We start from the raw sequence: 229,496 nt of genomic DNA, 5'->3' as shown, positions 1-229,496 counted from the left end.
GGCCAACAGGGCTGCCGTCATCAGAACAGGAAGTAGCGCTGGGCCATCGGCAGGTCGCGCACCGGCTGGGGCTCCCAGACGTCGCCGTCCACGGAGACGGTGAAGGTGTCCGGGTCGACCCGGATGTCCGGCAGCGCGGTGTTCTCCGGCATGTCGGACTTGCCCAGCCGGGTGGTGTCGGAGACCGCGACCAGGCGCCGGTCGATGGCCAGCCGGTCGGCCAGGCCCGCCTCGAGCGCGGCAGGGGCGACGAAGTGCACCGACGTCTGCGCCGGGACCTTGCCGTAGGCGCCGAACATCGGCCGCGGCAGCACCGGCTGGGGCGTGGGGATCGAGGCGTTCGCGTCGCCCATCTGCGCCCAGGCGATCATCCCGCCCTTGAGGACGGCGTGCGGCCGCACCCCGAAGAACTTGGGCTCCCACAGCACGAGGTCGGCCATCTTGCCCGGCTCGACCGAGCCGACCTCGGCGTCGATGCCGTGGGCCACCGCGGGGCAGATCGTGTACTTGGCGACGTACCGGCGGGCGCGCAGGTTGTCCGCGGCGCCGTCGCCGGCCAGCGACCCGCGGCGGCGCTTCATGACGTGCGCGGTCTGCCAGGTGCGCATGACGACCTCACCGACCCGGCCCATCGCCTGGGCGTCGGACCCGATCATCGAGATGGCGCCGAGGTCGTGCAGCAGGTCCTCGGCGGCGATCGTGGTGGGGCGGATCCGGCTCTCGGCGAAGGCGAGGTCCTCGGGCACCGAGCTGTCCAGGTGGTGGCAGACCATGAGCATGTCGAGGTGCTCGTCGAGGGTGTTGACCGTGTGCGGCCGGGTCGGGTTCGTGCTGCTGGGCAGCACGTTCGGGTGGCCGGCGACGGTGATGATGTCCGGCGCGTGCCCGCCCCCGGCACCCTCGGTGTGGTACGCGTGGATGCTCCGGCCGGCGATCGCGGCCAGGGTGTCCTCGACGAAGCCGGCCTCGTTGAGGGTGTCGGAGTGCAGGGCGACCGGGACGCCGTTGCGGCCGGCCACGGTGAGCGCGGCATCGATCGCGGCGGGCGTGGACCCCCAGTCCTCGTGCAGCTTGAAGCCGCTGGCACCGGCCCGCAGCTGCTCCTCCAGCGACTCGGTGGAGACCGTGTTGCCCTTGCCCAGCAGCGCGACGTTGACCGGCATGCCGTCCATCGCCTCGAGCATCCGGGCCAGGTACCAGTCGCCGGGGGTGATGGTGGTGGCCTTGGAGCCCTCGGCGGGGCCGGTGCCACCACCGATGAGCGTGGTCATGCCCGAGCCCAGCGCGGTGGGCACGATCTGCGGGCAGATGAAGTGCACGTGGCAGTCGATGCCGCCGGCGGTGAGGATCTTGCCGTTGCCGGACATCACCTCGGTGCCCGGCCCGATGACCAGGTCGGGGTGGACGCCGTCCATGGTGTCGGGGTTGCCGGCCTTGCCCAGGGCGACGATGCGGCCGTCGCGGATGCCGACGTCGGCCTTGACGATGCCCCAGTGGTCGAGCACGACCGCGCCGGTGATGACCAGGTCGGGGGCACCCTCGGCGCGGGTGGCCCGCCCCTGGCCCATCGACTCGCGGATGACCTTGCCGCCGCCGAAGACCGCTTCCTCACCGGCCAGCCCGGGCCCGCCGGAGCGGTCCTCGGTGACCTCGATGAGCAGGTCGGTGTCGGCCAGCCGGATCCGGTCGCCCACCGTGGGGCCGTAGAGCTGTGCGTAGCGCTCGCGGGACAGCTGCACCATCAGCCCAGCCCACCTTCCGCGGTCAGCCCCGGGACGACGCGGGCGCCGGCCAGGGGGACGAGTGAGACGGTCCGCTGGATGCCCGGCTCGAACCGGACGGCGGTGCCGGCGGCGATGTCGAGCCGGTGACCGTGGGCGGCCGCCCGGTCGAACTCCAGCGCGGCGTTGGCCTGGGCGAAGTGGAAGTGCGACCCGACCTGCACCGGCCGATCGCCGCTGTTGTGCACCGCGAGCTCCACCCGCGGCACCCCCGGCAGGGTCTCGATGAACCCCTCGGCCGGGATGACCTCGCCCGGGATCACGCCAGGCGTCACGCCGTCCCGGATCACGGGCCCTGCCTGATGGTCCCGCTCGCCGGCGCTCACGGGATGGGGTGGTGGACGGTCACCAGCTTCGTCCCGTCCGGGAAGGTCGCCTCCACCTGCACCTCCTCCAGCAGCTCGGGGACGCCGTCCATGACGTCGTCCCGGGTGAGCACGGTACGACCGGACTGCATGAGGTCGGTGACGAGCTCGCCGTCCCGGGCGCCCTCGAGGACGTGGTCCGTGACGATCGCCGTCGCCTCGGGGAGGTTGAGCTTCAGGCCGCGCGCCTGGCGACGACGGGCGAGCTCGGCGGCGTAGCTGAGCATCAGCCGCTCCTGCTCGTGCGGGGACAGCAGCACGGTCGACGTCCTCCTGACAGAGCGGTCAGCGGCAGAGCCAGGAACCTAACCGCTGCATGTGACAGTCGCGTTGCACGGCCCCGTGTGGACGGCGACTACCTGGTCCTCCGGTTCAGCACCCGAGCGATCGACCGACCGTGCTCCGGGTGGTCGGGGTCCCAGCCGGCAGCGCTGGGGAGTCCCTGCCCCTGAGGTGGCCCCGACTCAGGAGAGCCCGCCCACTGCTGAGAGGACGACCACGACAGCCGGCACTTCGTCTCTGACGGAAGTGCGCGGACGCCAGGGCCACAGCGGCTCCCACGGCTCGTTCGCCCGCTCCGCCGTCGAGAGACGGCCTCCTCTGGGAGGCCTCCCTATCGACGGTCGAGGGCACGATGATCGCGATCGCCCCGGCTGATCAGACTCACCCGGAGAATGCAGAAACGGGGCCACAGCACATGCTGTGACCCCGTTCCTGGGAGTTGTGTCCGGCGGCGTCCTACTCTCCCACCCCGTCCCCGGGGCAGTACCATCGGCGCTGAAAGGCTTAGCTTCCGGGTTCGGAATGAGACCGGGCGTTTCCCTTTCGCCATGACCGCCGTAACGCTGTGAACTTATCGGGCCCACCCCACACCACCCGGACCACCACACGAGAGTGCGGGGATCGGGTCGGGGGGTGGGTTCCGTACGTTCAGAACCACACAGTGGACGCGAGACAACTAGAAAAGCTATGAGGCTGGGTGTTGTGATGGTCAAGCCCTCGGCCTATTAGTACCGGTCAGCTCCACGACTTACGCCGCTTCCACTTCCGGCCTATCAACCCGCTGGTCTGGGCGGGGGCCTTACCCGGTTGACCCGGTGAGAGACCTCATCTTGAAGAAGGCTTCCCGCTTAGATGCTTTCAGCGGTTATCCCTGCCGAACGTAGCCAACCAGCAGTGCTCCTGGCGGAACAACTGGCACACCAGAGGTTCGTCCGTCCCGGTCCTCTCGTACTAGGGACAGCACTTCTCAAGTCTCTTACGCGCGCGGCGGATAGGGACCGAACTGTCTCACGACGTTCTAAACCCAGCTCGCGTGCCGCTTTAATGGGCGAACAGCCCAACCCTTGGGACCTACTCCAGCCCCAGGATGCGACGAGCCGACATCGAGGTGCCAAACCATCCCGTCGATATGGACTCTTGGGGAAGATCAGCCTGTTATCCCCGGGGTACCTTTTATCCGTTGAGCGACACCGCTTCCACATGCCGGTGCCGGGTCACTAGTCCCAGCTTTCGCTCCTGCTCGACCCGTCGGTCTCGCAGTCAAGCTCCCTTGTGCACTTGCACTCGACACCTGATTGCCAACCAGGCTGAGGGAACCTTTGGGCGCCTCCGTTACATTTTGGGAGGCAACCGCCCCAGTTAAACTACCCACCTGACACTGTTCCTGATCCGGATCACGGACCGAGGTTAGACATCCAATTCGACCAGAGTGGTATTTCAACGATGACTCCACGAACACTGGCGTGCCCGCTTCACAGTCTCCCACCTATCCTACACAAGCCGAACCGAACACCAATATCAAGCTATAGTGAAGGTCCCGGGGTCTTTCCGTCCTGCCGCGCGTAACGAGCATCTTTACTCGTAGTGCAATTTCGCCGAGCCTGTGGTTGAGACAGCTGAGAAGTCGTTACGCCATTCGTGCAGGTCGGAACTTACCCGACAAGGAATTTCGCTACCTTAGGATGGTTATAGTTACCACCGCCGTTTACTGGCGCTTGAGTTCTGAGCTTCGCCTTGCGGCTAACCCGTCCCCTTAACGTTCCAGCACCGGGCAGGCGTCAGTCCGTATACATCGTCTTTCGACTTCGCACGGACCTGTGTTTTTAGTAAACAGTCGCTTCTCACTGGTCTCTGCGGCCACCCACCGCTGCCCCGCGTAAGCGGTTCACAGCAGATGGCCCCCCTTCTCCCGAAGTTACGGGGGCATTTTGCCGAGTTCCTTAACCACAGTTCGCTCGATCGCCTTGGTATTCTCTACCTGACCACCTGAGTTGGTTTGGGGTACGGGCCGCTAAGAACTCGCTAGAGGCTTTTCTCGGCAGCATAGGATCATCCAATTCGCCTCATTCGGCTATGCGTCAGGCCTCACCCTCGTGTGGAACGGATTTACCTATCCCACGGGCCACACCCTTGCACCGGTACTACCATTCACCGGTAGGACTACCTTCCTGCGTCACCCCATCGCTTGCCTACTACCAGTCCGGGTCCCGCGTTCCGCCGGATCAGACCCGAAGGTCAGTCACCGGTTTCAGGCGGTTAGCATCGCTGGGTTCAGCATGGGCGTTCTTTCGCGGGTACGGGAATATCAACCCGTTGTCCATCGACTACGCCTGTCGGCCTCGCCTTAGGTCCCGACTCACCCTGGGCGGATTAGCCTGGCCCAGGAACCCTTGGTCATCCGGCGGGGGAGTTTCTCACTCCCCTTTCGCTACTCATGCCTGCATTCTCACTCGTGTGGCCTCCACGGCTGGATCACTCCGCCGCTTCAATGGCCACACGACGCTCCCCTACCCATCCACACACCTGGCCCGACCCCGAAGGACCGGACGGGTTCATGTGAATGCCACAGCTTCGGCGGTGTGCTTGAGCCCCGCTACATTGTCGGCGCGGAACCACTTGACCAGTGAGCTATTACGCACTCTTTCAAGGGTGGCTGCTTCTAAGCCAACCTCCTGGTTGTCACGGCAATCCCACATCCTTTTCCACTTAGCACACGCTTAGGGGCCTTAGCTGATGATCTGGGCTGTTTCCCTCTCGACTACGAACCTTATCGCCCGCAGTCTCACTGCCACGCTCTCACTTACCGGCATTCGGAGTTTGGTTGATTTCAGTAACCTTGTGGGGCCCCTAGACCATCCAGTGCTCTACCTCCGGCAAGAAACACGTGACGCTGCACCTAAATGCATTTCGGGGAGAACCAGCTATCACCGAGTTTGATTGGCCTTTCACCCCTACCCACAGCTCATCCCCTCCATTTTCAACTGAAGTGGGTTCGGTCCTCCACGCGGTCTTACCCGCGCTTCAACCTGGCCATGGGTAGATCACTCGGCTTCGGGTCTAGAGCACGCGACTCAATCGCCCTGTTCGGACTCGCTTTCGCTACGGCTACCCCACACGGGTTAACCTCGCCACGTACCGCTAACTCGCAGGCTCATTCTTCAAAAGGCACGCAATCACCCCCACGCACAAGTGCGCATAAGGCTCTCACGGCTTGTAGGCACACGGTTTCAGGTACTATTTCACTCCCCTCCCGGGGTACTTTTCACCTTTCCCTCACGGTACTTGTCCGCTATCGGTCACCAGGGAGTATTTAGGCTTAGCGGGTGGTCCCGCCAGATTCACACCGAATTTCACGGGCTCGGTGCTACTTGGGATACAACTCGGGAGGCCATGAGTTTTCGTGTACGGGGCTCTCACCCTCTACGGCGACCCCTTCCAGAGGCCTTCCACTAACACATGGCTTTCTGACTCCCTGCACCTTCGGCAGAAGATGCTGAATCGTCCCACGACCCCGACCACACAACGCCTGCCGGCTTGGCATGCGATCGGTTTAGCCTCATCCGCTTTCGCTCGCCACTACTCACGGAATCACGGTTGTTTTCTCTTCCTGTGGGTACTGAGATGTTTCACTTCCCCACGTTCCCTCCACACGCCCTATGTGTTCAGGCGCGGGTCACACCACATGACTGGTGCGGGGTTCCCCCATTCGGAAATCCTCGGATCAACGCTCGGTTGACAGCTCCCCGAGGCTTATCGCAGCCTCCTACGTCCTTCATCGGCTCCTGGTGCCCAGGCATCCACCGTGTGCCCTTAACAACTTGACCACACACAAGAAACCCACACCCACCCACAACCCCACCCCGTGACAACCTCGCGGCCACCACATCTGTGGGTCATGGATCAGTGCGGGTATCCAGATACTTGCTTACTAGATGCTCGCGTCCACTGTGCAGTTCTCAAAGTACGGAAGATGACCCACCACATGACACCACCAGACCCCGGGGTTACCCGAGCGGTATGACGAGCAGATGGGACTCCCAGAGCGAACACCCAACCAGACCCTTGAAGCAGCTCGCGCTCCTCCACGGCCTGGCCGGCCCGTTCCCTCAGGACCCAACAGCGTGCCTACGACCCGGTACCCCCAGCCACTCGCGTTCCAGACCCTCCCCACCCCTGTGACCCCGTGAAGGGCCGGTGATGGATCAACGAGCCGTACTAACAGCGAACTGGACATCCGAGCCGAACTGGTCAGCGTTCCACCCTTGAGCTCCGTCACCAACACCCTGGACCCCCTCATGATTGAGGAAGCCTCCTGGCCGGTGCACGGCTCTGGACCACCATCGCTAAGACGGCGGCCAGTGCTCCTTAGAAAGGAGGTGATCCAGCCGCACCTTCCGGTACGGCTACCTTGTTACGACTTCGTCCCAATCGCCGATCCCGCCTTCGACGGCTCCCTCCCACAAGGGGTTGGGCCACCGGCTTCGGGCGTTACCGACTTTCGTGACGTGACGGGCGGTGTGTACAAGGCCCGGGAACGTATTCACCGCAGCGTTGCTGATCTGCGATTACTAGCGACTCCAACTTCATGGGGTCGAGTTGCAGACCCCAATCCGAACTGAGACCGGCTTTTTGGGATTCGCTCCACCTCGCGGTATCGCAGCCCTTTGTACCGGCCATTGTAGCATGTTTGCAGCCCTAGACATAAGGGGCATGATGATTTGACGTCATCCCCACCTTCCTCCGAGTTGACCCCGGCAGTCTCCTATGAGTCCCCACCATGACGTGCTGGCAACATAGAACGAGGGTTGCGCTCGTTGCGGGACTTAACCCAACATCTCACGACACGAGCTGACGACAACCATGCACCACCTGTGCACGACCCTTTAAAGGACCTCCCATCTCTGGGAGATTTCCGTGCATGTCAAGCCTAGGTAAGGTTCTTCGCGTTGCATCGAATTAAGCAACATGCTCCGCCGCTTGTGCGGGCCCCCGTCAATTCCTTTGAGTTTTAGCCTTGCGGCCGTACTCCCCAGGCGGGGCGCTTAATGCGTTAGCTGCGACACGGAACTCGTGGAATGAGCCCCACATCTAGCGCCCAACGTTTACGGCGTGGACTACCAGGGTATCTAATCCTGTTCGCTCCCCACGCTTTCGCTCCTCAGCGTCAGTTACTGCCCAGAGACCCGCCTTCGCCACCGGTGTTCCTCCTGATATCTGCGCATTTCACCGCTACACCAGGAATTCCAGTCTCCCCTGCAGTACTCTAGTTTGCCCGTATCGACTGCAGGCCCGAGGTTGAGCCTCGGGTTTTCACAGCCGACGTGACAGACCGCCTACGAGCTCTTTACGCCCAATAATTCCGGACAACGCTTGCACCCTACGTATTACCGCGGCTGCTGGCACGTAGTTGGCCGGTGCTTCTTCTGTAGGTACCGTCACTTGCGCTTCGTCCCTACTGAAAGAGGTTTACAACCCGAAGGCCGTCATCCCTCACGCGGCGTCGCTGCGTCAGGCTTTCGCCCATTGCGCAATATTCCCCACTGCTGCCTCCCGTAGGAGTCTGGGCCGTGTCTCAGTCCCAGTGTGGCCGGTCACCCTCTCAGGCCGGCTACCCGTCGTCGCCTTGGTGGGCCATTACCCCACCAACAAGCTGATAGGCCGCGGGCCCATCCTCAGCCGATGAATCTTTCCACCACCAGACCATGCGGTCAGCGGTCACATCCGGTATTAGCACCAATTTCTTGGAGTTATCCCAGAGCTGAGGGCAGGTTGCCCACGTGTTACTCACCCGTTCGCCGCTAGGGCACCACCCGAAGATGGGCCTCGCTCGACTTGCATGTGTTAAGCACGCCGCCAGCGTTCGTCCTGAGCCAGGATCAAACTCTCCGTAGATGATTTGATCGCAGCTGAGACCAAGAGTTGGCACTCTCGTTCAATCAACCAAAGGAACCCAATGACCCGATCACGAATGACCAGGCCAAGGGGGATTTGTTACTTGGCACTGACTTTCGGCACGCTGTTGAGTTCTCAAGGAGCGGACGCGCACGTTCCCCGACCAATTGCTCGGCCGTTCTTCGTGGCGGTAGTTCCACCTTACACCAAGTTCCGCAGCAGTCGAACCTCAGGGGTTCTGTCCGGCGGTTTCCCAGGCCCTGCGACCCGGTCCGTTCTCGCTTGGTGCATGGAGAACGATACACGCCTTCTGAGGGGGTCTGCACGGGGGGTCTGGAGGGGGGTCCAGCCACCCCGTCGAACGCCCCGTGAGCAGGGCTTTCACGGCTCAGGCGACCCCGCGTGGGCGGTACTGGACGCTGACGCGCGGTCCGACCGCCCTCGTCGTCTTCGGGATGCAGTGCTCCCACGTGCGCTGGCACGAGCCGCCCATGACCACGAGGTCGCCATGGCCGAGGGTGAAGCGCAGGCTCTCGCCGCCACCCACCGGACGGAGCATCAGCGGACGGGGCGAACCGAACGAGGCGATCGCGACCATCGTGTCCTCGGTGCGACTGCGACCGATCCGGTCGCCGTGCCAGGCCACGCTGTCCCGGCCGTCGCGGTACAGGCACATGCCGGCCGTCACGAAGTGCTCGCCGAGCTCGGGGCCGTAGTGGTCGTTCAGCGCGGACCGGGCATCGGTGAGCGCCGGGTGCGGCAGGGCCTCGCCTCCGCCGTACCAGCGCAGGAGCCGGGGCACGGTCACCTCGCGGTCGTACATCTGGCGCCGGTCCTCACGCCAGCCGATGTCGCCCAGCAGCACGTCGAGGACCTGGTCGGAGCCCTCCACCCAGCCGGGCAGGTGGTCGACCCAGGCCCCACGGCTCAGCTGGTGCCTGACCACCCGGCCGGCGAGCGGGGTGAGCGTGGCCTCCTCGGCCACGTCCCACATGGACGGCTGGTGCGCGAGCGACATGCCGGGAGGCTACTACCGGTTTCGCACAGGTGTTCGAAAACCTGTGGACAGTGGGAGGACCCCGTCCCCCCTCCGCCTCGCGAGCTCGGGGAGAGCGCCTGAGACGGGGCCGTTCAGGCGGACAGCGCGAGGACGAACGGCAGCACCGAGGCGGCGCCGGCCAGGCGGAGCTCGCGGCCGGCGACCGTCATCGTCCAGCGGGAGTCGGCGAGGTCGTCGACCAGCAGCACCGGGGCGTCACCGAGCTCGGCCAGGCGCGCCCGCAGCTCCGGGCCCACCACGATCCGCTGCCACACCCCGGCCAGCCGGAAGGCGCTGTTGCCGCCCGGTCCGCCGGTGGGGCCACCGGAGACGAGGTCCATGGTGCCCAGGTAGGGCAGCCGCCCGACCCGAGCCAGCCCCTCGGCCACGCCGGTGACCAGTGCGGGCCGCCGCCGGGAGGGGACGGCCACCACGGCACCGGGGCGCTGCGCCCAGTCCCAGGCGCCCAGCACCCGGGCACATGCCCTCAGCAGCTCCTCGTCCGGAGGCGCGTCGGAGGCCAGGCCCGGCTTCATCACCCGGTGAGCCACGTCGAACGCGGCGTCCGGGTCCTCCTCGATCGAGGGCGCCTCGAGGTCCTCGGCGAGGGAGGCCACACCGCCGACCCCGTCGTCGCCGAGCAGGGTGCGCAGCTTCTGGCCCCAGCCCAGGTCGGTGAGCCGGGCGACGGCGCGGCCGTTCGCCAGCTGCTCGCCGGCTGCGATCTTGCCCTTCACCTCGACCCCGAGCCGGTCGGCACCTGTCGGCCACTGCGCCCGGGGCGCCAGCTCCACCCCCGGACGGTCCAGCCGGGCCGAGGCGGCCTCGGAGGCGCCGGCCGGGACGTCGGTGGGGTACCAGGGGCCGGCGCACACGTCGCAGCGCCCACAGGGGGCCGCGGTCGGGTCGTCGAGGGCCTCCTGCAGGAAGGCCATCCGGCACTCGGCGGTGTCGACCGGCTTGGCGTAGTCGAGCATCGAGCGCTGCTCGGCCTCCCGGGTCGCGGTGACCCGGGCGTACCGGTCGGCGTCGTAGGTCCACGGGACGCCGGTGGAGCGCCACCCGCCCTGCACCCGCTCGACCGCCCCGTCGACGGCGAGCACCTTGAGCAGCAGCTCGAGCCGGGAGCGGCGGACGTCGGCGACGGTCTCCAGCCGGGCGACCGACCACGCCTTGCCGTCGGCCATCGCGGTGAGCACCGCCGTGGCGTGGTCCTGGCGGGGCATGGAGGAGGTGGCGAACCACTGCCAGATCGCGATGTCCTCCGGCCCGGGCAGCAGCAGGACGTCGGCGTGGTCGACGGCGCGGCCCGCGCGCCCGACCTGCTGGTAGTAGCTGACCGGCGACGACGGCGCCCCCAGGTGGACCACGAACCCGAGGTCGGGCTTGTCGAAGCCCATGCCGAGCGCGGAGGTGGCGACCAGGGCCTTGACCCGGTTCTCCCGCAGCGCCTCCTCGGCGTCCTTGCGGTCGGCGTCGTCGAGCCGGCCGGTGTAGGCCCGCACCTCGTGCCCGGCGTCCCGCAGCAGGGCCGCGGTCTCCTCCGCGGCGGCGACGGTGAGCGTGTAGACGATGCCGCTGCCCGGCAGGTCGCCGATGTGGGCGGACAGCCAGGCCAGCCGGGCCCGGTCGGAGTCCAGCCGGAGCACGCCCATGCGCAGCGAGTCCCGCGCCAGCGGGCCGCGGACGGTGGTGACCTCGACGCCCCCGGCGCCCAGCTGCTCGGCGACGTCGGCGACGACGCGCTCGTTGGCGGTGGCGGTGGTGGCCAGCACCGGGGTGCCGGCGGGCAGCTGGCCCAGCAGGTCGCGGATGCGCCGGTAGTCGGGGCGGAAGTCGTGGCCCCAGTCGGAGACGCAGTGCGCCTCGTCGACGACCAGCAGGCCGCACCGGTCGACCAAGGCCGGCAGCTGCTCGTCGCGGAAGCGGGGGTTGGTCAGCCGCTCCGGGGAGACCAGCAGGACGTCGACGTCGTCGGCGGCGAGCCGGGCGTTGATGTCGTCCCACTCGGTGACGTTGGAGCTGGATATCTCCACGGCCTTGATGCCCGCGCGGCTCGCAGCGGCCACCTGGTCGCGCATCAGCGCCAGCAGCGGGCTCACGAGCACCGTGGGGCCGGCGCCGCGGCGGCGCAGCAGCGCGGTGGAGACGAAGTAGACCGCCGACTTGCCCCACCCGGTGCGCTGCACGACCAGCGCACGCTGGTGCCGCTCGACGAGCGCGAGGACGGCGTCGTCCTGCCCCTCGCGGAAGACGGCGTCGGGGCGGCCGGTGAGCTCGCGCAGGACCCCGAGCGCCTCGTCGGCCAGATCGGTCTGCACAGCGGTCGTCATGGGCCCGACCGTAGGCCGACCCACCGACATCCCGCCGACCCGGCGTGCGCTCGCTGTGGACGAGCGGTTGGATGGGCACGATGCTGCCGCCGGACAACCACGTGCACTCGGAGTTCTCGTGGGACACCGGGCCCCGGGCCTCGCTGCTGCGCGCCTGCGAGCACGCGGTGGCGATCGGCCTGCCGGCGATCGCCTTCACCGAGCACCTGGACTTCACCGTCTGGAGCCCCGGCGACCGGGCGACCACCGACGGCCTCACCGACCGGCACCCGGCCAACCAGCTGCCCATCGACGTCGACGTCTACGCCGAGACGATCTGGGAGGCCCGGCAGCGTTTCCCCCAGCTGCGGGTCTGGTCCGGCGTCGAGGCCGGCGAGCCGCACCTGTTCGCGGCCAGCGTCGCCGCGCACCTGCACGCCTCGCCCGTCGACCGCGTCCTGGGCTCGCTGCACTCGCTCCCGGTCGACGGGCGGCTGATCGGGGTGAACCGGCTGCTGCACTCCCCCGGCGTCGACCTCGTCGCCACGATGCGCCGCTACCTCACCGAGATGGTGGCGATGATCGAGAGCAGCGACGTCTTCCAGGTGCTGGCGCACTGCGACTTCCCGCGCCGCTACTGGCCGGGCGGCCGCGACGAGTACCCGGAGGCGGTCTTCGAGGAGGAGTACCGGGCGGTCTTCCGGGCGCTGGCGGCCAGCGGCCGGGCCCTGGAGGTCAACACGACCAGCCCGCTGTGGTCGGTCGACCTGCTGCGCTGGTACCGCGACGAGGGCGGTGACGCGGTCAGCTTCGGCAGCGACGGGCACCAGCCGCAGCTGGTCGGGCAGCGCTTCGACCTGGCCGTGGACGTCGTCGAGCAGGCCGGCTTCCGCCCGGGGCGGGACCGCTTCGACTTCTGGCGCCGCTGAGACCGGTCGGTCCGTCACGGTCGCCCGGTCGGCTGCCGATGAGGGCGGGGTGACTGGACTCCCCTTCGACGGCACCTTCTCCACCGAGGCGGTCGCGGCCGCCGGCCACGCACTGGTCGAGCAGCTGTTCGACGAGGCGATGGCGACCATCGCCGAGCTGGCCGAGAACTGGGACTCCCCGGTCCCGGAGACCGCGGCGGCCGAGGACGACGAGCCCGTCGACCTCGTCGAGCCGGCGACCTGGTCGATCAGCGACGACGACGAGGACGACGTCCGCGAGCTGGGCGCCATGGAGCTGCCCGCACTGCTCTCCCGTCCCCGCCGCACCGAGACCGTCGCCGCCTGACCCTCGGCTCCCACCGCCCCGCCCCGGCGCCCGGCACCCCACCGGGGCCGGGCGCCGGCGTCAGATGATGCAGCTGGTGTCCTCCGCGGTGCGCTCCGTGGTCGCGTACGTCCCCGCGGGTGCCGGTGCCGGGGCCGGCGCGTCGACCGCCTGGCCGACGGCCTGGAAGTCCTTGCCCAGCGTCAGCTGCACGGTGCCGGCGGGCACCGCGGCGTCGACGGTCACCGCGGCACCGGGCACCTGCGCGGCCACCGCGGCGGCCTTCGCCTCGTCGCCCGGGGCGGCGGCGATCGTGGTGCGATCGGTGTTGGCCGGGGCGTTGCCGCCGCTGCTGGCCACGAAGCCCGCCGTGCCCAGCGCGGTCGCCGCGGTCGCCGCGGCGCCCTTGACGCCGGAGCCGTTGAACACGCTGACCGTGACGTCGGCGGGTGCCGCCGCGGCGACCGGCGCCGGCGGTTCGGGAGCAGGCGCCTCCGCGGGGTCGGCGCTCAGCGACGCGAAGAAGGTCGTGAGCGCGGCGGGGTCGGACGGGACGAGCACGTCGGACCCGTCGACCTTGTCGTCCTTCAGCCCGGGGAGGGTCTGGAAGGTGATGTTGCCCGGCTTCACCGACTGCAGCTGCGCGGCCAGGTCGAACACGTCGAGGCCCTTGTCGAAGGTGACGCTGCTGCCGACCTGCTTGACGATCGCCTGCTGCTTGGCGGGGTCCAGCAGCAGGTTCTTCGACAGCAGGTTGCGCAGCATGCCGGCCAGGTAGACCTGCTGGCGCCGCTGCCGGTCCAGCTCGGAGGGCAGTCCGTGCCGCTGGCGGACGAACAGCAGCGCCTGGCTTCCGGACAGCGTCTGCGGGCCCGCGTCGAAGTGGGCGCCGGTGACCGAGTCGTCGACGGCCTTGCAGATGTTGACGTCCACGCCGCCGACGATCGTGCTCAGGTTGATGAAGCCGAGCAGGTTGATCTCGGCGTAGTGGTCGATCCGCAGGCCGGAGAACTGGCTGACCGTGCGGATCAGGGACTGGGCGCCGGCGGAGTCCCGGTCGCTGTCCTCGCCCTGGGCCGCGTTGTAACCGTCGCCGTAGGCGGAGTTGAGCTTGCCCTTGCCGTTGCCCGGGATCGGCACGTACAGGTCACGCGGGAGGCTGACGAAGGAGGCCGCCGACCCGTCGGCGGGCACGTGCACCAGCATCATCGTGTCGGTGTTGAGCAGCCCCGTGGGGTCGCCGGTGACGTACTCCTCCTGCTGCTCGGGGGTCAGCCCGGCGCGGGAGTCACGGCCCACCAGCAGCAGGTTCATCGCCTCGCCGCCGTTGCCCTGCGCGTCGACGTTGCCGTCGGTGGGGATGGCGTCGGTGCGGCTCAGGCTCGCCTCGGCGACCTTGGCCAGGTACCAGCCCCAGCCGCTGCCGGCGAGGACCAGGACGCTCAGCACGGCGGCCAGGGCCCGGACGCCGACGGCCAGCCGGCGCGTCGGGCTCACCGGGGCGCTCGGCGTGGACCCGGTCGCCGTGGCACCGCCGGGCGTGCGGGGGGTCTTCCCCGCGCGGGGGTCCAGTCGGGGCGGCAACGGCCTGGGGGTGGACTCGCCGGGCTCCATCGAGACCTCCGGGGGGCGCGCTGGGGGTTTGTGGGTGCGATCGACCAACCCCCAGGATCACACGTCCGGCTGTGGGGATCCTGGAGCCCCGGCTCCCCGCGCGGCGCGGCTCAGGGCAGCGGGGCGCCGGTGAGCTCGGCGCAGGCCGCGAGCAGACCGTCCTGGACGGCGACGTCGGACACCGCCGGGTGGGTCGCGCGCCGGGCGCGGTGGTACCAGTGGCCGCCGCTCGTGCGGGCCGCGTCGTCGTCGGAGACCGCGAGCCAGGCCTGGGTGACCGGGCCCTGCGCGAGGTCGTCCGACGCCCCCGGCCCGCCCATCCGGGTCGCCACCCACCCCGGGTCGACGGAGTTGACCAGGACGTCGGGCCACCGCCGGGCGACGGCGGCGGACAGGACGGCGTCCCAGAGCTTGCTGTCGGCGTAGGCCTGCGAGCCGTTCCAGCGGCGCCGGGTCCACTGCAGGTCGTCCAGCGCCGGGTCACCGCTGCGGTGCATGCCGGAGCTGAGGTACACGAGCCGGTCGGGCGGCGTCATCAGCGCGGTCAGCAGGTAGGGGGCGAGCACGTTGACCGAGAAGACCAGCGCCAGACCGTCCTCGGTCTCCACGCGCCGGCGCTCCTGGTAGCCGACGGCGGCGTTGTGAACGACGGCGTCGAACCGTCCGGCGTCCTCGGCCTGCCCGGCGACCGCGCGGACGCCGGCCAGCGTGGACAGGTCACCGACCAGCACGCCCTCGGCGGCCGGCAGTGCGGCCCGGGCGTCGTCCGCGCGGGCGTCGGTGCGGGCGTGCAGGGTGACGGCGTGGCCGTCGGCGGCGAGCAGCTGCCCGGCCAGCAGGCCGAGCCCGTCGGTGGAGCCGGTGATCAGGACGCGGGACACGCGCCCACGCTACGACCGGGCAGCGAGCACCCGCGCGGCCTCGCGGTCGGCGGCGGTGTTGACCACCCCGGCCCGGGAACCGCGCAGCTTGGCCGCCACGTGCTCCCCCACCGTCACCGGGGAGTACCGCGGCTGCTCACCCGGCTCCAGGCAGGAGGGCAGGGTGGTGATCAGCGCGTCGACGTCCCCGTCGTGGAAGAAGGCCGCCGACCGGCGGCGGGAGATGGTGCCGTCGACGACCGGCGGCTTGACCCGGTGCAGCGTCGACAGCCAGCGCTCGTTGGTCAGCCGGGCGGTGACGTCGCCGAGGTTGACCAGCAGCGCGCCCTCGGCGGGCACGACGTCGTGCCAGCCGCCGTCGCCGCCCAGCACCTGGAGGCCGGCGACCCGGTCGGCCCACAGCACGGTGACGATGCCGTAGTCGGTGTGCTCGCCCATGCCGGTGAGGTCGCCGTCGAGGCGCACGGTGCCCTCGGGCAGGGCGTAGTTGTTCATCCGCAGCACGTCGAGGGAGTGGCCGGTGAGCCGGTCGAAGAAGTCCGGGGCGAGGCCGAGGGCGTCGGCGAAGACCCGGGTGAGGGTGCGCGCCACGCGGGCCGCCTCGGTGAACCAGGCGTCGACGGCGGGCCGGAAGCCGGCGACGTCGGGCCAGGTGTTGGCCGCGTAGTCGGGCTGGGGCAGCCCCGGCGCGTGCGGGTAGGTCTCCTGCGAGGCGCCCACGTTGAACGCCTCGAAGAAGTCGTTCATCCGGCTCGCGGCCTCCACCCCGAGGGAGAGCGACAGCGACTCGCTCTTCGGCGGGCTGTAGCCGCGGTTGACCTCCGGCGGGGTGCGCCAGGCGTTCTTGGCCTCCAGCGGCAGGCCGAAGAAGGCGTCCATCGCCCCGGCCAGCCCGGCGGCGACCGCGTCGGGCACGCCGTGGCCGACGACCTGGACGAAGCCGACGGTGCGGCAGGCGTCGTCCATCGCGCGGGCGACGGCGGCGCGCTGCCCGGCGGGGCCGTCCTGCACGTAGGCGGAGATGTCGACGACCGGGACGGCGAAGGTCATGGGCCCACCCTGCCGCGCGCACGTTGCCGCGCTGTTGCCTACCGTCGACGGGATGGAGCGACTGGACGGCACCCGGGTGCTGGTCACCGGCGGCACGAGCGGCCTGGGCGCGGCGATGGCCGCCGCCCTGGTCGAGGCCGGCGCGCAGGTGGTGGTCACCGGGCGGGACGTCGACCGGGCGCGGGCGGCCGCCGAGGGCCTCGGTGCGGTCGGCATCGCGATGGACGTCCGCAGCGACGAGGACGTGACCCGGGGCGTGCAGACGGCCGCCGACGTCCTGGGCGGGATCGACGTCCTGGTCAACAACGCCGGGATCGGCATGCGGTCGGTCAACCCGCGCTTCCTGACCGACCCGCAGCCGTTCTGGGCCGTGCCGCCGGCGGGGTTCCGCGACCTGGTCGAGACGGACCTGACCGGCTACTTCCTCGTCGCCCGGGCCGTCGTGCCGCGCATGCTCGAGGCGGGCAGCGGTCGGGTGGTCACCGTGTCGATGAACCACTCGACGATGAACCGTCGCGGCTTCGTCCCCTACGGCCCGGCCCGGGCGGGCGCCGAGGCGCTGGCCCGGATCATGGCCCAGGACCTCCAGGACTCACCGGTGACGGCCAACATCCTGCTGCCCGGCGGCGCCACGGCCACCGGGATGATCCCGGACGACGTCCCGCCGGAGCTGCGCGCGCACCTGCTGGACCCGGGCGTCATGGCCGCGCCGATCCGCTGGCTGTGCTCGGCGGCCGCGGCCGGCGTGCACGACCAGCGGATCGTCGCCAGCGAGTTCGAGGGCTGGCTCGCCGCGCGCACCTGAGCTCAGGGCAGGACGGCGTCCACGTAGCCGCCGTCGACCCGCAGCGCGCCGCCGGTGGTGGCCGAGGCCAGCGGGGAGGCCAGGTAGACGCACATGTTCGCGATCTCCTCGGGCTCGATCAGCCGCTGGATCAGCGACTGAGGCCGGTGGGTGCGCATGAACTCCCGCTGCGCGTCGTCCCAGGACAGCTCGCCGCCGACGAGGGAGCGGACGAGGTCCTCGACGCCGCCGGTGTGCGTCGGGCCGGCGATGACGGAATTGACGGTGACCCCGGAGCCGGCGGCCTCCTTGGCGAAGCCGCGGGAGACCGCGAGCAGCGCCGTCTTGGTCATCCCGTAGTGGATCATCTCGGCCGGCACGACCACGGCCGAGTCACTGGCGATGTACTGCACCCGGCCCCAGCCGCGGGCGACCATGCCGGGCAGGTAGGCGCGGGTCAGCCGCACCGAGGTGAGCACGTTGGTCTCGAAGTAGCGGCGCCACTCGTCGTCGGTGATCTCCAGGGCCGGCTTGGCGCCGAAGATCCCCAGGTTGTTGACCAGGACGTCGACGGCGGGCACCTGCTCGAGCAGCTGCGCCGTCCCCTCGTCGGTGGTGACGTCGCCGGCCACGGTGGTCACCGGGCCGTCGATCCCGGCCGCGGCGGCCGCCAGCTTCGCGGCGTCCCGCCCAGTGAGGACGACGGCGGCGCCGGCCCCGGCGAGTCCGGTGGCGATGGCCAGGCCGATGCCCTGCGAGGAGCCCGTGACGAGGGCGGTGCGGCCGGTGAGGTCGATCTGCATGCCCAGCCCAAGGCACGCGGCGCCGGGCGGATTCCACCCGGGACGCGAACGAGGGAGGGCAGGCCCTGACGGCACCACCCTCCCCCGGGTCTCAGCGGCCCCTCGCGTGGGTCAGGCCCCCTCGCAGGGCCCCGCCGCGAGCTCGCTCGTGGTGGGGGGCGAGGGGGTCCTTCCTCAGGCGGTCTCGACCTCGAGGGTGACCGGGACGTTGCCGCGGGTGGCGTTGGAGTACGGGCAGACCTGGTGGGCGGCCTCGACGAGGGCCTCGGCGGCCGACTGCTCGATGCCACCGAGCTCGACGTGCAGGGTGACCTCGAGGGCGAAGCCGCCGGCGTCGTTCGGGCCGATGCCGACCTCGGCGGTCACCGCGGAGTCGGTGAAGGCGACCTTCTGCTTGCCGGCGACCATCTTGAGCGCGCCGTGGAAGCAGGCGGCGTAGCCGGCGGCGAAGAGCTGCTCGGGGTTGGCGCCACCGCCGGGGCCACCCATCTCGGTGGGGACCTTGAGGTCGAGGTCGATGGTGCCGTCGGAGGTGCGGGTGTGGCCGTTGCGGCCCTCCCCGGTGGCGGTGGCGAGTGCGGTGTAGACGGCAGCCATGGGGTCGAGGCCTCCTGGTGAGAACTGATGGACAGAACGATCGTTCTGCCTGCTGTGTCGATTGCAGCACGCGACCCGGTCACCGTCAACCGGGGGTTACCGTGATCACCATGACCAGCGCGACCAGGACGTCGGAGGCCCGGGAGCGGCTGCTGCGCACCGCGTCCGCGCTCTTCTACGCCGAGGGGCTGCGCGGCGTCGGCGTCGACCGGGTGGTCGCCGAGGCGGCCGTCACCCGGGCCACCTTCTACCGGCACTTCCCCGGCAAGGAGGACCTGGTCGTGGCCTACCTGGCCGGGGTTGACCGGTCGGTGCGCGAGCAGGCCGGCGAGGTGCCGGCCGACCCGGCCGCGGCCGCCCGCTGGCTGCACGGGCTCACCTCGCTGGTGGGCGACACGGTGTGCGGCGTCGGTTTCCGCGGCTGCGCGTTCATCAACGCCGCGGCCGAGAACCCCGACCCGGCGAGCCCGGTGCGGCGGGCCGTGCGGGAGCACCGCGAGTGGCTGGAGGGCGCCGTCCGTTCCGCCCTCGCCACCGCAGGCCACCCCGACCCGGTCGAGGCGGCCCGCCACTGGCTGGTGCTGCGCGACGGCGCGATGGTCGCCGGCTACCTCGCCGACCCGGTGCAGGCGCAGGCCGTCCTGGACGCCGGCCTGCGCGACCTGCTGGCCCGGGCGACCGCGCGCTAGCGCGTCAGGTACCGCGGCGGGACGGCCTCGACCAGCCAGACCCCGTTGTCCGAGCACGTGAAGACGACGCCGTCCTGCGCCATCGCGGCGGCGTCGACCCGCAGGACGACGGGCCTCCCCCGCCGCGCCCCCACCTGCTCGGCCGTCCCCCGGTCGGCGCTGAGGTGCACCGCGTGCCGGGCCCCCGGGCGCAGGCCCTCGACCAGGATCGCCGGCAGGAACCGCTCGACGGTGCCGTGGAAGAGCTCGTCGGGCGGGACGGCGGGGGCGTGGCCCAGGTCGACCGGGACGCTGTGACCCTGACTGGCCCGGATCCGGGTGCCGGTCGCGTCCAGGGCGTACCGCCTCTTGTCGTTGCCGGCGACCACCTCGTCCAGCTCGGCGCGGGTGAGGTGCAGCGCGGCGAGCAGGTCCCCGACGTCGACCCAGCCGTGCTCGTCCAGGGTCAGCCCGACGCTGTCCGGGTGGTGCCGCAGCACGTACGACAGCCGCTTGCTGACCCGGACGACGTCGGTCACCGCTCGTCCGGCGCCCGGCCCGCGTGGTCGACCAGCTCTTGCGCGCTCTCCTGCTCGCCGTGCGTGCGGGCACACGACGCGCAGCAGAAGAAGACGCCGTCGGCCTCGACGCCGTGGCCGACCACCTTCACCCCGCAGTGCTCGCAGATGGGGGCCATCGCGTGGATCGCGCACTCGAAGCTGTCGAAGACGTGCACCGCCCCGGCGGCGTGCACCTCGAAGCTGAGCCGGTAGTCGTTGCCGCAGACCTCGCAGGCAGCCATGCCCGTCCTCCCCCTGAACGTCGTGACCGGTGCCGGTCACCTGCGTCGGCGACTACCCGGGCCGACGCCCGCGTGAACCGGGTCAGGCCCCGGCGAACCAGCTGCCGGCCGGCAGGTCCGGTGCAGGCGAGGTCATCGGGACGTCGACCTCGTGCGGGGAGACCCACGGCCAGAGGGTGACCACGCCCTCCGCGGCGGCCCGGATCGCCGCCCCGTCCAGCTCCGTGACCGTGTCCGGCACGCCCAGCGGGTCGCAGCGGACGACGACGCGCAGCGGCCCCGCCGGCGGCAGCGGGCTGAGCCACCAGCTGTGGTCGGCCGACAGCTGCCCGGCGCTGCCCCCGCCGCCGTGGAACAGCACCGCGTCGCGACCGCCCGGGTCGCCGGAGGCGTCCGGACCGGCCGGCACGTTGCTGGCCCGGCGCCCGTCGGCGAGCTCGACGCCGACCAGCAGCTGCGGACCCGGCCCCCGGTGGCCCCACAGCAGGTCCCCGAGGTCGCGGGACTCCAGGGCGGCCAGCGTCTCGGGGCGGCAGCGGAGGCCGACGGTGAAGGCGATCCCGGTGGTGAAGACCTGGACCCCGGTCAGGGTCACGGCGGCCGTCGCGGTCCGGGCGAGGACCACGCTGACCGGGACGGTGGCCGGGGCCTCGTTCTCCGGCGCGCTGGACCGGCGTGCCCACTCGTCGTCCGGGCCGCCGTCGACCGTCGTCGTCCACATGCCGCGCAGCCTGGCCCCTCCGGCCGGCGACGGCAAGGACGTTCAGCCGGGGCTGCGGTAGAGCAGGAACGCGACGTCGTCGTCGGGGGCGTCGGACAGCAGCTGGTCGGTGAGCAGGTCGGCCAGCACCGTGGAGGCCAGGTGGCGGCCGGCGACCAGTGCCTGCACCGCCCGGTCGATGCCCTCGTCGAGCGCCTCGTCCCGCCGCTCGACGAGGCCGTCGGTGTAGAGCAGCAGCGTCGACCCCGGCGGCAGGCTCACCTGCGCCTCGGGGCGCTGCACGCCCTCCAGCACCGCCAGGGGCACGCCGCGTGCCCCCTCCAGCAGCTGCGCCCGGCCCTGGTCGTCGACCAGGACGGCGGGTGGGTGCCCGGCGCTGCTGTAGCGCAGGGTGGCCGCCGCCGGGTCGACGATGCCGCAGAAGACGGTGCTGCAGATGGCCCCGGGCACCAGGGCGGCGAACCGGTCGAGTGCGGAGAGCACGTGTGCCGGGGAGCGGCTCTCCAGCAGCAGCGCCCGCCCGGCGCTGCGCAGCTGGCCCATCACCGCGGCCGCGTCGAGCCCGCGCCCGACGACGTCGCCCACGACCACCCCGTAGGACCCACCGGGCAGGTCGACGACGTCGTACCAGTCGCCACCGACCTCCAGGGTCCCGGCGGCCGGCTCGTAGTGGACGGCGAACCCGGTCGGCAGCACGGTCGGCCCGAGGACGGCGCGCTGCAGGGTGACGGCGACCTCGGTGAAGAACTGCGCCCGCGAGCGGTCCAGCTCGGCCCGCTCCGCCGCCCGCCGGCGCTCGGCCAGGACCGCCTGGGCGTCGGCCACGGCCGCGGCCACCTGACCGGCGGCCAGCTGCAGGAAGGTGAGGTACTCGGCGTCCACCCGCAGGTGCGGGCTGACGCCGAGCACCAGCGCACCGATCGGCCGGTCCCGGCCCGCCGCGGTCAGCGGCAGCGCGAACGCGGTCTCGACGCCGGCGGACCCGACCGGGCCGGCGTCGGCGATGCCGGGCAGCCGGGCCCCCAGGTCGCCCACCGGGACGACCGCGCCGGTGGTCACCGCCTGCCGCACCGCCGCCTGCAGGACCGCATCGGACAGCGCGCCCGCCGGGTCCACCCCGTAGCTGGCGGTGCGCCGGGCGCCTGCCTCGTCGTCCTCCAGGAGGTAGACCACGCCGAACGGGCAGTCGGCGTCGGCGTCGGCGAGCACCCGGAGGGCGGCGACAGCGGCTGCCTCGGTGCTGCCGTGGACCGAGCGCGGCAGGCTGCCCAGCTGCTGCAGGACCCCCATCCGGCGGGCCGACAGCACGCGCGGCGTGGACTCGACGACCGTGTTGAGCAACCCTGCCACCCGGCCCTCGGGCTCGACGACCGGACTGTAGGAGAAGGTGAACCAGGTCTCCTCCGCGAACCCGTGCCGGGTCATCGTCAGCGGCAGGTCCTCGGCGTAGGTGCTCCGACCGGCGAGGACGTCGGTGACCAGCCCCTGCACGTCGGCCCACACGTCGGACCAGACCTCGGCCATCGACCGCCCGAGGGCGCCGGGATGACGGGCACCGAGCATGGGCGTGTAGGCGTCGTTGAAGACGAGCGTCAGCTCCGGGCCCCAGGCCAGCATCATCGCGAACCGGGAGTTCAGCACCGTGCTCACCGCGGTCAGCAGCGTCGGGGACCAGGTCGCCACCGGGCCGAGCGGGGTCTGCGACCAGTCCGCCGCCAGGACCGCCCGCTGGAGCTCGGTGCGCTCCCCCAGCACCAGCTCGGCCAGCCGATCGTTCAGCGCGACACCTCTCCTCCGCACGCCCGGGGGTCCACGGCTCGGACGCGGGGCGACCGCGGCCTGATCATGACACGCGCACGGCGCCCTCCGGCCCGGCCGAGCGGGGTGGCCCCGTCCCCCGTGCAGGTGACCCCGCTCAACCGCCGTGCTGCCCGTGCCGATGGTGGACTCGGGCAACCACCTCGAGATCCCGAGGCCACCGGCCCGTCGACCGAGGAGAGGTTCGTGCGCAGACAGCGCTCGGAGAGCGAACGGCAGATCGCCGACCTGCTGCAGACGGCGCGGCGGTCGCTGGGCCTGAGCGTGGCCTTCTTCAGCCGGTTCGACGGCACCACGCAGCACCTCGAGGTCGTCGAGTCCTCGATGCCGCTGCTCTTCCACGACGGGCTGGCCCAGCCGCAGGACACCAGCTTCTGCCAGGCGGTGCTGGACGGCGACCTCCCGGCGGTCATGCCCGACGTGACCGACTTCCCCGCCGCCATGCGGTTGCGCCCGGCCCGGGTGCCGCGCATCCGCAGCTACGTCACCGCCCCGGTACGGCTGAGCGACGGCACCGTCTACGGCACCTTCTGCGCCTTCGGGCTGCGTTCGGACCCCGAGCTGTCGACCCGTGACCAGACGCTGATGGAGGTGCTGGCCAACGCGGCCTCGGTGATCGTCGAGCCCGACCTGCGCGAGGAGCAGCGGCGCAGCGAGATCGAGCAGCGGGTCCTCCCGGTGCTGGCCGCCGGCGGACCCGTCGTCGTCCTCCAGCCGATCGTCGACCTGGCCACCGGCGAGCGCCGCGGCGCCGAGGCGCTGAGCCGCTTCCCCGCCGAGTGGGACCGCGCGCCCGACACCGTCTTCGCGGAGGCGCACAGCATCGGCGAGGGCGACCGGCTGGAGCTGCAGGCCCTGGCCCGGGCGGCCACGCTGCTGGACGACGTCCCCGGCTACGTGTCGATGAACGTCTCCCCCGGCACGCTGCTCACCGACCGCTGCCGCGACCTGCTCGCGGCGCTCCCGTTGCCGCGGGTGCTGCTGGAGCTGTCCGAGCACGACCAGGTGGCCGACTACGACGCGCTGGTCGAGGTGCTGACCCCACTGCGTGCCGCCGGGATGGGGCTGGCCATCGACGACGTGGGCGCCGGCTTCAGCAGCCTCCGGCACATCGTGGTGACCGACCCCGACGTCATCAAGATCGACCGCAGCATCGTCAGCGGGCTGGACACCGACCCGGTGCTGGCCCGGCTGGTCGAGTCGCTGGTCGACTTCGCCCACGGCGGCGGGGTGCGGGTGGTGGCCGAGGGCGTCGAGACCGCGGCCGAGCACGCGATGCTGCGTGTCCTGGGCGTCGACGACGGGCAGGGCTGGCACTTCGGGCGCCCGGCTCCGGCCGGGCACCTGACCGTCCCGGACGCCGTCCCCGGGGACCTGGGCGCGGGGACACACCGCCGGGACACGCAGGCACTGGCGGGCTGACCTCCCGCCCCGGTGGACGGCGGCCCTGGCCGACGAGCCGGCGTACGGCCCGGTGCCGGCCGGCCGGGGGCCGGTCAGCCGCGGCGGTCGACCAGCGCCCGGACCACCCGGGCCACCAGCTCCCGCGGGAACGGTGCGGCGTGCGGCAGCCGCACCGTGTCCCGGCCGCTGCGGCGGGGCGCGAGCTCGGCCTCGAGCTCGTCGTCCAGCACCGGCACCGGGTACAGCCCGATGTGGCGCCTCCACGCCCCGACGTGCAGCAGTGGCGCACCGTCCAGGGTGAAGACCGGCATCGCGTAGCTGATCGACTCCCCCGCGCCCGGCGCGAGCTCGTGGACGACCCGGCGCAGCTCCTCGACCCGCGCCCGCACGTCGGCGGGGAGCTCGGCGAGGTACTGCTCGACGGTGGCGGTCACCACCGCCTCCCGGCCAGCGCCGCGGTCGAGGCCAGGACGACGGCGACCGCCGCGGCGCCGCCCGCCGCGCGGGCACCGTGCACCGTCCGCCAGGACAGCACCGACCCCACCGACCGCGCGGACAGCGCCGAGCCGACCGACAGCCAGCTGCCGACGGAGAACAGCGACATCGACGAGCCGACGCTGCCGATCGAGGCGACGGACCCCACGCTGCCGATCGAGGGGAACGACCCCTGCGAGGCGAGGGACAGCGCGGGGTCCCGGGACCACAGGGACAGCCAGGACCGGGAGCTCACCTCACCGAGCGTGGCACCGGCCGGCCCGGACGGGAACCCGCTCGGGCGCGGCGTCCCGGCCGGACGTGCGCCGGGTCACCGGGACCGGCCGGTTCCGGTGGCGCAGGAGACTGCCGATGGAAGGGGGCATGAGCATCCACGCCGTTGCCGAGGACCGTCAGGCGACCTCCGACGCGCAGGTCATCGCCGAGCTGGCGGCCGGCGCCCTGGAGTCCATCGCCCGCATCCACGCCGCGGGCCTGGCCGAGGTCGTCGACATCGCGGAGAACCCGGCCGCCGTCCGCGACGAGCCGCAGGCCGAGGAGGTCGTCGAGGTCCGGGCCGAGACGCCCGTCCAGGCGGAGTCGCCGGTCGAGGCCGAGACGCCCGTCCAGGCCGAGGCCGAGGTCACCGAGGAGGAGCCGGTCACCGCGGAGTTCGCCACCCCGGCCGGCGCCGACGTCGTCCAGCCGGTCGAGGCGCTGCGCGCGGTGCCCCAGGCCACCCGCGGCCGGCACCTCTCCGAGGCCGAGACCACCGAGTTCGCCGCCCAGCGCGCGGCCTGACCGACCAGCCCTGCCGGGCCCGTGCGCTGACCGCGCACGGGCCCGTTGCTCACTCCGGGTCGTCGCCGACCACGGTGCCGCCGGCGACCAGCGCGGCCTCCGGGTGGCGCAGCTCGACGTCGGGCTCGACGTGCGTCCGCGGGTCGCGGCGCACCGCCGGGATCAGGAGCGCGGCCGCACCGGCGAGCACCAGCGCCCCGGTGAGCATGAGGAAGCCGTTGGTGTAGCCGGACTCGGTCGGCAGCCCGCTCGGGCCCGCGTGCGCGGTCACCACCGAGGCCATGACGGCAGCACCCAGCGACCCGCCGATGGTGCGGATGTTGGCGTTCATGCCGCTGGCCACCCCGGTCTGGGACGGCTCGACGGCGGCGACGATCAGGTTGGACATCGCGGCGAAGGCCAGCCCGAAGCCGGCGCCCATGACGGTGGAGGCGATCAGCACCTGCCCCTGGCTGTCGTGCGCCAGCGCGAAGGTCAGGTAGCCCACGGCGGAGACCAGCGTGCCGATGACCAGGACGGTCTTCGAGCCGATCCGCTGGGCCAGCCGGCCGGAGACCAGGCCGAGGACGAACGAGGCGATGGTCTGCGGCAGGAGCAGCAAGCCGGACACCGTCACCGAGGACCCGAAGCCGTAGCCGGCCGCCGAGGGCGTCTGCAGGAACTGCGGCAGGAACGCGAACGCCGCGTACATGGCGACACCGAACAGCAGCGCGACGAGGTTGGTCGCCCAGACGGCGCGCACGCGCATCATCCGCATGTCGATCAGCGGCTGCGCCGAGCGGGACTCCAGGGCGATCCAGGCCGCGGCGAGGACGACGGCGGCCGCGAGCAGGCCGAGCACCTTGCCCGAGCCCCAGCCCCAGGTCGGGGACTGGCTGACGGCGAGCAGCAGCGCGACCAGCCAGGCCGACAGCAGCAGGGCGGCCGGCCAGTTGACCGAGCCGGAGGTGCGCACCGGGGACTCCGGCACCAGGAACTGGGCGGCGAGCGCGGCACCGACGAGCACGATCAGCGGCAGCCAGAACAGCCAGTGGTAGCTCAGCGCGTTCACGATCGGACCGGCCACGACCAGGCCGACCCCGGCACCGACGGCGATCAGCGCGGAGATGGCCCCGACGGCGCCGGCGACCTTCTCGCGGGGGAACTCGTCGCGGATGATCCCGAAGGCCAGCGGCAGCACGCCACCGCCGATGCCCTGGACGACCCGGGCGATGATCATGACGGTCAGGTTGGTGGCCAGCGCGGCGAGCAGGCAGCCCAGTGCCAGCGCGGTCAGCGCCAGGACGAACATGCGCTTCTTGCCGGTCATGTCGCCCAGCCGGCCCAGGATCGGCGTGGAGATCGACGCCGACAGCAGGTAGGCCGTCAGCACCCAGGTGACGCTCGACTGGTCGGTGTGCAGCGCCGCCTCCAGGGTGGGCAGCACCGGGGTCACCAGCGACTGCAGGAGCGCGAAGGCGATCACCCCCGTCGTCAGGACGGCGAAGGTCACCTGGTGGGAGGTACGGCGTTCGGTCGTGCTCATGCGGTGGGGATCCGTCCTGTTCGTTGCTTCCAGCAACGACCTCCAAGGCCCCGGGCGCCGGATCACTTCCCACGTGCTGCACAGATCACATCCAGGAGCGGGAACACCGCGGCGCCTCAGTGCAGCGCGGTGAGCGCCTCGTCCAGCCGGGCCAGTGCCGCCGGTGTGGTGGTCGCGTGCACGCCCAGCCGGGCGCGGTCGCCGTGCCGGGTGCAGGTGACCCCGGACCGGGCGAGGACGGCGTGCAGCTCCTCCCCCGGGACGCCGGGCACCCGGAAGGCCACGATCCCGGCCCGCTGCCGCGGCGCGCGCGACGACGTCACCACCGCACCGCGCCGGTCCAGCACCGCGAGCAGCTCCTCGACCCGGCCGGCGATCCGGGCGGCCACCCACGGGACGCCGACGCTCGCCAGCAGCTCCAGCCCCGCGGCGAGGCAGGCCTGGGCGACCGGACTGGTGTTCGTCGTGCGCAGGCGGTCGGCGCCGGGGGCGAGCGGGTGCGGCACGCCGTCGTAGCGGGTCGGGTCCTCGACCGCGGTCCAGCCGGCCAGCAGCGGGTCCAGCCGGGCCAGCGCGCGGTCGGACACGGCGAGCAGGCCGGTGCCCCAGCCGCTGCGCAGCCACTTCTGCCCGCCGGCGACCAGGACGTCGGCCGCCGTCCAGTCCGCCTCCACCGCGCCGAGGCCCTGGATGCCGTCGACGACGAGCAGCCGGTCGCCGGCGACGTCGCGCAGGCCGGCGAGGTCGGCCCGGGCGCCGGTGGCGAAGTCGACGGCGCTGACGGCCACCGCGCCCGCGTCGGTCCCGGCCAGCGCGGCCCGCAGGGCGTCGGGGGTGACCGCTCCGGGCGGCAGCTCGGCCACCTGCAGCCGGCCGGCCGATGCCGCCCGCCACCAGGGGTAGAGGTTGGCCGGGAACTCGGCGGGGCTGACCAGCACGGTGCCGGTCAGCGCGAAGGCCACCTGGAACAGCCCGGCCGACGTGCTGGGGGTGTAGGCCACGTTGCCCGGCGCGAACCCGGTCAGCGCGGCGGCCGCGGCCAGCGCCCGGTCCTCGGCGAGCATCAGCCCGTCGACGGTCCCCGGACCGGCGGTGTGCACCGCGGACATCGCCGCAGCGCCGGCATCGACCACCGCCCGCGCCGGCGGGCCGAACCGGGCGAAGTCCAGGTAGCCCTCGTCCTCGGCGAAGCCGGCGAGGTAGGCGTCGGCCGCGGCGGTGGTCGGGCGGGTCACACGGGTCATCGTCACAGCCGCCCTGGGCACGCCGGACCCCGCGGGGCCCGGCGTGCCCGCCGTCAGCTGCGGCTGTCGGCCAGGAACGGGTAGTCGGTGTACCCCTCGGCGCCGCTGCCGTAGAACAGGTGCGGCCGCGTCTCGTTCTCCGGGTGCCCGCCCGCCCAGCGCTCGACCAGGTCGGGGTTGGCGATGGCCGGGCGACCCACCGCGACGGCGTCGGCGTGCGCGGCCTCGATCAGTGCCACCGCCTCCTCGCGGGTGGTCACCGACTCCGGGCCGCTGTTGGCGATCAGCGGTCCGCCGAAGCGGCGGCGCAGCTCCTGGACCAGGTCGCCGGACAGGTCCGGGTGCAGGACCGACAGGTAGGCCAGGCCCAGCGGGCGCAGCTGGTCGACCAGGGTGCCGTAGGTGGTGCGCACGTCGTCCACGTCGGGCTCGAGCGCGTCCTGGATCTGCCGCTGCGGGGAGATCCGCACCCCGACCCTGCCCGGGCCCACGGCCTCGGCGACCGCGGTGACGACCTCGACCACCGCGCGGGCGCGGTTCTCCGGCGTCCCGCCGTAGACGTCGTCGCGGGTGTTGGACACCGGCGAGAGGAACTGGTGCAGCAGGTAGCCGTTGGCCGCGTGCACCTCTACGCCGTCCAGCCCGGCCCGCACCGCGCGCACGGAGGCCTCGACGACGTCGCGCAGGGCCTCACGCACCTCCTCGGTGGTCAGCGCGTGCGGCACCGGGTAGGCGACCTTGCCGTGGGGGCCGTGGGTCTCCCCCGCGATGGCGATGGCCGACGGGGCGACGATCCGGTCGGTGCCGGTGATGTCGGGATGCGACACCCGGCCACCGTGCATGACCTGCATGACGATGCGGCCGCCGCGGGCGTGCACCGCCTCGGCGACCCGACGCCAGCCGGCCTCCTGCTCGTCGTCGGTGATGCCGGGCTGGCCGGGGTAGGACCGCGACTCGGCGTTCGGGTAGGTGCCCTCGGTGATGATCAGGCCGATGCCCGCCCGCTGGGCGTAGTGCTCGGCGATCAGCTCACCGGGCACGCCGGAGGAGCCGGCGCGCGTGCGGGTCAGCGGGGCCATGACGACCCGGTTGGCGAGCTCGAGGTCGCCGAGCGTGATCGGGGAGAACAGGTCCATGTCGGGCGACAAGGTCGTTGCCCCCGCTCAGCATTCCGCCGTGCGGCCTCGCTCACGCCGTGCGCCGGACGACGAGGGGCCCGGCAGCACGTGGCTGCCGGGCCCCTCGCGGTCGTGCGGACGCTCAGCTCTGGCTGTGCTGCAGCGTCGGGTAGTCGGTGTAGCCCTCGGCGCCGTCGGCGTAGAAGGTCGCCCCGTTGGGCTCGTTCTCCGGGTGCCCGCCCCGCCAGCGCTCGACCAGGTCGGGGTTGGCGATGGCCGGGCGACCCACCGCGCAGGCCTCGGCGTGCGCGGCCTCGATCAGCTCGACGGCCTCCTCGCGGGTGGTCACGCTGCTGAAGCCGCTGTTGGCGATCAGCGGGCCGCCGAACCGGCGGCGGAGCTCCTGCACCAGGTCACCGGCGGGCTCGGCGTGCAGCACCGACAGGTACGCCAGACCCAGCGGGCGCAGCTGGTCGAGCAGGGTGCCGTAGGTGGCGAGCAGGTCGGCCCGGTCGGTCTCCAGCGCGCCCTGGATGTTGTGCTCCGGGGAGATCCGCAGCCCCACCTTGCCGGCCCCGACCGCCTCGACCACGGCGGTGACGACCTCGACCACGAAGCGCGCCCGGTTCTCCGGGGACCCGCCGTAGACGTCCTCACGGGTGTTCGACGCCGGGGACAGGAACTCGTGCAGCAGGTAGCCGTTGGCGCCGTGCAGCTCCACGCCGTCCAGCCCGGCCTCGATCGCCCGGCGGGAGGCGGTGACGAAGGAGTCGCGCACCTCGGCGGCCTCGGCGACGGTCAGCGCGTGCGGCACCGGGTAGGGCTGCTTGCCCTTCGCGGTGTGCGTCTCGCCGTCGATCGCGATCGCGGACGGCGCCTCGACCCGGTGGCCGTTGTTCGTGTCCGGGTGGGTGACCCGCCCGCCGTGCATGACCTGCATGACGATGCGGCCGCCGCGGGCGTGCACGGCCTCGGCCACCCGGGCCCAGCCGGCGACCTGCTCGTCGGTGACGATGCCGGGCTGGCCGACGAACGCCTGCGACTCGAACCGGGGGTAGGTGCCCTCGGTGATGATCAGGCCGATCGAGGCGCGCTGCGCGTAGTGCTCGACGAGCAGGTCGTTCGGCACGCCGGAGTCCCCGGCACGCATGCGGGTCAGCGGGGCCATCACGACGCGGTTGGCGAGCTCGAGGTCGCCGAGCTTCACGGGGGAGAACAGGTCCATGTCCTGGGCAAGGTCATTGCCCAGGCTCAGCATTCCGCGGTGCGGCCTCCCTCACGTCGCCGCCGGAGAAAGTCGTTGCCTCACGGAACACACAGCCGCCTCCTGGTGCTGGGCACCTCCGGAGGGCGAGGCGACGCCGTCCCGGGCCCCGGCCCGCGGACCCCGCCTCCCCCTGACCCACGACGAGAGGAACGGACACCCCATGGCCAGGACCTGGTTCATCACCGGCGCATCGCGCGGCTTCGGCAAGGAGTGGTCGATCGCGGCCCTCGAGCGCGGCGACAACGTGGCGGCCACCGCCCGCGACACCTCGACCCTCGACGAGCTGGTGCAGTCCTACGGCGACCGCGTGCTGCCGATCCAGCTGGACGTCGACGACCGCGCCGCGGACTTCGCCGCCGTGCAGCAGGCGCACGACCACTTCGGCGGCCTGGACGTCGTGGTGAACAACGCCGGCTACGGCCAGTTCGGGATGGTCGAGGAGATCTCCGAGGCCGAGGCGCGCGCCCAGTTCGAGACCAACGTGTTCGGCGCGCTCTGGGTCACCCAGGCCGCGCTGCCCTTCCTCCGCGCGCAGGGCTCCGGCCACGTGCTGCAGGTCAGCTCCATCGGCGGGATCTCCGCCTTCCCGAACGTCGGCATCTACAACGCCTCGAAGTGGGCGCTGGAGGGCTTCACCCAGTCCCTCGCCGCCGAGGTCGCCGACTTCGGCATCAAGGTGACCCTGATCGAGCCCGGCGGGTACTCCACCGACTGGGGCGGCGCCTCGGCCAAGCACGCCACCGCGAACCCCGGCTACGACGAGTTCCGGGTCAAGGCCGCCGAGCAGCGCAAGGTCCGGCTGGGCGGCACCCCCGGGAACCCGGTCGCCACCCGTGACGCCGTGCTGGAGCTCGTGGACGCGGAGAACCCCCCGCTGCGGGTCTTCTTCGGCGACGCCCCGCTGGGCATCGCCACCGCCGACTACGAGTCCCGGCTGGCCGAGTGGAACGCCTGGGACGCCCTGTCCAAGAAGGCGCACGGCTGACCTGAGCGATGTGCGCCCGGTGCCCGTTCCCGCCGCGGAACAGGCACTGGGCGCACAGTGTCCGAGGCCCGGTCCCCGTTCGGGGGCCGGGCCTCGGTGCGTCTGCCCAGCGTGCACCCCGACGGGGTCCGGACCCGGGGGGGGGGGCTCACCGTTGTGCGTTGGTGGTCGTCTCGCTCCCCCGGAGGCAGCGATGAGCGCACATCGGCGGGGCCCGCAGGATCCGCGCCGCGACCGGCGGGGTCCCGGCGGGCCGGGGCGCCCGCCGAGCGCACGGTCGGTGGTCAGCCGACCAGTTCCGCCTGCCGGACGGCGCTCCCGGCGAGCCTCGCGTACCGGCCACCGGCGGCCAGCAGCTCCTCGTGCGTGCCCTGCTCGACGACCCGTCCCGCCTCCAGGACGGCGATGAGGTCGGCGTCGCGGACGGTGGACAGCCGGTGGGCGATGGTGATCGTCGTCCGGCCGCGGCTGGCCTCGTCCAGGGCCGCCTGCACGGCGCGCTCGGTCTCGTTGTCCAGCGCGCTGGTGGCCTCGTCGAGCACCAGCACCCGCGGGTCGCGCAGCAGCGTGCGCGCGATGGCCAGCCGCTGCTTCTCCCCGCCGGAGAACCGGTGCCCGCGGGCACCGACCACGGTCTCGTAGCCGTCGGGCAGCGCGGCGATGACGTCGTGCACCTGGGCGCGGCGGGCGGCGTCGACCATCTCGGCGTCCGTGGCGTCGGGCTTGGCGTGCCGGAGGTTCTCGGCGATCGTGCCGTGCAGCAGGTAGGTCTCCTGCGCCACGACCCCGACCACCCGGGCCAGGTCTGCCAGCGTCAGGTCCCGGACGTCGACGCCGTCGATCGTCACCCGCCCGGACGTCGGGTCGTTGAGCCGGGCGACGAGGGAGGCCAGCGTGCTCTTGCCCGACCCGGTCTCCCCCACCAGCGCCAGCGTCGCGCCGGCGGGCACGGTGAGGTCGACGCCGGACAGGGCGTCGCGGTGGCCGTCGGGGTAGCGGAAACCGACGGAGTCGAACCGGACCTCGCCGCGGACGGCGCCCAGCCGCACCGGGGACGCCGGGTCGTCGATGTCCACGGGCAGGTCGAGGTACTCGAACACCCGGCTGAACAACGCCATCGAGCTGGTGAGCTGCACGCCGATGTCCAGCAGGCCCATCAGCGGACGGAACAGCGCACCCTGCAGGGCGGTGAAGGCGACCAGCGTGCCGATGGTCATCCCGCCCGAGGTCGCCGGCAGGCCCGCGGCCAGGTAGATCAGCGCCGGGATGCCGGCGAACACGATGCTCATGGTGGCCATCCGCCACCGGCCGGCCAGCTGCGAGCGGACCTCGAGCCCGACCAGGTCGTCCGACGTCGCGGCGAACCGCTGGGACTGGGCCGGGCCGGCGCCGAGGGTCTTGCCGAGCAGGACGCCGCTGACGCTCAGCCCCTCCTCCACCTGGGAGTGCAGGTCGGCCAGGTGCCGCTGGCGCTGCGCGGTGATCGAGCGGCGCATCACCGCGACCCGCCGCGTCAGCCAGACCGCCGGCGGCAGGACGACGAGGGACAGCAGCGACAGCCGCCAGCTCAGCGCGGCCATGGCCACCGCCGTCCCGACCACGGTGGTGAGGTTCGCGGCGAAGGAGGTGGCGGTGGAGGTGACCACCGACTGCATGCCGCCGATGTCGTTGGTCAGCCGCGACTGCACCTCCCCGCCCTTGGTGCGGGTGAAGAAACCCAGCGACTGGCGCTGCAGGTGGGTGAACACCGACGTCCGCAGGCCGTGCATGACGTGCTGGCCGACGGTGGTGGAGATCCAGGTCTGCAGCACGCCGAGGACGGCGGTGGCCGCGGCGACGGCGAGCATGCCGCCGACCGCCCAGGCCAGCAGCCGGACGTCCTGGCGGGGCAGGGCCTCGTCGATCACCAGCCGGACGAGGAACGGGCTGGCCAGCGCGATGGCGGAGCTGGCCACGATGAGCGCGACGACCAGTGCGAGCTGCCAGCGGTACGGGCGGAACAGGCCGGCGACCCGGCTCCAGCGCACCGGCGAGCGCTCCAGCTGGTCCCGGTCGGCCGGGTCGGGACGCCGTCCAGGGCGCCCGGGCGAGGTGTCGTCCATCGACGACCACCCCCTCTCTGTCTTTACTGAGGTTACCTCACGGTGTGGTAACCGCACGGTCGTCGGTACGATTCCCGCATGACCGCCTCCCCACCGGACGACGGGACGGCGGTGCTCGGCGAGCTGGTGCTGGGCGTGGCCCGCACGTTGCGCCGCCGGTTCATGGCCGCGCTGGCCCCCTGGGACCTGTCCCCGCACCAGGCCCGGGCGCTGCGCGTCGTCTGCGGGCGGGACGGCGTGCGGTTGTCGGAGCTGGCCGAGGCGCTGCGGATCGCCCCGCGCTCGGCCACCGAGGTCGCCGACGGGCTGCAGGAGCGCGGGCTGGTCGAGCGCTCCCCCGACCCCGCCGACCGGCGGGCGGTGGTGCTCACGCCGACGGAGGCCGGGCGCCGGGTGCAGCAGGAGGTCGATGCCGCCCGGGGCGCCGACGCCTCGGAGCTGTTCGCCCGCCTGCCGGCCGCCGACCGCAGCGAGCTCGCCCGCCTCCTCCGCACCCTCACCGACTGACTCCGCCGCCGCCGGGCGCCGGCCTGCCCGGGGACCCGCCGACCGCACGGTCGTCCCGGCTGGGGGCGGCCGGGGTGGCGCGGCGCGCTCGGGGGTCTCGACCGCGGGGGCCCGGCGGGTCCACCATCGGGCGATGACAACGACGTCATCACCTGCCCTGACCGGCTGGGCCGCCGAGCCCTTCACCAACGCCGGCCTCACCCACACCGTGTACTCCCGCGGCTCCGGCCCCGGGGTGGTGCTGCTGCCGGAGATCCCCGGCATGACGCCGGAGGTGCTGGGCCTGGCCGACCACCTGGTCGACGCGGGCTTCACCGTCGACGTGATCAGCCTCTTCGGCGAGCCCGGCCGTCCGCTCAGCCCCGCCTACGCCGCCCGCACCGTGGCGTCGGTGTGCATCAGCCGGGAGTTCCGGGCCTTCGCTAAGCGGGCGGACCGTCCGGTCGCCGAGTACGTGCGGGCCGCCGCGCGCCGGCTGCACGACCGGGTGGGCGGCCCGGGCGTCGGGGTGATCGGCATGTGCTTCAGCGGTGGGTTCGCGCTGGCGTCGGCGGCGGAGCCCTCGGTGCTCGCCCCGGTCGGCAGCCAGCCCGGCGTCCCCTTCCCGCTCTCCGCCGGCCACCGCCGCGACATCGGGATGAGCGAGCGGGAGGCCGACGTGATCGGCGAGCGGGTGCGCAGCGAGGGGCTGTGCCTGATGGGCCTGCGCTTCAGCGAGGACGCCGCCTCCCCGCGCGACCGGTTCCGCGCCCTGCGGGCCACGTTCGGCGACGGCTGGCTGCCGGTGCAGCTCAACTCCCGCCCCGGCAACGACGCCGGCATCGGGGCCAACGAGCACAGCGTCCTCACCAGCAAGGACGTCGAGACGCCCGGGCACCCCACGCACGAGGCCCGCGAGCAGGTCGTCGCCTTCCTGCGGGAACGACTGGCTGCCGTCCCCGCCCGCTGAGCGCGCCGGCCCGCCGGCGGGTGGTCACCAGCGACGGCCCACCACCCGCCGGCGGCCGAGCACCATCAGGAACGCACCGAGCGACAGCGCCAGGGCACCCAGCGCGAGCGGCGGGCCGGTCTCCTCACCGGTGGCCGCCAGCCCCGCGGGCGTCGGTCGGGGTGCGGGCGCCGGCCGGGTGGCCGGGTCGGCCGGGTCGGCCGGGTCGGCCGGGTCGGCCGGGTCGGCCGGGTCGGCCGGGTCGGCCGGGAGACCGTCCACGAGGGCACCGTCGGCAGGTGCACCGTCCACGGGTGCACCGTCCACGGGTGCACCGTCCACCGGTACGCCGCCCACAGGAGAGCCGTCCACGGGCGTCCCGTCCACCGGCGTCCCGTCCACCGGAGAGCCGTCCACCGGGGTGCCGTCCACGGGTGTGCCACCCACCGGAGAGCCGTCCACCGGCGTCCCGTCCACCGGGGTGCCGTCCACCGGGGTGCCGTCGACGGGCGTGCCGGGAGGCGGCGGGCCACCGTCAGCGGCGGCCAGCGGGACGTCCATGGCCGAGGTGTCCGAGACCGTGACCGTGCCGGCACCCGAAGGCGGTGCGCCGGTCGCCTGCGCGTCGCTGACCAGCCGGCCGGCCACGACGTCGGCGCCGTCGACCTGGTGCGGCGTGTCGGTGCTGCACTCCATCGACCCACCGGGGGCCAGCGACGTCTGCGGGCACCCCACGGTGCCGAAGGCCGGGTCGGCCACGGTGACCCCGGTCAGCGTGAGGTTGCCGGTGTTGGCCACCCGGTAGACCACCCGCACGAGGTCGTCCCGCTGGGGACGGGCGTCCCGGTCGCGGGAGGTCGTGTTCTCCAGGCGCTGGGTCAGGTCCAGGCCGGTGCGCACGGCGGCGGTCGGCACCGCCCCGTCGGCCGGGGCCGAGCGCAGGCCCGGCGCAGCGGCGGCGAGGGACGCCGAGCCCGCCGGGACCACGACCGGGTCGAGGCTCACGCCCACGGCGGTCGCGGTCGTCCGCACGGACCGGGACAGCACGTCGTCCTCGGTGACCGGGTGCGGCACCACACCGCCGCAGGTCAGCGCCTGGCCCGGCGCGAGCTGCGTCGGCGGGCAGGCCACCGGACCGTCGCCGAGGTCCTCGACGCCGAGCGCGTCGACGGGGACGCCGCCGTTGTTGGTGACGGTGTACCGCCAGCGGACGGTGTCACCGGTCTCGGCGGCACCCTGCCGTTCCGCCGGGGAGACGACGCCGTCGACGGCGATCGCCAGGGCCGGCGGCGGGACCGCGGCCACCGCGGCGTTGCTGACCACGGGTGCACCGGTGCGCGGGTCGTCGCCCTGCGCGACCGCGGTGTTGGTGCGCCCGCCGGCCAGGACGTCGGCGGCCGTGACCCGGTCGTGGTCGGACGCGCAGTCGACCTCGGCCCCCGGGGCCACGGAGTCCTGCGGGCACTGCACGTGCACGAGCGCGTCGTCGACGGTCAGGTCGCGGACGGTGAGCTCACCGGTGTTGCGGACCCGGACGGTCCAGTCGACCGTCTCGCCGGCGTCCAGCAGGCCGTCACCGTCGTCGGCCCAGACCGCCGTCTTGGTGGCGGTCAGCGCCGACCCGGCCGCCGCCACGGGCAGCGGCGCGGTGGCCGGGCCGAACGTCAGGGGGGTGCCGAGGCCCTCGGGCAGACCGGCCACCTGTGCGGTCAGGCCGACGGGCAGCCCGGCGTCGAAGTCGTCCTGGTCCACGACGTAGGTGCTCGTCCCGGTGCAGGTCGTCACGGCCCCGGGCGCCAGCGTGGTCGTGGGGCAGTTCGCGGCGCCGCCGGCGGCGTCGGTCAGCGCGACGCCGTCCATGGTGGCGTTGCCGAGGTTGCGGACGACGTAGGTGTACGTCACCCCGTCGCCGACCCGCAGCGGGCCGGTCGCGGACGGCACCGCGGCTGCGGTGACCTCGAGCGCGCGCACCAGCGGTGCCAACGACAGTGCCTGGGTGGCCAGGGCCGAGGTGGTCCGCGCCCCGCTGGCGACCGCCGTCGCGGTGGCCGTCCCGGCCACGGTGAGCGTGCCGTTGCGCAGGTCGGCCTCGGAGACCTCGTGCACCGTCGACGTCCGGCAGACCGTCGACGCGCCGGGCGTCAGCGGTCCGACCGGGCAGGTGACGGGGACGAGGTCGACGCTCGTGACCCCGACGTCCTGCACGGCCACGTTGCCCACGTTGGTGACGGTGAACAGGCCGCGCACCCGGTCGCCGAGGTCGGGGACGGGGCTGCCGGCCACCGCCTGGCCCACGGTCAGCAGCAGGCCCAGCTCCTCGGTGGTGGAGACGGCGCGGGTGTCGGTGCCCGTCACCCGGGTGCCGGCGCGTGGCTCGTCGCCGCCCACCGTGAACAGCGCGGAGATCGCGGGTGCCCCGGCGTCAGCGGCGGTGATCGTGTAGCGCGGGGCCGTGCAGCGCATCTGCTCGCCGGGGCCGAGGACCGGCACCGGACAGGTCAGCACGTCCCCGCGGCTGCTCGTCACCTCGACCCGGGTGAGGGTCACGTCGCCGGGGTTGGACACCAGCGCCCACCAGTCGATGGTCTCGCCGGCCTCGACCGCGCGGTCCCCGTCGTCGGCCCAGTCGGCCACGCCGCGGACCGCGAGCTCGGGGCGGGCGGCCGCCAAGGCGACCGGGGCCGAGGCCGGCCCGAAGGTCAGGGGGGTGGCCGAGCCGGCCGGGATGCCCGACACCTGGGCGAGGTCGGCGATCGGCTGCCCGGCGTCGAACTCCTGCTGGGTCACCCGGTGCGACCCGCCGCTGGTGCAGGAGGTGCTCGCCCCCGGGGCGAGCACCTGGAGTGCACACGACGCAGGGCCGACCAGCTCGTCGGCGACCGAGACCAGCCGCATGGTGACGTTCCCGTCGTTGCGGACGTCGTAGGCGTAGCGGATCGTCTCGCCCGCGCTCACCGGACCGGGCGTGCTCGCCACGACGGACACCTGCAGCGACCGGACCGCGCCGGCGACCCGGAGGACGGTCTGGTCCTGCGGGGAGCGCACCGGGGCGCCGCCGGCCGGGGTCCCGGTCGCGGTGGCCCGCTCGGTGATCCCGCCGACGAGCACGTCGGCCTCGGCGACCACCCGCGGGACGTCGGAGGTGCACACGGTCGTCTGCCCGGGCTGGAGCAGCGTCGCGGCACACGTGGCGGCACCGCCGTCCGCGTCGTCGACGGCCACGCCGGTCAGCTCGACGTTGCCGGTGTTGGTGACCGTGTACCGCCAGGTCACCTGGTCACCGGGGGCGGCCGCGTCCTGGTGCGCGGACGGCGCGACGACGCCGCCGAGGGTCGTCCGCAGCGCCGGGGTGGCCTCCGCGGGCAGCAGCGTCTCCGACGGCGCGCTGCGCACCACGGTGCCGGCGCGCGCCTCGGTACCGGTGGCGACCGCGGTCGTGCGCCGCTGCCCACCGACGTCGGCCGCGGCCAGGGTGGTGGCGGTGGCGCAGCTGGTCCACGCCCCCGGCGCGAGGACGGTGTCGGTGCAGGTGAACGAGGGGGTACCGGGCGCGGACACGGCCAGCGCACCCGTCGTCAGGTCGCCGGTGTTGACCACGACCGCCGTCCAGGTCACCGTCTCGCCCTCGTCGAGGGCGTCGTCGCCGTCGGCGTCGTCCCAGTCCGCGACCAGGGTGAGGCGGAGGGCCGGGGCGCCCGCCGTCACCGGCACCGAGGTGGTGGCCGGGGCGAAGGTCAGGTCCGTGGTGGAGTCGGGGGCGCGGCCGGAGATGACGGCGCGGCTGGTCACCGGGGTGCCGGCGTCCACGTCGGCCTGGGTGACCCGGTAGGTGCTGCCCGCGGTGCAGCTCATCTGCTCGCCGGGCGCCAGCGCGTCGTGCGGGCAGGCGACCGCACCGGGCACGAGCGTCTCGTCCACCCGGATGCCGCTGATCCGGACGTTGCCGTCGTTGCGCACCACGTACGCGAGGTCGACGGCATCGCCCACCCGGAGGCCGGACCCGTCGACGGCCGGCGACACGGCCACCTGGGCGGTGGTGGTCAGGGTGCGCTGGGCCGGCAGGACGGTGACCCGCGCCGAGCCGGTGTTCCGCGGGTCCGGGTCGGTGGCGTCCGAACCGGTCGCCGTGGCCCGGTTCTCGACGTCGGTCGGCGACTCGGCGGTGCCGCTGACGTCGAGCAGCGCGGACGCACCGACCGCGAGGTACGGGATGCGCCAGACGCCCACGGCGTCGCCGTAGCTGCCGGCGGACGGGTGCGCCCCGGTGATCACCACACCGGGCTGGGGCTCCTCGCGGACGACGACGTCGCGGGCGTCGGAGGGGCCGGCGTTGGTGACCCGCACCTGGAACTGCACGGCCCCGGTCTGCACGACGCTCGGCGTGCTGGTCGTCATGGCCACCTGCAGGTCCGCCCGGCGCTCCACCCGCACGGAGGCGGTGCCCGTGTCGTTGGTCGCCACCGGGTCGGCCGACGTCGAGGTGACGGTACGGCTGCGGGAGAAGCTGGTGTCGGTGAAGGTGGCCGGCACGCGGCCGCGGGAGTCGATCAGCCAGGTGCCACCGGCCTCGAGCTGGTCCAGCCAGCAGACGACGACCCCGCCGTCGACGGCGAGCCCGTCGCGGACGCCGCCCTGGTAGGCGCAGGCGCCGGCGTCCAGCGGCCTCGGCGGGGTGCTCCCGTCGGATCGGGGGCGCGTGGTGACGACCGGGACCGGCTGGTCGGCGAGCGCGGCCAGCCGCAGCTGGACGCCGGAGGCGCGGGTCGGCCCGTTGTTGGTCACCGTGGCCAGCCCCGCGACGTCCTGCCCGGCGACGAGCGGGGCGCCCGGGTCGGTGGGGTTGCTCAGCGCGAGGGTGACCGCGAGGTCCGCGGACAGCCGGATGGTCGCGCTGACCGTGGCCGACTGGTTGCCCTCGTCGGCGTCGGGCACCGCGGAGACGACGGTGGCGCTGGCGAAGGCGGTCCCCTCGGGGGCGTCGGGGTCGACGACCGCGGTGCCGTTGATCGTCACGCTGCCCCGGTGGGGCACGACCGGGATGCTGCAGTTGCCCGGGACGCAGCCGGTGGAGTCGGTGCCGACGATGCGCACGCCGGGCGGCAGCGTCGACCGCACGGAGACGTTGGTCGCGTCGGAGGCGCCCAGGTTGTCGACGACGACCGTGAACGCCAGCGTCTGGCCGGGCATCAGGTCGGTCCGGTCCAGCGTCAGCCGGGGCCGCAGGTCGACGTCCCGGCTGCCCGCACCGCTGACCGAGGCGGTGAGGTCGTCGGCGTCCGGGTCGGGGGTGGTGGCGGCGACGGACACGGCGTTGTCGATCCGGCCGTCGTTGTCCGGGGCGAGCTGGACGGTGACCAGCACCGGCAGCTCCGTGCCCGGGGCCAGGTCGGGGAGCGCGCAGCTGACCGTGTTCGAGCCCGCGGCCAGCGTGCAGGTGCCGCCGGCGACGGTGGCGGACTGGAGGGTCGAGCCGGGCTGCAGCGGGTCGACCAGCCGGACGCCACGGGCCGTGGACGGGCCGTCGTTGCGGACCCGGGCGGTGTAGGTCACCGGGTCGCCGGCCACCCCGACGGCGGGGTCGCTGGCCAGCCGCACCGAGAGGTCGGCGAGGGCGGTCACCGCGGCGCTGACGGTGGCGGTGTTGTCGGTGGGGCCCTGGTCGTAGCTGTCCCCGCGGACGCTGCTCACCAGCGTGTCCTGCGCGCCGGGCACCGCGTCGGCGGGCACGCCGCCGGTGATGGTCACGCCCCGGGCGGCGCCGGGGGCGAGCGCGGGCCCGGTGCAGGTGACCGTCGTGCCGCTGACCGTGCAGCTCCCGCCGCCGACCGGGGTCGCGGTGACGCCGGTGAGCCCGGCCGGGACGGTGGTGGTGAGCTGCGGGGCCGGCTCGGTGCCCGGGCCGCGGTTGGTCAGCGTCGCGGTCCACGTGGCCGGGCGCCCGGCCACCAGCGGGGTGGTGCCCTGCGTCAGCGTCGCGCGCAGGTCGGCCGCGACGCCGATGGCGGTGGCCGCCTCGTCGGACGTCGAGGTGAGCGTGCTGGCGCTCAGGTCGTCGCGGTAGGTCACCTTGGCGTCGTCGCGCAGCGTCTGCCCGGACAGCGCGGGCAGCACCCGCGCCTGGTAGGAGAAGGTGCGCACGTCGCCGGGGTCGACGACCCCGCCGGCGGTCGTCCCGGCGTTGCGGCCCACCCGGACGCGGACGGTCCCCTGGCCGGTACCGGTGGAGGTGTCGTACTCCCCGGCGTCGTCCCCGACCGCGTCCGACCGGACGGCGGTGGTGGTGCTGGTGACCGCGCGGATCGAGCCCGGCACGAACTCCACGCCGGCGGGCAGGTCGTCGGACATGACGACCTCGCGGGCCGGGTTGCCGCCGTTGTTGGCCGTGGTGACCGTGTAGGTGAGCACGTCCCCGACCTGAGCTGTCCCGGTCGTGCGCCCGGGCGGCGGCGACACCGTGGTCGTGGTGACCAGGCAGGGCTGGGTGCCGAAGGAGATGCTGTCGAGGAAGTTCCCGATGCTGGCGTTCGGGCCGGTGGAGCTCACCGCCTGGAAGGAGAAGCGGGTGAGCGTCTGACCCGGCGGCACGGTGTAGACCCGCGAGTAGGTGCCCCAGGCGTTCCGGTCGTCGGTGATGAGCGCCTGCCGGTTGGCCAGCGAGGCCCGCACGGTGGGAGGGGCGATGTAGACGGCCATGGTGTCCTGGCCGAGCCGGCCCCGGTGCTGCAGCTCCCAGCGCAGGGTCTGGCCGGGCGTGGTGGCCACGTCCTGGTAGAGCGTGGACGCCTGGGTGGCGTTCAGCTCGGCGAACTGCTGCCCGCTCCCGGCGGACACGTTCTCGAAGCCGGAGCTCCACAGCTCGACCAGCCCGTCCGTGGCGGTGGTCAGCCAGCCGGGCACCTGGCTCTCGTCCAGCTGCCGGATGGAGCTGGCGGGCAGCACCGGCTGCTCGAAGCCGCCGTTCTGCAGCGCCACCGCCGCGGGGCAGGAGACCGGCGCCTGGGCCGCCGCGGCCACCGGGGTGGCACGCAGCGCGGGGAGCAGCCCGGTCAGCCCGCCGGTCAGCAGGGCGCCGGCCACGGCCACCGCCGTGATCCGCCGGACCAGCCCACGCCGGGGCCCCGTCTCGACGCCTGCTGCACTCCGCACCGCTTCCTCCACTCCGTCACCGGGCGTCACACCCGTCACTCAGGGCGCAACTGTCCGGTGCCGGAACCCGCCGGTCGGTGCGCCGGCGGTCGTGTCGCGGAGAACGCGCGGTCACCGTCCGCGCTGGTCGACAAGGTGACGGCCGGGGTCCGAGTGGCCTCGGGGTCCGGCGCTGTGCAGGCTGGTCGCATGGACACCGAGACGCCCGAGCCCGACCAGGTCAACCTGCACCCCGGGCAGTACGACGAGGGCGGTGAGGGCGGCATGGCCACCCGGGAGCTCGCCGCCCGGCACCAGCAGGAGGACGACGAGCAGGACGACTGAGCCTCAGCCGGCGCGCCGCCACCAGCCCCGACGGCGGGACGGCGCGGGAGGCGGGGGCTCCGGCGTCGGCGGCTCCGGGACGACGGGGTGCTCGGCGCGCCACCGGGCGAGCTCCTGCTCCACGTCGGCCATCCCCACCGCGATCCAGACGCCCTCGACCGGCCGCCGGTAGTAGGCGTCGACGCGGGCGTTGTGCGCCTCGACGACCGCGCGAGCCCGATCCTCGGTGGGCTGGGCGGTGACCAGGGCGGGGAGGTCCTCCCGCTCCTTGCGCAGCACCAGCCCCGACGGCAGCATCGAGACGGGGTCGGCCTCTTCGCGCCGGGCCCACTCCAGGGCCCACTCGTAGCTGCTCTTCTCCTTGTCCCGGCGGGGCAGCGGCTTGCCCGCCCCCGCCAGGCCCTCGAAGGCACCTCGTTCCCGGGCCTGGACGATCTGGTGATCGACCCAGGTCTCGAACGACATGCCCTCGGGCTTGCGCTCGGTCATCGTCCTCCTCCCGGTCTGCCAGGCTAGGTCGCGTGCGGACGACGAGCAGCCGAGAGGTCTACCGGAACGCCTGGATGCGGGTGCGCGAGGACGCCGTCGAGCGCGCGGACGGCTCGGCCGGCGTCTACGGCGTGGTCGAGAAGCCCACCGCGGCGCTGGTGATCGCCGCCGAGCGGGGCGGGTTCTGGCTCGTCGAGCAGTTCCGCCACCCGCTGGGCCGCCGCTCCTGGGAGTTCGTGCAGGGCACCTGGCCGGCCGGCGGCGGCGGGACGGCGGAGGAGCTGGCCCGCGCCGAGCTCGCCGAGGAGACCGGCCTGCGGGCCGGTGGGATGCGGCTGGTCGGCCGGATCGACATCGCCCCCGGGCTCACCACGCAGCAGACCGACGTCTGGCTGGCCGACGACCTGACGCCGGGCCCGACCGCGCGCGAGGCGACCGAGGCCGACATGCGCTGCGAGTTCGTTCCCGAGGCCGAGCTGCGGACGATGGTCCGCGACGGCCGGTTCACCGACGGCCCGTCGCTGGCCGCCCTCGCCCTGCTCCTGCTCGAGCGGGACCGCACGGAGGAGTGAACCGGGCCACTCCCGGGCAAGGAGCGGACATGGACGATGCTGAGGACACCGTCGAGGTCACCGTCACCGGGCACGACGCGGAGACGGCGGAGATCCGGGTGGTCGGTGAGCTCACCGAGGGGGCGCGCCGCCCGCTGGTGCGGGCGATGACCGACCTGATGCTCGGCTCCCCGGAGCTCAAGCGGGTGCAGCTGGACACCCGCGAGGTGACCTTCATGAACTCCGCCGGCATCGCCTCGCTGGTGCAGCTGCACAAGATGGTGCAGCCGCGCGGCATCGAGCTGCCCCTGGTCGTGCACTCCACCGCGGTCGCCCGGCCACTGCAGCTGTCCGGGTTGTGGCACCGCTTCACCGTGATCGACCGCCGGGACGACAGCCCCGACGTGGTGCACGAGTCCACCCACCGCCGCACCGAGCACAGCTGACGGACCCCGTCCTCCTCGTGCCCCGCGAGCTCGCCACGAGCCCCGGGACGGGGACGGGGTCACCTCAGAGGTCGAGGTCGGCCAGGTGCTCGGCGTAGGTGCGCGGCGGGCGGCCGAGCAGGGCGGTGAGCACCCTCGGGCTGCCCACGAAGCCGTGCGCCCGCTGGTGGTCGTGCTGGGTGCGGCGGCAGCGGGCGACGTAGGACGTCGGCACCTCACCACCCGGCACCACGTCCTCGGCGACCACCTCCCGGTCCAGCCGCGCGCCGATCAGCTCGGCCAGCCGCGGCGCGGTCAGCGCCTCGGGGCCGGCCGCCTCGAACGTCCCGCCGTCCAGTCCGTCCTCGAGCAGCAGCACCGCGGCTGCCGCGGCGACGTCCCGCAGGTCGACCAGCGACTGCCCGGTGCGCAGCCCCCAGTGACTGCGCAGCACGCCGCTGGCCCGTGTCTCCGCGAGCTGACCGTCGACGTTCTCCGCGTAGGCGCACGGCTGCAGCACCCGCCAGGAGCGCAGGCCGCTGCCGTCGAGCGCCTCCTCGGCGCGGTCCTTGGCGGCGTGGTGCGGCAGCGTGCGCAGCTGGGGGCGCAGCACGGAGTGGTAGACGACCCGGGGGACGCCGGCCCGGCGCGCCTCGGCGAAGAGCGCCGGCGCCCCGTCCGCCTCGTCGGGGTCGAAGGCCGGCCAGACCAGGTACAGGGCGTCCGTGCCGGCCAGCACCGACGACCAGGCCATGGGCGCGGTCAGCTCCGCCACCACCACCTGGGCGCCGAGCGCGGTGAGCTCGGGCCGGGGACCCCGGCGGGAGACGACCGCGCGCACCTGCTCACCGCGGCTGCGCAGCTCACGGACGACGGCCGTGCCGGTGGGCCCGCCGGCCGCCGTCACCACGATCACGCCGTCACGGTAGCCGCGGGACGCCTCCGCCCGCGGTCGCCACGACCGGCCCGGTGGCTCAGCGCAGGGAGGTGCTCAGCCGCACGGTGAGGCCGGTGGGGGCGCCGACCAGGTCGACGTGGTCCCACAGCTTGCGGGCCAGCCACAGGCCCATCCCGCCACGGGACAGGTCGTCGCCGTGGGCGGGCCGGAAGCCGGCCAGCTCGTCGATGACGCCGGTGCCGCGGTCGGTGAGGGTGCAGACGACCCGGTCGGCGGAGGCCCAGATCCGCGCGGAGACCGGCGGGACGCCGTGCCGGAAGGCGTTGGCGGCGATCTCGCTGACCGCCAGGTGCAGGTCCTCGCACTGCTCCCGGTCGGGCACGTACCGGGCGAGCGCGGCGCGCAGCTGGTGGCGCAGGTGGGCCAGCGACTGCACGCCGTCGACGGCGAACGCCGCGGGGCGCTCCTCCATGGGCTCGCGCGGGACCGGCAGGGACCGCACGAAGGAGTCCGGACGGCGGTAGCCGCGGTTGGTGAACACGGTGCCGCCGGCGAGCAGGTGCGGGTGGGTGGCGGTGGCGCTGGCGACCGCGGCGGGCGGGAGCACCCGGCGGTCGTAGACGCACAGCCGGTCGACCGGCGCGCCGGCGAACAGCGGGTTGAGCGCGGCCTCGAAGCGCTGCGTCTCGTGCACGTCGCGCGGCGAGCTGCCGAAGCAGGGCATGCCCAGCACGCGCACCCGGCCCGAACCCTGCTCCCCCGCCTGCTCCACCAGCCGGCGGAGGGCGCCGACGGCGTCCGGCGGGCGGGTGCCGTACAGCGCGATGCCCGGGTCGGTGACCAGCAGCGCGGCGTCGGCGCCGAGCCGGTCGCGCAGGGCGCCGGAGGTGGCCGGGTCGCAGGCCAGCACCGTGAGGTCACCGGCGGCGAGGCCGGCGGTCAGCCACGGCAGGGCCACGTCGAACAGGTCACCGGCCGAGCCGACGACGGCTGCGGTGTGCGTCTGGGCCCGCTCCGCGGTCAGCGGGCCGCCGGTCGTCCCGATGCCGTCGGCCCGGGCACGCTGCAGCCAGCGCGGTGGATGACCTCCGAGCACGCTCACGACACCTCGCCTCAACCGACTCCTCGAGCGGACGGGTGGCACGTGCGGTCACCCACCCTTCATCTCGGCAGCCGGGGCCCTGGTCCTGACCCCCTCGTCCGGGTGATCGGGCTCGCCGCGGTCCTCGGAGGAGGCTGCGGTCAGCGGGTCGGCCGCCGTCCGGCCAGTCTGTCCAGCTCCGCGCGACCGAGCCCGGTGGCAGTCTCCACCTCCCCGACGTCCAGGGCACCGCAGTCCAGTCCGCGCAGCACGACGGCGGCCAGGGCCCGCGCGGTGGCCGGCTCGTCGAGCACCCCGCCCTCGACCCGGCTCACGTAGGCCGACAGGCGCCCCGCAGCGGCCGGGAGCGCGGCCCGGAAGAAGGCGTAGGTCGCCACGTAGCGGGTGACCAGCTGGGCGGGGTGCAGGTCCCAGCCCTGGTGGAAGCCCCGTTCCAGGGCCCGGCGCACCAGCCGCGCGTGCAGCTGCCAGGCCGCGTGCACCTGGTCGGTGCCCCCGACGGGGAGCACGTTGGTCGAGCCGTCGACCGCCCGCGCCCCGGTGCCGGCCACCGCGACCTGCATCGCCTGCTTGGCCACGTCGGCCGCCGGGTGGTCGGAGGACTGGTGGGCCGCGGCGATGCCCAGGGCGGCGCTGTAGTCGTAGGTGCCGAAGTGCAGGCCGGTCACCCGGCCGGCGCCCGCGTGCAGCATCCGGGCCAGCGTCGTCGTCCCGTCGGCGCCGAGCACGGCCTGGGGCGTCTCCACCTGCAGCTCGAGGTCCAGCCCCAGGCCGCAGGCGGCCTCGAGCGCGTCGAGCACGGGCAGGAAGGCGGTGACCTGCTCGACCGCGGTGACCTTGGGCAGGGTCACCACGGCGCGCTCGCGACCGGCGGCGGCCAGGCCGGTGAGGAACAGGTCGAGGCTGCGCACGCCACGGCGCCGGGTCGGGCCCTCCAGCGACTTCGCCCGGACACCCAGCGACTGCGGCAGCACCGGCTCGGCGGCCAGCACCGCCGCCGCTGCGGTGACGTCGCCGTCCTCGGCGTCCGGGCTCCCCCGGTAGCCGTCCTCGGCGTCGACCCGCAGGTCCTCCACCGGCTCGGTGGCCAGCTTCGCCCGCACCCGGGGCAGCACCTGCTCGACCAGTGCGCCGTCCAGGCCCAGGTCGGGCAGGCCGTGCTCGTCGAGGGCGGCCAGTGCAGCGGCGCCCCAGCGCCCGGTCAGCCCGGGGACGACGGCGTCGGCGGGGACGTAGCAGGTGTGCACCGGCTGCCGGGACGAGGACTCCCCCGGGTACGCGGCGAGCCGGGCGGCGTCGACGGGTACCAGCCGCCGGTCGAGCTCGGCGAGGACGTGCTCGGGGACCACCGGACCTCCGCGGGCTGGTGCTGGGCGACTGAGCTGGCATCCTGCCCCACGTGACCGCACCAGGTGGCGACGATGCGCTGGCCCGTTTCAACGACGCACCCCCGGCCGAGGCCGCCGAGCTGGCGTTCGGCTGGCTCGCCGCCCCGGCGTTCGCGATGGTCCTGACCGCGGGCCGGCCCTACCCCACGGTCGGCGCCCTGGTCGGCAAGGCCGCCGAGCTCGCCCAGGCGATGTCCTGGCGGCACGCCTCCGCCGCGCTGGCCGCGCACCCGCGGATCGGCGACCGGGTCGAGGGCGACTCCGCGTCGGCGGCGGCCTCCCGCCGCGAGCAGAGCGCGATGACCGACGCCGACGACGCGGTGCGCGCCGCCATCGCCGAGGGCAACCGGGCCTACGAGGAGCGGTTCGGCCACGTCTTCCTGATCCGTGCCGCGGGGCGGACCCCGGAGGAGGTGCTGGCCGAGCTGCAGCGCCGGCTGGGCAACACCCCCGAGGCCGAGCAGGCCGAGGTGCGCACCCAGCTGACCGAGATCACCGCGCTGCGGGTCCGCCAGGCGATGGGGTGAGCGTCTCCACGCACGTCCTGGACTCCGTCACCGGCCGGCCCGCGGCCGGGATGGCGGTCGCCCTGCACGCCGGCGACGCCCTGGTGGCCGCGGGGACGACGGACGCCGACGGCCGCTGCCGGCTGGTCGAGGGGCCGACGGCGGCCGGCCCGCACCGGCTGGTGTTCGGCACCGGCGACTGGTCGGCCGCGCAGGGTCGGGAGACGTTCTGGCCGGAGGTGGCGCTGACCTTCGCCGTCCGCGAGCCCGCCGAGCACCACCACGTCCCGCTGCTGCTCTCCCCCTTCGCCTACTCCACGTACCGCGGCAGTTGACGGAGTGGGTCCGTCGGCGTGAGCTCGACGGGTCCACTCCTGTTCCACGTGCAACATCGATGCAACGCCAACAGGGCAGGGTGGGCTCATGGCGATCGTGCTCGGCCCCAACCAGTACGGGAAGGCGGAGGTCCGCGTCGTCGCGGTCGACCGCTCGACCCCGCGGCACTCCCTCGTCGACCTCAACGTGAGCACGGCGCTGCGCGGTGACCTCACCGCCGCGCACACGGCCGGCGACAACGCGCACGTGCTGACCACCGACGCGCAGAAGAACACCGTGTTCGCCTTCGCCCGCGACGGCATCGGGTCGCCCGAGGAGTTCGGCATCCGGCTGGCCGACCACTTCACCGGCTCGCAGCCGGCGATCACCGGGGCGCGGATCGCGATCGAGTCCTACGGCTGGGAGCGGATCACCGTCGGCGGGCAGCCGCACGACCACGCCTTCCGCCGTCCCGGGGGCGAGGTGCGCACGGCGGTGGTGACCGTCGACGGCGACGACGTCCACGTGCTGGCCGGGCTGACCGACCTCGTCGTCCTCAAGACCACCGGGTCGGAGTTCTGGGGCTTCCCCCGTGACCGGTACACGACCCTGCCGGAGACGACCGACCGGGTCCTGGCCACCGCGGTCACCGCGCGCTGGCGGTACACGGGCACCGACGTCGACTGGAACGGCACCTACGACGCCGTCCGGACGACGCTGCTGGAGACCTTCGCCGCGACCCACTCCCTGGCGCTGCAGCAGACGCTGTTCACGATGGGCGAGGCGGCGCTGACCGCGCACCCGGACGTCGCGGAGGTGCGCTTCTCGATGCCGAACAAGCACCACTTCCTGCAGGACCTGTCGGCGTTCGGGCTGGACAACGACCTCGACGGGCCGGGCGCGGTGGTCTACCACGCCGACGACCGGCCGTACGGGCTCATCGAGGGCACGGTGCTGCGCGACGACGTCCCGGCCGCGCCGGTCGCCTGGCAGGGCACCCCCGGCCACTGCTGACCGGCGGCCTACCGGCGTCGGCCGGTGACCCGGCCCCGACGGGCCGCGGGCCGCCCACCGGCGGGCCGCCGGGTCCGCCCGGCGGCGGACAGCGCCAGCCCGGCAGCGACGGAGGCCAGCGCCTCGCCGGTCCACACCCGCAGGTCGGCTCCGGTCCAGGCGAGCGTCGGGGACCCGCCGGCCGGCACGACGGGGGCGGCCGGCGGCACGGGCGGGGCGGGTACGACCGGTGCCACGGGCGGGGCGGGGACGACCGGCGGAACGGGCGGGGTGGGGACGGCCGGGGGGACGGGTGCTGCCGGGACCCCCGTCGGGTCCGGGGCGGTCGCGGGTCCCACGGCGGCGACCGTGGCCGACCACAGTCCGTCGGTGGCCTGACCGTAGGCATCGGTGAGCCGGTAGGAGATCTCCACGGTGCCCGCACTGCCCGGTTGCGGCACGAGGGTGGCGACCCCGGTCACCGGGTCGAGCCCGGCCACGCCCCGACCGGGCAGGTCGACGCTCTGCGAGGGGACGCCGTCCGCGTCGAGCAGCGTCCGGGTGCCGCCGACCGGGGCCGAGGGCACGGTCACCGACTGGACGGCCGTCCCCACGCCCGAGGAGTTGAGCGGACCGGCGACCGGCGGCGCCGGGAGCAGGACCTGGGGCCGGTACACACCCTCGGACGTCGAGCCGTAGGCATCTGTGAGCCGGAACCGGACGGCGCCGGCACCGGCGAACCCGAGCACCGGGGCGAACCGGACGGCACCGGTCGCCGGGTCCAGCGTGTAGCCGCCCTGCCCGGGCACGGTCACGGCGGACGCCGGCGCGCCCGTCCCGTCGACGAGGGTCCGGGAACCGCCGGCCGGCGCCGGGGGGACCGCCACCTGCTGGGGCGCCGTGCCGGTGCCGACCGAGGTGACGTCCGGTGTGACCGGTCCGGCCGGGACGGTCACCGTGGCCTCGTAGGAGCCCACGGCCGACTGCCCGTAGGCGTCGGTCACCCGGTAGCCGACGGCCGCGGTGCCGGTGAACCCGAGCTCCGGGGAGAAGGTGACCCGACCCGTGGCCGCCTCGCTCGTCCAGCTCCCCCGACCCGGGACGGCCGGTGCGGGCGCCGGCTCACCGTCCTGGTCCAGCAACGTGACCGCGCCCCCCACCGGAGGCACGGGGAGCAGGACCTGCTGGGTCGACGTGCCCGCCCCGGTCGAGGTCAGCAGCGGCGTGAGCGGGGCCGGCGGCAGGTGCACGGTCGCCGCCCACCCGCCGATGCCGGTCGCGCCCGTGCCGTCGGTGACCCGGAACCTCGCCGTCCGGGCGGTGCCCGACCAGCCGTACGCGGGGGTGAAGGTCAGGGCGTCGCCGTCCACCGCGTAGCGCCCGCCGTCGACGTCGAGCGCGCCCACCGGCGTGCTGCCGTCGAGCAGCACGACCGCACCGCCGGCCGGGACACCCGGCAGGACGCGCTGACCCGCCGTCCCGACGCCCTCAGAGGTGAGCTCCTGGTCCGGGGTGACCACCAGCGCGGCGGTGCTGGCGGTCGGGTCCAGCTCGTTGCCCTGCACGGTGACCGTCGCGGCCGTGGACACCGCCTCACCGGTGGTCGCGGTGGCGGTGAAGGCGTAGTCGTCGGCGGTGTGGGCGGTGAGCGGTCCGACGACGCAGGTGACCGTCCCAGCGGACAGGGCGCACCCGACCGGCAGCTGCACCGCGGTGACCCCGGCGGGCACCGGGAAGCGGAAGGTGGAGCCCGACGACGGGCCCGGGCCCTCGTTGCCCACCGTCACCGTCCAGTCGACCGTGCTGGCCGGGTGCACGGGTGCCGGGGAGCTGACCGCCGGCACCAGGTCGGCCGGCAGGGGAGCCGGTGTGCTCGCACCGTCGTTGCTGGAACCGGGGGTGGCCTGGACCCGCGAGACGGCGGTGATCGTCGGGGTCGCCGACCCCGGGTCGCCGATCCGCACCTGGGTGATGACGCCGCTGCCGTTGTTGAGCAGGCCGATGTTGCCGTTGCCGTACCGCCAGGCGGCCCCGTAGTCGCCGGTGTCGCCGGGCGGGAAGACCGCGCCCGCGGGGAGCCGGGTGACGACCCCGGTGACGACGTCGAGGCGGACGATGCTCCTGACCCCGCCGTCGGCCTCACCGCCCCACAGGTGGCCGTCGCTCCAGGTGAAGTCGAAGAGCCGGACGGTGGCGGACGGCGCGACCGACCCGGTCACCCGCCGACCGGCGACGTCGATGCGGTAGATCCTCCCGACACCGGTGTTGTCCTTCACGAACAGGGTGTCGGCGTAGGCCCCCTCGCCGAAGGCCCCGCTCAGGTAGGCGTCGGACCCCCGGGTGGCCGGCAGGCCGCTGACGGGCCCGAGCAGGGTCACCTCGCCACCGGACCCCACGCGGACGAGCTGGTCGCTGTTCGGACCGGTGCGCACGATGCCGTACAGGTACCCGTCGGCCACCCGGTACCCGACCGCGTTGTACTCGTAGGCCGACGCCCCGCCGAGCTCGGACACCGTGGCCCCACCGGACCCGGAGTCCGCGTACCGGTCGGAGGTCAGCACCCGCAGCGTCGAGGTGCTGTCCCCGGACCGGACCTGGCTCATGTAGAAGGTCGGGCCGGCCGGCGCGAGCGGGGCCGCGGTCGCTGCGGGCGCGATCACGGCAGCCGACAGCAGCAGCGCGGTGAGCAGACCCACGACTGCGTGGCAGCGTCGGTCGTGCGGCGGACGGGGTGACACTCGACCTCCTCGACTGGTGTCCCACCTGCCACATCGGCCACACGCGTGCGTTCTTGAGCACAACGCGCCGGGATCGTCCGGAACGGCCCGACCGGCCCAGGTGTCGGGGGACGACCGGGCGGGGTAGGGGTCGTGGGCGCGGCGCTCTCGCTGTGGTGGGAGGTCCAGCAGCCGGCCGGTCCTGCCCGGGCGGCCGCAGGAGGAACCCGTGGACCTCGCGCAGGAGTTCGCCGCCCAGGTGGCTGCCGCCGAGCAGGAGCTGCCCGGCCCCGAACTGCTCCCCGACCGGCTGGCCCGCGCCTGCGCCGCCGTCCTCCCGGTCGACGGCGTGGGGCTGAGCGCCTACTTCGCCGCCGACCGGCGGCTGCCGCTGGGGGCCAGCGACCCGACCGCGGCCACCGCCGAGCGGCTCCAGTTCACCGTCGGCGAGGGCCCCTGCCTCAGCGCGCACGCGACGGGGATGCCCGTGCTGGCCGACGAGGCGGAGCTGCGGGCCCGCTGGCCGGGGTACCACGACGTCCTCGTGGCCCGCACCCCCGTGCGGGGGGTCATCTCGCTGCCGCTGCACGGCGGGCTCGAGGACGTCGGCGCCCTGGACATGTACCTGCACGCGCCGGGCGACGTCCGGGCGCTCGGCCTCGCCGACAGCCTGACGGTCACCACGGCGCTGTCCGAGGCCTTCGCCGCGGCGATGGCCGGCGAGCCGCGCACCGAGGACGGGCCGGCCTGGCTGGACTCCCCCGGCGTCGGTCGCCGGGCGCAGGTCTGGCAGGCGGTCGGGGTCGTCAACGTCGCACTCGAGCTGCCCAGCCGCGACGCGCTGGCGGTGCTGCGGGCGTGGGCCTACGGGCACGACGCGGACCTGGACGACGTCGCCGCGGCCGTGCTGGAGCGGCGGCTGACCGTGGAGGAGCTGGCGCTGACGACCGGGAACGCCCCCTCGTGAGGACCGCGGCTGGTCACGGCCCGCCCCGGGCTGCGACGATCACCGCGTGAGCGCACCGGAGCCGGCCCGCGAGACCCTGACCTACGAGGACTTCGGCCGGGCGGCCCGGGAGCTGGCCCAGCAGGTCGCCGACGACGGGTTCGAGCCCGACATCATCCTGTCGATCGCCCGCGGCGGGCTGTTCCTCGGCGGGGCGCTGGGCTACGCGCTCGACGTCAAGAACCTGTTCGTGATGAACGTCGAGTTCTACACCGGCGTCGACCAGCGGCTGGAGCTCCCCGTCGTGCTGCCGCCGACCCTGGACGTGGTCGACCTGACCGGGTCGAAGGTGCTCATCGCCGACGACGTCGCCGACACCGGCAAGACCCTCGAGCTGGTCAAGGAGTTCTGCGCCGGCCACGTCACCGACGTGCGCACCGCCGTCGTCTACGAGAAGCCCCGGTCGCTGGTGCGGTGCGACTACGCCTGGAAGCGCACCGAGGCCTGGATCGACTTCCCCTGGTCGACCCTGCCCCCCGTCGTCTCCCGCGGCGGCTCCGGCCACTAGGCCCCCGTGCAGGGTCCCGCCGCGAGCTCGCGCGTGGCGGGGGCAAGGGGGTCCTCCATCTGACCGCAGGTCGGCGTGCAGCGCTCTCCCAGGAGCCACCCAGGCCGGGCGCAGCCCGGTGCACCACCGTTCCCCTCGGTCTCGGCTGGGAGGACGACATGGGAACCGTGTGGACGCGGGCAGCGGGCGCTGTCGCGGTGGTCGGGGTGCTGGCCGTGGTGGTCTGGTCCGGGCGGGCCGAGCTCGGCGCGGTCGGACCGACCCTGCGCGGCTCGGACCCCCGGTGGCTGGGCGTGCTCGGCGTGCTGCTGGCCGGCTGGCTGGTCGCCTGGTGGGCCGTGCACGTCACGTCGCTGGGCGCCCAGCGCCGGGTGCACGCCGTCGACCTGCCGGTGCTGGCCCGCGCCTCGCTGGCCGCGGTCGCGCTCAACTCGGCGGTGAAGTCCGGCGGGGCGGCCGGGCTGGTGGCGCTGCAGCGGGCCGGACGGCGCCGGTCGATCCCGGACGCCGACGTGCGCACCGGCTACCTGCTGGCCACCACCGCGGTCGACGTCGGGTTCCTGCTCGTGCTCGCCGCCGCGATGACCGGGCTGGTGGTCGACGACGGCGCCACCCGGGCCGAGCTGGCCGCCACCGGCGCGTTCCTGCTGGTCACCGTGGCCCGCGCCGGGCTGCTGGTCGCCGCGGCCCGCAGCCGGGTCACCGTGGGCCGGGTCCTCGCCGGCGGTGAGCGGCTGCGGGCGCTGGTGCTCCGCCGCCCGCGCCGTCCGGTGGCCGAGTCCTCGGTGACCGACCTGGTGACCGCGGCGCGGGCACTGTCGGCCCGGCCGCTGCGCGCGCTGCCGGCGGTGCTGGCCGCCACCGCGGTCGACCTGCTGGCCGTCGGGATGCTGGTGGCCGCCGTGGCCGCGGTCGGCGGGGGCACCCACCCCGCGCTGGCGCTGGTCGCCTACGTGCTGTCCGCGGTGGCCGCCACGCTGGGCCCGCTGCCCGGTGGGCTGGGCGCCGCCGAACTGGGGGCCGTGGGCGCGCTCGTCGCCGGCGGGCTGCCGGTGGCGACGGCGACCGCGGCCACGCTGCTGTTCCGGGTCGCCGAGTTCTGGGTCCCGCTGCTGGTCGGCGGGGTGGCGTGGACGACCTGGCGGATGCCGGCCCGGCGGGTCCAGGAGGTGGCGGCATGACCGCCGACGGGCGCTGGGTGCGCCGGGGGGTCGCGGTGGTCGCCGCGCTGAGCGGGACGGCCGCCCTCCTGCTGGCGCTGCACGGACACAGCGGGCCGCGGCGAGCCACACCGCCGGGGCTCCGGCCGCTGTCCGGCGCGGTCGCCGTCATCGACGGCGGCCACTACCTGCTGCTGGCCGCGGGTCTGGTGCTGCTGCTGGTCGTCCGGGTGCTGCTGGCCGGCCACCGGGCGGCGTGGCTGGCCGCGGTCGTCGCGCTGGCGACGGCCGCCCTGGGCGCGACCGAGCTGCACCGCCCGTCGGCGGTCGTGGCGGCGGCGCTGGCGCTCACGGCGGGCGTCGCGGCGACCGCGGCGGCCTTCCCCGCGTCCGGTGACCCGCTGCAGGTGCGCCGGGGCGTCGGGGTGCTGCTCGGGGGCTCCGCGCTCGTCGCGGCCTTCGGCGCCGCCGGACTGCACCGGGCAGGTGAGCACGCCGGCCAGGGGACCTCCCCCGCCGGCTCCGTGGTCGGCGCGCTGCGGCTGCTGCTGATGCTCCCGGCCGGCACCGGACCGCTGCCGGCGCACGCCGCGTGGCTGGTGCCCGCCGTCCGCGGCGCGGAGCTGGTCGTCGTCCTGGTCGGCGCCGGTCTGGTGGTCGCCGCGGTGACCGGCCAGCGGCAGCGGCCGGCCGACCGCCAGGTCGTCGAGCGCCTGCTCGCCGAGCACGGGCAGACCCCGCTGGTGCACTTCCACCTGCTGCCGGACAAGCAGTGGCTGATCACCCCCGACCAGCGCGCGTTCGTCTCCTACGGCCTGCGTGGGCGCACCGCGGTCGCCCTCGGCGGGCCGGTGGGCGCACCGGACGCGCGCCGGGACGCAGGTGCGGCCTTCCTCGCGCTGTGCCGGCGCAACGGCTGGACGCCGGCCTTCCACCAGGTGTCGGAGGCCGAGCTCGCTCCCCTGCGCGAGCTGGGGCTGCAGGCCTACAAGATCGGCGAGACCGCGGTCGTGGACCCGGCCACCGCGCGGCTCGAGGGCCGGGCGCTCAAGCAGGTGCGCTCGGCGGTGCGCCGCTGCGAGCGGGCCGGGCTGCGGGTGGTCGAGCTGCCGCACCCGCTGACCGATCCCGACCTGGCCCGGCTGCGCGAGGTGTCCGACGTCTGGTCGGCGTCCGGTGGGCACCGCGAGCGCACGTTCACCCTCGGCCAGTTCGACGCCGACCAGCTGCGGGCGACCCCGGTGCTCGCCGTGGTCGACGCCGACGACCGGGTGCAGGCCTTCCTCAACCTGCTCCCCCGCTACCGCGGCGCCGAGCTCACCTTCGACCTCATGCGCCGCCGTCCGGACGCGGTCAACGGGGTGATGGAGCAGCTGTACGTGGCGGTCCTGGAGCGCGCCGCGCGCGAGGGTGCCACCGGCGTCGACCTGGGGCTCGCGCCGTTCTCCGGGCTGACCGGGCAGCCCGGCGCCCCGGCCCGGGTGATGCAGCTGCTCTACGCCCGCGGCGGGGCGCTGCTGAACTACGCGGGGCTGCGCACGTTCAAGGACAAGTGGGCCCCCCGGTGGGAGCCGCGCTACCTGGTCACCACCGGTGACGCGGCCCTGGCCCGGGTGGCCGTGGCGGTGGCCCGGCTCGGCGAGCTGCCGGACCCGCGGAGCCCCGGACGGCGGGTCCTGGCCCAGGTCCGCCGGCGCCCGGTGACCGCGGTGTTCCTGCTCCTCATGCTGTGGCTGGAGCTGGCCAGCACCTACGACCCGGCGGTGCACCGCCAGCTGCTCGCGGCGGCGGGCTCGTCGTGGGAGCTGCTCACCCGCGGGCAGCTGTGGCGGCTGGTCACCTCCCCGGTGGTGCAGTCCAGCCCCGGCCTCGCCTGGCTGAACCTGTTGCTCGGCCTCACCGCCTTCACCCTGGCCGAGCGCCGGTACGGCAGCCGGTGGACGGCGGTCGGGTTCTTCGCCGGCGACCTGATCGGCAGCATCCCCGTCCTGCTCGCCGTCCGCGTCCTGGCCGGGCTGGGGTCACCGGCCGCGCAGGAACAGCTGCACGCACTGGACGGCGGCAGCTCCGCCGGCACCTGGGCGCTGCTGGCCGCGGTCGCCTGGGGGCTGCCGGCGGGACGCTGGCGGCGCGGCGGGGTGGGGTTGGTCGCCGTCGTCCTGCTCACCACGCTGGGCATCCGGCCGGACATGGCCAACGTGCAGCACATCGCCTCGGCCGGCGGCATGCTCGCGCTGCTGGCGACGCGGGCCCGGTGGACGGTGGCGGGGCGGCCTCGGTGGCCGACCCGCACCGCCCGCGCGGCTCAGCGGGCGGTCGAGGCGGTGACGGTGAAGGCCGGGTTCCGGGCCACCTGACGGGTGGGGCCGACGAGCCGGGTCAGCGCCTGGCGGTGCGGCAGGTGGGAGTTGAAGACCGCCCACATCTCCCCGCCCGGGCGCAGTGCCCGCGCCGCTCCCTCGAACAACCGGTGCGCGACGGTCTCGTCGACGGCGACGCCGGAGTGGAACGGCGGGTTGCAGACCACCAGGTCCACGCTGCCCTCGGGGACGCTGCTCCCGGCGTCGTCCCGGGTGACCGTGACCCGGTCGCCGAGCCCGTTGGCCGCGACGGTGGCCCGGGCCGAGGCGACCGCGGCGGCCGACTGGTCGGTGGCCAGCACCCGCAGCCCGGGCCGGGCGGTGGCCAGCGCGGTGGCCAGGACGCCGGTGCCGCAGCCGAGGTCCAGCGCCGTCGCGGCGTCGGGCACGGCATCGGCGAGCACGGCGAGCAGCGCGTGGGTGCCCCGGTCGACCTTGACGCCGGCGAAGGCGGCGCCGTGCGCGCAGACGGTGAGGCCGAACTCGGCGTGCTCCCGGCACTGCGGGAACGTCGGCGTCGCCGCCGGCCGGGGCCCGCGGGCGATGAGCACCCGCGACTTCTGCCGGCCCAGCGAGGCCCGCACGTCGGTGAAGGAGTCGGCCAGGACGTCGTTCATCGCGCGGGTCATGTGCTTGACCCGCCCACCGACGAACAGCGTCACGTCGGGGTCGGCGTCGGCCGCGACCACCTCGGCGAGCTCGCGCAGGGCGTCGAGGCCCTTGGGGGCCTGGACCAACACGGTCGTGGCGCCGCGCACCAGCTCCGCGCCCAGCGGGAGCAGCCGGTAGCTGCCGGTGTGCCCGGTGCGCTCGGCGTTCGCCGCCAGCGCCAGCTCGCCGAGCAGCAGGTCGGTGGTCACCCGCGGCGCGACCGCGCCGTGCAGCGCGACCGCACCGAGGGTCAGCGCGCCGTGCGAGTCGTCGATGACGGCGACCCCGTCGGGGCGGGCGGCGATCGCCTCGGCCGCCTCGTCGAGCAGCAGCCGGTCGGTGGCGTCGACGGCGACGAGCTCGGGGGCCTCGACGTCCGGTGCACGGCGGAGCTGGGCGAAGAGGTCTGCTGCGGCATCGCTGGGGGTCACGCCGTCCACTCTGCCCGCGCGTCCCCCCGCACCGGTGCCCCGCCCCTCCCCCGGGTCGCCGCCGGCTCGACCGGGTCGATGGTGCGGCGCAGAAACGGCAGGGTGGGCAGGGCCGGGAACGGCACCCCCGGCACCGTCGTGGCGAGGGCGGCGGCCGGTCCGGCCAGGGCACCGACACGGGTCCCCAGGCCCGGCTGCGACCACCCCGGGCCACCTCGGCGGTGCACCTGCACCGACGCTGCCCCGGGTCCCCCGGCCTGACACCGTGCGGGGGACCCGGTGCCCGGCCCCGGGACGGCGTCCCGGGGCCAGGCGGTCAGCGGAGCGTGACCTGGCGGATCCGCGGCTCCCAGACGAGGGCGCCACGCTGGAAGTCGCTCCGCTGGCCCTCGGGGACGCCGTACTCGTCGCTGGTCGGGTAGCCGAGCCGACCCAGCTCCCAGCCCTGGGCCGCCCACCGGTTGCGGATCTCACCCTGGACCGAGTGCGCACCGGTCTGCGGCGTCCAGTAGATCGACGCCCCACCGGAACCGGAGAAGTGGTTGTACCGGCCCACCCGGTCCGGCGCCCCCTGCTCGTCGGTCACCGGGTAGCCCAGCGGCCCACGCTCCCAACCCTGCGCGGCCCACCGCTTCCGGATCTCACCCTGCACCGAGTGCGCCCCCGTCGCCGGCGTCCAGTAGATCGACGCCCCACCGACACCGGAGAAGTGGTTCATCCGGCCCACCCGGTCCGGCGCCCCCTGCTCGTCGGTCACCGGGTAGCCCAGCGGCCCGCGCTCCCAGCCCTGCGCGGCCCACCGGTCCCGGATCGCACCCTGGACCGAGTGCGCCCCCGTCGCCGGCGTCCAGTAGATCGACGCCCCACCGGAACCGGAGAAGTGGTTGTACCGGCCCACCCGGTCCGGGGTGGCGGTCTCGTCGGTCACCGGGTAGCCGAGCTGGCCCAGTGCGCCGCCCGAGGCGACCCAGCGGTCGCGGACCAGGCCCTGCACCGAGTGCGCACCGGTCTGCGGCGTCCAGTAGATCGACGCCCCGCCGACACCGGAGAAGTCGTTGTACCGACCCCTGCCGTCCGTGGTCGCCACCTCGTCGGTCACCGGGTAGCCCAGCGGCCCGCGCTCCCAGCCCTGTGCGATCCACCGGTCCCGGATCGCACCCTGGACCGAGTGCGCCCCCGTCGCCGGCGTCCAGTAGATCGACGCCCCACCGACACCGGAGAAGTGGTTGTACCGACCACCCCCGTCCGCGGTCGTGCCCTCGTCGGTCGTCGGGAAGCCGAGCGGGCCCGCCGGCCCGCCGGCCGCGAGGTAGGCCTGCGCGATCAGGCCCTGGACGACGTACGCCCCGGTGCCGGGCGACCAGCAGATGATGCCGTTGGTGTAGTCCTGGCACCTGCCGCCGGCGATGACGTACTGCGGGCGCAGCGCCTGACCGACGCCGATCCACGTGCCCTTGCCGGCACCGACCCGGACGGCCGCGGCGGCGATCGGGTCGTCGATGCCGTTGCCGGTCAACATGACCTTCTGCTCACCCCGGCCGTCGTTGCCGGTGAGCAGGTAGAAGAAGGCGGGACCACCGGCCTGGCCGATCGCGGTCGGGGCGAAGGTGACCGTCTGGTAGGCCGTCTCGCCCGGCGGGATGGTGAAGTTCTCCGACATCGGCTCGGTGGTCGTGAACACACCGGCCGGCGCCTTGGCCTTGGTGATGGTCAGGGCGATGTTGCCGGTGTTCTCCACGGGGAAGGACAGCGTCGAGCTCAGGCCGACCGGCACGTCGCCGAAGTCCAGCGAAGCCGGCAGCTCCAGGTGCGGCGCCCCGTCGACGGCGGTCGCCGAGATCGGCACCGTCACCGACCCGGCGTCGCTGGTCACCGTCAGGGCGTCGGACAGCGATCCGGCGGCGCCGGGCGTGAAGGTGAGCGCCACCGGGACCGATGCCTGAGGGGCCAGCTGCTGGCCGACCACCGGCAGCGACTCCGGCGCGACGGTGATGGCCGGGTCCGTCGGCACGGTGACGGCCTGGATGGTCACCGGGGCGGTCCCGGTGTTGACGACGTTGACCGTCTGCCGGCTGAGCGTCCCGGTCGGGACGTCGGTGAACGCCAGCTTCGCGGGCAGCGCGCCGAGGCCCGTCCGTGTGCCGAGGCCGTGCACGCCGATGCGCACGGTCTCCCCGGCGGCCGTCGTGAGCTCCAGCGTGCCGTCGGACTGCCCGGTCGTGGTGGGCCGGAAGGTCACCGGGACGTCGAGCGCGTCGCCCTTGACCAGCGCCCGGGGCAGGCCCAGGGCGCTCGGGTCGATGCTGAAGGGGGCCACCGCGGTGGCTCCGGTGATCGACACGTCGCGCGAGGCGGTCAGCCGGACCGTGGCGACGGAGCTGCCGCCGACCGGGGCGGAGCCCAGGTCGGTCGCGGTCGCACCGAGCGCCGCGGAGGTCGGCGCACCGAACCCGAACACCCGGCCGTCCCGGGTGCCGACGTACACACGCCCACCGTCGGTGGCCACGGAGGTGAACTTGGCCGCGGTGCCGATCGGCGCACTGAAGACCTGCTTGAGCTGGCCGTCGGCGTCCGGCATCGCACGGTAGGCCCGCACCTGGCCCTGCGACCCGTTGGCGGCGGCGGCGTAGCTCACCCAGATCAGCGCCGTCGAGGGGTCGGTGCCGGTGGACGTGACCACCGGGGAGCCGGACGTGTAGCCCAGTACGTCGGGGCTGGTGCCGATCGACGCGAGCGCGACACTGCCGTCCGGGCGTGCGGAGAGCTTGAACGCCCGGAGGTAGCCGTTGGCTGCGACGGTGTAGACGTAGCCGCCCTGCGGGGTGCCGAAGAAGGCCGGCTTGCCCCAGACGCCGCTGTAGGGACCGGCGCTGTCGAGGACCGCATCGGTGCCGTTCGGGCCCTGGCCCATCCCGCCCAGGTCGTCGCGGTCCAGCAGGCGCACGTGCCCGTCCTTGCCGACCTGGACCAGCAGGTGCGGGTGGAGAGGACTGCCGTAGCCGTCCGGGATGGCCAGCGGCGCGCCCGAGCCCAGGTCGGCGTCGTCCTGGTCGAGCTTCGCGTTGTCGAACGGGCTGAAGAAGTCGGTCGCGGCCAGGCTGCCGTCGCCCCCGACCTGCAGGCGGACGACGGACTCGGCCAGGGTCGACGGCGGCGTCTTCCCGGGGCCCTTGGCCGGCGAGATGCCGTTGCCGGTGGCGAACAGGATCTGCCCCGGCCCGTCGGAGACCAGGCCCCCGCCGGACTGCCAGATGCCGCCCTCGGCGTTGGCGTTGCCGGACTCCGTGGCCCACAAGGTGGTCTGCCGCCCGGACGTGGACACCCCCGCGACGTAGCCGACGAACGGGGCGTAGTCACAGTGGCTGGCGAAGCCCGCGTAGACGACGCCGTCGAGGAGCAGCAGCCCCGGGCGCTGCATCGCGGTCAAGGCGTTGAACGGCCGCGTCGGGTCGTTGGTGGGTGCCCCGCCGATCATCACCGGGAAGTTCGGCCGCTCGGCGCCGGTGACCGGGTCGAGGGCGTGCATCCACCAGTGCGGGACCTTCGCCGAGCCGCCGTCGTTCACCTTGGCGAGCGCGTAGACGCTGTCGGTGGCTGGGTCGTAGACGGGCGTGGACGTCACCCCGATGGTGGGGGCCAGGTCGCCGCAGCCCACCGTCGCAGACGGCCATGCCGGCCCGAGCGACCTGTCCCAGCGCTGGGCGCCGGTGACCCCGTCGAGGCCGTAGACGTGGTTGTTCTCCGTGGCGGCGACGACGGTGCCGTCGATGACCAGCGGATGGGCGTAGACCTGCCCGTCGACCGGCGTCGAGAAGAGCTGCCCGAACGCGGCGGACTCGACCGTGCTCGGCGCCAGGCCGGGCTCGACCGCGTCCCACCCGGTCCGCAGGTCGTCCACCGCCACCGTGGTCACGTCCGCCCGCGCCACGCCGACCGCGCCGGCCCCCAGCGCGAGCAGCGCGCTCGCCATGAGGACCCCCGCTCGGGCGGTCCGCCGCGGGCGGCCCCCTGTCACCCCGTCCCGGCGTCGTCCACCGGTCCACTCCTGCTCCGTCACCAACCGCTCCCCCGTGTCGACCTGCTCGCGCACTGCGCTGCCACGGCCGCACCCAGCGGACCGCAGCCCGCGCAGCAGACCAGCTCACGGGGCTGTCCACCAGGACGGCGCGACCCCCGTGACGAACTCGTCCTCCCCCGGCCCCCTCGCGTCACAGCAGCCTCGCCTGCCCCTGGGCGGCCGGCTCGGGTCGGCGGCCGGGCGATCGGGGCAGAGAGCTGGTCATGTGGCTCTTCCTCGACTGACCGGCCGGGCCCGCCTGCCCCGACCTCGGCGGGCCGCTCATGGCGAGGTCCCGCTGCGGCGTCCACAGTGGGACGCGACCCCGACGACCCCTCCCGAGGAGGACCCATGACCTCGCCCCGCCGCGCCCTGGTCGTCATCGACGTCCAGCAGCAGTACTTCTCCGGCCCGCTCGAGATCCGGTACCCGCCGCACGCGGAGTCCCTGTCCCGGATCGCGGCGGCCCTCGACGCCGCGAACCAGGCCCAGCTGCCGGTGGCGGTGCTCCAGCACACGTCCGGTGAGGGGGCGCCGGTGTTCGACCCGACGACCCCGGAGTGGCAGCTCCGCCCCGAGGTGGCCGAGCGCGTGCAGCCCGGCTCATTCCACGCGGAGAAGCAGTACGGCACCGTCTTCGCCGGTACCGGGCTGCTGGACTGGCTCCGGGAGCGGGACGTCGACACCCTCACCCTGGTCGGCTACATGACCAACAACTGCGTGCTGGCCTCCGCCGCCGAGGCCGAGACGCACGGGCTGTCGGTCGAGGTCCTCTCCGACGCCACCGGCGCCATCGGGATCTCCAACGAGGCCGGCTCGGTCGACGCCCGGACGGTGCACACGACGCTGCTGGCCCTGCTGGACTCGAACTGGGCCGCCGTCGCCGACACCGGGCAGTGGACCCGGGCGCTCACCGACGGGACGGCGCTGTCCGGGTCGAACCTGGTCGTCTCCGCCACCCGGGCCGCTGCCGGCTCCGCCGACTGACACCGCGCAGCCGCGAGCTCCCCCGGTTGCGCGGCCGCGGATCCGGGCAGAGGGCTGATCATGTGGCTCTTCCTCACCCGCCGGTTCCGCACCTGGGTCCTGCTGACCTTCATCGTCCCGCTCGCCAGCGGCCTGCTCCGCAAGCTCGGCCAGACCCTGGAGCGGCGCAACGGACCCACCTCGGTGAGCAACGGGCTGCTCAAGGCCGGTGCCCTCGGCGACCGCACCCGGGACCGGCTGCGCGGCGGCCGCAAGCGCCGCTGAGGTCATGGACCCCTCGACCACCCCGGACGCCGAGCGCCCGCAGCCACGGCAGCCTGCGCTGGAACAGCGTCCGGCCACCGGGGAGACCCGGGGCATCGCGCTGTTCTGCCACGGCGGCACCGTCACCAGCGTCGAGCCGCCCAAGGAGCGCGCCCTGTCGCTGGTGCGGATGCGCGCCATCGAGCACCACGTGCACGCGACCACCACCGACCGCGGCATCGCCACCGCCCTGCTCCGCTACCGCGTGGCCGGGTGGAACGGCGAGGCCGCCGACGCCCACGCCGACGTCGTCTGGGCGATCGCACAGCTGCGCGAGCAGCACGGCACCGACGTCCCGATCGTGCTGGTCGGGCACTCGATGGGCGGCCGGGCCGTGCTGCGCGCCGGCGGCGAGCCGTCGGTCACCGCGGTCTGCGCGCTGGCGCCGTGGACGCCGCCCGGTGAGCCGGTGATGCACCTGCGCGAGCAGACGGTGACGATCCTGCACGGCCGGGGCGACCGCTGGGTGCCGGCCCGGCTGTCGGCGGAGTTCGCGGTGCGGGCCCGCCGCGCCGGTGCCCGGGTCGCCCGGTTCACCGTCGTCGGCGGGCACGGCATGGTCCGCCGCTCCGGGGCCTGGCACGCCTTCGTCCGCGACGTCGTCCTGGCCGGCACCGGCCTGGAGCCGATGCGGCCCTCGATCGCCGAGGCGCTGCGCCAGCCGAGCCCCGAGGGCCTGGCCGTGCCGCTGTGACCGCTGCCCTCCGCGGGCGCCTGCCGGTCGTCGTGGTCGGCTGCCTCTTCACGGTGGTGATGCTCGGCGGCACCGTCCCGGCCCCGCTGTACCCGTTCTACGTCCGGTCGCTGGACCTCTCGCCGTTCCTGGTGACCGTCGTCTTCGCCGCCTACGCGGTGGGCACGCTCACCGCGCTGCTGCTCGGCGGTGGGCTCAGCGACCGGGTCGGCCGCCGGCCGGTGCTGGTCCTGGCCCTCGGCATCGCGGTGGTGAGCACCGTGCTGTTCCTGAGCTGGCAGACCCTGCCCGGCCTGCTGCTGGGCCGGGTCGCCTCCGGGCTGTCGGTCGGCCTGGTCACCGGGACGGCGACCGCCGCGCTGGCCGAGCTCCACCCCGACCGGCGGACGGCGACCACGCTGGCCACCGCGGCCAACATGGGCGGCCTGGGCCTGGGACCGGTGCTCTCCGGCGTGCTGGCCACCCACCTGCCGCACCCGACCAGCACCCCGTACTGGGCGTTCCTGCTGTTGCTCCTGCTGTCCGCGGCGGCACTGCTGACCGTGCCGGAGACCGGCCCGCAGACCGCCCGCAGCGTGGCCGAGGTGCGCCGGGCGGTCCGCCCCCAGCGGCTCGGTGTTCCACGTGCAACCCGCGCCCGGTTCGTCGCCGCGGCCACCGCCGGGTTCGTCGCCTTCGCCCTGCTCGGGCTGTTCACCTCGCTGACCAGCAGCTTCCTCGGCGCCGAGCTGGACGACCCCAGCCCGCAGCTGGTGGGCCTGACCATCGCGCTGGTGTTCGCCGCCGGTGTCGCCGGACAGCTGCTGGTCCGCCGGGTGGGCATCGACCGCACCGAGCTGCTCGGGCTGGCCCTGATGCCGGTCGGCGCGGCCCTGGTCGTCGCGGCGCTGGCGGCCGGCTCGCTCCCGCTGTTCCTGGCCGCCGCGGTGGTGGGCGGGGCCGGCATCGGCTTCTCCTTCCAGTCGGCGGTGTCCCGGGTAGGGGCGCTGGCGGGGCCGGCCGACCGGGCGGCGGTGACCTCGAGCTTCTTCGTGGTCGCCTACCTGGGCATCACCGTGCCGGTGCTCGGCGTCGGGGAGCTGGCCACCGCGACCGACCTCACCGAGGCCGCCCTCGCCCTCGCCGTGCTGGTGGTCGTGCTCGCGGCGGTCGGCGCCGTGCTGATCCTGCGCCAGCGCCGCGCAGCTCAGGAGAACAGCGCGCTGTAGCCGTTGAGGGCCGGCTGCCCGCCGAGGTGGGCGTAGAGCACGGTGGAGGACCGGTCGATCTCGCCGCGGCCGACCAGGTCGATCGTCGCGGCCATCGACTTCCCCTCGTAGACCGGGTCGGTGACCATGCCCTCGGTGCGGGCGGCCAGCTCCATCGCCGCGATGGTCGTCGCGTCCGGGATGCCGTAGACGCCCGCGTGGTAGCGCTCGTCGAGCTCCACGTCGTCGAGCGTGAGCTCCCGCTGGACGCCGATCGCAGCCGCCGTCCGCTGCGCGATCCGCAGCACCTGGTCGCGGGTCTCGGCGGGCTTGGCCGAGGCGTCGATGCCGAGCACCCGGCGCGGGCGGGCGCCCTGCTCCTCCAGCTGGGCGAACCCGGCGACCATGCCGGCCTGGGTGGAGCCGGTCACCGAGCAGACGACGACGGTGTCGAAGAAGACGCCGAGCTCGGCCTCCTGCGCGGCGACCTCATGCGCCCAGTTCGCGAAGCCGTGCCCACCGAGCGGGTGGTCCGAGGCGCCCGCCGGGATCGGGTAGGGCTTCCCGCCGCGCTCGGTGATCTCGCGGAGCGCGGTCTCCCAGCTCTCCTTGAACCCGATGCCGAACCCGGCCTTCATCAGCCGGACGTCGGCGCCGGCCAGCCGGCTGATGAGGATGTTGCCGACCTTGTCGTAGACGGCGTCGGGCCAGTCGACCCAGCTCTCCTGCACGAGCACGCACTTCAAGCCCACGTGCGCGGCGACGGCGGCGACCTGGCGGGTGTGGTTGCTCTGCACGCCACCGATCGAGACGAGGGTGTCGCAGCCCTGGGCCAGCGCGTCGGCGACCAGGTACTCGAGCTTGCGGGTCTTGTTGCCGCCGAACGCGATGCCGGAGTTCACGTCCTCGCGCTTGGCCCACACGGCCGCGCCGCCCAGGTGGGCGGTCAGCCGGTCCAGGCGGTGCACCGGGGAGGGGCCGAAGAGCAGCGGGTGGCGGGGGAAGTCGCCCAGGGAGGGTCGGGCGGTGTCAGGGACGGTCATCGGGGGTCTCCTCCAGCTCGGACAGCAGGGCGGTCCAGATCTCGGTCGTGGTGGCCACGGCGGCGGCGACGTCGCCGTCCGCGCAGGCGGTGATCAGCCGTTCGTGTGCGACGACCGACTCCCGGCCGTGCGCCGCGGCGAAGCGCTGCCGCTCCAACCGCCGGACGGCGGGGGTGAAGCGGTCGATCGTGGCGCGCACCGCGCCGTTGCCGCAGCGGTCCAGCAGGACCCCGTGCAGCTCGTCGTCGGCGGTGAGCGCCGCATCGAGGTCCCCGGCCGCGACGGCGGCGGCGAACCGGCCGTTGGCCGCCCGCATCGCTCCGACGTCGTCCGGGGTGACCGCGGCCGCGGCCTCGCCGGCCGCCAGCTCGTGCATCGCCCGGACCACCACGGCGGCGTCCCGCACCTGCTGCAGGACCAGCGGGGTCACCCGGGTGTGGCTCTGCGGCTTGCTCTCGACCAGCCCCTCGTCGGCCAGCCGGGCCAGCGCCGTGCGCACGGGGGCGACCGAGAGGCCCAGCCGCCCGGCCAGCTCGCTGTCCTTGAGCACCGCGCCGGGAGCCAGCTCACCGGTGACGATGGCCGACCGGATCACCGTGACGGCCTGGTCGCGCAGCAGCACGCGCGGGACGGGCTGGATCGGCATGCTGACATCTGACATGTCAGTTGGCTTCCCCGTCAACCCCTGCGTCCGCGCGCCGTCCGGATCGTTGCGGATCCCGGCAGCTCAGGCCCTCGTCCGGCGCCCGCGACGTCCGCACGATGAGCGGCATGAGCCTGGACTGGTCGACCTCCCCCGCCGACGCCGCCGCCCACTTCGCCCGCCGGCTGGCGGTGGAGACCGACGTCTCCGACGTGCACGCGGCCCTGGAGTCCGGCCGCCCGGGCTTCGTGCTGCTGGACAGCCGCAGCGCGGAGTCCTGGGCCCAGGGGCACGTCCCGGGTGCGGTGCACCTGCCGGGTCGTGAGGTGCCGGCGCGGGCGGTGACCGAGCTGGACCCCGCCGTCCCGGTGGTCACCTACTGCTGGGGCCCCGGGTGCAACGGCGCGACGCGGGCGGCGCTGGCGCTCGCCGAGCTCGGCTTCCGGGTGCGGGAGATGCTCGGCGGCTTCGAGTACTGGGCGCGCGAGGGGCTGCCGGTGGAGACCGCCGACGGCGTCGCGCGCGGGGACGTCGACCTGCTGACGGCGCCGGCCGCGGTGAGCTGCGGCTGCTGAGCCCTCAGTGGTCCCCGGTGCACTCCCGCTCGGGGAGGCTGGTGGCGGCCCACGTGGCGAGCTGCTCGAGGACCGGCCGCAGCGAGGCGCCGGCCTCGGTGAGCTGGTAGCTCACGGCCACCGGCGGACCCTCGTCGACGGTGCGCTGCACCAGCCCCGCCCGGGCCAGCTCGGTCAGCCGGTCGGACAGCACGGAGTCGCTGATCCCGACCACGGCCCGGCGGAGCCCGGTGAAGGTCGTCGGCCCCTCGGACAGGACCCCGATGATCATCCCGTTCCAGCGCTTGCCCAGGAAGCCGAAGGCGCGCACCAGGGCGCCGTCGCACGCCTTCGGCTCGTGCACCAGCTCCTGCGTCACCGGTCCATCGTAGGCCGCACCGTGTCGAGCTCGACACTCCTCTTTCCGAAGTGCTAACTTTCCCGAAGTTCTAGCAAACAGCTAGCTGCTTTCGATGGAGGAGCGCCACCATGTCCCTGTTCCGTCTCGACGCCAGCATCCGGGTCGACGGCTCGGCCAGCCGCGAGATCGCCGACATCGTCGAGCGGGAGTGGCGGGCGGGGAACCCCGATGCACCGGTCACCCGCCGGCACGTCGGCACCGAGCCGATCCCGGCCACCGCCTGGGGCGAGGCCGTGAGCGGGTCCTACCTGTCCGCCGACCAGCGCACCCCGGCCCAGACCGAGGCCGCCACCCTCGCCGCCACGCTGGCCGACGAGCTCGCCGACGCCGAGGCGCTGCTGTTCGCCGTCCCGCTGTACAACTTCGGGGTCTCGCAGCACATGAAGAGCTACGTGGACCTGGTCATCTGCGACCCCCGCTTCGGCCCGCGCGCCGAGGCCCCGACCACCGGCAAGCCCGCGGTGCTGGTCACCGTCCGCGGGGGCAACTACAGCGCCGGCACCCCCCGAGAGGGCTGGGACCACGCCACCAGCTGGATGCGCCGCATCCTCGAGGACGTGTGGGGCATGGACCTGCGCGTCGTCGAGCGCGACTTCACCCTGGTCGGCGTCAACCCGGCGCTGGACTCCTTCACCGAGATGGCCGCCGAGCTCAAGGCGACCGCCGAGCGCGAGGCCGCCGAGCACGGCCGCCTGCTCACCACCGCCCGCGCCGCCGCCTGACGACGCTGATGGAGTCCCAGCGCTCGGAAGACGCAGCGCTGGGACTCCATCAAGAGTCGCGGGATACGGTCCGCCGGGTGACGAGCGAGCCGACGCGTGAACGCACCTACAGCTGGGGCGACCCGATGGCCTCCGTCGAGGCGGCCAGGACGTCCTCGGGCATCGAGGTGCTGCGGGCCATGGCGGCCGGGGAGCTCCCCGCCCCGCCGGTCGTCGCGACCCTCGGCTTCGAGCTCGAGTCGGTGGAGGAGGGCCGGGTGGTCTTCGCCGTCGAGCCGGCCGAGTACCACTACAACCCGATCGGCTCGGTGCACGGCGGCGTCTACGCCACCCTGCTGGACTCCGCGACCGGCTGCGCCGTGCACTCGAGGCTGCCCGCCGGCGTCGGCTACACCAGCCTGGACCTGACGGTGAAGTTCATCCGCCCGATCACCGTCGACACCGGTCGGGTGCGCTGCACCGGCACGGTGACCCACCTGGGCAGCCGGACGGCGCTGGCCGAGGCCGTCCTGCACGACGGGTCCGACCGCCTGCTGGCCACCGCGATCAGCAGCATCCTGCTCCTCCGGCCCTGAACGCCGGACGCCGTCCGTGCGCGGTGGACGCGCGGCGGACGGCACCCGTCAGCGCGGGCGTCGTCCGTCAGCCGCGGACGGCGGCCGTCAGCGGCGTGCGGCGTGCGTGAGGTCTGCGAACTCGTGGCGTCCCGGGCCGGGATGCCACGAGAGCGCAGAGCTCGGCGTCGCCGTCAGGCGGGGACGCTGACCCCGACGCCGCCGCGGGTGTCCGCGCCGTAGCGGGCGATCTCCCCGGCGAGGTCCAGCGCCCGGGTGGTCGCGCCCTGGGCCTCGATCTCGGGGGTGATCAGGTCGGCCGGCAGCAGCCAGGAGACCTCGAACTCGATGCCGTCGGGGTCCTGGGCGTAGAGCGCCTTGGTGGTGGCGTGGTCCGAGGCCCCGGTCAGGGCGCCGACCTCGGCCAGCGCGCCTCGGACCCGGGCCAGCTCGGCGAGGGTGTCGACCTCCCAGGCCAGGTGGTAGAGCCCGACGGTGCTTCGCCCGGCACCCGAGGGCCCGGCCTGCTCCCCCACCGCGAACAGCCCGAGGTCGTGGTCGTTGGTCGACCCCTCGGCCTGCAGGAACACCGCCCGGCCGGGCATCTCCACCTTCACCCGGAAGCCGAGGACGTCGCGGTAGAAGGCGGCGCTGCGGTCGACGTCGCGGACGAAGAGGACGGCGTGGTTGAGGCGCTGGACGGGCATCGCGGGCTCCTGCTGGTCGGTGGGGACCCCAGTCTGCGCCAACGTGCTTGAGACTTCAAGTACCTGCGTCGGGCGGTCAGGTCCTCGCCCGGGGGCGCACGGCGCGCGCGACCCCGGCGGCCAGGGAGCGGCGACCGGCCGGCGGCAGCGCCCGGGCGACCCGCAGCATCGTGGCCGCGACCGCCGAGGGCGGGGAGCCGGTGTCGAGGTAGGCGGCCCACGCCGGCCCCGGCAGGGTGAAGAAGGTGCCGAAGAAGGCGTCGGTCTGCTCCTCGTCGAGCCCGAGCAGCACCTCCCGGCCCAGCCCGAGCAGGCCCAGGGTCGCTCGCCTCCGGGCGCCGCGCACCAGCGCCCGCACCGCAGCGGCGTCGGCCCCGGCCAGCACGGCGTCGGCGACGGCGCCGCCGGTGCGCAGCGACGCCGCCACGCTGTACCCGGTCGCCGGGTGGACCAGGCCGGCCGCGGCCCCGACCGGGACGCCGGCCCCGCGCCGGGCCGAGGCGTCGAGCGGGATCGCCACCCGCTCCGGCTCCGCGGCGGTGCGCAGACCGGCCTCGTGCATCAGCCGGTGCAGCCGGTCGCGCAGCTGCGGCAGCGGCACGGGCGGGCGGGCCGCCAGCGACGTGGCCTCCAGCAGGGTCGTGCCGTCGTCCAGGCCCATCCCGTAGAGGAACGCGGGCGCCTGCGGCGTGCCGGGCTCCCGGAGGGCCACCCAGTCCATGAGCAGTGCGCTCCCGGCGGGGACCAGGTCCGTGACGTCGCCGGTGACCCGCTCGCCCCAGGCCCGCTGCTGGGCGCTGCCCGGCCCGCCGCCCCGCGCGTCGACGACCAGCCCGGCGGTCAGCGTCGTCCCGTCGGCCAGCGTGACCCGCTGGCCGCCGGCGTCCGGCCGGACGCCGGTGACGCTGCCGGTGACGGTCCGGCCGCCGCCGGAGAGCTGGTCGAGCAGGAGTCCGTGGACGACGTCGTTGTGCAGGCGGGCGTACCCGCGGCCGAGGTCCCGCCGGCCGGCGGCGCTGCGCACCACGGTGGCCGGGTACCGGTGGCCCAGCGCCGGGCCGGCCGCCCGGCCGAGCAGGGCCGTGGTCACCGCGTCGAGCTCGTCGGCCCACAGGCCGTAGGTCTGCTGCCAGGGCCGCAGGTGCGGCGCGACCAGCACGACCCGCAGGCCGCGGGTGGCGCACGCGGCGGCGACCGCGAGCCCGGCGGGCCCGGCACCGGCGACGACGACGTCCCAGCGCTGGCGGGGGCTCGTCGTCGCGGTCATGTCGGGTACAGGAGAGCACGGCGACCGGTCGGCCGATCGCCCACGGGCTGCCCGGTCACGCCTCGGCCGGGCGGGCCTGGTCCCCCGGGTGGCAGCGAACCGCCAGGAGGGCGATGTCGTCCTCACGACCGTCGCCGTTGCGGCTCACCACGGTGTCCAGCAGCTGGTCCAGGGGGAGGTGGGAGTACTCGCCGAGGGTGCGGCGCAGCATGGCGGTGCCCAGGTCGATGTCGGAGCCCCAGTCACGGTGCTCGATCACCCCGTCGGTGTGCAGCAGGACGGTGTCCCCGGGCGCGAGCTCGACGGTCCAGTCGTGTCGGGACCGGCCGGGGTCCACGCCCACCAGCAGGTCGGGGCGGCGGTCCAGCAGCGTCGTCGTACCGTCGGTGTGCAGCAGCACCGGCGGCGGGTGGCCGGCGTTGGACCAGCGCAGCAGCCGGGTGCCGGCGGCGTCCTGCTCGATGCGGGCCAGCACGATCGTGGCCAGCCCGGCGACGTCCAGCCCGGTCATCGCCCGGTCCAGGCGGCCCAGCGTCTGGGAGGGCTCCTCGCCGCGGTCGTAGGCGAAGGCGCGCAGCAGCGTGCGCAGCTGGCCCATCGTGGCCGCGGCCGCCATGTCGTGGCCGGTGACGTCGCCGATGGCCAGCACCGTGGCGCCGTCGGCGGTGCGGAAGGCGTCGTACCAGTCACCGCCCACCTGGTCGCCGACGTGGGAGGGCAGGTAGCGGGCGCGGATCTCGAGGTCGTCGGCCTCGGGCAGGTGGGTGAGCATCGCCTGCTGCAGCGTCTCGGCGACCGTGCGCCGCTCGGCCAGCGACACCTCGGCGCGCGCCTGGGCGGTGGCCGCGCGCACCGCCGCCTCGGTGGCCCGGGCGCGCAGCGTGCGCAGCTGCAGCTCCGAGCTGCAGGCGTCGGCGAGGTCCTGCAGCACCGCGACCTCGGGGTCGGTCCACTCCCGCGGACGGCCGTCGATCGCGCACAGCGACCCGACGACCTCGCCCTCGGCACCGACCAGCGGGACGCCGAGGTAGGCGACCACGTCCAGGTCGCGGATCGCCAGGTTCTCCCACACCAGCGGGTCGAGCCGGGCATCGGCGATCGCCAGCGGCGCCCGGGTGCGGACGACGTGCTGGCAGAAGCTGTGCGACAGCGGGGTCCGGCGGCTGCGCTGCCAGGGCTCGGGAAGCCCGAGCGCGCCGGGGAAGACCTGCTCGTCGGCGGAGACGAAGGACACCAGGGCCACCGGCACGCCCAGCATCTGCCGGGCCAGCCGGGCGAACCGCTCGAAGGCCGGGTCCGGGGCCGCCGTGACCGTCTCCGGCAGCGACGACGGGAGCGAGCCCACCACCACGTCGTCCACGGCCGCCCCCTCCCCTGCTGTCGATCGACCGTCGGGCACGCTACCCGCGCCGTGTGACAGCGGAGGTGCTCCGGCGTACGGCCGCCCGACCGCCCCCCGCGTGGTCTCATCGGGAGGTGAGCACACCCCCCGTCGTCCGGCTCGCCACGCGCGCCGACGTCCCCCGCATGGCCGCCACGCTGTCGCAGGCCTACCCCGACTACCGGTGGACGTCGTGGGCGCTGCCGGAGGACGGGCGCACCCAGCGGCTGTCGCGGTGGGCGGAGCTGTGGGGCGGGCTGGTGCCGGTGCTGGCCGGGACGGCATGGGTGACCGACGACGTCAGCGCGGTGGCCGCGTGGGTCGCCCCCGACGCCGGGGAGCCGGGCGCGGACCTGCAGGCGGTCATCGACCGCGACCTGCCCCGGGTGTTCGGGGCCCGGCAGCCGGTGGTGCTGGCCAGCCAGCGGCTCGGCGCCCTCGGCCGGCCGGACGAGCCGCACTGGTGGCTGCACGCGGTGGGCACCCGCCCGGCCGCCCGGCACGCCGGCCTGGGTGCTGCGGTCCTGCAGCCGGTGCTGGACCGCTGCGACGCCGCGGGCGTGCCGGCCGCCGCGACGGTCTACACGTCCACCGTCGTCCGCTGGCTGCAGCGGTCGGGCTTCGCCGTCACCCACGCCACCCGGACGGCGGTCGACCACGAGCTGCCGGTCTGGACCCTGGTGCGCCAGCCGGCCCGCTCAGCTCAGTAGGTGCGGCCGGACATCGACGACCACAGCGCGCGGCCGTTGGCGGCGTAGACCACGAGGTTGCCGTCGTCCTGCACCGTCAGCCGGACGTCGCGCTGACCCCAGGTGCGTGAGTCCCACAGCGGCCGCTTCCCCGGCGCGACCAGCACCGCGTTGCCGTCGATCTGCAGGCTCAGCCGGCTGCGCAGGCCGTTCCAGGTGTTGGTGCTCCAGCGCGCCTGCCGGCCGGGTGCGTAGAGCACCAGGTTGCCGTCGGCCTGCATGACCACCGTGTACCGGCCGTCACGGGACACCAGCGACTGGTCGGTCGTGAGCTGCTGGGTGGCCCACAGGGTGTCGCGCGGCGCACCGACTCCGCGGTCCCAGCCCGACGACCACAGCGGCTCGCCACGGACGCTGTAGAGCACCAGGTTGCCGTCGTCCTGGAGCGCCAGGCGCGCACCGGGGTTGCCCCAGGTCCCGGAGTCCCAGACCGGGGCCCGGAACTCGTTGTAGACGACCACGTTGCCGTCGGCCTGCACCACCATCCGCCGGCCGGCCCCTGCGTAGGACCTCGCGTCCCACACCGGTCGCCGACCGGGTGCGTAGACGACCAGGTTGCCGTCGGGCTGCATCACCAGGGTGTAGCGGCCGTTGCGGGACACGATCGAGCGGTCGGTCGTCAGCTGCTGGGTGCCCCACATGGTGTCCCGGACGACTCCGGCACCCCGGTCCCAGCCGGTGGACCACAGCGCAGCGCCGTCCGCTGCGTAGAGCACGAGGTTGCCGTCGTCCTGCATGGCGAGCCGCGATCGGGGGTTGCCCGCCGTCCCCGAGTCCCACAGGGACCAGCCCAGGGCGTCGAACACCACGAGGTCGCCGTCGTCCCGCAGCTCCACCCTCGTGTCGCGGCCGCGCCACGTACGGCTGTCCCACAACGGGCGGGTGCCGTCCGCGTAGACGACGAAGTTGCCGTCGTCCTGCATGACGGCGGAGTAGCGCCCGTCCGGGGAACGGATCTCGGCGCCATCGGACAGCGCGTGGCCGGCCGGCATCTCGCCCATCCAGTACGGCCGGTACCTCAGCAGTGCCGCGGCCCCGCTGCCGAACCGGTTGGTGGCGTAGACGTGGAACTGCTCTTCGGCGCCGGTCGGCAGGTCGTCGAGGTCGACCCAGTAGCGGCCGGGACCCTCTGGTCCCGGCACCCACGACGCCGTGTCGATCTCCCGCCACTCATCGGCCATGTAGGCCGAGAAGTGGTAGCGCGAGGGCTCGGCACCGTTCCCGTCGGCCGCCAGCCAGGACAGCCGGACGGTGCCGCCCGGGAGCTGGCTCGCCACCAGGTCCTCCGGGAGCCCCGGGGTCCCGGGCGTCGCCATGGACGTCGAGCCCTGGCAGTCCCGGCTGCGTCCCTCGGCGTTGACAGCACAGACGCTCGCCCAGTAGCTCAGGCCGTTGGTCAGCCCGTCGAACGTCACGGTGCGGAGGGCGCCGGGAACGGTGGTCGTGGTGGCCAGGGTCCCCGTGGCACCCCAGTCGACCACGTACCCGGTGATCGGGGAGCCGCCGTCCCGGGCGGCCTCCCAGGTCACCGTGATCGACCCGTTCCCGGACGTCATCGTCACGCTGGCGGGCGGGCTGGGCACCGTGGCGGCGAGCGCACGCGGTGCGCCGACGAGGGCGGCGAGCAACGCGAGGGCGATGAGCAGCGTCGTCGAGACGACCCTCCTGCGTGCTCCGACCACCGTCATGACCTCTCCCCCGTCGCCGCGATGCATCCGGGTGCGGGGTGCCGTACCAGGGATCGCTGGGCGTGGGCACATGCTGCCGGACCCCGGCCCCCAGCGGAGAGGGGGAGCTCCGAATCCTGCTCAGTCGCCCCACGCGCCCCACCAGACCTGACCCCGGGGGGCCACGGACCGGCACCGGGAGGACGACGGAGCTGGGGATGACCGAGGTGTCCGGTTCCGACCTGAGGAGACCTCGTGCCCGAGTACACCCTGCCCGACCTGCCCTACGACTACAGCGCCCTCGAGCCGCACATCAGCGGCCGGATCATGGAGCTGCACCACGACAAGCACCACGCCACCTACGTGGCCGGTGCCAACACCGCGCTGGAGAAGCTCGCCGACGCCCGGTCGACCGGCGACTTCGCCACGGTCAACCTGCACGAGAAGAACCTGGCCTTCAACCTGGCCGGGCACGTCAACCACTCGGTGTTCTGGCCGAACATGACCCCCGACGGCGCCGGCCGCCCCGACGGCGAGATCGCCGCGGCGATCGACGACCAGTTCGGCGGCTTCGACGGCTTCCAGGGCCACTTCACCGCCACCGCGATGGGCGTGCAGGGCTCCGGCTGGGCCGCGCTGACCTGGGACTCCGTGGGCCAGAAGCTGCTGATCAACCAGCTCTACGACCACCAGGGCAACCTCGCCGCCGGCCTCGTGCCGCTGCTGATGCTCGACATGTGGGAGCACTCGTTCTACCTGGACTACCAGAACGTGAAGGCCGACTACGTCAAGGCCTGGTGGAACGTCGTCAACTGGGCCGACGTGCAGCAGCGCCTCACCACCGCCCGGACGGCGACCAGCGGTCTGATCGTCCCGGCCTGACCGCCTCGGGGCACGGGCGGGCGCCGACCCGTCCGTGCCCCGGCCGCAGGTGAGCCCGCACCAGCCCACCATGCCCGGAGCAGCGGCGGCTTCCGGTGATCACCTCGGGTCGGTGGGTGGTCATCGCGCACGGATGACCACCACCGACCCGAGGTGATCACCACAGCGCCCCGGCCGCAGGCGAGGCTCGCCTGACCCCCGGGGGCCACAGGTCGGCCCCGATGGCCCCCGCGTGCCGGGCAGGACAGGAGTGCAACCCCGATCCCCCAGCCCGGGAGGGCCCGTGTACCTGTCGAAGACCGAGGCCGCCGTCCTCCCCAGCACGCTGCCCCGCCCGGCCCGGCGCAGCAGGCGCCGCACCTGGGCGATGCTGGGCCCGGCGTTCGTCGCCGCCGTCGCCTACGTCGACCCCGGCAACTTCGCCACCAACTTCTCCGGTGGCGCCTCCTTCGGCTACACGCTGCTGTGGGTGATCGTCGCGGCCAACCTGATGGCGATGCTGATCCAGTCGCTGACCGCCAAGCTCGGACTGGCCACCGGCCGCGACCTGGCCAGCCTCTGCCGGGAACGGCTCCCCCGCCCGGTCGTCTGGGGCCTGTGGGCACAGGCCGAGGCCGTCGCCATCGCCACCGACCTGGCCGAGATCGTCGGCGGCGCCGTCGCGCTGAACCTGCTCTTCGGCGTCCCGCTGCCGATCGGCGGGCTGATCACCGCCGTGGTCGCGTTCGTGCTGCTGGCCTTCCAGTCGCGGGGGCACCGGCCGTTCGAGCGGGTCATCACCGGGCTGCTGCTGGTCATCGGCGGCGGGTTCGCCTACACGCTGGTCGGCTCCGGCGTGGACATGGGCGGCGTCGCCACCGGCATGGTGCCCAGCTTCTCCGGGCAGGACAGCCTGCTGCTGGCCACCGGCATCCTGGGCGCCACGGTCATGCCGCACGTCATCTACGTGCACTCCGCGCTCACCCCGGGCCGCTACGGCGACGCGGTCACCGCCGGGCGGACGGCGCAGGGGCGCGGCCGGCTGCTGCGGGCACAGCGGCTGGACGTGCTGCTGGCCATGGGACTGGCCGGCCTGGTCAACGCCGCCATGCTCATCATCGCCGCCCAGCTGTTCACCGGGGACTCCTCGATCACCTCGCTGGAGAGCGTGCACGCCGGCCTCGGCGACCAGCTGGGCACCGGCGCCGCCCTGGCCTTCGCCCTGGCGCTGCTGGCGTCGGGGTTCGCCGCCTCCTCCGTCGGCACCCACGCCGGGCAGGTCGTGATGGCCGGGTTCCTGCGCAGGCACATCCCGGTGCTCGCCCGCCGGCTGATCACCCTGGCCCCCGCACTGCTGGTGCTCGGCCTGGGCGGGGACCCGACGACGGCGCTGGTCTGGTCGCAGGTGGTGCTGTGCTTCGGCATCCCGTTCGCGCTGGTGCCGCTGCTGTGGCTCACCTCGCGCAAGGACCTGATGGGCGGCTGGGTCAACCGCCGGGTCACCACGCTCACCGGCTCGCTGGTCGCCGCGCTGATCATCGGCCTCAACGGCTACCTGCTCACGAGCACCGTCCTCGGCTGACCGATGAGAAGGTGGGCCACCCACCGTCTCAACGGGTGACGTGACCGGCGCCGGCCGGTCCTGACGCTGAGGAGCACCGCCATGGGCGCGATCAAGGTCCACGAGTTCACCACCGTCGACGGCGTGGTCGACGTCCCGATGTGGACGATGTCCTTCGGGTTCCCCGACGACCTGTCGGCCTCGATCGGCGAGCTGACCGGGTCGGCGACCGGCATCCTGCTGGGCCGCACGACCTTCGAGATGTTCGCCCCGGCCTGGTCGACCCGCACCGTCGCCGACGACCCGGGCGCCCCCTTCTTCAACGACACCCGCAAGCACGTCGTGAGCTCGACGCTGACCGACGCCGAGTCGGTCTGGCGGAACTCCACCGTGCTCGGCGGCTACGACGCCGACCGCGTCCGGGCGCTGAAGGACGAGACGGACGGCGACCTCTACGTCAGCGGCAGCGCCACCCTGGTGCGGGCGCTGCTGGCCGACGGGCTGGTCGACGAGCTGCACCTCTACGTCTACCCGGTCGCCGTGGGCACCGGCATCCGGCTGTTCCCCGAGGGGACGGCGCAGACGCTGGCCCTGCTGGGCGCGCAGCCGCTGAGCAACGGCGTCGTGCACCTGACCTACGGGCCCGCCGCCGGCTGACCCGTGCGCCGCCGGGCTCCTGGGAGCAGGAGCCCGGCGGACCGCTCAGTCGGTGCCGGACTCCATCGCGGCGCGGTCGAGCAGCTCGTCGTGGGCGGAGATGCCACCGCGGGAGGCGATGGCCTCGGCCCCGCCGGCCTGCGAGGCGTCGATCAGCCCGGTGGACGCGGCCTGCGCCGCACCGATCGCGGTCGGGGTCGCGCCGCCGACCATGCCCATCGCGGCGTACTGCTCCAACTTGGCGCGGGAGTCGGCGATGTCCAGGTTGCGCATGGTGAGCTGGCCGATCCGGTCGACCGGGCCGAACGCGGAGTCCACGGTGCGCTCCATGGACAGCTTGTCCGGGTGGTAGCTGAACGCCGGGCCGGAGGTCTGCAGCACCGAGTAGTCCTCACCGCGGCGCAGCCGCAGCGTCACCTCGCCGGTGACCGCCATGCCGACCCAGCGCTGCAGCGACTCGCGCAGCATCATCGCCTGCGGGTCCAGCCAGCGGCCCTCGTACATCAGGCGGCCCAGCCGGCGGCCCTCGTTGTGGTAGTTGGCGATCGTGTCCTCGTTGTGGATGGCGTTGACCAGCCGCTCGTAGGCGGCGTGCAGCAGCGCCATCCCCGGCGCCTCGTAGATGCCCCGGCTCTTGGCCTCGATGATCCGGTTCTCGATCTGGTCGCTCATGCCCAGACCGTGCCGGCCGCCGATGGCGTTGGCCTCCAGCACCAGGTCGACCGGGGAGGCGAACTCCTGCCCGTTGATCGTGACCGGCCGGCCGTACTCGAAGCCGATCGTCACGTCCTCGGTGGCGATCTCGACCTCGGGGTCCCAGAAGCGGACGCCCATGATGGGCTGGACCATCTCGACGCTGGCGTCCAGGTGCTCCAGGGCCTTGGCCTCGTGGGTGGCGCCCCAGATGTTGGCGTCGGTGGAGTAGGCCTTCTCCGCGCTGTCCCGGTAGGGCAGGCCGTGGGCGACCAGCCACTCCGACATCTCCTTGCGGCCGCCGAGCTCGGTGACGAAGTCGGCGTCCAGCCAGGGCTTGTAGATCCGCAGCGAGGGGTTGGCCAGCAGGCCGTACCGGTAGAACCGCTCGATGTCGTTGCCCTTGTAGGTCGACCCGTCGCCCCAGATCTGGACGCCGTCCTCGAGCATGGCGCGCACCAGCAGGGTGCCGGTGACCGCGCGGCCCAGCGGGGTGGTGTTGAAGTAGCTGCGGCCACCCGACCGGATGTGGAAGGCACCGCAGGTCAGCGCGGCCAGGCCCTCCTCGACCAGCGCGGCGCGGCAGTCGACCAGCCGGGCGATCTCGGCGCCGTAGGTCGTGGCGCGGCCGGGCACCGAGCCGATGTCGGGCTCGTCGGCCTGGCCGATGTCGGCGGTGTAGGTGCAGGGCACCGCGCCCTTGTCGCGCATCCAGGCGACCGCGACGGAGGTGTCGAGACCCCCGGAGAAGGCGATGCCGACGCGTTCGCCGACGGGCAGAGAGGTCAGGACCTTGGACACGACAGCGATTATTCACTGCGCTGCATTTTCATGCAAAGCCGGGGTCGCAGGCCGCCGTCCTCAGGGTGCGGGCGCCTCGCCGGCCTCGGCGAACAGCGGGAAGGCGGCCTGGACGCCGGCCTGCTCCAGGGCGGCGTCCGGGCTGCCCGCGGCGTCGGCGGCGGGCGGGGCGACCAGCACGTCGAGGCCGTCGCCCTCGGGGCGGTCGCGGGCGCTGGTGACCAGGCCGGGGTGCTCGGCCAGCAGCCGCGCTGCCTCGGCACGCAGGTCGGCGGGCCGGAACTCGGTCTGCGCGACGGTCAGCTCGAAGCCCTGCGCACCGTCGAGCACCCGCTGCACCGCGGCCGGCGGCTCGCCGAACCAGCGCACGGTCAGCCGCGTGCGGTCCAGGCTGATGCCGGGGGTGCCGTACTCCGGGGCGTCGCCGGCGGCCGCGGACAGCCGCTCCAGCAGGTCGTAGATCGCCGTCGGCCCACCCGGGTAGACGACGAACTCGCCTCGCCCGGGCCGACCGGCGGGTGCGGACCTGCCACGTGCTGCCATGCCCCCATCCTCCACGCTGAGGGGATGGAGCTGGACGGAGCACGCATCTGGGTCACCGGCGCCTCGACCGGGATCGGCGCCGCGCTGGCCCGCGAGCTGGCCGACCGCGGCGCCCGGGTGGCGATCAGCGCCCGCAGCGCCGACCAGCTGGCCGAGGTGGCCGCGGGCCGGATGGCCGTGGTCCCGGTCGACGTCACCGACCGGGCGGCCACCGTCGCCGCCGGCCGGGCGGTGCGCGAGGCGCTGGGCGGCCTGGACGTCGCGGTGCTCAACGCCGGCACCTGGTCGGCGTTCCACGTGGAACCGTGGGACTCCCAGCTGTTCGCCGACCACCTGCAGGTCAACGTCATGGGTGCGGTGCACACGATGGAGGCCGTCGTCCCGCAGATGACCGCCGCGGGGTCCGGCCGCATCGTCGGCGTCGCCTCGGTGGCCGGGTACCGCGGCATGCCCGGCTCGGAGGCCTACAGCGCGGGCAAGGCAGCGCTGATCAACCTGCTGGAGAGCCTGCGCGGGTCGCTGGCGCCGCGCGGCATCGTCGTCCAGACCGTCAACCCGGGCTTCGTCGCCACCCGGATGACCGACCGCAACCGGTTCCCGATGCCGTTCAAGGTCCCGGTCGAGGACGCCGCGCGCACCATCGCCGACGGCATCGCCCGCGACCGCGCCGAGATCGTCTTCCCGCTGCCGATGGCCGTGCTGATGAAGGTCGTCAGGGTGCTGCCGATCCGGACCTGGACGGCGCTGACCGCGGCGATGGCCCGGCGCGGGCTGCACGGCGGGCCGGAGCGCCGGCAGGGCTGAGCCGCCCCGCCGACCGGCGGGCCGCACCGGCTGGCGGCGGACCGGTCGGGCAGGTGGCTCGACCCGCGGGGACGCGTCGTCGGTCTAGGCTCCTGCCACACACACGACAGGGGAGCGCCTCGGCGCTGAGAGTGCGGGCAACCGCAGACCCTCGAACCTGATCCGGGTCATGCCGGCGCAGGGAGTCTGGAGGAGCACCATGGCCGAGAAGGCCGTCCGACCGCTCGACGCTGCCCCCGGGACGTCGTCCTGGCGCACCGTCGACATCATCGTCACCGCCGTGCTGGGCGTCGCCTTCGGCGTCGTCTTCTGGCTGTGGTCGCTGCTCTACACCGCCACCGGCCCGGCGTTCGCCGGCTTCCCGCCCAGCCAGGCCGCCCTCTACGGCGTCTGGCTGGTGGCCGCGGTGGTCGCGCCGCTGATCGTGCGCAAGCCGGGTGCCGCGGTGTTCGCCGAGCTCATCGGTGCCACCGTCGAGGCGCTGCTCGGCTCGCACTTCGGCAGCACCGTGATCCTGTACGGCCTGCTCCAGGGCCTGGCCGCCGAGCTGGGCTTCGCCGCGTTCCGCTACCGCCGCTCCGGCTGGCCGCAGGCGCTCCTGGCCGCGGCACTGGCCGGGCTGGCCGCCGCCCTGCTGGACTTCCACTTCTACTACCCGGACTGGACCGCCGGCTGGAAGACGGTCTACCTGGCGCTGGTCGTGGGCAGCACGGTGCTCATCGCCGGGATCGGCGGCATGGCGCTGACCCGCGCCCTGCGGGCCAGCGGCGCACTGTCCTCGTTCGCCGCCGGCCGCACCCGCGTGTGACGGCCCCAGCCGCAGTGCGGCTGGCCGGCTGGGGGTTCCGGCACGCGACGCGGAAGGCGTGGGCGGTGCGGGACGTCGACCTGACGGTGGCCCCCGGTGAGCGCGTGCTGCTCACCGGGGCCTCCGGCTCGGGCAAGTCGACGCTGCTCCGGGCGCTGGCCGGTCTGCTGGACCCCGAGACCGGCGACCCCGCCGGCGAGCTGACCGTCGACGGTGCCGTGCCCGACCGGCGCCGGCAGCGGGTCGGCATGGTGTTCCAGGACCCGGACTCCCAGCTGGTGATGATCCGGGCCGGGGACGACGTGGCCTTCGGCCTGGAGAACACCGGCACCCCGCCGGCCCAGATCTGGCCCGCGGTCGACGCGGCACTGGACGCCGTCGGCTTCGACCTCGGCCGGGACCGGGCGACCGCGGCGCTGTCCGGCGGGCAGAAGCAGCGGCTGGTGCTGGCCGGGGCGCTGGCCGCCCGGCCGGGGCTGCTCCTGCTCGACGAGCCGACCGCCCAGCTCGACCCCGACGGCGCCGCGCAGGTGCGCACCGCGGTGCTCCGCGCGGTCGCCGCCCGGGACGCCACGCTGGTCGTGGTCGACCACGACGTCGAGTCGTGGCTGCCGCTGGTGGACCGGGTGGTCGAGCTGCTGCCCGGCGGCGGCACCGTCGAGCACGGCCCCGACTGGCGGCCGGCGCCCCCGCGGCTGCCCCTGCGGCAGCAGCACGCCCCCGGCGAGCAGCTGCTGGCCGCCGAGGCCGCGGGCTACACCCACCGCGGCAGCGACTCCCCCGGGCTGCTGCCCACCGACGTCGTCCTGACCGCGGGCCGGACGCTGGCCGTCACCGGCCCCAACGGCACCGGCAAGTCCACGCTGGCGCTGCTGCTGGCCGGGCTGCGGGCGCCGACCACCGGCCGGGTTACCGCCGGGACGGCGCTCACCGCGGGCCTGCGCCGACCGGAGCAGCCCCCGCACCGGTGGCGGGCCGGCGAGCTGGTGCAGCGCATCGGCACGGTGTTCCAGCAGCCCGAGCACCAGTTCCTCACCGGCCGGGTGCGCGACGAGCTGGCGCTGGGCGCCGGCGACACCGCCCGGGCCGAGGAGCTGATGGAGCGGCTCGGTCTCGCCGCGCTGGCCGAGGCCAACCCGTTCACCCTCTCCGGCGGGCAGCAGCGGCGCCTGTCGGTGGCGACCGCGCTGGCCACCTCGCCCCGGGTCCTGGTGCTCGACGAGCCCACCTTCGGCCAGGACCGCGAGACCTGGGCCGAGCTGGTGGCGCTGCTGGCCGAGCAGCAGGACGGCGACCGGGCGCTGTGCCTGGTCACCCACGACGCGGGCGTGGTCACCGCGCTGGCCGACGACGTGCTGGCGCTGGGCCCGGCGGTGCCGGCATGAGCCTGCCCCTCGCCCTGGGCCCGGCCCGCCCGGTGCCGCTGTCGGCGGTCAACCCCGTCGCCCAGCTCACCGCGATCGTCGTCGTCACCGTCGTGCTGCTGGTCAGCGGCGACCTGCTCACCTCCGCGGTGCTGCTGGCCGCGGAGGTGGCGCTGCTGCCGGCGGCCGGGCTGACCCGCCCCGGCGACGTCCTGCGGCGCACCTGGCCGCTGCTGGTCAGCGCGGCGGGGGTGGCCTGGGTCAACGTGGCGTTCGGGTCGCTGTCCGGCACCGACGCCTGGGTGAGCGGCGCGACCTGGGGGCTGCGGGTGGTCGCGCTGTCGCTGCCGGGCATCCTGCTCGTCGCCTCGACCGACCCGGTGCGGCTCGCCGACGCGCTCACCCTGCACTGGCGGGTGTCGACCCGGTTCGCCTACGGCGCGCTGGCCGCACTCCGGCTGGTGCCGCTGCTGGCCGCGGAGTTCGAGACGATCCGGCTGGCCCGCCGCGCCCGCGGGGTGGACGCGGGACGGGACCCGGTCGCCCACGCCCGGCTGCTGGTCAGCACCTCCTTCGCGCTGCTGGTGGGAGCGATCCGGCGCGGCACCCGGCTGGCCACGGCGATGGACGCCCGCGGCTTCGACTCCGGCATCCCCCGCACCAACGCCCGCGGCTCGCAACTGCGGCCGCTGGACACCGCGTTCGTCGTCGGTGCGGTGCTGGTCTGCGTCGTCGCGGTGACCGCCAGCGTGCTCACCGGCCAGTGGGACCCGGCTCTGAGCTGACCCGCACGGAGGGGACGTCGCAGGCTGCCGGGCGTCAGTCCCGGCGGGCGGTCGTGACGGCGACCGCGGCCAGCACGAGCGACCAGGCGAGCGAGGCGCCGACCAGCCAGCCCGGCACCGCGCCGAGCAGCAGGGCCAGCCCGACCGGGACGGTGCCCAGCACCCCGACATCCGGGCCGCGCACCAGCGTGGCGCCGACCCCGGTCGGCACCGCGCCGATCGGTGAGGAGACCACCGGGCCCGACCAGTCGAGGTCGGGCCGGTAGCCGGCGCGCACCGCCGCCCCCGCCCACGCCGGGGCGGCCGCGGCCCCCAGCGCCAGCCAGGCCAGCGGGGCGCCGGTGCCCTGGCCGACCAGCAGCGCCGAGACCCCGAGGACGACGACGAGGACGGCGACCGGCACGACCGCCCGGCACCGGACGACGACCGCGGCGGCCAGCGGCAGCGACCGGTCCGCGCCGGGCGCCGAGGACGCCCGCCGGCTCGGCTCCCCCACCGCCGTCGCCGCGGTCCACCAGCCCAGGACGACGGCCACGGCGACCAGCGCGGGCAGCTCCCCGAGCCCCTGCGTGCGGGCGGCGAGCACCGGCAGCGCCGCCCCGACCGTCAGCTGGCCCCACCGCCACGGGGAGCGGGCGAGCACCGCGAGGTCGCCGGCGACGACGGCGTGCTCCGCGCCGCGCACCCACCGCCAGTGCAGCGCGCGGCGGGGACGCCGGGCCGGGCTGCGCAGGGCGCGGCCGATCTCCCGGGTGTCGAGGGAGAAGACCGAGGCGGTGGCGTACTGCACGGTCTCCCCCGACGCCCGCAGCGCACCGGCCGACAGCTGCTCCAGCCGGCGGTCGGCGAGCGCCACGACCGCGGCGGCCGCCGCCAGCAGCACCACCAGCAGGGCCCCGGCCGCGGCCACCGGGAGGGACGGCGCGGACGGCCAGGTCACCCGGGCCCCGGCCGCCGCGGCGGCACAGCCCAGCAACGGCGGGCCGACCAGCGCCGCCGCCACCACACCGCCGGCGGCGGTGGGCACCCAGCGGGTGCCGCTGCCGGCCTGCCGGACGACGAGCGCGCCGACCGCGACCGCCGCGAGCAGCCCCCCGGCCAGCAGACCCGTGACCACCCCGCCGGGCGTCCGGGTCCAGGTGAGCACCACCGGCAGCGCCACCACCACCGCAGCGGCGGCGGCCAACCCGACCCCCCGGCGCAGCTCCCCCCGCAGCAGCCCCCGGCGTCCGGCCGGCAGCGGCAGCCACCAGGCGGCCACCCCCGGGGTCGCGCTGACCGGCCCGAGCCGGGCGAACAGGGCGACGAGCCCGGCCGCGACCGCCACGGCGACCGCGGTCGCGGTCAGCCCGCCGGGCAGCACCGCCGAGGAGACCGGTGGCCGGGCGGCGATCTGCTCGCGCAGGCCGGAGACCAGCCCTCCGCACACCGCCACCGCGATGGCGGCCGAGGTGAGCCCCGACGTCAGGTCCCCGAGCCGGGTCCACCAGCGGGTGTCGGCGCGGGCGGCGGTGGCCCTGCGGGTGAACCGGCGGACGGCGGCGCCGTCCCACTCCTCCGCCGTGGCTGCCAGGACCGTCATCAGCCCTCGCGCAGCTCGGCGACGGCGTCCGCGGGCTCGACCAGCCGGCACTCGTCCTCCCCGACCACCAGCACCGCGTCGGCGAGGGTGTCCAGGAAGGCCGGGTCGTGCGAGGCGAACAGCACCGTGGCGCCCGCGGCCACCAGCCCGGCGAGCCGGTCGGCCAGCGCGCGGCGCATCACGGTGTCCAGCCGCCGCTCCGGCTCGTCGAGCACCAGCAGCCGGGCCGGGCGCACCAGCGCACCGGCCAGCGCCAGCCGCCGCCGCTGCCCCGAGGACAGCGCCGAGGGCAGCGCCCCGGCCCGCTCGGTGAGCCCGAAGGTGGCCAGCTCGTCGGCCACCACCTGCTCGGCGTCGGCGACGCCGTGCGCCCGGGCGGTGAGCAGCAGGTGCTCCGCGCCGGTGAGGGAGGGGAAGAAGGCGTCGTCGTCCAGCACCCCGGCGACCGCGCGGCGGAAGTCCGCAGAGCGCTCGTCGACCGGCTGCCCGGCGAACTCGACGGTCCCGCCGAGCGCCGGCAGCAGGCCGACCATCGTCTGCAGCACGGTGGACTTGCCTGCGCCGTTCGGGCCGACGAGGCCCACGGCGGTGCCCGCCAGCATGGCCAGCGACACCGGCGCGCAGACCGGCTCCCCGCCGTAGCCGACCGACAACCCGTCGGCGGCCAGCAGCGGCACGTCGTCCGGCTCGGGGACGCCGGTCATCGGAGCTCTGCCACCGGCACGGCGGGCACTCTACGGACCCGGTCTATGGTGGCCGGGCACGGCTGGACGCCGTGTGCGGGAGCTCGGCGGGACCGGGCTGAGAGGGTGGCTGACGGGCCATCGACCGCCTGGACCAGCCGGGTAATGCCGGTGATGGGAGCGATCCGTGGCCGTCTCCACCGACGTCGTGGTCGCCGGCGGTGGCCTGATCGGGCTGTCGGTCGCCTGGCGCGCGGCGCAGCGCGGCCTGACGGTCACCGTCGTCGACGAGCACCCCGGCGCCGGCGCCTCCCAGGCCGCCGCGGGGATGCTCGCCCCGGTCACCGAGGCCGCCTACGGCGAGACCGACCTGCTGCGGCTGTGCCTGAGCTCGCTGCAGCGCTACCCCGCCTTCGCCGCCGAGGTGGAGGCCGCCGGCGGGCGGCCGGTGGGGCTGCGCACCGTGGGCACCCTCGTCGTCGGCTTCGACGAGGACGACATGCGCGAGCTGGACGCGCTGCACGGCTACCAGCGCGAGCTCGGCCTGGCTGCCGAGCGGCTCACCCCGCGCGAGACCCGTCGCCGCGAGCCCTCGCTCACCCCGCGGGTGCGCGGCGGGCTGGCCGTCGACGGTGACCACTCGGTCGACGGCCGGGCCCTGCACGCGGGCCTGCTGGCCGCGGCGGAGGCCACCGGCGTGGAGGTGCTGCGCGCCCGGGTGCGCGAGCTGCGGGTCACCGACGGCCGCGCCACCGGGGTGGTCCTGGACGGCGGCCGCGAGCTGACCGCCGGCGCGGTCGTGCTGGCCCTGGGCGCCCACAGCGGTGGGCTGCCCGGCGTCCCGCCGCTGCCCGTGCGGCCGGTCAAGGGGCAGATCCTCCGGCTGGCCGGCGCCGAGGGGCTGTTGGAGGGCACCGTGCGGGCACTGGTCCGCGGCCGGCACGTCTACCTCGTGCCCTACGCCGGCGACGGGCTGATCATCGGCGCCACCACCGAGGACCGCGGCTTCGACGCCACCGTCACCGCCGGCGGGGTGCACGACCTGCTGCACGACGCGATCGAGGTCGTGCCCGGGGTCACCGAGCTGGAGCTGGTGGAGACGCTGGCCCGCTGGCGGCCCGGCACGGCCGACAACGCCCCGCTGCTGGGCCCCTCCGGCCTGCCCGGCCTGGTGCTCGCCACCGGGCACCACCGCAACGGCGTGCTGCTCACCCCGGTCACCGGCGACCTCGTCGCCGAGCACCTGGCCACCGGCGCGGTGCCGGAGCTGGCCGCCCCCTTCACCATCGACCGCTTCGAGAGGACGACGTGAACCTCACCGTCAACGGGTCGCCCGTCGACCTGCCCGAGGACGCCACCGTGGCCGACCTCGTCGCGCTGCGCAGCGGCGGTCACGACCGCGTCGCCGTGGCCCGCAACGGCGACGTCGTCCCGCGCAGCACCTGGGCCGCCACCCGGCTGTCCTCGGGCGACGCCGTCGAGGTCCTCGCACCCACCGCCGGAGGCTGACCCATGAAGAAGGACCCCCTTGCCCCCCACCACTCGCAGGCTCGAGGCGGGCCCCTGCAAGGGGGCCAGCTGACCGACACGCTCGCCCCGGCGCTGGCCCGCGAGGAGGCCGGCGACCCGTTCACGATCGCCGGGGAGACCTTCACCTCCCGGCTGGTGCTGGGCACCGGCGGGCTGCCGAGCATGGACTCCCTGGAGCGGGTGGTCCGCGCCTCGGGCACCCAGCTGGTCACCGTCGCGCTCCGCCGGGTCGAGGCCGTCGCCGGCAACTCGATGATGCAGGTGCTCGACCGGGTGGGGGTGCGGCTGCTGCCCAACACCGCCGGCTGCCGCACGGCCCGCGAGGCGGTGCGCACCGCCGAGCTCGCCCGGGAGGCCTTCGACACCGACTGGGTGAAGCTGGAGGTCATCGGCGACGAGCAGACCCTGCTGCCCGACGCCGTCGAGCTGCTGGACGCCGCCGAGCAGTTGGTGCTCAAGGGCTTCAAGGTCTTCGCCTACACCACCGACGACCCGGTCCTGGGCCGTCGGCTGGAGGACGCCGGGTGTGCCGCGGTCATGCCGCTGGGCTCGCCGATCGGCAGCGGGCTGGGCATCCGCAACCCGCACTCGATCTCGCTGCTGCGCGACGCGGTGTCGGTGCCCGTGGTGCTCGACGCCGGCATCGGCACCGCCTCGGACGCAGCGCTGGCCATGGAGCTGGGCTGCGACGCGGTGCTGCTGGCCTCGGCCGTCACCCGGGCCCGGGACCCCGAGCGGATGGCGCTGGCCATGCGGCAGGCCGTCGAGGGCGGCCGGCTCGCCCGCGGCGCGGGCCGGATCCCCCGGCGCTTCCACGCCCAGGAGTCCACGGCCACGGCGGGCCGCCCGGAGCTGTGAGGCTGCCGCGGCTGCTGGTGCTCACCGACCGCACCCAGTGCACCGGGAGCCTGGTCGACACGGTGGCCGCGGCCGTGGACGCCGGAGCCCGGGCGGTCGTGCTGCGGGACAAGGACCTGCCGCTGCCCGAACGCGCCGCCCTGGCCGACCGGATCGCCGCCCTGCTGGCCCCGGTGGACGGCGTCCTCATGTGGGCCGGGGCGGCCGGCAGCACGGACCGCCACGCCGTGCACCTGGCCGCCGCCGACCCGCTGCCGGAGCCCCGGCCCGCGCTGCTGGGCCGGTCCTGCCACTCGGCGGCGGAGCTGACCGCGGCGCGGGCGGAGGGCTGCGACTGGGCGTTCCTCTCCCCGCTCGCGGCGACGTCGTCCAAGCCCGGCTACGGCCCGGCCCTGGGGCTCGCCGGGCTGGCCGCGCTCGTCCCGCTCGGGCCACCGGTGTTCGCCCTCGGCGGCGTGCGACCGGAGGACGTCGCCGGGTGCCTGGCCGCCGGCGCCCACGGGGTGGCGGTCATGGGGCCGGTCATGCGGGACCCGTCACTCGTCGCCCGCCACCTGGCGGCGGCAGGATGACCCCCCTGGACGCCGGCGTGCTCTACGGTGCCCGGGAGCACCTCGGCCGGCCCCGCCCCCGCCGTCGCCCGGGTACCGCTCACCATGAGGCGCGGATCACATGCGTGTCGTGGTTTGAGCGGGCGCTGCCGAGACAAGACAGGGGTTCGCCGTCGAGACCACGACGGCCAGAGCACGAGGAGACCGAGTGACGGGCGAGTCGGCCGGCCTCGCATGGCCGTCGTCCCCTCCGCCACCGGCCGAGGACGGTTGGTCGTGGGAGCTGTCCCACGTCGCCGAGCTGCCCCGGGTGCGCTCCGAGCTGCGCCGCGGCCTCGCCGCCCAGTCCGCCGGTGACCCGGAGGCGGCCGACCTCGACGAGGCCGTCGTGCTCGCGTTCGACGAGATGGCCTCCAACGCCCTGCGCCACGGCGGCGGCGGCGTGCAGGCCCGGGTCCGCCGCACGCCCGACGCCTGGCTCGTCGAGGTGCGCGACTCCGCCGCCCAGCAGCCGCCGCAGCCCGCCGTCGGGCGCGACCCGAGCCAGGGTGGCCTCGGGCTCTACCTCATCGCGGAGATGTCGCACGCGCACGGCTGGCACAGCGCCGACGGCCACAAGAACGTCTGGGCCCTGCTCCCGCGTCGCTGAGCTCGACCCTCCTGCCGCGCTCCGGTGCGCCGGTTGTGGCTCCACGTCACCCCGTGCGCCTCGCGCCCGGGGCGCTGTCGGCCGTCCCGGTCGGCGCGCTCCCTCTCCTCTCCGGACGACTGTTGACATTGTGGCTAACGCCGTTAGTCTATGGCTAACGACACAAGCCAACGTGTCGACAGCTGCTGCGGAGGACGACATGACCGAGACCCTCGAACTCGACGGTGGGACGCTCGCCTACGAGCTGACCGGCAGCGCCGGCCCGCTGGTGGTGCTGGCCCACGGGCTCGGCGACAGCCGGCGGGCCTACCGCTTCCTCGCCCCGGGCCTGGCCGCGGCCGGCTACCGGGTCGCCGCGGTCGACCTGCGCGGCCACGGGGAGTCCAGCGTCGGCTGGACCGGCCACAGCCGCACCGACCTGGCCGGCGACCTGCTCGCCCTGGTCCGCCACCTGGGTGGGCCGGCCGTGCTCGTGGGCCACTCCATCGCCGGCGGCGCGGTCACGATCGCCGCCGCACAGGCCCCCGAGCTGGTCACCGCGGTGGTGGAGCTGGCGCCGTTCACCCGCAAGCAGTCGGTGTCGCTGGGCGACCTGCGGGTGGCCCGCTTTCGCCGCGGCACCACCGCCCTGATGGGTGCGACCCTCCTGGGCAGCAGCCGGCAGTGGGCCAGGTACCTCGACATCGCCCACCCCGGCACCAAGCCCGCCGACTTCGACGCCCGCCAGGCCGAGATCACCGCGATGCTCGCCGAGCCCGGCCGGATGAGGGCTCTGCAGGCCATGGGCAAGAGCTCCCCCGCCGACGCCGGCGCGCAGCTGGCCGCCGTCCGGTGCCCGGTGCTCGTCGTCCAGGGCAGCGAGGACCCCGACTGGGCCGACCCGCGGGCCGAGGGCGAGAAGGTCCTCGCCGACCTCCCCGCCGGCCTGGGCCGGCTCGTGGTGATCGAGGGAGCCGGGCACTACCCCCACGCGCAGTTCCCGCAGGAGACCCTCGCCGCCGTGCTGCCCTTCCTGGCCACGAACGCCCCCTCCCAGGACGGTGCGCGTGCCTAGGGCCGGGCTGGACCCCACCTCGGTCGTCGCGGCCGGGGCGGCCCTCGCCGACGAGATCGGCTTCGACGAGCTGACCATGGGCCGGCTGGCCGAACGGGTCGGGGTGCGCACGCCCTCGCTGTACAAGCACGTCGCCAGCCAGGACGACCTGAACCGGCGCATCGCCGCCCTCGCCCTGGAGGAGGTCGCCGACGCCATGGGGGCCGCCATCCAGGGCCGCGCCGGCCGGGACGCGCTCGCCGCGGCCGCCCAGGCGCTGCGCGACTTCGTGCTCGCCCACCCCGGTCGCTTCGCGGCCACCACCGGGCTGCAGCCCACCGGCCCCGACGACCCCATCGCACGCGCCGCCCGGCGGGGGATGGAGCCCTTCGTCGCGGTGCTGCGCGGCTACGACATCGCGCCCGAGGACACCACCCACGCCCTGCGGGCGCTGCGCAGCGTCTTCCACGGCTTCGCCACCATCGAGGCCGCGCGCGGCTTCCAGTGGGCCACCGACACCGACGAGAGCTTCGGCTGGCTCATCGACCTCGTCGACCGCGGCCTGCGTTCCGCCGGCGAGGGCGCCCGACCGTAGCTCCAGCGGGGGCCGCCGGCCCTGGCCCCAGGGCGGGGCTGCCGGCCTGGCCCCCGGTGAGGGGGGCCGGCCCCGGCTCCGGCGGTGCCGCCCGGCCCGGCGGCCCGCCTCACGGCCTCGGCGGTGTGGTCCCGGGTCCGGTGCCCGGCGGGCGCGGGCGGTCCTCCGGGTGCGGCCGCACCGCGACCAGGGCGACGTCGTCCTCCGACCCGCCGGGGCGCATGCGGCCGAGCAGCTCGTCGCACAGCTCCTCCAGCGGCAGGCCCCCGAGCTCGCCGAGCAGCTCGCGCAGCCGGGCCACCCCGTCGTCCAGGAGCAGGTCGGGGGCCTCCACCAGCCCGTCGGTGTACATCAGCACGGTGGCGCCGCGCTCCAGCACGACGACCTGCTCCCGGCGCGACCGCTCGGGCGCCACGCCGAGCAGCAGGTCGGCCCGCTCGGTCGCCAGCACCTCGACCCGGCCGTCGGGGTGGCGCACGAGCAGCGGCGGGTGCCCGGCGCTCGACCAGCGCAGCCGGGTCAGCCCCTGCGCGTGCTCCTCGGCCGTCTGCTCCAGGCGGGCGACGGCGGCGGTGGCCAGCGTGTGCACCTGGAGGCCCTCCATCGCGCGGTCGAGGTCGGACAGGACGGCGGCCGGGCCACCCCCGCTGCTGTAGGCGATGCCCCGCAGCAGGCTGCGCAGCTGGCCCATCGCGGCCGCCGCGGCCGTGTCGTGGCCCACGACGTCCCCGATCGCGAGCACGGTGGCACCGCCGGACTGGCGGAAGGCGTCGTACCAGTCGCCCCCCACTTGGGCGGCCTGCACGGCCGGGACGTAGCGCACCGCGATCTCCCGGTGGTCGGGCTCCGGCGGGGCGGTGAGCAGGCTGCGCTGCAGGTCCTCGGCCATCCGGCGCTGCTGCTCGTGCAGCGCCGCGCTGTCCAGGGCGACGGCCACCCGGTCCGCCACCTCGCGGAACAGTGCCCGCTCGGCGGTGTCCATCGGGGGGCGTCCGCGGTCGCGGTACAGGCTCATCGCCCCGAGCACCTGCCCGCGGGCGACGAGGGCGAGCGTCTCGGCGGTGCCCGGGTCCAGCACCCAGTAGGCGTCCCACACCTCGCCCGCGGGCAGCCGGTGGCCGACGGCGGCGGCCACGTCGGGCACCGAGACGACCTCGCCGGTGGCCAGTGCGGACACGATGGGCGCGGTGTTGGTCAGCGCCCCGAGCCGCAGCCGGGCGTAGCGGGCCGCGGTCTCCCGCAGCTCCGGGTCACGGTGCCAGCTGGCGACGTCGGAGAGCCGGCCGCTGTCCTCCACCAGGCTGGCGATCACCCAGTCACCCAGCACCGGGACGACGGCGCGGGCGAGCTCCTCCAGCGCGCCCGCGGCCCCGCGGCGTTCGGCGAGGGCCGTCGAGACCGTGTCGGAGACGCGGCCGACGAGGGCGAGCCGCTCGGCCTCCCGGCGGAGCCCCTCCTGGACCTGGCGCCGCTCGGTGACGTCGAGGAAGTAGACCGACAGCCCGTCGGTCCCCGGCCAGGCCCGGACCTCGAACCAGGTGTCCAGCGGAGCCGGGTAGTGGGCCTCGAACACGCGTTCCCGGCCGGACGCGACCGCGGCGCGGTACTCCGACTCGATCTCACTGCCCCGGGCGGCGGGGAACAGGTCCCACACCACACCGCCCAGCAGCTCGTCCCGGGTGCGGCCGACGAGGCGCTCGGCCTGCGCGTTGACGTGGCTGAAGCGCCACTCGGGGTCCAGCGAGTAGAAGGCCGTGGGCATCGTCTCCAGCACGCGGGCGACCCGGGCGTCCTCGTGCCGGCGCCGGGTGGTGTCCTGCACGGCACCCAGCACGCGCACCGTCGTCCCCGAGTCGTCCCGCAGGGCGCGCCCCCGGCTGCTCATCCAGCGCAGCTCGCCGGAGGGGAGCACCGCGCGGTAGTCCAGCGTGAAGTCGCTGCCCTGACCGACCGCCGCCCCGATCACCGAGGTCACGCGGGTCACGTCGTCGGGGTGCAGCCGGTCGTAGAGGGCCCGGCTCGTGCCGGGGAAGTCGCTGCGGTCGTAGCCCAGCAGCTCCAGCATCTGGTCGTCCCAGTCCAGCCGGTCGGCGCCGACGTCCCAGTCGAAGATGCCGATGCCGGCGGCCGCGATGGCCAGGTCGCCGCGGACCCGGGCGCTGCGGAGCTCGGCGGTGACGACGGCCAGCTCGAGCTCGGAGACGACCGGGCCGGCGAGCCGGGTCAGCGACGCGACGTCGGCGTCGGTCCAGTCCCGCGGCTCGGGCCCGAACACGGCCAGCACCCCGACCACGTGCTCACCCGAGGCCTCGACCAGGGGGACTCCGAGGTAGCCGCCCACCCGACCGGTCTGCACGGCGGGGAGGCCGGCGACCCGCGGGTCGGTGCGCACGTCCCGGTAGGCACGGGGGGCACGGGCGTCCACGACGGTGCCGCCGAGGGTGTCGCCCAGCGGGTGCTGTTCCCCGACCGCCCAGGCCGACGTCCCGGACACCCCGGTGATGGTCTGCAGCTCCCCGGCGAGCGCGACGCCGGCCGTGGGGGCACCCAGGAGCGCGGCGGCGAGGTCGAGCAGCCGCTGCAGCCCCGGCCCGACCGGCGGGGAGGCGGTCATCCGCGCACCGGCCGCGATCCGGTCGGCGTCCCGCAGCGACATCACGCCCTCCCCCCGCTCTCACCGACGGTCCCCGGCCCACCGGCGGCGTGCTGCCTGCCGCGGTCCGCAGATCATGCCCCAGGCCACCGACGTCCCCGGCTCTCCGGCCGGGGACGCCCTGCTCACCGCCCGACGGCGTACCCCTGCATGCCCCGCGGGTTGGCGCCCGCCCGCAGCACGCCGGTCTCGTGGTCGATGGACACCGCCGACATCCGACCCAGCGACCAGGCGTCGGAGACGCTGACGGCGTGCCCACGGCGGCGGAGCTCGGCGATCACGTCCTCACCCAGCCGGGACTCCACGACCAGCTCGCCCGGCGTCATCTCCCGCGGGTAGAACGACGACGGGAAGCTGGTGGTGTGCCAGGCCGGGGCGTCGATGGCGGCCTGCAGGTCCAGCCCGCCCAGGGTGTGGGCCAGCCAGAAGCACAGCTGCCACTGCTCCTGCTGGTCGCCGCCCGGGGTGCCGAAGGCCATCGTCGGGACGCCGCCGCGCAGGGCCAGCGACGGGGTGAGCGTGGTGCGCGGCCGCTTGCCCGGTGCCAGGGAGTTGGGCAGCCCCGGCTCCAGCCAGAACATCTGCGCCCGGGTGCCCAGCGGGAAGCCCAGCGCGGGGACGGTCGGCGAGCTCTGCAGCCAGCCGCCCGACGGGGTGGCCGAGACGATGTTGCCCCAGCGGTCGACGACGTCGACGTGCACGGTGTCGCCGCGGGTGGTGCCCCGGGTGTCGACGGTGGGCTCGCCGACCCCGGCGAGCGTCTGCCCCGACGGCCGCTCGCGGCCCGAGGTCTCCGTGACGAACCGGGGCAGCCGCGGCGGGCGCCCCCCTGGCGAGCCGGGCCGCAGCTCGGTGCTGGCCCGGTCGCTGATCAGCGCCCGCCGCTGTGCGGTGTAACTGGTGGACAGCAGGTCGTCCACCGGTGCCTCTGCCGTGTCGCCGTACCAGGCCTCGCGGTCGGCCATCGCCAGCTTCACCGCCTCCGCGCTGACGTGGACCAGGTCGGCGTCGGCGGTGCCCGACGCGTACCCGGCCCCCGGTCCCGCCGCCGGGACGCCGTCCAGCATCGCGAGCGCCTGGAGCAGCGCCGGGCCCTGGGACCACGGCCCGGCCTTCGCGAGCGTCCACCCACGCCAGTCCAGGGTGACCGGCGGCTCGTACGTCGGGCGCCAGCCGGCGAGGTCTGCTCCGGTGAGGAAGCCGCTGTGGGCACGACCGGAGTCGTCCATCACAGCGGACCGGGAGAACTCGTCGATCGCCTGCGCGACGAACCCCTGGTACCAGGCCGTCAGTGCCGCGTCGATCTGCGCCTCTCGGGAGGGTCCGCGCGCTGCGTCGAGCAGTCGGCGGTAGGTCGAGGCGAGGACCGGGTTGCGGAACAGACGGCCGGCGGTGGGGAGTGCTCCGTCGGGGGCGAGCCAGGTGGCGGCCGAGGTCGGCCAGTGGGAACGGAAGTGCGCGGAGACCGAGGCGACGGTCGCGGCGACCCGCGGCAGGAGCGGGTGGCCGTGCTCGGCGTACTCGATGGCGAAGCGGAGGACGGCGTCCAGCGGCAGGGTGCCGTGGTCGCGCAGGAGGGTCAGCCAGGCGCCCATGGCGCCGGGCACGGTGGCGGCGAGGAGACCGGTGCCGGGGACCAGGTCGAGACCCAGCTGGCTGTAGGCCTCGATCGTGGCGCCGGCGGGGGCGGTGCCCTGTCCGGAGAGGACGACGGGCTCCCCCGCGCCGGAGGCTGCCCGCGGGCCCCGGGCGAAGAGGACCGGGACCTCGCCCCCCGGCCCGTTGAGGTGCGGCTCGACCACCTGCAGGGTGAGTCCCGCAGCGACCGCGGCATCGAACGCGTTGCCACCGGCCTCGAGGGTCGCCATGCCCGCGGCGCTGGCGAGCCAGTGCGTCGAGGCGACCATCCCGAAGGTACCGGCGAGCTCCGGCCGAGTCGTGAACATGCCGCCACCCTAGAGAGCGGCGACCGGACGCCGCCCGTCCACGAGGAGCTGCGGGGCGGTGCCTGACGGGTGGGGGTGCTGGGCAGCTCGCGCACCGGCACGTCGTCGTCGCCGTCCGGCGCGCGGTGGCGCAGGTCGGCCGGGAAGGGGCGCTCCTCCCGCGGTCCGGCCGGGTCCGCCGGGGACCGCTCGGGGACGACGGTCAGCGGGTGCACCCGGGGCGGGACGGGACGGTTCCAGGCCAGGTGGTCACCGCCGGGGCCGGCACCCCAGCCGGCGGCGGCGCGGCCGAGGCCGCGCAGCGCGGCGAGCACCCCGCGCACGGGCGCGGTGAGCCGGGACGGGCGGGCGACCAGCCGGGCCCGGGTGGTCAGCAGGTCGGTGCCGAGGTCGGTGGCGAAGGCGATCGCCTCCTCCAGGGCCGCGTCGTGGGGGCCCGTCCGGGTGGGGTCGACCATCGCGGGCCGGGTCGGGACGGCGGCGCGGGCAGGCGGCGCGGGGACCACCGGCCGCGCAGGGGCGACCGCGGTGGGCAGTGGCCGGCCGGCGTCCTCGGCGAGCCGGTGGACCCGGGGTGCGGTGCCCCAGGCCAGGTGGGCACCTGCGGGGCCGGCGCCCCAGCGGGCGGCGCGGGCGGTGAGCGTCCGGCGCCGGGTCGGGAGGACCTCGGTCGCAGGGAACCCGGCAGGTCCGGCCGGAACGGTCGACGGCGCGGACACCGTCGGGGTGGTGGCGACGGGCACCGCGGCGGCGAGCACCGCAGCGGCCGGCACCGTGGCGGCCGGCACCGGAGCGGCGGTGCGCGCCGTGGCGGCGGCGGCCAGCTCGGCGGCCAGCCACGCGGCCGCGAGGTGCGTGGCGCCCAGGTACGCGTGCGGGTCGGCCGCGGGGCACTCGGGCGCCGCGCTGCCGTCGACGCGGCGGCGGACCGTCCCGCTCGGGTCCGGGACGACGCGGACCGGGGCGGTCCGGGCGTCCGCCTCCCGCTGGGCGAGCGTGCGGCGCGGAGCCGGCCGGGCGGCCAGCTCACGGCGCCGCGCCGCCTCGCGCTGGGCGGCACTGCCGCGCACCGCGGTGTCGCGCACCAGGGTGCGCACGGCGATGGGCGAGTCGGTGTCGACCGTTCGGACGTCGTCCATCGCGTGCCTCCTCCTCGTGGTCGCCGCGGTCGGGGAAGGGACCGCGGCTGAGGAAGAAGTTACGGACGGCGACGCCTCCGCGACCCCGTCCGGGACACCCCCGACGAGGCGCGTGACCGAACCGTTGCCCGACCCCCGCGCAGCGGTCGACGACCCGTCCCCCGACCGGTCACTTGTCGACAGCGCGGGTACGAAAGCCCAGGTCGAGCACGGTTTCGCCGGTCGACGACCTCGGCGGCCCGGACGACGCACCGGCGTGTCGGTGCGATCTGGTGGGATGTGCGGGTGGCAGACACCCCCGCTCCCGTGCCCCTGGTCGTCGACACCGACCCCGGCATCGACGACGCCCTGGCGCTGCTGCTCGCGCTCGCCAGCCCGGAGGTCGACCTGCAGCTGGTGACCACCGTGCACGGCAACGTCGACCTGGCCCAGACCACGGAGAACGCGCTGCGGGTGCTGCACCTGGCCGGGCGCTCCGACGTCCCGGTGGCCGCGGGGGCCCGCAGCTCACTGGTGGTGCCGCTGCCCCGCCGAGCCGGGCACGTGCACGGCGCGGCCGGGCTGGGCGGCGTCGTCCTGCCGCCCTCGCCGGCGTCGGTCGACCCGCGGCCGGCCGTGGTGGCGCTGGCCGAGCTGCTGCTGGCCAGCGAGCGGCCGGTCACCGTCGCCGCGATCGGGCCGCTGACCAACATCGCCCTCCTCGTGTCCGTGTACCCCGACGCCGCCGCCCGGATCGGCCGGCTGGTGGTCATGGGCGGCTCGGCGGGCCGTGGCGGCAACGTGACGGCGGCCGCGGAGTTCAACGTGTGGGCCGACCCCGAGGCCGCCGCCGTGGTGTTCGCCGCCGGGCTGCCCACCGTGCTGGTGGGGCTGGACGTCACGCTGCCCACCGTGCTCACCGAGGCCGGCATCGCGCGGTTCGCCGCGGCCGGGCCGATCGGCGCCCAGGCCGCCGCCGTCCTGCGGCAGTACCTGGACCACGCGAGGAACAGCTACGGCATCGACGGGGTGGCCGTGCACGACGCCCTGGCACTGACCGAGGCGATCGTGCCCGGCACGCTGCGCACCGTCCGCCGGGACGTCGTGGTCGACACCGGGCCGGGCGCGGGGCGCGGCCAGACGCTGGTCGACCGCCGTGCGCCGTCCACCGCCGACACCGCCGTGGCCGTGGCCGAGGACGTCGACAGCGAGGCGGCGGTGGAGTTCCTGGTGCAACGGCTGTCCGCACTGGACTGAGCCGGGGACCGGGGCCTCCGCGGGGGTTCGACGTCCTCACAAGTGGGGACGGTGGTGGGGCCGGGCTTCCCCGGCCCGTGCCCGGCGCGCAGGATCAGCTCAGGGAGCCGGCTCGGAGAGCCCGACCGGCGAGGACGAGCACGTGACGAGCAGACGACGAGACCGCGGCGACGCTGTCGTGACGGTCCGAGGAGGACCCATCAACACCGTCAGGCCCGCAGCCGACGACGCCCCGTTCCACGTGACCCTCACCGACGGCACGGACGCCGGTGAGGTCGTCGCCTCGGTCGACGGCGAGCTCGACGCCGCCGGCAACCCGCTGCTGCAGTCGACCCTGCTGAAGGCGCTGCGCCGGGCGGAGCGGGTCCTCACGATCGACCTGTCCGGGGTGACCTTCTTCGGCTCGGCCGGCGTCACCGCCCTGGTGTGGGTCAGTCAGCACCCCGAGGCCGCCGACAAGCACGTGCGCGTGGTCGCCACCAGCCGCATCGTCACCGGCCCGCTCGAGCTCACCGGACTGCTGGCGCGCCTCGACGTCCAGGGCATGCCCGAGACGCCCGACGGACCTCCGCCGGCGACCCCGGCCGAGGCGCCGGAGAGCCCGGGTCCGCTCCCCCGCTGAGCGACACACCTCCTCCTCGGCACCCCCTGTGCTGCACGGAACGTGCGCGTCCGCCACGATGGGTGCCGGAGACACCGACCTGCGGGAGGACCGAAGAGTGAGTGCACTGGTCTGGCCCTCCGCACCCGTCCCCTCCGAGGAGGGCGACATCTGGCGGTGGGAGCTCCCCACGGTGCACGACGCCTCCCGCGTCCGGATGGACCTGCGGGCCCGCCTCGCCCACCCCTCGCTGGCCGCACGGTCCACCGAGGACGCCCGGGAGGGGCTGCTCCTGACCTTCGAGGAGCTCAGCTCCAACGCGCTGCGGCACGGCGGCGGTTCGGTGGAGGCGGTCATCCACGCGCTGCCCACCGGCTGGCTGATCGTGCTGACCGACGGCGACCCCGACACCCCGCCGAAGCCCGCGGTCGACCGCGACCCCGCCTACGGCGGCATGGGCCTGCCGATGGTCGCCCAGCTGTCCATCGACTACGGCTGGGCCACCGGGCCCGGCCGCAAGCACGTCTGGGCGATGCTGCCCTCGGGGATGGCCACCGCCGCGGTGCCGCGGCCCCGGTCCTCCTCCGGCCCGGCGGCCTGACGACGGACTCCTCGGCTGGCCGCCTCTAGGGGCGGACGACCGTCACCCCGGTGAGGCCCTCGGCTGTCGTCGGCGGGACGAGGCGGCCGGCGGCACTGTGCAGCCCGACCAGGGGCACGCGGGCGGCACCCGTGCGGGCCTCGTTGCGCTCGCGGCACGTCGCGACCGGGACGTCGAGGAAGACCGCCCGCGCCGGGACGCCGGCCGCGGCAGCCAGTGCGATCAGCGGCGCCCGCTCGGCCACGGACGGCGAGGTGTTGTCGACGACGACGCTGCGCCCCTCGGCGAGCAGCTCCGCCACCACCCGCTGCTGGCGCGCCTCCCGGTGCCGGGCGCGCGGCCAGTGGTCCTTGCTGACCACGACGTGGCTGCCGGCCAGGTGCCCGGCCACCCACGTCGACTTGCCCGACCCCGGCAGCCCGACCATCACCACCAGCTCCTGCGTCCCGCCGGGAGCAGTCCGCCCCCCGCCCAGCGCCTGCGAGGGACGAGGAGGGCGGGGGTCCGCCATCAGGCCGTGGCGCGGAGCCGGGTCACCGGCGCGTCGTCCTCGGCCGCCGGTCGCGGGGCGGGGTGCTCGACCAGGGCGAGCACCCGACCGGACATGAACCGCGCGGTGCGCACCGGCGTGCCACCGCGGGTCACCTCGGTGACCTCCACGACCCCGCGGCCGTGCGTGGTCTCGACCCGCCGCCCGGCCCGGGTCGCCTCGATGTCGTACGTGCGCACGCTGCCGCCCGCGTCGACGACGACCTCCACCCGATCACCCTTCACGGGGTCCTCCTCATCATTGGCTCTCACCAGGTGGAACACCCCCGGGGGTACCGGATTCCCAGGTCAGCGCCCTGCGAGGGTTGATCACCGGCGTGGATGGGCACACCGGAGCAGTTGCCCGCGATCGAAGGAGACCCTGTGTTCCCGGCCGAGAACATCCGTGACTGGCGCACCCTGAACGTCGTCGACCCCAGCGGCAGCAAGATCGGCACGCTGGAGTCGGTCTACGTCGACACGACCACCGACCAGCCGTTCTTCGCCGCGGTGGTCACCGGCATCATCGGTCGGCACAAGCTGACCTTCGTGCCGCTGACCGACGCGACGGTCGCCCCGGGCCACATCCGGGTCACCGTGAGCAAGGACCTGGCGAAGAACGCACCCTCGATCGACACGGACGGCGAGCTGCCCGCCGACGCCGAGCCCGACGTCTTCAGCTACTACGGGTTCGCCTACACCCCCGGCGTCCGGCGGCTCGCCCGCCGCTGACCGGCCCCCGTGCAGGCCCCCGCCGCGAGCTCGCTCGTGGCGGGGGGCACGGGGTCCTCCGTCAGCCGCGGCGGGCCGTGAACGCGCTGGCGGCGTCGCGCAGGCTCTTGGTCGGCTTGAGCCAGGCACCGTCGACGGGCAGGGCGTCGAGCCGCACACGGTCCAGCGGCACGGCGAACGCGCCGGGCACGTCCTCGATGTCGATGAACCGGAGCAGCTCTGAGCTGATCGCGTAGCCGGCTACCTCGCTGAAGGCGACGACGACGACCTCGGTGCCCGACCGGGCGAGGTCCTCCAGCGGCTCGGCGAAGTTGCGGCCGTCACCGGAGAAGACCACCAGGCGGCGCAGGTCGTGGCTGTGCGCGCGGACGCTGATGTGGTCGAGCATCGACTGGTCGATGTCGTCGTCCTGCTGCAGCTTGGGCCGCGCGAAGACGCCGTACCCGAAGCTGCGCAGTGCCTCCACCCAGCGCTGCAGCGAGGCGGCGTGCTGGGGCGGCACGTTGGCGAAGACCGCGGCCTCCACCTCCGAGTGGGGCTCGGAGGCGCCGTCGACGAACCAGGCGGCGATCGCGTCGAAGCGCGGCCGCGAGGCAGCGGTCGGCCGGGCGCCGATGACGTTGGACAGCGTCATGTCGATGTTCGGCGCGTCCCAGACCAGCAGGTCCAGCGGGGGCCGGACGCCGTCCTCGGCGGGCTGGTCGTACCCGTCGGCCGGTCCGGTCTCTTCGACGAGGCTCTCGGTCACCCGCCCAGTGTGCCGGTCGCGGCCCTCGGTGCGGACCGGCGGGCGGGTCGGCGCGGCCGGGGTGCCCGCCGGGGCGGTGGCCCGTCGGCGGATGCGCGGGGTCATCGCTGCCGCCCGGGCTGGGACTGTGCACTCACAGGGCGCACGGTACGAGGCCGCGCCGCCGGCACCGCGGTCAGGCGCGCACCAGGCCGTGCAGGGCCAGCAGTGCCGCCGGCGCGTAGCCGACCACCAGCGGCAGCGGCCCGCGGACCCGCAGGCCGGTCGTCGTCCCGCCGTCGGGGCCGGGGGTGACCCAGTGCAGCAGGGTGAGCCGGGCCGGACCCACCTGCACCGTCCACCGCCAGCGGCGGGTGGCGGTGTCGACCTCGTCGACCAGGAACGGCACCGAGACGCCGACCGGACCGCGCACCCGGCCGGTGACGCCCTGCGTGATCTGCGCGGCGTCGGTGTCCACCCCGGTGATGTACGGCGACCAGCTCGACCAGCGGGCGGGGTGCAGGTAGCGGCTCCAGGCCTCGGCGGGGTCGACGGGGCCGGTGGCGTGCAGGGTCAGCGTGGTCACCTCCGGCCAGTGCCCCGGCGGTTCCACGTGGAACCGCCGGAGATCACGCCGGCGGGCCGGCCAGCAGCAGCTCGCGCAGCAGGTGCAGGACCAACGTCGTCGTCCGCTCCCGGACGGCGTCCCGCCCACCCCGCAGGACGACGGACCGGGTGAGCACCCGGTCGGGCGCGACGACCGCCAGGTGCACGGTGCCCACCGGCTTCTCCGGCGTGCCACCGCCGGGCCCGGCGATGCCGGTGACGCCGATGCCGACGTCGGCGCCGAACCGGCTCCGCGCCCCCTCGGCCATCGCCCGCGCGACCTCGGAGCTGACGGCACCGTGCGCGGCGATCAGCTCGGCCGGCACGTCGAGCAGCTGCTCCTTGGCGCTGTTGGCGTAGGCGGCCACACCGCCCAGCAGCCAGGCGGAAGCGCCGGCCGGGTCGGTGAGCCGCGCGGTGACCATGCCGGCGGTGCACGAGTCGCCCACCGCGACCCGCCACCCGGCGTCGGCCAGGGCAGCGGTGACCAGGGCTTCCAGCGTCGGACCGTCGCTGAACAGCGTTGCGCCGAAGTCGGCCTCGACGACCTCGCGGAGCCGGGCGTAGGCCGGGGCGGCGTCCGGGCCGTAGCGGGTGACGATCTCCAGCTCGCCCTCACGCAGGCAGGTGGTGACCTCCAGTCCGGCGAGCTCGTCGTCGACCCGGCGCAGGGTGGCCGCGAGCTCGGACTCCGGGGTGCCCCACAGCCGCAGCGTCGACTGGCGCAGCTCGGTGGCGCCGGCCAGCGCGCGGCGCACCAGGTCGGTGGCGACGGCGGCCGGCCACATGGCCTGCAGCTCCGACGGCGGCCCGGGCAGCACCAGCACCGGCGGGCCGCTGCGGCCGTCGGCGACCGGGACGACGAGGCCGGGTGCGGTGCCGACCGGCTCGACGACGGTCGCCCCGGCGGGCACGAGCGCCTGCTTGGCCGTGCCGGCCGCGGTGGCCGCCGGGTCGGTGTGCCAGCCGCGGCGGGCGCTGAGCCGGGCCACGACGTCGGCGATCCGCTGTTCCAGCTCGGGGTCCAGCACCGACGGGCGGCCCTGGGCGTCGCCGACCACCGCGGCGGTGAGGTCGTCGGCGGTGGGGCCGAGGCCCCCGCTGGTGATCACCAGGTCGACCCCGCTGCCGGCCAGGAAGCCCAGCGCCGCCGTGAGGTCACCGGGCCGGTCACCGACCACCACCACCGCGGTCACGTCGACGCCGAGCGCCCGCAGCGCCTCGGCCAGCCAGGGTCCGTTGCGGTCTGCCACCCGGCCGGTGAGCACCTCGGTGCCGGTCACCACGATGCCTGCGCGCGCTGTCACGCACCGACCCTAGGACGGTCGCGGGCACCGGGCCCGGCGGCCCGACCGGCGCGGGACGGCGACCGGTGCCAGCAGCCGCGGTTACGGTGGCTCCCGCCCTGTCCAGCGCTCCCCCACCGGAGGGACCCGGGGCCGCCGGCACCCCCGGCGCCCACCGAGGAGACCGATGAGCCAGCCGCACCCGCCGATCCCCGAGCCCCAGCCGCACACCGACGACGGCACCGGCAGCACGGCCGCGTCCGCCGCCGACCTGCCCACGTCGCCCCCACCGGCGCCGGGCCCGCGCACCAACTCGATCCTGGTCCCGCCGACCCAGCGGCACGCCGAGCCGGAGCCGGCACCCGAGCCGTTCCGCACGGCCCAGTTCCCCGCGGTCCGCGACGAGCCGGCCCCGCCGCCGTCCACCGACCCACAGCTCGCCCACGCCGGCGCCCCCGTCGTGCCGCCGGCCGCTCCCACCTCGGTGCCCGGGCCGGTCGCCGGCTCGGAGCCGCACCCGTTCACCACCCCGGTGTCCGCGTCCGGCCAGCCCGACGCCGTCCCACCGGCGGGCGGGGCCACCTCGGGTGCCGCCCAGCCCGGTGCCGCGCACCGCGCCGCCGCACAGCTCGCCGGGGTGCGCCGTGCCGCCGGCGGCCGCACCGCGCTGGCCGGCCTGGGCCTGGGCGCGCTGGCGCTGGTGCTGCTGCAGGTGGGCCTCGTGCTCGACGACGACCGGGTGTCGCTGTGGGAGGCCGTGCCCACCTGGTCGACCTTCGCCACGCTCGCCGTCCTGGTGGCGCTCGTGCCGGTGGTGGCGCCGCTGCTCGGTCGCCGCGTGCCGGCCCGCACGGCCTGGCGGGTGGGGGCCGGTGCCGTCGCCGCGCTGGCCGTCTTCTGGGTGCTGATCGGGCTGCCGCTGGTGGTCAGCGACCGCGGCTTCTGGCTGACCGCCGCGCTGGGCGCCGCCGGTGCCGCGCTGTGGCTGGCACCGGGGCGCACGGAGTGACCCCGGGGCGGGGCTGGCTGGCCGCCGGGGCGTGCCTGGCCGCCGCGTCGCTGGGCCTGCCCTGGGCCGGTGCGCTGACCGGTGCGGACGTGTCCGCGCGGGTGGCGGTCGTCGCCGCAGTCGCGCTGGCGGTGGCCGGCCTGCGCAGTGGCCGGGACCGGCTGCTCACCGCCGCGCTGGGAGCGGTGGTCGTCGGGGTGCTGCTGGACGGCGTGGGCGCAGCCCCCGGCCGGGTGGCCCTGGCCGCGGCAGGCGGCTGCCTGGTGCTCGGCGCCCGGGCGGCCGGGCGCACGGTGCTGCCGACCCGCCGTCCGCAGGCACAGCAGAGCTGACACCCGGCGTCGGGTCGGGCTCGGCGCCGGAGGGGTCAGGCGGGTCAGGCGCAGGCGGGTCAGCCCTGGGCGCTGATCTCTCCGCCCTTGTCCTTCTTGCCCTCGCCGTTGCCGTTGCCGTTCCCCTGGCCGTTGCCGTTCCCGCTACCGGTGCCGGGCTCGTCGGTGGTCGGCGCCGGGGTCGTCGGGCTGGGGGTGGGTGCGACCGTGCCGCCGCCGGTGGTGGGCGCCGTGCTGGTCTTGGTGGGCTCCGGCTCCGCCGACGGTGTGGTCGCCGCCGGCGTGGTCTCCTCGGCGGGCGCGCTGGTCGTCGTCGCGGGTGCGCTCGTCGTGCCCGGCGCGGGCGTGGTGGTCCGCGGGGCGCTGGTGACCGGTGCGCGGGTGGACTCAGTACTGGTGGGCGCGGCCTCACGCGTCGGGGTGGGGCGCTGGACGGCCTGCTCGGCGGACCGACGCGGCGCGGCCGACGACGGGGCGGCGACGGTCGGCGGTGCGACGGCGTAGCTGACGACCACGGTGGTGCCGTCGGCCAGCGGGGCGACGTCGACGACCGTGCCGGGGTCCTCGGACGTGGTCGGGATCTCCTCGGTCTGGACGACCAGGCCGAGGCCCTCCAGCTGGGCCTGCACGGCGGCGAGGGGCCGGTCGAGGTAGTCGGCGGGGTCGATCTGCACCGGGCCGGTGGTCTGCTCGACCGGCGCGACGGGACCGAGGTCGACCGAGGCGGCGGTGGCCGCGGTCTCCCCGCCCGGCGCGACCGTCTGCAGGACGCCCGCGGCCAGGCCGGCGCCGACCAGCAGCGCGAGCAGCGGCACCAGCACCTTGCCCATCCGGCCGCTGCGGGCGGGTGCGACGGCCGACGCGCTCACGGCCGAGGCGCCGGCGTCGGGGAGCAGCCAGAAGCTCTGGGTGTCGGTGCGCTGCACCGGCGGCAGCTGCCGGCCGGCGAGGACCTCGTCGACGGCGGCGACCACGGCGGCGCCGTCCGGGTAGCGCTGGGCGGGGTCCTTGACGATGGCCCGCTCGATGAGGGTGCGGACGGCGACCGGGAGGTCCTCGGGCAGCGGCTCCGGCTGGTCGCGGAGGTGGCGCAGCGCGATGGTCACCGAGTTGTCGCCGTCGAAGGCGCGGTGCCCGGTGAGGCACTCGTAGCCGACCATGCCCAGGGAGTAGACGTCGCTGGCGGCGGTGGCGTGCGCGCCGGCGGCCTGCTCGGGCGACAGGTAGGAGGCGGTGCCGACGACCTGGCCGGTCTTGGTGAGCGGGACGCTGCCCGCCGACCAGGCGATGCCGAAGTCGGTGATCTTGATGACGCCGTCCCGGCGGACCAGCACGTTGCCCGGCTTGACGTCACGGTGCACCACGCCGGCCTCGTGCGCGGCGGCCAGCGCGGCGGCCGTCTGCCGGAGGACGTCGACCGTGCGGTCGGCGTCGAGCCGGCCGACCCGGGCCAGCTGGACCGACAGCGACTCGCCCTCGACGAGCTCCATGACCAGGTAGGCCAGGTGCTCGTCGGAGGTGTCGCCGACGGGCTCCTCGCCGTAGTCGTAGACGGCGGCGATGTTGGGGTGGCTGAGCGCGGCGGCGTGCTGGGCCTCGGCACGGAACCGGGCGAGGAAGACCTCGTCGCCGGTGAACTCGCTGCGCAGGACCTTGACCGCGACAGGCCGGCCGAGCAGCTGGTCCTCAGCGCTCCAGACCTGGCCCATGCCCCCGGCGGCGAGCAACGTGCGCAGCTCGTAGCGGTTCCCGAGGACCTTCCTCATGGGCTCCGTCACGTGCGCCGTCCCCTCGTCCTGCCAGCTCGTCCGGTACCCGTCACAGCCGGCCGGCGCTGGGCGGCTGGTCGCACCGGGCGGAGGGGTGCCCTCCTGCGAGCGGTCGTACACATGCTGGCGCATCAATCGTCGCAGGAGTCCCAACACCGGCGTGGGACGGACTGTTCCCGGGCCATCGCCTCACCGGCGGCGGCGAGCCAGTGGGCGGGGTCGGCCATCGCCGCGGGGACGGAACCGGCCAACTCGGTCAACGACACCGCCCGGGCCACGGGGAGCCCGCTCCCCTCGACCCGGCCGGCGACGACGGCCACCGGCACGCCCGCGGCACCCGCCCGCTCGACCAGGTGGCCGACCACCTTGCCGCGCAGCGACTGGGCGTCGAACTGTCCCTCACCGGTGACGACCAGCGCTGCGCCCCGCAGGGCGTCGTCCAGGCCGGCGGCGGCTGCGACCGCCTGCGCACCGCTGACCGAGGTGGCGCCCCAGCAGGTCGCGAACCCGTAGGCGGTGCCGCCGGCCGCCCCGGCGCCCGGGGCGTCCCGGTCCCCGCCCAGGACGTCGGCCAGCCGGGCCAGCGCGCCGTCGAGCAGGGCCACCTGCGCCGGGGTGGCCCCCTTCTGCGGACCGAACTGGCCGGCGGCGCCGAGCGGGCCGAGCAGCGGGGCGGTGACGTCGACCAGGCACTGCACCCCACCGGACGGCGGGGAGGCCAGCCCGCCGAGGTCGACCCGGGCCAGCCGTGCCAGTGCGGCGCCACCCGGCGCGAGGTCGGCGCCGTCGGCGTCCAGGAACCGCGCACCGAGCGCGGCCAGGGCACCGGTGCCGCCGTCGGTGGTGCAGGAGCCGCCCAGGGTGAGCAGCACGCGGTGCACGGCCGGGTCGGCGACGACGGCGGCGAGCAGCTGACCGAGGCCGCGGGTGGTGGCCCCGAGCGGGTCCAGCTCGGCCAGCAGCGGCAGGCCCGCGGCCCGGGCCATCTCCACCACCGCCGTCCCGTCGGGCAGCAGCAGCCACGCGGCGTCGACGGGGCGGCCGTCCGGGCCGGTCACCGGTTCGGTGCGCCAGGCGCTGCGCGGGACGTCGTGGCCCAGCGCCTCCAGGGTGCCCTCGCCGCCGTCGGCCAGCGGGAGGGTGAGCAGCTCGTCGTCCGGGCGGACGCGGCGCCAGCCGGCGGCCAGGGCGTCGGCCGCCTCGGCCGCACCCAGCGTGCCCTTGAAGGAGTCCGGCGCGAATACGACCCGGGTCATGCGGGCAGCCTGGCCGGTCGTGCGGGGTGGCGCGAGCGCGGGGTGGGTTCTGAGCTGCGGCGACCGGGTAGTCCCGCCCGTGTTCCTCGCCGACTCCCCTCCGCCCGAGCTGCAGACCCTGACCCGGGGCCAGTACGACCTGGTCGAGTTCGCCCTCGTCGGCGCCGGCTTCGCGCTGCTGGCCTACGCCCTGTACAGCTGGACCAGCCGGGACGAGGTCGGCGTCCGGTACCGCCCTGCGGTGCTGGCCGGGCTGTGCATCGGGGCGGTGGCGGCGCTGTCCTACCTGCTGCTGTTCCTGCGGTGGGGCCACGGCTACGAGCTGACCGACGCCGGCTACGTGCCGGGTGCCGAGGCCCGGCTGGCGCTGTCCCCGCGCTACGTCGACTGGTCGGTGACGGTGCCGCTGCTGTGCGTCGAGCTGCTGGCGGTGTGCTCGCTGGCCGGCGCCCGGGCCCGGAAGCTGCGGGCGAGCACCATGGCAGCGGCCTTCCTGATGATCCTCACCGGCTACCTCGGGTCCCAGGTGGTCGACGAGGGCCGGGACACCACGGCGCTGGTGGTCTGGGGCCTGGTGTCGACCGCCTTCTACGCCTATCTCTACGTGGCGCTGATCGGCGCGGTGCGCACCTCGGTTCCGGCGATGGGCCGTGAGGCCGCGGTGAGCCTGCGCAACGCCGCGATCGTGCTGCTGGGTGCCTTCGGCGTCTACCCGCTGGTCTACGCGATCCCGGTGTTCGTCGACGTCACCGCGACCTGGCTCACCACGGTGCAGCTGGCCTACTCGGCGGCCGACGTGCTGGCCAAGGTCGGCTTCGGCGTCCTGGTGCACAAGGTGGCCAAGCTGCGCACCGCCGAGGACGTCGCGTCCGGGCGGGACACCCACCAGGAGGCGGTCTGGGTCAGCAACGTCGAGCACAGCAGGGCGGTGCTGCCGCCGGCTCAGCCGCCGGCGATCGCCACCAGGCCGACGACCCCCACGGCGTAGAGCACCAGCACCACCAGGGAGTCCACCCCCATCCGCGCGATCCGCCGTCCCGGCCGGAGGACCAGCCCGGCCATGTAGACCAGCGTCAGCAGGACGGCGAGGGCGGTCAGGTAGATGTCGGTGGCCTGGGCCTGCGGCAGCACCGCCGTCCCGGAGATGAGCGAGGCGGGGAGGAACAGCACCGGCAGGAACGCGTTGCCGCCGAAGATGTCGCTGACCGCGAGCTGGTAGTCGCCGGCCTTGACCGAGGTGAGCCCGGTGGAGAGCTCCGGCAGCGAGGTCGCGGCAGCCAGCACGGTCGCCCCGAACAGGACGCCGGTGAGCCCGACGTGGTCGGCGATGGCGTCGCCGCTGCGCTCGAGCACCACGCCGGCGACCAGGGTGAGCAGCGCGGCGACGCCGAAGATGCTCCCCGCCTTGGCGGTGCTGGTGCCGTTGGTGGTGGCCTTCGCCTCGGTCTTCTGCTGGCTGTGCCCGCGCGGCTCGTCCTGGCCGTCGGGTGCGTTGCCCGACTCGTGCCAGGGCAGGCCCTTCCCGGCCCGCTGGAGCAGCAGCAGCCCGGCGATCCACAGCACGGCGATGAGCACCGACGCCGGCCCGACCCGGCCGATGACCAGCGAGTCGGGCAGCTGGCTGCCGGCGATGACCACGGCCAGGACCCCGACGACCAGGGCGCCCTCCAGCACCAGCACCAGCGAGGCGGCCCGGTACATCAGCGGCCGCCGGCCGCGCACGCCGAAGGCGTCCAGCGCCACCAGGACGACGGTCTGGATGGCGATGCCGCCGAGCAGGTTGCCGACCGCGACGTCGAGGTTGCCCGACATCGCGGCGCTGACGGTGATGGCGATCTCGGGGAGGTTGGTGGCGACCGCCAGCAGGACGAGCCCGCCCAGCGCCGTCCCGAGGTGGAGCCGGGTGGCCAGCACGTCGGTCTGGTTCGACAGCTGGACGCCGGCGACCCAGATGACGCCGGCGGCCGCGGCGAAGATCGCGAGCAGCAGGGGCAGGGACAGTCCGGACACGCAGGCTCCCGGGGACGACGGACGAGCGGAGCGGCCTGTGCTCAGCCCGCGGGTCCCTGCCCGGACCCGGCGGCGGTCAACCCGTCGCGCAGGTCACGCCCGGGCGGTCAGGAGAACAGCGCCCGGCCCCACCAGTCGTCGGGGCCGGTGACCCCGGGCGGGCAGGCGAAGACCGCGGACGACGTGTGCTGGACGTACTCGTTCATCGCGTCCGTGCGCAGGTTCTTCTGCACCTGCACGAAGCCGGTCTCGGGGTTGCGCTGGTAGGCGATGAAGAACAGCCCGGCGTCCAGGCGCCCGAGCCCGTCGGAGCCGTCGACGAAGCTGTAGCCGCGCCGCAGGATCGCCGTCCCGGAGTTGGTCGGGTGGGCCAGCGCGACGTGCGACTTCTCGGGCATCGCGGACGCGGTGAGGTCGACCGGGTCGAACTCGCCCGCCTGGCCCAGCGGGGCGCCGGCCTTCTTGGTGCGGCCGATCGTCTGCTCCTGGTCGGCGAGGGTGGCGGTGTCCCACTGCTCGATCCGCATCCGGATCCGCCGGGTCACCACGTACGAGCCGCCGGCCAGCCAGTCCGCGCCCGGGTCGCCGTCGGCCACCCAGACGAACTGGTCGAGGGCCTTGGGGGCCTCGGCCTTGAGGTTGTCGGTGCCGTCCTTGAAGCCGAACAGGTTGCGCGGGGTGGTCTGCGCGCTGGAGGTCGAGGACGTGCGGCCGAAGCCCAGCTGCGACCACCGGACGCTGACCACGCCGGCGCCCAGGCGCACCAGGTTGCGGACGGCGTGCACGGCGACCTGCGGGTCGTTGGCGCAGGCCTGCACGCACAGGTCACCGCCGCTGATCTCCGGCCGGAGGGCCTCGCCGGGGAAGGCGGGCAGCTCGGCCAGCGGCTCGGGCCGGCGGTCGGCCAGCCCGAAGCGGTCGACGCCGTCGGCGGTGGTGAACAGCGTCGGGCCGAAGCCGATGGTGAGGGTCAGCCCGGACGGCGGGAGGTCCAGCGCCTCACCGGTGTCGTCGGGGACGGCGTACTGGCCGCCCTCGACCGCGCCGACCTCGCCGGCGTCCTGCCCGGCGGTCATCCGCGCCGCCGCCGCCGTCCAGGCCTTGAGCACCTCGACCAGCTCGGCGCGGTCCTCGGTGATGACGTCGAAGGCCACGAAGTGCAGCCGGTCCTGGGCCGGGGTGACGATGCCGGCCTGGTGGTCGCCGGTGAAGGCGACGGCGTCGGTGGCCGACGGACCGGCCGGCGCGACCGGCTCGCCCGCGGTGGCCCGGCCGATCGCACTGCCGGCCGCGCCGGCGGCGATGACACCGGCCGTGCCCGCGCCGGCCAGCCCGAAGAACCGGCGGCGCGACAGACCCTCAGAGCTCATGACGGACCCGGACTCACTTCTCCGCGACGACGGCGGCGACCTGGCTGACCGACTCGGTCAGCGCCGTGATGGAGTCGCTGAGCCCGCGCAGCTGGTCCTGCGTGAGCTGGTCGTACAGCGTCCACCCGTCACCGGAACGGTACTGGGCCAGCTCGTCTTCCACCGCCTTGGAGCGTTCGTCGATCTCGCCCACCAGCTCGGCGTCGTGGGTCTCCAGGTAGGGCCGCAGTGCCTGGACGGCGGCCTGGGAGCCCTCGAGGTTGGCCGCGAAGTCCCACAGGTCGGTGTGGCTGTAGCGGTCCTCCTCGCCGGTGATCTTGCCGGTGGCGATCTCGTCGAGCAGGGCCTTGGCGCCGTTGGCCAGCTGCAGCGGGTCGAGGGTGACCTGGTCGGCCTTCGCCGCGATCTCCTGGACGTTCGTCTTCAGCTGGTCGGCGTAGGGGCCCATGTCGGAGACGTCGCCGGTCTCCCACAGCGCCTTCTCGATGCGGTGGAAGCCGGTGAAGTCCTCGCCCTCGGCCTGGTCGCCCTCGCGGCCGTCGATGATCGGGTCGAGGTCGCCGAAGCTCTCCGCGACCGGCTCGATCCGCTCCCAGTAGGTGCGGGCGACCGGGTAGAGCGCCTTGGCCCCGTCGACGTCACCGGCCTTCACGGCGTCGGTGAACTTCGTGGTCTGCTCCAGCAGCGCGCCGGTCTGGGACTGCACGTAGCGCTGGTAGTCGGTGCCGGCCTGGGCCAGCGACTGGTCCTCCGACAGCGCCGGGGCGTCGCCGGAGACGACGAGCGCGGAGCGGATGCCGTCGCCGATCATCCCGGGCTTGCAGACGGTCTGGTACTCACCGGCCGGCAACTCGACGCGCAGCTCGCGAGCGACCCCGGGGGCGATGTTCTCGACCTCGGCCATCACCCGGTCGCCGGCGGCGTAGACGTAGAACTCGGTGACCTTGCTGCCGGAGTTGGTGATGCTGAACTGGTGCACGCCGGCCGGCAGCTCGCTCGAGGCCACGTCGCAGGCCTCGTCGCTGGCGGCCACCGCGATGTCGTCGGCCGGCGCCGCACCGGCGGCGGCGGGGTCCTCGTTGCCGCAGGCGGCGAGGGAGAGGGCGGCCGTCCCGGCCAGGACGGCCAGGGCGGTGCGCCTACGCGCGGGCTTCGACATGCTGCGGGGTCTCCTGGACGACGTTGGGGGCCGGCGTGGTGGTGCCGGCGGGCTTGCGGGAGGGGAGCAGGAACAGCACCAGCACCGGCACCAGGTAGGCGACCCAGGCGATGGTCTCCAGCACGGTGGGCTGGGGGGTGATGTTGAACAGGCCGGCCGCGAGCGCGCCGTACCAGCTGCCCGGGTCGAGCCAGCCGGAGGCGTCGAAGGCGTGCGTCGACAGGCCGGGCAGGACGCCGGCCTCCTGGAAGTCGTGCACCGCGTACTTGAAGATGCCGGCGGCGACCAGCACGAGCAGGGCGCCGCTGACCATGAAGAAGCGGGACAGGTTGATCCGGATGGCGCCGGCGTAGAGGCCGATGCCGAGGACGACGGCGGTGAGCAGGCCGGCGCCCAGGCCGAGCAGCGGGGCCGAGGAGGTGGCGCCCTGCGCGGAGGCGAAGAACAGCAGCGTCGTCTCCAGGCCCTCGCGGGCCACGGAGAGGAAGGCGATGCCGACGACGGCGCCGACGCCCAGGCCGATCGCGCCGTCGAGCTTGCCGCGCAGCTCGCCGGAGAGGCGGCGCGCGGTGCGCCGCATCCAGAACACCATCCAGGTGACCAGGACGACGGCGACGGTGGAGGTGATCGCGTCGAAGAGCTCCTGGCCGGGGCCGCCGAGCACGGTCGTGGAGACGTAGCTCAGCGCCCAGCCGAAGCCGATGGACAGCGCCGCGGCCGCGCCCACCCCGGCCCAGACCGGCAGCAGGTGCCTGCGCCGTCCGGTCTTGACCAGGTAGGCGACGAGCACGCTGACGATGAGGACCATCTCCAGGCCCTCACGCAGACCGATGAGGTAGCTGGCGGCGAACACCTGCCCCATGGCGGACCTCCGGATCAGACTCCCCGCGCCCGGCCGACGTAGGGAAGGCTCACCTTAGGAGACCGTCATCGTCCGGTACAGACCGGGTCTGCCAGGGTGACCGGGATCCCAGGAACGAGAGGACGACGATGTCCGAGCCCACCGTCACCCGCACCGACGCCGACGGGGTAGCCACGCTGACCCTGCTGCAGCCGGCGATGACCTCCCGGCTGCGCGCCGACCTGCTCGCCGCGGTGACGGCGGTGGCGGCCGACGCCGCGGTGCGCGCGGTGCTGCTCACCGGCACCGGCCGCGCCTTCTGCCTCGGCCAGGACCTCGGCGAGCACGCCGCGGTGCTGCGCAGCGGTGCCACCGACTCCCTGGACGTGGTGGCCGCCGAGTACAACCCGCTGCTGCTGGCGCTGGCCGCACTGCCGGTCCCGGTGGTCGTCGGGGTCAACGGCGCCTGCGCCGGGGCCGGGCTGGGGCTGGCGCTGGCCGGCGACCTGCGGGTGGCCGCCGCCGGGGCCAAGCTCAGCACCGCGTTCACCGGCATCGGCCTGTCCAGCGACTCGGCGGTGGCCGCCCGGCTGGTGCACTGCGTGGGCGGCTCCCGCGCGGCCGAGCTGCTGCTGCTGGCCGAGCCGTTCACCGCCGAGACCGCCCTCGGCTGGGGTCTGGTGCACCGCGTCGTCCCGGCCGAGGCCGTGCACGACGAGGCGCGGGCACTCGCCGTCCGGCTGGCCACGGGTCCGACCGCGGCGTACCGGGCGGTGAAGGAGGTCCTGGCCACCGCCGCCACCGACCCGCTGGGGACGACGCTGGCGCTGGAGGCGCGGCTGCAGTCCGGGCTCGGGGCGACGGCCGACCACCGCGAGGCCGTGGAGGCCTTCCTGGCCAAGCGGCCCGCCCGGTTCACCGGCCGCTGACCCCGCGCCCGGCGGACCTCGGCCGACCGAGGGGCCGTTCCCCGGGGTGCAGTGCGCCCGGTCCCGTCGACCGCATCGGACACCCCGACGAGAGCCGCCTCGCCCTAGCGTCGTGACCATGCCCCGTGACCGAGGAACTCGCACCGTGCACCCGACCTCCTGGAAGGTGCTCGCGGGCGGGCTCCTGCTCATCGCCCTGTACGCGGTCCTCTCAGCGCTCACGACCATCGGCGACCCGGGCGACATCGGCGGCGGCCTCATCCTGCTGCTCGGCTACCTGGTGACGGGCGCGGGCGTCCTGCTCGTGGGCCACGACCTCTGGGAGAACCGGTCCCAACGCCGGTAGGCGCGATCGCCCCACCCCTCGGCAGGACCCGCACCAGCCTCCGCCGGCAGGGCGACGTATCGGCGCCGCCTATGCCAGCCATCGGATCCCGGTCTTGGACGGCGGCGGCGTGCGGTGGCGAGACTCGAGGTGCGCGCTCGACCGGCACCTCCGGGGTCGAGCCCGCTCCCCCGAGAGCACCGAGGAGCCACCGTGACCAGCACCGCAGTCCGCGAGGAACTGACCCTGTCCAGCTCCGTCGTGACCCACGACGTGGACGTCCCGTTCGACCGGGTCGACATCGCCACCTGGCTCAGGACCCTGCCGGACGAGGAGTACCAGCGCTGCGCCCCGGGTGACCACAAGGCGGCCGGCTACACCGTGGCCGACGACGGCACCCCGATGTCGATCAACGTCGAGATGATCGGCACCGGCCTGGTGGTCCAGCACTACCGGATGGAGACCGCCGAGGCGCACCACTGCCACCTGGTGTCCACCTCGGACGTGCTGACCCCGAACGGCTGGACGACCGTCCAGGTGGTCTGGGACCTGCGGATGACGCCGTTGGACGAGGAGCACTGCCGCTACACCAACACGGTCACCTCGCACCCGACCGAGCAGTTCCTGCAGTTCCTCGGGGAGAACGGCATCTCCTTCGAGCAGGCCGCCCGTGACCGGCAGGCCGCGTCGGGTGCCCACAACGCGCGGGAGACCCCGCTGTTCGCCGAGAGCATCGCCCGCGCAGCCCGGGCCCGGTGACTCCTGCCGTGGCCCCCCGTCGCGGGGCGGGTCTAGCGGACGGCGTCGCGCGGGTGGCGCGCGTCCGGGCCCCCGGCCGCGGTCCAGAGCTGGAGGAACGCCAGCAGCGGCCGGGCCTGTGCCGGGTCGGACCGCCAGACGAGCACCTTCCGGAACCGCAGCGGCGGGTCCAGCGGCAGGACCTGGACCCCCGACCCGGGGTCGACGGCGGGGTCGTAGGCCGCCGCCAGGGCGACACCGACACCCGCCCGGGCCAGGGCGATCTGCAGGGCCACGTCGTTGGTCGCGTGCGAGACCTGCAGCTGCGCGCCGTCGGCCCGGAAGTGCTCCTCGATGCGGTGACGCAGGGCGCTGTCGGACGCGTAGGTGATCACCGGGTGGGTGAGCACCTCCTCGCAGCTCAGCGCCGCGCCCGGCACCGGGTGCTCGCGGGCCAGCACCGCGACGATCTCGTCCTGGAGCAGGGTCGCGTGCGCCAGCGACGCCGGCAGCGGCGTGTCGGGCAGCGCCACCAGCGCGGCGTCCAGGTCGCCGTCGTCGACCGCCTGGATCAACGAGTCGCTGCCGCCGCTGCCCAGCCGCACCGAGACCCCGGGGTGGCGGGCGTGGTACTCGGCCAGCACCCGCGGCAGGCGGGTCTCCTGGACCCCGCCCACCGTGCCGATCGCGAGCTCGCCGGTCAGCAGCTCGGCCCGCTGCGCGAACTCCCGCTTGGCCGCGGCCACTGACTCCAGGCACGCCCGGGCGTGCGGCAGCAGCGCCCGGCCGCCCGGCGTGAGGGTCGCCCCGCGCGGGGTCCGGACGAACAGCGGCTCACCGAGCTCCCGCTCGAGGGCAGCCACCTGGTAGCTGATGGACGGCTGCGCGACCAGGCAGCTCTCGGCCGCGCCCGTGAAGGAGCCCGTGGTCACGACCGCCACGAAGTACTCCAGCGCCCTCAGCTCCACGGGCACCCCCGGCAGGTCGGGTCGGCCGGAGACGGTCCCGGACCGCGCCGGCCGTCTCCGCGCACCTCAGGCCTCAGCCCGGAGCCCGGCGAGGGCGCGGGGTGCGGCAGACCGCTCCGCAGCGCCCTGGCGCCGGTCCGTCGCGGGCGTCATGCCGTGAGCGTACGAGCCGACGGGCGGTCCGGACCAACGACCGGACGACGCCGCCGGGCCGAGGCGACGCCGCCGGGCCGAGGCGACGCCGCCGGGCCGAGGCGACGCCGCCGGGCCGAGGCGACGCCGCCGGGCCGAGGCGACGCCGCCGGGCCGAGGCGACGCCGCCGGGCCGAGGCGACGCCGCCGGGCCGAGGCGACGCCACCCGGTGCACCACCACCCCGGCCGACGATCCCGCCGTGCCGGGTCTGACCCGACGAACACGAGGAGTGGACATGAGCGACACACGACGAGAGCTGGCGGTCCGGTTCGCCACCGCACTGGGCACCCGCGACGAGCAGGCCCTCGGGGAGCTGTGCACCCCGGACGTCAGCTGGACGATCCCGGGGACGAGCGAGGTGTCCGGTCGCCACGAGGGGGTGGCCGGACTGGTCGCCGTCGAGGCAGCGCTGGCACCCCATCAGATCCGGCCCCGACTGGAGGCGCTGCTCCACGGGCCGGACAGCATCGTGGTCCTGGCGCACGACACCGGGGACCACCGGGGACGACAGCTCGACATCCGGGTCGCACTGCACGTGCAGGTGCGCGCCGGCCGGATCGCCGCCCTGGTCAGTCACATGAGCGACGTCGAGGCCTTCGACAGCTACCTCGCGCCGTAGCGGCTCCTGACCGGTGGACCGTGGCGCTGACCGAGCGGTCGGACCGCTCGTCGCCCGGCTCGGCTCAGGCGGCCAGGGCGCAGCGGTCAGGCGACGGACAGCGGCATGACCGCCCAGACGACCTTCTGCTCGCCCGAGGCGAACCACCCGCAGTCCACGGCGAACTCGGCGATCATGCCCAGGCCCATGCCACCGTCACTGGGGTCGCGGGTCGACGTCGGGCGCGGCGGGTCCTCCGCTGCCCGGTCGGCGACCCGCAGGAGCACGCCGTCCTCACTGGAACACGCATCGACCACGATCGGTGCCCGCCCGTGCCGCAGCGCGTTGGACATCAGCTCGTCCAGGGCGAGCACGGACTCCTCGACGCGGTTCTCCCGCATCTCGGCCGAGCCGTCGTCCGCCGCGGTGATCCACGCCCGGAACTCCCGACGCACCCGGGAGAGGTCCCGCAGGTGCTCAGGGGACCAGGCAGTGCAGTCCGAACCGCGGGGCGGCTGTGCTTCGACCCACGCTCGGACCTGCTCTCCGGACATGCAGCGGCCTCCCGATCCGAGTGCGCACCATCTGGCGCTCCATGCCGATCTGCCCGGCTGCTGACCGGGCGACACGTGCGGAGCGACACGACTTGGCCCGGAGGCGTGACCGGGACGCTGCGGCTGCCTGCGGCGCTGCAGGTCCCCGGCCCGTGCAGTGCACGACGCGGACGACCGTCAGGAGGCGCCGGGCACGAGCCCGTCACCCGCCGGACGTCACGACCGGGTGGGCACGAGGAGCTCGCCGGTCGTCACCAGGTGCTCGGCGACCACTCGGAGCTTGCGATTGCCGGCCATCGACGCCTGGGCGAGGACCGTGAACGCCTCCTCGGCCGTCACCTTGTAGCGCTCGATCAGGATGCCCTTGGCCTGGTCGATGACCGCCCGGGACTCCAGGGCGGTCTGCAGGTGGTCGGCGCGCTCGCGTGCGCTCTCGTAGGCGTGCATGTTCGCGACGGCCACGCCTGCGAAGCGGGCGAACCGGTGCCCGATGCGGCGACCGTCCTCGTCGAAGGCCGCGGACTCTCGGGCGTAGATGTTGAGGCCCGCGCCCAGGTTCTCGGAGGTGCCCAGGGGCAGTGACAGGGAGCTGAGACTGCCCCGCTCGACCGCGGTCACCATGTAGTCGGACCAGCGCGCCTCTGTGCGGGCGTCCAGGACCTCCACCGTCTGGCCACTGCTGGCGGCGTGCAGGCACGGACCGTACCCACGGCCGTACTGGCTCTCGTCCAGGTCCAGGGCCAGCTGCCCGGTGTGCACCACCGTCGTCGCCCGGTCCGCCACGAGCAGGGTGATCGATGCCTCGACGCTGCCGGGCACCACCTGCTTGGTCAGGTCGGCGACGGCCTGCAGCACCGACTGGAGCGAGGACTCGGCGAACGCGACACTGCCGAGTCGCTCGAACGCTGCTGCCTCGTCGACGGCAGGGGTGCGGTCGGCTGGGCTCATGGGACGTGCTCCGGTCGGGTCGCCGGGGGCACGATGCGTCCTCGGTGCGGAGATCCCCGACATCCACCGGGGACTCACACGTACGTGCGCCGCTGTATGACGCACCGTCAGCAACGAGAACTCGCCCCGAGACCTTCTCGGCGGAGGCTACCCCCCCTCCAGAGGAGGGGGCTGGACGCTGAACGCGGTCGCGGGAGGCCTCAGCCCTCGATGTCGCCGACGGGCAGGCCACCGAGGAAGCCGCGGGCCAGCTCGTCGTCCCGGGGCGGCCCGCGCCACTCCACAAGCAGCAGCGAGGCGTCGTCGCTGGTCTGCCCACCACGGGCCTCCATGAGGGCGTGGGAGAGCAACCGGACGGTCTCGGCCACGCTGACGTCGTCGGTGTTGGCCTGCTCCACGAACTCCCGCAGCCGTTCCTCGCCGAACTGCGCGCCGTCGGCGAGCCGCTCCTCCACGACGCCGTCGGTGAAGAACAGCACCCGGTCTCCCGGCTCCAGCTGGACGGTGGACACCTGCGGGGCGACCCCACCGAGGCCCACCGGCCGGGTGATGGGACCGACGAGCTCCTCGACGGACCCGCCGCTGCGGACGACCAGGGCCGCGGGGTGCCCGGCGTTGACCCAGCTGAGCACGCCGGTCTCGGTGTCCAGCCGGCCCACCTGCGCGGTGGCGAAGCGACCCGGGTAGGTCGCGGACAGCACGTCGTCCATCTGCACGTAGAGGTCGGGCAGCGACGCATCGGACCGTCGTCCGTGCCGGTAGGTGGCCACCACGACGGTCGCCATCGTGGCCGCCTCCAGCCCGTGGCCCATGGCGTCGAAGACCGCCAGGTGCAGCACGTGACCGTCCAGGGCGTAGTCGAAGCTGTCCCCGCCCACGTTGTAGGCGGGCTCCAAGATCCCGGCGAGGGCGACGTCCGGGGTGTTCATCACGAGCGGGGGCAGGGTCTGCCACTGCAGGTGCGCCGACAGGCTGATCGGGGCTGCGGTGCGCACCCGGTCGAACGTGGTCGTGTACAGGGACTTGGTGACGATCAGGTCCGCCGTCAGGCCGGCCAGGCGCTGGGCCAGCCGGCGGTCGTTGTCGTCGACCTCGAGGAGGGTGAAGGCCAGCACGCCGACCCGGTCGGAGCCGTCCAGCATCGGCAGGTACAGCCGCGTCGAGCCCTCGGGCAGCTCCTGCTCGATGCGGGCGTCCTGCCTGAAGGCACGGCCCGCCCAGCTCCCTGCGATGGGGCACGACTCACCGACCAGGCCCTCACCGGTCAGCGGGTTGAGCGTCCGCTGGTCGTAGTCCTGCAGCCAGATGCTCACGTCCCTGCCGCCGACGGAGGCGACCTCCTGGGCCACCAGTGGGCCCACCAGCCGGGCCGGCATCAGGTGTGCCCGGTCCAGCAGGGACCCCAGCACGCGCTCACCGAGGCTCTCCTCGCGCGAGCGCCTGCGCTCGTCGACGAAGCCGACTCCTGCCCGGTCGCCGACCGCCCCTACTGCACCGGCGAGGTCGTCCCGACCGTCGTCCTCCATGCGCTCTCCCGCCACGTCCCGCCATGTGACAGGTGACCGGTCGGCGACCCAGGCGCACCGGCTGGACGCCGGGGTCGTGCAGCGCCGCGGACCCGGAGCAGGTCCCGACGGTGCGACCGTACGCCCACGGCCGGGCCGGCGGTGGAGCTGATCCTGCGGGTGTCCCGCCCTCGCGGGCAGAGTGCTAACGCGCGGCGCAGGCCGGGCAGACGTCGGCGGCGGTCAGCGGCCACTGTTGCTCGGTGTCCACGCGGGCCAGCGCGCCGCACAGGGTCAGCTCGCAGGCGGCGTCCATCTCCGCCGCGGGCCGGTGCACCTCCACGGCGTGCCACAGGGGCACCGCCGGTCCGTGCGCCCGACTGCGCGCCGCCACCAGGGTCAGGGTCGAGGTGCTCACACTCCTGGTGTCGGCACGGAGGGGCCGGTGGTTGAGCGTGCAACCCGAACGTCACACGACCGGATGCCCGTTCGTCACGTGCACCCGTGGGCATGGCACGGTGCAGGTCCACCCACTCACCTGGAGGCCCCGGTGCAGCTCACCAAGCACGGACACGCCTGTGTCGTCCTGTCCGAGGACGACCGCCGGCTGGTCGTCGACCCCGGCGCGTTCACCGCGGACGACGCCTCGGCCGGCGCCTCGGCGCTGCTGGTCACCCACGAGCACGCCGACCACTTCGTGCCGGACAAGGTGCGGGCCGCCCTCGACGCGGACCCGGCTCTGGAGCTGTGGACGAACGCCTCGGTCGCCGAGCAGCTGAGCGGCCTCGGCTCCCGGGTGCACGTGGTGGGCCCCGGCGACACGTTCACCGCCGCCGGCTTCGACGTCTCCGTGCACGGCGAGTGGCACGCGGTGATCCACCCCGACCTCCCCCGGGTGCGCAACGTCGGCTTCCTCGTCGAGGGCCGCGTGTTCCACCCCGGCGACGCGCTCACCGTGCCCGAGGTCGACGTCCCGACGCTGCTGCTGCCGGCGCACGCGCCCTGGTCGAAGACCGCGGAGCTGGTCGACTACCTGCGCGAGGTCCGCGCTCAGCAGGCGTACGCGGTGCACGACGGCCTGCTCAACGACACCGGCCTGGGCGTGGTGGGCGGCCTGCTCGGGGAGCGCGGCCCGGGCCAGCCCACGCCGTACACGCGGATGGCGCCCGGCGACTCGGTCGACGTCTGAGCCGTCCCGGTCAGCCGGTGACGCCCAGCCGGGCCAGCTCGGAGGCGTAGCGCCGGGAGCGCTCCCGCTCGGTGGTCAGCGCGCGCTCGGCCTCCACCCGGGCGGTGACGTCGGCCTGGATGCCGATGTACTGCACGACCCGCCCGTCGGCGTCAGTGACCGGGGTCAGGTGGCACTCGTTCCACCACGTGCTGCCGTCGGCCCGGCGGTTGAGCAGCACCTCGCGCACCTCCTCCCCCGCCGCGATCGCCTCCCGCACCCGGGCGACCGCGGCGGGGTCGGTGTCCGGCACCTGCAGGAAGCGGCAGTTGCGGCCGAGCACCTCTGCGGCCGGGTGCCCGGACAACCGCTCGAACGCCGGGTTGACGTAGACCAGCGGCTGGTCGGGCAGCCGCAGGTCGACGATGGAGATGCCCGTGCTGACGACGGCCAGCGCCCGGTGCAGGAGGCCCTCGCCGGGGACCGCGGACACGGACGGCACCTGCGGTCGGGGGACGGCCACCGTCGACGGTGGTTCCTCGGCCCGCGGCGCGACCCGGGACAGCAGCGCCCGGGCGGCCTGCACCACGGTGTCCCGCTCGTAGGTCAGCGCGAACGCGAACCGCCGCTCGGCCTCCGGGCCGTCGTCACCGAGGTCGCGGGCCAGCAGGGCGGCGCTGAAGTGCGGGCTGAGCACCACGATGTCCCACTCGTCGCGCACCGGGTCGTCGGGCAGCAGGTCGGCGTTCCGCAGCCCGGGCATCGGCTCACCGGCCAGCCCCTCGGCCAGGGCCGCCACGAACCCGACCCGCTCGGCCAGGTCCCGGTACCGCAGCCGGGTCGCGGGGGTGACGTGCCGGGCCTGCTGGAACGCGGTGACCACCACGCAGGTCTCCCCCAGCCGCATCGCCTGCCGTTCCAGCTGCTGGCTCACCTCCACCAGGAGCGACTTGGCCGCCTCGCGCACCGGGGCGCCGACGGGCAGGCAGTCGAACGGCGAGACCCGGTCGCAGGGCGGGTCGAGGAGCTGGGGGTCGGGCAACCGCAGCGTCCCGGCCGGCCGGCCGGCGACCAGCCCGGGGCCGGGGCGGCCGAACAGCCACCCCTGGCCGAGGGTGGCGCCCATGGCCCGGGCGGTGGCCAGGTGCTGCTCGTTCTCGATGCCCTCGGCCAGCACGACCGCCCCGCTGGACTCGGCGTAGGCGTTGACCGCGTGCATGATCTCCGCGATCGCCGGGCCGGGGCGGTCCTGCACCAGCCGCAGGTCGAGCTTGACCACGTCGGGGCGCAGCAGCGGCATGAACGCCAGCGACAGCGAGTCCGAACCCACGTCGTCCAGCGCGACCGCCCAGCCGTGCTCGCGCACCCGCGCCACCGTGCGCAGCAGCTCCGCCGGGCGCGCGGCCAGTGCCCGTTCGGTGATCTCCAGGACCACCTGCAGGGTGCCGGCGAACCGGTCGGCCCGGTCGAACAGCGCCGCCAGCGGCGCCTCGTCGAGCGCATCGGGCTCGACGTTGACGAAGACGGTCAGCGGCGCCAGCAGGCCGGCCTGCACCGCACCCCGCAGCGCGGCGGCCCGGCACGCCTGGTCCAGCTCGGTGAGGCACCCCTCGGACCGGGCGGCGGCGAACAGGTCGTCGGGGGCGTGCAGCGGCCCCTCGGGGCCGCGCGCGAGCGCCTCGTAGGCGACCACCAGCCCGCTGTCGAGCTCGACGATCGGCTGGAAGACGCTGGTCACGGTCCGGTCGTCGAGCACCGCACGCACACCGGACACCGGACGTTCCCCCCACTGGTGCACGTCGTCCCCTCCCGGTGCTCGGCACAGGCACCCCGAGTCTGACAGCATCGGCCTGCTCCCAACCGGTGAGCGCCCCGGCGTCACCGGTGGTGACACGAGTCAGGGGGACCAGCGGATGGACACCGGCTACGACCTGCCCACCTGGGCACCGCTGCCCGCGCGGGCCGACGAGGCGTTCGACCGACTCGCCGCCACCGTCGCCGGCACCCTCGGCGTCGAGCGCTCGCTCGTGGTCCTGGTGTCCAAGGCCGGCCAGGTGATCCCCGGGGCGTACGGGCTGTCCGAGCCGTGGGCCACCCGCCGGTCGATGCCGCTGACCCACTCGCTGAGCCAGCGGGTGACCTCCGCGGGCGCCCCGCTGGTGCTCCGCGACGCCCGCGAGGACCCGGAGCTGGCCGACAGCCCCTCGGTGCGCGAGCTGGGCGTCGTCTCCTACGCCGGCATGCCGCTGTGGGACGCCTCCGGGCGGCCGATCGGGGTGCTGGTCGCCGCGGACTCCACGCCCCGGGACTGGACGGCCGCGGAGCTGGAGACGCTGCGTCGGCTGGCCGCCGAGGGCTCCCGTCAGCTGCAGGTGCAGGCCGTCGAGCTGGCCGAGCGGGAGGCCCTCGCCGCCGCCGTCCGGGACGACGGGACGGCCCGTGCCGCGGCCGAACGGGCCCGCAGGGCGCTGGTCGAGGCCGAGGCCGAGGCCGACCGCACCCGGCTGGTCGCCCGGCTCAGCGGCGCGCTGCTGACGGCCCGGTCGCTGCCGGGGGTGCTGCGCACGCTCGACCGGCTGGTGCGCTCACCGCTGGGCAGCCGGACGGTGCTGATGGGCGTGGCCGAGGCCGGCTGCCCGGAGGTGCGGGTCTGGTCCGCGACCGCCGGGGCCACGCCCTCGGCGGACCCGGTGGCCACGCTGGCGCTGACCGACCCGCACCCGCTCACTGTCGCGATGGCCGAACGCCGCCTGGTGGCCGTGGCCACGGGTGAGGAGGGACGCGCGGAGTTCCCGCGGCTGGACCCGCTGCCGCCCGGCACCGAGACGGTGCTGGCCGCACCGCTCGTGCTGGGCCAGCACAGCGCCGTCGGGGCAGTGGCGCTGGGCTGGACCCAACGGCGGGAGCTGGACGCCTCCGTCCTCGCGGTCGCCGGTGACCTGGCCCGGCACGTCGGGCACGCCCTGGACCGGGAGCTGCTGCGCGAGCAGCGGCTCTGGCTGGCCGGGCACCCCGACGACGCGGCCCACCCCCGCACCTGAGCCGCCGGTCGGCTCAGCTGGGGTCGGTCGCCCCCGCGCCGTGCGGCTGGGCGGCGAACAGGGTCACCGAGTCGGCGCCCCCCGGGAGGTCGTCCCAGGCCGAGGCCCACCGCGGCGACGCGACGGCGGCGTCCAGGGACTCCTGGGAGTCGAAGACGAACTCGGCGAGCAGGTGCCAGGCGGGCTTGCCGACGACCTGACGGGTCACCGAGTGCACCCGGTTCTCCACGAGGCCGGGGGTGTCCTCCACCAGCCCGGCGTGGACGGCGGCGTACTGCTGCTCGAAGGCGGACGGGTCCTCCGGGACCTGGTACAGGGCGAACCAGCTGACGGTCATGGGAGCCCCCTACCCCGGCGGACGGCTCACCGACCGCCGACGGACACCTCGAACTCGACCTGGCTCACGTCGGGCCGCAACCGGGAGAACGAGTGCACGAGCGGGTGGCCGCCGCGGTCTCGCACCGTGGTGCGCACGACCAGCAACGGGGAGCCGGTGGTCACGTCCAGGACGTCGGCCTCGTCGGCGGCCGCCGTCCCGACGTCGACGGCGATCCGGGCGTGCGCCAGGTCGGCGGAGTACTCCCGGCGCAGGAACTCGTACAGCGACCCGTGCCCGAAGTCCTCGGTCGCGGCCTTCGGGTAGGTGCGCGCGGGGAGGAAGCTGCGGACGACGTGGTTGGGCAGCCCGTCGACGCTGCGCAGCCGGACCAGCTCCACGACGTCCTCGGCCGGGCCCATCGACAGCTCGGCGGCGATCGCCGGCGCGGCCGGGACCACCCGCTGGGTCAGCACCGTGGTGCCCACCTGGGCGCCCTGCTCGGTCATCACCGAGTGGAAGCCGGCGATCCGGTGCACGAAGCTCTCGCGGTACTCGTGCCGGATGCCCGGCCGGCTCACGAAGGTGCCGCGGCCCTGTTCACGCACCAGGTGCCCGTCGGCCACCAGCCCGTCGACCGCCCGGCGCAGGGTGATCCGGCTGACGCCGTACTCGGCGCACAGCACGGGCTCGGGGGGCAGCAGGCTGTGCTCGGGCAGCGCGGAGGCCCGCCGGCGCAGTGCCTCGCGCACGGCGAGGTACTTGGGTCCCCCCTCGGAGCTCGACACGGGGAGAAACGGTACGGCACACGTCCGGTCGTCTAGACGTCATGACGTACGGTGTGGCCTGGACCACTGTCCCGCCCGGAGGAGAGAGCTCATGCGCATCGGAGTGCTGACCGGCGGAGGCGACTGCCCCGGCCTCAACGCCGTCCTGCGGGCGGTGGTCCGGACGTCGGTGATCGAGTACGGCAGCGAGGTCATCGGCTTCCGCAACGGCTGGCGTGGGCTGCTCGACGACGAGGCCACCCCGCTCGACATCGGCAAGGTCGACCGGCTGCTCACCCGCGGCGGGACGACGCTGGGCACCATGCGCGCCGCGCCCAAGGCGCTGCACGACGGCCTGGGCCGCACCCGCGAGGTGCTCGAGTCCCACGGCATCGACGTGCTCATCCCGATCGGCGGCGAGGGCACGCTGACCGCCGCGGCCTGGCTCGCCGACGAGGGCGTGCCGGTGGTCGGCGTCCCGAAGACGATCGACAACGACATCGACTGCACCGACCTGACGTTCGGCTTCGACACCGCCGTCAGCATCGCCACCGACATGATCGACCGGCTGCACACCACCGCCGAGTCCCACCAGCGCGTGCTGCTCGTCGAGGTCATGGGCCGGCACGCCGGCTGGATCGCGATGAACGCCGGGATGGCGGCCGGGGCGCACCTGATCCTGATGCCCGAGCAGCCCTTCGACGTCGAGGAGGTGTGCCAGCTGGTCAGCGCCCGCTTCGACCGCGGCGACACCCACGTCATCGCCGTGGTCAGCGAGGGCGCCACCCCCAAGCCCGGCACGATGGAGCTGCGGGACGGCGGCATCGACGAGTTCGGCCACCGGCGCTTCACCGGTGTGGCCCAGCAGCTGGGCGACGAGCTCGAGCGGCGCACCGGCAAGGAGGTGCGCACCACGGTGCTCGGCCACGTGCAGCGCGGTGGCACCCCGACGTCCTTCGACCGGGTGCTGGCCACCCGCTTCGGGCTGCACGCCGCCCACGCCGCGCACCGCGGGGAGTTCGGCAACATGGTCGCCCTGCACGGCACCGAGATCGAGCTGGTGCCGCTCAAGGAGGCCGTCGCCCGGCTCAAGACCGTCCCTCGCGACCGCCTCGAGGAGCTCTCCGCCTTCACCGGCTAGCGACGGCCAGCCACCAGGCACTGGTACCGACACACCCGTTGCGGACACGCAGATGGCGGTGTCGGTACCAGTGCCTGGATCGGGCGGCTACTTCGTGGCGGCCCTCAGCGCGGGGCGCAGCTGCGGCCAGCGGAGCCAGAACTCCCGCTCGGCCTGCTCGGACCGGGCCTGCTCCAGCGCGTGCAGCCGGCCCCAGGTCCAGGCGTTCTCCCCGGCGGTGAAGGCCTGCAGCCCGAACTGCACGCACAGCGGCCGGGTGACGAAGGTGTCCTGCCGGTCGCCGAGCACCTCCTGCACGCCCTTGATCGCCGTCACCAGCTCCGTCACCGGGCGCCCGAGCACCGGCACCGCGGCCTCGGCGGTGTAGCGCAGCCGCTTGGCGGCCTTGCGGACGTCGTGCAGCGCCTCGTCCTCGGTGGCGCCCTCGGCCAGCTCGACCGTGCGCTGCAGCCGGCGGGTGGTGCGGGCGAGGACCTCGCGCAGCACCTCGTCGGCCGGGCGCGTGGCGGCCTCGGTCAGCGGCGGCTCGCCGACCAGGGCGTCCAGGTCGTCGCGCAGCTGGAGGTAGGCGGCACCGGCCAGCACCTTGCGGGCCTGTGCGTCACCGGCGGCCTCGTCCTTGATCGCCGCCTGCTGCAGCCGGGCCGCGACCGGGCCGAGCACCAGCTCGACGGGCTGGGCGGCGACCAGCTCGCGCAGGTGGGCGAGCGCCACCTCGGCGTCCCGGGTCGGGGAGAGCGCCGAGCCGACGACCGCGAGCTCCGCGCGCACCGGGTCGGTCTGCTCGCGGTCGAGCACCGGCCGGAAGGCGGCCAGCGTGCTGCGCAGCCGGCGGCAGGCCACCCGCACCTGGTGCACGCCGTCGGCCTGGCCGGTGCGGACCATGAGGTCGGCGTCCGACAGCGCCTGGACCTGGCTGCGCAGCGCCGCCCGGACGACGTCGCCCGCCGAGGCGGCCGGGGCGCGCTTCTTCCCCTTCTTGCCCTTCCTGCGGGGAGCGGCCTCGGCGGCCGGCTGCGGCGCCAGGGTGGCCAGCCGGTCGGCCAGCACCCGGGAGAGCTTGGACGGGGAGTCCGCGGGCCGGGCGCCGGCGTCCACCAGCGCCTCGGCGACGGCCACGAGCACCTCGTCGTCGCCGTCGACCAGCTCGACCTCGACCTCGCGCCACGTGGTGACGACGGCGGCCTCGCCCGGCCCGGCAGGGTAGGCGGTGCCGGTGACGTGGTCGTCGGCGACCTCGGCCAGCACCCGGCCCTCGGCGTCGGCCAGCTCGGTGACCACCCGGCGGGTGCGCAGCAGCGCGACCTGGGTCGCCGGCTCCTGCCGGACGATGCCCAGCACCGGCTCGAGCACGGCCTTCGGCGGGTTCTTCGCCGCCCGGCCGACCGGGGAGTGCAGCTCGCGGCGCGCACCGGCCACCGGCGGCAGCTTCACGTGCCAGCCGGCGTCCGTGCCGCCGGTGCGCCGGCGCAGCGTCACCCGGGCGCGGGCCAGCCGCAGGTCGGCGGTGTCGTAGTAGGCGGCGTCGAGGTGGTGCTCCACCGGCTCGCGCACCTCGGCCACCCCCGGCACCGCGGACAGGTCGGGCAACGCGAACGTCTCCTCGACGTCGAACTTCTGCTCGATCTCCAGATGGACGTCAGCCATCGCGTTCACTCCTCGTTCAACTCTACTTCACCAGCGCTTTGCCTGCTCCTGCCGCCCGTCTTACAGGACCGAGATGAACACGGGACCGCTGCACGGCCCCCGGTCCGGGCCCGGCACGATGGCGACGTGAGCTCTCCTCCGCGTGTCCCTGCCCGCGCCGCGCTCGCGCTCACCGCCCCGTGGGCCGGGTTCGCCGCCGTCCGCGCGCTCGGTGCCGAGCGGGGCTTCCCGCTGGTGCCGGCGCTGTCGTTCACCCCACACGCCGCCCTGAGCGCGGTCGTGCCGCTGACCGCCGCGCTGCTGAGCCGGTCGCGGAGCGCGACCGCGCTGGCCGCCGGTTCGGCGGTGGTGCTCGGCGCCGCCGTGCTCACGCGGGCCCGGCCGTCCGCCCCGGTCGCCACCGCCGACGGGCCGGCGCTGCGGGTCGTCTCGCTCAACACCCTGCACGGCCGGGCCGACGCCGCGACGGTGGTCTCCCTGGTGGCCGAGCACGACGCGGACGTCGTCGCGCTGATGGAGGTCACGCCGGAGGGGGTGACCGCGCTGCTGGACGCCGGGATCGCCGACCTGCTGCCGCACGGCCACGTGATGCCGGCCGGCCCCGACCAGCCCCCGGGCTCCGGCGGTGCGGTGTGGACCCGGCTGGAGGTGCTCGCGCGCAGCATGGTGCCCGGGCGGTTCGGCCAGCCCTCGGTCCGGCTGACGGTGCCGGGTGCCCTGGACGTCGAGCTGACCGCGGTGCACACCCACCCGCCGCTGCAGGGGCCGGCGCGGGTGGCCGACTGGGAGCAGGACCTGCGCGACCTGCCCACCCCCGGCGACGACGTCCTGCGGGTGCTCACCGGCGACTTCAACGCCACGCCCGACCACGCCTCGTTCCGCCGGCTGCTGCGGATCGGCTGGGTCGACGCCGCCCGCGCGACGGGTGCGGGACTGCGGTCCACGTGGGCACCGATCCGCGGTGGCCGCCCGCGGCTGGTCCTGGACCACGTGCTGGTCGACGGACGGATCACCCCGCAGTGGCTGCAGGTGGTGCACGTGCCCGGGAGCGACCACCGGGCCCTCGTCACCGCGCTGCGCCTGCCCGCCCTGCGCTGAGGAGGAGTGCCCCGGGCGGCGGGTTCCGCAGCACCGCCGCCCGGGCTCCCTCCAGCTTCCCTGCTCGGCGGCGGTCCGCACCCCCGTTGTGTGACATCTGTGTGAACTCGTCCGCGCACCGCCGCGTCGGTCACCCAGCGCGTCCGGTCGCTGACGGGTCAGCTGACCTGCACGTCCTCCTGGCCGGCCACCGACACGACGTCCCCGCGCCGCACCTGCCGGCCGCGGCGCTCCTCGACCTCACCGTTGACCTGCACCTCGCCCGCGGCCAGCACGTCCTTGACCTGGGCGCCGGAGGGCACGGCGTCGACCAGCTTCAGCAGCTGACCCAGCCGGATGGACTCCTCGCCGGAGCGGATCTCGATGGTGCGCACCGCGCCATCCTCCCCGGCTCAGGCCACGACCAGCGCATCGCCCACCGTGACCGTGCCCGGCCGGGCCACCAGCGCGCCCACCGCCAGCGCCCCGCCGCGCTCCCGGTGGATGGTCTTGAGCACCGCGGTGTCCCGGGCGATGCCGCCGGCCTGCGGCCGGGTGGTCATCACGCAGCGCGGCACCCGCCGGACGACGTCGAGCTCGGCACCGCCCACCGTCACGCGTCGGCCCACCAGCTCGTCCTCCCCCGCCCCGGCCAGGACGACGTTGGCCCGGAAGCGGCGGCGGTCCCAGCCGCCCAGCGTGCCGGTGGACACGCACGTCACGCGGGCGTCGGCGTTGTCGTGGAACGCGCCGTCGGCGCCGGAGAAGGGGTTCCAGCGGCCGGCCTCGTCGTCGATGTCGGCCGGGTTCTCGTAGCGGCGGTCGCCGCCCACCTCCGCGGCCCGCCGCAGGGTCACCCGGCGCCCGGCCCAGTCCGACAGGACGTCGTCGGAGGTGGTGGCCGTGCCGTCGGGCAGCACCACCTCCGCGGTGCCGTCGGCGCGCAGCCGGCCGGCCGCGAACAGCAGCTCGGGCACCCGGCGGGCGGTGAGCCCGAAGCCGGTCACGGCGTCGAACAGGGCCCAGCCGCGGTCACCCGCCACGCCCTCGGCGCCCAGCTCGGCCTGCTCCAGCCGCTCGCCGAGCAGCGACTTCACCGGGTAGCGCCAGACCTCCAGCACCGCCAGTGGACCGGTCACGCCGGCGTCCACTCGCAGGTCCAGCTGCCCGACCAGGTCTCCGCCGGCGCCACGACCAGCACGTCGACGCCGTCGGCGAAGGCGTTCGGCGGGCAGGTCATCGGCTCGACGGCCACGCTGCGCCGCCGCTGGTCGGCCGGGAGGGTGTCGCCGGTGTAGACCTGCAGCCACCGCCAGGCCCCGTCGACGGCGACGGTCAGCGCACCGGCCGGGCCGCTCAGCCGGGTGCGCGCCCAGCCGTCGTCGTCGCGCACCAGGTCGGTGACGGCGGTGTCGATCGCCTGCTCACCGATCGTGCCGATCGCGCCGTCGAAGGGCCGGCTGCCACCGGTGGGCAGCCCGCCCTCGAGCACCAGCGCGGTGCGGGCCGGCACGGACAGCTCGGCGGCGGCCACGCCACCCGGGGCGTCCGCGCCCACGGAGAAGTAGGGGTGCATCCCGGCCCCGAACGGGGCGTCGTCCTCACCGGCGTTGCGCACCCGCACCGTGACGGTCAGCCGCCCGGGTGCCAGCTCGTAGTCGACCGCCGCCGCGAGCCGGAACGGCCAGCCGGTGCGCTGCTCGATCGTCGTCCCGACCGTGACGGCGCCGTCCCGCTGGGCCAGCACCTCCCACCGCTGGGCGGTGACCAGGCCGTGGACGGCGTTGGGCGAGGCCTCGCTGACCACGTCCAGCTGCAGGTCCCGACCCCGCCACGACCAGCGGCCGCCGCGCAGCCGGTTGGGCCAGGGCAGCAGCACACCGCCGCGCCGTCCGGCGGGCACGGTGCCGGCGGGGTAGCCGTCGACGACCGACCACCCGCCCACGACGAGCTCCCGCAGGCCACCGCCGCGCAGGTCGACGACCAGCCGGGCGTCGCCGGCGGTCACCTCGGCCTCGCGCGGCTCGGTGGCGGGCCAGAGCTGCTCGGGCGACGACGGGGGCAGCGACATGGGGTCCTCCACGGGAGACGGCCGGAGCGCACAGCTCACCACAGGACGCCGCGCTGCGTTCCACGTGGAACGTGCCCCCAGGTGGTGACAGACGTCAGTGGCCGCGGACCGGTGCCCGGCGCCACACTGGGGACGCCGACCCGAGGAGCCCTCGATGCCCGAGCCCCACCTGCGCGCCGCCGATGCCGACCGGGCGGGGGTCGCCGACCGCCTCGGCGCCGCGATGTCCGCCGGCCGGCTGACCGTCGCCGAGTACGACGAGCGGCTGACCCGCGTCTACGCCGCACGCACCTACGGCGAGCTGGCGGAGCTGACCACCGACCTGCCGCAGACGCCGCAGACGCCGGCGCCGTCACCGGTGCAGCTGACGAAGCCGGCGGCGGAGCCGGCCGACTCGTCGTGCGCCGCCTGGGGGCACCCGGGCGCCTCGCTGCGCGCCGCATGGGGGAGCTGGCTGGCCACCGCGGTGCTGGTGGTCGGCATCTGGCTGGCCACGTCGCTCGGCGCGGGCGAGCTGCTGTACCCCTGGCCGGTCTGGGTCATCGGGCCGTGGGGCGCGGTGCTGCTCGCCCAGAGCGTCGGCGGCCGCGACGGGCGGACGCGGGACCGCTCGCGGCGACTGCCCGGCTGACCCGGCCCGGACAGCAGGAGAGCGCCGGGGCCTGTCGGCCTCCGGCGCTCTGTGCCCGCTCCCGGAGGAGGGGTCTGGGTGGGCAAGGGGGGACTTGAACCCCCACGTCCTCTCGGACACACGGACCTGAACCGTGCGCGTCTGCCATTCCGCCACTTGCCCTGGCGAGGGAGAACTCTAGCAGCCGTTCACCGGGCCCCTGCCGACCACCCTCCGAACGGGTCCTCCGGCGCGGCCCGGGGCGTCCGGGGCGCCGTCCTGGTACAACGGTCCCGCGAGCTCGCCGCGGACGTCCCGTCCACCGGACTCGCGCCTCGGCGAACGGTCCGGCGACCCTCCCCCGGTTACGATCGGCGCTCAGGTGCAGGGGGAGGTCAGCCGAACGCGAGGGAGCGACTGTGGGTGTGCTGCAGCGCTTCGAGCGACGGCTGGAGGGCATGGTCGGGCTGGCGTTCGCCCGCGTGTTCAAGGGCAAGGTCCACCCGGCCGAGATCGCCCACGCCCTGCAGCGCGAGGCCGACGAGCAGCGCTCCGTCCTCGGCGGTGGCCGCGTGCTGGCCCCCAACGTCTACGTCGTGACCCTGGGCCCCGCCGACCACGACAACCTCGCCGAGTGGTCCGACCAGCTGGCCGCCGAGCTCGCCGACATGGTGCGGGAGCACATCGAGGGCGAGGGCTGGCAGACCTTCGGTGACGTCGAGGTCCGCCTGGAGCGCGACGACGGCCTCCGCACCGGCGTCTTCGAGGTCGCCTCGCACGTCGGCGACGACGGCCACCGGGCCGCACCGGCCGCTCCCCCGCAGGCCCCGCCGCCCGGGCTCCCCCCGCTCCCGCCGCTGCGGAGCGGTGCCCCCGCCGCGCCGCCACCGGTGGTCGGCCACCCCGCCGCGGCGGTCAGCCACCTGCTCGTCGTCGACGGCCCGGGCACCAAGCACGTGCTCGAGCAGGGCAGCAACGTGCTGGGGCGCGGCACTGAGGCCGACATCCGGCTCCCCGACACCGGGGTGAGCCGCAAGCACGCCGACGTCCAGCTCGACGGCGACACCGTCGCCGTCCAGGACCTGGGGTCCACCAACGGCACGCTGGTCAACGGCCGCCGGGTCGGCTTCCAGGAGCTCTTCGACGGCGACGTCATCCGGATCGGCCACTCCGTGCTGGTCTACCGGCAGGACGGCGCATGAGCGGCCCGGCTGCGGGCCGTACGGACGGGGTGGCATCGTGACCTCCGAGATCGTGCTCCAGGCCTTCCGCTTCGGCTTCCTGCTGTTGCTCTGGCTGTTCGTCTTCGCTGCCTTCCGGGTGGTGCGCGCCGACCTGTTCGGTGGCCGCACCGGCCGGGTCGCATCGGTGCCACCCCGCGTGGCGCCGGTCCGCAAGCGGGGTGCCCGGGGCCCCCGGCACCTCGTCGTCACCGCCGGTCCGCTCACCGGGACCCGCATCACCCTCGGGGAGCAGGCCATCCTGATCGGTCGCGCCGACGACTCGACCCTCGTGCTGACCGACGACTTCGCCTCGTCCCGGCACGCACGCCTCACCAACCGCGGCGGCCAGTGGTACGTCGAGGACCTCGGGTCCACCAACGGCACCTACCTCGACCAGCAGCGCGTGCAGGGTCCGCTGCTGGTCGGCTCCGGCCAGCCGATCCGGATCGGGCAGACCGTCCTGGAGCTGCGCTCATGACCTTGGTCCTCCGCTACGCGGCCCGTTCCGACCGCGGGCTCATCCGCGGCACCAACCAGGACTCGGTCTACGCCGGGCCACGACTGCTCGCCGTCGCCGACGGCATGGGCGGGCACGCGGCCGGTGACGTGGCCAGCAAGGTCGTCATCGCCGCCCTGGAGCACCTCGACGACGACGCCCCCTCCGGCGACCTGCTGCAGGCGCTGCGCCAGGCGGTCTTCGACGGCAGCGAGCACCTGCGCGAGGTCATCCGGGAGGCCCCGCAGCTGGAGGGCATGGGCACCACGCTCACCGCCGTCCTGTTCGCCGGCGGCCGGCTGGGCCTGTGCCACGTCGGTGACTCCCGCGCCTACCTGCTGCGCGACGGCGAGCTCTCCCAGATCACCCACGACGACACCTTCGTGCAGTCGCTGATCGACGAGGGCCGGATCACCGAGGAGGAGGCCAACAGCCACCCGCAGCGCTCGCTGCTGCTGCGCGCCCTCAACGGCCAGGACGTCGAGCCCGACCTGTCGATGCGCGACGCCCGCGCCGGTGACCGCTACCTGCTGTGCTCCGACGGCCTGTCCGGCGTGGTCAGCCACGAGACCATCGCCCAGGCCATGGTCTCCCCCGACGCCCAGGCCACCGCCGACCGGCTGATCGAGCTGGCGCTGCGCAGCGGCGGCCCGGACAACATCACCTGCATCGTCGCCGACGTGGTCGAGGACGACGGCCGCGGCGTGCTCGTCGAGCCGGTGATCGACGGCGCGGCCGGCGACAACATCGGCCAGCGCGAGGTCGACCCCCGTTCGGCCGCCGGGCGCGCGGCGCTGTCCCAACCGCAGGCCGGGCCGCAGCCCACCGCCCAGGCCACCGCCTCACCGCCGGTGCGCCGCCGCCGTCCGCTGCGCACCGGCCTGATCGCGCTGACGGCGGTGGTGGTGCTCGGCGCGGCCGCGATCGGCGGCTACCTGTTCGTGATGGGGCACTGGTTCGTCGGGGTCACCGAGACCGCGGACGGCGACCGGGTCGGCGTCTTCCGCGGTCTGGACACCTCGGTCGTCGGGGTGGACCTCTACCGGCTCGAGCAGCAGACCTCCCTGGACACCGGCGACCTCACCCAGGCCGCCCGCAACCGGGTCACCGGTGGGATCGACGCCCTCGACCGCGACGACGCCGACCGCATCCTGAACAACCTCGAGGGGCAGCAGCTCCCCGAGTGCCGCGTCCCCAGCCCCGCCAGCACCTCCCCCAGCGCCACCAGCTCCGCCCCGCCGGCCGAGAGCGTCACCGCACCGCCGGCCACCGACCCCGCACTCCCCACACCGTCCGGCGGCGCGCCCTCGAGCAGCGACCCGGCGACGAGCACCGACCCGCAGACCTCCGCCTCACCCACCACCACCAGCTCGGCCCCGGTGCAGCCCCGCCCGGGTCAGCCGGGGGTGGACTGCCGGGCGGCCGACTAGTGGCTGGCCTGGTGGGCGCGGCCGGCACCGACCCGAACGGCACGCCGGCGGGCAACCCCGCCACCCCGACGCGACGGGGCACCGAGCTGCTGCTCCTCGCCTTCGCCGTGCTGCTCACCCTGGCCGCGCAGTGCATCGTCGACCTGACCCTGACCGACGCGCTCAGCCCGGAGCTGGCCACCTTCGGCACCTGGTTCAGCGCGCTGTGGCTGGTCGCGCACCTCGTCGTCCGCCGCTTCGCCCCCTACGCCGACCCGCTGCTGCTGCCCTGCATCGCGGTGCTGTCCGGCCTGGGGCTGACGATGATCCACCGGCTGGACATCGCCGGGAACACCCTCGGCCGCAACAACTCCGGCGAGGACGCCCCGGTCCAGCTGCTGTGGGCCACGGTCGGGCTGGTGCTGTTCGTCGCCGTGCTCACCGTCGTCCGCGACCACCGCGTGCTCGCCCGCTTCGCCTACACCCTGGCGCTGATCGGCCTGGTGCTGCTGGCCATCCCGGCGGTCCTGCCCAACTCCACGATCAACGGCGCCAAGCTGTGGATCCGGGTCGCCGGCTTCTCCATCCAGCCGGGTGAGTTCGCCAAGATCTGCCTGATCGTCTTCTTCGCCGCCTACCTCGTCGACAAGCGCGACGTGCTGGCGCTGGCCAGCCGGCGGGTGGCCGGGCTGGAGCTCCCCCGCGGCCGCGACCTCGGCCCGGTCGTGCTGGCCTGGGTCGCCTCGATCCTGGTGCTGGTCTTCGAGCGCGACCTGGGCAGCTCGCTGCTGCTGTTCGGCATCTTCGTGGTGATGCTCTACGTCGCCACCGAGCGGGCCAGCTGGCTGGTCATCGGCCTGGTGCTGTTCTCCGGCGGCGCGTACGTGGCCTACCAGGTCTTCGGCCACGTGCGGGTGCGCGTCGACACCTGGCTGGACCCCTTCGGCTACGCCGACACCGGCGGCTACCAGATGGTCCAGTCGCTGTTCAGCCTCGGCACCGGCGGCCTGTTCGGGACCGGGCTGGGCAGTGGGCGCCCGGACCAGGTGCCGGTCGCCAAGAGCGACTTCATCGCCGCCGCGATCGGTGAGGAGCTGGGCCTGTTCGGCCTGGTCGCGCTGATCATCATCTACCTGGTGCTGGTCGAGCGCGGCCTGCGCACCTCCCTCGTCGTGCGCGACGGCTTCGGCAAGCTGCTGGCCGCGGGCCTGGCGTTCGCCGTCGCCTGGCAGGTGTTCGTCGTCCTCGGCGGGGTCACCGGGCTGCTGCCGCTGACCGGCCTGACCACCCCGTTCGTCGCCTACGGCGGCTCCTCGCTGGTCGCGAACTTCGGCCTGGTCGCGCTGCTGGTGCGGATCAGCGACGCCGCCCGCCGCCCGGCCGCCCCGCCGGCCGCCCCGGCGCCGGCGCTCACCGACGCCCCCACCGAGGTGGTCCGGCCGTGAACGCACCGCTGCGCCGGGTGGCCATCGCCGTGCTGGTGCTGTTCACCCTGCTGATCGTCAACGTCAACGTCATCCAGGTCGTGCGCGCGAGCGGCCTGCGCGACAACGACCGCAACACCCGGCAGCTGTCCGACCAGTACAACCGGGAGCGGGGCGCCATCGTGGTGGCCGGCAACGAGATCGCCTCCTCGGTGCCCAGCGCCCCCGACGACCCGCTGCGCTTCACCCGCACCTACCCCCAGGGCCCGCTCTACGCCCCGGTCACCGGCTACCAGTCGGTGCTCGCCACCGCCGCCGGGCTGGAGGAGGCGGAGAACGCCGTCCTCAACGGCGACGACGACCGCCTGTTCGGCCGCCGGGTCGCCGATCTGTTCACCGGTCGCACCCTCTCCGGCGGCAACGTCGAGGTGACGCTGGACCCCGCGGTCCAGGAGGCGGCGATGAAGGGCCTGGACGGCGTCACCGGCGCGGTCGTGGCCCTGGACCCCAAGACCGGCGCCGTCCTGGGCCTGGCGAGCACCCCGACCTACGACCCCAACCGGCTGTCCAGCCACGACCTGGACGCCGTGCGCGCCTACGACTCCGAGATCACCCCCGCCAAGGGCTCCGGCGACGCCGACCCGCGCGTCGACCAGGCGACCAGCGAGCGCAACCACCCCGGGTCGATCTTCAAGGTGATCGTCTCTGCGGCGGCGCTGTCCAGCGGCGACTACACGCCCGACACCGTGATCCCCGCACCCCGCGACTACGTGCTGCCGGGCACCAACCAGCCACTGCGCAACTTCGGCAACGAGTCCTGCGACCCGTCGGGCCAGCAGCGGCTCATCGACGCGCTCACCATCTCCTGCAACACCGCCTTCGCCCAGCTGGGCATCGACCTCGGCCAGGACCGCGTCCGCGACATGGCCCGCGCCTTCGGCATCGACGACAAGGGCTTCGACATGCCGCTGCCCGTCGCCGCCAGCACCCTCGGCGACATCCCCGACGACGCCGCCCTCGGGCAGAGCTCGATCGGTCAGTCCAGCGTGTCCCTCACCCCGGTGCAGGCGGCGATGATCGCCTCGGCCGTGGCCAACGACGGCAGCCTGATGAAGCCCTACCTGGTCAAGTCCATCCAGGGGCCGGACCTCTCGGTCATCGACCAGACCGACCCGGAGGAGATGTCCCAGCCGATCTCGGCCTCGGTGGCCGAGCAGCTGACCACGATGATGCGCAGCGTGGTCGACAACGGGACGGGCCGGCGGGCCCGGATCGACGGCGTCCAGGTGGCCGGCAAGACCGGTACCGCCGAGACCGGCACGGACGCCCCCGACCACAACTGGTTCATCGGCTTCGCACCCGCCGACGACCCGACGATCGCGGTGGCGGTGTTCGTGAAGAACGGCGGTGGCACCGGCGGCGACACCTCGGCGCCGATCGCCCGCGCCGTCATGGCAGCGCACCTCGGACAGGGGAACTGATGGCCGTCCGTGTGGGCACCGTGCTGGCCGGCCGGTACCAGGTCACCGAGCCGATCGCGACCGGCGGCATGGGCGAGGTGTGGCAGGCCCGCGACCGCACGCTGGGCCGGATCATCGCCGTCAAGGTGCTGCGCAGCGAGTACACCGGCGACTCCAGCTTCCTCATCCGCTTCCGCAACGAGGCCCGGCACACCGCTGCCCTGTCGCACCCCAACATCGCCTCCGTCTACGACTACGGCGAGACGACCGAGGACGGCCAGCGGCTGGCCTACCTGATCATGGAGTTCGTCGAGGGCAAGCCGCTGGTGCAGATCCTGGCCGAGCGCGGCCGGCTCACCCCCGAGCAGACGCTGGACGTGCTGGGCCAGGCCGGCGACGGGCTGTCCGCCGCGCACGCCGCCGGCATGGTGCACCGGGACATCAAGCCGGGCAACCTGCTGGTGCGCCCCGACGGCGTGGTGAAGCTGACCGACTTCGGCATCGCCTACGCGCGGGACGCCGCCCCGCTGACCCGCACCGGCATGGTCGTGGGCACCGCCCAGTACCTCTCCCCCGAGCAGGCGCAGGGCCACGTCGTCACCGCCGCCTCCGACGTCTACTCCCTCGGCGTGCTCGGCTACGAGTGCGTGGCCGGGGTGCGCCCCTTCGACGGCGAGTCGCAGGTCGCGATCGCGCTGGCCCAGATCAACCGGCCGCCGCCCCCGCTGCCGGGTGACGTGCCGCCCGCGGTGCGCCGGCTCATCGACCGGGCGCTGTCGAAGGACCCCGCCGCCCGCTTCGCCGACGGCGGCGCCTTCGCCGAGGCGGTGCGCCAGGTGGCCGCCGGCGGTGCGGTGCCCCCGCCCACCGGCGCCACCCAGGTGATCGGCCCCGACGGGACCGCGACCACGATGATCCCGGCGGCCGAGGCCGCCACCGGCGTCATGCCCTCCACCGCCCCGCGCACCATGCCCCCGCTGCACGGCCCGCCCACCAGCGGCGACGGCACGGGCCCCGGCGAGCAGTGGGACGGCGAGGACGCCGACGACCCGGCCGGCCGCCGCCGCACCCGGCTGCTCTGGGCCGCCGCGGCCGTGGCGCTGCTCGGGCTGCTGGTCGCCGGCGTGATCGTGCTGAACTCCGGCGGTTCCGGTGGCGGCGGTGGCAGCACGTCGGCCCTCCCCAGCTCGACCGCCGTCGGCGCGACCCCCGCACCGGTCTCGCCCACCGGCACCGACGTCGTCGCGATCACCCCGGCCGCCTACATCGGCCAGAACGTCGACGTCGTGACCGAGCTCCTGCGGGCCGACGGGCTGCAGGTGGACGTCGTGGAGGCCACCCGCGACCAGCTGACGGGCGCCGGGACCGACCTCGAGCGGGACGACGTCGCCGACGTCAGCCCCGACACCGACCGCGTCGACCGCAGCACGCGGATCACGCTGTTCGTCGCCTCCGACGGCTACACCGCCGACGCGGCCGAGACCACCGACGCACCCAGCGACGGTGGCGACGCCGGCCAGCAGCCCACCAGCGGGGCCACCTCGGCCGGCGGCGGCGCGGGCGCGGGCGGCGGTGCGGGTGGTGGCGCAGGTGGTGGTGGCGGCAGCCCGGCCCCCGGCAACGCCCCGCCGGCGCCCAACCGCCCCTCCCCCTCACCCAGCTCGGCCAACACCAGCCCCAGCGGTGGCGGCGCGGGCGGGGGTGCCGGCGGCGGATCCGGTGGCGGGGCCGGGAGCGGCGGGGGCGCGGCGCCCACCACGTCCACCCCTGCGACCAGCGCGGCACCCACCTCCGCCGCCCCCTCGTCGTCCGCAGCGCCCTCGGAGTCGCCGACCGAGTCGACCCAGATCGGCGGGGACGCCGTGGCGCCGCCGGCCGTCCCGTGAGCCACCGGTGACCCAGGCGTTCCGCGCCGTCCGCGTCGTCCCGGGCACACCCCGGCCAGCGATTAGGCTCGCCGACGGCCCGCCGCACCGCGGTCGGGTGGTCCCGGCGCCGCGACCACCGCTCTGCAGCCCACGAGGCACACCCCGAGAGGACCCCCGATCCCGATGACCACCCCCCAGGTGCTCGGCGAGCGCTACGAGATCGGTGGGGTCCTCGGCCGGGGCGGCATGGCCGAGGTGCACCGCGGGCGCGACCTGCGGCTCGGCCGCGAGGTGGCGGTGAAGGTGCTGCGCGGCGACCTCGCCCGCGACCCCTCGTCCCAGGTCCGCTTCCGCCGCGAGGCCCAGGCCGCGGCGTCGCTGAACCACCCGGCGATCGTGGCCGTCTACGACACCGGCGAGGACCGCACCACCACCGGCGCCACCCCGTACATCGTGATGGAGTACGTCGAGGGCGAGACGCTGCGCGACCTGCTGCGCCGCGAGGGCCGGCTCTCCCCCGAGCGCGCCATGTCGCTGACCGCCGACATCTGCGCCGCGCTGGACTTCAGCCACCGCAACGGCATCGTGCACCGCGACGTCAAGCCCGGCAACGTCATGATCACGCCGCAGGGCACGGTCAAGGTGATGGACTTCGGCATCGCCCGCGCGGTCTCCGACTCCGCCGCGACCATGACGTCGACGGCCGCGGTGATAGGGACCGCCCAGTACCTCTCCCCCGAGCAGGCCCGCGGCGAGGGCGTCGACGCCCGCTCCGACGTCTACTCGGCCGGCTGCCTGCTCTACGAGCTGGTCACCGGCACCCCGCCGTTCACCGGCGACTCCCCCGTGGCGGTCGCCTACCAGCACGTGCGCGAGGACCCCCGGACGCCGTCGTCGATCAACCCGGCCATCCCACCGGCGCTGGACGCCATCCTGCTCAAGGCGATGAGCAAGAACCCCGCCAACCGCTACCAGTCGGCGGCGGACATGCGCGCCGACCTGCTGCGCGCCGTCGCCGGCCAGCGGGTCGAGGCGACGCCGGTCATGAGCGACGCCGAGCGCACCACGATCATCGGCGCGTCCCCCGCCGGGTACGACGACGCGGACAACTGGGACGACGAGCAGGACGACGGCCGCGGCAAGCGGCGCACCGTGATCGCCGCGGTGGTCGGCGGCCTCGTGCTGCTGGCGCTGGTGGTGGTCGGCATCGTCCTGCTCAACAGCGGCGGGGACAAGACACCGGTGGCCCCGGCGGCTGTCCAGGTGCCGGTGCCCAACGTGGTCAACCAGACCCAGGAGGCGGCGACCGCCAGCCTGAACGCCGCCAAGCTCGTGGCCGGCGACGTCACCAACGAGCAGAGCACCACCGTCGCCAAGGGCCTGGTGATCCGGTCCAACCCGGCCACCGGCGCACAGGTCGCCGAGCAGTCCCGGGTGGCGCTGGTGCTCAGCACCGGGCCGAACAGCATCGCCGTCCCGAACGTGGTCGGCCAGGACTCCGCCGACGCCCAGGACGCCCTCGAGGCCGCCGGCTTCACCGGCAGCGTGAACACCCGGCAGACCGACTCCCTGGAGCCCGAGGGGACGGTCGTGGAGGTCCAGCCCGCGGTCGGTGCGCAGGCCGCGCCGGACGCCCGCATCACCCTGTCGGTGTCCACCGGGTCGACCGGCCTGCCCGACGTGCGGGGCCTGCCGAAGGCAGCGGCACGCCAGGCACTCGTCGATGCCGGGATCGACAACGGCGACATCGTGGAGAACAACGCCGAGTCCGACACCGTCGCCCCGGGCAGCATCGTCAACACCGACCCGGGCCCGCGGTCCCCGGTGTCCCGCGGCGACCAGGTGACGCTGCTCGTCGCCGTCCCGATCCCGGTGACCCCGACGCCCACCGCACCGGTGCCGACGCCGACGCCGGCCAGCAGCGCACCGGCCACCCCGGCACCCGGCAGCAGCGCACCGCCCACCCCGGCTCCGGGCAGCAGCCTCCCGGCCGCGCCGTCCCCCTGAGCCGGACGGCACACGCACGAGGGCCCCTCTCCCGCCCGGGAGAGGGGCCCTCGTGCGTGTGCGGCCCGGTGCGGCCGGTGGCCGTCAGACGGTGGCGGTGGTGAGCCGGCGGGTGGCGGCGGAAGCCGCCTCGACCAGGGCCGGGTCCGGGGCCAGGCCGCAGGAGAGCAGCCAGTTGGCCAGCAGCTGGTGCCCGCCCTCGGTGAGCACCGACTCGGGGTGGAACTGCACGCCCTCGATCGGCAGCTCACGGTGCCGCAGCGCCATCACGATCCCCGACGGGGTGTGGCCGGTGACCTCGAGCTCGTCGGGGACGGTGTCGGCCTCGACCGCCAGCGAGTGGTAGCGGGTGGCGGTGAACGGGCTGGGCAGCCCGGCGAGCACGCCCACGCCGTCGTGCAGGACCTGGCTGGTCTTGCCGTGCAGCAGCTCCGGGGCCCGGCCCACGACGCCACCGAACGCCTCGGCTATGGCCTGGTGGCCGAGGCAGACGCCCAGCACCGGCAGACCCGCCTCGGCGGCCGCCCGGACCATCGGCACGGTCACGCCGGCGTCGACGGGGGTGCCCGGACCCGGGGAGAGCAGGACACCGGCGACGTCGAGGTCCTCGAGCTCGGCCACGCTCACCGCGTCGTTGCGCCGGACCAGGCTGGGCACGCCCAGCTGCCCCAGGTACTGCACGAGGTTGTAGACGAAGCTGTCGAAGTTGTCGACGACCAGCACCGGCCGGGTCGCTGCAGGGGCGTCGGGGAGGGTCACGGCGGGTTCACGGCTCCGTAGGACGGCGACAGGGTCGGACGGGCAGGACGGCGACAAGGTCGGACGGGCAGGACGGCGACGGGCTCGGACGGCGGTGCCGCACGACGGCGGGCGCTGCCCGGGTCCAGGTGTACACGCCCGGCCCGGCCCCGTCACCCGCCGGTCGGCTCAGTCGGTGCGGGCGTACTGCATGTCCAGCGCACCGTCGTAGGCCGGCAGGGTGACCGCGCGCTCGTCGGTGACGTCGTAGGTGAGGCCGTAGCGGTCGGCGGCGTCGCGCAGGAGCCGAACCTCCGCCGACGCCCCGAGCTGGCTGCGCAGCTGCCCGGCGCTGCCCACGGCCGCCACGACGAAGGGCGGGGAGTAGGTCCGCCCCTGCAGCAGCAGCGTGTTGCCCACGCAGATGACCGCGCTGGTGGCCGTCAGCCGCCGGCCCATGATCGACACCCCGTCGGCGCCGGCGGCCCACAGCGCGTTCACCACGCCCTGGACGTCGGACTGGTGGATGACGACGTCGTCCGGGCGGGCGCCGGCCGGCAGCGCCCCGTTGGGGCCGAGCTGGGCGTCGTCGAGGGTGACGACGAGCCCGGGGCCCACCAGGCCGGTCAGGCCGGCCGAGGGCAGCCCGGCCCGGCCCAGGTCCTGCGCCTCGGCCACGGCGCCGTTGCGGGTGGCGGCCTGGTCGGTGAGCTCCTGCACCTGGGCCTGCAGCGCGGCCAGGGTCGTCTGCTGGTCCGCGACCGACGCCTCGCGCTGGTCGATCAGGTCGGCCAGCTGCGAGCTCTCCCCGGCGCGCAGGTCGGTGCCCTGGGCGGTGGTGCCGGAGGTGGCGAAGATGAACCCGGCCACCAGGGCGACCACGGGCACCAGCGCCGTCCACGGGCTCCACCGCGGCGAGCCGCCCCACCGGCGCACGTCGACCTCCGCTGCTCGCTCCCCGGGGCCCCGCCGGGACGCCGGGTCGGGTGACCCGGCCCGCGTGCGTGGGCCTGTCCGCTGGGCCTGCAGCTTAGGCTGAGGGGAGTTCACGCCGGGGCGACAGGCCACGGCCCGGGAGGGAGTCCGCAGGTGCCGAAGTCGAAGGTGCGCAAGAAGTCCGTCTACACGCCGCCGGAGGGGGTCCTGCCCGCAACGGCCGCGCGGGCTCGCGCCGCCCAGCCGAGCCCCCGCTGGTACGCCGTCCTCATGATCGCGCTGATGCTGGTCGGGCTGCTGTGGATCGTCGTCTACTACGTGGCCGGCGACCGGATCGGCTTCATGGTCTCCCTCGGCTCCCTGAACTTCCTCATCGGCTTCGGCCTGATGGTCGCCGGCCTCGTGATGTCGATGCGCTGGCGCTGACGCGCCCCCGGCCGACAGGCCCCCGTCCCCTCCGGGACGGGGGCCTTCGTCGTCTCCAGGGGGCGTGCAGCGGGTCTCGGCGGAGGTCCCGGTGTCCATCGACCTGGGGACGGCGGCCGGTCACCGTCCGGAGCCCTGTGGTGACCCCTCGGCGCTGTCGACAAGGCGGTAACCGCGCAGGTCAGGGGCTCGTCGGTGCTCGCTGAGGCGAGCGACTGTGCACAGCGGCCCCGGCTCTGTCCACAGGCGGCGCAGCGCCCCGTCCACGGAGTTGTCCACGAACTGTGGAGTTCCCCAACCGGCTCCCACGCAGCTGACCTGCGCGGATGGCCCGCTTGTGACTGCTGGGGCGCAAACCACACCGAGGTGACTACAGACGTGGAAGTCCGTCCCCAGCTGTGTACACAGCTGTGGGAAAAGTGCCCGACCCGGCCAGGCAGCGGCGCCCTACTACCCGTCCCGCGTCGGGGCAAACCAACAGCGTGCGGCAGTGTTCGTGGGCGTGTCCCGGCGAGATGTCGACACTTCCGCGCGGTCACCGAGCGGCGACCAGGGGTGAGGACAACCACGGGGAGACGGGTCCGGGCTGTGGACGGAGCCGACCTGCGACGGTGCCCACCCTGGGGACGTCCGCGCCGCGGGGGTGACAAGCTGGCCGCGTGCAGTGGTCACCCCGCGTCGCCGGGACGGTCGTGACGGCGGTCGCCGGGCTCGGGCTGGTGCTGGCCGTGCTGACGGTCGACCCGGTCGGCCGAGGGCTGGTGGGTGGCGCCGGCCTGGGACTGCTCGCCGTGGCCGCGCAGGACGCGTTCCTGCGCCCCCGACTGCGGGCCGGGGCCGTCGGCGTCACGGCGCGCAGGCTGACCGGCAGCACGGAGATCGCCTGGCCGGTGCTGCAGGTGCGGGTGCGCAGCCAGCGGCGGTGGGGCGTGCGGTCGACGACCCTCGAGCTGGAGGACCGCAGCGACGACGCCGTCCTGGTGGTGCTGGGGCGCCGCGAGCTGGGAGCCGACCCCGCGGTGGTCGCCGAGGCGCTGCACGCCGCCGGGGCCGGCTCCTGGCCGCTGGGCTAGCGCAGCCCGCCGAACACGAGCACCAGCAGGACGACGACCAGCAGGGCGGTGCCGCCGACCGCGAGCGCGCGGTTGCGCCGGCCCAGGACGAGCAGGCCGGACACCAGCGCACCGGCCACCAGGCCGCCGAGGTGGCCCTGCCAGGAGATGCCGGGCAGGAGGCTGACGACCAGGTTGATGCCCAGCAGGGTCAGCAGGCCGCGGAGGTCCTCACCCCGGGACAGCAGCAGCACGCCCAGGGCGCCCAGCAGTCCGTAGATGGCCGCCGAGGCCCCCACCACGCCCTGGTACGGCGGGGCGAAGAGCTGGATGGCCGCCGCGCCACCGAGGGCCGAGACGAGGTAGACGGTCAGGTACCGGGCCCGGCCCAGCTGGCGTTCGAGCTCGGAGCCGAAGACCAGCAGCGCGAGCATGTTGAACACCAGGTGCACGAGGCTCACGTGGGTGAACGCACTGGTGACCACCCGCCACCAGTCGCCCTGGTCGATGGCGATCGGGGCGGTGGCGAGGTCGTTCTGCAGCGGGGAGGAGAAGCTGGTCAGCGGGTTGACGCCCACGCTGATCGCCGAGACGGCCGTGGCCAGCGCCACGAGCACGTTGATGCCGATCAGGGTCAGCGTGACCGGCCCGAAGCGGCCACCGGCGGCTCGCAGCCCCCCGGTGCGCTTCGGCTGCCGCACGCCGGCGTTGCCCGCCCGGACGTCGTCCGGGCACTGGAAGCCGACCGCGGCCGGGTTCATGCACTCCGGGCAGATGGGACGGCCGCAGCGCACGCACGAGACGCCGGTGGGCCGGTCGGGGTGCCGGTAGCAGGTCCGGGCGGGGGGCGCCGGCTGCGGGTCACCCGCGCCGGCACCCCCGTTGCCCTCAGGCGTGCTCAGCTGCGCTCGATCTCGACGGAGGTGATGACGACCTCGTCCACCGGCTTGTCGCCGCGGGAGGTGGGCGTCGTGGCGATGGCGTCGACGACCTTCTTGCTGGCCTCGTCGACGACCTCACCGAAGATCGTGTGCTTGTTGTTCAGGTGCGGGGTGTTGGTGACGGTGATGAAGAACTGCGACCCGTTGGTGCCGGGGCCCGCGTTGGCCATGGCCAGCAGGTAGGGGCGGTTGAAGGCCAGGTCGGGGTGGAACTCGTCGCCGAAGCGGTAGCCGGGGCCGCCGGTGCCCTGACCCAGCGGGTCACCGCCCTGGATCATGAACCCGTCGATGACGCGGTGGAAGACGGTGCCGTCGTAGAGCTTGGCGGTGGTCTTCTCGCGGGTGCGCGGGTCGATCCACTCGCGGGTGCCCTCCGCCAGCTCGGCGAAGTTGGCGACCGTCTTGGGCGCGTGGTCGGGGAACAGGTCGACGGTGATGTCGCCACGGTTGGTGTGCAGGACGGCACGCCGTGCTGCGGGAGTCTGCTCAGTCACGAGACCACTCTCCCACTGATGCCCGGGACCGCGCTGGGTGCCCGGTGCCGGGCGGCCGCCGGCGGGGCGGTGCGGGCGGCCTGCGCGCACCGGCGGGGCGCCCTGTCGAGCGGGCGGGCGGCGCACCCGCGGTCAGCGGGCCACCGGGGGACCTGGGTGGAGACGAGGGGAATCGAACCCCTAACCCCCGCCTTGCAAAGGCGGTGCTCTGCCAATTGAGCTACGTCCCCGGGACGGCGCCGCTGGCGCCGGCGGAGCGGTGGTGCGGGTGGATCAGGAGGAGCGGGGGGTGCTGACCGCGTCGGGGCCGCTGGTGGCCTGCGCCCAGAGGTCGGCCTCACCCTTGGCGGCCGTGCGCTTGCGCGCCGCGACCAGGGCACCGGCAGCGAGCGCTGCCACCGCCAGCTTCTTCAGCACGCGTGACCTCCTCGGACTGGGGGTGGTCACCGCGGCGCTGGTGACCGCTTCGGGGACCTCGGGCGGGGGCACCCCGACCAGCTGGTCGTGGGTGGCCTCCGTCGTCGGTGCACGGGTGGGCGTGGGAGGACTTGAACCTCCGACCTCATCCTTATCAGGGATGCGCTCTAACCGCCTGAGCTACACGCCCGTGAGCCGGTGAACAGCTTACCTGGCCCCCTGGAGCCCCCCGACAGGGGGCTCCAGGGCCGGCCGGCAGTGCCCTACCGGCCACCCTGCAGGGACCCGCTCCGAGCCTGCGAGGAGCGGGGGGCAGGGTGGTCCTTTCACTCGCGCTCGGCGAGGGTGAGCTCGAGGCCGCCCACCAGGTCCGAGCACAGGTTGTAGACGAACGTGCCCACGGTGCACAGCGCGGTCAGCAGCAGGATGTTGACCGCACCGATCACGGCTGCGCCGGTGAAGACCAGCCCGGCGGTGATGGTGAAGGAGTCGGCGGCCGCACCGCCGGTGGACGTGCTCACCTGGCCGATGAGGTCGTTGATGCTGTCGAAGACGCCGAGCCCGCTGAGCACGCCGTAGAGGACCGCGACGGCGATCATCCAGACGAAGAACAGCGCGATCGAGACGACCAGCGAGATCTTCAGCGCCGACCACGTGTCGATGTGGCGGAGCTGCAGCCGGGCCCGGCGCGGGCCGCGCCGTCCCTTGGTGGTGGGCCGGCCGGTGTCGGCCGACCGGGGGGCAGGGCCCCGCGGCGGGTCGACCGGGCGGGCGTCGTCGGACGGCCGCGCCGGGGCGCCCGCGGGGGGCAGCGTGACCGACTGGGTGGCGTCCATCGGCGCGGCGGCGCGGGCCGAGGCCGACCGCACGCCGGCGGAGATGCGGTTGCCCGCACCCGCCGGGGGCACCGGCGGCCCGGGGGTCGAGACCGCCCGCGGCTCGTCGGCGGTGCCCTCACCGGGCGCGGGCTGCCCGGCGAGCGGGCGGGCCGTGGACCCCACGGGGGCGGACGACGCCGGGGCCTCGGCCTTGGCGGCGTCGGGCCCGGTGGCGGCGGGTGCCGGTGCCGGCACGTCGCTGGCCCGGGTGGCGCCCGCCGGCTCGACGTCGGCCGTTGCCGACCCCTCACGGGAGTCGGTACGCACCGAACTGCGCGCCCGGTCGCTCATCCCAGTCTCCTGTCCGCCTGCGGCTCTCGCCGCGTCGCTTCACCGGCCGGCGCCGTCCGGGAGGGGACGACGGGGTGGTCGGTGCCGTGGTGGTGGCGCGGGCCGGGACCAGGACGTCGTCGTCCCGGAACCCGGCCCGGCATCCGCCCCACCCTAGGCGTCGGGCTCGTCGTTGTCCGTCGTACGCGCGATCGCCACGATGGAGACGTCTTCCGGCAAGTTCATGAGCTTGACGCCCATGGTGGCCCGGTCCCGGGTGTGCCGGACGCCGTTCACCGGCGTCCGGATCACGCCGCCGCCGGAGGTGATCGCGTAGAGCTCGTCGCCGAGCACCACGGCCAGCGCGCCGACCAACGCGCCCTTGCGGGCCTTGGGGTCGGCGGTGAGGACGCCCTTGCCGCCGCGGTTCTGCTCCGGGTAGTGCTCGATGCCGGTGCGCTTGGCGTAGCCGCCCTCGGTGGCGACCAGGACGTCGACGCCCTCCTGGACGACGATCATCGACAGCAGCGTGTCGTCGTCGGCCAGCGAGATGCCGCGCACGCCCTCGGTGGCCCGGCCCATCGGCCGCAGCTGCTCGTCGGTGGCCTTGAAGCAGATCGACATCGCCTTGCGGGTGACCAGCAGCAGGTTCTCCTCCTGGCTGATCAGCGCCGCACCCACCAGCTCGTCGTTCTCGCGCAGGTTGATCGCGATCACGCCGCCGGTGCGCGGGGAGTCGAAGTCGGCCAGCCGGGTCTTCTTCACCTGACCGCGGGCGGTGGCCAGCACCAGGTACGGGGCGACCGTGTAGTCCTTGATCTGGATGACCTGGGCGATCTTCTCGTCCGGCTGGAAGGCCAGGATGTTCGCCACGTGCGCGCCGCGGGCGGTGCGCGCGGCCTCGGGCAGCTCGTAGGCCTTGGCCCGGTACACCCGGCCCTTGTTGGTGAAGAACAGGATCCAGTCGTGGGTCGAGCCCACGAAGAACTGCTGCACCAGGTCGTCCTGCTTGAGCGCGGCGCCCATGACGCCCTTGCCGCCGCGCCGCTGCGATCGGTACAGGTCGGCCTTCGTGCGCTTGGCGTAGCCGGTGCGGGTGATCGTGATGACCACCTGCTCCTCGGCGATGAGGTCCTCCATCGAGACGTCACCGTCGTTGGCCACGAACTGGGTGCGCCGGTCGTCGCCGTACTTCTCGGCGATCTCGGCCAGCTCGTCGCGGATGATCTGCCGCTGCCGCTCCGGGTCGTCGAGGATGGCCTGCAGCTCGGCGATCCGGGCCTCGATCTCGGCCAGCTCGTCGAGGATCCGCTGCCGCTCCAGGGCGGCGAGGCGGCGCAGCTGCAGGTCCAGGATCGAGACGGCCTGGATCTCGTCGACGTCGAGCAGCTCCATCAGGCCGGTGCGGGCGGCCTCGGCGGACTCGCTGGCCCGGATGAGGGCGATGACGGCGTCGAGCTGGTCGAGGGCCTTGGCGTAGCCGCGCAGGATGTGCGCGCGCTCCTCGGCCTTGCGCAGCCGGTAGCGGGTGCGCCGGACGATGACCTCGATCTGGTGCATGACCCACATGCGCACCAGCTCGTCCAGGCGCAGCGTGCGGGGCACGCCGTCGACGATGGAGAGCATGTTGCAGCCGAAGGTGGTCTGCAGCTGGGTGTGCTTGTAGAGGTTGTTGAGCACGACCTTGGCGACGGCGTCGCGGCGCAGGGTGATGACCAGCCGGCGGCCCACGCGGTCGGAGGACTCGTCGGCGATCTCGCTGATGCCCTGCAGGCGGCCGTCGCGGACGCCGTCGGCGATCGCCTCGGCCAGGTTGTCCGGGTTGACCTGGTAGGGCAGCTCGGTGACGACCAGCTGCACCCGCCCGCGGGCGTCCTCCTCGACGGTGACGACGGCGCGCATGCGCACCGAGCCGCGGCCGGTCCGGTAGGCGTCCTCGATGCCCTCGCGGCCGACGATCAGGCCGTGGGTCGGGAAGTCCGGGCCCTTGATGTGGGTCATGCAGGCGGTGAGCGCCTCTTCCGGCTCGGCGTCGGGGTGGTCGAGCATCCAGAAGACGGCGGCGGCGACCTCGCGCAGGTTGTGCGGGGGCATGTTGGTCGCCATGCCGACGGCGATGCCGGCCGAGCCGTTGACCAGCAGGTTCGGGAACCGGCCGGGCAGGACGAGCGGCTCCTGCTTCGTGCCGTCGTAGTTGGGCTGGAAGTCGACGGTCTCCTCGTCGATGTCCCGCAGCATCTCCATGGCCAGCGGCGTCAGCCGGGCCTCGGTGTAGCGCATGGCGGCCGCGGGGTCGTTGCCCGGGGAGCCGAAGTTGCCCTGGCCGTCGATCAGCGGGTAGCGCAGGGCCCAGGGCTGAGCCAGCCGCACGAGGGCGTCGTAGATCGCCGAGTCGCCGTGCGGGTGGTAGTTGCCCATGACCTCACCGACGACGCGGGCGCACTTGACGGTGGCCCGGTCGGGGCGGAAGCCCTGGTCGTACATGGCGTACAGGACGCGGCGGTGCACGGGCTTGAGGCCGTCGCGCACCTCGGGCAGCGCACGGCCCACGATCACCGACATCGCGTAGTCGATGTAGCTGCGCTGCATCTCCTGCTGGAGGTCGACCGGTTCGACGCGGTCGCGGCTGGGTGTCTCGGTCACGTCTGGTTCTCCACAAGTCGATGCACAGCGGTGGACAAATGCCCAGGTCAGCCAGCGAGTGAGAAGTCATCGCCGGTGCGGTCGCCACGCCGGGCAGCTGGTCACTGCCCCGGCGTGGCGTCCACGACGGTCACCCGTCTGGTCATACAGCGCCCAGATGGACGCCTTCGGCCCCCACGCAGGGCCCCGGGTCGCGCGGAGCGTGACCCGGGAGGCGAGGGGGCCCTTCGTCAGACGTCCAGGAAGCGGACGTCCTTGGCGTTGCGGGTGATGAAGCTGCGGCGGGCCTCGACGTCCTCGCCCATGAGGACGCTGAAGATCTCGTCGGCAGCGGCGGCGTCGTCCAGGGTGACCTGGCGCAGGATCCGGGTGTCGGGGTCCATGGTGGTCTCCCACAGCTCCTTGGCGTCCATCTCGCCCAGGCCCTTGAACCGCTGGATGCCGTCGTCCTTGGGGATCTTGCGACCCGCCTCGGCGCCGGCCTTGAGCAGCGCGTCGCGCTCGCGGTCGGAGTAGGCGTACTCCAGGCCGACCTTGCCGCCCCACTTGATCTTGTACAGCGGCGGCGCGGCCAGGTAGACGTGGCCGGCCTCGACCAGCGGGCGCATGAAGCGGAACAGCAGCGTGAGCAGCAGCGTGGTGATGTGCTGACCGTCGACGTCGGCGTCCGCCATCAGGATGATCTTGTGATAGCGGAGCTTGGTCAGGTCGAACTCGTCGTGGATGCCGGTGCCGAACGCGGTGATCATCGACTGGACCTCGGTGTTCTTGAGGACCCGGTCGATGCGCGCCTTCTCGACGTTGATGATCTTGCCGCGGATGGGCAGGATCGCCTGGTACATCGAGTCGCGGCCGGACTTGGCCGAACCACCGGCCGAGTCGCCCTCGACGATGTAGACCTCGGAGTTGCGCGGGTCGGTGGACCGGCAGTCCGAGAGCTTGCCCGGCAGGCCGCTGACGCTCAGCAGGCTCTTGCGGGCCAGCTTGCGGGCGTCCTGCGCCGCGCGGCGGGCGCGGGCGGCGGAGGCGGCCTTGGTGATGATGAACTTCGCCTCGGCCGGGTTCGACTCGAACCAGTGGCCGATCTGGTCGTTGCAGACCTTCTGCACGAAGCCCTTGACCTCGGTGTTGCCGAGCTTGGTCTTCGTCTGGCCCTCGAACTGCGGGTCGCCCAGCTTCACCGAGACGATGCAGGCCAGGCCCTCACGGATGTCGTCGCCGGTCAGGGCGTCGTCCTTGGCCTTGAGGATGCCCTTGTCCTTGGCGTACCGGTTGACGATCGAGGTGAGGGCCGCCCGGAAGCCCTCCTCGTGCGTGCCGCCCTCGTGGGTGTTGATGATGTTGGCGAAGGTGTGCACCGACTCGGAGTAGGCGTCCGACCACTGCATCGCGACCTCGACCGACATCGCGGTGTCGTTCTTGCCGACGCCGTCGGCGGAGAAGCCGATGACCGACTTGTGGATCGGGGACTTGCGGCGGTTCAGGTAGGCGACGTAGTCGACCAAGCCCTGGTCGTACTGCCAGGTGACCTCGGTGGGCTCGAAGGCCTCCTCGACGGCCTCGGCCGGGGCGGCGTGCTCGACCAGCGACTCCTCGCCGATGCCGGTCTCGGCCTTGCCCTGCCCGGGGCGCTCGTCGCGCAGGACGATCTTCAGGCCCTTGTTGAGGAAGGCCATCTCCTGCAGGCGGCGGGCGATCGTGTCGTAGGAGAAGTGGGTGGTCTCGAAGATCGACCCGTCGGCCCAGAAGGTGATCGCCGTGCCGCGCTTGTCGGTCGGCCCGACCTCGGTGAGCGTGCCCGGCTTGGCCAGGTCGTAGTGCTGGTGCCACTCGGACCCCTTGGTCCAGATGGTCACGTCGAGCTCGGTGGACAGCGCGTTGACCACGGTGACGCCGACGCCGTGCAGGCCACCGGAGACGCCGTAGCTCTTGCCGTCGAACTTGCCGCCGGCGTGCAGGATCGTCAGCACGACCTCGACGGTGGGGCGCTTCTCGACCGGGTGCATGTCGACCGGGATGCCACGGCCGTTGTCCTCGACCCGGACGCCGCCGTCGGCCAGCAGGGTCACGCGGACGGTGTCGCACCAGCCGGCGAGGTGCTCGTCGACGGCGTTGTCCACGACCTCCCACACCATGTGGTGCAGGCCGCGCTCGCCGGTGGAGCCGATGTACATGCCGGGGCGCTTGCGGACCGCCTCCAGCCCTTCCAGCACGGTGATGGAGCTGCCGGAGTAGGCGGTCTCGTTCTGGGGCGCTGCGACCACGTGGGGCCCTTCTCTTGCGCAGCCGCTCAGCCGGGGGCGACCACGTCGACGCAGGCGTCGACCGGCGCAGGGCGGCTCTGAGAGGGCTGCTGGCGGTGTGTCCCCTCCAGCGTACCGGGTGCGGCGGGCCAGGAGGCGCTGTCCACGCCCTGACGTCCCGTGAGAGCCCCTGCCGGATCGGCGACCACCACCCGTCTTGCCCCCCGCCGGGACACGCCGTCCTGCGGCGCTTGGGACCCGGCTGTCGACACGGCGACCTCAGCCACCTCACAGGCCCGCGGTGAGCCGCACCCCCCGTGCGGCGCAGCCCCCTTGGCCGGGCCTCCCACCAGCGGAGGCCGGGGCGTCGCGGCCCCGTGCAGGTCCCACCGGGAGCGGGGCCCCTGGTGTCGTGCGGCCCCCTCGCAGGGTCCCGCCGCGAGCGGGGCGAGTGGTGGGGGGCGAGGAGGTCCTCCCTCAGTTGACCGGGCCCTCGCCGGTGAGCTGGGTGGGGTCCAGCCGGGCCGCCGGCTGCCCGGTGCGCCGGTTGACCAGCACCGTCACGCCCCACAGCAGGACGCCGACGACGAGCAGCACGCCGGCGATGCGGTACTGCTCACCGGGCCGGCCGGCCCAGGGGGTGGCCAGGAAGGCGCAGGCCAGCGCCCCGACCACGGGCAGCACGGTGGGCGTGCGGAAGTGGTCGGCGTCCACGTGGTCGCGGCGGAGCACGAGCACGGCGACGTTGACCACGGTGAAGACGAGCAGCAGCAGCAGCGCCGTCGTCCCGCCCAGGGCCGGGACGGCGCCGACGAAGGTGATCAGCCCGAAGGCCAGCGCGGTGGTGAACAGGATCGCCGTCGTGGGCGTGCGGCGGGTGCGGTGCACCCGGCCCAGCTGCGGGGGCAGGACGCCCTGGTTGCTCATGCCGTAGACCAGCCGGCTGGCCATCAGCATGTTGATGAGCGCCGAGTTGGCGACGGCGAACATGGTGATGACCCCGAAGACGCCGATCGGGAAGCCGGGGGCACCGGCCTGCACGACCTGCAGCAGCGGGGTGTCGCCCTCGCTGAGCCTGTCGGCCGGCACCAGCGCGATCGCCGAGATCGACACGAGCACGTAGATGACGCCGGTGGCCACCAGGCCGAGCAGCAGCACCTTGGGGAAGATCCGCCGCGGCTCCTTGCACTCCTCGGCCATGTTCACCGAGTCCTCGAAGCCGACCATGGCGAAGAAGGCCAGGCCGGTCGCGGCGATGACGCCGCCGATGAGCGAGCGGTCGCCGGTGTCGACCTCGGTGACCCGGCCGAAGTCGCCCTCCCCGCCGCCGATCGCCCAGACGCCGACCCCGATGACGATCAGCAGCCCGGTGAGCTCGACGCAGGTGAGCACCACGTTGGCCTTGACGCTCTCCCCGACCCCGCGGTGGTTGACCAGCGCGACCAGGCTCATGAAGCCCAGCCCGATGAGGGTGATGCCGATGCCCTCGTCGAAGCCGAGCCCGAACACCTCGGCGGCGTTGGCGCTGAACGCGCGGGCCGCGGTCGAGGCCGAGGTGATGCCCGAGCTCATCACCGCGAAGGCGACCAGGAACGTGACGAAGTGGATGCCGAACGCCTTGTGCGTGTACAGCGCTGCGCCGGCGGCCTGCGGGTACTTGGTGACCAGCTCCAGGTAGCTGAACGCGGTGACCAGCGCGACGAGGAAGGCGACCAGGAACGGCAGCCACACCACCCCGCCCACCTGGGCGGCCACCTGCCCGGTGAGGGCGTAGATGCCGGTGCCCAGGATGTCGCCGACGATGAACAGCAGCAGCAGCCCCGGGCCCATCACCCGCTTCAGGCTCGGCTGGCCGTTCGCGGACCGGTCCTCGGTGTCCAGCGCCATGTCGGTGCCTCCCTGTGTGGTGGCAGGGATGCTCCTGTGCGCCGGGTCACCTGTCGACCCCCACCGGCGCGGTGTTCCACGTGGAACGGCCGCACCGGTGACCGGCCCTGCCCGGGGCGGCTAGACCAGCAGCTGGGCGGTGGCGAGCTCGCGGTAGAGCGGGCTGGTGTCGACCAGCTCGTCGTGCGTCCCGGCGGCGACGACCCGGCCGGCGTCCAGGACGACGATCCGGTCGCTGTCGAGCACGGTCGACAGCCGGTGGGCGACCACCAGCAGCGCCCGGTCGGCGGACGCGGCGGCCAGGGTGTCGCGCAGCAGGCCCTCGTTGCGGGCGTCGAGGCTGGCGGTGGGCTCGTCGAGCAGCAGCAGCGCCGGGCGGGACAGCAGCGACCGGGCGATGGCCAGCCGCTGGCGCTCCCCGCCGGAGAGCAGCACGCCGTCGTCCCCGACCGGCACGTCGAGCCCGAGCGGTGAGCGCTCGACGACGCCGGTGAGCCCGACGTCGGCCAGCGCGGACCAGAGCTGCTCGTCGGTGGCGTCCGGGGTGGCCAGCTGGAGGTTCTGCCGCACGGTGCCGGCGAGCACCGGCGCCTCCTGCTCGACGTAGCCCATCCGGGCACGCAACGCGGCCCGCGGCAGCTCACGGGTGTCGGTGCCGGCCCACCGGACCGCGCCGGCCGAGAGCGGGTAGAAGCCCTCGACCAGCGCCAGCACGGTCGACTTGCCCGCACCCGACGGCCCGACCAGGGCCACCCGGCTCCCCGCGGGGACGGCGAAGGAGACGTCGCTGAGCACCGGGGTGCCGTCCGGGTAGCCGAAGCCGACGCCGTCCAGCTCGAGCAGCGGCACCGGGTCACCGGCGGTGGGCATGCGCAGCACCACCGGCGAGCGGCCGGGGCGCTCGGGCACGTCGTCGTGCTCGGGGTCGAGGGAGAGCACCTCCTGCACCCGGGCGAGGGCACCGAGCCCGGTCTGCAGCTGGGTGTAGCTGCTGATCACCTCGCCCAGCGGCCTGATCAGCAGGAACAGGTACAGGATGAAGGCGACCAGGTCGGCCACGGCGATCGAGCCGGTGGCCACCCGGTACCCGCCCAGGCCCAGGACGGCGAGGAACGCGCCCTGCACCGCGATGCCCGCCGCCGGGGAGACCAGCGCCTGCAGCCGGGCGACCTGCACCCCGGCCCCGAACGCCCGCTCCGCGCTGACGCCGACCGTGGCCACCTCCCGCTCGGTCGCCCCGCTGGCCCGGATGGTGCGCACCGCCGACAGCGCGCGCTCGACGGCGGAGCTCATCTCCCCGACCTGCTCCTGCGCCTGCCGGGAGAGCTCGCGCACCCGCCGGGAGGCGAGCACGGCCACCGTCACCCCGACGCTCACCGCCAGCACCGTGACCAGCAGCAGCCAGACGTCGACCACCGCCATGGCGATCAGGGCACCGACGCCGACGACCACCGACCCGGCCAGCTCGACCACGCCGCTGGTGACCGTGGCCCGCAGCAGGGTGGTGTCCGAACCGACCCGCGACATCAGGTCACCGGTGCGGCGGCGGTCGTACTCGGCGACCGGGAGCCGCAGCAGCCGGTCGGCCAGCAGCCGGCGGGTGGACAGCACGACGCCCTCGGCGGTGCGCTGCAGCAGGAACTGCTGCCCCGCGCCGAGCACGGAGGCCAGCACCAGGACGACGACCAGGGCCAGGACGCCGGGCAGCACCGCACCACCGGAGCCGACCGCGCTGATCACCCGGCCCACGAGCGCGGGCTGGGCCAGGGACGCCGCGGCCGAGACCAGCGAGAGCACCGCGGCGGCGGCCAGCGCCCGGCGGTGCGGGCGCAGCAGCGGCAGCAGTTCCCGCAACCCGGCCGAGGGCGGCTTCCCGGCCGGTCCGGCCGCGCGTGCGGTGTCCCCGGTGGTCACCCGGCGGCGGCCAGGGCGCCGGCGACGGCGGCCAGGAGCCGGGCGTGGTGCTCGATCAGCTGGGGGCGGTTGGGATCAGGGCGGACGGCGGCCAGGAAGCCCGCGGCCGTCCAGATCTCGTCGCCGTCGTCGGTGCCCAGCAGCGACTGGCGGACCAGCGGGTCGGCGACCAGCCGGCGCACCTGGGGTCCGTCCTCGGCGGCCATGAGCACCCAGCGACGGTCGAACTCGGGGTCGGGGCTGGGGATCTGCAGCAGCCCGCCGGTGCCGTGCCGCCACAGCCGGGCCGGGGACAACCGGAAGCCGGGCACCGCGCCGAGCACCGGGGCGGCGGTCACCGCGTGGGTGCTGACCCAGTCGCGGCCGACCGGGGAGGCGATGTCGAAGGCGACCAGGTCCAGGCCGTCGCCGCGGCCGCGCAGCACACGGCTGGGGCGGTCGTCGCGGCCCGGGCGCACCGGTGCGCTCTGCAGGAGCGGGACCAGCTCGGCGTCCTGGGGGCTGGTGCCGTCGGAGGGGACCCATCCCCACTGCCGGGCCCACGCCAGCGTGCCGAAGGGGTCGGCCGGGTCGGGTGCGGGCCGGGGCTCCTCGGACCGGTCGTCGGGCCCCTGCGGCTGCTCCTCGGGCCGGGCGCGACCACCGAACAGGCCGCCGAGGCCGCGCCGCGGGCGGCCGGTGCCCGGGTCGTCCTTGGTGACGGGCTCGTCGGCGGGCCAGGGGGTGGGTGCCGGGGCCGGGGCCGCGGCAGGGAGGCCGGGGCGGTCGGGCTCGACCGCCGGCAGGTCCCAGCCGGCGGGCTGCCAGCCCGCGCCGTCGGCAGCCGTGCTGCCGGTGGACCCGGCGGCGGGCGTGTCCGGTCGGGCCGGGTCGCGAGGTGTCGCGCCGCCGGCTGCAGGGCCGCCGCCGGCCGCGGGGTCGCTGCCGGCCGCGGGACCGCCGCCGGGCGCGGGGTCGCTGCCGGGCGCGGGGTCGCCGCCCAGGTGGGCCGGCTCCTGCCAGCCGGCCGGGCGGCCGTCCTCGAAGCCGTCGCCGTCGCGGTCGCGCGGGCTGCTCATCGCCGGGTGCTCCTCGTCTCGCCGTGTCTGCTCACCGGGTGCCCACCACGGGGCACCTCAGCCGTACGTGTCGCGCGGCCCCCGCCCGCGCACGGTGCGCGGGCCCTTCTTCCAGCTCGGGGCCGTCGGACCGACAACGCGCAGCCTGGTCACGACGTCCCCGCCCACCCCGGCGCGCAGCCGGCCCAGGATGCTCGGGGCCAGCAACCGCAGCTGCGTGGCCCAGGCCGTCGACTCGGCGACGACCAGCAGCTCGCCCTCGTTGAGCGACTCCGGCCGGCAGTGGGCGGCGATGTCCGCGCCGACCAGGGCGTCCCAGCGGCCGAAGACGCTGCCGACCTTGGTGCGGGCGGTCCAGTCCTGCTGGCTGATCAGGGAGTCGACCAGCGAGCCCAGAGTCTGGGGGTCGTCGGCGCCGGGCCCGGGACCGGTCCACCGGCGGCGCGGGCCGGCGATGCGGCGGCGAGTGGGCTGCGGCCGGGACGCCGATGCCGCCCGGGCCGCCTCGAGCGCTGCCCGGGCGATGTCGGAGGGGCGTGCGGGTCGTTCCTCAGCCACCGTGCACCTCCACGTCCTCGTCCTCGTCGACGTCCTCGTTCTCGGCAGCCAGCACCGTCGCCCGGCCGTCGGCGACCTGCACCCGGGTGCCGCGCAGCGCCGGGGGCACGTCCTCGGCGACGGCGGCGGTGATCAGCGTCTGCTCGGCGCTGCCGGCGACCTCGGCCAGCGCCGAGCGGCGGCCGGCGTCCAGCTCGGCGAAGACGTCGTCCAGGATGAGGATCGGGTCGTCGCCCTCGGCGCGCAGCAGGGCGAAGCAGGCCAGCTTCACGGCGAGGGCGAAGGACCAGGACTCCCCGTGGCTGGCGTAGCCCTTGGCCGGGGCCGGGCCCAGGTGCAGCACCAGGTCGTCGCGGTGCGGGCCGACCAGGGTGATCCCGCGGTCGACCTCCTCCTTGCGGCGCTCGGCGATCCGGTCGGCCAGCGCCGCGGCGAGCTCCTCGGCACGGGGCAGTGCACGGTCGGGGTCGGCCGGGGTGCCGTCGCCGGCCAGCGGCACGCTGCTGGTGTAGCCCAGCGCGGCCCGGTCGGCTCCCGGTCCGGCGACCCCGGCGTAGGCGTCGGTGACGTAGGGGGCCAGGTCGGCGACCAGCTGCAGCCGGGCCTCGAGCAGCTGGCCACCCAGCTGCGTGAGGTGACCGTCCCAGACCTCGAGGGTGGCCAGCGCGTTGCCGCGGGCCAGCTTCGCCGTCTTCAGCAGGGCGTTGCGCTGCTTGAGCACCCGGTCGTAGTCGCTGCGCACCCCGGCCAGCCGAGGCGTGCGGCTGACCAGCAGGTCGTCGAGGAACCGGCGACGCTCGGCCGGGTCGCCGCGCACCAGGGCCAGGTCCTCGGGGGCGAACAGCACGGTCTTGACCAGCCCGAGCAGCTCGCGCGGGCGGGGCAGCGGGGCGCGGTTGACCCGCACCCGGTTGGCCCGGCCCGGGTTGATCTCCACCTCGACGAGCAGCTCGCGGTCGTCCTTGCGCAGCGCCGCCCGGACGACGGCCTGGGTGGCGCCGTGCCGCACGAGGGGGGCGTCGGCGGAGACCCGGTGGCTGCCCAGCGTGGCCAGGTAGCCGACCGCCTCGACCAGGTTCGTCTTGCCCTGGCCGTTGCGGCCGACGAGCACCGTCGGTCCGGGGGTGAGCGCCAGGTCGGCCAGCTCCCAGCTGCGGAACTGGCCGACCTGGAGGTGCCGGAGGTACACGGTTCAGACCTCCGACGACGTGCTGGAACGGGTTCCGTGCGGAGCACGGGTGAGGTCCCCTCGCAGGGTCCCGCCACGAGCTCGCTCGTGGCGGGGGGCAAGGGGGTCCTCCATCAGGCGGGCTTCTCGGCCACCCCGGTGTCGATGGAGCGCACCGCGTGGCCACCGAACTGGTTGCGCAGCGCGGCGACGGCCTTCATCGTCGGGGAGTCGTCCTGACGCGAGGAGAAGCGGGCGAACAGCGAGGCGGAGATCGCCGGCATCGGGACGGCGTTGTCGATCGCGGCCTCGACGGTCCAGCGGCCCTCGCCGGAGTCCTCGGCGTAGCCGGTGATCCGCTCGAGCTCGGGGTCCTCCTGGAGCGCGCGGACCAGCAGGTCCAGCAGCCAGGAGCGGATGACGGTGCCCTGGGTCCAGGAGGCGACGACGCCGGGAACGTCCTGGATCAGGTCGACCTTCTCCAGCAGCTCGTAGCCCTCGCCGTAGGCCTGCATCATCGCGTACTCGATGCCGTTGTGGACCATCTTGGCGAAGTGCCCGGCGCCCACGGGGCCGGCGTGCACGAAGCCCGCGCCCGGGTTGACCGGGGCACCCTCGGCGGCCTCGGCCGGCGGCTTCAGCGCGTCGAAGATGGGCTGGACCTTCGCGACGTCCTCGGCCGTGCCGCCGACCATCAGCGCGTAGCCGTTCTGCAGGCCCCAGACACCGCCGGAGACGCCGGCGTCGACGTAGCCGATGCCCTTCTCCGCCAGCTCGTCGGCGTGGATCTTGTCGTCGGTGTACTTCGAGTTGCCACCGTCGACGACCACGTCGCCAGGGGACAGCAGCTCGCCCAGCTCACGGACGGTCGCCCGGGTCGGGTCACCGGCGGGGACCATCACCCAGACCACGCGCGGTGCCTGCAGCGCCTCGACGAGCCCCTGCAGGCTGTCGACGTCGCGCGTGCCCGGTGCCCGGTCGTACCCGACGACCTCGTGGCCGGCGCGACGCACGCGCTCGGCCATGTTGCCGCCCATCTTGCCCAGCCCGATCATGCCCAGCTGCACGCCGGTCCTCCTCGTACTCGATGTCCTCGTCGGCCCGCGGGATGCCGCGGTCGGTCTCTCGCTCGCTGTCCTGCGTGTCCAGGAGCCCCCGCGACGCTGCAGGGTCCTGAGCCGCCGACCACGGGGCCGGGGCTCGTCGGCGCCCATCGTGCTCGCCCGGTCCCCCGCACGCGCGCCGGGGTCCCCGGACGCGCCGCACGCCGGCCCCGCTGCCGGTCCACCCGCAGTCCGGGAGGCGCGGCCCCCGGCCCCGTCCCGAGGCTCGCCCCGAGCTCTCGAGGGGTGGGGAGGACGGGGTCCTCCGACCTCGGTCAGCCCGGCAGGCGCACCGGCATGATCAGGTAGCGGTAGCTGCCGGGGCGCTCCGCCGGGCGGCCCTCGCCGTCGTCGCCGGTCGGCTCGTCGACACCGGACAGCACCGCCGGCTTGAGCGCGGTGGTGAAGTCCATCCGGGCGCGCGGGGTGTGCACCGCGGCCAGCCCGTCGAGCAGGAACGTCGGGTTGAAGCCGATGGTCAGCGGGTCGCCGTCGAAGACGACGTCGCAGCGCTCCTCCGCCTGGCCCTCGTCGTCGGTGCCGCCGGCCTTCAGCGTGACCTGGCCGGGGGTGAACTCGCAGCGCAGCGGGGTCCCCCGCTCGGCGACCAGGGCGACGCGCTTGGCGGCGTCGGTGAACAGCCCGACCGGCAGCTCGGCGAACGAGGAGGACTCGCTGGGCATGATCGCCCGGTACTTGACGAACTCGGCGTCCAGCAGCCGCGTCGTGGTCTGCCGGTCCTTGCCCGTCATGCCCAGGATCCCCTCACCGGAGCCGCCGGAGGACAGCGAGAGCGTGACCTCCGGCCCGCTGGTGAGGGTCTTGGCGGCGTCGGCGAGCGTGCGCGCCGGCACCAGCACGGCCGCCGACAGCCCCGGGGTCTCCGGGCGCCAGGCGAACTCGCGGACGGCGAGGCGGTACCGGTCGGTGGCGGCCAGGGTCACCATGTCGCCCTCGATCTCCAGCCGGACGCCGGTGAGCATCGGCAGGGTGTCGTCGCGCCCGGCGGCCACCGCGACCTGGCTGACGGCCTCGGCGAAGGCGTCGCTGTCGACCACGCCGGCGGCCGAGGGCATCGACGGCAGTGACGGGTAGTCCTCCACCGGCAGCGTCGGCAGGCTGAACCGGGCGTTGCCACAGGTGATCGACAGCCGGGCACCCTCGGCGACGACGTCGACCGGGTGCGGCGGCAGGGCCCGGGTGATCTCGGCCAACAGCCGGCCGGGGACCAGGGTGCGGCCGGCCTCGGTGGACTGGACGTCGATCTCGGAGCGGGCGGAGACCTCGTAGTCGAAGCCGGACACCGACAGCTGGCTGCCCTCGACCTCCAGCATGATCCCGGCCAGCACCGGCACCGACGGCCGGGGCGGCAGGCTGCGCGCCGTCCATGCCACGGCCTCGGCGAGCACCTCGCGTGCCACCCGGAACTTCATCTCGTGATCCACCCCTTGCTGATGTGCCGTGCTCGTCTGCGCTGGCTCGTGCGGCGCGGTGTGCGGCGTCATCCTCCCCCGAACGCCCCCCTGCTTGACCAGTCCCCCGGTGACGGCGTCCTCCCGGGCCCTGCTCCGTCCCTGTTGCTGCGTGCTTTCCCTGTGGGCCGACCGGGGAGCGCAGCGTCCGGTCCGGCCCTCCCCAGCCTGAATGTGGTTCGAGAACTCCTCGGCAGATATAGCTCATCCTCGTCATCACGCTTGTGGAACCTGGGGATCGGACCCCTTTCCGCAGGTCGACCGCGGTTTTGCCCTGTTGGCCCACTGTGGGCTCACGACCCGTTCCCTGTGTCGACACGTGGACAACTCGACCGTTGTGCACGGTCACCGGCCGCTCTCCACCCCGTCTCCCCCGGTCACCCGCAGGTTCGTCCCCATCCCCAGGGGAAGCACGGGTTCGTCCACACACGCCAGGTGTCGACATGTGGACTCCCGGGGGACATCACGGGGACGGCAGGTGACGGCCTGACCTGCATCTACAGGGTGGGGATGCGAGCCCTCCCCGGCGGTGACCGCTCTCCCCAACCTGTGTACAGATCTGGGGACAAGGCGACACGGGACGACGGTCGAGGACCCCTCCGGGGCGCCCAGGACCCGTCCACCGTGGGTCCAGACGGGTGAACGTGCAGGTGGAGCGCGTGATGGGGCTCGTCGACGACGGCTGCGTGATGCAGTGGACGACCCCCTGCGGGCCCCGTCGGCGTCCCCGGGGGCCGGTCCGGTGGGGTCCCGTGTCGACTCCTGGGCGCGGTCGTCCGTCGCCCGGGACCGCCGGTGCACGGCTGTGTCCCCCGCTCGTGCACCTGTGGGCGACCGGACCGGTCGGCGTCCTGTGCACGACGGTGGAGGAGCAGGTGAGCGTGCTCGGCGTCGTGTGGGGCCGCCGGTGCGACCCCGGTGCACCGACGGCACCGGGGTCCCACCGCTACTGGCGGGCGCGGCTCTTGATGCGGGCGGTGAGCTCGGTGACCTGCGTGTAGGTCGCCCGGCGCTCGCTCATCAGCCCGGTGATCTTCTTGACCGCGTGCATGACCGTGGTGTGGTCCTTGCCGCCGAAGGAGGCCCCGATGCGGGGCAGCGACAGCTCGGTGAGCTCACGGCACAGGTACATGGCGATCTGCCGGGCGTTGACCAGGGTGCGGCTGCGGTTGGCGCCCTGCAGCTCCTCCATGGTCACCGAGAAGTACTCGGCGGTGGCGGCCATGATGATCGCCGCGGTGATCTGCGGGCCCTGCTCGTCGCTGATGAGGTCCTTGAGCACCAGCTCGGCCAGCGCCAGGTCGACGGGCTGCTTGTTCAGGCTGGCGAAGGCGGTGACCCGGATCAGCGCGCCCTCGAGCTCGCGGATGTTGGTCTGCACCTTGCTGGCGATGAACTCGAGCACCGCGTCGGGCGCCTGCAGCCGCTCCCCCCACGCCTTCTTGCGCAGGATCGCGATGCGGGTCTCCAGGTCCGGTGCCTGGACGTCGGTGATCAGGCCCCACTCGAAGCGGGTGCGGAGCCGGTCCTCCAGCGTCGTCAGCTTCTTCGGCGCGCGGTCGGAGGTGATCACGATCTGCTTGCTGGCGTTGTGGAGGGTGTTGAAGGTGTGGAAGAACTCCTCCTGCGTCCGCTCGGCGCGCTCCAGGAACTGGATGTCGTCGATCAGCAGGAAGTCGATGTCCCGGTAGCGGCGGCGGAAGTCCTCGGCCCGCCCGGAGTGCACCAGGTTGATGAACTCGTTGGTGAACTCCTCGGTGCTCACGTAGCGCACCCGCACGTTGGGGAACATCCGCGCCGCGTAGTGCCCGATGGCGTGCAGCAGGTGGGTCTTGCCCAGCCCGGAGTCGCCGTAGATGAACAGCGGGTTGTATGCCCGGGCCGGCGCCTCGGCCACGGCGACCGCCGCGGCGTGGGCGAAGCGGTTGCTGTTGCCGATGACGAAGCTGTCGAAGACGTACTTGGCGTTCAGGCCCGGGTCCAGCCCGCCCGGCCGGCGGTCGGCGAACAACGGGACGGCGCCGCCACCACGGGCGGAGCGGTCCGCGGGGCGGCGGTCGTCGGTGCCCGCCTGGCGGTCACCGCGGTCGTCGGACTCCCGGTCCCAGGGGGCGAGCCGGGCCTGGACGCCCACGCCGGCGCCGCTGTCCTCACCCGAGGCCTCACGGGGGGTCTCCTCGGCCACCGAGCCCCGGGACCAGTCGCGGCCGTCCCCGGACTCCGGCAGCCAGGCCTCGGCCCGGACGGCGTCGGTGCGCACCCCGAAGGCGCTGCGACCGTCGTCGACCCGGTCACGGTCGGCACGGTCCTCCGCGGCCCGGTCGGAGGCGGCCCGCTCGCGGGCGGCGAGCTCGGCCGAGGCACGGTCGTGGGCGATGCGGTCCTGGGCGAGCTGGTCCTGGGCCAGCCGCTCGTCGGCCGACCAGTCCGGGGACTGGCCGAGGGGGGCCACGCGCTCGCGCTCGGCCGGGGCCCAGCGGCGGTCCTCCGTGCCACGGGCTGGTGCGCCGGCGTCACCGGCCTGGGCGGCCGGCACGTCCTCCAGCTGCACCGCGACCCGGATGGCGCGGCCGAACTCCGCCGAGAGCGCCTCGGCCAGCTGGATCCGCATGCGGGACTCCAGCACGGTCTGGGTGAACTCGTTGGGGGCGGCGAGCACGGCGGTGTCCTCGACCAGGCCGAGCGGCCGGGTCAGGCTGAGCAGTGCGTTCTGCTGCGGGGACAGGCTGGTGGCCAGGCGCTCGCGGATCTGGTCCCAGACCGTCACCAGATCGACCGTGGGGTCGGCCATCGACTGTGTCCCTCCTCGTGCTCCGGGTGCTGCGCTCCGGTCCCGTCGGACCCGTCCGTCCACAGGGACCGGGGAGGTCCGGGGCGACTGCCGGGTCCCCCGACCACTCCCCAGGTGTGGACGCCCGTGCGGGCGTCGTCCACATGAGTGTCCACAGTCTGTGCACGCCCGGCGACACCGGTGCCGGTGTCGGCGGGGCCGACGTCCGGGTGCCGCGTCGTCGCTGGTCAGCGCAGTGCATGGGTGGTCGGGGAGCGATCTGGGGACCGGTCGGACGACGGAGTGGGCATACGGGCCGACGACCATTCGTCCAACACGGAGCGACGGCGACGCTAACAGCCTCATCCACAGCCCGGCAACGACGTGGCGTGGACCACCGCACCCGGCCGGACGCGCGGCTGTCCCCAGGTCGGCACCCCGCCGGGACGGCGGCACGTCCCCCTGCGCACCGGGCCGACCGACCGGGACGGGCCCGGTCTCGGCTATGCTTGCCCGAGTCTGTGCACTGGACCCGTCGCACCCGCACTCCCGGGGTGCGGCCCGGGGCCCGCGCGCAGCAGACCAGCCCCGGGGAGCCGGGTGCCGGTCGCGGGCCCGTCCGGGCCGGTGACCTGCCCGTCCCCCGCGCGTGCGCTGCCCGACCGGGTCCGCGCCGCACCGACGTCGTCAGCAGTAGGAGTCCCTCGTGAGCAAGCGCACCTTCCAGCCGAACACCCGTCGCCGGGCGAAGACCCACGGCTTCCGGCTGCGCATGCGCACCCGGGCCGGCCGCGCCATCCTCGCCGCCCGCCGTGGCAAGGGTCGCGACAAGCTCTCCGCCTGAGGTGCTGCCCGCGCAGGCACGCCTGCGCCGGCGGCCGGACTTCACCGTGGTCGTGCGGTCCGGCCGTCGTGCCGGGCGCCCGACCCTGGTGCTGCACTACCTCTCCGAACGGCCCGTCGTCCCGGCCGGGCGTCCAGTGGACGTCCCTGCCGGGCCGCGGGCCGGTTTCGTCGTCGGCAAGACCGTGGGCAACTCGGTCTGCCGGCACCGGGTGACCCGGCAGCTGCGGCACCTCGTGGGCGCCCAGCTGGACCGGCTCCCGGCGACCGCCGACCTCGTCGTCCGGGCCCGTCCCGAGGCCGCCGACGCCGGCTCGGCCGTGCTCGCCCGCGACCTGGACGCCGGCCTGGACCGGTTGCTGGGCAGCCGGCCCCGGACCGCACAGCCGTGACCGGGGCCCCGGCCCGCGGCCTGCTGGCGGCGGTGCGCTTCTACCAGCGGGCGATCAGCCCGGCGTTCCCGCCGCGCTGCCGCTTCGAGCCCAGCTGCAGCGCCTACGCCGCCGAGGCCCTCGAGGTGCACGGCGCGGTGCGGGGCAGCTGGCTGGCCCTGGTCCGGCTGGCCAAGTGCGCCCCGTGGCACCCGGGCGGTCTGGACCTGGTGCCCCCGCCGCGCTCGGCCCCCGGAACCGACGGGGGCGGCCGTACGTCGTCCACCTCGGCGCAGTCGTCGGCTCCTGCCGCGGCACCTGCTCCACCGGCTCGGGGCGCACGCCGCCCCGGTCGTGCCACCCCGCCGGCTCCCCGCCGGTCCGCGCAGCAGGAGGCTGGCGTTGCTTGACTGGATGTACACCGCGATCGCCTGGGTGATGAAGACGTGGCACTCCGCGTTCTCCACCTTCCTGGACCCGGCGAGCGGGTGGACCTGGGCGCTGTCGATCGTCTTCCTGGTCGTCACCATCCGCGTGCTGCTGTTCCGCCTGTTCGTCAAGCAGGTCAAGTCGCAGCGCGCGATGCAGGAGATCCAGCCGGAGATGGCCAAGCTGCGCAAGCAGTACGGCAGTGACCGGCAGGGCCTGAGCCAGGCGATGATGGCGCTGCAGAAGGAGCGCGGGGTCAACCCGCTGGCCGGCTGTCTGCCGCTGCTCCCGCAGATCCCGGTCTTCATCTCGCTGTTCCACGTCCTGCGCCGCCTCGCCCCGGGCAAGCAGGGGCTCTACAGCTGGAGCACCGAGCTCACCGACCAGGCGGCCAGTGCCAAGCTGCTCGGTGCGCCGATCTCCTCGTCGTTCAACATGCAGCCGGACAAGGAGCGGCTGATCCTGCCGCTGACCGACGGCAGCTACTCCAACATCCGCATCGTCGCGATGGTCCTCATCGTGATCATGTGCTTCACCACCTTCTTCACCCAGAAGCAGATCCAGAAGCGCTCCGGCCCGGTCGAGGGCCAGGCCGCGATGGTGCAGAAGCTGCTGCTCTACGGCATGCCGATCAGCCTCTTCGTCTCCGGCTTCTTCTTCCCCATCGGTGTGCTCATCTACTGGTTCACCAACAACCTGTGGACCCTGGGCCAGCAGTTCTACATCCTCAAGGCGCTCCCGCCGCCCGGGTCGCCCGGTGCGCTCGCCAAGGCCGCCGCCGACAAGCCCGTCGTCGACGTGAAGGCGCTGGCCCCGAAGCCGGGCGCCAAGCCGGTGCGGCCCAAGGCCGGCCGGCCGGCGACCGTGGCCCCGGCCTCGACCGTGGACGCCGACGGCTCGGTCGTCGACGCCTCCGTCCTCGACGGCTCGGTCACCGACTCCTCACCGGTCGACGACGACCGGGTCACCCCGGTCCAGGACGGCGCCACCAGTGGGCCGTCCGCCACCGGTGCGACCGCCGCCGGCTCGGCCCCCGGCCGCCCGTCGGGCAGCGCCAACCGGCCGCGGTCCGGGGCCTCGGGCAGCCGCTCCGCGGCCGGCCCGGCCAACCGCGGCAAGCGCGGCAAGCGCCGCTGACCGGCCGGGGCACCCGGGGCGCCGTCCCGCAGCGTGCCCGGCCCCTCGACCACCGGGTTCGCCCGGCCGCCTGCACCACACGGAGGACCTGACATGAGTGCACCCGACAGCGACACCGCCACGACCGCCGAGGCGACCTCGGGCGCGGTGCTGACCCCGGTCGGCGGGACCGGTGACCCGGCCCTCCCCGACGCCGACGCGGCGTCGGCCGACGCGGTCATCGAGCCCGTCGACCTCGACGTGGTCGACGAGGACGAGGAGGGCGGCGAGGGCCTGCTCGTCCGCGAGGGCGACGTGGCCGGCGACTACCTCGAGCGGCTGCTGGACATCCTGGACGTCGACGGCGACATCGACCTGGACGTCGAGGGCGACCGCGCCTCCGTCGCCGTGGTGGGCGGTGAGCTGAAGACGCTGATCGGGCCGGACGGCGCGACGCTGGAGGCCCTGCAGGAGCTGACCCGCCTCGCCGTGGCCCAGGCCACCGGGGTGCGCAGCCGGCTGATGCTCGACATCGGCGGCTTCCGGGCCAAGCGGCGTGCCGACCTGACCGCCCTCGCCTCGGCCGCGGCCGAGCGGGTCGGGCAGAGCCGCCAGCCCGAGCGGCTGGCGCCGATGAACCCGTTCGAGCGCAAGGTCGTCCATGACGTCATCGCCGGCGCCGCCGGGGTGCACAGCGAGTCGGAGGGCGAGGAGCCCAACCGTCGCGTCGTGGTCCTGCCCGAGCGGTGAGCAGCCCGGTCGATCCGGCGGAGCCCCGGGAGGACGCGGACACGGCCGTCCCGGAGATGCCCGAGGTCGCGGCGGCCGTCTTCGGTGCGGCGGCCCCGGCAGCCGCCCGGTACGTGGCCATGCTCGCCGGTGACGGCGTCACCCGGGGCCTGATCGGCCCGCGGGAGGTCCCGCGGCTGTGGGACCGGCACCTGCTCAACAGCGCCGCGCTGGCCGAGGCGGTGCCGCACGGTGCCCGGGTCGTCGACGTCGGCAGTGGTGCCGGGCTGCCCGGCATCCCGCTGGGGCTGGCGCGCCCCGACCTGACGCTCACCCTGGTGGAGCCGATGGCCCGGCGGGTCGAGTTCCTCACCGACGTCGTCACCGCCCTGGGTGCGCCGTGGCGGATCGTCCGCGGCCGCGCGGAGGAGCGTTCCGTCGTCCGGGCCGTGGGTCCGGTCGACGTGGTCACCGCGCGGGCGGTCGCGCCGCTCCCCCGGCTGGTCGGCTGGTGCCGTGGGTTGCTGGCCCCCGGGTCCCAGCTGATCGCCCTCGTCGGCGAGCGGGCGGCGGCCGAGGTGCCCGGTCTCGTGCCCGAGCTCGAGGCGGCCGGCATGCGGGACGTGCACACGCGCGCGGTCGGTGGAGGGCTGGGCGCTGCAGCCACTACCGTGGTGGTCATGACCCGCGGAGCACGGTGACCCGGCGTCTCGCCGGACGACCTGTCTGCTCCGCGCGTTCCACGTGGAACACGCACCAGTGACACATCGACGTTCCACGTGGAACACGGTGGTGAGGAGGACGCACCGATGACTGACCCCGGTGAGCGGCTGCGCTCCAGTCTCGCCGCCGACCAGGCCGTCGGTCCGGACTTCGACAGCCCGATCGCCATGGAGGCGATGCGGGCGACCCGGGTCCTCCACGCGGCCGACCAGGACCCCTTCCCCGCACCGGGGCGCATCCGGGTCGTCACGATCGCCAACCAGAAGGGCGGCGTCGGCAAGACGACGTCCACGGTGAACCTCGGTGTCGCGCTGGCCTTCTACGGGTTGCGCACGCTGGTCATCGACCTGGACCCGCAGGGCAACACCAGCACCGCCCTCGGCGTCGAGCACAGCGTGGGCACGCCCTCGATCTACGACGCGCTCGTGGGCGACAACACCCTCGCCGAGGTCACCCACCCGACGACGGCGAGCCCCAACCTCTTCTGCGTCCCGGCGACGATCGACCTGGCCGGCGCGGAGATCGAGCTGGTGTCCGTCGTCGCCCGTGAGCACCGGCTGCGCCGCTCCATCGAGACCTACCTGCACGAGCTGCCCGCCACCGAGCGGCCGCACTACGTGCTCATCGACTGCCCGCCCTCGCTCGGCCTGCTGACGCTGAACGCGCTGGTGGCCGGTGACGAGGTGCTCATCCCCATCCAGTGCGAGTACTACGCGCTGGAGGGGCTGGGGCAGCTGCTCTCCAACATCGAGCTGGTGCGCCAGCACCTCAACCCGACGATCGCGGTGAGCACCATCCTGCTCACCATGTACGACGGGCGCACGAAGCTGGCCGACCAGGTGGCCGACGAGGTGCGCAACCACTTCGGCGACCTCGTGCTCAAGTCGGCGATCCCGCGCAACGTCCGGGTCAGCGAGGCACCGGGCTACGGCCAGTCGGTGCTGACCTACGACCCGGGCTCGCGCGGGTCCACCAGCTACGTCGAGGCGGCCCGCGAGTTCGCCGAGCGCGGCGCGCTGCTCCCGGCCGCCACGGCCCAGCCGACGACGCCTCCTCCCCCGCCGCCGGTCGCCGGCCCGCCCTCGGTGGCGGCCATGGTGCTCGGCGAGCCCGTGGCTGCGCCGGCAGCCCGCGGCCGGCACGCGACGTGAGCCCGACCGCGCCCACCGGGCCCCCGTGCCCGCGCACCACCCCCGCGCCGCGACAGCGGCCTGCGGGCACGAACGAGGAGGACCAGTGACGAAGCGCGGCGGTCTCGGCCGGGGCCTGGCGGCCCTCATCCCCACCAGCGCGCCGGCGCCGACGGCCACCCCCGCCGCGCGGGCCGCCGAGGCCGCGGAGGCTGCCGTCACCGGCCCGGCGGAGCGTCGGGCCGCGTCGGTGCACGAGCTGCCCGCCCGGGTGCTCGAGGAGGTCGCCGGCGTCCCCGGGGCGCAGCTGCGCGAGCTCCCGGTCGGGGACGTCGTCCCCAACCCCAAGCAGCCCCGTCAGGTCTTCGACGACGAGGCCCTGGAGGAGCTCACGCACTCGGTGCGCGAGTTCGGTCTCCTGCAGCCGATCGTCGTCCGGGAGGGCGCTGACGGGCAGTACGAGCTGATCATGGGCGAGCGCCGGCTGCGCGCGGCCCGTGCGGCGGGGCTGGAGACCGTGCCGGCCATCGTCCGGGACACCACCGACGACGCCATGCTGCGGGACGCCCTGCTGGAGAACATCCACCGGGTGCAGCTGAACCCGCTGGAGGAGGCGGCTGCCTACCAGCAGCTGCTGGAGGAGTTCGGCGCCACCCACGAGGAGCTGGCCAGCAAGATCGGTCGCAGCCGGTCGCAGGTCACCAACACGATCCGGCTGATGAAGCTGCCGGTGAAGGTGCAGACCCGGGTCGCCGCGGGGGTCATCTCCGCCGGCCATGCGCGAGCGCTGCTGGGTCTGCCCGAGGCCGAGTCGCAGGACGCGCTCGCCACCCGGATCGTCGCCGAGGGCATGTCGGTGCGCGCCACCGAGGAGGCCGTCGCCATGGCGGTCGCCGACTCCCCCACCGCCGCCCGGCGGTCGCAGCGCAAGATCAGCGCCCCCGGCGTCGAGGACCTCTCCGGTCGGCTGTCGGACATGTTCGACACCAAGGTCAAGATCCAGATCGGCCGGGCCAAGGGCCGCATCGTCGTCGAGTTCGGTTCGGTCGACGACCTGCAGCGGATCATCGGCATGATGGCCCCGGACATCACCGGGCGCGCCCAGCAGGACTGATCCCGACCCTCTCCCTGGTTCCGTCACTGACGGAACCAGGGAGGACGGTCAGACGGAGGGCTCTGCGCCCTCGGCGCCGTTCGCCGGTCCGATGACCGGCGGCGGGTAGGCGGCCCGCGCCGACGACGAGCGCGGCGAGGACGGCCGCGGCGTCGAGGTCACGGCGCGGAACGTGCCGGTGTCGACCGAGTCGAAGGTCGAGTGCAGGTCCAGCTCGGCCTCGATGACCCGGGCCAGCCGGCGCACCCCCTCCCGGATCTGGTCCGGCTCGGGGTAGCAGTACGACAGCCGCATGTGCTCCCGGCCCGAGCCGTCGGCGTAGAAGCCGATGCCCGGCACGTAGGCGACGTGGGCGGCCACCGCGCGCGGCTGCATGAGCTTGGCGTCCAGCCCGTGCGGCAGCTTCACCCAGACGTAGAAGCCGCCGTCGGGCTTGGTCCAGGTCGTGCCCCGCGGCATGAGCGCGGCGAGGGACTCCAGCGTCGCGTCGCGGCGCTCCCGGTAGAGCTCGGTGAAGACCTTGATCTGCTGCTGCCAGGGCTGGGTGTCCAGGTACCGGGCGACGGCGTACTGGGTGAGCGAGGGCGGGCAGAGAACCTGCGCCTCGGTGGCCAGGACCAGCTTCTCCCGCACCGCCAACGGCGCCAGCACCCAGCCGACCCGCAGACCGGGTGAGAACGTCTTGGAGAACGAGCCGAGGTAGATGACCCGCTCGTCGTTGCGGGCCCGAAGCGCGCGCATGGGGTCGTGCTCGAACCCCAGCAGGCCGTAGGGGTTGTCCTCGATGATCAGCAGGTCGTACTGCTCGGCGATCGCGATGACCGCCTCACGCCGCTGCTCGGACAGCGTGACGCCGGCCGGGTTGTGGTAGTTGGGCACCGTGTAGAGGAACTTGACGCGGTCGCCCCGGGCCCGGCACTCCAGCAGCGCCTGCTCCAGCGCCTCGGGGATCAGCCCGTCCTCGTCCATGGCCACGTGCCGGACCTGCGCCTGCGCCGCCTGGAAGACCCCGAGCGCGCCGACGTAGGAGGGACCCTCGGCCAGGATGGTGTCGCCGGGGTCGACGAAGACCCGGGTCACCAGGTCCAGCCCCTGCTGCGAGCCGACGGTGACGACGACCTCGCTGGGTGAGGCGTCCAGGATGCCCTCGAGCGCCATGACGTCGCAGATGCGCTCACGCAGCCGTGGGTCGCCCTGACCGGAGCCGTACTGCAGGGTCTGCGCACCCATGCCGGACACCAGCTCGCCGATCATGGAGCCGACGACGTCCAGCGGCAGGGCGGTGACCGCGGGCATGCCACCGGCCAGCGAGACCACCTCGGGGCGGCTCACCACCGAGAACAGGGCCCGGATCTCCGAGCTCTTCATGCCGTGGGTGCGTGCTGCGTACCGGTCTGCCAGGGGGTCCAGCCGCGGATGCCGCAGAGAGACGTGCGAGGGCGCACCCTGTGAGCGCGCCCCGGCCTGACCGGGACCGACCGTGGGGTCGGGCACAGGAGGGGTCACCTGTCGCAGTGTAAGCGGCCCACCCCGCAGGCGGACCGGTCCGTCCCCCCGGCGTGGCGCCCGACCCTCCTCCAGGGGGGAGGCGGACCCCTGTCAGCTACGGGCGGGGAGGAGGAAGGTGCCGGTGGGCGGGTCGGCGTCGGCGGGCAGGAATAGCCGCTGGACCGCGGCGGCGACGGCCTGGGCGACGGTGCTGCGGACGCGGGCGTCGAGGAGCAGCAGCCGGTCGACGGGGTGCGAGAGGTACCCGCAGTCGACGCGGACGGCGGGCATCCGGGTCATCCGCAGGATGTCCCAGGTCTTGGGGTGCGAGCCGCAGTCGAGCAGCCCGGTGCGGGCGATGACCTCGCGGCGGACCAGGTTGGCGAACTCCTCGCCGACCGTGGAGCTGGCCCCGGATCCGGTGCCGTAGTAGTAGCTGGCGACCCCGCGGGCGTGGGCCGAGCCGTGCGCCTCCATGTGCAGGGAGAGGAACAGGTCGGCGCGGGTCTCGTTGGCGAACGCGGTGCGGTCCTCGGCGGCGGGGTCGCCGTCCCGGCCGCGGGTCAGGTAGACCGTCGCGCCGGCGGCGGCCAGCCGGCCCTCGATGCGGGAGGCCAGGTCGTAGACCAGGTCGGCCTCGGTGGTCTCCCCGGCGGTGTAGCCGGTGTCGACGCCACCGTGGCCCGGGTCGATGACGATGACCCGGCCGATGAGGTGCGAACCGGACTCGACCATGGACGCGCTCTGCCGGAGCAGCTGCGGGCGGCCGCCGGTGACCCGCCGGCCCAGCTGCTTGAGGGCGCGCAGCGTGGCCGGCCCGCAGGTGCCGTCGGAGGTGAGCCCGTAGTCGCGCTGGAAGGTGCGCAGCCCGGACTCGGTCTCGGCGCCCAGGATGCCGTCGGCGCGGCCGGCGTCGTAGCCCAGCTCGAGCAGCAGCTCCTGCAGCCGGCGGACGTCGTCGCCACGCACGGGGCGCTCGGGGTCGTACCGGAGGAGGCGGTCACCGAGGGACCAGCGGGCCTCGTGCAGTGCCCGGTAGGTCTCGTCCCCGACCCGGCCGTCGACGGACAGACCGCGGACCTGCTGGAAGTGGCGGACCGCGAGCTCGGTCCCCGCGTCGTAGTCGGCCGTGGGGCCGGCGGGCTGGTCGGCGTCGCCGTCGAGGAGTCCGAGGGAACGGAGCACCGCCTGCACCTCGGCCACGGCGGGGCCGGTGCTGCCGGGTCGCAGGGCGTCCATGCGGTGGTCGTCGCTCCTCTGTGCGTGGGGGGCCGGCCGGGCGGCCGGTCGTACGGACGTCGATTGTGGCCCGTGGTGACCGGGAGGCGCTCACCGGGTGACCCGTCAGGGTCGGATCAGCCCCCCGTCGAGCCCTCCGGAACGGACGAGGCCCGCCCGTCCAGAGGACGGGCGGGCCTGCAGTCGGCCCTCCTGCAGGGCCCCGCCGCGAGCGTGCGAGCGGTGGGGGGCAGGAGGGTCCTTCCTCAGATGTAGTCGGACAGGTCCGACAGGATGGCGCCCTTGGGCTTGGCGCCGATGATGCTCTTGACCGGCTTGCCGCCCTGGAAGACCGTCATGGTCGGGATCGACATGACCTGGTAGTCGCGGGCGATCTGCGGGTTCTCGTCGATGTTCAGCTTGGCGATGGTGAGCTTGTCGGCGTGCTCGGCCGCGATCTCCTCCAGCACCGGGGCGACCATCTTGCACGGCCCGCACCACTCGGCCCAGAAGTCGACGAGCACGGGCTTGTCGCTGCCGAGGACGTCGGCGGCGAAGCTGGCGTCGGTCACGGTCACGGTGTTCTTGCCTGCCATGGTGGTGCTCCCTCTGGTCGCGGGTGAGTCGGTCGGTAGAACAGGGACCGGGGTGGATCTATGCCCTGCGGCCCCGTCGCCGGGTGGGCGACGGGGTCCGCCGGTCAGCGCTCGTCGAAGGTGTCGGCCAGCCAGCGCTCGGCGTCGATGGCGGCGGCCGCACCCGTGGCGGCCGAGGTGATGGCCTGCCGGTAGATGTGGTCGACGACGTCGCCGGCGGCGAAGACGCCGTCGATGCTGGTGCGGGTGGTCGGGTGGTCGACCACGACGTACCCCTCGTCGTCCAGCTTGACTTGGCCGGCGAACATCTCGCTGCGCGGGTCGTGGCCGATCGCCACGAACAGGCCGGTCACCGGGAGCTGCTCGGTGGCGCCGGTGGCCACGTCGGTGAGCTCGACGGAGGAGACGGCGCCCTCACCGTGGACGTCGGTGACCTGCTTGCCGAGCGCCCAGCGGATCTTCTCGTTGTCCTGCGCGCGCTTGACCATGATCTTCGACGCCCGGAGCTCCTCGCGGCGGTGGACCACGGTGACGGAGTTGGCGAAGCGGGTGAGGAAGGTGGCCTCCTCCATCGCGGAGTCGCCACCACCGACCACGACGATGTCCTGGCCGCGGAAGAAGAAGCCGTCGCAGGTGGCACAGGCGGAGACGCCGTGGCCGAGCAGGCGCTGCTCGTTGTCCAGGCCCAGGTACCGGTACTTGGACCCGGTCGCGATGATCACCGCGTGGGCGCGGTGCTCGACGTTGCCCACCCGGACGATCTTCGGGCTGACGGTGAGGTCGACCTCGGTGACGTCGCTGGGCACCAGCTCGGCGCCGAAGCGCTCGGCCTGGGTGCGCATGTCGTCCATCAGCTGCGGCCCCTGGACGCCCTCGGGGAAGCCGGGGAAGTTCTCGACCTCGGTGGTGGTCATCAGCGCGCCGCCGAACTGCGAGCCCTCGAACACCAGGGGGTGGAGGTTCGCGCGGGCGGCGTAGGTCGCCGCGGTGTACCCGGCCGGACCGGAGCCGATGATGATCAGGTCACGGACGCCGTCGTGCTCCGCCGGCGGGATGACAGCGTGCGCCGCATCGACGGGAGCCGAGTGGCCGGAGGCGTTCTGGTCGTTCGTCACGGGCTGCACAACGGACAGGGTAGGTGCGGCATTCCCCCGGAGGCCCGCGGCGGGCCCCTCTCCCCCGACGGGGTGGACGTCAGGAGGCGGCGTCGACCGTGACCTCGGACAGGTCGGCGCTGAAGGTGCTGCCCTGGGCGACGAGCCCGGTGACCCAGACCAGCACGTAGCGGGTGCTCACCGGCTCGGAGAAGGCCAGGTCGTCGGAGCCGCCCAGCTGGCCGGTCGCGGCGACGGTGAAGTCCGCCAGCTCGCCCGTCGGGGTGCCGCCGGTGCGGACCTCGACGGTCGAGCCGGGCCGGGTGGTCTGCAGCGTCACGCCGCTCACCGACTTCTCGCTGCCCAGGTCGTAGACGATGCCGACGCCGGCCTTGAGGTTGCCGAAGTCGGCCGAGCCCCGGTAGTTCAGCGTGGCCCAGGCGGTGGCGGGGTCGCCGTCGGTGGTCAGCGGCACGTCGTCGTCGTTCTCCGGCTCGCCGTCACCCAGGGGGTCGAAGACGGTGGCGGCCGTGATCGGCACGGGGGTGCCCGGGGCGGCCGGCGCGGACGCCGACGTGCCCGCCCCGGCGGACGTCGCGGCGCCCGCGCCACCCGGCCGGGAGCCACCGCCGCCGGAGTCGACGTTGTTGGAGGCGACGGTGAGCACGTTGGTGCCCACCCACCAGCCGATCGCGACGATCACGGCGAGGGCGAGCAGCGGGAGCCCGACGACGGCCAGCCGTCGGCGTGCGGTGGGGGCCGGCTCGTCGTCGGTCTCCTCCTCGGGGAAGGTGGTCTCCCAGTCCAGGTCGTCCTCGTCGTCGACCTCGGGGGTCGGCCGGGCGGCCAGCGGGCGGGCCATCGAGCGTGCCGGCACCGGCGGGAGGGTGTGCGGGTCGAGCCGGACCGGCCCGGCCGGGTCCTCCGCGGCGTCGGCGAGGTCGCGGCGGTCGCGCAGCCGGCGCATCCAGCCGCTGTCGGTGAGGCCGTCGGGACGGGCGGCCTCCTGCGGTCCGGTGCGCGGGCGCTCGGCCAGCAGCGCGACCATGGCGCCGGCGCTGGACAGCCCCGTGGCGGGGTCGCCGGAGCGGGCGCGGCGCACCAGGGCGGCGAGGTCCGCCGACGCGATCGGGGTGGGGCCGCCGGCGGTCAGGCACAGCTCGAGCAGCGCCCCCAGGGCGGTGATGTCGGCCTTCTCGGTGCTGCTGGCGGCCGGGACCGACAGCAGCCCGACCAGGCCGCCGGGGCGCAGGACGACGTGCTCGGCGGTGAGCCCGCCGACGGCCAGGCCGACCCGGTGCGCCTCGGCGACGCCCTCGGCCAGCCGGCGCACCACGGCGCTGGCCTCGCGCTCGCCCAGCGGGCCGCTCTCGGCCAGCCGGTCGGACAGCCGGGTGCCCTCGATCCACTCGTTGACGACGTAGGCCGCGCCACCGGGCTCGGTGCCGCCGGTGCCCTCGGCCGCGTCGTAGACCATGGCCAGTGCCGGGGTGGCGAGCCCGCCGGCGGTCAGCGCGCGGGTGATCCACTCGCGGGCGGCGGGGCCGCCCGGGGTGTGCACGCGCAGCGCGACGTCCCGGTTGAGCACGCGGTCACGGGCCCGCCAGGAACGGATCACGCCGGTGGGCGTGACCTCGTCGGGGGCGACCTGGTCGAGCGGGCGGTACCGGTCGGGCAGACCGGTTGTCGTCGACGTCACGGACGCTGCCGACCCCCTGCTCGCTCCTGCCGGGGACGGCGCCCCCGGACCCGGTACGGGTGGCCGCGTCACCGTGAGCGCCCGAGCCGGGCCCGGACACCGGCCATGCCGTCCCGCACCTCGGGGACGCCGACCACCACGGCACCCGCGACCACCGCGCTGCCGATGACCACGGTACCGAGGACGACGGTCCCGAGCGAGCCCGGGACGGATTCCCCGAGCGACCGGCCGGCCAGGGACACCGCGGCCCAGCCCAGGACGCCGGCGGCCACCGAGACCAGGGTCATCCGGGCGACCGTGCGGCCGGCGTCGGGACCGGCGCGGACGCCGAGCTTGCGGTGCAGGGCGATGCTGCCGGCCAGCCAGCCCATCAGGTAGGTGGTGCTGGTGGCGATCATCAGCCCGGCGACCACGTGCGCGGGGCTGACCAGCGCGGGCACCAGCAGCAGCAGCGGCACGCGGACGGCGACCATGGCCAGCTGGATGAACGTCGGCGTCCGGGCGTCCTTCATGGCGTAGAAGACGCGCAGCTGCAGCAGCGTGATCGCCATCGGGAGCAGCCCGAAGGCGCCCCAGGCGAGGGCGACACCGATCGAGTGCGCCTCGTCGGCGCTGGTGCGGCCCCAGCCGAAGGCAGCGGTCGCGACCGCGGGCCCGAGCACGACCAGGAGCGCGGTCACCGGCAGCAGCCCGGTGGCCGACAGGCGGGTGCCCAGGGTGAGGTCGGCGACGACGCCGTCGAGGTCCTGGCGGGCGGCGGCGCGGCTCATCCGCGGCAGCAGCGCCGTCAGCAGCGCGACGCCGATGATCCCGTAGGGCATCTGGAACAGCAGGCTGGCGATGGCGAAGGCGCTGGACCCGAGCTCGCCCTGCCGGCCGGCGGAGTTGGCCACCCGCATCGCGATGATCACGCCGACCTGGCTGATCGCCGCGTAGGCCACCACCCACATGCCCAGCGAGCCGGCCTCCCCGAGCCCGGTGCCGCGGAGACCCCAGCGCGGGCGCAGCGGGACGCCGGCCTTGCGCAGCAGAGGCAGCAGGACCAGCGACTGGACGGCGATGCCGGCGGTCGTGCCGATGCCGAGCAGCCACACCTGGTAGTCGCTGATCGTGACCGGCGTCAGGTCGCCGGGGCCGCTGGCGGCGATGAACAGCGCACCGGTGGCGATGACCACCACGTTGTTGAGCACGGGCGCCCACGCCGGGGCGCCGAAGACCCCGCGGGAGTTCAGCACCGCCGCGGCCAGCGCACCCAGCCCGTAGAAGACGATCTCCAGCAGCAGCAGCCGGGCCAGCCAGTTCGCCAGGGACACCTGGTCGGCGTCGCCGCTGATGTCGGCGAGCTTCGTGAGCAGGGGTGCGCCCAGCACGCCGATGCCGGTGATGACCAGCAGGCCGACGGTCGCGACGGTCATCAGCCGCTGGGTGTAGCCGACGCCGCCGTCCCGGTCGCGCACCTGGGCCTGCACCAGCAGCGGGACGACGACGGAGGACAGCACGCCGCCCAGCAGCAGCTCGTAGACCAGGTTGGGCAGGGTGTTCGCGGTGTTGTAGGCGTCGTTGACCAGGCCCACGCCCAGCGCGGCGGCGATGACCACCGTGCGGAGCAGCCCGGTGAGCCGGCTGACCAGGGTCGCGACCGCCATGGTGCCGGCGGCCCGGAGGATCCCCTTGCTGCCGCCGGGCGGCCCCTCGCGCTCGACGACCTCCTCGTCGTCCTCGTCGACCTGCCGGACCGGCGGGAAGGCGGGGATGAGCTGGGTGTCGTCGGGACCGGGGACGAACCGCCGGACGCGCGTCGGCGGCGGCACGGGGGGCAGGTCGGTCCGCCGCCGGGGCACGACCGGGGGCAGGCCGTCGGCGGCCGGCGCGTCCGCGGGCCGGCGGGCCGGAGGGGGGACGCGGGGCAGCTCGGTGCCGGTGCGCACACCGGCCTCCGGCGGCCGGACGGAGGGGTAGTTCGGCGGCAGCGGCAGCGGGCGCGGTGCACCCCGGTCCCGCGACGGCGCGGGTGCACCCGGCCGGCCCTGGTCGCGGACCGGGTCCCCGACGGACCCGCCGTCCCGGGCCGGGACGTCGCGGGCGGGGACGTCGCGGGCGGGGACAGCGGGTGCCGGGACGGCGGGTGCGGGGACGTCGCGGGCCGGCGGGGGCACGGGCACCACCGGGCCGGCGGGGGTGGGCGCCGCGGGAGCGGCGCCGCGGGCGCCCTTGTACGGCGGCGGGGGCAGCGGCACGGCCGGGGCGGGGCGGTCCGGGCGTGCGGGCGGGCGCCCGGCGCCGTCGGTGCGGGGACGGTCGACGGGCGTGGAGCCGCGTTGCTCGTCGGCCGGTCGGCGGGAGCCGTCGTCGGCGCGCTGGTGCTCCGGGGAACCGGCCCGGGGTCCGCTGCTCACACCGGGCTCCGGGTGGGCGGCGCGCCCGCGCCCTGGGCCGGCGACGGGTCGCCGGTGGCGTCCCCGCGGCGGCGGGCGAGCACGAAGAGCACGGCCCGGCGGAGGAACAGCAGGCCGAGCAGGGCGGCGGCACCGATCGTGAGGCCCAGGGTGATCGGGCCGTAGGCGGTGCTGCGCACCTGCATCCGCACCTCGTCGCCCAGCAGCTGCCCGCCGGGGGTCTTCAGCCGGGCGGTGACGGCGAAGCCACCGGACTGCTGGACCCGGGCCGGCACCTCCAGCTGGCGGCGGGAGTCCGGCTCGAGGGTGGCGGTGACGTCCTCGGTGGTCAGCTGCACGTTGCCGCGGGCGCGCAGCTCCAGCCGGACCGTGATCGGGAAGGGCAGGTCGTTGCGCACGGTGAGCACCAGCGGGGCGTCCTGGGAGGCGAGGCTGTAGGTGCCGTCGACCGGCGCGACCAGCGCGACCTGGCGGCGGAGGGTGTCGATCGTGTCGCGCAGCCGCACGACGCCGTCGCCGAAGGCGGTCAGGTCCTCGCGCCAGCCGGCGGCGGCGGCCCGTGCCAGGGCGGCGTCGTACCCGTCCACGACGTCGGTGGGCGCGCTGACGGCCTCCACGAAGTCGTCGCGGTCGTGCGCCGTCTGCACGATCGCCGCCACGTCGTCGGCGGGCAGCGGGGTGTCGGTGCCGGCCGCGGGCACCAGGTCGCCGGCCGGGCCGGCGGTCGCGGCGTCGTCCTCGGCACCCGCGCCGGCCAGGTCGGGCACCGGGACGGCGCCCAGCCACCTCTCGCCCGCGGTGTCGGCCATCATCTGCGCCACCGTCGTCGGGTCGGGGTCGACCAGGCGCGGCGGGACGACGAGCAGCGTCGAGGGCGCCTCGGCCGGCTGGGTGGCCAGCGCGCCGAGCTCGGCCAGGAAGCTCTGCTCGGTCAGCCGTCCGGTGTCCGAGCCGGGGGTCGCGTCGGTCACCAGGTCGGCGAGTCGCTGGTCGGCGACCAGGGCGGTCACCGGCCCGTCCGCGGTGGGCAGCGTGCTGGCCGGCACCGCGGCGCCGCCCTCGGCGCCGACGGCCCGGGCGCCGTCGGTCAGCGAGCCCTCGGCGAGCACGACGGTGCGCGCCCCGCCCGAGCGCAGCACGTCCAGGGTGTCCGCGCGCACTGCGCCGTCGACCGGCCAGGCGACGTCGGTGCGCGGGTCGACGCCGAGCACGTCGCGGATGATCGCGGCTCCGGCGCTGCCGGTGGTGGCGTCGGTGCTGCCCGGCACCCCGGGCTGGCGGGCGGTGCCCTCGTCGGTGCCCGGCAGGGCGCGGGTCACCACGGCGGAGCCCCCGGCGGCGACCAGCGCGTCGGCGTCCACGTCGGCGTAGGGCAGGGCGACGACCGACGTGGCCGCCGCGGCCCGCAGCCGCTCGAGCAGCCGGGCGGCGTCGGTGGTGCCGGTGCCGTCGGCGTCACCGACGCGGTAGGGGCCGGCGGCCATGACCGCGAGCTCCTCGAGCAGCGCCGGGTCGACGGCGAGGGTCACCGGCACGGTCCGGCGGTCGGGCTGCTCGGGCGACGGCCGGGGCAGCCGGTCGAGGACGTCGAGCGCGCGGTCGAGCCGCCCGCCCTCGGCCACGGAGGCGGCCAGGTCGTCGTCGACGAAGGCCCCGGCGGGATCGCGGTGCGGCCGGTCGGTGATCGGCCAGAGCCAGGCCACCGAGGTCTGCCGGGCCGGCTCGGCGACCTGGGAGACCAGCTGGGTGGCCAGCTCCCCCACCCGCTCCTGCGCGCCGCCGGGGCCCTGGCCGTTGACGTTCACCAGCACCGGGTAGACGCCGTCCTCACTGAGCTGGAGCTCGTCGGTGGTGGTCGAGTAGGTGAACTGCCGCGACGCGCCGGGGGCCAGGTCGCCCTCCAGCTCGTGCCAGGGCGCGGCGGCGGTGGCGCCGCTCGTCTCGGCGGTGTCCAGTTCGGCGTCCAGGCCGGCCCGGGTGCGCAGCACGTCCCCGCGCTGCAGCCGCATCGACAGGTCGCGGTAGGGGGTGGTGCCCTCGTTGACCAGGGTGACGCCGAGCTCGATCGTCGCCCCCGGGGTCACCGTGCGGGGGTCCAGCCGGTCGACGACCACCCGCACCGGCCGGGTGAGCTGCTCGGCAGCAGCAGCAGCGGCGCGGTCCCGGTCGTCCGGCGCCGCCTGGGCCGGCGGCAGGCCGACCACGCCGGTCAGCACGGTCAGCACGGCGCCGAGGGCGGCGGCGCGCCCGGCGACGCGGAGCCCGGGTGCCCAGGAGGTCCGGAGCCCGGACGACGCGAGCCCGGACGACGAGGAGCCGGACGGCGAGAGCCCGGACGACGAGGTGCAGGAGGCGACGTCGAGGCCCGGGGGGCGGCCGTCGGCGCGGCCGGCGGCCCGCCTGCTCACGCGCTGTCGGCCAGCAGGCCCGGCGCGCGCTCCACCAGGGCGCGCTCGTCGGCGTAGGCCAGCCTGCCGCCCAGTTCGGTGAGCGGCACCCAGGCCACCTCGGTGACCTCCACGTCCTCGTCCGACAGCGCACCGCCGGTGGCCCGCAGCAGGAAGTGGTGCACGGTCTTGTGCACCCGGCGCCCGTCGGCGACGAACCAGAAGTCGATGATGCCCAGCGGCGCGACGACCTCACCGACGATGCCGGTCTCCTCCGCGACCTCGCGGACGGCGGTGTCCTCGGGCGTCTCGCCCTCCTCGATGTGCCCCTTGGGCAGGGACCAGAGGAGGCGGCCACGCCGGTCGGTGCGCCCGATGAGCGCGGCACGGGGACCGGTCAGCTCGTCGTCGGCGACCACCAGGCCGCCGGCCGAGGTCTCGTCGACCCGGCGCAGTCGGCGGCCGGGGCGCTGTCGCCCGCCCGTCCCAGCCATGTCGAGAGGGTAGCGCGCGCGACCGCACTACCCTCGATCGTCGTGTCCGTCGAGCCTCCGCGTCGCCCTCCCGCCCAGCCCGTCCCCCCGGCGGTGCAGGAGACGGTCCGCGCCCTCGTCGACGTGTCCCCCGTGCTCGTCGAGCTGGGCCACCGCTTCACCGCGGCCGGGTTCGAGGTGCACCTGGTCGGCGGGTCGGTGCGCGACGCGCTGCTGGCCGCCGCCGACGGCACGCCGCTGCCGACGGGCGACCTGGACCTGACCACCTCGGCGCGTCCGCAGCAGACCCTGGAGGTGCTGCGCGGCTGGGCCAGTTCCACGTGGAACACCGGCATCGCCTTCGGGACGGTGGGTGCGGAGGTCCGCGGCGAGCGGGTGGAGATCACCACCTACCGCGCCGACCGGTACGACCGGGAGTCCCGCAACCCCGAGGTGGCCTGGGGCGACTCGCTGGTCGACGACCTGGCGCGGCGCGACTTCACCGTCAACGCGATGGCGGTCTCCCTCGGCGAGGACCGCACCGTCACCGACCCCTTCGGCGGGCTCGGCGACCTGCTCGCCCGCCGGCTGCGCACGCCCGGCCGGGCCGAGGACTCCTTCGCCGACGACCCGCTGCGGATGCTGCGCGCCGTGCGGTTCGTCGCCCAGCTGCAGCTGGTCCCCGACCCCGAGGTCGTGCAGGCGATGACCGCGCTGGCCCCCGAGCTGGCCCGGATCACCCCCGAGCGGGTGCAGCACGAGTTCTCCCGCACGCTGCTCAACGACTCCCCCAGCGAGGCGCTGGACCTCCTCGTGTCCACCGGGCTGGCCGACGTCGTCCTGCCGGAGCTGTCGGCGCTGCGCATGGAGATCGACGAGCACCACCAGCACAAGGACGTCTACACCCACTCGCTGACCGTGCTGGACCAGGCGATCGACCTGGAGAAGGCGGACCCGGAGGCCCAGTCGCCGGACCTGGTCCTCCGGCTGGCCGCGCTGCTGCACGACATCGGCAAGCCGGCCACCCGCCGCCACGAGTCCGGGGGCCGGGTGTCCTTCCACCACCACGAGGTGGTCGGCGCCAAGCTGGTGCGCAAGCGGCTGACCGCGCTGAAGTACCCCAAGGAGGTCGTCGAGGACGTCGCCCGGCTGACCTTCCTGCACCTGCGGTTCCACGGCTACGGCGACGGCCAGTGGACCGACTCCGCCGTCCGCCGCTACGTCACCGACGCCGGCGACCTGCTCTCCCGGCTGCACAAGCTGGTGCGCTCGGACTCCACGACCCGCAACAAGCGGCGGGCCGCGGCGCTGTCGGCGACCTACGACTCGCTCGAGGAGCGGATCAAGGACCTCTCGGAGGCGGAGGACCTCGGCCGGATCCGGCCCGACCTCGACGGCAACCGGATCATGGAGCTGCTGCAGATCCCGCCGGGCCGCGAGGTCGGCGAGGCGTGGCGCTTCCTCAAGGACCTGCGCCTGGAGCGCGGCCCCCTCGAGCCCGACGAGGCCGAGGCCGAGCTCCTCACCTGGTGGCGCACCCGCAGCAGCTGAGTGGAGTGGATCCGTCGAGCTGACGCTGACGGATCCACTCCACCTGTGGACGGCGGCGGCGCGTGCGGTCCGTAGTTCGCCACCCTGCTGCGGTGCCCAGCGCCTCCGTCTTCCCTGCTGACCGCACCGTCGCCCACAGGCGCCAGCTGAGGGAGGCGGGGATCAGCGGTCAGCGTGTCCGCACCGCGGTCCGCACCGGCCGCTGGCAGGAGCCGGTGCGGGGTGTCGTCGTGGCACACGGCGGTGGGCTCACCCAGCGGGAGCGCTGGCAGGTCGCCCTGGAGTTCGCCGGGCCGGACGCCTGCCTGTCCCACCACAGCGCGCTGAGGCTGGGGGCGCGGGTGGAGGAACTGGTGCCGCGCCGTCGCACCGCGGGCGTCACGGGCGCGTTCGCGGCCCCGTCCGAGGCGGGGATGGTCGAGGTGTCCCGGTCCCACGGCCAGCACATGGCCTCCCACGGCTTCGTCGTCGTCCACCAGAGCCGCCGTCCGGTGACGCCGGTGCTCGTCTCCGGTCTGCCCACGACGACCGCCGCCCGCGCCGTGGTCGACGTCAGCCTCTCGGCGCGGCGCCGGGCCGACGTCGAGCACGTCGTGTCGGATGCCCTGCAGCGCGACCTCGTCATCGTCGAGGACCTGTGCGCCGAGGCCCGGGCGCTCGGTCGACGACTGGGTCCGTGGCTGCGGTCGGCCCTGGAGGACGCCCGCCGGGGGATGCGCTCGGTGGGCGAGAGCGACCTGCGCCGGGTCGTCGTGGCCGCCGGGCTGCCCGAGCCGGAGTGGAACGCCCCGGTCGACACCCCTGCCGGCCGGTTCTTCGTCGACGCCCTGTGGCGCGACCGCGGGGTGGGCGCCGAGGCCGACGGCCGCGCGTGGCACCTCAGTGCCGAGGACTGGGCGGCCGACCTGCGGCGGCAGAACGCCGTCCACGGGGCCGGGGTGCTGCTACTGCGCTTCCCCGTGCCGCGGCTGCGAGCCGACCGGGTGTCCTGCGGTCGGGAGATCGCGGCGCTCGTCGACTGAGTGGAGTGGATGAGTCGCCGTGAGCTCGACGAATCCACTCCGCCGGGACCAGCGGGCGAAGGCGAGGGCGGTGAGGAGGTAGCCGACGCCGACGGCGATGAGCACCGGCCAGCTGGTGCCCGTCGCCGGGAGCAGGAACGCACCGCCCAGCAGCGCGATGACGAAGAAGACGTTGAACAGCGTGTCGTAGGCGGAGAAGACCCGGCCGCGGAAGTCGTCGTCGACCGACTCCTGCAGCGTCGTGTCGACGCAGATCTTGATGCCCTGCGCGACGAAGCCCAGGGTCAGGACGGCGGCCACGATCGCCGGCGGGGTGAACAGGCCGCCGAGCACCAGCTGTCCGACCGCGGCCAGCAGCAGCAGCCCGATCACCCACGGCGCCTTGCCCCAGCGGCGCACCGCGGCCGGGGTGACCGCGGCGGCCAGCAGGGTGCCGGCCGCACCGGCGGCCAGCACCTCGCCCAGCCCCGCCAGACCGCCCGGGAACAGGCCCGTCTCGTCGGCGAAGCTGTTGCGGTAGAGCAGCAGGGTCATCAGCGTGAGCAGCCCGTAGAACACCCGGTGCACGGCCATCACCGACAGGACGGCGGTGGCCGGGGGGTGGGCGAGCACGTGCCGGGTGCCGGCCAGCATCCCGTGCAGCACGTCGCGGGCGCTCACCGTGGCCGCCAGGGTCAGGTGGTCGGGCCCGAGGTGGGGGCGCGGGAACCCGGCCACGATCGCGGAGGCCCCCAGGTAGGGCACCGCGGAGAGCAGTGCGAGCAGGGCGTAGCTGCCCGGGCCCGAGCCGGCCAGCTCGGTGGCGCCGATGGCCACGCCGCCGCCCAGCACGGCGGCGATGGCGCCCGCGGTGGTGGACAGCGCGTTGGCCGACACCAGCGATGGCTCGTCGGTGACGTGCGGCAGCCCGGCGGACAGGGCCGAGAGCACGAACCGGTTGACCGAGAAGACCAGCAGCCCGGCGATGAAGAAGCCGGCGCCGGTCACCTCGGCGAGGATCAGCGCCGCGACGGCGACGACGAGCACCGCGCGCACCACGTTGGCGACCAGTAGCACCTGCCGGCGGCTCCAGCGGTCCAGCCACACGCCGGCGAACGGGCCGACCAGCGAGTAGGGCAGCAGCAGGATCGCGAACCCGGCGGCGACGTCGAACGGGTCGGTGGCCTGCGAGGGGTTGAACAGCACCGTGCCGGCCAGCGCGGCCTGGAACACACCGTCGCCGAACTGGGACGACAGGCGGGTCATCAGCAGCCGGCGGAAGTCGCCGCGCAGCAGGAGGTGACGCACGGTGGTGGGCGCCTGCTGCACCCCGCCCACACTACGTCGCCCGCGGTGACCCGCCAGCCCGGCGCGGACGACCGGTGGACGGTGCACGACGCAACGAGCCGGACCGCGCTGCCGCCCCCCACAGCCGTCGCTGATGCACACTGGAGGTGATGAACCCGGTGCCCTCGTCACCCGATCCCGAGCGTCGTCCCACTGCCGAGCAGGCAGCCGGACGGGGCCGGCGCACTGACGTACCCGCCCTCTCGGTGGGCTGCCTGGACGACGTCCGTCCCGGCTCCCTGCTGGTGGCGCTGCCGGGGCTGACCGACCCCACCTTCGCCGGCGCGGTGGTCTACGTCCTCGACCACTCCGACACCGGCACGATCGGCGTCGTGCTCGGCCGGCCCAGCGAGGTGCGCATCGGCGACGTCCTCCCGGGCTGGGCCGAGCTGGCCGTCGCGCCGGAGGTGTTCCACGTGGGCGGGCCGGTCGAGGCCGACACCGCGCTGTGCCTGGCCACCCGCCGGGGCAGCTCCGCGCTGCCGGCCGACAGCGGTCTGCGCCAGGTGGCCGGCGCCGTGCACCTGGTCGACCTGGACAGCGACCCCGACGTCCTCGACGGCGAGATCGGTGGTCTGCGCGTGTTCGCCGGGTACGCCGGCTGGTCCAACGGGCAGCTGGCCGCCGAGCTCGCCGAGGGCGCCTGGGCGTGCGTCACCGGGCTGCCGGGCGACGTCCTCACCGGTGCGGCCGGCCCGGAGCTGTGGCGGTCGGTCCTGCGCCGTCAGTCCGGTCGGCTCGGCGTGCTGTCGACGGCGACGGCGGACCCCTCCGCCAACTGACCCGGCGTGTCGGGTCGACACCGGGGCGTGTCGACTCCCGCACCGGGGCGCGGGCGTGTATGAATGTGCCTGCAAGAGGGGGCGGCCTGGGGAAGAGGCCGCCCCCTCTTGTGCTCTCAGAGGCCCAGCTTCTCCGCGATCTCCGGGTGCGCGGTCAGGTCCACCGTGTCGTCGTCGGCGGGCAGCGGGATCTCCCGCGCGCCGTGGTCGGACAGGTCGATCGTCACGTCGAAGTCCTGCAGCTTCGTCATGTACTGCACCAGCAGCTTGCTCTCCGCGCCCACCGCGATCGTGGCGCCGGTGCCGCCCTGGAACACCGAGACCAGCTCGCCGTCGACCTGCTGGGTGCCCCGCCACGTGTACTGACCGAACGACCTCGGGTCGTCGGCGCTGCGGGCCGACAGCCGGGTGACCATCTGCACCAGGACGTCGAGCAGCGAGGCGGTGCCGCTCGCGCCGGTCGCGGTCACCGGCCGGCGCACGTAGGTGGCGGCAGGGAGCCCCGCGCCGCTGAGCGCGTCGGCCAGCCCCGGGACGTCGCCCTGGTAGAGCTGGTCCTGGCTGAAGAAGAGCGTGCGGGTCTCCTGGGGCCGGCCGTCGCCGTAGGTGGTGACGGCCTGCGCGCGGCCGATGCTCCGGGCGAAGTCGATCTCACCGGTGAGGGTCAGCACGGTGCCCTCGGCGTAGGGGGCGTGGACCTCGAAGTCGGCCCCGCCGGCCTCCAGGTCGGACACGAGGACCTTGCTGAGGACCTCGGCCTCCTGGCTGCTGACCGGGGCGCCGGGCGCCCGCTGGGCGGCCTCGTCGTCGCTGCAGCCGACCAGCAGCGCGGCGGCCACACCGAGGACCGCGACCCGCGACAGCAGGGGCACGAGCGGACGGGGACGGAGCGGGTGCATGCGCCCAGGTTAGGAGGCCTGGCTGAGTGCCCCGCCCGAGCGTCGCGGGGCGGGACGCCGAACGGCCCGCGCCCCCCAGATGGGGTGCGCGGGCCGTCGGACGTCGTCCCCGCGTGGGGACGGGTGCCTCAGCGCTCGATGTCGCCGCGGATGAAGGCCTCGACCAGGTCGCGGGCCTCGCTGTCGTCGTGCTGCACCGGCGGGCTCTTCATGAAGTACGAGGACGCCGACAGGATCGGGCCACCGATGCCGCGGTCCTTGGCGATCTTCGCGGCGCGGACGGCGTCGATGATGATGCCGGCCGAGTTCGGGGAGTCCCAGACCTCGAGCTTGTACTCCAGGCTCAGCGGGACGTCGCCGAACGCGCGGCCCTCGAGGCGGACGTAGGCCCACTTGCGGTCCGAGAGCCACGGCACGTGGTCCGAGGGGCCGATGTGGACGTTGTCCTTGCCCATGTCCCGGTCGACCTGGCTGGTGACCGACTGGGTCTTGGAGATCTTCTTGGACTCCAGGCGCTCGCGCTCGAGCATGTTCTTGAAGTCCATGTTGCCGCCGACGTTGAGCTGCATGGTGCGGTCCAGCTGCACGCCGCGGTCCTCGAAGAGCTTGGCGAGCACGCGGTGGGTGATGGTGGCGCCGACCTGGCTCTTGATGTCGTCGCCGACGATCGGGACACCGGCGTCGGTGAACTTCTGCGCCCAAGCGGGGGTGCCGGCGATGAAGACGGGGAGGGCGTTGACGAAGGCGACCTGCGCGTCGATGGCGGCCTGCGCGTAGAACTCCGCGGCCTGCTGCGAACCGACGGGCAGGTAGCAGACGAGGACGTCGGCGCCGGACTCGCGGAGCGCGGCGACCATGTCGACCGGCGCCTCGTCGGACTCCTCGACGATCTCGCGGTAGTACTTGCCCAGCCCGTCGAGGGTGGTGCCGCGCTGGACGGTCACGCCGAGCGGCGGGACGTCGGCGATCTTGATGGTGTTGTTCTGGCTGGCGCCGATCGCCTCGGAGAGGTCGCGGCCGACCTTCTTGCCGTCGACGTCGAACGCGGCCACGAACTCGATGTCGGAGACGTGGTAGTCGCCGAACCGGACGTGCATGAGGCCGGGGACCGTGGCGGTCTCGTCGGCGTCCTTGTAGTACTCGACGCCCTGGACGAGCGAGGCGGCGCAGTTCCCGACGCCGACGATGGCGACCTTGACCGATGCCATGGACTGTCTCCCTCCGACGGGCCCCTCGCGGGGCCCGGACGATGTGTGGTGCAGATCGGGTGGTGCAGATCGGGTGGTGCTGATCAGGTGGTGCGGGACGGTGCTGGTGGTGCTGTCCGGGGGGCCGGCGGCTCGGCCGCCGGGGGTGCGGCGCCGGGGTCGGTGCGCTCGCTGTCGATGAGCTCGGTGAGCCAGCGGACCTCGCGGTCGACGGAGTCCAGGCCGTGCCGCTGCAACTCGAGGGTGTAGCGGTCGAGCCGCTCCTGCGTGCGGCGCAGGGACTCCAGGAGCCGGTCGCGCTGGCGCTCGAGCGTGCGGCGGCGGCCCTCGAGGATGCGCAGCCGCACGTCGGAGGCGGTGTGGGCGAAGTTGGCGAGGTGGACGCCGAAGCGTCCCTCGTCGTCGTAGGCCTCGGGGCCGGCCTCGCTGACCAGGTCGGCGAACCGCTCCCGGCCCGCGGGGGTGATCGTGTAGACGACCTTGCCGCGCCGGCCGGTGAGCGCCGGGGCGTCGGCGGGCAGCAGCGCGCGGGGCGTGGGCTCGTCGCTGGCGATGAGCCCGGCGGCGTGCATGCGCTTGAGCGCCGGGTAGAGCGAGCCGTAGCTGATGCTGCGGCGCCCACCGAGGACCGCGGCGAGCTCCTTGCGCAGCTCGTAGCCGTGCACGGGCGACTGGTGCAGCAACCCCAGGATGGCGAACTCGAGCACCGTGTCACCTCACTCTCGGCTGGTCGATGTATCGGCACGATACATCTGCCCGTACTGCCGGGCGCAAGTCGGCGGGTGGCCGGACGGCCCGCGGTGTGCCCGTGTCGACATCGCGGGAGGGCCACCGGAGGGGCTCCGGTGGGTAGATTGGCGGCCGTGCCCGGTCGACGGTCGGTGGACTCCGCGCTGCGACGTCGCGCGCTGATCGCCTCGCAGCACCCCGGACGGACGGTCCGGGGAGCAGGGCCGGTCCCGGGCACGAGCCGACGCCGGGTCGCGACGGAGTAGTCGCCGCACGGCTGGGTCGGGTGTGTCGCACGAGGCGGCCGTGCTCCGATCCCGCTCCGTCCCTCCCCCACGCACAGCCCGAGACGTCATCCTGGGTGCGCCGGGTGGAGCGACACCTCGCCACCCGACAACCCACGAGCTGCAGGAAAGGGGCCACCGCGTGCCTCCCTTCGACGAGACCGCCCGCGTCGGCCCGAGTGCCGGATCGGTCCGCCGCCCCTCGGCGGCCCGGTCGGCGACCGGCGGTGCCGACGCGCCGCGCCGTCCCGCGTCCCCGAGCCGCGCCCGTGCGGCGTCCTCGCGGGGCGACGCGCGGCCGCCGGCGGCACGGTCCGGCGGCGGCGGCGGGCGACCGCCGGTCAAGCCGCCGACCGGGGGACGTCGTCCCGGCGGCAGCAGCAGCGGTGGACCCGGTCGTCCGCCCGCCGGTGGCAAGAGGAAGCGGACGGGCAAGCAGCGGCGGCGTCGCTGGCTGAAGGTCCTCGCCGGGGCGTTCCTGGGCATGCTGGTGCTGCTCGGGGTCTTCGTCGGGGTCGTCTACGCCTCGACCGACGTCCCCTCCCCGGACTCGATCACCAACAAGCAGGCCTCGGTCGTCTACTACTCCGACGGCGTCACGGAGATGGCCCGGCTCACCTCCCCCGGCGGCAACCGCACCAACGTGAAGCTGTCGGAGATCTCCGAGCCGGCCCGCAACGCCGTCCTGGCCGCGGAGAACCGCAGCTTCTACGACGACCCGGGCATCTCCTTCACCGGGATCGCGCGGGCGGCCTGGAACAACGTCACCGGTGGCTCGACCCAGGGCGGGTCGACGATCACCCAGCAGTACGTGAAGAACGCGATCCTGAACTCCGACCAGACCTACAGCCGCAAGTTCAAGGAGCTCTTCCTCGCGGTCAAGCTGGACAACGAGTACACCAAGGACGAGATCCTCGAGAACTACCTCAACACCATCTACTTCGGTCGCGGCGCCTACGGCATCGAGACCGCGGCGACCACCTACTTCGGCGTCCCGGCCTCCCAGCTGACCGCCGAGCAGGGTGCCGTCCTGGCGGTGCTGATCCGCAACCCCAGCGCCAACGACCCCGAGACCAACCCCGAGGGCGCGCAGAAGCGCTGGGGCCTGGTGCTCGACGCCATGGTCGAGGCCGGCTGGGTCGACCCGGCCGCACGCACGCCGATGGTCTACCCGGCCGTGCTGCCGAAGACCACGGCCCAGGTCGGCATCCCGACCGGGCCCGAGGGCCTCGTCGTGCGCCAGGTGCTCGACGAGGTGCAGGCCGACGGCTACGCCGACGTCGAGAGCGCCGGGCTGCGCATCACCAGCACGGTCGACAAGGACAAGCAGGCCGCCGCGGTGGCCAGCGTCCAGGACGTCATGGCCGGGGAGGACCCCGCCCTCCGGCAGGCGCTGGTGGCGATCGACCCCAAGACCGGCGGCGTGCTCGCCTACTACGGCAACGCGCAGACCAGTGACGACCCGGCCACGGACACCACCGACTACGCCGAGGCGCTCAAGCCGCCGGGCTCGTCGTTCAAGCCGTACACGCTGGCCACGGCACTGGCGCAGGGCATCAGCGTGGACGCGCGACGTGACGGCTCCTCACCGCAGGAGTTCAAGGACCGTCCCGGCAAGCCGGTGCGCAACTCGGGCAACGTGCAGTGCCCGGCGTGCACGCTGAAGGAGGCGATCACCAAGTCGCTGAACACCACCTTCTACGGGCTGGCCGTCGAGGTCGGTGCCGACAACGTCGCGAAGACCGCCCGCGAGGCGATGGGCATGGACGACACCTTCGGCGCGGAGGACTCGTCCGTGCCGCCGGGCCTCCGTGGGAAGGCGACCCTGACGGCCACCGAGGGCGAGGTCACCGGTGGCGCGATCGGGATCGGCGAGTACCCGGTGCGCCCGATCGACCAGGCCGTGGGCTTCGCGACCCTGGCCGCGGGCGGGATGTACCACCCCCGCCACTTCGTCGCCCAGGTCACCGACAGCGAGGGCACCGTCCTGGAGGTCAAGGACGGCAGCAACGGTGCCTCCCCGGTCATCGACCCCAGCGTCGCCAGCGACGTCACCTTCGCCCTCGAGGACGTCGCCAAGTCGTCCAAGCGGCCGTTGGAGGGCGACCGGCCGGTGGCCGCCAAGACCGGCACCCAGGGCCTCAACGACCAGGACAACTCGGACGCGTGGATGGTGGGCTACACCCCGTCGATCTCCACCGCCGTGTGGATGGGCACCCAGGGCAGCGCCGCGATCACCAACGTCCAGGGGAAGATCATCTACGGGTCCGGGCTGCCGGGTGCCATCTGGCAGGAGTTCATGAACACCGTGCTGGCCGGCACGCCCGAGGAGCCGCTGCCGACGAAGGCGGTCATCAAGGGCGACAAGGGCACCAAGGCCGTCGCCGATCCGACGACCGAGGCCCCGGTCACGGCGCTCCCCCCGGCCGCGGTCGTCCCGGTGCCGGAGACCGCGCAGGCACCCGTGCCCTCCGCCACCGCCGCCGCGCCGCAGAGCACCGGCGCAGCGGAGTCCCGGGCACGCGACCGGGCCCGGGCCGAGGCCGACCGGGCACGCCAGATCGCCGAGGAGGCCCGCAAGGCCGACGAGGCCCGGCGGCAGGCGGCGGAGGCCAGCCGGGCGGCGGCCACGCAGACGCCCACGCAGACGCAGCCGTCCCCACCGGCCCAGCCGTCGGCGCCCGTGCAGCCGATCCCCAGTGGTCCCACCAACTGACGCAGGCACACTGACCGCGTGACCGCACCGTCGACGGGCCCGTCCTCCGCACCCCCGGAGGGCGGGCCCGTCGCGTCGGGCGCCTCCGCGACCACCCGGCCGCAGCCGGACGTCGCGCTCCCGGGCGCTCCCGACCGCGTCGTCCCGAGCTGGGTGGACCCGGTCGTGGCGCAGGCCAGCGAGGCCGTCGGGGGCCCGTGGGGCCGGCACGCCGTCACCGGGCGGGCGCTGTTCTGGACGCCGCTGCGGGTCTGCCTGCTCTTCACCGTCGTCGTCCTCGCCCTGGCCTGGGCCAAGCAGGCGCCCTGCGCGAGCGGGGACTGGTCGGGGTCGAAGCAGTACACCCACCTCTGCTACAACGACGCCGTCCCGTTGTTCGGCATCCACGGGCAGGACCGCGGTGAGGTGCCCTACCTGGACTCACCGGTCGAGTACCCGGTGCTCACCGGTGGGCTGATGCAGCTGGCCGCGGTGGTCGGCCGGGCCTACGACGGACTGGCCGCGGGCCCGGGCCTGCTGCCGGACACCGTGCCGGTCGAGACCTACTACGTGGTCACCTGCCTGCTGCTGGCGGCGCTGGCCCTGCTGGTCACCCGCGGGGTGCTGGGCCTGACCGGACGCCGTCCCTGGGACGCGGCGATGGTGGGGCTCTCGCCGCTGCTGCTGGTGCACGCCTTCACCAACTGGGACCTGCTGGCCGTCGCGCTCACCACCTTCGGCATGCTCGCCTGGGCCCGCCGGCGTCCGGTGCTGGCCGGGGTGCTGATCGGCCTGGGGATCGCGGCGAAGCTCTACCCGGTGCTGCTGCTCGGGGCGCTGCTGGTGCTGTGCGTCCGGGCGGGCCGGCTGCGCGCCTGGACGTCGGCCGCGGTGGCCGCCGCCCTGGCCTGGCTGGCGGTGAACCTGCCGATCGCGCTGGCGGCACCGGACAACTGGGCCCGGTTCTTCAGCCTCAGCGACACCCGCCCGGCCAACCCGGAGAGCATCTGGGCGATGCTGCTGGACCTCACCGACGGGCAGGCGCTGGACGGGCCGCTGGCGGCGGGACAGACCCCCTCGGTGCTCAACGCGACCGTCGCGCTGCTGATGCTGGCCACCTCGATCGGGGTCGGGGTGCTCGCCCTGGCCGCGCCGCTGCGCCCCCGGGTGCCCCAGCTGGCGTTCCTGCTGGTCGCGGCGTTCCTGCTGTTCAACAAGGTGTGGAGCCCGCAGTACTCGCTGTGGCTGCTGCCGCTGGCGGTGCTGGCCCGGCCGCGGTGGCGCGAGCTGCTGGTCTGGCAGGTCACCGAGGCCCTGGTCTGGCTCACCACGATGCTGTACTACCTCGGCACCGACAAGCGCGGCATCGGCGTCGAGTGGTTCTACCTGTCGGTCGGCCTGCGCGACGTCGTCGTGGTCGTGCTCGCCGGGCTGGTGGTCCGCGACGTCCTGCGGCCCGACGCCGACCTGGTGCGCCGCAGCTGGCCCGGCACCGACGACCCCACCGGCGGCGTCCTGGACGGCGCCCCCGATGTGGTCACGGTGCGCACACTGCGGCGTCGGCGCCGTCCACTGGCCGCGGAGACCGCAGAGGCATAGCGGGAGGACCCTCCTGCCCCCCACCACTCGCGAGCTCGCGGCGGGCCCCTGCAGGAGGGCCGACGTTCAGCGGGACAGGGCCTCGCGGAGGAGGGCGATCTCCTCGGCGTGCTCGGCGGCGTCGCCGGGGGTCTCCAGGACCAGCGGCGCACCGGCGGCCCGGGCCACCCCGACCAGCAGCTCGAGCGGGATCTCCCCCGAGCCCAGCGGCGCGTGCCGGTCGCGGCCGGAGGCGGCGGGGTCGCGGCTGTTGTTCAGGTGCACCAGGTCGATCCGCCCGGTGATCGCCCGGACGTCGTCCACGACGCGGGTGAGGTCCCAGCCGGCGGCCCAGGCGTGGCAGGTGTCCAGCACGAACCCGGCGCCGAACTCCCCGACCGCGTCCCAGAGCCGGGCGACGGCGTCCAGCTCGCGGGCCATCGCGTTGTCACCGCCCGCGGTGTTCTCGATCAGCACCGGGACGCCGAACCCGCCGTCGTCGGCCTGCCGGGAGAACGTCTTGCGCCAGTTGTCGACGCCGGCTGCTGGGTCGTCCTTGGCCAGCACGTGCCCGCCGTGCACGACCATGCCGGCCGCCCCGATCGCCGCCGACGCCGCCGCGTGCTGGGCGAGCAGCTTGCGGCTGGGGATCCGGATCCGGTTGTTCGTCGACGCCACGTTCGCGATGTAGGGCGCGTGCACGAAGACGGCGACGTCGGAGGCGAGCAGCGCGTCGGCGTCCGGGCGCGGCAGCGGCTTCTTCCAGCCCTGCGGGTCGGCGAGGAACACCTGGACGGCGTCGGCGTCCATCTCCGCGGCCCGGGCCAGCGGGCCGCCGTCGTCGAGCTCGTTGTCGTCGGTCAGGCCCGGTCCGACGTGCACACCGATCAGCTGCTCAGCCATCCGACGACCGTAGTGCGCGGGCGGGCGCCCCGGACGGCGGTGTCACCGCGGGCGCCGCTGGGTAGTCGCGCGGTGCTGCTGTGTCGACAGGACCGGAGGTGGACGTGCGCACCCACGCTCGCGCCCGGCGCCGGCTCGTCGGGGCCGCCGTCCTGGGCTGGCTGACCGTCGCCGCCGTCCTCGCCCCCGCCGCCGGTGCGGCCGCCGCGGTCACCGTGCCGATCCGCGACCTGTCCACGCCGGTGGCCACCGTCGACGCCGGTGGCTCGGTGACGTTCGTCAACCAGGTCCCGGGCACCACCGTGCAGGTCGGCGACGGCGGCCTGCTGCCCTCGCTCGTCGAGGTCACCGCGCAGACCGTCCTCACCCTGCAGCTGCCCTCGGGCACCGTGTCGCTGGGCCCCGGCGAGGGAGTCACCGAGCAGTTCACCGCCGACTGCGGCGTCTGCACGATCACCTACGCCTACCGGCTGGACACCGTGGGCCCTGCGGCCCTGGACGCCGGGCTGCCGGCCCTGCCGGTGCGCGCGCCACTGGTGGTGCGGACCACCACCCCGCCCCTCCCGGCTGCGCCCCCTCCGGCACAGCCCGCTCCCGTCCCGCCCGCCCCCGCGCCATCGGTGGCCGCGCCCCCGGTGACCCTCCCGACGGCCGCGCCGGCGGACACGGCACCGCCAGCCGACGTCCGCGTGCCGGTGGGCGACCCCTCACCTGTCCAGGCGGACGGACCGGTGCCGGCGCCCACGGGGCCAGCGGCCCCCGCCCCGGCGGTCGCAGACCCGGGCGCCCCGGCGCCCGAGGAGGGACCCACCCCCGTGACCGGTGCGAGCCCCGCGGCGACGCCGTCCGCCGTCCGGCCGGTCCTCCCGCCGGCCGTCCTCGACCCGGCCAGCGACGACCTGGCCGGGTCCAGCGGTCAGCACGCCGGGGGTCCTCCGGTCGGCCCCGGGGAGACGACCGCGGACGACGCGACGCCGCCGGGGGCCGTCGACGCGGCGACGGTGCCGCCGCCGGAGCTCAGCCTCCCGGCGGTGCTCGCCCTGGTCGCGCTGACGACCGTCGGCTGGGCGCTGGTGCGCACCCTGCGCGGACGCTGGGCTGACCGGTGAGGCGCTGCGTCCACAGCGCGGCGGGGCGCGGACCGGCGCGCTGGTAGCCTGTGCAGTGCTCGTCCCGTCTGCTGCCCGCTCCCGTGGGTCAGGACGGGGTGGGCGACGCGTGTACGACCCTCCTGCTGCAGATCCCCTGCGGCCGCTGAGACCAGAGGAGGTGGGGTTCTCCGTGCGTCACTACGAACTGATGATCATCCTCGACCCCGAGCTCGAGGAGCGCACCATCGCTCCCAGCCTGGACCGTTTCCTGACCGTCGTCACCAACTCCGGTGGCACCGTCAAGACCGAGATCTGGGGCCGCCGTCGGCTGGCCTACGAGATCAAGAAGAACGCCGAGGGCATCTACGCCATCGTCGACATCCAGGCCGAGCCTGCCGCTGTCGCCGAGCTGGACCGTCAGCTGAACCTCAACGAGTCCATCCTGCGCACCAAGCTGATGCGGCCCGAGGTCCACTGACCATGGCCGGCGAGACCGTCATCACCGTCATCGGGAACCTGACGGCCGACCCGGAGCTGCGGTTCACCCCGTCCGGCGCCGCCGTCGCCAACTTCACCGTCGCCTCGACCCCCGCACCTTCGACCGTCAGTCGCAGGAGTGGAAGGACGGCGAGGCGCTGTTCCTGAGGTGCAACGTCTGGCGCCAGGCGGCCGAGAACGTCGCCGAGTCCCTCACCCGCGGCTCGCGGGTCATCGTGTCGGGGCGCCTCAAGCAGCGCTCCTTCGACACGAAGGAGGGCGAGAAGCGCACCGTCATCGAGCTCGAGGTCGACGAGATCGGCCCCTCGCTCCGCTACGCCACGGCCAAGGTCACCCGCGCTGCCCGCAGCGAGGGTGGCGGCGGCGGTGGTGGTTTCGGCGGCGGCAACGGTGGCGGTGGCGGCGGCGGTGGCGGCTTCTCCGGCGGCGGTGCGAGCGACCCCTGGTCGACTCCGCCGGCCTCGTCCGACGAACCGCCCTTCTGATGAAGGACCCCGTCGCCCCCCGGTCCACGCTCCGCGCGGACCGGGACCCTGCGACGGGGCCTGACCCACAACATCTCTGAACGACTCTCCCTGGAGAACCCCAAGTGCCGAAGCCTCCCCCCGCAAGATCAAGAAGAAGGTCTGCCAGTTCTGCAAGGACAAGGCGACCTACATCGACTACAAGGACACGACCCTGCTGCGGAAGTTCATCTCCGACCGCGGCAAGATCCGTGCCCGCCGCGTCAGCGGCAACTGCAGCCAGCACCAGCGTGACGTCGCCGTGGCCGTGAAGAACAGCCGCGAGATGGCACTGCTGCCCTACACCTCCACGGCGCGCTGACCATGAGCACCATGAAGCTGATCCTGACCGCCGAGGTGACCGGTCTCGGTTCCTCCGGCGACACCGTCGAGGTCAAGGGCGGCTACGGCCGCAACTACCTCCTGCCGCGTGGGCTGGCCATGATCGCCACCCGCGGGGCCGAGAAGCAGATCGCTGGTCTGCGTCGTGCGCGTGACGCGCGTGACGTGCGCACGCTCGAGGAGGCCCAGGCCGTCGCCGCCCGCCTCTCCGGGCTGACCGTGACCCTGCCCGCCCGCTCCGGTGACGGTGGCCGTCTCTTCGGCCGCATCACCACCGCCGACGTGGCCGCTGCGGTCACCGCCGCTGGTGGCCCCGAGCTGGACCGCCGTCGCATCGAGCTGCCCAGCAGCATCAAGAGCGTCGGCACCCACACCGTCACGGTGCGGGTCCACCCGGAGGTCAGCGTCCCGGTCACCCTGGACGTCGTCGCGGGCTGAGTTCTCCACAGCACCACCGCCCGAGGGGCGTCGGACCCCGGTCCGGCGCCCCTCGTGGCGTTCCCGGGCCGGGTCACCGCGCCCCCGTGTCGACACGGCGTCCGGGGGCGCCGGGTGGACGGCAGGTGGACGCCGGGGCGGTCGCGCACGTCCGCGCAGCGGTCACCGACCCCCGCGCGCGCCCTGGTCGGCGTCGTGCGGTACGCGTGTGACCAGCGGGAACGGCCCGACACGCCGGTGACGGACGACACCCGCCGGATCGGGGAGATTTCTTCCGTCCACAGCCTGCGCACGGACCGAGTGCAGGTGACGGGCGGGTTGACGGGACACGACGGGCCCGCTCCCCCGCCGTCTCCACACGGTGACCACCGCAATCCACCGACTTGTCCACAAGTTGTGCAGAGAGGCGTGCACAGCGGTGGTGGACGTACCGCTGCCGGGTTCCTAGCGTCGTCCCCAGCTCCCACCCGGCCCGAGGACTGTCAGAGCCGGGTGGTAGCTGTGTGTCGAACAGCTGTTCGAGCAGGTTGCGCCGTCGCGGTGGGGTCCAGCCCCCCGGGTGCGGCAGAGAAGGGTGGACCACGTGGCGGTACTCGACGACATCAGCAGGCCGCGGGCCGCGGCTCCGGAGTACGACCGGCAGCCCCCTCAGGACGTCGCTGCCGAGCAGTCGGTGCTCGGCGGCATGCTGATGAGCAAGGACGCCATCGCCGACGTGGTGGAGGTCCTGCACGGCGCCGACTTCTACCGCCCGGCCCACCAGATCGTCTTCGACGTCGTCCTGGACCTCTACGGCCGCGGTGAGCCCGCCGACGCCATCACCGTCGCCGCCGAGCTGAACCGCACCGACCAGCTGTCGAAGATGGGCGGCGCGGTCTACCTGCACACGCTCATCGCCTCCACGCCCACCGCGGCCAACGCCGGCTACTACGCCGCGATCGTCGCCGAGCAGGCCGTGCTGCGCCGGCTGGTCGAAGCCGGCACCCGCGTCGTCCAGCTCGGCTACGGCGCGGCCGGCGGCAAGGGCGACGTCGACGACATCGTCGACCGCGCCCAGCAGGAGATCTACGACGTCACCGAGAAGCGGATGAGCGAGGACTACTCGCGCCTGGCCGACGTCCTGCAGCCCACCATGGACGAGCTGGACGCGATCGCCAGCCGCGGTGGCACCGCCCGCGGCGTCCCCACCGGGATCCGCGACCTCGACGAGCTCACCAACGGCCTGCAGGCCGGCCAGATGGTCGTCATCGCCGCCCGACCCGGTGTCGGCAAGAGCACCCTGGGCCTGGACATCGCCCGGTCGGCGACGGTGAAGCACCACATGCCCGCGGCGATCTTCTCGCTCGAGATGAGCAAGCACGAGATCACCATGCGTCTGCTGTCGGCCGAGGCGAAGGTGCCGCTGCACCACATGCGCGCCGGCACCCTGTCCGACGAGGACTGGTCGAAGCTGGCCCGCCGGATGGGCGAGATCGCCGACGCCCCGCTCTACATCGACGACTCACCGAACATGACGATGATGGAGATCCGGGCCAAGGCGCGCCGCCTCAAGCAGCGCAACGACCTCAAGCTCATCGTCATCGACTACCTCCAGCTGATGACCTCGGGCAAGAAGGTCGAGAGCCGCCAGCAGGAGGTCTCGGAGTTCTCCCGTGCGCTCAAGCTGCTGGCCAAGGAGCTCGAGCTGCCGGTGATCGCGATGAGCCAGCTGAACCGTGGGTCCGAGCAGCGTCAGGACAAGAAGCCGATGCTGTCCGACCTCCGTGAGTCCGGCTCGATCGAGCAGGACGCCGACATGGTGATGATGATCCACCGCGAGGACATGTACGAGAAGGAGTCCCCGCGGGCCGGGGAGGCCGACATCATGCTGGTCAAGCACCGCAACGGCCCCACCGCCAACGTCACCGTTGCCTTCCAGGGCCACTACTCACGCTTCGTCGACATGGCCAACTGACCGGCCCGTCCCCAGCCGGCCCCGCGGTCCCGCGCGCGGGGCGGACGACACCGCCGCAGGCCCCGTCGACCGGGGAGCGGGGAACGGAGCACACATGCCCGGCTGGGCCTGGTCGCTGGTCGGGGTCCTCGCCGGGCTGCTGGTGCTGTGGCTGCTGCTCCTGGCCGTGCTCTGGGCCACCCGCACCGACGACCTGAGCGCACGCGGGCTGCTCCGGTTGCTGCCCGACGTGGTGCGGCTGGTGCGCCGTCTGGCCGCCGACGGCGAGCTGCCGCGGGGCGTGCGGGTGCGGCTGTGGCTGCTGCTGGGCTACCTCGCGCTGCCGATCGACCTGGTGCCCGACGTCATCCCGGTGCTGGGCTACGCCGACGACGCGCTCCTCGTCGCGCTCGTCCTGCGCTCGGTGGTCCGCCGGGCGGGCGCCGAGGCGGTGTCGCGGAACTGGCCGGGCACGCCCGAGGGCTGGCCGCCCTCCGACGGCTGGCCCGGCTCCCCGCCTGACCGGTGCGGGCCGGCCCCAGCGGCCGTGGAGCCCATCCGACCCGCCCGGCGAGCCGACGAGCCCGCCCTGGCGGGGCGTCGCGCCCCACGCCGGGCGTGCACGGGCGCCGTGGTGGCCGTGACCGGGTGCACGAAGGGGTGAACCGCCTCCAGGTGTGGGCGCGGGGTGCCGACACCACCTCGACGCCTCCGTCCGACGAACCAGGGAGCTCCCTCGTGCACGCACTCCTCACCGGCCTGCTGGGCAAGGTCGGCTCCGCCGGCCTCGCCGCGAAGATCGCCGCCGGCGCCACCGCTCTCGTCGTCGTGGGCGGTGGGGCCGCGGCGACGGCCCAGGCCGTCGAGTCGGTCTCCTCCGGCACGGAGGTCTCGGTGGACGCCCCGGCGACCGAGCCGGTCGTCCCCGACCCCGAGCAGGCCGAGCCCGAGGTCACCACGCCGGAGCCGAGCGCTCCGGTCGTCCCCGAGCCGGTGGAGACCGAGCCGGAGGTCACCGACCCCGTCGTGACCGAGCCGGGGACGACGGCCCCCGCGCCGACGGCGCCCGAGCCGACCGAGCCCGAGGTCGCCGACCCCGTGACCCCCGAGGCCCCCGAGGCCGAGGCACCTGAGGTCGAGCACCCCGAGGAGGAGGCCCCCGAGGGCGGCGAGGACGCGCACCACGGCGGCCACGGAGCCGCCGTCTCCACGGTCGCCCACGACGAGACCCTGAGCGGCCGCGACCACGGCAAGGCCGTCTCGGACGCCGCCCGTGCCGGCAAGGACGCCCACCAGGACACCCACCAGGAGGTCGAGCAGCCGGAGGCCCCCGAGGCGTCCCACGAGCCGGACGCGTCCGGCGGCGGCGGGCACGGCACGGACGGCGGTGAGACCGGCGGCGGCCACGGCGACAGCGGACACGCCGACGGAGGACACGGCGATGCAGGACACGGCGACGCAGGCGAGGGCGACGGCGGACAGGGCGGCAAGGGCAGGGGCGGCAAGGGCTGAGCCCAGCTGCCAGCGCGGTGCGGAGGGCAGGGGTCCGGCGGGTCAGCCGGGCCCCTGTCGTCGTCCCCTGTGAGGTCTGCTCCGACCGCGCGTCGCAGCCCCGGATGAGGTCCGGTCGCTCGTAGCGTCGAGCGCTGACCGACTCCCGGGGGCTCCACGTGAAACACCGCATCACCGTCCTGCTCGCCGCCGCGGCGCTGGGCACCGCCGGCTGCTCGCTGCCCGCCTCGAGCCCGACGCCGGACGCGGTCTCCGAGGCCGCCGTCCAGGCGCAGGCCGGGGCACCGGCCGCCGGTGAGCCGGCTGCCGCGGTGCTGGCCCGGCTGGCGGTCAAGGGCCGGGCCCCCGACACCGGCTACGACCGCGACCAGTTCGGCCAGCAGTGGGCCGACGTCGACCACAACGGCTGCGACACCCGCAACGACGTCCTCGCCCGCGACCTCGTCGACGAGGCGTTCAAGCCCGGCAGCGACTGCGTCGTGGTCAGCGGCACCCTCGACGACCCGTACACCGGGCAGACCATCGCGTTCCGCAAGGGCGACGGCACCAGCGTCGACATCGACCACGTGGTCGCGCTGGGCAACGCGTGGCAGACCGGCGCCTTCGCCTGGGACGAGGCCCGCCGGACGGCGATCGCCAACGACCCGCTCAACCTGCTGGCCGTCGACTACTCGGCCAACCGGCAGAAGGGCGACGCCGACGCCGCGACCTGGCTGCCCGACGAGCGCGGCTACCGCTGCAGCTACGTCGCCCGCCAGGTGGCGGTGAAGGCGAGCTACGGACTGTGGGTCACCCAGGCCGAACACGACGCCATGGCCCGGGTGCTCGACACCTGCCCCGGCCAGCCGGTCCCCGCCCCGGACGCCGGACCGGCCGACGGTCCCGCCGGACCGTCCACCGCGCCGTCCACCCCGCCGTCCACCGCGCCGGCCGCCGGGCCGTTCGCGAACTGCGCCGCCGCCCGGGCCGCCGGCGCCGCCCCGCTGCACCGCGGCGACCCCGGCTGGTCCGACAGCATGGACGGCGACGGGGACGGCACCGCCTGCGAGTGAGGCGAGCGGCTCAGCCGTCCGTGCGCAGCAGCGGCGGGTGCAGCGCGGTGGCCGGCCCGCGGCGGTAGAGCTGGGCGGGCCGGCCGCCGTCCCGGGTGGTGGTCTCCCCGGTGGGCGCCAGGAACCCGGCGGTGCCGGTGACCTTGCGGTGGAAGTTGCGCGGGTCCAGCCGGCGCCCCCACACCGCCTCGTAGACCCGGCGCAGCTCGGCGACGGTGAACTCCGGTGCGCAGAACGACGCACCCAGCGAGCTGTACTCGAGCTTGGCCCGGGCGCGCTCGACGCCGTCCCGCAGCACCGCGTCGTGGTCGAAGGCCAGCCCCGGGGACACCTCCTCGACCGGCGCCCAGCGGGCCGCCACCGCGTCGGTGCCGGCCTGCGGCGCGGGCGGGTCGGCGACCAGGGCGAGGTGGGCGACGGTGACCACCCGCATCCGCGGGTCGCGGCCGGGTGCGCCGTAGGAGGCCAGCTGCTCCAGGTGGGCGCTCTCCGGGCCGACGCCGGTCTCCTCGGCCAGCTCGCGCTGGGCCGCGGCCAGCAGGTCCTCGTCGGGGCGGACGAACCCGCCGGGCAGCGCCTCCTGCCCGGCGAACGGCTCCTCACCGCGGCGCACCACGAGCACCGCGAGCCGGTCGGCGGTGACCGTCAGCGCCACGAGGTCGACGGTGACGGCGACGGCGGGGAAGTCGGTCGGGTTGTAGCCGGGCACGACACGACAATAATCGTCGGGTTGACGAGAAGCGACCGGGACGCTTATCGTCAACCCGACGACAACGATCCGACCGAGGAGCACCGATGGCCGACATCACCCGCTACCCGTTCACCCGCCACCTGCGGGGCTCGGCGACGGCGCACGTCCAGCACGTCCGCAACGGCCGCACCGTGCACGCCGGCACGGGAGCGAGCTTCTGGTTCCGCCCGCTGTCGGCGGTGCTGAGCGAGATCCCGGTCGACGACCGTGAGCTGCCGCTGCTGTTCCACGCCCGGACGGCGGACTTCCAGGACGTGACGGTGCAGATGACGCTGACGTCGCGGTTCACCGACCCCGCGCTGGCCGCGGCCCGCGTCGACTTCTCCATCGACCCGGGGACCGGCCGCTGGCGCGGCACCCCGCTGGACCAGGTCGCCGGCCTGCTCACCGAGTCGGCCCAGCAGCACGCGCTGGACCTGCTCACCGTCACCGACCTCACCACCGCGCTCACCCGCGGCGTGAGCCCGGTGCGGGAGGCCGTCGCCCGCGGGCTGGCCGCCGACGCCCGGCTGGCCGAGACCGGCATCGCGGTGATCGACGTCCGCGTGGTGGCCATCCGCCCCGAGCCCGAGCTGGAGCGGGCGCTGCAGACCCCCACCCGCGAGCAGGTGCAGCAGCAGGCCGACCGGGCCACCTACGAGCGCCGCGCCAACGCCGTCGAGCGCGAGCGGGCGATCAGCGAGAACGAGCTGGCCAACCAGATCGAGCTGGCCCGGCGCGAGGAGGAGCTGGTCGGCCAGCGCGGCGTCAACGCCCGCCGGGAGGCCGAGCAGGCCGCGGCCGCCGCCGAGGTGGCCAGCGAGGCCCAGGCCCGGCGCGACGAGCGGGCTGCCGCGGTGCGGGCGCAGACCCAGCGGGTGCTGGGGGCGGCCGCGGCCGAGGCGAAGGAGGCCGAGCTGGCCGCCTACGCCGGGGTCGCGCCGGAGGTGCTCGTCGCCCAGGCGGTGCAGCAGCTGGCCGCGAACCTGCCGCGGATCGAGAGCCTGGTGCTCACCCCCGACCTGCTCGCCCCGGTCCTGGCGAAGCTGGGCCGGTGAGCCTCGCCCCGCGGGTGGTCGTCGTGTCCCGGGCCACCGAGCTCAGCGAGCTGGTGGCCCGGCACGGCACCCCCGCCGCCGCCGCGTTCTTCCTCCGCACCCGCGGCCGGGACGTCGACGAGGTCCGGGCCCGGGACGCCGCCCAGGCCGAGGCGCTGGCCACCGCGACCGCCGGCATCCCGCTGGACTGGCGCCGGGGCGGCGTCGAGCGGGCCGACCTCCCCCGCTTCCTGTTCGCCCCCGACGACGTCGTCCTGGTGGTCGGGCAGGACGGGCTGGTGGCCAACGTCGCCAAGTACCTCGACGGTCAGACCGTGATCGGCGTCGACCCCGAGCCCGGCCGCAACCCCGGCGTGCTGGTGCGGCACCGGCCGGACGACGTCGCCGCACTGCTGCGGGACCGGCCCGCGCCGACGCCGCTGACCATGGTCGAGGCGGTCACCGACGACGGGCAGTCGCTGCGTGCGCTCAACGAGGTCTACCTGGGCTCCCCCACCCACCAGACCGCCCGTTGGCGGCTCACCGCGCCGGGGGCCGAGCCCGAGCGCCAGGCGTCGTCCGGGCTGATCGTGGCCACCGGCACCGGGTCGACCGGCTGGTGCCGGTCGGTGTGGCTGGAGCGGCACAGCGCGCTGCGGCTGCCCGGCCCGGTCGAGGCCCAGCTGGCCTGGTTCGTGCGCGAGGCCTGGCCGTCGCCGGTCACCGGCACGTCGTCCACCGAGGGGGTCCTCGGCCCGGACGACGCGCTGCGGGTGACCGTGGAGAGCGACCGGCTCGTGGTCTTCGGCGACGGGCTGGAGGCCGACCACCTCGACCTCTCCTACGGCCAGACGGTCACCCTGCGCCGCTCCGCCACCCACCTGGCCCTCACCTGAGGGCGCTCAGCGGAGGGCGGCGACCAGGAAGTCGGCGTCGGGGGTGAGCGGCCGCAGGTCCCAGGTGGACAGCAGCAGGTCCTCCGCCCAGCCGGTGGCGCGCGCGTCGGCACGGAACTCGTCGAACTCGTAGCCGCGGCCGGCGCCGAAGCCGAACGCCGCCCGGCCGCCGTCGGCCAGGTGGACCCGCAGCCGGCGCAGCACCTCCTGCCGGGTGCTCGGTGCCAGGAACGCCATCACGTTGCCGGCGCACACGATGCCGTCGAACTGCTCGCCCAGGTCCAGCTCGGCCAGGTCGCCGACGACCCACCGCGGGCCGGGGTGGTCGGCCTCGGCGGCGGCGATGAGCACCGGGTCGCCGTCCACGCCCACGACGGTGTGCCCGGCGGCGTGCAGCACGGCCCCCACCCGGCCCGGACCGCAGCCGGCGTCCAGCACCCGGGCCCCGCGCGGCAGCAGCGCGTCGACCAGCCGCGCCTCCCCGGCGAGGTCGGCGCCGCGCGCGGCCATCGCCCGGAACCGCTCGACGTAGCGGTGCGAGTGCTCCGGGTCGGACTGGGTGATCTGCGTCCATGCACTCGGCTCCACCATGGGGGCATCATCGACGGTCGGTCGGACAGGCGGTGGAGGGGGGACGGGCGTGCGGCGCGAGCCGAGCATCCTGCACCTGGACCTCGACGCCTTCTTCGCCGCCGTCGAGCAACGCGACAAGCCCTCCCTGCGCGGCCGGCCGGTGGTGGTGGGCGGCACCGGCGGGCGCGGCGTGGTGGCCACCGCCTCCTACGAGGCACGGGCGTTCGGCGCCCGCAGCGCCATGCCCACCGCCGAGGCACGGCGGCTCTGCCCGCCCGGCACGGCGTTCCTCGGCGGCCGGTTCGCCGCCTACCGGCGCACCTCGGACGTGGTGATGGCGCTGCTGCGCGAGCTGTCCCCACTGGTCGAGCCGGTCTCCATCGACGAGGCCTACGTCGACCTGGCCGCCGGCGGCCACGACCTGTCCGTCGCCGGGCTGACCGCGCTGGCCACCGACCTCAAGGAACGACTGCGGGAAGCCACCGGCGGGGTCACCGGCTCCGTGGGCATCGGGACGTCGAAGTCGCTGGCCAAGATCGGGTCGGAGCTGCGCAAGCCGGACGGGCTGACCGTCGTCCCGGCCGGGACCGAGCTCGAGGTGCTGCACCCGCTGCCGGTGCGCGCCCTGGGCGGGGTCGGCCCGGTCACCGCCGAGCGGCTGGCGCAGATCAAGGTGAAGACGGTCGGCGACCTGCACCGGCTCTCGCTCGTCGACCTGACCAGCCTGGTGGGCCAGGCCAACGGCGCCGGGCTGTACCGGCTGGCCCGCGCCGACGACGACCGGCCGGTGGTCGCCGACCGGGAGGCGAAGTCGGTGAGCGCGGAGGAGACCTTCGCCCGCGACGTCACCGACCCCGCCCGGCTGGCCGCCGAGGTCGACGCGCTGGCCACCCGGGTCGGGGTGCGGCTGCAGCGCTCGGGCACCTCCGGGCGCACGGTGACGCTCAAGGTGCGCCGGTACGACTTCAGCACCCTGACCCGCTCGCAGACCCTCACGCACGCCCTCGACGACCCGCGGCAGATCGCCGAGGTGGCCCACCGACTGCTGGCCGCCGTCGACCGGTCCGGCGGGCTGCGGCTGCTCGGCGTCGGCGTCTCCGGGCTCTCGCCCTACGCCCAGGGCGACCTGTTCGCGACCGAGACCGCACCGGTCGTCGAGCCCGTGACCGACGAGCCGGACGTCGAGCCGGTGCCCCTCGACCCGCAGCCGGGCCCAGCGGTGCGCGCCTGGTACCCGGGGCAGGACGTCGTCCACCCCGACCTCGGCGCCGGCTGGGTGTGGGGCAGCGGGCTCAACCGCGTGACGGTGCGGTTCGAGGGCCCGCGCACCACGCCGGGGCCGGTGCGCACGCTCGCCGCCGACGACCCGGCGCTGCAGCCGGGCGACCCGCCCGACTGGGCCCCCTGAACGGGTGGTCCAGCCCGCACGGGTGAGGCGCGCGGACCCCTCCGCGCGACAGACTCGGCGCGTGCCCCTGGACCCCCAGTTCCCCCCGGACGACGACCACCTCGTCGCCCGGTCCGCGGGCGACCCTGCCGAGCCCGCGCAGGACCCGACCCTCGACGAGGCCGGCCGCGAGCGGGCGCTGCGCGCAGCGGCCGAGCAGGGCGACGCCCCTGCTGCACTGGCGCTGGCGCACCTGCTGCGCGAGGCGGGACGGCACCTGGAGTCCTGGCACTGGGCGCAGCTGGCCGCCGACGCCGGCAACCGCACCGCCGCCGGGACCCTCGCCTGCTGGCGCTGGGTGGAGAGCCGCGACCCCGCGCTGGAGCCGCAGCTGCGCGCCGGCGCCGACCACTCGCACTCCGCCCGGGCCGGCCTGGCCGACCTGCTCCGCGTCACCGGCCGGGTCGAGGAGGCCCGCAGCGTCCTGGAGCGCGGCGCCGTCCGCGGCGAGGTCGCCAGCTGGCTGCCGCTGGGCAACATCTACCGCGAGGAGCTGGACGACGTCGTCGCCGCCGAGGCCGCCTACCGGGCCGGCATCGAGGGCGGGGACATCCACTCCCACCACAACCTCGGCGTCCTGCTGCTGGGCACCGGCGACGTCGACGGCGCCATCGAGCACTTCTCCATCGCCGCCGCCGGTGGCGACGAGCTGGCCGCGCGGGTGCTGCGCGAGGTCCTGTCCGAGGGCTGAGCCGGGCTCAGCCCAGCGGGTGCGCCCAGGTCTCCTGCGTGTGCGCCGAGCGCCAGAACTCCAGCTCGTAGCGGGTCGCCAGCGCGAACGCCCGGTGCATCGCCGGCACCTCCGACGGCGTGGCCGTCGCCGCGTCGTCGACCAGCTGCCGCGCCCGCCGGGTCGACTCCTGGAACCCCGGGTCGTCGTAGGTGGCGACCCAGCGCGCGTAGGGGTGCCCGGGCGTGCTGCGGGCCGTCGCGGCCAGCCGGACGCCGGTGTCGGCGTAGACCCAGTAGCAGGGCAGCACCGCCGCCGCGGCCACCGCGTAGGACGCCGTCGCGGCCGTCGCCACCAGGTAGGACACGTAGCCCAGGCAGGTCGGGGAGTGCAGCAGCTCCGCCACCGGTGGGCGGGAGGGCGACAGCAGGGCCGGGCCCAGCAGCTCCGAGCCGAGCAGGTCGGCGTGCAGCGCCGTCTCGACGGTGCGGGTGACCGAGGCGGAGTTCGCCCAGAAGGCGGCGGCGTCGGGGTCGGGGGCGCGGGCGGCCAGCAGCGCCAGCGCCCGGGCGTACCCGGCCAGGTAGAGCGCGTCCTGCTCCAGGTAGTGCCGGAACGCGGCCGGCGCGAGCGTGCCCTCGCCGAGCTCGGTCAGGAACGCCAGCTCCTCGATCGCCGTCCGCAGCGGCGCGGTGCCGGCCCAGGCGTCGTCGGTGAAGCTCACGCCTCCCACCACCCGGCGAAGTGGTGCACGGGGCCGTGGCCGGAGCCGACGCCGAGCGCGCTCCCGGCCTCCAGCGCAGCCTGCAGGTAGTCCCGCGCCCGGTCGACCAGTGGTGACCAGTCCGGCTCGCGGCCGGCCAGCCGCTCGCGGGCGGCCAGCGCGGCCAGCGCGGAGGACAGCGTGCAGCCGGTGCCGTGGGTCGAGGTGGTGTCCACCCGCGGGCGCCGGGTCTCCAGCACGCCGCCGGCGGTGGCCAGCACGTCGACGCTCTCCCCGCCGCCCAGGTGGCCGCCCTTGAGCAGCACCGCCACCGGCCCCAGCGCCAGCAGCGCGGTGGCCTGCGGGGCCAGCTCCTGCACCGTGGTGGCCGGTGCGACGTCCAGCAGTGCGGCGGCCTCGGGCACGTTGGGGGTGAGCAGGTCGGTGACCGGGAGCAGGTCGGTCCGCACGGCGTCCACGGCCTCGGCCGAGATCAACCGGTCGCCGCTGGTGGCCACCATGACCGGGTCGCAGACCACCGGTCCGCCGGGCCGGTGGGCCAGCACCCGGGCGACCTCCCGGACGACGTCGGCGGTGCCGAGCATGCCCAGCTTGGTGGCGTGGACGGTGACGTCGGCGAACAGCGTCGCCAGCTGCTCCCCCACGAACCCCGCCGGGACGGCGTGCACCCCGGTGACCCCGCGGGTGTTCTGCGCGGTCAGCGCGGTGAGCACCGCGGTGCCGTAGACGCCCAGCGCGCTGAAGGTCTTCAGGTCGGCCTGGATCCCGGCGCCCCCGCTGGGGTCGCTGCCGGCGACGCTCAGTGCGACGGCCGCGGTCACAGCGCCTCCTCGCTGGCGCTCGTCGGAGCCGTGACCGGCGGTGCTGCGCACACGAGTGAGTTCGCCAGCTCACTCACCTGCCGATCTCCTTGCGCAGCAGCCGGGCGGCCTCGGCGGGGTCGGGGGCGGTGCAGATGTCGGACACCACGCAGATGCCGTCGACCCCGGTCACCTGCGCGGCGTTGGAGGCGTGGACGCCGCCGATCGCCACCGCGAGCAGGCCCGCGGCCCGGGCCCGGGTGGCCAGCGCGCGCACGCCGGCGGGCTCGAGGGACTCCCCGGCGTCGGGCTTGGTGGGGGTGGACCAGACCGGGCCGATGCCCACCAGGTCCACGGTGCCGGCGGGCAGGGCCAGCACGGCGTCGAGCTCGGCGTCGCTGCCGGTGGAGACCCCGACCAGGGCGTCGGGCCCGAGCAGTGCCCGCACCTCGTCGGCGGGCAGGTCGTCCTGGCCGACGTGCACGCCGTCGGCGCCGGTGATCAGCGCGACGTCGACGGCGTCGTTGACGAACAGCGGCACGTGCGGTGTCGGCTCCAGCGCGGCCTGCACGGCGCGGGTCAGCGCGAGCAGCTCGCGGCGGCTGGCCGTCTTGTCCCGCACCTGGACGGCGGTGACGCCGCCGGCGACGGCCTCGGCGACCACCTCGGGCACCGAACGCGGCGCGCAGAGCAGGGTGTCGGTGACCAGGTAGAGCGTCGGGTCGAGGCGGCTCACCAGCTCACCTGCGCCCGGGCCAGCGCGTCGCCGTCCACCGCGTCGAGGGCGTCCAGCCACAGCGCGGCGAAGGTGCCCGGGCCGGCGGCGGTCGCGGCGGCGACCTCGGCGGCCAGCGCCACGTGGGCGTGCGCGGCGACGGCGCCGGTGAGCGCGTCCCCGGTGGCGGCGACGTAGGCCGCGACCAGCCCACCGAGGGCGCAGCCGGCGCCGGTGGTGCGGGTGAGCAGCACCGATCCCCCGCCGACCCGCACGACCCGGGAGCCGTCGGTGAGGACGTCGACCGGGCCGCTGACGGCGACGACGGCCCCGGTGCGCCGGGCGAGCTCGCCGGCGGCGTCGAGGGCGTCCTCGGGCCCGTTGACGCTCTCCACGCCGCGGCCGCCCTTCCCGGCACCGGCCAGCGCCAGCACCTCGGAGGCGTTGCCGCGGACGACGGCGGGCGAGAGGCCGACCAGGTCGGCGGCGAGCTCGGTGCGGAAGCTCAGCCCGCCAACCGCGACCGGGTCGAGCACCCAGGGGGTGCCGGCCTGCCCGGCGGACCGGGCGGCGATCCGCATCGCCTCGGCGGTGCGCTGGTGCACCGTGCCCACGTTGACCAGCACCGCGGAGGCGACCGCGGCGAACTCACCGGCCTCGGCCGGCTCGTCGACCATCGCCGGCGCCGCGCCCACGGCGAGCAGCGCGTTCGCGGTGATCGTCTGGACGACGGTGTTGGTGAGGCAGTGCACCAGGGGGGAGGTGCCGCGCAGCGCCGCGTTGGCAGCGCGCAGAGAGGTGGCGTCCACGCCGTGACATCCCTTCGCCAGCGAGAGCTGGAGCAGGTTCGACGGGTGTGTTCTCAGTCCCGGTCGGGACACCCCGTGTCAGCTGGCGACGCTAACACCACGGTGGTGACGCTCCGGAGCCGTCGTCCCGGGCGAGCGTTGCAGCTGTCACCCAGCGGAGTGAGCTGCTCACTCAACGTCTGCCTGCGTGCTGTCGTTGCTCCTACCGTTCCCCTCCAGGGACCCCGGCAGGAGCCGTGGGCCCACGTCGACACCGGGAGACCGAGGATGCGCAGCGCCACTGCTCGCCGTTCCCGGTCCCGTCGTGCGCAGACCCGGCTGGCCGCGGTCCTGTCGGCGACAGCGGCGCTGCTGCTGGCCGTCACGGTCGTCTGGCAGTCGGCGTCCGCGGGGTTCACCGACTCCACCGCCGCTCTGCGCCCGACCATCGGTGCCGGCGCCATCACGCTCACCGACGACGACTCCGAGGGCAAGCTCTTCACCGTCACCGGGCTGAGGCCGGGGGACACCACCGGACCGCGGTGCCTCACCGTGCGCTCCACGAACTCGACCGCGGGTGCCAACGCCCGGCTCTCCGACGTCCGGTTGTACGTCACCGGCGTGACCAGCAGCCGCTCGCTCGCCAACTGGCTCACCGTCGGCGTCCGGATCGGCACCGGAGGCGGCTTCGGCGACTGCACCGGCTTCCAGTCCGCGGCGCAGGTCTTCACCGGCCACCTGGCGGACCTGCCGGCAGACGGCTGGTCGAACGGGCGTGACGTGTGGGACGCGCCAGCCGCCGGTGAGACCCGTACCTACGAGATCACCGTGACCCTCGACAACGCCACGCCGAACAGTGCCCAGGGCGGCTCGGCCGGCGCCACGTTCGTCTGGGAGTCCAGGTTCCAGTGACCGCCACCGCCACCGCCACCGCCACCGCCCCGGCGGGGCTGCGGGCCTCCCGGGCGGCCCTCGTCGTCAGCGCCCTGGCCCGCACAGCGCTCGGTGCGCTCGCGCTCCTCGTGCTGGTCTCCGTCGTCCCCGCCGTCGCCGGCTGGGAGTCCACCGTGGTCACCTCGGGTTCCATGGCCCCGAGCGTCCGGCCCGGCGACGTCACGCTCGTGCGTCCGGTCGATGTCGCTGCCCTCGTACCCGGTCAGGTGCTCCTCGTCGACGACCCGGACGTACCCGGCGGCCTCCGGCTGCACCGGCTCGCGGCCGTGACCGACAGCGGCCTCCTGCAGCTCAAGGGCGACGCCAACGCCACCGCCGACGCCTCCCTGGTCGCCCCCTCTGCCGTGCACGGGGTGGGCGCCCTGCGGCTGCCCGACCTCGGGCTGCCCGCCCTGTGGGCGGCGGAGCGGCGCTTGTTGCCGCTCTCCGGTGCGGCGCTGGCACTCGCCGCGCTGATCGGCCTCGCGCTGCTGCACCGCTCCGACGACGACGAGCCGGGCGACGACCCACCGGTCACCGGCGGACCGACCCGACGGCCGGGACGCCGGCGGTTCCTGCGGACAGCGGTGCGCGGCACGACGGCGGCCCTGGCTGTCGCCGTCCTGGTGCCCACCACGGCAGCGGCCGTCTTCAGCGGCAGCACGGCCAACCACGCCAACACCTTCGCCGCGGTGCCGAACTTCACCTGCATCGGGCCGGCCGCGAGCCCCGCCGCCCAGTACCTGGCCCTGCAGGAGACCCGTGGTCCCACCGCGGTCAACGACGGCACCTTCACCGCGGACGCCACCTACACGGGCGCCGGGGTGACCTACCGGGTCCCCGGCCCGCCCTGCAGCCGCGCCGACCGGGCCGTGGCGCTGGACGGCAGCTCCGGCTTCGTCTACACGTCCATCCGGGTCAGCAACCCCTCGCCGTTCAGCACCCAGCTCTGGTTCCGCACCACGACCGCCCGGGGCGGCTACCTGATCGGCTTCGGCAACGGGACGAACGGCGACACGTCCACGAGCAGGGACCGCCTGGTCTACATGACCAATGACGGACGGCTGACCTTCGGCGTCTACGACGGCGCCGCGAAGACCATCAGCTCGGCACAGGCCTACAACGACGGTGCGTGGCACATGGTGACCGCCACGTTCTCCGCCTCCGCGGGTGCGGCGTTGTACGTGGACGGCGCCCAGGTGGCCGCGGACGCCACGCTGACCCGGGCCGAGTCGGTCAGCGGGCTCTTCCGCGCCGGGTACGACAACCTGTCCGGCTGGCCGAACGCACCGACGAGCAACTGGTTCGCCGGCTCGATCGCGCACATGGGCGTCTTCGTCACGGCGCTGAGCGCAGCCGACGTCGCCAAGCAGTACGCCACCTACCGCTGAGCGGGTGCGGGCGCGCACCCGCCGCTGAGCCGGTACCGGCGGTCCCGCAGGATCTCCCCGTGACCGACCAGCCGACGCTGCGCACCGCCCACCTCGCCGAGCTCACCCCGGCGGAGCTCTACGGCATCCTCCGGCTGCGGGTCGACGTGTTCGTCGTCGAGCAGGCGTGCCCCTACCCCGAGCTCGACGGCCGGGACACCGAGCCGACGACGCAGCACGTGTGGGTGGCCGACGACGACGGCACGGTGCTGTCGACCATCCGGGTGCTGCACAACGGCGAGGACCGCGCCATCGGCCGGGTCGCCACCGCGCTGTCCGCCCGCGGCCGGGGGCTGTCGGCCCGGCTGGTCGAGCACGGCATCGCGCTGTGCGAGGGCCGCACGATCGACATCGGCGCGCAGGCGTACCTGGAGGGCTGGTATGCCCGCTTCGGCTTCCAGCGCTCGGGCCCGGACTACGACGAGGACGGCATCCTGCACCTGCCCATGCGCCTGCCCGCCCGGTCCGCCTAGCGCGTCCCGCGCACGTCCTGCGGAGCCGGGGAGGGTGCCGGCGGCGCCACGAGCGAGCCCAGCAGCGCGAGCTTCTCAGCGCTGCTGGAGCCCGGCGCGGCGGAGTAGACGCAGAGCAGCTGCCCGTCGGTACCGCTGACCGCGAGCTTCTCGCAGGCCAGCTCGAGACCACCGAGCTCAGGGTGCGCGAAACGGACCGCCATCCCCTCCGGGACCCGGACGTCGTGCCGGGCCCACAGCCGGCGGAACCGCTCGCTGCCCAGCGACAGCTCGCCCACCAGCTCCACGACCCGCGGGTCGTCGAGCTCGGTGCCGATCCGGCTGCGGAAGCCGGCGACCAGCCGGGCGGTGCCGGCCTCCCAGTCGGGGAAGAGCGCATGCTCCGCCGGGTCGAGGAAGACGTCGCGCAGTCGGTTGTGGCCGCCGGTGACGTTCGGCGACAGCGCCCGGGCCAGGTCGTTGGCCGCCAGCACGTCGAACCAGCGGCCCTCCACGAACGCCGGCAGCCCGAGGGCGCCCAGCAGCTGCAGCGCGCCCGGCGGCACGGTCTCCCGGCGGGCAGGCCGGCGGCGGCTCCGGGGCTGGGGGGCGATCAGCCCGAGCAGGTACGCGCTCGCGGCCTCGTCGAGCAGCAGCACCCGGGCCACGGCCTCCAGCACCTGCGCCGAGGGGTTGCGGTCCCGGCCCTGTTCCAGCCGGAGGTAGTAGTCGGCGCTGATGCCCGCCAGCAGCGCGACCTCCTCGCGGCGCAGACCTGGCGTGCGGCGGACGCCGGTGGTCCGGAGACCGACGTCCGCCGGTCCGACCAGTTCCCTGCGTGCACGCAGGAAGTCGCCGAGCTGGTTGTCCACGGCGGTCACGGTAAGCGCGTGGACGACGTCCAGCCTGGTCCCCTGACCCCCAGGACCGCCGGGGCACTCCCGCTCCGGCCCCGGGCGGCCGAGCCTGGGGTCATGACCTCTCCGACCCTGCCCGGTGGGACGCTCACCCTCGCCGACGACCTCACCCTCACCCGGACCGGCTACGGCGCGATGCAGCTCGCCGGTCCGCGCGTCTTCGGTCCGCCGCGCGACCACGACGAGGCGCTCGCCGTGCTGCGCACCGCCGTCGAGTTGGGCATCACCCACATCGACACCGCGGACTTCTACGGACCGCACGTGACCAACCAGCTCATCCGGGAGGCGCTGCACCCCTACCCGGCGGACCTCCGCATCGTCACCAAGGTCGGCTCGCTGCGGGACGACCGGGGCGCCTGGATCCCCTCGCTGATGCCGGACTCCCTGCGCCAGCAGGTGCACGACAACCTGCGCACCCTCGGCGTGGACGTCCTCGACGTGGTGAACCTGCGGGTCGGCAGCGTCGACGGCCCGGACGACGAGCCGGTCGGCGAGCGGTTCGCCGTGCTGGCGGAGCTGCAGCAGCAGGGGCTGATCCGGCACCTCGGCCTGAGCACGGTGACGCTGGCCCAGGTCACCGAGGCGCAGGCGATCGCCACGGTCGTGTGTGTGCAGAACATGTACAACCTCGCGCATCGATCGGACGACGCCCTGGTCGACGCGCTCGACGCGCAGGGCGTCGCCTACGTGCCCTGGTTCCCGCTGGGCGGCTTCACCCCGCTGCAGTCCGACGCGCTCACCGCCGTCGCGACCCGGCTGGGTGCCGCACCGCTCGCCGTCGCACTCGCCTGGCTGCTGCAGCGCTCGCCGAACGTGCTGCTCATCCCCGGGACGTCGTCGGTGGCGCACCTGCGCGAGAACGTGGCCGGCGCTGGGCTCGAGTTGCCCGCCGACGCGGTCGCCGAACTGGATGCGATCGGGTCCTGACGCCGGCCGCGACGGGTCAGTCGCTGCCGGTCAGGGACGCCGCGGGGAGCCAGTCGGCCTCCAGCAGCTCGGCGATCTCCTGCAGCCCGGCGGTGTCGCCACCGGCGGTGGAGCCGGTGACCGCCAGCCGCTCGACCATCACCCGGGCGACGTCCTCCTCCACGGTGTCGGCGGCGAACGCCACCCGCCACGGGGAGACCTGGTGGTCGCGGTGGGTGCGGCCGGTGACCTGGCGGGCGGCGATGCCGGAGAACCGCGGCTGGTGGAACAGCCCGACCCGCGGCGTGGTCGAGGCGGTCAGCCCGCCGGGCAGCTGCTCCCCGGCGTGCAGGCTGATCGAGGCGGTCACGGTGAACACGCACACCGGTGCCTCCCCGGTCTGGAAGCGCAGCCGTTCGGCCTCGACGTCGAAGCGGTCCCGGCCGTAGATGCCGGCGACCGCGATCCCGCCGTCCAGCAGTGCCTCGCGGATCGGGTCGGCGGCGGTCTCGACGAACTCGACCGAGACGGCGACCTGCCGGTCGGCCTCGACCTGGGCCTTCACCCAGTCGACGGTGGCCGCGGCCCGGATCAGCCCGGCCTTCTGCCGGAACCGCATCAGCGCCGCCCGGCCGCGGGCGCTCTGCCGCGCACGGCGGGCCAGCTGCATCTCGGCCCGGAACTCCGACCACTCCGCCTCGTACTGCGCGCGCTCGGCCGCGGTGAGCTCGACCGGTGTGCCGGTCACCGACACCGGGCCCCAGGGCGCCGGGCGGTACAGCGTGGCCGGCGGGTCGGTGTCGGTCAGCCAGCTGCGCAGCCGGGTCAGGTCGGCGCGGCGCTCGTCGGCGTCCTCGGTCCAGCTCCACCCGTAGCGCGCACGTTCCACGTGGAACCCGTGCGCGGCCAGCCGGGTGGGCAGGTCCGACCACTCCTTCAGCGGCTCACCGTGGACGGCGGCGAAGTGCGGGGCCAGGTAGGGCAGCTCCAGCGGTGAGTGCGCCGGGGTGGCCGTGGCCAGCAGGACGTAGGGCGCGTCCTTGACCCGGCCGGCGCCGGAGACGGCCTTCCAGTGCTTCCAGCGCTGCGTCGTCGTGTGCCGGACCATGTGCGCCTCGTCGGCGATGACCACGTCGAACCGGCTCCCCGTCGCCTTGAGCGCCCCGTTGACCTTGCCCAGCCGGTCCCAGGTGGTGACGCACCAGCGCAGCCCGGCGTCGCCGAAGGCCGCGATCGACCGCGCCCAGTGCGGCACGGTGATCGCCGCCGGCCGGTCGGCGACCACCAGCACCGTGCGGACCGGGCGCTGGGCGGCGATCTGCTGCACGGCCAGGACGGCGGTGCCCGTCTTGCCGACGCCGGGGTCGTCGCCGAGGAGGAACATCCGCCCACCGGCGGCGGCGTGCGCGGCGATGACCGCGGCCCCGGTGGTCTGCTCGGCCCGCGGGGTCATCGGCCGACCGGGCGGTACCGGCCGCGGGTCGGCGTTCAGCTCGTCCTCGACGAACCGCTCGAAGCTGTACGGGGCCGGGTCGTAGGGCGCCAGCGCCGGGGGCAGCGCGGCCCCGACGTACACGTGCGTGGACAGGCCGGCGTGCCAGGTCGCGCCGGGCGCCGGGGCGCGGAACGGCACGGCCAGCGCCCACACCCGCTGCCCGGCCGGCGCGGTCGGCAGCCCGGGCTTCGCGACCGCCGTCCGGGGTGCGGCCTTCCGAGGTGCCCTGGCCGCGGTCACCTTCCTGGCGGGAGCGGCCTTCTCGGCGGCGGTCGCCTTCTTCGCTGCGGTCGCCTTCGCCGGTGCGGCCTTCTTCGCCGGTGCGGCCTTCTTCGCGGGTGTGGCCTTCTTCGCCGGGACGGCCTTCTTCACCGGTGTGGCTGCGCGTGCGCTGGTGGTGCGGGACGAGCTGGTGGAGCGCCGTCGGCGTCCGGGCACGGGATCTCCTGGGGTCGATCGGCCGGTCGCTGCGACGGTAGGCGGGGCCACCGACGATCCGCGGCACCGACATCGGGTCGGTGGCGTCTGATGGGATGGGGGCATGACCGACCCCGTCCGGCTCGCCGCGCGCACCCTCGGCGACACCGGCCCGCGGGTGGTCTTCGTGCACGGCCTGTTCGGCCAGGGCCGGAACTGGACGACGATCGCCCGGCAGCTGGCCGACGAGGGCAGGCGCGTCACCCTGCTCGACCTGCCCAACCACGGGCACTCGCCGTGGACCGACCGGGTCGACTACCTGGACATGGCCGACCTGGTGGCCGCCGAGCTCGCCACCTTCGACGAGCCGGTCACGCTGGTCGGCCACTCGATGGGCGGCAAGGTCGCGATGCTGCTGGCGCTGCGCTCCCCCGCCCTGCTGCGTGCCCTCGTCGTCGTCGACATGGCCCCGGCCGAGTACCCCGAGACCGGTGGGCGCACCGAGGACCCCGACGAGGAGGCCTCCCCCTTCGCGGCCTTCATCACCGCCATGAAGGCGATCGACCTCGGCTCGCTGGCCACCCGTGAGGACGCCGACGCAGCACTCCGGCCCGCCGTCCCGAGCACGATGGTGCGGTCGTTCCTGCTGCAGTCCCTCGTCCGGGACGGCGTGGGCGCCGGGAACGGCTGGCGCTGGCGGCTCAACCTGGACACGCTCGGCCGCGACCTCGGGACGCTGCGCGGCTTCCCCGAGCCGCCGGCCGGCGCGCACTTCGACGGTCCGGTGCTGTGGATCGCCGGTGCGAACTCCCACTACGTGCTGGACACCGACCGCCCGCGGATGGCCGAGCTGTTCCCGCTCGTGCGGCTGGTGCGGGTGAAGAACGCCGGGCACTGGGTGCACTCCGAGCAACCCGGGGTGTTCGTCGAGACGCTCCGGCGGTTCCTCGCGCAGGTCGAGACGTGACGTTCCCCAGGCCGGTGCCGCTGATCGGTGACCCCACGGCGGCCTCGGAGCGGGCGGCCGACCCGACCGGCTGGGCGTTCCCGGAGGCGGAGCGGGAGTCCTTCCACCGGGTGGTCGCCGCCCGCCGCGACGTCCGCCGCTACCGCCCCGACCCGGTGCCGGCCGACGTGCTGGAGCGGGTGCTGACCGCCGCGCACGCCGCGCCCAGCGTCGGGCACAGCCAGCCGTGGCGCTTCGTCGTCGTCACCGACCCCGGGGTGCGCGACCGGGCCGCCGTCCTCACCGACGCCGAGCGGCTGCGCCAGGCCGCCCAGCTCGAGCCGGACGCCGCCCGCCGGCTGCTGGACCTGAAGCTGGAGGGCGTCCGCGACGCCCCGCTCGGGGTCGTCGTCTGCTGCGACCGCCGCACGCCGGCCGCCGGGGTGCTCGGCCGGGCCACCTACCCCGACGCCGACCTGTGGAGCTGCGCCGCCGCCATCCAGAACCTGTGGCTGGCCGCCCGCGCCGAGGGCCTGGGCACGGGCTGGGTGACGCTCTTCCGCCCCGCCGACCTGGCCGCGCTGCTGGGCCTGCCGGACGGCGTGGAGACCCTCGGCTGGCTGTGCCTGGGCTGGCCCGACGAGCGCCCGCCGGCACCCGGGCTGGAGCGGGCCGGCTGGTCGCAGCGGCTGCCGCTGGCCGACGTCGTCATGACCGACCGCTGGGCCGGTGCCGCTCCCCCGCCGTCCGCGCTGCGCGGCCCCGACCAGCCCGACGTCGTCGCCGCCCGGGACGGCGGTGACCGGCTGCTCACCCCGCCCGGCTCGCTCGGCGTGCTCGACGCCGCCGTCGACCGGGCCGTCGCCCTCGGCCGGGGCGAGGTCGCCGGCGGTGTCCTGGTGCTGGCCGCCGCCGACCACCCGGTCGCCGCCCGCGGGGTCTCCGCCTTCGACGTCCGGGTCACCCGGGACGTCACGCTGGCCGCCGTCGCCGGGACGGCGGTCGGTGTCACCGCCGCCCGCGGCGCAGGGCTGCGGTCCGTCGTGGTCGACGCCGGCGTGGCCGGTGGACCGGTGCCGGGTGCGGTCGACGCGCGTCCGGCCGGCCCGCGCGGCGACCTCGTCGACGCACCGGCGATGACCGCCGACGACACCGCCGCCCTGGTCGCGGCCGGCCGGGCGCTCGGCCGGGAGGCGGGGGCGAGCGGGCTGGTCGCGCTCGGCGAGGTCGGTGTTGCCAACACGACGGTGGCGGCCGCGCTCGCCTGTGCGTTGTTGCACGTGGAACCAGCCACCGTGGTCGGGCTCGGCTCGGGCGCGGACTCGGCGATGCTGGCCCGCAAGGCGGCCGTCGTCACCGCCGCCCTCGCCCGGGCCGGCCGCATCGAGGACCCGCTCACCGCGCTGGCCGAGCTCGGCGGCCCGGAGCTGGCGGTGCTGGCCGGGGTCGCCCTCGGGGCGGCGGAGGCGCGGGCGGTGGTCGTCGTCGACGGGTTCGCCGCGTCGCTGGCCGCGCTGGCCGCCGTCCAGCTCGAAACCGCCGTCCAGGCGTGCCTGGTCGCCGGGCAGCGCAGCCGGGAGCGCGGGCACGAGCTGGTGCTGCAGGCACTGGGCTGCGAGCCCCTGCTGGACCTGCGGCTGCGGGCCGGCGAGGGCGTCGGGGCCGCACTGGCCGCCAGCCTGCTGCTGCAGGGCCTCGCCGTCCGCCGGACCGCCGCCCGCGTCGACCGCTGACCCGATCGGCTGCACCCGCCGACCGGGCGGGCGCGTCGGTCACCCGCTGGTGCGTCGCGGGTGGTGGGTGGCCCGTCTGCCTCCTACAGTCCGGACCCACGGTGATCCGGCCCGCCGGGCGGCACCCGGACGCGGGGGACGAGCAGATGAGCGAGCAGGACGACCACGACTTCTCGAAGCGGCACCCCACGGAGCCCTTCGACCAGCCCGGGTACGGCCAGGGCCCGCAGCCGTACGGGCAGGCGCCGCAGTACGGCCAGCAGCCCCAGCCCTACGGCCAGCCGCCTCAGCCCTACGGGCAGCAGCCGTACGGCCAGCCACCCCAGCCCTACGGCCAGCCGCCGTACGGGCAGCCGCCCTACGACCACCCGCCCTACGCCCCGCCGCCGTACGGGTACGGCTACCCGCCGCCGCGCACCAACGGGATGGCCATCGCCTCGATGGTGCTCGGCATCCTCTGGATCTACTGGATCGGCAGCATCCTGGCCCTCGTCTTCGGCTACGTGGCCAAGCGGCAGATCCGGGAGCGCGGTGAGAGCGGCGGCGGCATGGCGACCGCGGGCATCGTGCTCGGCTGGGTCGGGGTCGGCTTCCTGGTCGTCTTCCTCGTGTTCGGCGTCGCCGTCGGGGTGGGGTCCAGCTGACGGGCGAGCCGTACCCCGTCCGGGCCGCCGACGCGACGAGGGACCAGGCGGCTGCCGGCGACGAGGAGCTGCTGGCCGGTCTCGGCCGGCATCGCCGTCCGGTCTGGAAGGCCGTCTTCGCGGTGCTGTGGCTGGCGCTCGCAGTCGGGAGCCTGCTCGCCGACGATCACGTCCAGGGGTTCCTGTACGGGTCGCTGGCGCTCTGCTGGGCAGGACAGTGGTGGTTCGACCCGAGGCCACACCTCGCTGCCGTCACCGCCGACGCCCTGCTGGTCCGGCGTGGGGTCCGCAGCCGTTCGATCGGCCGGGCGGAGCTCCTCGGCGTGCAAGCGGTCCACACCGGTGGCTACGGCCTGGAACTGACCACGGCCCAGGAGGAGCCGATCCGGCTGGTGTCCACCGCCCCTCGGTTCTCCGTCGCCGACGCGCAGGCCGGGGCCCTCCGCCGGTGGGCGGGCCTGCCCCCGGTCAGCTGAAGAGGCCGCGCACGTCGTCGGCGGTCAGCGCACCGGAGGCCAGCGCGCCGTCGTCCACGACCTGGGAGAACAGCGCCTGCTTGCGGGCCTTGAGCTCCATGACCTTCTCCTCGATGGTGCCCACCGCCACCAGCCGGTAGACGATCACCGTCTTGTCCTGGCCGATCCGGTGCGCCCGGTCGACGGCCTGCGCCTCGGCCGCCGGGTTCCACCACGGGTCGAGCACGAACACGTAGTCGGCCTCGGTGAGCGTGAGCCCGAAGCCGCCGGCCTTGAGGCTGATCAGGAAGACCGGCGCGGTGCCGGTGCGGAAGTCCTGCACGGCGGCGTCCCGGTCGCGGGTGGTGCCGTCGAGGTACACCCAGTCGATGCCCTCGTCGCCCAGCCGGTCGCGGACGCTGCGCAGGAACCGGGTGAACTGGCTGAACACCAGCACCCGGTGGCCCTCGGCGACCACCTCGCGCACGTGGTCGAGGAAGGCGTCGGCCTTGCTGGACCGCACGTCGGCGTAGGCCGGGTCGATCAGCGCCGGGTCCAGGCTCAGCTGCCGCAGCAGGGTCAGCGACCGGAAGATCGTCATCCGGTTCTTCGACATGTCCTCGACCAGGCCGAGGACCTTGCTCCGCTCCCGCTGCAGGTGGGTCTGGTAGAGCTTCTCGTGCTCGGGGTTGAGCACCACCTCCAGCACCTGCTCCTGCTTGGGCGGCAGGTCGGCGGCGACCATCTCCTTCGTGCGCCGGCGCACCAGCGGCCGGATCCGCCGGCGCAGCTGCGCCAGCTTGTCCGCGTCGCCGTCCCGCTCGATCGGCACCCGGTAGTACTCGGTGAACCGCGACGGGTCGGGGAACAGGCCGGGCGCCACGATCGAGGTCAGTGCCCACAGGTCCATCACGCTGTTCTCCAGCGGCGTGCCGGTGAGCGCGAACTTCACCGGCGCCGACAGCTGCCGCGCGCACTGGTAGGTGCGCGACTGGTGGTTCTTCACGAACTGCGCCTCGTCGAGCACCAGCGCCCGCCACGGCAGGTGGGTCCAGGCGTCGGCGTCGATCCGGAACAGCGCGTAGGAGGTGATGACCACGTGGGCGCCGGCCACCTGCCGGCGCAGGGGGGCGCTGGCCCGGCGCTCGGTCTCGGCGACCGTCACCACCCGCAGGCCGGGGGCGAACCGGGCCGCCTCGCGCGACCAGGTCGACATCACGCTGGTCGGGGCCACCACCAGCACCGGGGCGTCGTCGAGCTCACCGGCCTCGTGCGCGCGCACCAGCAGCGCCAGCGTCTGCAGCGTCTTGCCCAGCCCCATGTCGTCGGCCAGGACCCCGCCCAGCTGGTGGTCCCAGAGGAAGGACAGCCAGCCGTAGCCCTCGTGCTGGTAGGGCCGCAGCTCCGCGGCCAGCCCGGCGGGCACCGGCGGAGGCGTGGCGTGCTCGGCGTCGATCAGCCCGCGGACCTCGCGGTGCCAGCGCTCGCTCTGCGCCTCGACCACGCCCAGCCCCAGCAGCTGCTCCCAGACGCTGGCGGCGTAGCGGCTGACCTGCACGCCCTCCCCCGGGACGTCCCGCAGCTCCTTGGCCTCCTCGATCAGCAGGCGCAGCTGCTCGAACTCCGGCCGCATCAGAGAGAAGTGCGTGCCGCTGATCAGCACCAGCCGGGTGCGGCCGGCGGCGAGCGCCTTGTAGAGCGTCTCGAACGGCACGCTCTGGCCGTCGACGGTCACGCTGACGCCCAGGTCGAACCAGTCGGACTCCCGGGTGTCGCGTGCGGTGAAGCTGATCTGCGGCGCGGAGGTGTTCTGCCGGTAGTCCGGCGGTGTGCCCACCACGCTGACGTCGACGTCCGGGTCGGCACGCAGCGCGGGCAGCACCTCGGTGGTGAACTCGAGCGCCTCGACCCCGGCCAGCTCGACCGAGGCGGCCAGCTCGCGCTCGGTCGTCCACAGCTCCGGCAGCCCGCCGACCGGGCCGGGCAGCGCCTCGACCAGTGCCTGCTCGGCGGCCGGGTCGCGGCCGTCGCCCGGGGTCGACGGGTGGCCCGGCGGGTGCGCGCGGTCGGGCCCGTACTGCACCGCCCACGTGAGGCAGACCGTGCCGTCGCCGGGGTAGCGGACCTCCGCGGACAGCCGGGGCGGGACGACGTCGGGCAGGTCGACCGAGCCGTCGACGGAGACCACCGGCACCGTTTGGGCCAGGCCCGGGTACCAGTCGCGCAGGAACCGGTCCACGTCGGCGGCCGGGATGCTGATGGCACCGCCCCGGGCGACCAGCCCCGCCATCGCCGGCGGCACCGGGGAGTCCAGCCGGGCCAGCACCAGACCCGGGGCGCCCTCGGCGGCCTGGTCGCGGCGCGGCCCGTCGACGGTCACCCCGTGCGGCGGGACGCCGAGGAAGGACAGCGCCGCCGGGTCGACCGGGCGCCCGTCGACGCGCAGCAGCGCGGACAGCTCGGTGTGGCCCTCCCCCTGGCGCAGGTCGACGGCGACGTCGGCGTCGGCGGCGGCGAGCACGACCGGGCGCGGCGGGCGGTCGGCGGTCATCAGGGTGACGCCGTCGGACACCGCCTCGGCCAGCAGCCGCCACAGGCCCGGGCCGAACTCGTGCAGGTACACGTCGACCGGGGCGTAGGAGTAGTACTGCCCGCGCGCGGCCTGGTGGGTGGCGTGCAGGGCCCGCAGCGCCGCGAGCTGCGCGCGGTCCCAGCCGGCCTGCACGCTGTCGTACTGCAGCTGCTTCCACGACACCCCGCTGCGCACCCACTGCCCCCGCTGACCGGGGGTGACCGGCCGCAGCCGCACCAGCCGCTGCCGGGTGCCCGGGGCGCCGACCGAGGCCCGCCCACGCCCGGGCTCCTGCTCGACCAGCTCGAACTGCAGGCCCAGTGGCACCGAGGTGCGCGGCGCGCGCTCGGCCGCCGCGGTCACCAGCTCCTCGAGCTCGGCCTCCCAGCTGCGGCCGGCGCGGGACAGCGGGCCGCCGGGCGCGCGCTGCACCTGGGGGCGCAGGTAGAGCAGCACGGCCACCGCGTGCTTGCAGTCGTCGCCCACCGGGCAGGTGCACGCACCCGCCCAGCCGACCCGGCTGCCGTCGGTGCGCACGACCGTCGTCCGGTACGGCGCCTCGGCGCCGCCCTGCACCAGGCCGCTGACCCGGCGGGCGTCCTCGGCGACCCGGACGTCGAGCACCGCGCGGGCGACGTACCGCCGGGCACGCTCGAGCACCTCCGGCCCGACCGCGTCCGAGAGTGCTGCGTCGGTGACCATCTCCCGCCAGTCCCCGAGCACCCGGCCAGGCTACGGCGCCGCGCTGACAGATCGGCCCGGTCGCCAGGGAGAGTGACCCGGGTCGCGCAGAACGGTCCCCCGGCGAGAGGATCGCACCCATGAGCTCCGACCGCGCCGGCCAGCCCGCCCAGCCCTCCGACCTGGTCGACGTCCCCCACCTGGTGACGTCGTACTACTCGGTGGAGCCCGATCCGGCCGACGTCGCCCAGCAGGTCGTCTTCGGCACCTCCGGGCACCGCGGGTCCTCCCTGGACGGCGCGTTCAACGAGGCGCACATCCTGGCCACCACCCAGGCGATCTGCGAGTACCGCGCCCAGCAGGGGTACGACGGCCCGCTGTTCGTCGGCCGCGACACCCACGGGCTGAGCGAGCCCGCCTGGGTGAGCGCGCTGGAGGTGCTGGCCGCCAACGACGTCACCGTGCTGGTCGACTCCGCCGACCGGTACACCCCCACCCCGGCGGTCAGCCACGCCATCCTCACCGCCAACCGCGGGAAGACCACCGGGCTGGCCGACGGCATCGTCGTCACCCCCTCGCACAACCCGCCCCGCGACGGCGGCTTCAAGTACAACCCGCCCTCCGGTGGCCCGGCCGACACCGACGCGACGGGGTGGATCGCCCGCCGGGCCAACGAGCTGCTGGTCGCCGGGCTCGGCGGGGTGAAGCGGATCCCGTTCGCCCGGGCCCGCGCCGCCGCGCAGTCCTACGACTTCATGGGCACCTACGTCGACGACCTGCCCAACGTGCTCGACCTGGCCGCGGTCAAGAGCGCCGGCGTGCGCATCGGCGCCGACCCGCTCGGTGGCGCCAGCGTCGACTACTGGGGTGCCATCGCCGAGCGGCACGGCCTGGACCTCACCGTCGTCAACCCGCTGGTCGATCCGACCTGGCGCTTCATGACGCTGGACTGGGACGGCAAGATCCGGATGGACTGCTCGTCGCCGGCCGCCATGGCCTCGCTGATCAGTGCCAAGGACGACTACCAGATCGCCACCGGCAACGACGCCGACGCCGACCGGCACGGCATCGTCACCCCCGACGGCGGGCTGATGAACCCCAACCACTTCCTCGCCGTCGCGATCTCCTACCTCTTCGCCCACCGCCCCGAGTGGGGCGCCGGCACGGCGGTCGGCAAGACGCTCGTCTCGTCCTCACTGATCGACCGGGTCGTCGCCGACATGGGCCGGAAGCTCGTCGAGGTGCCGGTCGGCTTCAAGTGGTTCGTGCCCGGTCTGCTCGACGGGTCGGTCGGCTTCGGCGGCGAGGAGTCCGCCGGTGCCTCGTTCCTCCGCCGGGACGGCGGCGTGTGGACGACGGACAAGGACGGCATCCTGCTCGCCCTGCTGGCCTCGGAGATCCAGGCGGTCACCGGCAGCTCGCCCTCCCAGCTCCACTCGTCACTGACGGAACGGTTCGGCGAGTCGGCCTACGCGCGCATCGACGCAGCGGCCACCCGCGAGCAGAAGGCGGCGCTCGGCAAGCTCTCCCCCGACGCCGTCACCGCCACCGAGCTGGCCGGTGAGCCGATCACCGCCAAGCTCACCCGCGCCCCGGGCAACGACGCCGCCATCGGCGGGCTCAAGGTCGTCACCGAGAACGCCTGGTTCGCCGCCCGCCCGTCCGGCACCGAGGACGTCTACAAGGTCTACGCCGAGTCCTTCAAGGGCCCCGACCACCTGGCCCAGGTGCAGGTCGAGGCCCGCGAGGTGGTCAGCGCCGCCCTGAAGGGGTGAGTCGCACTGTGCGGCACGGCCGGGCGTTGGCAGACTCCCGGCCGTGACCGCATGGGAGCAGGGCCGACCGGACGACGGGCAGCAGTCGCAGGGCGCTCAGCCGCCCGGGCAGCCGTACGGCCAGCAGCCGTACCCGCAGCCCCAGTACCCGCAGCAGCCGTACGGCCAGCAGCCGTACCCGCAGCAGCCCTACGGACAGGCCCCCTACGGCCAGCCGTACGGGCAGCAGCCGTACGCGCCGTCCTGGGGCCCGGCCGGTCAGGCGCCCGGCTGGCAGCAGCCCGGCGTCGGGCCGTACGGCCCGGGGCGCCCCGGGCTGGCCACGGCCTCGGCCGTGCTCGCCATCGTCACCGGCAGCCTGACCGCGCTCGGCGGGCTCCTCATGCTCATCGCGGCGCTGACCGGGGACGGCGACCTGCCCACCTGGGTGCTGGCGCTCGGCCTGCCGGTGGGCGGCGTCCTGCTCGCCAGCGGCATCTGGCTGCTCGGCCGGCGCCGGGCCGACTGGGTGCTGTGGTCGTCGCTGGCCGCGGTCGCGGTGCTCGTGCTGGCCCTGCTCGGTGGCGCACTCACCCTCGACGGCGACGGCGCGATCGGCCTGCTGTTCTTCACCGTGTTCGCCTCGGTGCTGCCGATCGTCACGGCCTCGATGAGCTCACGGGGCGTCGTGCGCGAGTGGGCGTCCGCCAAGAGCTGATGGGTCAACCGGCCGGCGACTGCACCAGCGCGCCGTACCAGCCCAGGCCGGCGTAGGTCTCGTACCCCGGGGTGCGGGCGAAGCCGACCGTCCGGGCGCCGTCCGGGTGGTGGCCGGACGCCGCTCCCCCGGTGCGCAGCTCGACCCGCTCGCTGAGCACCCCGGCACCGTCGGAGGCGGCGAGCACCAGCCCGTCGGCGTCCAGGAGCAGGGCGCGCGTGCGGGCCCGCTCGTCGTCGTCCAGCCGGAGCCCGGCCAGGATGGCCGCGGTCTGCGGCGCCCAGTCGAAGAAGACGCCCAGCGCACCGACCACCTCGCCGTCCGTCTCCCCGCCGCGGCGGACGGCGGTGGCGTAGGTGGCCACCGTCGAGCCGAGCGCCGCCGAGGCGGTGACGTCCTCGACCGCGTAGGCGTCGCCGTCGGCGGTGGCCATCGCGTCGGTGAACCAGCGCTCCCCGCTCACGTCGCTGCCGACGACGCCGGGCCAGCGGTCGGGCGCGGCGTTGGCCAGCACCCGCCCGGACCGGTCGGTGATCCACAGGTCCAGGTAGACGGTGTAGTTGCGCAGGATGACCGCCAGCCGCCGGGACGCCGTCCGCGCCTCGGGGCCGGCCGGGGCGGCCGCGGTGGCGGCGTCGACGACGGCGGCGTCGGTGGCCCACCAGCGGACGTCGCAGGTGCGCTCGTACAGGTTGCGGTCGACCAGCTCGATCGCGGTGAGCGCCAGGTCGGCCAGCCGCTGCCCGCGCACCTGGGACACCAGCTCGGCGCCCAGCTGCTGCAGCTCGGCGACCGTGGGGCCCAGCTCCTCGGTCAGCCCGGTGCTGATGGCCGCCGCCCGCTCGGCGATCTGCTTGACCTCCTCGGCCACGACGGCGAACCCGCGGCCGGCCTCACCGGCCCGGGCGGCCTCGACGAGGGCGTTGAGCGCCAGCATCCGGGTCAGCCGGGCGATGGTGTCCAGCTCCTGGAGCCGGGACGACGACTGCGCCTGCACCTTCCCGGCCAGCGCGACGACTCTCTCCGGCACCTCACGACCCCTCGTGCCCTGGGCGCGTCCGGGGTCGGACGCGTGCCCGCACCCTCCGGATCGGCAGTGCGCAACCGGGTCTGCAGCCGGACCTCGTGACGTTGCGGTGAACAACTCCGCACGTCAGCGGCCCGGCGCGATCGTCCGAGCCTGCACTGCACGCCGTCCGCCCGCTCTGCACGTGCCGCAGCACGTGCAGAGCGGGCGGACGGCGTGCGATCAGCGCGGCCCTGTGGCGGGGTCCTCGCTCAGCTGACGTCGGCGTCGACCCAGTCCAGGGACTTGGTGACCGCCTTCTGCCAGTTGCGGTACAGCCGCTCGCGCTCCTCGGTGGGCATCGCGGGCTCCCAGCGCTTGTCCTCGGCCCACTTGGCGGTCAGCTCGTCCAGGTCGGACCAGAAGCCGACGGCCAGGCCGGCGGCGTAGGCGGCACCCAGCGCCGTGGTCTCGGCGATCTTCGGCCGGATCACCGGGACGTCGAGGATGTCGGCCTGGAACTGCATGAGCAGCTCGTTGCCGACCATCCCGCCGTCCACCCGCAGCTCGGTCAGGTCGACCCCGGAGTCGGCGTTCATCGCGTCGAGCACCTCGCGGGTCTGGTAGGCCGTGGCCTCCAGGACGGCGCGGGCCAGGTGGCCGCGGTTGACGAAGCGGGTGAGGCCGACGACGGCGCCGCGGGCGTCGGAGCGCCAGTGCGGCGCGAAGAGCCCGGAGAACGCCGGCACGAAGTAGGAGCCGCCGTTGTCCTCGACCTCGCGGGCCAGGGTCTCGATCTCCGGTGCGCTGGAGATCATCTTCAGGTTGTCGCGCACCCACTGCACCAGCGAGCCGGTGACCGCGATCGACCCCTCCAGCGCGTACACCGGCTTGGCGTCGCCGAGCTGGTAGCACAGGGTCGTGAGCAGCCCGTTCTTGCTCGGGACGGCCTCCTCGCCGGTGTTGAGCAGCATGAAGTTGCCGGTGCCGTAGGTGTTCTTGGCCATGCCCTTGGTGAAGCAGACCTGCCCGAACGTGGCCGCCTGCTGGTCACCGAGCGAGCCGGCGATAGGCACCCCGGCGAGGAAGCCGGACTTGCGGCCGACCCCGTACTCCTCGGAGTTGGACCGGATCTCCGGGAGCATGGACATCGGGATGCCCATCTCGGTGGCGATCTCGGGGTCCCAGGCCAGCGTGCGGTAGTCCATCAGCATCGTGCGGGAGGCGTTGGAGACGTCGGTGAGGTGCTTGCCGCCGTCGACGCCGCCGGTCATGTTCCAGATCAGCCAGGAGTCGATGGTGCCCATCAGGAGGTCGCCGCGCTCGGCGCGCTCCCGGGTGCCCTCGACGTTGTCCAGGATCCAGCGGAC

Annotated in this window: 207 protein-coding genes, 3 tRNA genes, 3 rRNA genes, 1 pseudogene and 2 riboswitches (2 of these 216 only partly in view); of the genes and pseudogenes, 102 read left to right on the top strand and 112 right to left on the bottom strand. The window is 74.6% G+C overall.

The annotated features are described in order from the left end of the window. From KUM42_RS11265 to KUM42_RS11225, 9 genes are all read right to left on the bottom strand, one after another. On the bottom strand, positions 1–21 hold the 5' portion of the coding sequence (locus KUM42_RS11265; RefSeq protein ID WP_237492298.1) for an urease accessory protein UreF. Its footprint begins 642 nt before the window's first position; the window shows 21 of its 663 coding nt (coding positions 1–21); it begins with the start codon at positions 19–21; its stop codon lies beyond the left edge, outside the window. Beyond that, entirely contained in the window at positions 21–1,742 is a 1,722-nt protein-coding gene (locus tag KUM42_RS11260) for an urease subunit alpha (RefSeq protein ID WP_237492296.1), read from the bottom strand. The genes KUM42_RS11265 and KUM42_RS11260 overlap by 1 nt, the downstream gene beginning before the upstream one ends. Beyond that, on the bottom strand, positions 1,742–2,044 hold the full coding sequence (locus KUM42_RS11255; protein ID WP_370629359.1) for an urease subunit beta: 303 nt from the start codon (positions 2,042–2,044) through the stop codon (positions 1,742–1,744). The genes KUM42_RS11260 and KUM42_RS11255 overlap by 1 nt, the downstream gene beginning before the upstream one ends. A 59-nt stretch (positions 2,045–2,103) precedes the next feature. Beyond that, entirely contained in the window at positions 2,104–2,373 is a 270-nt protein-coding gene (locus KUM42_RS11250) for an urease subunit gamma (RefSeq protein ID WP_237496670.1), read from the bottom strand. 498 nt (positions 2,374–2,871) lie between these two features. Then, positions 2,872–2,988, bottom strand: a 5S ribosomal RNA gene (rrf, locus tag KUM42_RS11245). A 145-nt stretch (positions 2,989–3,133) separates the two neighbouring features. Continuing rightward, positions 3,134–6,252, bottom strand: a 23S ribosomal RNA gene (locus KUM42_RS11240). 545 nt (positions 6,253–6,797) lie between these two features. Continuing rightward, positions 6,798–8,320 (bottom strand): 16S ribosomal RNA (locus tag KUM42_RS11235). Together the 16S, 23S and 5S rRNA genes form the textbook arrangement of a ribosomal RNA operon. Positions 8,321–8,708: 388 nt before the next feature. Then, positions 8,709–9,338, bottom strand: coding sequence for an alpha-ketoglutarate-dependent dioxygenase AlkB (locus KUM42_RS11230; protein ID WP_237492292.1), 630 nt, complete (start codon positions 9,336–9,338; stop codon positions 8,709–8,711). 113 nt (positions 9,339–9,451) lie between these two features. Then, positions 9,452–11,692, bottom strand: a complete 2,241-nt coding sequence (locus KUM42_RS11225; protein ID WP_237492290.1) for an ATP-dependent DNA helicase RecQ — start codon at positions 11,690–11,692, stop codon at positions 9,452–9,454. A gap of 71 nt (positions 11,693–11,763) precedes the next feature. On the opposite strand from KUM42_RS11225, the gene KUM42_RS11220 reads away from it, so the two are divergent. Then, a complete protein-coding gene (locus KUM42_RS11220) occupies positions 11,764–12,600 on the top strand; it encodes a PHP domain-containing protein (protein WP_237492288.1) in 837 nt (278 codons plus the stop codon). Positions 12,601–12,649: 49 nt separating this feature from the next. Continuing rightward, positions 12,650–12,946, top strand: a complete 297-nt coding sequence (locus KUM42_RS11215) for a hypothetical protein (protein ID WP_237492286.1) — start codon at positions 12,650–12,652, stop codon at positions 12,944–12,946. A gap of 60 nt (positions 12,947–13,006) precedes the next feature. On the opposite strand, the gene KUM42_RS11210 is transcribed toward KUM42_RS11215, so the two are convergent. The 3 genes from KUM42_RS11210 to KUM42_RS11200 form a co-directional block, all read right to left on the bottom strand. After that, positions 13,007–14,422 carry an LCP family protein gene (locus KUM42_RS11210; protein ID WP_237492284.1) on the bottom strand — a complete coding sequence of 472 codons (1,416 nt, stop codon included), beginning with the start codon at positions 14,420–14,422 and terminating at the stop codon, positions 13,007–13,009. Between the two features lie 227 nt (positions 14,423–14,649). After that, on the bottom strand, positions 14,650–15,420 hold the full coding sequence (locus KUM42_RS11205) for an SDR family NAD(P)-dependent oxidoreductase (RefSeq protein WP_237492282.1): 771 nt from the start codon (positions 15,418–15,420) through the stop codon (positions 14,650–14,652). Between the two features lie 9 nt (positions 15,421–15,429). Continuing rightward, positions 15,430–16,470 (bottom strand): isopenicillin N synthase family oxygenase, encoded by a 1,041-nt coding sequence (locus tag KUM42_RS11200; RefSeq protein WP_237492280.1) that lies wholly within the window; start codon positions 16,468–16,470, stop codon positions 15,430–15,432. Positions 16,471–16,522: 52 nt separating this feature from the next. On the opposite strand from KUM42_RS11200, the gene KUM42_RS11195 reads away from it, so the two are divergent. After that, entirely contained in the window at positions 16,523–17,275 is a 753-nt protein-coding gene (locus KUM42_RS11195) for an SDR family NAD(P)-dependent oxidoreductase (RefSeq protein WP_237492278.1), read from the top strand. Positions 17,276–17,277: 2 nt separating this feature from the next. Here KUM42_RS11195 and KUM42_RS11190 read toward each other — a convergent pair whose 3' ends face one another. Continuing rightward, positions 17,278–18,057 (bottom strand): SDR family NAD(P)-dependent oxidoreductase, encoded by a 780-nt coding sequence (locus KUM42_RS11190; RefSeq protein ID WP_237492276.1) that lies wholly within the window; start codon positions 18,055–18,057, stop codon positions 17,278–17,280. 174 nt (positions 18,058–18,231) lie between these two features. Beyond that, a complete protein-coding gene (locus tag KUM42_RS11185) occupies positions 18,232–18,654 on the bottom strand; it encodes an organic hydroperoxide resistance protein (protein ID WP_237492274.1) in 423 nt (140 codons plus the stop codon). Positions 18,655–18,764: 110 nt separating this feature from the next. Between KUM42_RS11185 and KUM42_RS11180 the strand changes: the two genes are divergently transcribed. Next, complete coding sequence (locus KUM42_RS11180) at positions 18,765–19,343, top strand: TetR/AcrR family transcriptional regulator (protein ID WP_237492272.1); 579 nt, start codon at positions 18,765–18,767, stop codon at positions 19,341–19,343. Here the strand turns inward: KUM42_RS11180 and KUM42_RS11175 are convergent. From KUM42_RS11175 to KUM42_RS11160, 4 genes are all read right to left on the bottom strand, one after another. Continuing rightward, complete coding sequence (locus KUM42_RS11175; protein WP_237492270.1) at positions 19,340–19,861, bottom strand: RNA 2'-phosphotransferase; 522 nt, start codon at positions 19,859–19,861, stop codon at positions 19,340–19,342. The two genes, KUM42_RS11180 and KUM42_RS11175, sit on opposite strands and share 4 nt — an antisense overlap. Next, positions 19,858–20,124 (bottom strand): hypothetical protein, encoded by a 267-nt coding sequence (locus tag KUM42_RS11170; RefSeq protein ID WP_237492268.1) that lies wholly within the window; start codon positions 20,122–20,124, stop codon positions 19,858–19,860. Before KUM42_RS11170 ends, KUM42_RS11175 begins: the two co-directional genes overlap by 4 nt. Before the next feature lie 82 nt (positions 20,125–20,206). After that, positions 20,207–20,845 (bottom strand): hypothetical protein, encoded by a 639-nt coding sequence (locus KUM42_RS11165; protein ID WP_237492266.1) that lies wholly within the window; start codon positions 20,843–20,845, stop codon positions 20,207–20,209. A gap of 42 nt (positions 20,846–20,887) precedes the next feature. After that, complete coding sequence (locus tag KUM42_RS11160) at positions 20,888–22,645, bottom strand: SpoIIE family protein phosphatase (RefSeq protein WP_237496669.1); 1,758 nt, start codon at positions 22,643–22,645, stop codon at positions 20,888–20,890. A gap of 204 nt (positions 22,646–22,849) precedes the next feature. Between KUM42_RS11160 and KUM42_RS20290 the strand changes: the two genes are divergently transcribed. After that, positions 22,850–24,085 carry an EAL domain-containing protein gene (locus tag KUM42_RS20290; protein WP_304610697.1) on the top strand — a complete coding sequence of 412 codons (1,236 nt, stop codon included), beginning with the start codon at positions 22,850–22,852 and terminating at the stop codon, positions 24,083–24,085. Positions 24,086–24,159: 74 nt separating this feature from the next. Here the strand turns inward: KUM42_RS20290 and KUM42_RS20285 are convergent, their stop codons facing one another. Further along, on the bottom strand, positions 24,160–24,501 hold the full coding sequence (locus KUM42_RS20285; RefSeq protein WP_304610696.1) for an iron chaperone: 342 nt from the start codon (positions 24,499–24,501) through the stop codon (positions 24,160–24,162). Beyond that, positions 24,498–24,797, bottom strand: a complete 300-nt coding sequence (locus KUM42_RS11140) for a hypothetical protein (protein ID WP_237492263.1) — start codon at positions 24,795–24,797, stop codon at positions 24,498–24,500. The genes KUM42_RS20285 and KUM42_RS11140 overlap by 4 nt, the downstream gene beginning before the upstream one ends. Before the next feature lie 128 nt (positions 24,798–24,925). Here KUM42_RS11140 and KUM42_RS11135 point away from each other — a divergent pair, with 128 nt between their 5' ends. Then, entirely contained in the window at positions 24,926–25,342 is a 417-nt protein-coding gene (locus tag KUM42_RS11135; protein ID WP_237492262.1) for a hypothetical protein, read from the top strand. A gap of 49 nt (positions 25,343–25,391) precedes the next feature. On the opposite strand, the gene KUM42_RS11130 is transcribed toward KUM42_RS11135, so the two are convergent. The 4 genes from KUM42_RS11130 to KUM42_RS11115 form a co-directional block, all read right to left on the bottom strand. After that, positions 25,392–26,867: an MFS transporter gene (locus tag KUM42_RS11130; protein ID WP_237492260.1), complete on the bottom strand. Its 1,476-nt coding sequence runs from the start codon at positions 26,865–26,867 to the stop codon at positions 25,392–25,394. Between the two features lie 116 nt (positions 26,868–26,983). Then, positions 26,984–28,102 carry an aminotransferase class V-fold PLP-dependent enzyme gene (locus tag KUM42_RS11125; protein ID WP_237492258.1) on the bottom strand — a complete coding sequence of 373 codons (1,119 nt, stop codon included), beginning with the start codon at positions 28,100–28,102 and terminating at the stop codon, positions 26,984–26,986. Positions 28,103–28,164: 62 nt separating this feature from the next. Next, positions 28,165–29,247: an alkene reductase gene (locus KUM42_RS11120; RefSeq protein WP_237492256.1), complete on the bottom strand. Its 1,083-nt coding sequence runs from the start codon at positions 29,245–29,247 to the stop codon at positions 28,165–28,167. Positions 29,248–29,371: 124 nt separating this feature from the next. Then, positions 29,372–30,454 (bottom strand): alkene reductase, encoded by a 1,083-nt coding sequence (locus tag KUM42_RS11115; protein WP_237492254.1) that lies wholly within the window; start codon positions 30,452–30,454, stop codon positions 29,372–29,374. Positions 30,455–30,656: 202 nt separating this feature from the next. Here KUM42_RS11115 and KUM42_RS11110 point away from each other — a divergent pair, with 202 nt between their 5' ends. Next, on the top strand, positions 30,657–31,481 hold the full coding sequence (locus KUM42_RS11110) for an SDR family oxidoreductase (RefSeq protein WP_237492252.1): 825 nt from the start codon (positions 30,657–30,659) through the stop codon (positions 31,479–31,481). Positions 31,482–31,765: 284 nt separating this feature from the next. Here the strand turns inward: KUM42_RS11110 and KUM42_RS11105 are convergent, their stop codons facing one another. Further along, positions 31,766–33,583, bottom strand: a complete 1,818-nt coding sequence (locus KUM42_RS11105; RefSeq protein ID WP_237492250.1) for an ABC transporter ATP-binding protein — start codon at positions 33,581–33,583, stop codon at positions 31,766–31,768. A gap of 78 nt (positions 33,584–33,661) precedes the next feature. Between KUM42_RS11105 and KUM42_RS11100 the strand changes: the two genes are divergently transcribed. Next, positions 33,662–34,090 (top strand): MarR family winged helix-turn-helix transcriptional regulator, encoded by a 429-nt coding sequence (locus KUM42_RS11100; protein ID WP_237492248.1) that lies wholly within the window; start codon positions 33,662–33,664, stop codon positions 34,088–34,090. Positions 34,091–34,223: 133 nt separating this feature from the next. Then, positions 34,224–35,039, top strand: a complete 816-nt coding sequence (locus KUM42_RS11095) for a dienelactone hydrolase family protein (RefSeq protein WP_237492246.1) — start codon at positions 34,224–34,226, stop codon at positions 35,037–35,039. Positions 35,040–35,063: 24 nt separating this feature from the next. Here KUM42_RS11095 and KUM42_RS11090 read toward each other — a convergent pair whose 3' ends face one another. Continuing rightward, the gene (locus KUM42_RS11090) at positions 35,064–42,164 is read right to left on the bottom strand and encodes a hypothetical protein (protein ID WP_237492244.1); all 7,101 of its coding nucleotides are present in this window, start codon (positions 42,162–42,164) and stop codon (positions 35,064–35,066) included. A 189-nt stretch (positions 42,165–42,353) separates the two neighbouring features. Here KUM42_RS11090 and KUM42_RS20130 point away from each other — a divergent pair, with 189 nt between their 5' ends. After that, positions 42,354–42,488, top strand: a complete 135-nt coding sequence (locus KUM42_RS20130; protein WP_255557493.1) for a hypothetical protein — start codon at positions 42,354–42,356, stop codon at positions 42,486–42,488. A gap of 3 nt (positions 42,489–42,491) precedes the next feature. On the opposite strand, the gene KUM42_RS11085 is transcribed toward KUM42_RS20130, so the two are convergent. Further along, the gene (locus KUM42_RS11085; protein WP_237492242.1) at positions 42,492–42,977 is read right to left on the bottom strand and encodes a DUF1992 domain-containing protein; all 486 of its coding nucleotides are present in this window, start codon (positions 42,975–42,977) and stop codon (positions 42,492–42,494) included. 32 nt (positions 42,978–43,009) lie between these two features. Here KUM42_RS11085 and KUM42_RS11080 point away from each other — a divergent pair, with 32 nt between their 5' ends. Together KUM42_RS11080 and KUM42_RS11075 are read left to right on the top strand one after the other, a co-directional pair. Beyond that, a complete protein-coding gene (locus tag KUM42_RS11080) occupies positions 43,010–43,549 on the top strand; it encodes an NUDIX hydrolase (protein ID WP_237492241.1) in 540 nt (179 codons plus the stop codon). A 29-nt stretch (positions 43,550–43,578) separates the two neighbouring features. Then, complete coding sequence (locus tag KUM42_RS11075) at positions 43,579–43,974, top strand: STAS domain-containing protein (protein WP_237492239.1); 396 nt, start codon at positions 43,579–43,581, stop codon at positions 43,972–43,974. A gap of 64 nt (positions 43,975–44,038) precedes the next feature. Here the strand turns inward: KUM42_RS11075 and KUM42_RS11070 are convergent, their stop codons facing one another. The 3 genes from KUM42_RS11070 to KUM42_RS11060 all read right to left on the bottom strand — a co-directional run bounded on the left by KUM42_RS11070 (position 44,039) and on the right by KUM42_RS11060 (position 47,302). Further along, positions 44,039–44,869, bottom strand: coding sequence for an SDR family oxidoreductase (locus KUM42_RS11070; RefSeq protein WP_237492237.1), 831 nt, complete (start codon positions 44,867–44,869; stop codon positions 44,039–44,041). A 58-nt stretch (positions 44,870–44,927) separates the two neighbouring features. Next, positions 44,928–45,953 (bottom strand): sensor histidine kinase, encoded by a 1,026-nt coding sequence (locus KUM42_RS11065; protein ID WP_237492235.1) that lies wholly within the window; start codon positions 45,951–45,953, stop codon positions 44,928–44,930. Positions 45,954–46,093: 140 nt separating this feature from the next. Next, complete coding sequence (locus tag KUM42_RS11060) at positions 46,094–47,302, bottom strand: aldolase/citrate lyase family protein (protein WP_237492233.1); 1,209 nt, start codon at positions 47,300–47,302, stop codon at positions 46,094–46,096. 50 nt (positions 47,303–47,352) lie between these two features. Between KUM42_RS11060 and uraD the strand changes: the two genes are divergently transcribed. The 3 genes from uraD to pucL all read left to right on the top strand — a co-directional run bounded on the left by uraD (position 47,353) and on the right by pucL (position 49,176). Continuing rightward, on the top strand, positions 47,353–47,868 hold the full coding sequence (uraD, locus tag KUM42_RS11055; RefSeq protein WP_237492231.1) for a 2-oxo-4-hydroxy-4-carboxy-5-ureidoimidazoline decarboxylase: 516 nt from the start codon (positions 47,353–47,355) through the stop codon (positions 47,866–47,868). After that, complete coding sequence (gene uraH, locus KUM42_RS11050; RefSeq protein WP_237492229.1) at positions 47,865–48,182, top strand: hydroxyisourate hydrolase; 318 nt, start codon at positions 47,865–47,867, stop codon at positions 48,180–48,182. Before uraD ends, uraH begins: the two co-directional genes overlap by 4 nt. A gap of 88 nt (positions 48,183–48,270) precedes the next feature. Further along, complete coding sequence (gene pucL / locus KUM42_RS11045; RefSeq protein ID WP_237492227.1) at positions 48,271–49,176, top strand: factor-independent urate hydroxylase; 906 nt, start codon at positions 48,271–48,273, stop codon at positions 49,174–49,176. Positions 49,177–49,184: 8 nt separating this feature from the next. Here pucL and KUM42_RS11040 read toward each other — a convergent pair whose 3' ends face one another. Continuing rightward, complete coding sequence (locus tag KUM42_RS11040; protein ID WP_237492225.1) at positions 49,185–51,851, bottom strand: hypothetical protein; 2,667 nt, start codon at positions 51,849–51,851, stop codon at positions 49,185–49,187. A gap of 250 nt (positions 51,852–52,101) precedes the next feature. Between KUM42_RS11040 and KUM42_RS11035 the strand changes: the two genes are divergently transcribed. The 4 genes from KUM42_RS11035 (at position 52,102) to KUM42_RS11020 (ending at position 56,903) form a co-directional block, all read left to right on the top strand. Continuing rightward, a complete protein-coding gene (locus KUM42_RS11035; RefSeq protein WP_237492223.1) occupies positions 52,102–52,839 on the top strand; it encodes a GAF domain-containing protein in 738 nt (245 codons plus the stop codon). A 46-nt stretch (positions 52,840–52,885) separates the two neighbouring features. After that, complete coding sequence (locus KUM42_RS11030) at positions 52,886–53,386, top strand: phosphoribosyltransferase (protein ID WP_237492221.1); 501 nt, start codon at positions 52,886–52,888, stop codon at positions 53,384–53,386. Between the two features lie 158 nt (positions 53,387–53,544). Beyond that, a complete protein-coding gene (locus tag KUM42_RS11025) occupies positions 53,545–54,567 on the top strand; it encodes a lysylphosphatidylglycerol synthase domain-containing protein (RefSeq protein WP_237492219.1) in 1,023 nt (340 codons plus the stop codon). Then, entirely contained in the window at positions 54,564–56,903 is a 2,340-nt protein-coding gene (locus KUM42_RS11020; RefSeq protein WP_237492218.1) for a bifunctional lysylphosphatidylglycerol flippase/synthetase MprF, read from the top strand. The genes KUM42_RS11025 and KUM42_RS11020 overlap by 4 nt, the downstream gene beginning before the upstream one ends. Here the strand turns inward: KUM42_RS11020 and KUM42_RS11015 are convergent. Then, the gene (locus KUM42_RS11015; RefSeq protein ID WP_237492216.1) at positions 56,852–57,988 is read right to left on the bottom strand and encodes a methyltransferase; all 1,137 of its coding nucleotides are present in this window, start codon (positions 57,986–57,988) and stop codon (positions 56,852–56,854) included. The two genes, KUM42_RS11020 and KUM42_RS11015, sit on opposite strands and share 52 nt — an antisense overlap. A 316-nt stretch (positions 57,989–58,304) precedes the next feature. Beyond that, a complete protein-coding gene (locus KUM42_RS11010; protein ID WP_237492214.1) occupies positions 58,305–61,958 on the bottom strand; it encodes a choice-of-anchor D domain-containing protein in 3,654 nt (1,217 codons plus the stop codon). Between the two features lie 438 nt (positions 61,959–62,396). Here KUM42_RS11010 and KUM42_RS11005 point away from each other — a divergent pair, with 438 nt between their 5' ends. From KUM42_RS11005 to KUM42_RS10990, 4 genes are read left to right on the top strand one after another with little or no spacing between them, the layout of a single operon-like run. After that, entirely contained in the window at positions 62,397–63,032 is a 636-nt protein-coding gene (locus KUM42_RS11005; protein ID WP_237492213.1) for an isochorismatase family protein, read from the top strand. A gap of 60 nt (positions 63,033–63,092) precedes the next feature. Continuing rightward, the gene (locus KUM42_RS11000) at positions 63,093–63,296 is read left to right on the top strand and encodes a hypothetical protein (protein ID WP_237492211.1); all 204 of its coding nucleotides are present in this window, start codon (positions 63,093–63,095) and stop codon (positions 63,294–63,296) included. A gap of 4 nt (positions 63,297–63,300) precedes the next feature. Continuing rightward, on the top strand, positions 63,301–64,029 hold the full coding sequence (locus KUM42_RS10995) for an alpha/beta fold hydrolase (protein ID WP_237492209.1): 729 nt from the start codon (positions 63,301–63,303) through the stop codon (positions 64,027–64,029). After that, the gene (locus KUM42_RS10990; RefSeq protein WP_237492207.1) at positions 64,026–65,237 is read left to right on the top strand and encodes an MFS transporter; all 1,212 of its coding nucleotides are present in this window, start codon (positions 64,026–64,028) and stop codon (positions 65,235–65,237) included. Before KUM42_RS10995 ends, KUM42_RS10990 begins: the two co-directional genes overlap by 4 nt. On the opposite strand, the gene KUM42_RS10985 is transcribed toward KUM42_RS10990, so the two are convergent. Together KUM42_RS10985 and KUM42_RS10980 are read right to left on the bottom strand one after the other, a co-directional pair. After that, positions 65,216–66,259: a 1-aminocyclopropane-1-carboxylate deaminase gene (locus tag KUM42_RS10985; RefSeq protein WP_237492206.1), complete on the bottom strand. Its 1,044-nt coding sequence runs from the start codon at positions 66,257–66,259 to the stop codon at positions 65,216–65,218. The two genes, KUM42_RS10990 and KUM42_RS10985, sit on opposite strands and share 22 nt — an antisense overlap. Further along, entirely contained in the window at positions 66,246–66,905 is a 660-nt protein-coding gene (locus KUM42_RS10980; protein WP_237492204.1) for a GntR family transcriptional regulator, read from the bottom strand. Before KUM42_RS10980 ends, KUM42_RS10985 begins: the two co-directional genes overlap by 14 nt. Positions 66,906–67,030: 125 nt before the next feature. Here KUM42_RS10980 and KUM42_RS10975 point away from each other — a divergent pair, with 125 nt between their 5' ends. Then, a complete protein-coding gene (locus tag KUM42_RS10975; protein ID WP_237492203.1) occupies positions 67,031–67,477 on the top strand; it encodes a rhodanese-like domain-containing protein in 447 nt (148 codons plus the stop codon). A gap of 4 nt (positions 67,478–67,481) precedes the next feature. On the opposite strand, the gene KUM42_RS10970 is transcribed toward KUM42_RS10975, so the two are convergent. Continuing rightward, positions 67,482–67,835 (bottom strand): helix-turn-helix domain-containing protein, encoded by a 354-nt coding sequence (locus tag KUM42_RS10970; RefSeq protein WP_237492202.1) that lies wholly within the window; start codon positions 67,833–67,835, stop codon positions 67,482–67,484. Between the two features lie 110 nt (positions 67,836–67,945). Between KUM42_RS10970 and KUM42_RS10965 the strand changes: the two genes are divergently transcribed. Then, positions 67,946–68,599 carry an FMN-dependent NADH-azoreductase gene (locus tag KUM42_RS10965; RefSeq protein ID WP_237492201.1) on the top strand — a complete coding sequence of 218 codons (654 nt, stop codon included), beginning with the start codon at positions 67,946–67,948 and terminating at the stop codon, positions 68,597–68,599. Positions 68,600–68,676: 77 nt separating this feature from the next. Continuing rightward, the gene (locus tag KUM42_RS10960) at positions 68,677–69,174 is read left to right on the top strand and encodes a PaaI family thioesterase (RefSeq protein WP_237492200.1); all 498 of its coding nucleotides are present in this window, start codon (positions 68,677–68,679) and stop codon (positions 69,172–69,174) included. A gap of 173 nt (positions 69,175–69,347) precedes the next feature. Here the strand turns inward: KUM42_RS10960 and KUM42_RS10955 are convergent, their stop codons facing one another. From KUM42_RS10955 to KUM42_RS10945, 3 genes are all read right to left on the bottom strand, one after another. Then, positions 69,348–69,860 (bottom strand): VOC family protein, encoded by a 513-nt coding sequence (locus KUM42_RS10955; RefSeq protein WP_237492199.1) that lies wholly within the window; start codon positions 69,858–69,860, stop codon positions 69,348–69,350. 76 nt (positions 69,861–69,936) lie between these two features. Then, positions 69,937–71,127: a lycopene cyclase family protein gene (locus tag KUM42_RS10950; protein WP_237492198.1), complete on the bottom strand. Its 1,191-nt coding sequence runs from the start codon at positions 71,125–71,127 to the stop codon at positions 69,937–69,939. Between the two features lie 55 nt (positions 71,128–71,182). Next, a complete protein-coding gene (locus tag KUM42_RS10945; RefSeq protein WP_237492197.1) occupies positions 71,183–72,487 on the bottom strand; it encodes a PP2C family protein-serine/threonine phosphatase in 1,305 nt (434 codons plus the stop codon). Between the two features lie 116 nt (positions 72,488–72,603). On the opposite strand from KUM42_RS10945, the gene KUM42_RS10940 reads away from it, so the two are divergent. Then, on the top strand, positions 72,604–73,218 hold the full coding sequence (locus KUM42_RS10940; protein ID WP_237492196.1) for a GNAT family N-acetyltransferase: 615 nt from the start codon (positions 72,604–72,606) through the stop codon (positions 73,216–73,218). On the opposite strand, the gene KUM42_RS10935 is transcribed toward KUM42_RS10940, so the two are convergent. Beyond that, positions 73,212–74,945, bottom strand: a complete 1,734-nt coding sequence (locus KUM42_RS10935) for a fibronectin type III domain-containing protein (protein WP_237492195.1) — start codon at positions 74,943–74,945, stop codon at positions 73,212–73,214. The genes KUM42_RS10940 and KUM42_RS10935 overlap by 7 nt on opposite strands. A 234-nt stretch (positions 74,946–75,179) precedes the next feature. Between KUM42_RS10935 and KUM42_RS10930 the strand changes: the two genes are divergently transcribed. From KUM42_RS10930 to KUM42_RS10920, 3 genes are all read left to right on the top strand, one after another. After that, positions 75,180–75,806, top strand: a complete 627-nt coding sequence (locus tag KUM42_RS10930) for a superoxide dismutase (protein ID WP_237492194.1) — start codon at positions 75,180–75,182, stop codon at positions 75,804–75,806. Between the two features lie 283 nt (positions 75,807–76,089). Further along, positions 76,090–77,367, top strand: coding sequence for an Nramp family divalent metal transporter (locus KUM42_RS10925; protein WP_237492193.1), 1,278 nt, complete (start codon positions 76,090–76,092; stop codon positions 77,365–77,367). Between the two features lie 81 nt (positions 77,368–77,448). After that, positions 77,449–78,003: a dihydrofolate reductase family protein gene (locus KUM42_RS10920; RefSeq protein WP_237492192.1), complete on the top strand. Its 555-nt coding sequence runs from the start codon at positions 77,449–77,451 to the stop codon at positions 78,001–78,003. Between the two features lie 45 nt (positions 78,004–78,048). On the opposite strand, the gene argG is transcribed toward KUM42_RS10920, so the two are convergent. Then, positions 78,049–79,497 carry an argininosuccinate synthase gene (gene argG / locus KUM42_RS10915; protein ID WP_237492190.1) on the bottom strand — a complete coding sequence of 483 codons (1,449 nt, stop codon included), beginning with the start codon at positions 79,495–79,497 and terminating at the stop codon, positions 78,049–78,051. A gap of 60 nt (positions 79,498–79,557) precedes the next feature. After that, positions 79,558–80,040: a hypothetical protein gene (locus KUM42_RS10910; protein WP_237492185.1), complete on the bottom strand. Its 483-nt coding sequence runs from the start codon at positions 80,038–80,040 to the stop codon at positions 79,558–79,560. A 24-nt stretch (positions 80,041–80,064) separates the two neighbouring features. Here KUM42_RS10910 and KUM42_RS10905 point away from each other — a divergent pair, with 24 nt between their 5' ends. From KUM42_RS10905 to KUM42_RS10890, 4 genes are all read left to right on the top strand, one after another. Further along, complete coding sequence (locus tag KUM42_RS10905; RefSeq protein WP_237492182.1) at positions 80,065–80,844, top strand: SDR family oxidoreductase; 780 nt, start codon at positions 80,065–80,067, stop codon at positions 80,842–80,844. 98 nt (positions 80,845–80,942) lie between these two features. After that, positions 80,943–81,045, top strand: a riboswitch (TPP riboswitch). Continuing rightward, entirely contained in the window at positions 81,044–81,652 is a 609-nt protein-coding gene (locus tag KUM42_RS10900; protein ID WP_237492180.1) for an ECF transporter S component, read from the top strand. (Overlaps the previous riboswitch by 2 nt.) Beyond that, a complete protein-coding gene (locus tag KUM42_RS10895) occupies positions 81,649–83,037 on the top strand; it encodes an ABC transporter ATP-binding protein (protein WP_237492178.1) in 1,389 nt (462 codons plus the stop codon). Before KUM42_RS10900 ends, KUM42_RS10895 begins: the two co-directional genes overlap by 4 nt. After that, positions 83,034–83,801, top strand: a complete 768-nt coding sequence (locus KUM42_RS10890) for an energy-coupling factor transporter transmembrane protein EcfT (RefSeq protein WP_237492177.1) — start codon at positions 83,034–83,036, stop codon at positions 83,799–83,801. The genes KUM42_RS10895 and KUM42_RS10890 overlap by 4 nt, the downstream gene beginning before the upstream one ends. Positions 83,802–83,835: 34 nt before the next feature. Here KUM42_RS10890 and KUM42_RS10885 read toward each other — a convergent pair whose 3' ends face one another. After that, the gene (locus KUM42_RS10885; RefSeq protein WP_237492175.1) at positions 83,836–85,383 is read right to left on the bottom strand and encodes a DUF6297 family protein; all 1,548 of its coding nucleotides are present in this window, start codon (positions 85,381–85,383) and stop codon (positions 83,836–83,838) included. Continuing rightward, a complete protein-coding gene (locus KUM42_RS10880) occupies positions 85,383–86,087 on the bottom strand; it encodes an ABC transporter ATP-binding protein (protein WP_237492173.1) in 705 nt (234 codons plus the stop codon). Before KUM42_RS10880 ends, KUM42_RS10885 begins: the two co-directional genes overlap by 1 nt. Positions 86,088–86,253: 166 nt before the next feature. Here KUM42_RS10880 and thiO point away from each other — a divergent pair, with 166 nt between their 5' ends. The 7 genes from thiO (at position 86,254) to KUM42_RS10845 (ending at position 91,282) form a co-directional block, all read left to right on the top strand. Continuing rightward, positions 86,254–87,378: a glycine oxidase ThiO gene (gene thiO, locus KUM42_RS10875; protein ID WP_237492171.1), complete on the top strand. Its 1,125-nt coding sequence runs from the start codon at positions 86,254–86,256 to the stop codon at positions 87,376–87,378. After that, a complete protein-coding gene (gene thiS, locus KUM42_RS10870) occupies positions 87,375–87,575 on the top strand; it encodes a sulfur carrier protein ThiS (RefSeq protein WP_237492169.1) in 201 nt (66 codons plus the stop codon). The genes thiO and thiS overlap by 4 nt, the downstream gene beginning before the upstream one ends. A 3-nt stretch (positions 87,576–87,578) precedes the next feature. After that, positions 87,579–88,454 (top strand): thiazole synthase, encoded by an 876-nt coding sequence (locus tag KUM42_RS10865; RefSeq protein ID WP_237492167.1) that lies wholly within the window; start codon positions 87,579–87,581, stop codon positions 88,452–88,454. Continuing rightward, positions 88,451–89,026 (top strand): thiamine phosphate synthase, encoded by a 576-nt coding sequence (locus KUM42_RS10860; RefSeq protein ID WP_237492164.1) that lies wholly within the window; start codon positions 88,451–88,453, stop codon positions 89,024–89,026. The genes KUM42_RS10865 and KUM42_RS10860 overlap by 4 nt, the downstream gene beginning before the upstream one ends. Before the next feature lie 187 nt (positions 89,027–89,213). Beyond that, on the top strand, positions 89,214–89,654 hold the full coding sequence (locus KUM42_RS10855; RefSeq protein ID WP_237492163.1) for an ATP-binding protein: 441 nt from the start codon (positions 89,214–89,216) through the stop codon (positions 89,652–89,654). 199 nt (positions 89,655–89,853) lie between these two features. Further along, positions 89,854–90,708 carry an alpha/beta fold hydrolase gene (locus tag KUM42_RS10850; RefSeq protein WP_237492161.1) on the top strand — a complete coding sequence of 285 codons (855 nt, stop codon included), beginning with the start codon at positions 89,854–89,856 and terminating at the stop codon, positions 90,706–90,708. Continuing rightward, the gene (locus KUM42_RS10845) at positions 90,701–91,282 is read left to right on the top strand and encodes a TetR/AcrR family transcriptional regulator (protein ID WP_237492159.1); all 582 of its coding nucleotides are present in this window, start codon (positions 90,701–90,703) and stop codon (positions 91,280–91,282) included. The genes KUM42_RS10850 and KUM42_RS10845 overlap by 8 nt, the downstream gene beginning before the upstream one ends. A gap of 109 nt (positions 91,283–91,391) precedes the next feature. On the opposite strand, the gene KUM42_RS10840 is transcribed toward KUM42_RS10845, so the two are convergent. After that, a complete protein-coding gene (locus KUM42_RS10840; RefSeq protein WP_237492156.1) occupies positions 91,392–93,938 on the bottom strand; it encodes a SpoIIE family protein phosphatase in 2,547 nt (848 codons plus the stop codon). Between the two features lie 122 nt (positions 93,939–94,060). Next, positions 94,061–95,881, bottom strand: coding sequence for a gamma-glutamyltransferase family protein (locus KUM42_RS10835; RefSeq protein WP_237492154.1), 1,821 nt, complete (start codon positions 95,879–95,881; stop codon positions 94,061–94,063). A gap of 1,424 nt (positions 95,882–97,305) precedes the next feature. Between KUM42_RS10835 and KUM42_RS10830 the strand changes: the two genes are divergently transcribed. The 3 genes from KUM42_RS10830 to KUM42_RS10820 all read left to right on the top strand — a co-directional run bounded on the left by KUM42_RS10830 (position 97,306) and on the right by KUM42_RS10820 (position 99,458). Next, a complete protein-coding gene (locus KUM42_RS10830; protein ID WP_237492151.1) occupies positions 97,306–98,256 on the top strand; it encodes a nucleoside hydrolase in 951 nt (316 codons plus the stop codon). Between the two features lie 241 nt (positions 98,257–98,497). Continuing rightward, complete coding sequence (locus KUM42_RS10825; protein WP_237492149.1) at positions 98,498–98,878, top strand: STAS domain-containing protein; 381 nt, start codon at positions 98,498–98,500, stop codon at positions 98,876–98,878. A 97-nt stretch (positions 98,879–98,975) separates the two neighbouring features. Beyond that, positions 98,976–99,458: an ATP-binding protein gene (locus tag KUM42_RS10820; RefSeq protein ID WP_237492147.1), complete on the top strand. Its 483-nt coding sequence runs from the start codon at positions 98,976–98,978 to the stop codon at positions 99,456–99,458. A 25-nt stretch (positions 99,459–99,483) separates the two neighbouring features. Here the strand turns inward: KUM42_RS10820 and KUM42_RS10815 are convergent, their stop codons facing one another. Both KUM42_RS10815 and KUM42_RS10810 read right to left on the bottom strand, forming a co-directional pair. Beyond that, positions 99,484–99,885, bottom strand: coding sequence for an ATP-binding protein (locus KUM42_RS10815; protein ID WP_237492145.1), 402 nt, complete (start codon positions 99,883–99,885; stop codon positions 99,484–99,486). A gap of 83 nt (positions 99,886–99,968) precedes the next feature. Next, a complete protein-coding gene (locus KUM42_RS10810; RefSeq protein ID WP_237492144.1) occupies positions 99,969–100,232 on the bottom strand; it encodes a hypothetical protein in 264 nt (87 codons plus the stop codon). A gap of 138 nt (positions 100,233–100,370) precedes the next feature. On the opposite strand from KUM42_RS10810, the gene KUM42_RS10805 reads away from it, so the two are divergent. Continuing rightward, the gene (locus KUM42_RS10805; protein WP_237492142.1) at positions 100,371–100,718 is read left to right on the top strand and encodes a PRC-barrel domain-containing protein; all 348 of its coding nucleotides are present in this window, start codon (positions 100,371–100,373) and stop codon (positions 100,716–100,718) included. 61 nt (positions 100,719–100,779) lie between these two features. On the opposite strand, the gene KUM42_RS10800 is transcribed toward KUM42_RS10805, so the two are convergent. The 3 genes from KUM42_RS10800 to KUM42_RS10790 all read right to left on the bottom strand — a co-directional run bounded on the left by KUM42_RS10800 (position 100,780) and on the right by KUM42_RS10790 (position 103,358). Then, positions 100,780–101,466: an NYN domain-containing protein gene (locus KUM42_RS10800; RefSeq protein WP_237492140.1), complete on the bottom strand. Its 687-nt coding sequence runs from the start codon at positions 101,464–101,466 to the stop codon at positions 100,780–100,782. A gap of 175 nt (positions 101,467–101,641) precedes the next feature. Beyond that, on the bottom strand, positions 101,642–102,031 hold the full coding sequence (locus tag KUM42_RS10795) for an SRPBCC family protein (RefSeq protein ID WP_237492138.1): 390 nt from the start codon (positions 102,029–102,031) through the stop codon (positions 101,642–101,644). Positions 102,032–102,074: 43 nt separating this feature from the next. Next, entirely contained in the window at positions 102,075–103,358 is a 1,284-nt protein-coding gene (locus KUM42_RS10790) for a competence/damage-inducible protein A (RefSeq protein WP_237492137.1), read from the bottom strand. 166 nt (positions 103,359–103,524) lie between these two features. Here KUM42_RS10790 and KUM42_RS10785 point away from each other — a divergent pair, with 166 nt between their 5' ends. After that, a complete protein-coding gene (locus KUM42_RS10785; protein WP_237492135.1) occupies positions 103,525–104,346 on the top strand; it encodes a hypothetical protein in 822 nt (273 codons plus the stop codon). Then, entirely contained in the window at positions 104,319–104,678 is a 360-nt protein-coding gene (locus tag KUM42_RS10780) for a hypothetical protein (RefSeq protein ID WP_237492133.1), read from the top strand. The genes KUM42_RS10785 and KUM42_RS10780 overlap by 28 nt, the downstream gene beginning before the upstream one ends. A gap of 59 nt (positions 104,679–104,737) precedes the next feature. On the opposite strand, the gene KUM42_RS10775 is transcribed toward KUM42_RS10780, so the two are convergent. Both KUM42_RS10775 and KUM42_RS10770 read right to left on the bottom strand, forming a co-directional pair. Beyond that, on the bottom strand, positions 104,738–106,444 hold the full coding sequence (locus KUM42_RS10775) for a serine/threonine protein kinase (protein WP_237492130.1): 1,707 nt from the start codon (positions 106,442–106,444) through the stop codon (positions 104,738–104,740). Positions 106,445–106,578: 134 nt separating this feature from the next. Next, positions 106,579–107,703 carry a glycerate kinase gene (locus tag KUM42_RS10770; protein ID WP_237492128.1) on the bottom strand — a complete coding sequence of 375 codons (1,125 nt, stop codon included), beginning with the start codon at positions 107,701–107,703 and terminating at the stop codon, positions 106,579–106,581. A gap of 79 nt (positions 107,704–107,782) precedes the next feature. On the opposite strand from KUM42_RS10770, the gene KUM42_RS10765 reads away from it, so the two are divergent. Continuing rightward, a complete protein-coding gene (locus tag KUM42_RS10765; protein WP_237492125.1) occupies positions 107,783–108,691 on the top strand; it encodes a bacteriorhodopsin in 909 nt (302 codons plus the stop codon). On the opposite strand, the gene KUM42_RS10760 is transcribed toward KUM42_RS10765, so the two are convergent. The 4 genes from KUM42_RS10760 to efeU all read right to left on the bottom strand — a co-directional run bounded on the left by KUM42_RS10760 (position 108,646) and on the right by efeU (position 113,104). Continuing rightward, positions 108,646–109,713, bottom strand: coding sequence for a sodium:calcium antiporter (locus tag KUM42_RS10760; RefSeq protein ID WP_237492124.1), 1,068 nt, complete (start codon positions 109,711–109,713; stop codon positions 108,646–108,648). The two genes, KUM42_RS10765 and KUM42_RS10760, sit on opposite strands and share 46 nt — an antisense overlap. 107 nt (positions 109,714–109,820) lie before the next feature. After that, a complete protein-coding gene (gene efeB, locus KUM42_RS10755) occupies positions 109,821–111,083 on the bottom strand; it encodes an iron uptake transporter deferrochelatase/peroxidase subunit (protein WP_237492122.1) in 1,263 nt (420 codons plus the stop codon). A 13-nt stretch (positions 111,084–111,096) separates the two neighbouring features. Continuing rightward, complete coding sequence (gene efeO / locus KUM42_RS10750) at positions 111,097–112,242, bottom strand: iron uptake system protein EfeO (protein ID WP_237492120.1); 1,146 nt, start codon at positions 112,240–112,242, stop codon at positions 111,097–111,099. Then, entirely contained in the window at positions 112,223–113,104 is an 882-nt protein-coding gene (efeU, locus tag KUM42_RS10745; protein ID WP_237492118.1) for an iron uptake transporter permease EfeU, read from the bottom strand. The genes efeO and efeU overlap by 20 nt, the downstream gene beginning before the upstream one ends. Positions 113,105–113,232: 128 nt before the next feature. Between efeU and KUM42_RS10740 the strand changes: the two genes are divergently transcribed. The 3 genes from KUM42_RS10740 (at position 113,233) to KUM42_RS10730 (ending at position 115,096) form a co-directional block, all read left to right on the top strand. Beyond that, the gene (locus tag KUM42_RS10740) at positions 113,233–114,012 is read left to right on the top strand and encodes an enoyl-CoA hydratase-related protein (RefSeq protein WP_237492117.1); all 780 of its coding nucleotides are present in this window, start codon (positions 113,233–113,235) and stop codon (positions 114,010–114,012) included. Between the two features lie 145 nt (positions 114,013–114,157). Beyond that, complete coding sequence (locus KUM42_RS10735; protein ID WP_237492115.1) at positions 114,158–114,358, top strand: hypothetical protein; 201 nt, start codon at positions 114,158–114,160, stop codon at positions 114,356–114,358. A gap of 192 nt (positions 114,359–114,550) precedes the next feature. After that, complete coding sequence (locus tag KUM42_RS10730) at positions 114,551–115,096, top strand: hypothetical protein (protein ID WP_237492113.1); 546 nt, start codon at positions 114,551–114,553, stop codon at positions 115,094–115,096. A gap of 32 nt (positions 115,097–115,128) precedes the next feature. On the opposite strand, the gene KUM42_RS10725 is transcribed toward KUM42_RS10730, so the two are convergent. Further along, positions 115,129–116,043, bottom strand: coding sequence for a LysR family transcriptional regulator (locus KUM42_RS10725; protein ID WP_237492112.1), 915 nt, complete (start codon positions 116,041–116,043; stop codon positions 115,129–115,131). A gap of 429 nt (positions 116,044–116,472) precedes the next feature. On the opposite strand from KUM42_RS10725, the gene KUM42_RS10720 reads away from it, so the two are divergent. Then, on the top strand, positions 116,473–116,856 hold the full coding sequence (locus KUM42_RS10720; RefSeq protein WP_237492110.1) for a nuclear transport factor 2 family protein: 384 nt from the start codon (positions 116,473–116,475) through the stop codon (positions 116,854–116,856). Between the two features lie 86 nt (positions 116,857–116,942). On the opposite strand, the gene KUM42_RS10715 is transcribed toward KUM42_RS10720, so the two are convergent. The 4 genes from KUM42_RS10715 to KUM42_RS10700 form a co-directional block, all read right to left on the bottom strand. After that, the gene (locus tag KUM42_RS10715) at positions 116,943–117,389 is read right to left on the bottom strand and encodes an ATP-binding protein (RefSeq protein WP_370629310.1); all 447 of its coding nucleotides are present in this window, start codon (positions 117,387–117,389) and stop codon (positions 116,943–116,945) included. A gap of 216 nt (positions 117,390–117,605) precedes the next feature. Beyond that, positions 117,606–118,337, bottom strand: a complete 732-nt coding sequence (locus tag KUM42_RS10710) for an ANTAR domain-containing response regulator (protein ID WP_237492104.1) — start codon at positions 118,335–118,337, stop codon at positions 117,606–117,608. A 200-nt stretch (positions 118,338–118,537) separates the two neighbouring features. Beyond that, the gene (locus KUM42_RS10705; protein WP_237492102.1) at positions 118,538–119,863 is read right to left on the bottom strand and encodes a PP2C family protein-serine/threonine phosphatase; all 1,326 of its coding nucleotides are present in this window, start codon (positions 119,861–119,863) and stop codon (positions 118,538–118,540) included. Positions 119,864–120,047: 184 nt separating this feature from the next. Next, positions 120,048–120,260, bottom strand: coding sequence for a hypothetical protein (locus tag KUM42_RS10700; protein ID WP_237492100.1), 213 nt, complete (start codon positions 120,258–120,260; stop codon positions 120,048–120,050). Between the two features lie 132 nt (positions 120,261–120,392). Here KUM42_RS10700 and KUM42_RS10695 point away from each other — a divergent pair, with 132 nt between their 5' ends. Then, complete coding sequence (locus KUM42_RS10695; RefSeq protein ID WP_237492098.1) at positions 120,393–121,031, top strand: MBL fold metallo-hydrolase; 639 nt, start codon at positions 120,393–120,395, stop codon at positions 121,029–121,031. Between the two features lie 10 nt (positions 121,032–121,041). Here KUM42_RS10695 and KUM42_RS10690 read toward each other — a convergent pair whose 3' ends face one another. Then, positions 121,042–122,784 carry an EAL domain-containing protein gene (locus KUM42_RS10690; RefSeq protein WP_237492095.1) on the bottom strand — a complete coding sequence of 581 codons (1,743 nt, stop codon included), beginning with the start codon at positions 122,782–122,784 and terminating at the stop codon, positions 121,042–121,044. 139 nt (positions 122,785–122,923) lie between these two features. Between KUM42_RS10690 and KUM42_RS10685 the strand changes: the two genes are divergently transcribed. Continuing rightward, the gene (locus KUM42_RS10685) at positions 122,924–124,051 is read left to right on the top strand and encodes a GAF domain-containing protein (protein ID WP_237492093.1); all 1,128 of its coding nucleotides are present in this window, start codon (positions 122,924–122,926) and stop codon (positions 124,049–124,051) included. 13 nt (positions 124,052–124,064) lie between these two features. Here the strand turns inward: KUM42_RS10685 and KUM42_RS10680 are convergent, their stop codons facing one another. Both KUM42_RS10680 and KUM42_RS10675 read right to left on the bottom strand, forming a co-directional pair. Further along, positions 124,065–124,388, bottom strand: coding sequence for an EthD family reductase (locus tag KUM42_RS10680; RefSeq protein WP_237492090.1), 324 nt, complete (start codon positions 124,386–124,388; stop codon positions 124,065–124,067). A gap of 26 nt (positions 124,389–124,414) precedes the next feature. Continuing rightward, the gene (locus KUM42_RS10675; RefSeq protein ID WP_237492088.1) at positions 124,415–125,155 is read right to left on the bottom strand and encodes a GntR family transcriptional regulator; all 741 of its coding nucleotides are present in this window, start codon (positions 125,153–125,155) and stop codon (positions 124,415–124,417) included. Between the two features lie 91 nt (positions 125,156–125,246). Here KUM42_RS10675 and KUM42_RS10670 point away from each other — a divergent pair, with 91 nt between their 5' ends. Beyond that, positions 125,247–126,275 carry an ATP-dependent 6-phosphofructokinase gene (locus tag KUM42_RS10670; RefSeq protein WP_237492087.1) on the top strand — a complete coding sequence of 343 codons (1,029 nt, stop codon included), beginning with the start codon at positions 125,247–125,249 and terminating at the stop codon, positions 126,273–126,275. A gap of 87 nt (positions 126,276–126,362) precedes the next feature. Here the strand turns inward: KUM42_RS10670 and KUM42_RS10665 are convergent, their stop codons facing one another. Continuing rightward, on the bottom strand, positions 126,363–127,922 hold the full coding sequence (locus KUM42_RS10665; RefSeq protein ID WP_237492085.1) for a CYTH and CHAD domain-containing protein: 1,560 nt from the start codon (positions 127,920–127,922) through the stop codon (positions 126,363–126,365). A 126-nt stretch (positions 127,923–128,048) separates the two neighbouring features. On the opposite strand from KUM42_RS10665, the gene KUM42_RS10660 reads away from it, so the two are divergent. Beyond that, on the top strand, positions 128,049–129,020 hold the full coding sequence (locus KUM42_RS10660) for an endonuclease/exonuclease/phosphatase family protein (RefSeq protein ID WP_237492083.1): 972 nt from the start codon (positions 128,049–128,051) through the stop codon (positions 129,018–129,020). A 158-nt stretch (positions 129,021–129,178) separates the two neighbouring features. On the opposite strand, the gene KUM42_RS10655 is transcribed toward KUM42_RS10660, so the two are convergent. Genes KUM42_RS10655 through KUM42_RS10645 form a run of 3 tightly spaced genes read right to left on the bottom strand, consistent with a single transcriptional unit; the run spans position 129,179 to position 131,070 of the window. Beyond that, entirely contained in the window at positions 129,179–129,394 is a 216-nt protein-coding gene (locus tag KUM42_RS10655; protein ID WP_237492081.1) for an RNA-binding S4 domain-containing protein, read from the bottom strand. A gap of 18 nt (positions 129,395–129,412) precedes the next feature. Beyond that, complete coding sequence (locus tag KUM42_RS10650) at positions 129,413–130,138, bottom strand: MOSC domain-containing protein (RefSeq protein WP_237492079.1); 726 nt, start codon at positions 130,136–130,138, stop codon at positions 129,413–129,415. Continuing rightward, entirely contained in the window at positions 130,135–131,070 is a 936-nt protein-coding gene (locus KUM42_RS10645; RefSeq protein ID WP_237492077.1) for an aldose epimerase, read from the bottom strand. The genes KUM42_RS10650 and KUM42_RS10645 overlap by 4 nt, the downstream gene beginning before the upstream one ends. Before the next feature lie 154 nt (positions 131,071–131,224). Between KUM42_RS10645 and KUM42_RS10640 the strand changes: the two genes are divergently transcribed. Next, positions 131,225–131,701, top strand: a complete 477-nt coding sequence (locus KUM42_RS10640; protein WP_237492075.1) for a DUF1707 domain-containing protein — start codon at positions 131,225–131,227, stop codon at positions 131,699–131,701. A gap of 79 nt (positions 131,702–131,780) precedes the next feature. Here KUM42_RS10640 and KUM42_RS10635 read toward each other — a convergent pair. Beyond that, a tRNA-Leu gene (locus tag KUM42_RS10635) sits at positions 131,781–131,863 on the bottom strand. Positions 131,864–132,099: 236 nt separating this feature from the next. Here KUM42_RS10635 and KUM42_RS10630 point away from each other — a divergent pair. The 7 genes from KUM42_RS10630 to pknB all read left to right on the top strand — a co-directional run bounded on the left by KUM42_RS10630 (position 132,100) and on the right by pknB (position 141,567). Continuing rightward, positions 132,100–132,882 (top strand): DUF3662 and FHA domain-containing protein, encoded by a 783-nt coding sequence (locus KUM42_RS10630; RefSeq protein ID WP_237492074.1) that lies wholly within the window; start codon positions 132,100–132,102, stop codon positions 132,880–132,882. 37 nt (positions 132,883–132,919) lie between these two features. Then, on the top strand, positions 132,920–133,381 hold the full coding sequence (locus KUM42_RS10625; RefSeq protein ID WP_237492072.1) for an FHA domain-containing protein: 462 nt from the start codon (positions 132,920–132,922) through the stop codon (positions 133,379–133,381). Next, on the top strand, positions 133,378–134,829 hold the full coding sequence (locus KUM42_RS10620; protein ID WP_237492070.1) for a PP2C family serine/threonine-protein phosphatase: 1,452 nt from the start codon (positions 133,378–133,380) through the stop codon (positions 134,827–134,829). Before KUM42_RS10625 ends, KUM42_RS10620 begins: the two co-directional genes overlap by 4 nt. Beyond that, positions 134,829–136,253 carry an FtsW/RodA/SpoVE family cell cycle protein gene (locus tag KUM42_RS10615; RefSeq protein ID WP_237492069.1) on the top strand — a complete coding sequence of 475 codons (1,425 nt, stop codon included), beginning with the start codon at positions 134,829–134,831 and terminating at the stop codon, positions 136,251–136,253. Before KUM42_RS10620 ends, KUM42_RS10615 begins: the two co-directional genes overlap by 1 nt. After that, positions 136,250–137,713: a penicillin-binding protein 2 gene (locus KUM42_RS10610; RefSeq protein WP_237492068.1), complete on the top strand. Its 1,464-nt coding sequence runs from the start codon at positions 136,250–136,252 to the stop codon at positions 137,711–137,713. Before KUM42_RS10615 ends, KUM42_RS10610 begins: the two co-directional genes overlap by 4 nt. Further along, positions 137,713–139,578 (top strand): serine/threonine-protein kinase, encoded by a 1,866-nt coding sequence (locus tag KUM42_RS10605; RefSeq protein WP_237492067.1) that lies wholly within the window; start codon positions 137,713–137,715, stop codon positions 139,576–139,578. Before KUM42_RS10610 ends, KUM42_RS10605 begins: the two co-directional genes overlap by 1 nt. Before the next feature lie 165 nt (positions 139,579–139,743). Continuing rightward, positions 139,744–141,567 carry a Stk1 family PASTA domain-containing Ser/Thr kinase gene (pknB, locus tag KUM42_RS10600; RefSeq protein WP_237492066.1) on the top strand — a complete coding sequence of 608 codons (1,824 nt, stop codon included), beginning with the start codon at positions 139,744–139,746 and terminating at the stop codon, positions 141,565–141,567. Positions 141,568–141,651: 84 nt separating this feature from the next. Here pknB and KUM42_RS10595 read toward each other — a convergent pair whose 3' ends face one another. Then, positions 141,652–142,326 carry an aminodeoxychorismate/anthranilate synthase component II gene (locus KUM42_RS10595; RefSeq protein WP_237492065.1) on the bottom strand — a complete coding sequence of 225 codons (675 nt, stop codon included), beginning with the start codon at positions 142,324–142,326 and terminating at the stop codon, positions 141,652–141,654. A gap of 168 nt (positions 142,327–142,494) precedes the next feature. Beyond that, positions 142,495–143,241: a DUF881 domain-containing protein gene (locus tag KUM42_RS10590; RefSeq protein ID WP_237492064.1), complete on the bottom strand. Its 747-nt coding sequence runs from the start codon at positions 143,239–143,241 to the stop codon at positions 142,495–142,497. Between the two features lie 153 nt (positions 143,242–143,394). Here KUM42_RS10590 and crgA point away from each other — a divergent pair, with 153 nt between their 5' ends. After that, positions 143,395–143,667, top strand: coding sequence for a cell division protein CrgA (crgA, locus tag KUM42_RS10585; protein ID WP_237492063.1), 273 nt, complete (start codon positions 143,395–143,397; stop codon positions 143,665–143,667). Positions 143,668–144,326: 659 nt separating this feature from the next. Further along, the gene (locus KUM42_RS10580; protein WP_237492062.1) at positions 144,327–144,740 is read left to right on the top strand and encodes a PH domain-containing protein; all 414 of its coding nucleotides are present in this window, start codon (positions 144,327–144,329) and stop codon (positions 144,738–144,740) included. Here KUM42_RS10580 and KUM42_RS10575 read toward each other — a convergent pair. The 16 genes from KUM42_RS10575 to dnaA form a co-directional block, all read right to left on the bottom strand. Next, positions 144,737–145,480 carry a rhomboid family intramembrane serine protease gene (locus KUM42_RS10575; protein ID WP_237492061.1) on the bottom strand — a complete coding sequence of 248 codons (744 nt, stop codon included), beginning with the start codon at positions 145,478–145,480 and terminating at the stop codon, positions 144,737–144,739. The two genes, KUM42_RS10580 and KUM42_RS10575, sit on opposite strands and share 4 nt — an antisense overlap. A 137-nt stretch (positions 145,481–145,617) precedes the next feature. Next, complete coding sequence (locus KUM42_RS10570) at positions 145,618–146,154, bottom strand: peptidylprolyl isomerase (RefSeq protein WP_237492060.1); 537 nt, start codon at positions 146,152–146,154, stop codon at positions 145,618–145,620. 157 nt (positions 146,155–146,311) lie between these two features. Then, positions 146,312–146,384, bottom strand: a tRNA-Ala gene (locus KUM42_RS10565). Between the two features lie 43 nt (positions 146,385–146,427). Then, a complete protein-coding gene (locus KUM42_RS20280; protein ID WP_304610695.1) occupies positions 146,428–146,571 on the bottom strand; it encodes a DLW-39 family protein in 144 nt (47 codons plus the stop codon). A gap of 116 nt (positions 146,572–146,687) precedes the next feature. Then, positions 146,688–146,761, bottom strand: a tRNA-Ile gene (locus KUM42_RS10555). Between the two features lie 136 nt (positions 146,762–146,897). Continuing rightward, positions 146,898–147,740, bottom strand: coding sequence for a DUF3566 domain-containing protein (locus KUM42_RS10550; RefSeq protein WP_237492059.1), 843 nt, complete (start codon positions 147,738–147,740; stop codon positions 146,898–146,900). 153 nt (positions 147,741–147,893) lie between these two features. After that, on the bottom strand, positions 147,894–150,362 hold the full coding sequence (gene gyrA, locus KUM42_RS10545; protein ID WP_237492058.1) for a DNA gyrase subunit A: 2,469 nt from the start codon (positions 150,360–150,362) through the stop codon (positions 147,894–147,896). Between the two features lie 230 nt (positions 150,363–150,592). Then, positions 150,593–152,626: a DNA topoisomerase (ATP-hydrolyzing) subunit B gene (gene gyrB / locus KUM42_RS10540; protein WP_237492057.1), complete on the bottom strand. Its 2,034-nt coding sequence runs from the start codon at positions 152,624–152,626 to the stop codon at positions 150,593–150,595. Between the two features lie 456 nt (positions 152,627–153,082). Continuing rightward, on the bottom strand, positions 153,083–154,492 hold the full coding sequence (locus tag KUM42_RS10535) for an APC family permease (protein WP_237492056.1): 1,410 nt from the start codon (positions 154,490–154,492) through the stop codon (positions 153,083–153,085). A 120-nt stretch (positions 154,493–154,612) separates the two neighbouring features. Then, complete coding sequence (locus KUM42_RS10530; protein WP_237492055.1) at positions 154,613–156,406, bottom strand: ABC transporter ATP-binding protein; 1,794 nt, start codon at positions 156,404–156,406, stop codon at positions 154,613–154,615. Beyond that, a complete protein-coding gene (locus tag KUM42_RS10525; protein ID WP_237492054.1) occupies positions 156,403–157,464 on the bottom strand; it encodes a hypothetical protein in 1,062 nt (353 codons plus the stop codon). Before KUM42_RS10525 ends, KUM42_RS10530 begins: the two co-directional genes overlap by 4 nt. A gap of 57 nt (positions 157,465–157,521) precedes the next feature. Beyond that, positions 157,522–158,022 (bottom strand): DUF721 domain-containing protein, encoded by a 501-nt coding sequence (locus KUM42_RS10520; protein ID WP_237492053.1) that lies wholly within the window; start codon positions 158,020–158,022, stop codon positions 157,522–157,524. Continuing rightward, positions 158,015–159,211 carry a DNA replication/repair protein RecF gene (gene recF / locus KUM42_RS10515; protein WP_237492051.1) on the bottom strand — a complete coding sequence of 399 codons (1,197 nt, stop codon included), beginning with the start codon at positions 159,209–159,211 and terminating at the stop codon, positions 158,015–158,017. Before recF ends, KUM42_RS10520 begins: the two co-directional genes overlap by 8 nt. A gap of 113 nt (positions 159,212–159,324) precedes the next feature. After that, a complete protein-coding gene (gene gnd, locus KUM42_RS10510) occupies positions 159,325–160,404 on the bottom strand; it encodes a phosphogluconate dehydrogenase (NAD(+)-dependent, decarboxylating) (RefSeq protein WP_255557490.1) in 1,080 nt (359 codons plus the stop codon). Positions 160,405–160,568: 164 nt separating this feature from the next. Further along, entirely contained in the window at positions 160,569–161,726 is a 1,158-nt protein-coding gene (gene dnaN, locus KUM42_RS10505) for a DNA polymerase III subunit beta (RefSeq protein ID WP_237492047.1), read from the bottom strand. A gap of 985 nt (positions 161,727–162,711) precedes the next feature. Continuing rightward, positions 162,712–164,556, bottom strand: a complete 1,845-nt coding sequence (gene dnaA / locus KUM42_RS10500; protein ID WP_237492045.1) for a chromosomal replication initiator protein DnaA — start codon at positions 164,554–164,556, stop codon at positions 162,712–162,714. 685 nt (positions 164,557–165,241) lie between these two features. On the opposite strand from dnaA, the gene rpmH reads away from it, so the two are divergent. The 8 genes from rpmH (at position 165,242) to KUM42_RS10460 (ending at position 170,990) form a co-directional block, all read left to right on the top strand. Further along, positions 165,242–165,379, top strand: coding sequence for a 50S ribosomal protein L34 (gene rpmH / locus KUM42_RS10495; protein ID WP_163610199.1), 138 nt, complete (start codon positions 165,242–165,244; stop codon positions 165,377–165,379). A gap of 1 nt (position 165,380) precedes the next feature. Beyond that, a complete protein-coding gene (gene rnpA / locus KUM42_RS10490; protein WP_237492043.1) occupies positions 165,381–165,770 on the top strand; it encodes a ribonuclease P protein component in 390 nt (129 codons plus the stop codon). Beyond that, entirely contained in the window at positions 165,767–166,159 is a 393-nt protein-coding gene (gene yidD / locus KUM42_RS10485) for a membrane protein insertion efficiency factor YidD (protein ID WP_237492041.1), read from the top strand. Before rnpA ends, yidD begins: the two co-directional genes overlap by 4 nt. Beyond that, entirely contained in the window at positions 166,152–167,315 is a 1,164-nt protein-coding gene (gene yidC / locus KUM42_RS10480) for a membrane protein insertase YidC (RefSeq protein ID WP_237492039.1), read from the top strand. Before yidD ends, yidC begins: the two co-directional genes overlap by 8 nt. A 93-nt stretch (positions 167,316–167,408) precedes the next feature. Then, the gene (locus KUM42_RS10475) at positions 167,409–168,044 is read left to right on the top strand and encodes a protein jag (protein ID WP_237492036.1); all 636 of its coding nucleotides are present in this window, start codon (positions 167,409–167,411) and stop codon (positions 168,042–168,044) included. Continuing rightward, entirely contained in the window at positions 168,041–168,724 is a 684-nt protein-coding gene (rsmG, locus tag KUM42_RS10470; protein ID WP_237492035.1) for a 16S rRNA (guanine(527)-N(7))-methyltransferase RsmG, read from the top strand. The genes KUM42_RS10475 and rsmG overlap by 4 nt, the downstream gene beginning before the upstream one ends. A 108-nt stretch (positions 168,725–168,832) precedes the next feature. Beyond that, positions 168,833–169,897 carry a ParA family protein gene (locus KUM42_RS10465; protein WP_237492033.1) on the top strand — a complete coding sequence of 355 codons (1,065 nt, stop codon included), beginning with the start codon at positions 168,833–168,835 and terminating at the stop codon, positions 169,895–169,897. Between the two features lie 85 nt (positions 169,898–169,982). After that, complete coding sequence (locus KUM42_RS10460) at positions 169,983–170,990, top strand: ParB/RepB/Spo0J family partition protein (RefSeq protein WP_237492031.1); 1,008 nt, start codon at positions 169,983–169,985, stop codon at positions 170,988–170,990. Positions 170,991–171,038: 48 nt separating this feature from the next. Here KUM42_RS10460 and KUM42_RS10455 read toward each other — a convergent pair whose 3' ends face one another. The 8 genes from KUM42_RS10455 to KUM42_RS10420 all read right to left on the bottom strand — a co-directional run bounded on the left by KUM42_RS10455 (position 171,039) and on the right by KUM42_RS10420 (position 182,362). Then, positions 171,039–172,358: a PLP-dependent aminotransferase family protein gene (locus tag KUM42_RS10455; RefSeq protein WP_237492029.1), complete on the bottom strand. Its 1,320-nt coding sequence runs from the start codon at positions 172,356–172,358 to the stop codon at positions 171,039–171,041. A gap of 231 nt (positions 172,359–172,589) precedes the next feature. Continuing rightward, positions 172,590–173,717: an N-acetylmuramoyl-L-alanine amidase gene (locus KUM42_RS10450; protein ID WP_237492027.1), complete on the bottom strand. Its 1,128-nt coding sequence runs from the start codon at positions 173,715–173,717 to the stop codon at positions 172,590–172,592. A gap of 245 nt (positions 173,718–173,962) precedes the next feature. Next, positions 173,963–174,292, bottom strand: coding sequence for a thioredoxin (gene trxA, locus KUM42_RS10445; protein ID WP_237492025.1), 330 nt, complete (start codon positions 174,290–174,292; stop codon positions 173,963–173,965). 104 nt (positions 174,293–174,396) lie between these two features. Further along, positions 174,397–175,347 (bottom strand): thioredoxin-disulfide reductase, encoded by a 951-nt coding sequence (trxB, locus tag KUM42_RS10440; RefSeq protein WP_370629358.1) that lies wholly within the window; start codon positions 175,345–175,347, stop codon positions 174,397–174,399. Between the two features lie 139 nt (positions 175,348–175,486). Beyond that, the gene (locus KUM42_RS10435) at positions 175,487–177,085 is read right to left on the bottom strand and encodes a hypothetical protein (RefSeq protein WP_237492019.1); all 1,599 of its coding nucleotides are present in this window, start codon (positions 177,083–177,085) and stop codon (positions 175,487–175,489) included. Positions 177,086–177,153: 68 nt separating this feature from the next. Beyond that, on the bottom strand, positions 177,154–179,481 hold the full coding sequence (murJ, locus tag KUM42_RS10430; protein WP_237492018.1) for a murein biosynthesis integral membrane protein MurJ: 2,328 nt from the start codon (positions 179,479–179,481) through the stop codon (positions 177,154–177,156). Next, positions 179,478–181,889, bottom strand: coding sequence for a DUF6049 family protein (locus KUM42_RS10425; protein WP_237492016.1), 2,412 nt, complete (start codon positions 181,887–181,889; stop codon positions 179,478–179,480). The genes murJ and KUM42_RS10425 overlap by 4 nt, the downstream gene beginning before the upstream one ends. Further along, on the bottom strand, positions 181,886–182,362 hold the full coding sequence (locus tag KUM42_RS10420; RefSeq protein ID WP_237492014.1) for an NUDIX hydrolase: 477 nt from the start codon (positions 182,360–182,362) through the stop codon (positions 181,886–181,888). Before KUM42_RS10420 ends, KUM42_RS10425 begins: the two co-directional genes overlap by 4 nt. A 42-nt stretch (positions 182,363–182,404) precedes the next feature. Here KUM42_RS10420 and KUM42_RS10415 point away from each other — a divergent pair, with 42 nt between their 5' ends. After that, complete coding sequence (locus KUM42_RS10415) at positions 182,405–183,892, top strand: CCA tRNA nucleotidyltransferase (RefSeq protein WP_237492011.1); 1,488 nt, start codon at positions 182,405–182,407, stop codon at positions 183,890–183,892. A gap of 92 nt (positions 183,893–183,984) precedes the next feature. Then, entirely contained in the window at positions 183,985–184,914 is a 930-nt protein-coding gene (locus KUM42_RS10410; protein WP_237492009.1) for a hypothetical protein, read from the top strand. Here KUM42_RS10410 and KUM42_RS10405 read toward each other — a convergent pair. Next, the gene (locus tag KUM42_RS10405; protein ID WP_237492006.1) at positions 184,837–186,222 is read right to left on the bottom strand and encodes an MFS transporter; all 1,386 of its coding nucleotides are present in this window, start codon (positions 186,220–186,222) and stop codon (positions 184,837–184,839) included. The two genes, KUM42_RS10410 and KUM42_RS10405, sit on opposite strands and share 78 nt — an antisense overlap. Before the next feature lie 224 nt (positions 186,223–186,446). On the opposite strand from KUM42_RS10405, the gene KUM42_RS10400 reads away from it, so the two are divergent. Further along, positions 186,447–187,022 (top strand): YqgE/AlgH family protein, encoded by a 576-nt coding sequence (locus KUM42_RS10400; RefSeq protein WP_237492004.1) that lies wholly within the window; start codon positions 186,447–186,449, stop codon positions 187,020–187,022. A 116-nt stretch (positions 187,023–187,138) separates the two neighbouring features. Here KUM42_RS10400 and KUM42_RS10395 read toward each other — a convergent pair whose 3' ends face one another. From KUM42_RS10395 to KUM42_RS10385, 3 genes are all read right to left on the bottom strand, one after another. After that, a complete protein-coding gene (locus KUM42_RS10395; RefSeq protein ID WP_237492002.1) occupies positions 187,139–187,921 on the bottom strand; it encodes a hypothetical protein in 783 nt (260 codons plus the stop codon). A 128-nt stretch (positions 187,922–188,049) separates the two neighbouring features. Further along, the gene (locus tag KUM42_RS10390) at positions 188,050–189,129 is read right to left on the bottom strand and encodes an inositol-3-phosphate synthase (RefSeq protein WP_237492000.1); all 1,080 of its coding nucleotides are present in this window, start codon (positions 189,127–189,129) and stop codon (positions 188,050–188,052) included. 83 nt (positions 189,130–189,212) lie between these two features. Continuing rightward, the gene (locus KUM42_RS10385; protein WP_237491998.1) at positions 189,213–189,836 is read right to left on the bottom strand and encodes a PadR family transcriptional regulator; all 624 of its coding nucleotides are present in this window, start codon (positions 189,834–189,836) and stop codon (positions 189,213–189,215) included. 448 nt (positions 189,837–190,284) lie between these two features. Here KUM42_RS10385 and KUM42_RS10380 point away from each other — a divergent pair, with 448 nt between their 5' ends. Both KUM42_RS10380 and KUM42_RS10375 read left to right on the top strand, forming a co-directional pair. Continuing rightward, positions 190,285–192,858 carry a transglycosylase domain-containing protein gene (locus tag KUM42_RS10380; protein ID WP_237491996.1) on the top strand — a complete coding sequence of 858 codons (2,574 nt, stop codon included), beginning with the start codon at positions 190,285–190,287 and terminating at the stop codon, positions 192,856–192,858. Positions 192,859–192,876: 18 nt separating this feature from the next. Further along, positions 192,877–194,436, top strand: coding sequence for a glycosyltransferase family 87 protein (locus tag KUM42_RS10375; protein ID WP_237491994.1), 1,560 nt, complete (start codon positions 192,877–192,879; stop codon positions 194,434–194,436). Positions 194,437–194,502: 66 nt separating this feature from the next. Here the strand turns inward: KUM42_RS10375 and KUM42_RS10370 are convergent, their stop codons facing one another. Then, complete coding sequence (locus KUM42_RS10370) at positions 194,503–195,318, bottom strand: deoxyribonuclease IV (RefSeq protein WP_237491992.1); 816 nt, start codon at positions 195,316–195,318, stop codon at positions 194,503–194,505. A 104-nt stretch (positions 195,319–195,422) separates the two neighbouring features. On the opposite strand from KUM42_RS10370, the gene KUM42_RS10365 reads away from it, so the two are divergent. The 9 genes and pseudogenes from KUM42_RS10365 (at position 195,423) to KUM42_RS10325 (ending at position 202,687) form a co-directional block, all read left to right on the top strand. Beyond that, positions 195,423–196,427 carry a hypothetical protein gene (locus tag KUM42_RS10365; protein WP_237491990.1) on the top strand — a complete coding sequence of 335 codons (1,005 nt, stop codon included), beginning with the start codon at positions 195,423–195,425 and terminating at the stop codon, positions 196,425–196,427. A 172-nt stretch (positions 196,428–196,599) separates the two neighbouring features. Further along, positions 196,600–196,887, top strand: coding sequence for a 30S ribosomal protein S6 (rpsF, locus tag KUM42_RS10360; protein ID WP_237491988.1), 288 nt, complete (start codon positions 196,600–196,602; stop codon positions 196,885–196,887). Between the two features lie 2 nt (positions 196,888–196,889). Continuing rightward, positions 196,890–197,392, top strand: a pseudogene (locus tag KUM42_RS10355) (single-stranded DNA-binding protein). A gap of 76 nt (positions 197,393–197,468) precedes the next feature. Beyond that, positions 197,469–197,732, top strand: coding sequence for a 30S ribosomal protein S18 (gene rpsR, locus KUM42_RS10350; protein ID WP_237496668.1), 264 nt, complete (start codon positions 197,469–197,471; stop codon positions 197,730–197,732). An 11-nt stretch (positions 197,733–197,743) separates the two neighbouring features. After that, positions 197,744–198,190 (top strand): 50S ribosomal protein L9, encoded by a 447-nt coding sequence (rplI, locus tag KUM42_RS10345; RefSeq protein ID WP_237491986.1) that lies wholly within the window; start codon positions 197,744–197,746, stop codon positions 198,188–198,190. A 583-nt stretch (positions 198,191–198,773) separates the two neighbouring features. Then, positions 198,774–200,144 (top strand): replicative DNA helicase, encoded by a 1,371-nt coding sequence (gene dnaB, locus KUM42_RS10340; protein ID WP_237491984.1) that lies wholly within the window; start codon positions 198,774–198,776, stop codon positions 200,142–200,144. Positions 200,145–200,238: 94 nt separating this feature from the next. After that, entirely contained in the window at positions 200,239–200,787 is a 549-nt protein-coding gene (locus tag KUM42_RS10335) for a YkvA family protein (RefSeq protein WP_237491982.1), read from the top strand. 74 nt (positions 200,788–200,861) lie between these two features. Beyond that, positions 200,862–201,635 (top strand): hypothetical protein, encoded by a 774-nt coding sequence (locus tag KUM42_RS10330; RefSeq protein ID WP_237491980.1) that lies wholly within the window; start codon positions 200,862–200,864, stop codon positions 201,633–201,635. Between the two features lie 158 nt (positions 201,636–201,793). Then, a complete protein-coding gene (locus KUM42_RS10325) occupies positions 201,794–202,687 on the top strand; it encodes a DUF1524 domain-containing protein (RefSeq protein WP_237491978.1) in 894 nt (297 codons plus the stop codon). A gap of 10 nt (positions 202,688–202,697) precedes the next feature. Here the strand turns inward: KUM42_RS10325 and KUM42_RS10320 are convergent, their stop codons facing one another. Then, complete coding sequence (locus tag KUM42_RS10320) at positions 202,698–203,396, bottom strand: NUDIX domain-containing protein (RefSeq protein WP_237491976.1); 699 nt, start codon at positions 203,394–203,396, stop codon at positions 202,698–202,700. Positions 203,397–203,482: 86 nt separating this feature from the next. On the opposite strand from KUM42_RS10320, the gene KUM42_RS10315 reads away from it, so the two are divergent. Next, a complete protein-coding gene (locus KUM42_RS10315) occupies positions 203,483–204,475 on the top strand; it encodes an SPFH domain-containing protein (RefSeq protein WP_237491974.1) in 993 nt (330 codons plus the stop codon). Then, positions 204,472–205,350, top strand: a complete 879-nt coding sequence (locus tag KUM42_RS10310) for a hypothetical protein (protein WP_237491972.1) — start codon at positions 204,472–204,474, stop codon at positions 205,348–205,350. The genes KUM42_RS10315 and KUM42_RS10310 overlap by 4 nt, the downstream gene beginning before the upstream one ends. A 6-nt stretch (positions 205,351–205,356) precedes the next feature. Here the strand turns inward: KUM42_RS10310 and KUM42_RS10305 are convergent, their stop codons facing one another. Further along, complete coding sequence (locus tag KUM42_RS10305; protein WP_237491970.1) at positions 205,357–205,941, bottom strand: trans-aconitate 2-methyltransferase; 585 nt, start codon at positions 205,939–205,941, stop codon at positions 205,357–205,359. A gap of 49 nt (positions 205,942–205,990) precedes the next feature. Here KUM42_RS10305 and KUM42_RS10300 point away from each other — a divergent pair, with 49 nt between their 5' ends. Beyond that, a complete protein-coding gene (locus tag KUM42_RS10300; RefSeq protein WP_237491968.1) occupies positions 205,991–207,331 on the top strand; it encodes a DNA polymerase IV in 1,341 nt (446 codons plus the stop codon). A 61-nt stretch (positions 207,332–207,392) separates the two neighbouring features. Next, positions 207,393–208,061, top strand: coding sequence for a hypothetical protein (locus KUM42_RS10295; protein WP_237491966.1), 669 nt, complete (start codon positions 207,393–207,395; stop codon positions 208,059–208,061). A gap of 7 nt (positions 208,062–208,068) precedes the next feature. Here the strand turns inward: KUM42_RS10295 and KUM42_RS10290 are convergent, their stop codons facing one another. From KUM42_RS10290 to thiM, 4 genes are all read right to left on the bottom strand, one after another. Continuing rightward, a complete protein-coding gene (locus KUM42_RS10290) occupies positions 208,069–208,764 on the bottom strand; it encodes a TenA family protein (RefSeq protein ID WP_237491964.1) in 696 nt (231 codons plus the stop codon). Beyond that, positions 208,761–209,585, bottom strand: coding sequence for a bifunctional hydroxymethylpyrimidine kinase/phosphomethylpyrimidine kinase (gene thiD / locus KUM42_RS10285; protein WP_237491962.1), 825 nt, complete (start codon positions 209,583–209,585; stop codon positions 208,761–208,763). Before thiD ends, KUM42_RS10290 begins: the two co-directional genes overlap by 4 nt. 73 nt (positions 209,586–209,658) lie before the next feature. Next, positions 209,659–210,300, bottom strand: a complete 642-nt coding sequence (thiE, locus tag KUM42_RS10280; protein WP_237491960.1) for a thiamine phosphate synthase — start codon at positions 210,298–210,300, stop codon at positions 209,659–209,661. Further along, complete coding sequence (thiM, locus tag KUM42_RS10275; RefSeq protein ID WP_237491958.1) at positions 210,297–211,088, bottom strand: hydroxyethylthiazole kinase; 792 nt, start codon at positions 211,086–211,088, stop codon at positions 210,297–210,299. Before thiM ends, thiE begins: the two co-directional genes overlap by 4 nt. Further along, a riboswitch (TPP riboswitch) is annotated at positions 211,081–211,174 on the bottom strand. Its footprint overlaps the gene before it by 8 nt. A gap of 181 nt (positions 211,175–211,355) precedes the next feature. Here thiM and KUM42_RS10270 point away from each other — a divergent pair. Genes KUM42_RS10270 through KUM42_RS10260 form a run of 3 tightly spaced genes read left to right on the top strand, consistent with a single transcriptional unit; the run spans position 211,356 to position 213,903 of the window. Next, a complete protein-coding gene (locus KUM42_RS10270; protein ID WP_237491956.1) occupies positions 211,356–211,979 on the top strand; it encodes a hypothetical protein in 624 nt (207 codons plus the stop codon). Continuing rightward, positions 211,976–213,391 (top strand): LamG-like jellyroll fold domain-containing protein, encoded by a 1,416-nt coding sequence (locus tag KUM42_RS10265; protein WP_237491954.1) that lies wholly within the window; start codon positions 211,976–211,978, stop codon positions 213,389–213,391. Before KUM42_RS10270 ends, KUM42_RS10265 begins: the two co-directional genes overlap by 4 nt. A 59-nt stretch (positions 213,392–213,450) precedes the next feature. After that, complete coding sequence (locus KUM42_RS10260; protein WP_237491952.1) at positions 213,451–213,903, top strand: GNAT family N-acetyltransferase; 453 nt, start codon at positions 213,451–213,453, stop codon at positions 213,901–213,903. On the opposite strand, the gene KUM42_RS10255 is transcribed toward KUM42_RS10260, so the two are convergent. Then, a complete protein-coding gene (locus tag KUM42_RS10255; protein ID WP_237491950.1) occupies positions 213,900–214,754 on the bottom strand; it encodes a helix-turn-helix domain-containing protein in 855 nt (284 codons plus the stop codon). The two genes, KUM42_RS10260 and KUM42_RS10255, sit on opposite strands and share 4 nt — an antisense overlap. 102 nt (positions 214,755–214,856) lie before the next feature. Here KUM42_RS10255 and KUM42_RS10250 point away from each other — a divergent pair, with 102 nt between their 5' ends. Beyond that, on the top strand, positions 214,857–215,726 hold the full coding sequence (locus KUM42_RS10250; protein ID WP_237491947.1) for an oxidoreductase: 870 nt from the start codon (positions 214,857–214,859) through the stop codon (positions 215,724–215,726). Positions 215,727–215,742: 16 nt separating this feature from the next. Here KUM42_RS10250 and KUM42_RS10245 read toward each other — a convergent pair whose 3' ends face one another. Next, positions 215,743–217,638, bottom strand: coding sequence for a helicase (locus KUM42_RS10245; protein WP_237491945.1), 1,896 nt, complete (start codon positions 217,636–217,638; stop codon positions 215,743–215,745). Between the two features lie 103 nt (positions 217,639–217,741). On the opposite strand from KUM42_RS10245, the gene KUM42_RS10240 reads away from it, so the two are divergent. The 4 genes from KUM42_RS10240 to KUM42_RS10225 all read left to right on the top strand — a co-directional run bounded on the left by KUM42_RS10240 (position 217,742) and on the right by KUM42_RS10225 (position 221,416). Further along, on the top strand, positions 217,742–218,584 hold the full coding sequence (locus KUM42_RS10240) for an alpha/beta fold hydrolase (RefSeq protein ID WP_237491943.1): 843 nt from the start codon (positions 217,742–217,744) through the stop codon (positions 218,582–218,584). After that, positions 218,581–220,296: a 5,6-dimethylbenzimidazole synthase gene (bluB, locus tag KUM42_RS10235; protein WP_237491941.1), complete on the top strand. Its 1,716-nt coding sequence runs from the start codon at positions 218,581–218,583 to the stop codon at positions 220,294–220,296. The genes KUM42_RS10240 and bluB overlap by 4 nt, the downstream gene beginning before the upstream one ends. 146 nt (positions 220,297–220,442) lie before the next feature. Continuing rightward, positions 220,443–220,940, top strand: a complete 498-nt coding sequence (locus KUM42_RS10230; protein WP_237491939.1) for a DUF4190 domain-containing protein — start codon at positions 220,443–220,445, stop codon at positions 220,938–220,940. A 122-nt stretch (positions 220,941–221,062) separates the two neighbouring features. After that, entirely contained in the window at positions 221,063–221,416 is a 354-nt protein-coding gene (locus KUM42_RS10225; protein WP_237491937.1) for a hypothetical protein, read from the top strand. Here the strand turns inward: KUM42_RS10225 and KUM42_RS10220 are convergent. Then, the gene (locus KUM42_RS10220) at positions 221,409–224,690 is read right to left on the bottom strand and encodes a DEAD/DEAH box helicase (protein ID WP_237491935.1); all 3,282 of its coding nucleotides are present in this window, start codon (positions 224,688–224,690) and stop codon (positions 221,409–221,411) included. The two genes, KUM42_RS10225 and KUM42_RS10220, sit on opposite strands and share 8 nt — an antisense overlap. 98 nt (positions 224,691–224,788) lie before the next feature. Here KUM42_RS10220 and pgm point away from each other — a divergent pair, with 98 nt between their 5' ends. Together pgm and KUM42_RS10210 are read left to right on the top strand one after the other, a co-directional pair. Then, a complete protein-coding gene (gene pgm, locus KUM42_RS10215) occupies positions 224,789–226,423 on the top strand; it encodes a phosphoglucomutase (alpha-D-glucose-1,6-bisphosphate-dependent) (RefSeq protein ID WP_237491933.1) in 1,635 nt (544 codons plus the stop codon). 43 nt (positions 226,424–226,466) lie between these two features. After that, positions 226,467–227,120 carry a hypothetical protein gene (locus KUM42_RS10210; protein WP_237491931.1) on the top strand — a complete coding sequence of 218 codons (654 nt, stop codon included), beginning with the start codon at positions 226,467–226,469 and terminating at the stop codon, positions 227,118–227,120. Positions 227,121–227,124: 4 nt separating this feature from the next. Here the strand turns inward: KUM42_RS10210 and KUM42_RS20275 are convergent, their stop codons facing one another. Continuing rightward, positions 227,125–228,150, bottom strand: coding sequence for a methyl-accepting chemotaxis protein (locus KUM42_RS20275; protein WP_304610694.1), 1,026 nt, complete (start codon positions 228,148–228,150; stop codon positions 227,125–227,127). 248 nt (positions 228,151–228,398) lie between these two features. After that, positions 228,399–229,496 carry the 3' portion of a glycerol kinase GlpK gene (gene glpK / locus KUM42_RS10200; RefSeq protein WP_237491930.1) on the bottom strand. 420 nt of this gene lie beyond the right edge of the window, so the window shows 1,098 of its 1,518 coding nt (coding positions 421–1,518); its start codon lies beyond the right edge, outside the window — the gene reads right to left on this strand; the stop codon is at positions 228,399–228,401.

The organism is Modestobacter sp. L9-4 (genome assembly GCF_019112525.1).
Taxonomy (GTDB): Bacteria; Actinomycetota; Actinomycetes; order Mycobacteriales; family Geodermatophilaceae; genus Modestobacter.
Note: the sequence above shows the minus strand (reverse complement) of the source record. Positions and strands in the feature narration are given on the sequence as shown.

What these genes read in the sequence shown, in the direction of transcription:
- KUM42_RS11025 (WP_237492219.1), top strand. Translation starts at nt 53,545, where the DNA reads ATGGGAACCGTGTGGACGCGGGCAGCGGGCGCTGTCGCGGTGGTCGGG.
- KUM42_RS10270 (WP_237491956.1), top strand. Translation starts at nt 211,356, where the DNA reads ATGCGCAGCGCCACTGCTCGCCGTTCCCGGTCCCGTCGTGCGCAGACC.
- KUM42_RS10985 (WP_237492206.1), bottom strand. Translation starts at nt 66,259, where the DNA reads ATGACCGTCCCTGACACCGCCCGACCCTCCCTGGGCGACTTCCCCCGC.
- KUM42_RS10450 (WP_237492027.1), bottom strand. Translation starts at nt 173,717, where the DNA reads ATGGACGCCCTGCGACCCGGCAGCACCGGCCCCGCCGTGGCCGAGGTG.
- trxA (WP_237492025.1), bottom strand. Translation starts at nt 174,292, where the DNA reads ATGGCAGGCAAGAACACCGTGACCGTGACCGACGCCAGCTTCGCCGCC.
- KUM42_RS10525 (WP_237492054.1), bottom strand. Translation starts at nt 157,464, where the DNA reads ATGAGCAGCCCGCGCGACCGCGACGGCGACGGCTTCGAGGACGGCCGC.
- KUM42_RS10575 (WP_237492061.1), bottom strand. Translation starts at nt 145,480, where the DNA reads ATGAACCCGGCCGCGGTCGGCTTCCAGTGCCCGGACGACGTCCGGGCG.
- dnaA (WP_237492045.1), bottom strand. Translation starts at nt 164,556, where the DNA reads ATGGCCGACCCCACGGTCGATCTGGTGACGGTCTGGGACCAGATCCGC.
- efeO (WP_237492120.1), bottom strand. Translation starts at nt 112,242, where the DNA reads ATGTCGAAGCCCGCGCGTAGGCGCACCGCCCTGGCCGTCCTGGCCGGG.
- KUM42_RS10395 (WP_237492002.1), bottom strand. Translation starts at nt 187,921, where the DNA reads ATGCACCCGCTCCGTCCCCGTCCGCTCGTGCCCCTGCTGTCGCGGGTC.
- KUM42_RS10680 (WP_237492090.1), bottom strand. Translation starts at nt 124,388, where the DNA reads ATGACCGTCAGCTGGTTCGCCCTGTACCAGGTCCCGGAGGACCCGTCC.
- KUM42_RS10475 (WP_237492036.1), top strand. Translation starts at nt 167,409, where the DNA reads ATGAGTGCACCCGACAGCGACACCGCCACGACCGCCGAGGCGACCTCG.
- KUM42_RS11220 (WP_237492288.1), top strand. Translation starts at nt 11,764, where the DNA reads ATGGGCACGATGCTGCCGCCGGACAACCACGTGCACTCGGAGTTCTCG.
- KUM42_RS10890 (WP_237492177.1), top strand. Translation starts at nt 83,034, where the DNA reads ATGAGCCTGCCCCTCGCCCTGGGCCCGGCCCGCCCGGTGCCGCTGTCG.
- dnaN (WP_237492047.1), bottom strand. Translation starts at nt 161,726, where the DNA reads ATGAAGTTCCGGGTGGCACGCGAGGTGCTCGCCGAGGCCGTGGCATGG.
- KUM42_RS10955 (WP_237492199.1), bottom strand. Translation starts at nt 69,860, where the DNA reads ATGCCCGTCCAGCGCCTCAACCACGCCGTCCTCTTCGTCCGCGACGTC.
- KUM42_RS10720 (WP_237492110.1), top strand. Translation starts at nt 116,473, where the DNA reads ATGAGCGACACACGACGAGAGCTGGCGGTCCGGTTCGCCACCGCACTG.
- KUM42_RS11005 (WP_237492213.1), top strand. Translation starts at nt 62,397, where the DNA reads ATGACCTCGCCCCGCCGCGCCCTGGTCGTCATCGACGTCCAGCAGCAG.
- KUM42_RS11100 (WP_237492248.1), top strand. Translation starts at nt 33,662, where the DNA reads ATGACCGCCTCCCCACCGGACGACGGGACGGCGGTGCTCGGCGAGCTG.
- KUM42_RS11250 (WP_237496670.1), bottom strand. Translation starts at nt 2,373, where the DNA reads ATGCTCAGCTACGCCGCCGAGCTCGCCCGTCGTCGCCAGGCGCGCGGC.
- pucL (WP_237492227.1), top strand. Translation starts at nt 48,271, where the DNA reads ATGGCGATCGTGCTCGGCCCCAACCAGTACGGGAAGGCGGAGGTCCGC.
- KUM42_RS11110 (WP_237492252.1), top strand. Translation starts at nt 30,657, where the DNA reads ATGGCCAGGACCTGGTTCATCACCGGCGCATCGCGCGGCTTCGGCAAG.
- KUM42_RS10775 (WP_237492130.1), bottom strand. Translation starts at nt 106,444, where the DNA reads ATGAGGAAGGTCCTCGGGAACCGCTACGAGCTGCGCACGTTGCTCGCC.
- KUM42_RS10605 (WP_237492067.1), top strand. Translation starts at nt 137,713, where the DNA reads ATGGCCGTCCGTGTGGGCACCGTGCTGGCCGGCCGGTACCAGGTCACC.
- KUM42_RS11180 (WP_237492272.1), top strand. Translation starts at nt 18,765, where the DNA reads ATGACCAGCGCGACCAGGACGTCGGAGGCCCGGGAGCGGCTGCTGCGC.
- KUM42_RS10715 (WP_370629310.1), bottom strand. Translation starts at nt 117,389, where the DNA reads ATGTCCGGAGAGCAGGTCCGAGCGTGGGTCGAAGCACAGCCGCCCCGC.
- KUM42_RS11120 (WP_237492256.1), bottom strand. Translation starts at nt 29,247, where the DNA reads ATGGACCTGTTCTCCCCGATCACGCTCGGCGACCTCGAGCTCGCCAAC.
- KUM42_RS10705 (WP_237492102.1), bottom strand. Translation starts at nt 119,863, where the DNA reads ATGGAGGACGACGGTCGGGACGACCTCGCCGGTGCAGTAGGGGCGGTC.
- KUM42_RS10815 (WP_237492145.1), bottom strand. Translation starts at nt 99,885, where the DNA reads ATGGTCGGGCTGCCGGGGTCGGGCAAGTCGACGTGGGTGGCCGGGCAC.
- KUM42_RS10685 (WP_237492093.1), top strand. Translation starts at nt 122,924, where the DNA reads ATGGACACCGGCTACGACCTGCCCACCTGGGCACCGCTGCCCGCGCGG.
- KUM42_RS10965 (WP_237492201.1), top strand. Translation starts at nt 67,946, where the DNA reads ATGTCCCTGTTCCGTCTCGACGCCAGCATCCGGGTCGACGGCTCGGCC.
- KUM42_RS11225 (WP_237492290.1), bottom strand. Translation starts at nt 11,692, where the DNA reads ATGACGACCGCTGTGCAGACCGATCTGGCCGACGAGGCGCTCGGGGTC.
- KUM42_RS10535 (WP_237492056.1), bottom strand. Translation starts at nt 154,492, where the DNA reads ATGGCGCTGGACACCGAGGACCGGTCCGCGAACGGCCAGCCGAGCCTG.
- KUM42_RS10315 (WP_237491974.1), top strand. Translation starts at nt 203,483, where the DNA reads ATGGCCGACATCACCCGCTACCCGTTCACCCGCCACCTGCGGGGCTCG.
- KUM42_RS11075 (WP_237492239.1), top strand. Translation starts at nt 43,579, where the DNA reads ATGGACGATGCTGAGGACACCGTCGAGGTCACCGTCACCGGGCACGAC.
- KUM42_RS10880 (WP_237492173.1), bottom strand. Translation starts at nt 86,087, where the DNA reads ATGACCGGCGTCCCCGAGCCGGACGACGTGCCGCTGCTGGCCGCCGAC.
- KUM42_RS20130 (WP_255557493.1), top strand. Translation starts at nt 42,354, where the DNA reads ATGGACACCGAGACGCCCGAGCCCGACCAGGTCAACCTGCACCCCGGG.
- KUM42_RS11000 (WP_237492211.1), top strand. Translation starts at nt 63,093, where the DNA reads ATGTGGCTCTTCCTCACCCGCCGGTTCCGCACCTGGGTCCTGCTGACC.
- KUM42_RS10250 (WP_237491947.1), top strand. Translation starts at nt 214,857, where the DNA reads ATGACCTCTCCGACCCTGCCCGGTGGGACGCTCACCCTCGCCGACGAC.
- KUM42_RS10975 (WP_237492203.1), top strand. Translation starts at nt 67,031, where the DNA reads ATGAGCCTGGACTGGTCGACCTCCCCCGCCGACGCCGCCGCCCACTTC.
- KUM42_RS10465 (WP_237492033.1), top strand. Translation starts at nt 168,833, where the DNA reads ATGACTGACCCCGGTGAGCGGCTGCGCTCCAGTCTCGCCGCCGACCAG.
- gnd (WP_255557490.1), bottom strand. Translation starts at nt 160,404, where the DNA reads ATGGGCGCCGACGAGCCCCGGCCCCGTGGTCGGCGGCTCAGGACCCTG.
- KUM42_RS11170 (WP_237492268.1), bottom strand. Translation starts at nt 20,124, where the DNA reads ATGGCTGCCTGCGAGGTCTGCGGCAACGACTACCGGCTCAGCTTCGAG.
- efeB (WP_237492122.1), bottom strand. Translation starts at nt 111,083, where the DNA reads ATGAGCTCTGAGGGTCTGTCGCGCCGCCGGTTCTTCGGGCTGGCCGGC.
- KUM42_RS11115 (WP_237492254.1), bottom strand. Translation starts at nt 30,454, where the DNA reads ATGGACCTGTTCTCCCCCGTGAAGCTCGGCGACCTCGAGCTCGCCAAC.
- KUM42_RS10240 (WP_237491943.1), top strand. Translation starts at nt 217,742, where the DNA reads ATGACCGACCCCGTCCGGCTCGCCGCGCGCACCCTCGGCGACACCGGC.
- KUM42_RS10640 (WP_237492075.1), top strand. Translation starts at nt 131,225, where the DNA reads ATGCCCGAGCCCCACCTGCGCGCCGCCGATGCCGACCGGGCGGGGGTC.
- KUM42_RS11260 (WP_237492296.1), bottom strand. Translation starts at nt 1,742, where the DNA reads ATGGTGCAGCTGTCCCGCGAGCGCTACGCACAGCTCTACGGCCCCACG.
- KUM42_RS10665 (WP_237492085.1), bottom strand. Translation starts at nt 127,922, where the DNA reads ATGGCTGACGTCCATCTGGAGATCGAGCAGAAGTTCGACGTCGAGGAG.
- KUM42_RS11200 (WP_237492280.1), bottom strand. Translation starts at nt 16,470, where the DNA reads ATGACCTTCGCCGTCCCGGTCGTCGACATCTCCGCCTACGTGCAGGAC.
- KUM42_RS10670 (WP_237492087.1), top strand. Translation starts at nt 125,247, where the DNA reads ATGCGCATCGGAGTGCTGACCGGCGGAGGCGACTGCCCCGGCCTCAAC.
- KUM42_RS10850 (WP_237492161.1), top strand. Translation starts at nt 89,854, where the DNA reads ATGACCGAGACCCTCGAACTCGACGGTGGGACGCTCGCCTACGAGCTG.
- KUM42_RS11130 (WP_237492260.1), bottom strand. Translation starts at nt 26,867, where the DNA reads ATGAGCACGACCGAACGCCGTACCTCCCACCAGGTGACCTTCGCCGTC.
- KUM42_RS10785 (WP_237492135.1), top strand. Translation starts at nt 103,525, where the DNA reads ATGAGCCAGCCGCACCCGCCGATCCCCGAGCCCCAGCCGCACACCGAC.
- pknB (WP_237492066.1), top strand. Translation starts at nt 139,744, where the DNA reads ATGACCACCCCCCAGGTGCTCGGCGAGCGCTACGAGATCGGTGGGGTC.
- KUM42_RS10335 (WP_237491982.1), top strand. Translation starts at nt 200,239, where the DNA reads ATGCCCGGCTGGGCCTGGTCGCTGGTCGGGGTCCTCGCCGGGCTGCTG.
- KUM42_RS10770 (WP_237492128.1), bottom strand. Translation starts at nt 107,703, where the DNA reads ATGACCCGGGTCGTATTCGCGCCGGACTCCTTCAAGGGCACGCTGGGT.
- KUM42_RS10900 (WP_237492180.1), top strand. Translation starts at nt 81,044, where the DNA reads ATGGCCGAGAAGGCCGTCCGACCGCTCGACGCTGCCCCCGGGACGTCG.
- KUM42_RS11095 (WP_237492246.1), top strand. Translation starts at nt 34,224, where the DNA reads ATGACAACGACGTCATCACCTGCCCTGACCGGCTGGGCCGCCGAGCCC.
- KUM42_RS10230 (WP_237491939.1), top strand. Translation starts at nt 220,443, where the DNA reads ATGAGCGAGCAGGACGACCACGACTTCTCGAAGCGGCACCCCACGGAG.
- KUM42_RS11105 (WP_237492250.1), bottom strand. Translation starts at nt 33,583, where the DNA reads ATGGACGACACCTCGCCCGGGCGCCCTGGACGGCGTCCCGACCCGGCC.
- KUM42_RS10455 (WP_237492029.1), bottom strand. Translation starts at nt 172,358, where the DNA reads ATGAAGAGCTCGGAGATCCGGGCCCTGTTCTCGGTGGTGAGCCGCCCC.
- KUM42_RS11185 (WP_237492274.1), bottom strand. Translation starts at nt 18,654, where the DNA reads ATGGCTGCCGTCTACACCGCACTCGCCACCGCCACCGGGGAGGGCCGC.
- KUM42_RS10840 (WP_237492156.1), bottom strand. Translation starts at nt 93,938, where the DNA reads ATGTCGCTGCGGGACGCCGACCGGATCGCGGCCGGTGCGCGGATGACC.
- KUM42_RS10710 (WP_237492104.1), bottom strand. Translation starts at nt 118,337, where the DNA reads ATGAGCCCAGCCGACCGCACCCCTGCCGTCGACGAGGCAGCAGCGTTC.
- KUM42_RS10865 (WP_237492167.1), top strand. Translation starts at nt 87,579, where the DNA reads ATGAAGAAGGACCCCCTTGCCCCCCACCACTCGCAGGCTCGAGGCGGG.
- KUM42_RS10305 (WP_237491970.1), bottom strand. Translation starts at nt 205,941, where the DNA reads ATGGTGGAGCCGAGTGCATGGACGCAGATCACCCAGTCCGACCCGGAG.
- KUM42_RS11020 (WP_237492218.1), top strand. Translation starts at nt 54,564, where the DNA reads ATGACCGCCGACGGGCGCTGGGTGCGCCGGGGGGTCGCGGTGGTCGCC.
- KUM42_RS11165 (WP_237492266.1), bottom strand. Translation starts at nt 20,845, where the DNA reads ATGTGGACGACGACGGTCGACGGCGGCCCGGACGACGAGTGGGCACGC.
- KUM42_RS11085 (WP_237492242.1), bottom strand. Translation starts at nt 42,977, where the DNA reads ATGACCGAGCGCAAGCCCGAGGGCATGTCGTTCGAGACCTGGGTCGAT.
- pgm (WP_237491933.1), top strand. Translation starts at nt 224,789, where the DNA reads ATGAGCTCCGACCGCGCCGGCCAGCCCGCCCAGCCCTCCGACCTGGTC.
- KUM42_RS11195 (WP_237492278.1), top strand. Translation starts at nt 16,523, where the DNA reads ATGGAGCGACTGGACGGCACCCGGGTGCTGGTCACCGGCGGCACGAGC.
- KUM42_RS10910 (WP_237492185.1), bottom strand. Translation starts at nt 80,040, where the DNA reads ATGGCAGCACGTGGCAGGTCCGCACCCGCCGGTCGGCCCGGGCGAGGC.
- KUM42_RS10885 (WP_237492175.1), bottom strand. Translation starts at nt 85,383, where the DNA reads ATGACGGTCCTGGCAGCCACGGCGGAGGAGTGGGACGGCGCCGCCGTC.
- KUM42_RS10420 (WP_237492014.1), bottom strand. Translation starts at nt 182,362, where the DNA reads ATGGCTGGGACGGGCGGGCGACAGCGCCCCGGCCGCCGACTGCGCCGG.
- KUM42_RS10390 (WP_237492000.1), bottom strand. Translation starts at nt 189,129, where the DNA reads ATGGCATCGGTCAAGGTCGCCATCGTCGGCGTCGGGAACTGCGCCGCC.
- KUM42_RS10920 (WP_237492192.1), top strand. Translation starts at nt 77,449, where the DNA reads ATGGGCGCGATCAAGGTCCACGAGTTCACCACCGTCGACGGCGTGGTC.
- KUM42_RS10645 (WP_237492077.1), bottom strand. Translation starts at nt 131,070, where the DNA reads ATGTCGCTGCCCCCGTCGTCGCCCGAGCAGCTCTGGCCCGCCACCGAG.
- KUM42_RS11135 (WP_237492262.1), top strand. Translation starts at nt 24,926, where the DNA reads ATGAGCATCCACGCCGTTGCCGAGGACCGTCAGGCGACCTCCGACGCG.
- KUM42_RS10835 (WP_237492154.1), bottom strand. Translation starts at nt 95,881, where the DNA reads ATGTTCACGACTCGGCCGGAGCTCGCCGGTACCTTCGGGATGGTCGCC.
- KUM42_RS10995 (WP_237492209.1), top strand. Translation starts at nt 63,301, where the DNA reads ATGGACCCCTCGACCACCCCGGACGCCGAGCGCCCGCAGCCACGGCAG.
- KUM42_RS11190 (WP_237492276.1), bottom strand. Translation starts at nt 18,057, where the DNA reads ATGCAGATCGACCTCACCGGCCGCACCGCCCTCGTCACGGGCTCCTCG.
- KUM42_RS11230 (WP_237492292.1), bottom strand. Translation starts at nt 9,338, where the DNA reads ATGTCGCTCGCGCACCAGCCGTCCATGTGGGACGTGGCCGAGGAGGCC.
- KUM42_RS10620 (WP_237492070.1), top strand. Translation starts at nt 133,378, where the DNA reads ATGACCTTGGTCCTCCGCTACGCGGCCCGTTCCGACCGCGGGCTCATC.
- efeU (WP_237492118.1), bottom strand. Translation starts at nt 113,104, where the DNA reads ATGGGGCAGGTGTTCGCCGCCAGCTACCTCATCGGTCTGCGTGAGGGC.
- KUM42_RS10935 (WP_237492195.1), bottom strand. Translation starts at nt 74,945, where the DNA reads ATGACGGTGGTCGGAGCACGCAGGAGGGTCGTCTCGACGACGCTGCTC.
- KUM42_RS10905 (WP_237492182.1), top strand. Translation starts at nt 80,065, where the DNA reads ATGGAGCTGGACGGAGCACGCATCTGGGTCACCGGCGCCTCGACCGGG.
- KUM42_RS10980 (WP_237492204.1), bottom strand. Translation starts at nt 66,905, where the DNA reads ATGCCGATCCAGCCCGTCCCGCGCGTGCTGCTGCGCGACCAGGCCGTC.
- KUM42_RS10950 (WP_237492198.1), bottom strand. Translation starts at nt 71,127, where the DNA reads ATGACCGCGACGACGAGCCCCCGCCAGCGCTGGGACGTCGTCGTCGCC.
- KUM42_RS10370 (WP_237491992.1), bottom strand. Translation starts at nt 195,318, where the DNA reads ATGGCTGAGCAGCTGATCGGTGTGCACGTCGGACCGGGCCTGACCGAC.
- KUM42_RS10550 (WP_237492059.1), bottom strand. Translation starts at nt 147,740, where the DNA reads ATGAGCGACCGGGCGCGCAGTTCGGTGCGTACCGACTCCCGTGAGGGG.
- KUM42_RS11010 (WP_237492214.1), bottom strand. Translation starts at nt 61,958, where the DNA reads ATGGCGAGCGCGCTGCTCGCGCTGGGGGCCGGCGCGGTCGGCGTGGCG.
- rplI (WP_237491986.1), top strand. Translation starts at nt 197,744, where the DNA reads ATGAAGCTGATCCTGACCGCCGAGGTGACCGGTCTCGGTTCCTCCGGC.
- KUM42_RS10740 (WP_237492117.1), top strand. Translation starts at nt 113,233, where the DNA reads ATGTCCGAGCCCACCGTCACCCGCACCGACGCCGACGGGGTAGCCACG.